The organism is Bacillus cereus group sp. BfR-BA-01383 (assembly GCF_022663495.1).
Lineage (GTDB): Bacteria > Bacillota > Bacilli > Bacillales > Bacillaceae_G > Bacillus_A > Bacillus_A cereus_AU.
The window spans coordinates 57672-288357 of record NZ_JAKUFP010000003.1 but is presented as its reverse complement, the minus strand read 5'-3'; the positions used below and the strand labels follow the sequence as shown (position 1 = coordinate 288357).

Below are 230686 nucleotides of genomic sequence, written 5' to 3'. Positions count from 1 at the left end.
TTAAGAAAGAAACTTTACTTAAAATTTCGCTTGAAGGTATCGCCTACGATGATACAAAGTATAAAGTAAAAGCACTTGCTGCTAAACCTTTCGCTTATATTTATCGTAACATTTTAGATCGTAAAGATTTATTTACAGTAATGTTTGATATTAAACCGCATAAAGAAACGCTTGATCCATCATTGAAACAAATGACCTGGGAAGAAGCTCGTAAACATGCGGATCAAACAGGTGCAGTAGAATCAGGATCTAACGAATATGGTATCGAAGATGATTACTTCAATAGCAAAATTAAGAAGAAATTAAAGCAACGTGAAGGCTACTTAAAAAATGATTCGTATGACGAATCACCAGAGTATGAAGATTTACAAATTGTACTTGATTTATTAAAACAATCTGGTGCAAAACCACTCTTCATTTCTGTTCCTGTAAAAGGTCCTTGGTATGATTACGCAGGATTCCCAAAAGAAAAACGCGAATTATACTACAATAAAGTTCATGAGCAAATTACGAAAGCTGGCTATCCAATTGCTGACTTCTCAAATCATGAATATGATAAGTACTTCTTAAAAGATCATATGCATTTAGGTTGGAAGGGCTGGGTTTACATCGACGAAGCTATCCAACAATTTTATAAAGCAAACTAACGAAAAGACCGCTTGAATTATTCAAGTGGTCTTTTTCTATATACATTTTGTAATTGTTCGATTACATTCTCTGCTTCATTCATGACACGTTTCACTACGTGCTGAGCGGATTCTACTCGCGCTAGTGATGATGCTTGCCCGGCCCAAAGCGACATGTATTCTCCTTTATTTTGCTTCGCTGCTTCTTGGCGTATTTTAGAAGTTAATACGTTTTGCACAGGATACATTGGCAGTTTTTCTTCTTTTCCTTCATGTTTCTCTATAAATTCATTGCGAATCCCCCGTGCATATTTCCCGGAAAACGCACGGGTTACAGTTGTACTCGTGTCTGTACTTTGTAAAATCGCTTCTTTATATACACCATGCGTAATACTTTCTTCACTCGTTAAAAAGGCTGATCCCATTTGCACAGCTTCTGCTCCAAGTGCAAATGCTGCAACAAGCCCTTGTCCGTTCATTACACCACCTGCTGCGATAATTGGAATATGAGGTACTGATACGACTAATTGCGGAATTAGCGCGAACGTACCAATCATAGCATCTTGTTCTTTCCCGATAAACGTTCCTCTATGCCCTCCTGCCTCGCTACCTTGTCCGGCGATAATATCTACCCCTAATTCGGCAAGTACTTTCGCTTCTGCCACATGAGTAGCTGTTCCGATGACTTTTATTCCTCTTCTTTTTAAATCATCTATCTCTTCTTGTTCTAACGTTTGGAATGCAGAGCTAACGACTGGTACCTTCTCTTCTAATAGCACTTGTAATTGTTCTTTATAGCTTGTTGGAAGCTTTAATACCTCTTCTTCCTCTATACCTAATTCTCTATTCACTCCACTAAGTAATTCTTTCGCCCCGTTTACCTTCTCTTCTTCTATCTGTACCTCTTTTGTTAAAAGTAAATTAACACCAAAAGGTTTATCTGTTAGTTTCCTTATTTTATAAACCGCTTCACGAATTTGTTCTGGGCTCATATAACCTGCTCCAAGCGTTCCTAATCCTCCGCTATTACTTACAGCTGCAACAAGTTCTGGTGTTGTAATAGCACCTGCCATACCTGCTTGAATGATGGGATACTTAATTTGCAATATATCTGTTACTCGATTTGTAAACATCATTTCCCTCCTGTCCCCTTTATATCTTCTTTATTTGCCAAGCTTTCCCCTCCTTTTACAAGGGTTGAACTTCATATGAAGCGAATATATTGAATTAGAAGGAGGCTGAGAACAATGATTTATCCAAATGCATTAAAGCAAGGTGATACAGTAATGATTATTGCACCGTCTGGCCCACCAACACTTGAGAATGTATTAAAAGGTGTGAACGTATTACAAGAAATGGGGTTATCCGTAATAATTGGGAAGAGTGTTTATGAAAAGTATGGATATTTAGCTGGAAGTGATCAAGTTCGTCTTGATGACATACATGAAGCCTTTACAAATCATGAAGTAAAGGCCATTTTCTGTGCACGAGGTGGTTACGGAAGTGCTCGCCTTCTCCCTTACATTCAATATGAAATCATTCAACAAAATCCCAAAATTTTTTGGGGATATAGCGATATTACAGCTTTACATACTGCTTTTTCACGTTATGCAAAGCTTGTTACGTTTCATGGTCCAATGATTGAAGAATTAGGAAAAGGTATAGACTCTCTCTCTTTATCTTCTTTCAACCAACTATTCCATCCGTATTCATCGATCTTATCCGCCTCAGAATGTATCGTACCTACCTCTCCATGTACAGTTACAGGCACATTAGTTGGAGGGAATTTAACTGTGTTAACAAGTATAATAGGCTCGCCCTACGAGATAAATACGGCTAATACACTTTTATTGCTTGAGGACATTGGGGAAGAGCCGTATCGCATTGATCGTATGTTAAATCAGCTACTTTTATCTGGAAAGTTTCATGAATGCAGCGGTGTTATTTTCACAAGTTGTCATGACTGTATTCCTTCTAAACCATCCCAATCATTGCAAACAATATTATATGAATATTTCACACCATATCATATACCAGTACTATTCGGTTTACCGATTGGACATATAAGTCCAAACATCGGTATTCCCCTTGGAGCTACAGCAACAATAAATACAAATAATAAAACACTCTCGATTTCTTCTGGTATAGCCACTCCATGGTCAAATTAAAAAGGAAAAGCAATTACGCTTTTCCTTTTACTTATAATAATTAAAAATTCGTCCAGATGCGATATCCGCAATTTCTTCTGGAATAAATGTTTTACTTATATCCGTACCAACATTTAATACAGCAGTCGCATCTTTCTCAATGCTACTAAATAATTCTTTTCCACGTATCGTAATAAGGGGTGTACCTTCTGGCAACACATCTTTTACAAATTCTAATTGTGTAAAGAACGGCACGATCCATCTACCCTCTCCTTGGAAATGACGCAAACGAAGTGTTCCTTCTGTTGCCCCGTCCTCTGCTTCTAGTGAACCGGCAACATAAAACTCCGTTGATAGGAGCAATTCATAAAATTCTTTTTGCTTTTGTTTATTATCTCCTGCTAAAACAAGTACTTCTTCTATTTTCTTTACTGGAATTTGCTTCATATGATGCCACCCCTATTTTCAAAATGATTATACTTAGATTATACGAAATATTCTTATTTTTTTCTACATAATTCCGTAATTATTTTCTCAAAATAATTTTAATACTTCTTTTGTCGTCACAATCGTAGCAAATTCTTTATGTAAATTTACAAGTGTCATATTATGAATAGCCTCTGCACTATATTCTACCCCGTCTGGACCTGTACGATTAAAAGTAGCCGTTGCATCGCTCACTAAATACGTTGTAAACCCTAAATTACCTGCCATCCGTGTTGTAGTTTCCACACAATGATTTGTCGTTAATCCTACAATTACTACCGCATTACATTTTTTCTCTCTTACTTGTTCTTCTAAATTTGTCCCAATGAACGCGCTATTAACAGATTTTTGAATAATCACTTCATCTGGTAGTGGTTTCACTTCTTCTTTAAAGTTTACTGTTTCTGCTTGTTGGTAAAACATCGACTGAACATCTTCTTTATTTACATGTTGAATATGAAAAACTGGTCGCTTACTTCTTCTCCATTCTTCTAATAAACTTTTCATATTTTCTTCGGCAAAAAGATTATTTCTCTCGCCCCAGTACGGTAATTGAAACGCCTTTTGTACATCAATTATGATAAGTGCTGTTTGATTGGTCATCATTCTCTCCTTAATTAGGCTGTAATTGAAACAGAAAACCAAGTTGCTGCGACGCAGTAATAAAACAAATATAAGCACAAAGCTCTACAATTTCTTTTTCCGTCCAATATTGTTTTAATACACGAAACATATTATCATCTATCGCCTTTTTGTCATGGACAAATGTATGCGCCAAAGTAACAGCTACACTAATTTCTTCTACCTTTTGCATATCATCTGGTCTTCCCTTTGCCATGCAGTACGGACATTCATTCCCATGCGCCAATGTTCTTCTTACTTGCTCCTTTAATTCTGCCGAAAGAGTTCCTTTGTTATACAGTGTATTTTCTAACGTACTCCATGAATGTAATATATCTCGATTATGCCCTAATAACTTTTGAAACTTTGTATCTCCTACATTTGATAATGAAATTCTCTCCATCATTTTCCCTCCTATTTTCTTCTATTTTATTGTAAAATAAATAAAGTTCTCTTTACATTTCATATGAATCTTAATTTACATTTTTTCTTTACAAAAAACATCATTTTACTGGAGGTATATTTACAAATGCAATTAGATCGTGTTGATCGTAAAATTTTAAATGAATTATATAATGATAGTCGCCTTTCGATGCGCGAATTGGCCAAACGAGTAAATTTATCCGCTCCATCTACTGCAGAACGTGTTCGTAAACTCGAAAGTGAAGGAGTTATTCAAAAATACACAATCGATATTGATTATAAAAAAGCAGGACTTGTTTTAGATTGTATTTTAGAAATCACTTTAAAAAATGGTGATACAACACGTATGCAACAGTTTATTCAATCTTATCCATCTGCAAGTTTTTGTTACCGAGTAACAGGAAGCTTATGCTACATCGTAAAAATTTCTGTCCCTTCACTCGTTGAACTTGAAGAATTTATCAATGATGTTTCTTCATATGCAACGACAGTTTCTCATATCGTATTATCAGAAGTATCTCTTACTCCAGACATTGAACATATTTTCCCAGAAGATTAATTAATTTTTATTCATAAAAATATAAAAAACCCCTTACAATAAGAATAAAAATAATATATTATGTATTAAAATACATAAAGTTCGAGAAAGGGGCTTTACATTGAAAATCTGGTTTTATGAAAAAACGACACAATTAGATGACTTGCTTGGTATTTGGGACAATGTTCCGACCATCCCTCGAATTGGTGAAAAAGTGGAGCTTTTAAAAACAGTTCGGATCGTTACAGATATTAAATATGTAAAGAACGGTAATAATTTTCGTGTAGAAATTATTACAAATTAAAAAGTAGCTCCTAAAGAGCTACTTTTTAATTATCTATTATGCGCTTTCTTTATAACAATTGTATCTTCTTCTACCGATACTGTTACATAATCATTTTCTTCTAACCGAAGCTTATTTACAGCTTCATCTGGTAGTTCTACAGCCATCAATCTATCTGTTACAATCACTTGACTATACACTTCATTTTCTTGTGATACATTCACTACTTTTTCTTCATTTATGAAGCGCATCGGCGGCACACCCACTTCTTTTACTATACGCCACTGTTTCCATATGTAAGGAATTAACCAAAGTAATCCGACAATCGTAAAACCAATGCCGATCCATAAATTACTTTGTGCCTGCAATTCAGTAATTGAAATTGCATCACTTCCCTCTCCACCTACAAATTGCATACTCGTTGCAATCAAATTATTTAATGCGTGCACAGCAATATTCGTCCATATATTTTTCGTCTTTATGTATAGAAGGCACATAATAACACCGAACATGAAAGCACCGATAACATCAAAATGTCCTAGACCAAAGATGAGTGAAGATATAATTACAGCTCGTTTAATCCCCCATTTATAAGCCATTCGCTGCAAGAAAAAACCTCTAAAAATAACTTCTTCCATAATAGGCGCTAATACACATGCTGAAATGAAAGTAAATATTGTCATATATATGTTACTCGTATTAATTACATTTCCGTCTTCTAACATACTCACTAGAAAATTAGGTAACGTGTGTGCTAATATGTAAAATTGAATATGAGATATACCGACTGAAAAAACCATTCCCATTATCGTCGCTAATAAAATGAGCCCCCACGATAAACGACTTGGCTTATCAAAAAAACTTTGAAACACAACATTGTTTTTATTTGTTTTTACGTATAACCAAAATAACGGAAATACAAAAAATATAGTTATTTGTGAAATAACCTCTAACGTATTATCTGAAACATTTGATAGACCTAATGGGATCATCGTAAGGAACAATCCTATAATCATCCATCCAAAAAAACTACGCAGCCTTATACGTGAAAATGCATATTGCATATCAAACACCTCCAAAGATAGTAAAAAGTAAAGCATTAATCAATGTTTTACGGGCAATCCATCTCCTACAAATGGCGGGATAACTAAATTATAATATGAATATAGTTGAAATTATTCCTATTTTTCTCATATACTTTCAAACAGCATATCTCTTAAAATATATAATAATCATTTTATTTAACATACCGTATCGCTTTTCTTCAAGTTGAAAGATAGGAGAAAGTTATGTAATAAAAATCCCCGTTTTTACAAGCGGGGATTTCTTTTATTATAATACGTCACGTTTTTGGAATAATACACTTGATGCTACAAGTAGTACAGCAAAATATGCAACTACAAGTAATAATGAAGTAATAAACGTAAATTCTGTAAATGGTGGTTCCATTCCACCGCTTACTAATTTATTGCCGTCGTAAACACTTAAATTCAAATGGAAAAATACCACAAATTTTGCTACACCTTTTGCAAACATTATTAGTACCATATTAATTGCTCCTTGTAAGAAGAATAGGAACATCGTAATAATTAATGGTAATACAGATTTTCTGAATACGTTTGCTAAGAAAAATGCAAGTGTTGCAAAGAAGAACGGTGAAAGTAATTGATACAAAATGGACTTCATTACAATCCCTAACGTTAATTCTGTTTTACTACCATCCATTACAATTCCGCCAATAATCATTGCAATTAACGAGCTTGCAAGTATGATAAATAATATCGTAAGTAACACTGTAATATATTTAGAAAACAAAACTGTACTTCGTTTTCTTGGACGTATTAATAACTGCTTAATTGTACCTTTTTGGAATTCATCAGTAATCATACGAGAAGCAATCGTAATTCCAAAAATTGTTGCAAATAAAGTAATTAAACCAATCTCTGAACTTGCAAAATCTAAATATGATCCTTTAAACTCATGTCCTCCTCCCCATTTTAGCATCGCTAAAACTCCCAAAATCTCCAATACTGCAATGACACCAATTAAAATATACATACCTTTTTTCGCATGTAACTTTAAAAATTCATTTTGAATTAATTTAAACATTACGCTTTCACTCCCCCAGTAATCGCTAAGAACTCATCCTCTAATGTTTTATTTTGAACAGTAGCTCCGTATACAAGCACATCGGCATTTACAAGTTTTTTTACAAGTTGTGGAATGTTCTCTTTTGTTACAGATACCATGATTACATTTCCTTCTGTTTTACCTTTAATGATTTCATTCGCTTTCTGAACTTCATCTACTTCAAAGGCTACAACTACTGCCTCATCGTGTTTCGCTTGTTCATGTAAATTGTACTCCTGTACAAACTCACCTTGTTTAATAATAACAACGCGGTCACACATTAATTCAATTTCACTTAATAAGTGACTCGATACAATTACTGCAATATTCTCCTCTTTCGCTAAGCGTTGTAAATAATCACGAATTTGACGAATACCAGCTGGATCTAATCCATTTGTTGGTTCATCTAAAATTAAAATTTTTGGCTGATGAAGTAATGCCTGTGCAATTCCTAAACGCTGCTTCATACCAAGAGAATATGTTTTGACCTTTTTATGAATCGCATGCTCTAATTCCACCAATTTCACAATCTCATTAATGCGCTCTTTACTAATTGGTGTAACAGCCATGTTCGCAAAATGCTTTAAGTTTTGCATTCCTGTCATATAATCATACAGCTCAGGATTTTCTACAATCGCTCCAATTTGTTCTAGCGCCTTTTCACGCTCCGTGCGAATACTGTGTCCCCAAATTGTAATATTGCCTTCTGTCATTGAAATAAGACCTGTCATCATACGGATCGTCGTTGTCTTACCACTACCGTTCGGTCCAAGGAACCCGTATACTTCTCCCTCGCGAACCTCAAATGATAGACCACGAATAATTTCTGTTCCACCGATTTTTTTTCGTACATTTTCTAATTTTACTACTACGTTTCCCAATGATGATTCCTCCTTTAGACTTCTAGTTTTTTATCGATGATATAAGCAATTACATATACTATTAGGGCACTAACAATTACCATAAAACTTATATTAAAAATATTTAATCCATTTTCTTGAAACATATCAATAAACAGACTTTTACTTTCACTACGATATTCTACTCTTCGCAATCCTTGGAAAGCTGGAGCTAATTTTCCTAGCAATGTTGTTACTAAAGTAATCGCTATACTTACTATTAGAGAAATAATGACAATCAGTATATTTTGTATCTTCTTCTTCTTAGTAAACAATTTAACGAGAGTAACTACTAATAAAATTTGTAACATCGCAAATAAAAACTCAAACAAATCACTCATTGTATATATTAAATTATTTATTATACCTGCTTGCATAATCTCTTGTGCATCTATATATACATACGTCGTAGGAAATGCTAATACATAACCTACATAAAAAAGAATTCCACATATTCCATACCATATAGCCATTGCAATACAAAAGAAAATCAGGATAGAAAAAACATATTGTTTCCCAGATATCGCTGTAACCCGTAACAATGGATTTGTTAGTAAACGTGAACACGACTTCATCGTTTGTAAAAACATATACAACACATAAAACATGAAAATAATAATAACAAATCCGAATATCGCCTCTTGTTTCACAACAGCTGTCTCACTCTTTTTTACAATCATTTGTGAAAATAAAATCGCTTCAATTAACACAAAAATTAAAAAAGTAACAATATATTTTTTCTTATTTACATTCCATAAATAAGAAAGTAACGGCTTCACTTACTGAACACCTCCTTAAACAATTCATGAACTGCTTTTCCTCTCTGAAAACGGAGGTCTTCTACATTCTCATATAGTACAATTTCTCCATCTTTTAAAAAGATCACTTCATCAAAAATATTTTCAACCTCATTTATTAAATGAGTCGAGATTAGTATTGTACAATCTTCTCTATAAAATTGTAGAATGAGATCCAGTACATGTTCTCTAGAAACAAGATCAATCCCGCCAAGCGGTTCATCCAATACGTATAATTTCGCTTTCCGCGAAAATGTTAAAATAATTTGAAGTTTTTCAACCATCCCTTTTGATAATGCAGTAATTTTTTCTTCTAACGGTATTTTAAATTCAGCGATCGTATCCACCGCTTTTTGAATATCAAATTCTTTATAAAAATCTCGATAGAAAAATAAAGCATCTTTTACAGTCATCCAATCATCAAAGACTGGCTTATCCGACATAAATGAAACGATTTCTTTCGTTTCTAATCCTGCGTTTTTACCGAATATTGTAATTCTACCTTCAGAAGGATACTGCAAACCTGCAATCATTTTCAATAACGTCGTTTTCCCGCTCCCATTATCTCCAACAATCCCTATAATTTTCCCTTCTGTAATCTCTATATTTAATTCACGAATCACTGCTTTTAGTCCATATCTCTTCCATAAGTTTTCTATTTTTAATAGCTCTGTCATTCGCTCTCCTCCCTCTTCTCATGTAATGAAGAACGAAGTATTGAGAGGATTTCGTCTTCTGAAAAACCTAAATTGTCCATTCCATCTATAAAAGAATGAAGTAATTCTTTCGCCATATCCTTGCGCAGCTCCATAATTTTCTCCCCTTCATTCGTTACATATCGTCCCATTCCTCTACGTGTTACAACAACGCCATCACGTTCTAGTTCTTGGAATGTGCGCTGAATCGTATTTGGATTTACTTGCAATTCACTCGCTAATTCACGTACGGAGAGAATTTTATCACCAGGCAATAAATGTCCTGTTACAATTTCTTTTTTTATGTATTCCATTACTTGAATATAAATGGGTGTATTTGGAGAAAACTCGATTTTCATTTCTCCCCTCCTTTTGTATCAGTGTACTAGTTAAATAATACACTGATACAAAAAGTTTGTAAATACCCATTTAATTACAAAAAGAGTTCTATCCGTTACCCGAATAGAACTCTTTAAATAGAAATCGCTATATAAAAATAATAGTGTTATGTAAACAAAACCATAAAAAAAAGCTGTCTTATCAATGTGAATAAGACAGCTTTTCTTTATGATCATATATTAAAAATTAAACACAAAGTCATCGTCAGATAACTTTTCAACGTTCGTTGCTTTTACGTAACCATTTCCTTTTACAGAGAAGAAATCATGGTTTTTCGTGTCCGTACGTAAACCATTTAAAACGATTGGGTTAATTTCTTCTTCTTCAAACTTCGGCTCAAGTCCTAAGTTCATAAGTCCTTTATTCGCATTGTAACGAACGAAACGATTTACATCTTCTACAAGACCGATAGAAGTGTAAATTTCTTCTGTATATGCCATTTCGATTTCATATAGTTCCATTAATAACTCTTGCGTTTCCTTTTGCACTTCTTGTTGATCCTCTGCAGAAAGTTCTGCGAAGATTTGTTGTGCTAAAATACCAACGAATACGCCGTGAATTGACTCATCACGAATTATTAAGTTAATAATCTCACCACTTGCCGTAAGCTTACCTTGACCAGCTAAGTAAAGTGGATAGAAGAATCCACTATAGAATAAGTAACTTTCTAAGAACACACTTGCTACCATTGCCATGTATAACTCTTTTTTCGCTACTTCAGGCTTTAATAAACGACGGTAGTAACTCGTAACAATACCAGCCTTTTTCTCAAGTAATGGATGGTTATCTACCCATTCAAAAATATCATCAATTTCTTCTTCAGTAGCTAACGTTGTGAAAATATGACTGTAACTCTTCGCATGTACTTCTTCCATAGCACCCATGAAAGCTAATACACTTTTCGCTTGTAAATTTTCAAGATGAACAAGTACAAGAGGCATCCCTTCGCCACCTTGTTTCGTATCTAAAAGTGTTAAACCACCTAATACACGCTTATAAGCAATTTGCTCTTCTTTTGATAATTGCACCCAAGTATTTTTGTCAGAAGACACTGCGATTTCTTCTTCTGTCCAAAACTGAGCGATGTTTTGCTTCCAAAACATTAAACTAAAATCATCTTCTTTTTTGTTCCAGTTTACCGCACGCATTAAATCGCCCCTTCTCTAAATAAACATGAAAAATTGATAACTAAGCATGAGCAGGGTTCAGAAAAGCCCTGCTCATAATGTCTTACTTTTTATATTAAACGGTACAAGCCACGCACTCTTCCACGCTTAACTTACGTGTTCTCGTATAATACAGACTCTTTAAACCTTTTTTATGTGCATAAATGTAGTAACGTGCTAATTCACGTGTTGAAATATCACTATTAACGTAAAGAATTGTACTAATTCCTTGGTCAATATGTTCTTGAATTTCTGCGATTAAATCAATTAATTTAAACTGATTCATATCGTAAGAAGATTTATAGTACCAGAACGTATCTTTTGATAAATACGGCATTGGATAGTATGTTGTCGCATTCGCATACGTTCTTGATTCGATTTGACTTACGATCGGCATTACGCTTGAAGTTGCATTTTGTACGTAACTAATAGATTGTGTAGGAGCAATAGCAAGACGATATGAGTTATATAAACCATTCTTCTGCACTTGCTCTTTTAAACTTGTCCAATCTTCTTTTGTCGGAATATGAATTCCTTCAAATAGTTGCTGAACTTTTTCAGTTACTGGGCTGTAATCTGTCGTCTCATACTTTTCAAAGTATGTGCCGTTCGCATAATCAGATTTATCAAAGTCTTTAAATGTCTCGCCTTTTTCTTTAGCGATTTCCATACTTTTCTCAATAGAGTAGTAATTTAGCATCATAAAGAATGTACGAGCGAACTCTTTCGCTTCTGCACTTTCATAAGCGATTTTATTTTTTGCTAAATATCCGTGTAAGTTCATTGCACCAAGTCCAACTGAATGAAGCTCATCATTTGCTTTTTTTACAGTTGGTGCATTCGGAATAATCGTCATATCAGAAACAGCTGTTAAAGCTTCCATTCCCGCATGAACTGCTTCACGAATTTCTTTATTTTCCATTACATTTACGATATTTAACGACCCTAAGTTACAGTTAATATCACGACGGATAATGTCATCTGTACCGTAATCGTTAATTTCAGAAGTTTCTTGAAGCTGGAAGATTTCTGTACATAAGTTCGACATCTTCACAGTTCCAATATCCTTCAGTGGATGTTGGTTATTTGCATTTGATTTAAACATTAAGTATGGATAACCAGACTCAAGCTGAATCATAGCGATTTTAATAAGCATATCACGCGCACTAATATCTAGCGGCTTCTTCTTCACTTTCGGATTGCTCATTAATTCATCGTACATTTCATCAATGTCAATATCATCTAAATGCTTTCCGTATTCTTTATACACCGTATAAGGCGCGAAAACATGGAAAGGTTCGTTTTTCTCAGCAAGTTCAAAGAACTTACTTGGAACGATAATTCCGATTGATAGAGACTGAATACGGCTCTTCTCATCGGCATTTATTTTTTTTGTATCAAGGAATTCAATAATATCCCAATGGAAAATGTTTAAATATACTGCGCCCGCACCTTTTCGTTGGCCAAGTTGATTCGCATATGAAAACGAATCTTCAAGCAATTTCATAACAGGTACTACACCACTTGCAGCGTTATCAATACCTTTAATTTGCTCACCACGTGCGCGTAGCTTAGATAAGTTTAAAGCTACTCCACCGCCAATTTTCGATAATTGCATCGCCGTATTAATGTTAAAGCCGATTGAATTTAAGCTATCATCCATCTCTAACAAGAAACAAGACACCATTTCTCCTCTTCTGCTTCTTCCCGCATTTAAAAAGGTTGGTGTCGCTGGTTGATAGTTTTGTTTTACAATCATGCTTGCGAATTGTGTTGCCTTCGCAACATCACCGCGTCCTAAGTATAATGACACAATTGCTACACGATCTTCATAGCTTTCTAAGTATTGTTTTTGATCATTTGTTTTTAAAGCATAATCTTTGTAGAACTTAGATGCTGCCATATAAGATTGGAACTCGAAGTTTTCACCATAAGCGATGTTATATACCTCTTCTACTTCCTCCAAGCTATACTCGTCCAGAACGTTGTAATAGTAATCATGTTCTTTCATATACTCCATTCGCTCTGCCACGCTATTAAAATGAACGGTATTCTCTCTAGCTTCTTCCATAAAGACTTCTAATGCCTCTTTATCTTTATGAAGCTGATAAAAACCGTCCTGCATTTGCGTGATTTCGTTATTCAGTTCAATGTGTCGCAATCTCCCGCACCCTTTCCTTGAAATATTCTACGTCTTTATTTGTTCCAGATAACTCGAATTTTGATACAATAGGTACTTCATATCTGGATGAAATTTTGTCTGCACTTGCACCGAACATGTCTCCCCAGTTACGATTGCCACTTGCAGATACGCCTTTTAATTTGTCATTATTGCGTTCTAAAAAGTCTAAAACACGTTCTGGTACATTGCCAAAACCTGTTGTATACGTAATTAAAATAAAGTCTTCATCTATTACTAGATCTTCATCAATTTGAACGGCCGGCATATTTAATTTGTGAATGAAACGCTTCACGTTTCCTGTCATAGAATCATATGCAACTAACATTTCCGACCCTCCCTCTCCAATCTATATTCTCTGTATGTCGTTTCTTGATTTCTCTATATATTGTATTACGTTTCAAAATAAGACACAAGATGTATGTATAAATTCTTTCTTTTTTTAACTTTTACTTTTCGACATGACAGTCGATTTTTTTCAATACAATGACTATGAAACAACATTCTAAAACTCATGTCAATAAAGTGCTTTTTAAAAAAGTTGTCAACGAATTTAACCTTATTTTTAAAAAAGCCACCAATATTTTTTGTCATAAAACGGCAAATGCTGGAGGAATATATTTCTCCAGCATCACGCAAAAAAGAACAGATATTAAACGATAATCTGTTCTAAAAAACGATTACATTTATCAATTTTAATTTATTAAATATTATACATATATTTTCGGTTCTCGTTACATACTGAAAGATAACTATTATAGAAAAAGATTATTATTATTATGGAACTTCAATTTATTTATGAAAAGATTATTCAGAGTGCTCAATACGCAAAATATCTTTTACAAATATATGGTGTGGATTCTCATCTTTATCAAGCATTGTACATACAGGAGCTTCTTCATCAAAATATACAATCATTCCTTCTACGTACTGATATGTATGTTGAACTTGTACAGTTACTTTAATTTCTATCGCTTCTTCATATGCTCTTTTTATTTTCTGAAGCATTTTTGCTGAACATTTCCGTTTCTCTGGATACATAACCATTCCCATAAATCTATTGCCGGCTCTATCTTTCCACATATAATCCCAATGTGGTAAAATGCCTTGTTTAAAATCGCCCATAATTCTCCTCTCCTTTATCTTCTATTTATGAACGTGGTGTTTCTGAATATGTATAAATTACCTGTCCACCGCGCTGTGCGTTTCCAATAATATGTTTAAAATCTTCTCGATTTACAACAACTTCTCTGAACGTATAAAATACATCTTTCGTTGCAATATACTCCTTTATTTCACCATTCTTCAGCTGATCCAAAATTGTATTTGCTAATTGTTTATCCATGTATTTCACCTCTATGCAATATTCTATTCTATCGTATCTTTGATAGGTCAACAACTGTAAAATTATCCCGCTATTTGCGAGCAGTAAGACTCCCACTCAAAATTCGGCTGAAGCAAAGAAGTTAAGTGGGAGTCGGGCCGCCCGTAAACGCCCGATTGGTGAGGTCTAATAATCAGTGGGGGATGAACAAAACCCCCACTGATTAAAGTTTCACTTTATCCCGTTGCTATGCCGTAATTTTATTTTCATTATTTCACAAACGATATCTCTTTACTATATGTCCACTAAATATCATATACTAACATAGCTACTTGTCTATATCAAACATTTCGACATTCAATCATACAAAACTCCATACCACTATGCTACAATATATAAATAGAACTAGGAGGGATACTATGATTCGGAAAGCAAAAAAGACAGATGCAAAGGCGATAGCTCCTTTATTGTATAACGCTCTGCACGAAATTGCTGAAAAAATCACTGGTAGCACAGTTGAGGCAGAAGTATTACTAGGACTAGAAACATGGTTCTCAAAAGAGACCAATCGACTGAGCTACGAAAACTGTTTTGTATATGAACAAGACGGGACTGCAGTCGGAATTATCGTCGCTTATCACGGTAGTGAAGCAACAATACTTGACACACCAATTGTACATCACTTAAGAGAATTACATAAAGATGAATCCATTACGTTAGAAAAAGAAGCTGAGCTTGATGAGTATTACATTGATACATTATCAGTTTCAAGTGCATACGGCGGAAAAGGCATCGGTTCTCAATTAATTGAAGCTGCTGAAATTCATGCAACTGAAAAAGCGCATGAAAAAATCGCCTTACTTGTTAATTTAGAAAATACACGTGCTTTTTCATTATACGAAAAGCTAGGTTACAAAAAAGATCAAATTGTTATGCTTGTGGGTGAACCTTACGCCCATCTTGTAAAATCATTAAACATCAAAATTTCTATATCTTAAAAAGAAAGCACACGACTTTTTATATAAATCGTGTGCTTTTATGTTAAATTCGTATTTAATACATTTCCATTCATCGCCTCATGAAATGTATATGTTGTACATCCCCATGGCTTCCTATGTAAAATAGGAGAGCCAGACCAACCCATTGCCATCAACTCAGTCCCAATCATCGCATTAAAATAATTATGACCTACAAGAGCAATTCGGCCATGCACGAGGGCATAACGGTGTAATATATGAGCCGCTTGCCTTGCTCTCTCTCTTACTTCCTTGTAAGACTCAACATCTTTACGATAACCAAGTATCCATAATGTGCGCCCAATCAACATCCATACATTAGGTTTACATTTCAACCATTTCGGAGCATGAAAACTCGTTGGAACCTCGGCTTCCCTAAAAAGAGAATTTTGCACAAAAGATAAGGAATCTGTTAATTCGGCTGCTGATTGCACAGCACACCTTTGATCACTCGTTACGACCAATTTTGCTGCTTCCATCGCTTCAATTGTTTCCATTGGTATAGGAGCTTTTGTTGTTATAGTATGTAAGTCATATCGTTTCATCCATTCATGAAATGAAGTAACCGTCATTGGTTCCATAGTACCATCTAAGCGACCATGACGAATAAAAGAAATCCTCATTCTTTCCACTCTCCATTCATCACTTACGAACTCTATTATGTACTATTTCTTATTGCCATCATACCATGCGTAAAAAGAAAGTTATACATTATTACATATCCCCACCACTATCATGTGTTATCGATACGTGCACACCATCCAATCCGTCAAAATATGTAGTTGTTTCATGATGCCGAATTTTCTTCAACTGTATAGAAGAAAATAAAAATAATATAATCGCTATAAAGCTCCCCACAATTTCAAACATCATTTTACCGCCCCTAATTTAGTAAGTCATTGTATATTTTCATTATACTCCTATATAAAGATATAATTATTTTCAACATACATCTCCTAACAACGTGTGTTTTCGTATATTTCTTTATAAAAAGTGAATATTTTTTGACTTTTTACTTTGAAAACATTTACAAAACAGGAAACATAGTTCAAAATAAAGGAAACTAAAAAATCCCAAATTATTCTTTTTTGGAAAAACTGTAACAAGGAGAGTTGCTTATGCAGATCGCAGAAACTGGAGATATCATCGAATTTAAAGGTGGCATGCAAGGCCGTGTTCAAAAAGTAAATCAAAACTCTGTTATTGTTGATATAACAATTATGGAGAATTTTAGAGAACTAGATATGGAACCTCTTACAGTTGTAAGTCATAAAAACTATACTGTCATTAACCAAAATGCATAATATAATAGAAAGAAAGGGCCTGTATACTATACAGGCCCTTTCTTTCTATTAACGATTATCAATTGTTTCCGGATATAGATCGTGGTTCATCATACGATAGTCTGCCATTTGTTCATACTTCGTTCCTGGGCGACCATAGTTGCAGTACGGATCAATTGAAATACCACCACGTGGTGTAAATTTCCCCCATACTTCAATATAACGTGGATCCATTAATTTAATTAAATCATTCATAATTACGTTCATGCAATCTTCGTGGAAATCACCATGATTACGGAAACTAAATAAATATAACTTTAAAGATTTACTCTCTACCATTCTTTGCTCTGGAATGTAGCTAATATAAATTGTTGCAAAGTCTGGTTGTCCTGTTTTCGGACATAAGCTTGTAAATTCAGGACAGTTGAATTTTACAAAATAATCACGGTTTGGATGATTATTATCAAATACCTCTAAAATTTCTGGGCTATATTCAAATAAATATTTTGTATTTTGATTTCCTAGTAATGTTACATCTTTTAAATCTGCATCTAATCTTCCTGCCATTTTAAACATCCCTTCTCGTTATACGCCGCGTTTATTTCCCCATACTAACGCATGAAGCTGAGGCAATACTTTCGCATCATTCATTTCTTTACAATTTACAGCTTTATCAATCAGCCACTCATACTTATCTAATAATTTTTTAATAAGCATTGCATCATCCACTGTTTTCGTATCATCGTTCCCTACTTGTAAGAAGAATGGTACATCCGGATAACGTTCGTGCATCTTAACTGCATATTCAAAGTCATAATCATCAAATACTACTACTTTTAAGCTAATATCTTTTCCTGCTAGTTTCTGAATAACAGAATCTAACTTCTGAAAATCTGTTTTCATTGCCGAACTTGGTGGTTTTGGAGAAATCGTTACCTCATCGATTTGAAGTAACCAATCTTGCCATTTACTCCCTTGCGTTTCGATTGCCGTTCGCATTCCATTCTCTTTTAATATAGAAAGAAGAAACTCAATATTTTTCAGCAATGCCGGATTTCCGCCTGAAATCGTAACATGAGAAAAATTTTCTCCTCCAATTGCAACAAGCTCATGCCAAATATCTTCCGCTGCCATCTGTCTAATTTGATCTTTAGCCGATCCATCCCACGTAAAAGCAGAATCACACCAAGCGCAGCTATAATCACAGCCAGCTGTACGGATAAACATTGTCTTTTGTCCTACAACCATTCCTTCACCTTGAATAGTCGGACCGAATATTTCCAAAACAGGGATTTTACTCATCGAGCATCCACTCCCGTCTTACTTCCGCATAACTAGTCGGCGTCTCAAATAGACGAACAAATTCAACACGAGCTCCTTTATATTCGTTCGCACGATTATCTTTTGTTAATGCTTCTGCCATCTTTTCATAAATCCAAACGACCATATTTTCAGCAGTCGTATTCATTGCAGGTAACGTTTCATTTAAATAACGATGATCTAAATAAATTTCTATTTCATTTTTCCAAATTTCTTTTATATCTCCAAAGTCAATTGCAAGGCCTATTTCATTTACATATCCACTAATCCCAAATACAACTTTATATGTGTGACCATGTAAGTTTTTACATTTCCCTTCATAGCAGTGTAAATGGTGTGCTGCATCAAATGTAAATTCCTTGCTGACCATTACTCTTTTATTATGATATTTAAGTTGTTTACGCTGAATATCCTTGTCCATTTTTTGCAAATTTTCTACGATGCGAAATCCAAAGAAATTATCCATTAGTTGCTCGCTCCTTCGCGTTCTTGTAAGTACGTATCTAATCCTGATTTACGAAGTTGACATGCTGGACATTCACCGCAACCGTCACCAATGATTCCGTTATAACATGTTAATGTTTTTTCTCTAACAAACTCAAATGCACCAAGTTCATCAGATAATTTCCATGTCTCTGCTTTATCAATCCACATAAGTGGTGTATGAATGACAAACGGATAATCCATAGATAAATTTAATGTAACGTTTAACGATTTCACAAACACGTCACGGCAATCTGGATAACCACTAAAATCAGTTTCACATACACCTGTTACAATATGACGTGCTCCAACTTGTTTTGCTAATACAGCAGCGAATGATAAGAATAGTAAATTGCGTCCATCTACAAATGTTGATGGTAATTCACCTTCTTCATGTGTAATCTCCATATCCGTTCTCGTTAACGCATTTGGAGCAAGTTGATTTAATAGACTCATATCTAGTACCGTATGTTTAATTCCTAGCTCTTTCGCAATTTCCGTTGCACAATCAATTTCTAATTTATGACGTTGATTGTAATTAAACGTTACAGCTTCCACTTCTGCAAACTGCTGCATTGCCCAAAATAAACATGTTGTACTATCTTGTCCACCACTAAAAACAACAACTGCTTTTTCTTTTTTCATTTCACTCATTCTCCTTCTCTACTACGAATAAGAAGAAAGAACGTTCTTGAACTGTCACAATAAAAAAACAAAACAATACCTCAGGATATTGTTGTTTCCATAGTTTTTTATAGAGGGAGTTCGCGAACCTCTCCCATGCAGTGCACGGAATTTCTTCTTTCATTGACAAAGTTTATTGTAACATATTGTATACTACCAGAAAAAATTTCTGATTTTTCCGCTATTTATTATTTCATTTCTTTCATTTTATAGTATGATTAATTTAATGCGAGACGAGAGGAGGCATCCCACTGAAACTCTTTATTATTTATCTCTTTTTAAATATATTATCTATCCTTGTTACAATGCTTGTATATCATTTATTTTGGAATCAAAGAGGGAAACGTTCTCCTAAATTAAATTCAGCTATATTTATTGTGTTATGTTGCATTGCTACCATACTATGCATCACTTTCGCTGCAGAAACAAATTATGGATTTCAATTTGATATGCGTCATATCGTATTAATTGTCGGTACATTAACTGGAGGTCCGATTGCTGGTGCTTCTATCTTAACCGTATTAAACATATACCGCTTCTTATTAGGAGGAGTAGGTGTTTTCCCATCCCTTATCGCTTCGGTTCTCCTATTTATTGTTCTACTATTAACATACAAACTGTTTAACCGAAGTTCTAATCGTATAAAAATAACACTCGCTATCTTTTACAGTCTCATATTCGGATTTGGCTGGATACCATTTTTCCTTGCAGAGGTTACAAATAAAGCTGATTATATACCGCATATTATCGTATACGAAATATGTACAATAATTGGAACAATCCTTATTTTATATTTGCTACACATATTGCAAACGCAAGTTCGTCTCCAAAATGAACTTATGAATGCTGAAAAATTTCATTTAATCGGTGAAATGGCAGCTTCTATCTCTCATGAAATTCGCAATCCCTTAACTTCAACGAAAGGATTTTTGCAACTTTTACAGTCAGATACATGTTCGGAGAAAGAACGAAAATTATATATCGACATAGCCATTAATGGTATCGAACAAGCAAATCATGTTCTTACAGACTACTTAACTTTTGCAAAACCGAGTATTGAAAAAGAACAACAATTACAAGTAGAAGAAGAATTACTTCATGCGTTATCTTTAATTACACCTCTCGCCAATTTAACAAATGTTCGTATACATTACATAAAACAAAGTACATCTTTCTTTATAGCTGGTGAAAAGCAAAAGCTGAACCAATGCTTATTAAATATTTTTAAAAACTGTATTGAGGCAATGCCTAACGGCGGTGACCTTATTCTTACATTAGTTCCAGACCATAAACATATCCAATTATATATAAAAGATACAGGCGTTGGTATGGATCAAGAACAAGTAAAACGACTCGGGTCACCTTTCTACTCGACGAAAGAAAAAGGGACCGGACTCGGAATGATGGTCGTCTTCAGTGTCATTCAAGCAATGAATGGAAAGGTTGATATTATTAGTGAAAAAGGAACAGGTACAACATTTTTATTAACTTTCCCAATCATACAAAAAACGTGATGAAGTTCATCACGTTTTTTCTGTTCCTTCAACTAATTCTGCAAAAGTTTTCACTTTTCCATGTGGTTTTTGATTTTCTTTCCGAGCTTTCCAAGCGCGCTCTTCTTCTCGCTTCTTCTTCGCCATATTCTGTTCAACTCCTTCTAACTCTTTCACCAAGTATTATTCCAAAGTAAGACAGGAAACTATGCATAGTTTTTTCTACCCTTTTTGATTATTTACCATACATTCACCGGCTTTTGAAGTGAGCTACGCACAAAAAAAGAAGCAGGAAGATCCCCCGCCCCTCTCATCTTACCGTTGTAGTATTGCATGTTTCGCCTCTTTTAACTGCGTAAGATGTCTTTGTTCATGCAAATCAAGAAATTGAACCCACTGATACAAATTCAAATCATTAAAAATAGGATGCTTTAATCCATTTTCAAATAATTCGTTTTCATCTATGACACTATGAAGCGCATTTAATAGTTCTTGTCGTGAATGTTCTAGTAATTGAATTCCTTGTTGTTTTTTCATTAAAGTTTCTGTTGGTTTCATTTGCTGAGGAGCTTCTCGTTTATGTGTGCGATCAAGCATAAGTTGGAGGTCTTTAAATGGAGCCAGTTTTCTTTCTTTCTTTTGTAAAGCATATACAAGGGCAGATGTGACAGATTGTTCAACTAAATGCAAGTGATGCAAAATTTGAATAATACTCCATTTATCACGTCGTGGCTTTACATTCACTTCTGTATCATTTAACATTTCAATTTCTGATAATAGCGTGCTTCGAGTAGACTGTAATGAGTTTACCAAACTTTCTAAACTCACATCCATATTAGATTGAAGCATACTTCTTTCCCCCCTTTTTGTTGGTTAAAAGAGGTGTTCCTTATTCGAAACACCTCTTTGACAATTCTGAATTTTCTTTTATTATCTCATCATTTTCCCATTATGTCGATGTTAAACATGTGAAAAAAGCGCATGTTTTTTTACAATTTTGTGTCGTCAATCGCATGTAACCATGCTTCAATTTCTGTAATAACATTTTTTACACAGCCTTCAGCAAATGGTGATGTTAAATTTGCAACTTCTACTAATTCCAAGAACGATTTACTTCCTCCTTGTTGACAAAGGTTCACATAATCTTCCCACGCCTCTTGTCTATTATCTCTTGCACGTTTCCAAAATTGTAGTGCACAAATTTGAGCAAGCGTGTAATCAATATAATAGAAAGGCGAACTATAAATATGACCTTGACGTTGCCAGAAACCACCACGCTCTAAATAATCGTTATCCTCATAATCACGATGTGGTAAATACTTCTTCTCTATATTACGCCATGCTGTCTTACGCTCTTCTGGTGATGCTTCAGGGTTTTCATATACATAATGTTGATATTCATCAACAGATACACCATAAGGTAAAAACAGAAGTGCTGAACTTAAGTGAGAGAAGTAATATTTATCTGCATCTTCTTCAAAGAACAACTTCATCCATGGCCATGTAAAGAATTCCATACTCATAGAGTGAATTTCACATGCTTCATATGTTGGCCAATTATATTCTGGAATTTCAAATTTACGACTTTCATATACTTGAAAAGCATGACCCGCTTCATGTGTTAATACGTCAATGTCACCGGATGTGCCATTAAAGTTTGAAAAAATAAATGGTGCTTTATAATTCTCGATATATGTACAATATCCACCACCAGCTTTTCCTTTTTTTGCAACTAAATCTAATAAATCATTATCTAGCATAAAATTGAAAAACTCATCTGTTTCAGCCGATAACTCTTTATACATCGTTTTCCCATGATTAACAATCCAATCTGCATCTCCTTTTGGAGTTGGATTACCTGTAGCAAACTCAAAGTTTTCATCGTAATATGCTAACTTCTCTACACCGATACGTGCTTGTTGTCTCTTTCTTAATTCCGTCGTAACTGGAACGATATAATCAAGTACTTGCTGACGATAATTCGCCACCATTTCCGCATTATAATCTGTACGGTACATTCTTGCATATCCGAGTTCAACAAAGTTTTTGAAACCTAAAGATTTTGCAATTTGCGTTCTCACTTTAACAAGCTCATCATAAATACGATCTAGTTCTTCCTCATTCTCAGCTAAAAATCCGTAGTATGCTTCACTTGCTGCTTTACGTTCGCTTCTTTCTTTCCCTTGCATAAATGGAATAAGCTGTGATAACGTTCTTTCTTCTCCTGCAAAGTCAATTTTTGCAGATGCTAATAACTGTGTATATTGTGAAGACAATTTATTCTCTAATTGTAAATCTTTCACAACTTCATCTGAATATGTTTTTAAATCGCATTCTGCTAGAGCAAATAATTGCCTTCCATAATATCCCTCTAACTCTTCACGGAATGGAGAATTAATTAACGCTTTATAATACTTTGTACCATATCCTTGTACAACTGGAGAAAATTCATCAAAGAAATCCTGCTCTTCCTTATAAAAAACATCTGTCGTATCAACAGAATGACGAATGTAACAAAGGTTCCCCATTGTACCAAAGTCATTACGAATTTCGTTAATTAAATTGATGACTTGTTTTTGTTCTTCTACCGTTTTTGCGTTATCAAACTTCTCTAAAGCAACAGTAAATTTCTCTTTTAACTCTTCAATATTTGGCCGTTTATATTCATAATCTTTAAATGACATGAATGAGCCTCCTCTCCATTATATGCATCATTACTATAATTCAATGCTTCCTTATAAATCTCCTCTTATTTTCCAGCGAAATGAGGCAGATGCTACCATGGTTATATGTAAACAAAAAAGCCTTGGATTTCTTTATCCAAAGCTCCTTTGGAACATATTATTATTTTTCATACTGTCCAATTTTTTTCAATAGATCGAGTAATTCATCTTTTTCTTCTTTCGTTAACATTTCAAAAGACTGATGTATAACTTGCTCATGCCCTGGAAAAATAGAAGCAATAAACTTCTCCCCAGACTCAGTTAATTGCGCATAAATAACACGTCTGTCATTCGGGCACGGGATTCTCTTGACTAATCCTTTTTTTTCTAGCTTATCTACAACATATGTAATACTGCCACTAGCTATTAAAATACGCTCACCGATTTGTTGAAGTGGTTGGCCCCCTTTATGATATAGTAGTTCTAATACAGCAAACTCTGTTGGATTTAATCCGTTACTTTGTATGGATTTATTTGTAATATCCATAACAGAACGATGTACACGGGATAATGCAATAAATACTTTTAAAGATTGAGAAATATCTTCTCGTTCATTATTTGATGTCATACAGCTTTCAACCCTTCACTTAAATTCTCCGCAACAAAAAGAAAAGCAACGTAGCACCTCATTACAACTACCGAATGAATAGTCACCCATCCCTTTCCCTAATGTAATGCAAATGATTCTTGAATAAAAACATGACAATTTTAACATAGTTTATATATAATGATAATAAAAAAAGAAGGAGTACCAAATTTGAAAGTCAAATTACAAAGCATAGTTTTTTACATACTGCTTGTTATACTGCCAACAATAGGAATCGGTGCCACATTTTTTTCGTATCACACCTATCAAATGAACGAGAAAAACAAACAATCTGCTCACACTGTTCTCTTTTTATATAGAGACTATTTAGACCATCACCTCGGTGAAGCTATATCAGCCTTAGAAATGCTCGCAAAAGTCGTAGGGACCGAAACCGGAAACATCAATGGGATTAAACAGATTGTATATGATACGGATGGGAATGATGAACGTTTTTCCGGTTTATATTACGCTACAACAGATGGGATAATTACAATCGCATCGCAACAAGGCGAATCGCCGCCTATTGACGTTTCTGACCGCCAATATATCCAAGATGCATTGCAATCTAAGAAAACAACTGTATCATCAGTTATTACGGATCGCGTTCTTGGACATCAAGCTATTATAATTGCCTCACCAATATTTAATAGACAAAAGGAACTCTCCGGGTTATTATTAGCAAGTTTACGCTTTGACTACATTTCATCCTCTTTAAATGCTATTAAACCACAATATCATTTCGAAGTGACTGATAAACATGATGTAGTTTTTCTAACTGATGATAATAATGAAACAAGAAATGAGCATCCTAGCATGCTTACTACCCCACTCCAAAGATTAAATTGGAAGGTCTCTGTTGCTCCGTTACCTATTGATCAACAAACTTTATACCAGTTAGTTTCAATTGAATGTATAGCTACTTTATTTTTATTGTCTATTATATTTTTACTTGCTCAATATATGTTGTTAAAACGTCAAACAAAACTAGAAAGACAACAAAATGAACTACAAAAAATTGAATTGGTTGGAACTTTCGCAGCTAGTACAGCCCATGAAATCCGTAATCCCCTTACCGGAATTAAAGGACTCGTCGCACTATTAAAAGAGAAATATAAAGAAGAGCAAGATCAGTTCTACTTTTCCATCATTGAACAAGAAATAGAACGAATTAATGAAATTGTAAGCGAATTTCTTATTCTTGGAAAACCAACTGCCATCATTGAACAAACATATGATGTAAGAACAATTCTAAATGAGGTAGCATTGATTATTCAATCAGAGGCGAATCTACATAACATTGTATTCCATTTACATTTGCCAGATCATCCTGTTCATATTCGGTGCTCAAAAGACCATATGAAACAAGTGGTTTTAAACATTACAAAAAATGCAATTGAAGCCATGACTTCTAGTGATACACTAACCATTGTCGTAACAAACAATGAAACACACGCACAATTGCAAATTACAGATACTGGAAAAGGGATTCCGAAACATATTCAAAAACACCTCTTTCATCCGTTCTTTACTAATAAAGATACTGGAACAGGTCTTGGACTTGTCATATGTAAACGAATTGTAGAGATGTACAATGGGCATATTTTTATTGACAGTATAGAAAACGAAGGAACGACAGTTCATATCGAGATTCCGTTACACATAGTATAATTATCCTTATCCCGAAAGGATAATTATACTTATTTCATAAAACCAGCCACAAGCATTCGCCAAAAATTACTTGATTTCCCTTCATACCCGATTTGAAAAATAGGTACCTTTATAATTGAAAACCATTTCGGTGTTTGTTTTTCTTTATAACGCAGGTACTGTAAAATAAGCTTGTCCAACTCTTGACTAACTTGAATTGTCTCCATACTATTTAACCCACTTGTTAATCCTAATTGAATCATTTCTTCACGTTTCATATGAATATCACGTGAAAGCTTTTCTAATGTGTACTTCCTTTTTACAGTAAACATCCATATCCCCCTTAGTATACTTCCATGCTCTTCACTTCTCCATTAACCTTTTAACCGCTTAATCATATGTAAATTTGAAGAATCAGAAAATTTAACATTTTCTCCCTGTAATTTACAAATCTTTACCCTCACTTTGAGAATTATTACAAATTATTCTATCTTTGTAAATACATTCGCAATAATAGACATTTTTTTCATCTTCTTTTTTTACAAATACCAATTAAATAGCGGATTCTCTATTTTTGACACACTTTTCTTCGACATTTTTTGTTTAATTTATATAAAAACGTAAAACATAATGATGATTGATAAAATAGAAAGGAAATATTTATATGCGCAAATATACGATTGCAGTGCTCATTTTCACTATGTTCTTACCATCCTTCTTGTTTCCGATTCAAGCAAATGCTCATACGAATAAAGTAGCCATTGTCATTGATGACTTCGGCAATAATATGAAGGGAACTGATAAAATGTTATCACTTCCCATTCCACTGACTGTTGCTGTTATGCCTTTTCTTCCTTCCACAAAAGAAGACGCAATAGCAGCCCATAAAAAAGGACACGAAGTTATTATACATATGCCAATGGAACCTATTAAAGGTAAAAAAGAATGGCTTGGACCAAAAGCAATTACAACTGATCTAAGTGATGAAGAAATAAACAATCGACTCGAACAAGCGATTCAAGAAGTACCGCATGCAATTGGAATGAACAATCATATGGGGTCAAAAGTAACAGCGGACGAAAGAATTGTACGACTTATACTTGCAGCTTGTAAAAAGCACGGTTTATTTTATTTAGATAGCAAAACAAACCCTAATAGTGTCGTCCCAAAAATCGGAAAAGAATTAGGAGTGCCTATTATTGAAAACCAACTATTTTTTGATGATGTGTATACAGCAGGACATATTTCAAAACAAGCCCAATTACTCATCAAAAAAATTCAAGAAAAACCCATTATGGTAGCTATCGGACATGTTGGGCCTCCAGGTGAAATTACATCGCGTGTTATAGAAACTTCTATTCCTAAAATTCGCGAGCATGCAGACTTTATTTTTTTATCTGATTTAGCATTATCTCCACCTCCTGTTTCAAAATAAGATTCATTACTCACATTAAAAAAGGTACCAATCTACATATAGCAGATAGGTACCTTCTTTTTAACTTAAATATAATCTACATGACTCACCCTAAAACCTTTTTTCTCTATTTTTTCGATTAATTGCTTTAATTTGTTTTCCTTTAACTCATCTGTTATATTTACAATAACACGGCGAATATATTGATCGCCGTTATCTAGCGTAAACATTCCACCGATATTATATGCTTTTAACAATGTCCCAAGTTCTTTAATCGTTCCTTTACAATCTTGTGTTGCAATTGTTAATATATACCCACCCGTCTGCATACCAAATGAATCTTCAATAACATCAAATACATTAGAATGTGTTAAGATACCGACAAATTCATTATAATCATTTAAAACCGATAAAAACGGTAGACGACGAATAACATAAAATGCTCTGAAGAAAGAATCCTTTTCAAAAATAAATGCAGAGGAGTCTTCCAGCATATCTCCTGCACTTAATTTCTCTAAGCCGCTATTGCACTTCTTTTCTAATAAATCTACTTTATAAATAATCCCCATGAATTTCTTCTCATCTTCTGCTAATACAGGGATTGCTCGAAATCCCGTTTCATTCATAATTTGCAAAGCCTCTTCACCGGAATCGTTCATTTTGCAAAAGGTTACTTGCTGTTTTGGCAGAAAATGATATTTAACTCGCAAAATATGTTCCTCCTTACATGTCAACATGTAATCTATATATAATAAGGAGACCTATATTTTATGAGTGAAATTATTTTTAAAACGCTTTCATTTATTTATTGACTTGTAACAGCATCACAAACTTTTTTATATAACAGAACTTTTCGCACCTTTAATCATTAACAACTTTACGTGATAGTTCATTAAATATTCTATACCCTCTAGCCATTTTTTCGCTTCTTCTGGCGTTTTTCCCCACACGATCATACCATAATTATGAACTAGAACTACTCCTCCACCTTCAATAAAATTCGGAACATTACTTTCTAATAAATCAGCGAATTTTTTTTCATCTTCTACAATTGGAATTGTCATTTCTATTATACCTTCTTTTCCAAAAACACGTTCCACACTGCGTTTATCGAATGTTACTTCTCCTTCTTTTCCATATAACTCTGATATTAAATGACTATCTACAGTCTGCACTTGTAAAATACATTCTGCACTACTTTTTTTATAAATATCCGCATGCATAAATGACTCAGCAGCTGGTTTTTCTTCATTTTCAAAGACTGGCTCACACATGCAATTTACGACAATAAAATCTTCCTCTGAAAATAACCCTTTATCTCTTCCCTCGACATTCACTAAAAAAGTTAATGGCTCTTTTGACGTACATAACGATAAACTAATCTTTGTACCATAAAACCAATCACGAAGTGCCAATTCAGACTTCACATCTTTTAATTCATTCCATTTCTTCAGAAAAAATAACATTTCGTCACCCCCGGCGTAATATTCATATAAGGTTCGAATCCTTTTTATGTAAAAGGAATATTTTTTGATTATTCTAAAAATTTAATTGAATTATCACATGAGAATGCTTTTTTGTCAATATGGTTTCACAGCTCTTCTATAAAATGGGCCATTCATATACTTATTGTCCTCTTCATTTCGTACATAAAAAATACGTTATTCTTCTTATTTAAAGAATAACGTATTTTTCTTATTTTTTATTTCATTATTGCGTTATACAAAAACTGCGCATACTGTTCACGTGTTACGAAGTCATCACCTAAAAAGTTTCCTTTCCCATCGCCTTTTGATATATCATTGTCCGCTAAAGCTTTCACATATCCTTCTGCCCAATGACCCTTTGGTACATCTTTAAAGCCCTCTACACTATTTTTATTTTCCTTTAACTGGAATACTTTTTGTAGTACTACTGACATTTCATATCGAGTTAATACTCCATCTGGACGGAACGTACCATTACCATCGCCCGTCATAATTCCGGCTTGTGTAACTGCCTCAATAGCCCCTTCATACATATTTCCTCTCGTATCTGTGAACTTCGTTTTCTGTTCTACATTTTGCTCCAACTTCAAGTACTTTTGTATTAAAACTGCTACTTGACCACGAGTAATGTTGTCACCAAATCCAAATTGTCCATTTCCATAACCTACAAATAACTTTTCTTTCGCTAAATGATTAATTGCTTTCTCTGACCAATGGCCCTTTGGTACATCTTTAAATTCTATTACTTCTTCGGCTACTTTTTCATTTACAACATTTTGAATCACAGAACCAGTAAAGAAAATTCCTGTATCCGCAAATGGGTCTTTCACACCAAATTCATATACTTTCTCACCTGGTGTACTCCACTTCACTGCATCGTTACTATACGTACCACCTTCACTCCTCAAACGAATTTTTGTAGAGATTTTACCATCTTTTTCGTATACTGGTACTTTCACTTCTTTATTTATTTCTGTTTCCTCTAAAAATACTTTTTGATTTTGAACATTGATGTAAGCTGTTTTACTTAGCTCTATAACTGGTCGAACATCACGGATTTCATTTGCAACAAAACTTAGAAATACTAACTTTTTCAAATTGCTAGCTGGTGTTAAGTCTGAAATATAATTTGCTTCTAAATCAAGTTTTTGTAAGTTTACTAGACTTGATAAAGGAGTAATATCCTTTATCTCATTGTTAGGTAAGTTTAAAACTTTCAACTGTGTCATCTTACTTAGAGGAGTAACATCTTTTATTTCATTTTTCCCAATCCATAACTCTTGTAATTGATTCAATTGATCAATGCCTGATAAATCTTTCACTTTATTACGTGTTAATACTAAATCTTTTAACGGTAACGTATAAAGCGGTGTAATATCTTCAATTTGATTTCCTGCTAAAGATAAGTACGTTACATTTTTCAACTTACTTAACGGAGCAACATTTGAAATTTTATTGTTTGCCACATTCAAGTAATCTAATTGTTCCATTTTCGCTAATGGTGCTACATCCTCAATTTGATTTCCTGCTAAATATAAACTTGTTACATTTTTCATTTCCGTTAGTGGTGCCACGTTCGTAATTTTATTATTACTTAAATCAAGAGATTCTAAATTATCCATCTTAACAAGTGGTGTTACATCTACAATTTCATTAGCGCGTAAAGCCAAATGTTTCAATTGCTTTAAGTTCGTAAAGAATGACGAATCTTTTATCTTCGCATTTGCAACTGTTAAAGACTTTAAATTTGGCATATATTTTAATGCACTATAATCAAGAATCTCATTCGTATTTAAAAACAAGTCTTTTACTTGTAATAATTCCTCTTTCGTAATTGGTGTATCTACATCTTTTCTATTAAATACCTTTTTATTAACAAGTTCTCTTAACTTTTTATCTGTTATCATATTTTGACTGTCGACTTGATCATCTGTTTCCGTATTACCTGAATTAGAATTATCATCTGGGTTTTCAGTTTCTTTGTTGTCTAAAGCCGGATCTACAATTTCAAACTGAACTTGATATTTATGGTCATATCCAATAGCCGGAATAAGTATATGCATTTGCATATTATGCTTCTTCTCAAACTCGCCAATTTCAAATTGAACTACTTTCGTTCCATTTTTCCTCTTATCTTCTGACAAAACTTTCACATCATGAAATACACCAGGTTGGTTTTTATCCTCTATTCTAAGATATTGAAAATAATCGCTATCTTGTACGGTTACAGTAACAATTTTTTTCCCGTCTTCAATCGCTACTTTAGGATTTTTTATGTATTGAGAAACCATAGATGGCTCGTCTTTTTGATCCTTATAAATTTTAATCTCAGTATCATACGTGCGATCACTCGCTGCTGCTACCGACTGGTTTGCTTCAATTTTTATTGCTGCTAATGCTGGAGTAGAATACGCAGCAAATGGAATTGCTAATGTTGTTGCTACTACTAGCGCCTTAATATAATTTTTTTTCAAAATAATATCTCCTATCGTATATAATTATTTAATTGATAAAAATTATCAATTACTCACAAATAAATGATAATGAAACTCATTATCATTGTCAATGAGAATATTACATTAAATTTATATTTTCAAAGAAAAAAAATAAAAAACCCTTTATTCAAAGGGCTTTTTTACTTAATGTATGAAGAATTTCACTTTTTTCCTTCTCATTAATTACACCGATTTTTTGTAAGATATTTGTATACAATACCAGTTTGTTATAAATCCTTTCTGACATATTACCCCTTCTTTCCTCCGACCAACTTTTTTTATATTGGTAAATTATATGAAGGAAGTAAGAAAATGTGTCCATTTCTTGCGTAAATGCAAATCTTTTATCCCTTTATTTGTGGACAATAAGACACCCTCCTAAAAATTAAGCGGATGTCTCGATACTTTCACTTTATTTAGCACACTGTCCATTGAATATTATGCCTTTTGACTTCTTCTTCAAAACTATAAGGCATTTTCTTATCACAAATGACGTGTTGAATACGAGAAAATGCTGCTATTCGATAATTTCCCTTTACACCTACCTTTGTATGATCACATAGAATATATGTTTTTTCCGCTAATTTCATCATCGCTTCTGACAGTTTCGCTTTTTCTAATTCAAAGCTGGAAACTCCAAAACTAGGCAATAACCCATCAATCGAAACGAATGCTTTATGAAAATGAAATTGATGGATTACTTGCTGCGAAATAGATCCCGACACACGTGAATGTTTTGGAGATACTTTCCCGCCTATAAATAAAACTTCACCGTGAAACATCTTTTTATTAATAGAAGAAATTAATTGTGTCGCTACTGGAAAAGAGCTCGTAACAATCGTTAAATTTTTACGATGAACAAGATATGGTACCATTTGAAGCGGTGTACTTCCATCATCAATCGCAATAACATCACCATCTTCCACAAACGTTGCTGCTTTATACCCAATTCTTTTCTTCTCTTCTATATGCAACATCTCTCGTTCTAACATTGGTGCCTCTATCCCAGCTCCCGGAAGTTGAACGGCTCCACCATATACTTTCTTCAATTTTTTTTCACGATCTAATTCTTCTAAATACCGACGAATTGTTTCTGTTGATACAGCAAATTCTCTCGCTAATTCTGAAACCTTCACTTTCCCTTTAAACTCTACCTTTTCAAGAATAGTTCGCTTTCTTTCTTCTCCTACTACAGACATAGCTTCACCCCATTTATATCTATCTCATAAACTTCCTTGCTTATACAAAGTTATAATTTTCTTTGTAAGTAGAAATCTCTTCATGAATATGAATACCACGCTTTTCTAGTTCATCAAAAATCATTTGTGGATTTTCAAAAGCGAATTCAGGAGTAATAACACCAACTTTATTAACTACTCCTTTTGCAATTAACTCTGTAGCGATTCCAAATGGGATTCCAACATTTCTTGTATAAGCTCTTAACTTCTCCCAGCCTACTACAGAACCATCAGATAGCGGATGCGTATGGTATAACACATGTCGCTGTTTTTGATTATTTTTCATACCTACTACCTCTACATGAAGTGCATAACCATAAAGCTCTGTTTCTTGTCCTTCCTTCGATTTTAGTAGATACTTCGAAATGCAATCCATAATACCAATCTCTTTACCATTTATTTCAATCTGATCATTACGCAATATGCCGTAATCATATAAAGCACGTACGAGCTGCATGTTTTGCTGCGGCCAAGTTCCTCTCGTCTCTATCAGTTTGATGCCTTTATCTTCTAGCGCCTTTGCTAACGTAATCGTTTCAGAATGCGGAATGATATACTGCGTTGTTTTACCATAAGGCGCTGGCAATTCAATTTCTCTCGGGCGCGCAAACGGAGGTACTTGCTTAAACTCACCATCTTCATACACTGTACGCGATGGTAAATGTGGATCATATTCATATGTCGTTGTTTCTGTAATTGATGCAGAAAAAGCAATTGGACGATACGAACCGTGGCTTACACGAACAGACTCCACCGTATCTAACTGATTTGCTGCATGCATGGCCATCATTTGCGTTACACCTGGCGTCATACCAAATCCAGGTAGACATGTTTTTTCGTTTTGAACAAATATAGAATGGGATTCATTTTCTTCACCAAATCCATTTAAGTTCACACCGTGACAGCCAGCATCTGCAATACAGCGAGTAGACAAGCCATTTAACTTTATCGTCGTACCGTCCATAACAATGTCATAGCCTTTCATTTTTGCAACTGTATCCTCATGATTTGTTACATCTACTTTCACAAAATCAACACGAGGATCATTGAGCCATTTTACTACTTTAAGGCCCTCTTCCTCATTAAAATCGGCTACTGTAATCGTCTCAAATGATGAATATTGAACTAAATCCAAAATTGCTTCCCGACAAATTTTACCTGCTCCACCTAAGCAAAATACTTTCATCCTATAACGACTCCTTTAGCAATACTATCAACTAAGCGATTAATATCTTCTTCATGTACATCACCGATATTTCCAATGCGGAACGTATCTACTTTCGAAATTTTCCCAGGATAAATAACAAATCCATAACGCTTTAACTCGTTATACAACTGTTGAAACTCGAATCTCTCTTCTGGATAAATGAAAGATGTAATAATAGGAGATTGATATTTCTCATCTACTAGCGCTCGAAAACCAATTTCTTTCATTCTATTAACTAATAGCCTTTGATTGTTGTAATATCGATTGTAACGCGCTCTTACTCCGCCTTCTTCTTCTAATTCAAGCAATGCCTGATAAAAAGCGTGTACAACATGTGTTGGTGAAGTAAAACGCCATTTCCCATTTTGCTCTTCCATCGTTTCCCATTGATCATATAAATCAAGAGATAAAGAACGGGCTTGCCCTTTACACTTCAGCAATTCATCACGCTTTGCGATTACAAATCCAAATCCTGGAACACCTTGAATACACTTATTCGCACTGCTAATTAAAAAATCAATTTGTAAATCAGCAATGTCTATTTCAATCCCGCCAAAACTACTCATTGCATCAACAATTGTAACCTTTCCGTACTGCTTTCCTAATTTACATACATCTACAATTGGGTTTATAATGCCTGTTGTTGTTTCACAATGAACAACTGCAATATGAGTAATCTCTTTATCTTCTTGCAATAACTTTTCAGCCTCTACAATATTAGTAGGTTCCCACTCTTCTGTTTGACTGACCACCACATCTATATGTAACATCTCTGCCATTTGCACAATGCGCTTTCCGTATGCACCATTTGTACAAACGAGAAGTTTTCCGCTTTTAGGAATAACAGAGCCAATTACCGCTTCAACTGAAAATGACCCGCTTCCTTGCATTAATACTGTTGTATATTTCTCTTCTTCCTTCGTTGCTAACGATACAAGTTTAACCCTTACTTCCTGTACCATCGTGTTATATTCAACATCCCACGTACACCAATCGTATAACATAACTTCTTTTACCGTTTTTGTTGTCGTCAATGGTCCTGGCGTTAATAATAAGTAGTGATTTTCATTCATGATCCTACGCCCCTTTTATGAAATAATAAATTCTTGTTTCTCGATCTGTTCAATTACGTTCCCCAGTTCCTGCATCGTCTCAATCGTAAAATGCGCCCCGTTTTCAACGAAACGCTTTCGAACTACTTCCATTTTTTCACGAAGTTCTACCGGATCCATAGTTTCAGCTGCCCACTCGCTTAAACCAAGTTCACTACTACCAAGAATTACGCCAACAGTCCACATCCCAGCATTTCTGCCCTCTTTCATATCTGACACAGTGTCCCCGACTTTTATCATATGATTCATTGGATACACACCAAGTTCCATCGCATTTTTATAACACATCCATGGGTATGGACGGCCTGCTGGAACATCATCTGGCGTCACAAGAAAATCAGGTTTATACCCTTGTATTTCTGCTTCTTTTGCCACAATATCCATCATTTCTCTCGTATAGCCAGTTGTTGATCCAATTTTAAGGCCTCTTTTACGTAATGAAGCAACCACTTCTTTCACTCCATCAATTGGATCAGCATAACTTGGCAAAATAGTAAAGAGTATTTCTTCAAACTCTTCATACATCTCATGAATGTCTGCTTCTGTCGGTAATTGTCCAAAAACACGCTCCCACTCATTTGCAATACGAGGCATTTCTGTTAGTGCCCTTACATGATCGATCTTTAATAATCCCATCGGTTTACGGGCTTCTTCATCTGTAATTTTAACACCACGTTTACGAAAAATTTTTATGAATACTTCCAGTGGTGCAAAACATCCGTAATCAACTGTCGTACCTGCCCAATCAAAAATAACTGCTTCAATTTTCATTCTATCCATCACCCTTCTTATTTAGCTTTTTTGCCATTGTGAGGTTCGGTTACGAAGTGCTTTCGTTCCCCATTCATATAAGACTCTCACTACAATATTCGTAACAACAATAAGTACACTCATCGCGGCAGCTGGTGCCACATTTCCTGCATCATCCATATTTACGATTGATACGGCAGCTAGCTTAAAATCAGCTGCATATAAGAATACGACCGCTGAGACAGTTACCATTGAATTTACGAAGTAGTACATAACCATTTCTAAAATGGCTGGTAAACACATCGGTACTGTTACTCGGAAGAATGTTTTATAAAACGGAATACCCATCGACTGCGAAACAAGCTCAAACTCTCGGTCAAGTTTCTTTAAAGCTGTTGTTGCCGTAACGAATGTTACAGAATAAAAATGAATGATATTTACTAGTACTAACACAGCGATTGTTCCATATAAAGAATGAAACGGATTCGTTACTGATAGTCCAAGAATTTGAATCGTTGGCTGACTAAAGAAAAAGACGTATCCTAATCCAAGTACTAAACCTGGAATTGCTAAAGGCACGATAGAGAAAAAGTAACCTGTTTTTCGGAAAAATTGTAGCTGGTCTATTTTCTCAATTGCATATGCGAATATAAATGTTAAAATCGCCCCAATAACCGCTGTAACTGCTGAGACAATTACGCTATTTTTAAACGCTTCAAGTCCATCTCCTGTTAAACTTGAAAAATTAAAATGCTCAAATGTAAAACTCATATTATACGGCCATACTTTCACACTTGTAGCGATACCAACCGCAACAAACAAAAGAATAATCATAAGTGTAATTACACTACAATATATAAATGAAATTACATCTCTTTTCTTATTAGCTATTATTCTGTATGGTACTGCTTTTGAAGATAAGAAGTTCGCCTGCTTTCTTTGTGTAATACGATCAACTGCAAATGCAAATATAGCTGGGATTAATAAAATCATTCCGACAGTAGCACCCATCGGCATATTTTGTTGCCCAATTACTTGTTTGTATACATCAGTTGCAAGCACATTATATTGTCCACCAACAATTTTTGGTGCTCCAAAATCAGTGAAACTAAGTGTAAACACAACGAACATTGCACTAATTAATCCGTACTTTACACTAGGTAAAGTAACAGTGAAAAATTGCTTTGTTTTACTCGCTCCTAACATATTCGAAGCTTCATATAAACGGTAATCAGAACCTTGGAAAGCAATTAATAAAATAAGAAATGCTTGCGGAAATGTATACATAACTTCAGCCATTACAATTCCTACTGGTCCGTATAAAGGAATTTGTATACCTTCAAATAAACCGAACATCCCTTTCGTTATTAACCCTTGATTACCAAATAAATATGTAAGCGCAATACCATGCATCATCGTCGGTGCAAATAATGGTAATAACGCTACGTATTGAAATACGCGCTTTCCAAAAACATTTGTACGAGCGATCGCATATGCGTAAGCGAATGCGAGTGTAACTGAAATAATTGTTGTAGCGCCCGAAATCCATATCGTATTTTGTAATGATTGTACTAGCGTTGGTGTTGTGAAATATTTACTAAAATTCGCAGCACCAACGAAAGCTCCATCTTTATCGTAAAAGGCTTGTGTAAACAGTTGTAATAGCGGTAATACAAGTATGATAAGAAAGGAAAGTATCATACCGATAATTACTAGCCTTTGGATCCATTCCTCTTTTCCGATACGTCTCTTAATCTTTTTTTTCGTACTTGCTGCCTGATAGTTTTCTAGCATCTCCATCTATACAATGACCTTCTTTCCATATGACAGCATATGATTTTCTGAGAAAGAGATTTGAATTGGCTTCCCTTTTCTAATAGCATTTTTTTCTACTTCTGATGCCAATATATCCACTACAATTTTCTCATTATAAAGATGCGTTTTCTCTTCTATGACCCGCACTTCCGCCCGGTATACAGATCCGCGAAATTCCATGCTTTCTACAACTGTTTTCATACCATTATTTTGTACAACTGTTACATGTTCAGGACGAATTGCATGTTCTTCGTTATTTTTCGAAAAGAAATTAATAGAACCAATAAAATCTGCCACAAACGGATTTGCTGGTCTTTGATAAATCTCCTCTGGTGTTCCAATCTGCATAATTTCCGCATGATTCATTACAACAATTTTATCAGCCATCGTTAATGCCTCTTCTTGATCATGCGTTACCATAATAGTTGTTACTCCTACTTTTTCTTGCAAATCACGCAGTTCTCTACGCAACTTTTCACGCACTTTTGCATCTAAAGCAGATAACGGCTCATCAAGTAACAAAATGTCAGGAGACAGAGCGAGCGCACGTGCAAGTGCTACTCGCTGCTGTTGTCCACCAGACATTTGAGCAGGATATTTATCTTTTACATTCAGCAAATCTACAAGTTCTAATGCGGAAAGTGCTTTCTCTTTTACTTCTGCTTTTCCATATTTTTTTGTCTTTAAGCCGTATTCAATGTTTTCAAGTGCTGTTAAATTTGGAAATAGTGCATACGATTGAAAAACCATTCCAAAATTCCTTTTTCCAGGCGGCAATGCTGTAATATCTTTTCCATTCACAGCTATACTGCCTGTCGTTGGTTCTTCTAGCCCAGCTAAAATACGAAGCAACGTCGTTTTCCCACAACCACTTGGGCCTAATAAACAAACAAACTCATTTTTTTTCACAGTAAAAGAAATATCTTTTAACGCTGTAAATGCATCAAACTTTTTTTGAATGTGTTGAATTGATAAATATTCGCTCATTTTTCTCTCTCCCACTCACTTACTTTTTCGGTTCTGCTTTTTGGCCAAACTCTTTTTCCCAACGCTCTAAAATTTTGTCACGATTTTCTGCTGCCCATTTGAAATCATTCTTTTTGTATAATTTTTCAGTAACATCTTTAGGGAATCCATCTGGAAGTTTATAATCATTTTTAATTGTCGCAAATCCATTTTTCTCGAAGTATAACTTCATTACATCATCTGTAATTGCCCAGTCTAAAAATGCTTGTGCTAATTTATCATTTTTAGCATTATCTTTCTTAATAAGTGCGTTCGCTTCTACTTCCCAGCCTAATCCTTCTTTCGGCAGTACAACTTCAACTGGTGCACCTTTTTGTTTCTCTTTTAACGCACTATAAACCATTGATACACCAACTGGATATTCACCTGCTCCTGCTAATTTCGCTGGTTTTGAACCTGAATGCGTATAAGATGCCATATTATCATGAAGTTTCTTCATGTAATCCCAGCCTTTTTCTTCACCCATGATTTGTAGCCATGCAGAAACTGTTAAAAATCCTGTTCCAGAAGAAGCCGGATGTGGCATAACAAGCGTTCCTTTATATTCCGGTTTCGTTAAATCTTCATATGATTCTGGCATCGGTAAATTTTTCTTCTTTAACTCTTCTTTATTCACTGCAATTCCCGTCATAAATGCTGTATTACCTACCCATTTTTCAGGTTTCTTATCATCTTTAAATTGCGGAAGGACACGATCTGCTCCTTTTGGAGAGTATTCTTTTAACATATCTTTTTTCTCTAAAGCTAATAGACTAGACGCCGCAGTTCCCCATACAACATCTGCTTGTGTATTTTTTCCTTCAGCAAGTAATTTCGCTGTAATAACTCCTGTTGAATCACGAACAATGTTCAACTTCACATCTGGGTACTTCTTTTTGAAAGAATCAAGATAAATTGGTACAAGCTCTTCTTCAATCGCTGTGTAAACAGTTAATGATCCAGATAATTTATCATCTTTCACTTTTGCTCCAGCACTTTCTTCTTTCTTTGCACCACACCCCATTAATAACGAAAATACCATTCCAGTTGCTACAGCTTTAAAGATTGTTTTTTTCACTGTTTCTCTCTCCTTTTACAAATCTTATGTACAACTCAAATATAAACAACTAGTGTAAAAGCAGTATTAAACCAACATTAATCTTTTGTTTGTTGGTTGTTTTTGTGTAATACGTTGCTACTTCTGTGTTTTTTCACATTTTTCTGCCAATACTAAACACCAAATTTACAAATAATTAAAAAAACCTTTATAATCCCACAAAAAAATGAGGCGTTTGTAAAAAACGCCTCATTTTTGTTTACCTTTTTTTGAATTACGATTTGCATACTTCGCACTATTTTCTCCTTCATACTCTAATGCAAATTCTGCATCTGGTAAGCTTTCTTTCGGAGTTTTATTATTGTTGATTGCCGCATTTTGTTTCACTTTTCTTTTCGCCAATACATTCACCTGCTCTCAAGAAATAACTTTCTATTCTAGTTTGAAACAACCCGCAATAATTATTACTGGCAAGTGTTAACAAGTACATAAGAGCTTATATATGGAAATACTACATACGAACAAGCCATTACAAAAAGGAGCGATAACTTTGAAGGAGAAAGAAACGATCCAATCGCCAATTTTAGACGAGACGCTCCCGCATCAAATGAACTTTCCATCTTTTAAAGGCACAGGAAAAAAGATGCAACAACCTTTTATAAATCAATATGATGTTGTAATTGGAGACAGTAAATACGATTCCACTAACAGTCCTCTTAATAATTGGAGCGATGAAGTAGATCCTGCCATTATGGCTGGGAAAGAATGGGTACACCCCACAAATGATATTGGATGGATTTCAGAAGAAAATCAAGAGTTGCTAAAAAATGAAGTTGATAATAAAAATGAAGCTTTTATGCATCCGCAATTTGGCATTAACGACTAAAAAACCATTCTACCTAACGTAGGTAGAATGGTTTCATACTATCCAATAATGATTCGCTCTTTCGGATATTTATAGCGAGGTGGCTGCTCTCTTCCGCCACTAGCCAATATAAATGTTAAAATACCGACGCGTCCGATAAACATAAGTACAATGAGTACAAGTTTACCAACAGTTGTTAAATCTGGAGTAATACCTGTTGATAGTCCCGTCGTCCCAAAAGCAGAACAAACTTCCACTATTAAGCTCATAAGTGGTACATTTTCTGTAATAGATAAAATAAATAGCGCTGAGGCACATAATAAAATCCCCATCGTCATAACAACAGATGCTTTCAGTACATCTTCTTCATGTATCTGACGTTTGAAGACTCGGACTGTTCTCCCGCCCCTAGCAAATGTATATAAAGATAATATATTAACAGCAAATGTTGTTGTACGAATCCCGCCCCCAACCGAACTTGGAGATGCTCCTATAAACATCAATATACTCATAAATAAAAGCGTCGGTTGTGACAATTCACGTATATCCATCGTAGCGAGTCCACCGCTTCGCGTCGTCACAGATTGGAATAATGTATAAAATATCGTTTCATGCCATGACTTTCCTGCTAAAAAATGATTTCGTTCTAATAGAAAAATCATAATTGTTCCAACGACAACGAGTGCAAAAAATGTCGTTGTCGTTAATTTCGTAAATAATGAAAAACGAAATAGTTGCTGTCGCCTTTTACTAAGGAATTGCTTTACTTCCATTAACACCGGGAAGCCGATAGCTCCTAAAATAATAAGTAACATATGAATCATTTGAACAATATAATCCTTTTTGTACGGAATCAGTGATTGTCCAGTTAAATCAAATCCTCCGTTCGTAGTTGCACTAACAGCAGCAAAGAAACCGTGAAAATAAGCTTCTTGCCAAGTCGGGAAGTAAAGTAAAAATCTTGTACCCAACAGTATTGCTCCAATGAGCTCTATCGAAATAATTACAATTAAAATAGAACGCATCAATTCTACAAGACCCGATAAATTCCCTTGATTATGGTCTGCCATAATTAATCTTCTTCGCTGCAAACCAATCTTTTTCCCCGTTATGATCCAAACGAATGTACCAAGCGCCATAATTCCTAAGCCGCCTAATTGTAAAATTAGGGCTAGAACAATAATTCCTGCCGTAGTAAATGTATCTGGAATCGTAACAACAGACAATCCCGTAACACTTACCGCACTAACAGATGTAAATAAGGCGTCGATAAACGTCCATTTCACACCATCCTTCGTAACAAACGGTAAACTAAGCAATATCACCGATACGACTACTGCTAATAAATAAAACAAAACAATGAGTTGTACGGGACGTAATTTTTGTAAAAATTTTTTTATATCTCTCATTCCATCACTTCGCTACCTTTTTTCTATCGATTAAATAAAGAAAAATCTTCGCTTTCTTTATTTGTAAATAACTGCTCAAATGATTTGGCAAATACCATTCCATACACAGTTCCATTTCCCCCATATGGCAGTGCGTAATATAAATTATGTATTTTTTTATCTTCTTTTAAAATAGGAAGACCATCATGACTGCCACCAAATGCTGCTGCCCAATAGTACTCTGCCTGTATATTTTTATACTGCGGGAACATTTCTTTTACAATGTTAATAAGGATATCACGCTTGTGCAATAATTTCGTATCACCGATTGTTTGAATTTGCATCGCTTCATCTAATCCACCTACAATAATACGGTTTTGATACGTTCGAAAATATAAGTAAGGCCGTGCTGTTTCCCAAATTAATGATTGCTCATGCCAGCCTTCAAAATGATCTATCTCATTTGTCACAACTGCATAAGACGTTTCTACTGTTGTATTTTTCTCTTTCTTTCCAAATATTGCTTCATAACCTGTCGCCATAATAATATTCTTTGCTACGATTTTATTTCCTGCTGTCGTGTAACAAATTAAATCATTTTGGATTCGTTTAATATGTAGTGCCTCTGTATGTTCATAAATAGTAGCACCCATTTGTTTCGCTTTATGCAATAGACTATGCGCTAATAAATATGGATTCACTTCTGCATCACCGCTTGTATATAACGCTGCTTGTTTTGCAAATGAATAACGTTTCTTAATATCAGACTCTGTAAAATATTCAACTGGAAATCCATAATGGCGTAACGTATTATATTCTTCTTGTAAAAATGAAATATCCTCATCTCTACTTGCATAATACAAACTATTTCGCGGAATAAAATGAGGATCAATATCGAGAGTTGGCACAACTTTCTCCATTGTTCTGAGCGCTTCATAACAAAGTCTATATGCTCGTGCCCCTTTCTCTTCGCCAAATGTATGGATAAGAGAGGTCAACGATTTATCATGAAGAAATTGTAATAAACCTGTATTGGCAGCTGTACTACCACATGCAATTGCTCTTTTTTCAATGAGCGTAACACGCATTCCAATTTTCGCTAACGCATACGCTATATGAGCGCCTGCTTCTCCACTTCCAACTACGAGCACATCACATATCATATCATTTTCTAGCGTTGGATAACAAGGTACAGAAACTCCTGTATTCCAAAACAACTTACCAGTTATAAGCTTCATAATTATACTCCTACAATGTAAATTTCTCCTTCCTATGTTTCGTCATTTTTCATAAAAAAATCCAACTAACATAGGCTAGTTGGATTTTTTCTTTTTAATTCGAACGCTCTTCAAGCCAATTTCCAATCGTTGGATATGTTTGTTTTACAGCTGTTCCACCGTAAACGATAGACATATGCCCTGTTGGTAAACATACGTATTGTTTATCTGTGCTAGAAATATGATCAAGTAAAGCTTCTACTTGACACGGAAGAGCGATATGATCACGTTTCGCGGAAATATTTAAGACATTCGCTTTAATATTTGCTAGGTCTACCTTTTGTCCACGAATAACGAGTTCACCCTTAACCAATTTATTATTTTGATAAAAATCACGAATCCATTGTCTATAAGATTCACCTGGGAACGGAATACCGTCACCAACCCATTTTTGAACTAACTTCCAACTTTCGACGAAGCGCTCATTTTCTGAACGATCGACTAAAGCAACATATGGACCGACAAAGTTTGTAATTGGTTTTAGCATCTTGTTTCCGAAATCAATCATTTCTGGCGGAATATTTCCGAATGTATCAACCGCTTTATCTAAATTAAAATATTTTTCATCTAGTAAAGGACCATATAATCCTGTTTCAGAAAAATCAAAAGGACTTGTCATGAAGATTAAATTACGAATTGGCATGTGCGGATGAAGTGCTGCATAAATAGATGTTAATGTTCCACCCATGCAATAACCAAGTAAAGAAATCTCGTCCGATTTTGCAGTTCTCATTACTTTTTTCACTGCTTTCGCAATATAATCGAACACGAAATCATCAAATTTCAAATGACTATCTTCTAAACCAAATGTTCCCCAATCAAGCATATACACATCAAAACCACGATCCACTAAATACTCCACTAAACTATTTCCTGGAGTTAAATCCATAATATATGGCTTATTAATAAGAGCATATATTAATAAGATTGGCACTCTTTGAGTTTTTTCTTGTTTTGGAATGTAACGATACAGCTTCGTTTTATTCTTCGTCCAAATAACCTCTTTCGGTGTTAAACCAACTTGTGGTTCTGGTTCACGTAATAAAATTTCACTCGCTCTTTTCACACGACGATATGCTTTTCGGTACTCTTCTGGGTACAACTCTAATTGCTTTTCCCATTCTGTTACGAATGTAGTCATTTTTCTATCTCCTTTTCGATCGATTTCTTTCTAAAAAAAGAAGTGCATTCCTGCTATGGATATGCACTTTTTTCTTACTTCATTACATGTATAATCCGCCATTAATATTTAATTGCTGACCTGTGATATAAGCACCGTCACGGCATAGGTATACTACACCTTTTGCAATTTCATCAGCTTGGCCAAAACGTTTTTTCGGGATTTTCGCAACGATTTTTTGACGCACTTCTTCTGGTACTTCTGCTACCATTTCAGTATCAATAAATCCTGGGCAAATTGCGTTTACAGTTACATTTGTTTTTGCAAGTTCTAATGCTAATGATTTTGTAAATCCTAGCATACCTGCTTTCGCTGCTGAATAGTTTGTTTGTCCAAATCCACCAGCTTGGCCAATAATAGAAGAAATACTAATGATTCTTCCTTCTTCTGCTTCCGATATGTATGGAAGTACTGCACTTGTCGTATTAAATACACTGCTTAAGTTCACGTCAATTACGCGCTCCCAATCTTCACGATTTAACTTTTTGAATGTACGATCTCTTGTAATACCAGCATTATTAACAAGAATATCAACTTTACCAAAATGATTCACAGCTTCTTCTACAAGTCGGTTTGCATCTTCTACTTTAGAAACATCCGCTTGAACTGCATAAACGTCATGTCCTTCTTTTCCTAATTCGTTTACTAAGTTTTCAGCTGCTTCTTTGCTACTGTTATAGTTAATAACAACTTTTGCGCCCTCTTGTGCTAATGCTACTGTAATTGCTTTTCCAATTCCTTTTGCCCCACCTGTTACGATTGCTACTTTGCCATTTAATTGAACCATTTCTTTTCCCCCTTAAATGAATTTGTGAACGATTGTTATGAATCATTTTGGTACTCATACTAATAGAGTCCATATATTAATTATGTTTCGTTGTTTATACACGAAAAAAGATTCTCCCTCTCTCTTACACGTTATAAACAAACGCTTTTATCATTTTTTATTTTCTGGCTTATTCGCAGGCTTTACTTCTTCTTTTACAGGTACTTGCAGTTTAGCTAGTACCGCATTTTGCTTTTCTAGTAATTCTAAAATTTGATCAACTTTCGTTTCTAACGTGCGAAGATCTTGTTTTACTTTCGTAACATCACGCTTTAATGTAGGAGCTTGTTCTAATGAATCTACTTTCTCTTCTAGAACTTCCTCGATGTTATCTACTTTATTTTCCAAGTTAATAACAAGCGTAGCCACTCTTGCGATATCCTCTTTTGTCGGTACATTTACTTGTTCTAAATAATTTTTTGTCGTATCATTTAATGCTTTTTGATAAAACAAATTCAAATCTAGAACGCTACCCATCCAAGCAGAATATTCTTCTGTTTTAATTGTTTCATTGAGCGCTTTTCCCCAAAATGTTTCGGTTTGTTCATAAGCATTTTTCCATGCTTGTAATGGATCGAATTTTTGATCAATCACTTTACCTACACTCCCTTTTTCGTTTTTGAAACAATTCAACCTATTCACTATTTTCTAATATTCTGAATAAAACTTCAAGTACATATTTTATTTTTCTTTATTTTCCAACAAATGTATTGACATTAAAAACAGATAGGTGTAAATTGCACTTATAAGCAAAAAATTCCATCTAACTGATTCATGAGGTGATGCACAATCATGCTACAAAATGAACCAGAACAACGCGAAAGTTTGGAGAACAACCAAGCAAAACAACCAAACTCCATGCCAAAAAACTTCTTAGTTCCCTTCTTACTTCTCTGTCTAAAAGACTGGAGTCTTCATGGTTACAAACTTATTCAAATGCTAATGGATATCGGCTTTTCTTCTGTTGACCAAGGCAATGTGTATAGAACACTACGCAAATTAGAAAAAGAAAATCTTATTTCTTCTACTTGGGATACAAGCGATGGAGGGCCAGCAAAAAGAATTTATTCTTTAACTGAATATGGAGAGCAATATTTAACAACATGTGCGACTTCTTTTGAGCATTACCAAAATATGCTGCGGACGTTTTTCACGTTATACACCAACGCATTCTTTCCATTTTCTACTTCTCCAGAAAAGGATGAAAAGGATTCTTCATCTTCACCTGGTGGTACAGCAGAGTAATCTGCGTTCACAATATGCAAAAAAACATTTGGAGGTTCAAACAATGGAAACTAAGCCATACGAATTAGTCGATGCATTTTGGAAAAACTGGTCTCAATCTCTTTCCCTTTTCTCTTCAGCAGGGAAACAATTAGAGCAACTTACTTTAGAAACGTTAAAACAACAACAAGACGCTTTGCATAAATTAACATCAGGAGTAGATGAACTAGAAAAAGAACTACACCAATTCACTGCTCAGTTCAATAACCAATATACAGATTACGTGAAGCAATTAACTGGAAACTCCTTAAATGACCAAATTAACGAGTGGCAAGAAAAATGGAATGAGCTTTCTACTCAAATGCACCAACTTACTGTTTCTCCTACGAAAACATCTTTGTCTATTCTTACTCAAACAAGTGGGCAATTTGAAGAAACAACAAAGCACTTTATCGAGCAACAACAGTCTCAACGTGAAGAGGTTCAAAAACAGTTAGAAGTTTTTTTGGGAGAGTTCAAGTCCAAACAACTCGAACTCGCAAAGCAGTTCGAGGAAAACTCAAAAAATCTATTTACTTCCATCAAGTAAGAAAAATGTGGCAACTAACTGCAGCACAAACAAAACTCTTTCTTCCTCCTACTACATCAAGATGGCTGGCATTTTTCGATATGGAAAAGAAGGAGGACAAAATGAATCCATTTCAAGAAGCACAAACTGTTCCGGAGCTTCGTTATGATGAGATTCAAGTCGGTGACCAAGCATCATTAACAAAACAAATTACGGATGAGGACGTTATCAATTTTGCAAAATTGACTGGAGATGTAAATCCCATTCATATTTTAGATTCGTTTGCAAAAACGACAATGTTTAAAGAACGTATTGCTCATGGCATGCTCGTTTCCAGTTTTATTTCTACCATTCTCGGAACGAAACTCCCTGGCAAAAACACGATTTATTTATCTCAAAACGTTTCATTCCGTGCTCCTGTCAAAATCGGCGATACACTTCGTGTAGTGGCAGAAGTCATCAAAAAACGGGATGATAAAAAAATCATTACATTACAAACAAACATCTATAATCAATCGGGTGATATTGTCGTGGAAGGTACAGCGACAATACTGAAAAAAGAGTAGCAAATTTGCTACTCTTTTTTTCTATCCAAGAACTTCTAATCACACCGATTACTTCCGGGTATGAGTACGTTATTTCCACATAAAATAACGTTACCAGCTTAGATAGTACTTAGCTAAACTGGACTACTCATAAGGATGTGTATCAACATGGTAAAAACAAACAAATTACTAGTTCCAGGTGCAGAACAAGCGCTTGAACAATTTAAATATGAAATTGCACAAGAATTTGGTGTTAGCTTAGGATCTAATACAGCTTCTCGATCTAACGGTTCAGTTGGCGGCGAAGTAACAAAACGTCTTGTTGCTTTAGCTCAACAACAATTACGTGGATAATTATATATCATATGGCTTAGAGGCAGATATTCTCTGCCTCTTTCTATTTTCAACATACATATTAGCGCTTTTTCACATACTAACAAGAGCAAACCGAAAGGAACGATATGTGACATGAAACGGATTAACATTAGTATGAGTCCTCCCCGCGTTCTTACTTTATCTTTTATTGTATTATCTATTATCGGCACATGTTTATTAAAGCTACCAATAGCTACCACAACGTCTATTTCATGGCTCGATGCCTTATTTACAACAGTTTCTGCTTGTACTGTTACTGGTCTTGGTGTTGTAGATACTGGAAAAGTATTTACTTTGTTCGGACAGTGTGTCATTTTAACGCTTATACAAGTGGGTGGGCTTGGCATTATGAGCTTCGCTATTTTAATTGCGATTATGCTCGGTAGAAAAATCGGCCTTCAAAACCGAATTTTGTTACAACAAGCATTAAATCAAACGAATATCGGCGGTGTCATTCGTCTTGCCAAAGCATTATTTTTATTCTCTTTTACAGTCGAATGTATCGCTACTTTATTTCTCTCTTTTGAATGGGTACCAAAATACGGGATTGCTAAAGGAATATATTATAGTTTTTTTCATTCAATCTCAGCCTTTAATAACGCTGGTTTTTCTGTGTGGAGTGATAATTTAATGTCCCATTCCCATAGTATTCTTGTCAATCTTGTTATTTCTTCTCTCATCATTTTAGGTGGGATCGGTTTTACAGTAATCGTAGATATCAAAAGAAAGAGAAACTTTAAAAACCTTACTTTACACTCAAAGCTTATGCTCTCTTCTACTCTAATCGTAAATATTATTGCTACCGTTTTTATTTTTATTTTCGAGTTCCATAACTCTCTTTCTATGAGAGATTTCACCCCCTTTGAAGAAGGAATGGCAGCTTATTTCCAAGCGGTTTCAACGCGAACTGCTGGATTTAATACGGTTGATATTTCTGCATTATCCAAACCTTCCCTACTATTAATGATGCTCCTTATGTTTATTGGTGCTGGTAGTGCTTCAACCGGTGGTGGAATTAAGTTAACAACATTTTTAATCATGTTTTTTGGGGTATTTAAATTTTTACAAGAACAAGATGATATTGTCGTGTTTAAAAAATCCATTAAAGATACTCTCATTGTCAAATCATTAACTATTACTATTATTTCCATTTCATTTATCTTTTTTGCTATTTTAATTTTGAGTATTACTGAACGTGTTCCTCTATTGATGAGTGCTTTCGAAGTATTTTCAGCATTTGGTACTGTCGGCCTCAGTATGAATTTAACACCACACTTAACAATTATCGGAAAAGCTATTATTATCTTTATGATGTTCTTTGGAAAAATGGGACCTTTAACATTGGCTTTTTCATTTGCACGTAAAAAGAACCGAAAAATAAAATATCCGAATGAAGATATTTTAACAGGTTGACAACCGTATAAATTATCCATATAATGAGAGTACAACAGCATATCTCCAAAGGGGAGTAGCGTCCAAGAACGATTTCTTGGAAACAAAGTCGTCATTACGTAGAACTTAGTTCTTCCGGCTTTGTTGGCATTTTCATTACATATGTCTAGCAAGACCTTTGCCTATCAACGGCAGAGGTCTTTTTTGTTTTTTACCAAAGCCTTCCACCGTTGATGCGCAGGAGTATGGGGAAGCTAAACAATGGGGAATTTCTTCACTTGTTTAGTACTTAGAGAAATGAGAGGAGAATGTACATGGATGTATCATTATTATTGGAGTATGGTTGGGTATTACTCATCCTAATTGCACTAGAGGGGATTTTAGCGGCTGATAACGCTCTCGTTCTTGCAATTATGGTAAAACATTTACCAGAAGAAAAACGAAAGAAAGCACTATTTTATGGATTAGCAGGGGCATTTGTTTTCCGCTTCGGATCACTATTTATGATTTCGTTCCTAGTCGATGTATGGCAAGTGCAAGCAATTGGTGCGATTTATCTTATGTTTATCGCGGGGAATCATTTATTTAAAACGTATGTTAAAAAGAATGCACCTGAAGAAACAGAAGAAAAAGAAACAGAGAAAAAACAAGAAAACTTTTGGTGGACTGTATTTAAAGTCGAAGTTGCTGATATCGCCTTCGCAGTTGATTCAATTTTAGCTGCTGTTGCATTAGCAATGACTTTACCGAAAACAGGGTTAGGTACGATTGGTAGTCTTGATACAGGTCAATTTATCGTTATCTTTACAGGTGGACTTATCGGATTAGTTATTATGCGATTTGCAGCATCTGCTTTCGTACAAATATTAAAACGTAAACCAGGACTTGAAACTGCAGCATTCTTAATTGTAGGTTGGGTTGGTGTGAAATTAGCAGTGTATACGCTAGCACACCCTGCTTTAGGTGTCCTTCCGCACTCATTCCCAGAATCTACTCCATGGAAGCTTACATTCTGGGGCGTATTAGTTGGAATTGCAGTTTGCGGTTGGTTCTTCTCAAAAGAAGTAGAAGTAAAAGTAGAAAAGAATTTAGACGAAAAAGCGCTGTAATCACAGCGCTTTTTCTTTTTCACTCATTTCAATCCCTCTCTATTTTTAGAAAAATTTCCATTATACTACCTATTGTAAGCGCTCCCCTTGCGGATGTATGTCCTTTTTGTGAAATATTGAACAAACTTATTGAAAACGAGAACAAATCCATGTACTTTATTCATATAAGGAGTATTTATAGATGATGTACTAAAGGAGCGTATTACTCATGCTAGAACAAGGATTAGATTATGTTGTCAAACTGGCTAAGAGCAAAAAGCAAATGATAGATACAAACCCAATGCAATATTTCATTCGTGCTGCACTTGCTGGTATTTATATCGGTTTTATTATTGTACTATGTTTTAAATTAGGTAACTTTTTTCACATTGTAGATTCACCAGCAACCTATTTAGCTGAGTCCATGTTTTTCGGAATTGCCCTCGTACTTATTATATATGGCGGTGCTGAATTATTTACTGGAAATACAATGTATTTCACAGTGGCAACTTTACGAAAAGAAACAACGATTTCTGATACACTTCGTAACTGGGTTGCTTGTTATGCAGGTAACTTAGCTGGCGCTTTATTCTTTGCCTTACTATTTTACGCAACTAGCATTTTCGGAGCAATCGATCACGGTCATTTAATGAATACAGTCGTTGAAGGAAAAATGAACACACCTACAATGCAATTATTCTTTAAAGCGATTTTATGTAACTGGCTCGTATGTCTTGCCTGCTTCTTACCTTCTCAAGTAAAAGGTGATACAGCAAAAATATTGATGATAATGATGCTTGTTTTCACATTCTTCTTATCTGGCTATGAGCATAGCATTGCAAACTTGTCATTGTTTGCCTTATCTTTAGTTTCACCACATCCTGATACAATTACTTTCGCTGGGGCTATTCATAACTTAATTCCAGTTACAATCGGTAACATTATTGGCGGATCCGTATTTGTCGGTATGGTTTATCATTACTTAACAAAGAAAGCACCTACTGTTAAACAGGAAGAAACTGAATTAGCAGCAGTTCCAACAGAGGAAATCATTCCTTTACAAGCACATATGAAACATTAAAAACTCCAAAGTATCACTTTGGAGTTTTTAGCTCCCTACATATTTAACGACAATATGAGGATCAATTTCTCCTTGCTCTTTTCCCTTCTCAATTCTCTGCTTCATCTGATACATACCGATGACATCATTTGTATGCAGATGAATTTCATTAAGATCTAAACCTTCTGTACAAAAGGCTTCTACAAAATCTAATCCGCTCTTTTGCCTCCATCCCATGTTATAGTCAAGAGAAAGGATGTTTACCTTATTACTCCGAACAAATTGTAACGCAGATTCTACCGTAGTCGCCAATACATATCCGAACGGACAACTTCTTTGATCATCCATATACACATTCATTTTCTAATTCCCTTCTATTTTGAATATGTAACTAACACATAACATATTGCTCCCAGACTAATAAAAGGTCCAAATGGAATGGGCTTTCTTGCTTCTATACGTTTTAATACGATACCAATCCCGAAAAAACAAAGACTAAAGCAAGATGATAAAAATAAAATCATAAAACTCCCTTTCACTCCTACTACAAACCCAAGTAACGAAAGTAATTTCACATCACCTCCGCCAAGACCCTCTGGATAAATCCTTTGCACACAATATAACAAAATAAAAATGGTTCCACAGCCAGCTATACTATCTATCCAGGTAACTAACGGTACAAAAATACATTCTAAAATAAGCAAAAAAGCAAACCCAATTAAAATACGGTTAGGTATTAACATATATACTAAATCTGTAACTGAAATAATAAGCAGTAAAGAAAAGAGCGATAAAATGATAATGAGCTCCTGTTCTATTCCAATTACATATACAGTAAGAAAAAATAAACTTCCTGTAACAAATTCAAATACTGTGTACAAACTTGAGATTTTTCTTTTACAATTCGTACAACGCCCTTTCTGCATATAAAATGAAATGATTGGAATCAGTTCTTTCGGCTGTAACGTATACTTGCAGTAGTGACAATGCGAACGCGGTGTAATAATAGATTCACCTACAGGAACCCTCATTGCGATTACCATAAAAAAAGAACCAAACACCATACCCACTAACAATGCATATACATAAGTGAACATCCCTTCCTCTCCTTTCCAAAAGAACATAGCAAAAAAAGGAGAGAACTTCTACTTCATATTATCTTTATTCTATAAAAAAAGCAGGCCGTTTTCCGGCCTGCTTTCCCCTATTTTATACGATGAAATATACTGCTTTTAATGGTCCGTGAACTCCGACAACAAGATTCATTTCAATATCTGCAGAGTTACTTGGTCCTGTTATAAAGTTAATACAAGATGCAACTGCTTCGCCATTTTCTATACGTGAGTTCATATCCTGAACTGCTTGCGTAATACGAGGTACAAGTGTTTCACGTGGAATAATAGCAAAGTATACAGTCGGTAAAAAGTGTAAAGAACGCCCTTGTCCTTTATGACTTTGTACAACAATCGTACCAGATTCAGCTAAAGTATAATCACTAAATGCGATTCCAATATTCGCTTTTTCCGCTATACGCATATTCTCTTCTGTTTTCTCAGGATCCCATACATTTACTTCAACATTTTGCTTTGGAAGCTCTTCTTTAAATAAAGAAGTCAATCCATAGGAATCAAAACGTTCATCTGCTGATAATATAATAGGTCCCCCACCGTTTTCAACGATTACTTTTTGAATATCTTCACGTAAACGGTCGTTTGTTGTTTCCACAACAGTTGTATGAATGTTTGTACATTGATTTTTAAATACTTCTAACAATTCTTCTTGTGAATAATCTTTTAATGTTTCTTCATTCACATTACTTTTCCATACTGGACGTTCTACGCCTTCTGTCTTCCGCTCACGTCCAAGTTCTTTTGCGATATTATCTAGAAAGGACTCACGGTTTTGAATTAATCCTGTCATTAGTTGTCCCCGCCTTTCTTATGATCTTTATACCAATCACGGAATCGTTCTTTACTTGGAGCCGGGAATTCACGAATGTCCGTCCAATTTTTAAGTGGTCCAACACCTTTTGATACACGGTTACCAGATGTAAATGGACTCATTGCTGCCGGTGCCATTTTCGATCCCATTTTATATAAAGCTGCTGAAGATGCGCCCATACTAAACATTTTCATTGCTAATTTTTCTGCAAGTGGGGCACGGCCTTCTTGCTCAACAATCACTTGGCGATGTTTTAATAATAAATCATGCAATGGAATTTTTACTGGACAAGCTTCTGTACATGCTCCGCATAAACTAGATGCATATGGAAGCTCTTTGTAATCATCATACCCACCTAGAAGTGGTGTTAATACCGCACCAATTGGTCCTGAATATATAGAACCGTATGAATGTCCGCCAACGTGACGATATACAGGGCATACGTTAACACAAGCTGCGCAACGAATACATTGCAATACTGAGCGGAATTCAGATCCAAGAATTTGAGAACGGCCATTGTCCACAACAACTAGGTGGAACTCTTCCGGTCCATCTACTTCCTCTTCTTGAATTGGTCCCGCTACAGTTACATAACTTGTTAACTTTTGACCTACTGCGCTACGACATAGTAAACCAACTAAAACATCTAATTCTTCCATTGTCGGAACCATACGTTCCATACCCATTACTGCAATTTGTGTTTTTGGAATCGACATGACAAGATCGGCATTACCTTCGTTCGTTACTAAACAAAGAGATCCCGTATTTGCAACAGCGAAGTTACAGCCTGTTACACCAATTTCCGCATCCATAAATTTTTCACGAAGTTGTTTACGAACAAACTTTGTCATTTCGTATGGATCATCAGAATTTTCATAGCCCAGTTTTTCTTTAAATACATCGCGAATTTGCGTTCTATTTTTATGAAGTGCAGGCGCAATAATATGTGAAGGTGGATCGTTATCTACTTGCAAGATATACTCTCCTAAGTCACTTTCTAACACTTCACAGCCAATTTCTTCAAGTGCATGGTTCATACTAATTTCTTCTGTTACCATCGACTTTGATTTTACAACTTTTTTCGCTTGTTTCTTTTTCGCAACGTCTTGAATGTACTTTGCTGCTTCCTCTTTCGTTTTCGCAAAGTAAACATGTCCGCCTCTTTTTGATACATTTTCACTTAACTGCATTAAGTAATAATCAAGATTTTCTAGCGTATGTTGACGAATTTGTTCACCTAGTTCACGCCACTCTTCCCAGTTTCCTAATTCGTCCGCTGCTTTTAAGCGATTCGTATATAAACGCGTTTGTGCAGAAGATACTGCTCCGCGCATAAACGAATCTTGAATTCCATCGCCAACGCGATCATTAAATTTTTTCTCACTGATTTTCATAGACATAGCTTCTGTTCCCCCTTCATGAGCGACTATTCAGTACCTCAGCAATATGCATCACTTTTACTTCTTTTCCTAAACGCTCAATACGTCCGCCAATGTTTAACAAACACCCACAATCTGCACCGATTAAATAATCAGCACCTGTTTCCATTACACTATCTACTTTTTCATCCACCATTTGTTCAGAAATAGGTGTCATCTTAACTGAAAACGTTCCCCCAAACCCACAACAATTTTGCTCGTTTGGTAATTCTCTCACAGTTAATCCTTTTACATTTGATAGTAAAATTCCTGGTGCTTCTTTTACTCCAAGCAGACGTGTCATATGACAAGATTTATGAATAGTAGCTATCCCAGGTAAGCTTGCACCAACGTCTGTAACTTTTAAAACATCTACAATGAATTGTGTAAATTCATATGTTTTATCAGCCACTTTTTGCGCACGTTTAGCCCATTTTGGATCATCTTTAAAAACATGCGGATACTCATGAAACATTGTCGCACAAGAGCCAGATGGTGTAACGATATATTCTGCATCTTCGAAAGTTTCAATCATATGTTTCATCGCTTCTTTTGCTGCTTCTACATGGCCGCTATTATAAGCAGGCTGCCCACAACAAACTTGTGCTTCTGGAAATTCAATTTCACAACCTAAACGCTCCAATACTTCAACTGTTGCCTTACCGACGTTTGTTTCAAACATATCGACTAAACAAGTAACAAATAAAGTAACTTTCATAACTATAATTCCCCCTCATTACAACTTCGCCAACAATCATATGGTCATCAGATGACTCAGATTAGAAGAAGTAGGCTCAACCATGGCCTATCCTCTCCCTCTTCTAAGGAAAACGCTTACTTAATCTCTCTCTATTTTATCAGAAAATTAAATTTTTAAAAGATTAAATTACGAATTTATATCTGTTTTACCTGTGACAATATGTTCTACATTTGTTAAATGATCTAGCATTGCTTGCTGCGCTAATTCTACATCTTGCTTTAACACCGCATCATATATGACTTGATGCTCTTCTATAAGTCGTTCTGATGTTGTTTGTTCACCATATAAAATAATGCGTCTTGATTCACCAATCGTTTCAGCAATCATCTCTGAAACGTGATTCATGAGTTCAAGTAAAATGTTATTATGCGAAGACTCTGCAATTCCCATATGGAACTGAAAATCAGCTTTTTCGCCAGCCTTTTCATTTCCTATGCTCTTTGCCATTTCATCTAACCAATGTTTCATATTTTGCAAGTTATCTTCCGTACGTTTTGCCGCCGCTGCTCGAACTGCCCCCACTTCAAGCACCTTTCGTACTTCTAATAAATTCAAAATATCCTCTTTCTTCATTAATAATTTATTATTTAATGATTTTGTTAATGAAGAAGAATCGAAATTCTTCACATATGTACCTTCTCCTTGTTTCATCTCAATTAAGCCCATCGCTCTTAGCGCACTTAGCGCTTCACGAACAGCAGATCTGCCAACTTGAAACTGCTCAGCTAATTGATGCACAGGAAGTAGTTTGTCACCAGGTTTTAACGTACCATTTTTAATCATTGTTAAAATAGCTTCAGATACTTCTTCGTAAATTTTTTTCGGTTTAATAGATTTGTACTCCAGTTAAATCACCTCAGTATCTTCCAAACAACAATTGAAACGATTTATAAGAACTTAGCATCCATAACTATTTTAGAACGAATTGGAAAGAAGTACAAATGTTTTGTTCATAAAACCGTCAAATTTTTAATATTTATTTGATATTAATTTATATTTAATAAAAAGCATGTCCTTTTACATTAGAACATGCTTTCCTCATCTTGTACTTTTAATTTAATAATCACTGTCGTTCCCTTACCTTTTTCACTTTCTATTCTCCACTCACCATCATGTATATGAACAATTTGCCTTACAATTGCAAGGCCTAAACCTGTTCCACCGTGTTGACGACTTCTCGCTTTATCTACTCGGTAAAAGCGTTCCCCAAGATTTTCTAAATGCTCTATATCAATACCTATTCCTGTATCTTTTATGTGCAATTCACAGTAATCATCGATTTGCTTTAATGTTATTATGATATCCCCGTTTTGATTTGTATAACGTATCGCATTATCTAACACATTATGAAGTACTTGTTGCATACGATCCTCATCAATCATTACAATGATCTCTGGATTTAAATTTGTTGAAATACGAATTTCCTTTTCTATAAACTTAATCTCATACGTATCTAATACATCCTCAATAAGTTGTGAAAAAACGATAGGTTGCTTCTTTAACGGAAAATGTTCACCTTCTAGCTGCGCTAAATCTAATAAATCATGAACGAGGCGCTGCATGCGATCTGCTTCTTTATGGATGAGTTGCGTTACTTTTTCCTGCTGCGGCCCCTTTGCTACACCGTCTAAAATAGCTTCACTATATCCTTTAATATAACTAAGTGGCGTTCTAAGTTCATGCGAAACATTCGCTAAAAATTCCTTACGCTTTACATCTTCTGTTTCTAAAGAATTCGCCATTTTATTAAACGCTTTTCCCAATCGTCCAATTTCATCTTCTGAAGAAATTGTAATTCGCTCTGAGAAATCTCCTGTAGCCAGATGATTTGCAACTCGTTCCATTTGCGAAAGCGGTCTTGTAATAGCAATAATAATTTTTCTACCAATCCATATTGTAATTAAAATCATAGCAAGTGCTAATGGCGCTAAAATAAGACCCATATCAAATATTAAATCTTTTATACTTTTTAAAGGAATATAAGAGTATACAATACCAACTAATTTTTTATTATCTAAAACAGGAATGACAACACCCATAATATTGCGATCAAAATGTTCTTCATACCCTATCTTTGTCACAGTTTTCCCATCTAATAGCGACTGTCTATCCCCTTCACTTATAAGAGAATGATGGTGAACATCAAAAGGCAAACATGCACTTAAATCACGCGGATTGTACACGAAAAGAACATCCGAACTAGATATTTGATCGTATGCCCTTACTTTCTCTTCAAAAGTAGCTACTCCTTCATGTTTATCATATTGCGTGGCAAGACGCTTCCCTTCCATTACTAATGAATCTTTTAAATTGTCCACGTATAGCTTTTCATATGAGTATAAAGATACAAAATAAAGAAAGGAAACTGTTACACATACTGCACATACTACTGTAAGCCAAAGCTTTTGTACCATCGTAAACATACGTTACACCTCAAATTTATAACCTACACCCCAAACGGTTTGAATGTAATTTCCACTTTCTCCGAGCTTTAGACGCATCGTTTTCACATGCGTATCTACCGTTCTTGTACTTCCTGCATAATCATATCCCCATACCTTTTCAAGCAATTGTTCCCGGCTAAATACTTGTCCATTATGTTGGCAAAGGAAATATAGTAAATCAAACTCTTTAACCGTAAGTGATACTACTTGTCCATCCGTCTCAATTCGTCTACTTTTTTCATTAATAAAGATTGGTCCAAACTGAATCTCCTCTTGCTGTTCTTGCTTTGTATATCGTCTTAAAACAGCTTCCATACGAGCGATTAATTCCCCGGGACTAAACGGCTTTACAATATAATCATCTGCTCCCATACGTAAGCCGTTCACCCTATTCCACTCTTCACCTTTTGCTGTTAAAAATATAATCGGTACATCTGACGTTTTTCTAATTTCTTTGCAAACTGAAAGTCCATCCATCTCTGGCATCATAATATCTAGTACAACGAAATCATAATGATCCGTCTCTAATTTTCGAAGTGCCTCTTTTCCATTTTCAGCTTCTCCCCACTCGTACCCAAAGTTATCTAAGTACATTCCGACAAGCTGCCTCATATCACTTTCGTCATCTACAACTAGCACTTTATATTTACTCATTACCCTTCCCCTTCTCTCTCTATGAGTTGAAACGGTCCTTTTCCGACTTTAATTGTTTGTTTTATTTTCAAATTCTTCATATCCATTACGCATACTTCATCGCTATCATAACTAGCTACGTATCCTTCTGCCACGCTTTTTAAAAATGCAAATGGGTTCGATCCTACTTCTACAGAAGCTACCTCTTTATACGTGCTAACATCAAACTTTCGAAGTGTATTCGAACCGTGACTTAATGCATAGACGTACTTATTATCCTTCGTTATGTTCACAGGCATAAACGGAGCGTGTAAAGAACGTACCATTTCTCCGCTCTGTAATGAATACACTAATACTTTCTCATTCACTTGATTTCCATCACCATGTCCGCCAATCCATATTTCTTTCCCATCAGGACTAATCGTCGCTCCTGTTGATGCTGGAGGAATCATAAAGGATTGGATAACCTCTTTTTTCTTTGTATCAATTGTCGTTAGTTTCGTATCATAAAAGTTTAGTACAGATAACTGATTATGATGCTCTACCATCGTTATCGGCCCTTTTCCCGTTGAAACACTCCCTGTCTCTTTCCCTTCTATCGTAAAGAACCTTACCTTTTGAGCATTTTGATCGGCAGCAAATAATTGCTTTTTATCTTCTGATACGACTACATTCACAATTCCTTTTCCAGTTTTATATTTTTCCACTTGTCTTCCTTCTGCTAATGAATATACATACATATATTCTAACTGCTTGCCGTATACAAGTATTTCCTCGTTATTTGGAAGTAGTGCAATTCCTGCCATCGGTTCATTTAATTCCCATGTCGCGATTAACTTTTTAGCTTTTTTATCAATAAAACTAATACTACCTTCTTTTATATTCGTTGTTATAATAACACTTTTCTCTTTAGTAATTGGTGTATATGAACTTCCTTGACACCCTACTAATAGAAATAAAAAACAGAGAAGAAAAACATACTTTCTCAAAAGATTCCCTCCATCTTCAGATGATTTCGTTATAATTGTAAAATAACAAATAAATGTGTGGAAAGTGTGAAATTTTCCTTTCTTACTCAATTTACATATATAATGTACAACAAATAGAATTTGAGGTGTGCCAATTATGCTTTTTCCTGATTTAGCAAATAAAATTGTACGGGAAGTACGCAGACTAATTACAGAAAATATTATTATCATTAATATACAAGGCGTTATTATCGCAAGTACAGATGCGATAAGAATCGGTCAATTTCATGAAGGTGCACTCCGCTGTGCGAAACAAAAGAAAACTGTCATTATTACAAAAGAAGATGAAAGGCGACTAGAAGGTGTAAAAGCTGGGATGAATCTTCCTTTACTATTCCATGACGAAGTAATCGGCGTGATTGGAATCACAGGAGAACCTGAAAATATCTCACAATACGGAGAAATATTACGTAAGATGACCGAACTATTAATTCATGAAAACTACTTTTTAGAACAACTAGAACTTGAGCACCGTTCTTATGAAGCATTTGTCTTTGATTGGCTTCAAAATACAGACTGGTCTCCTAGTTTTCTCGATCGTGCAAAAACACTTGGCATTGATTTATATAAGAAGAAACAACTTATTTTGTTCTCTATCGGCCAAAATGACACGATGCTTCAGCGTAAAATTTGGCAACACGTACGCAATATATTAACAAAAGATCATCTATTTGTTCGCTGGGGAAATGATCGATTCATTTTATTTACGGCGATAAGCTCCAAAGAGCAAACTTATCAATTTCTAAAACGGTTAAAGCAAGACTGCGAAACTTTATTTTCTATTACTTTATATATCGGGATTGGACAGACAGTTACGCCAAGCAATATGAACATATCATACGAACAAGCATTACGCGCTCTTTCTGTATCACTTGAAACGAAAAAAATTGTATTTAATGAAGATTTACGTTTAGAAATGTGCTTACAAGATATTTCTACTGAAACGAGGGAACAGTTTCTAGAGCGTACCATTGAAAACTTAGTATCATCTCTTGAGCTTATGCAAACTTTACGTTTATTTATCGATTATAACCAGTCTTATAAACAGACAGCTAAGCAATTACATATACACATTAACACATTGCATTACAGGCTAAAAAAGATTGAGGAACATACAGGACTTGATCCAAAGCAATTCAAAGATTTAAATGTTTTATACTTCGCACTCCTCTTATTAGATAATCATACAAAAAAGAACGACAAAACAGATTAATCTTTAGATGATTACACATAGAAAGAATCCCCCGATTTTTTTATCATTATAATGAAAGCACTGTTACAACGTTTTTTATTATAACTAAACACGTTAACAGTTTGAGGGGGATTTCCAATGTTAGAAAAGCAAATTATTGATTCATTCGTATCCATTGTTGGCGAAGATAATGTAGATACATCCAATATGGGGCGTTTAACTTATAGTTATGATGCCACTCCAAACTTCCAAGCAATGCCTGATGCAGTCATTGCTCCTCGTAATACAAATGAAGTAGCTGAAGTGTTAAAAGTGTGTAACACTCACAAAATTCCTGTATATGTTCGCGGGTCTGGAACAAACCTTTGCGCAGGAACATGTCCACTTGAAGGTGGTATCGTCCTTATTTTCCGCCATATGAACAACATTTTAGAAATTGACGAAGAGAATTTAACAATTACTGTACAAGCAGGTGTTATAACACTTGATATTATTAAAGCAGTTGAAGAAAAAGGTTTATTTTATCCGCCAGATCCAAGCTCTATGAAAATTTCTACAATCGGCGGTAACATTAATGAAAACTCCGGCGGATTACGTGGTTTAAAATATGGCGTAACACGTGATTATGTAATGGGGCTTGAACTCGTCTTACCGAACGGTGATATCATTCGCACTGGCGGTAAATTAGCAAAAGATGTAGCAGGTTATGATTTAACTCGTTTATTTATCGGTTCTGAAGGAACACTTGGTGTGGTAACAGAAGCGATATTAAAACTTGTTCCTATGCCTGAAACGAAGAAAACGATGCTTGCACTATATGAAGATATTAATGAAGCTGCCCGTGCTGTTTCTTCTATTATTGCAAATAAAATTATTCCAGCAACACTTGAGTTTTTAGACCAACCGACAATTGAAGTTGTAGAAGAGTTTGCACAAACCGGTTTACCAACTGACGTAAAAGCAATTTTATTAATTGAACAAGACGGTCCACCTGAAGTTGTTAATCGAGATATCGAAAACATGGCTAACGTTTGCCGCTCTATGAACGCAGTTGATGTTCGCGTTGCAAAAGATGAAGCGGAAGCAGATGCCCTTCGTACAGCACGCCGTAGTGCATTATCTGCACTTGCAAGATTAAAACCTACTACAATATTAGAAGACGCAACTGTACCACGCTCACAAATCGCTCCGATGGTTGAAGCAATTAATGCGATTGCAAAAAAATATAATATTCCTATTTGTACATTTGGGCATGCTGGTGATGGCAACCTACATCCAACTTGTATGACAGATGCTCGTAACGAAGAAGAAATGCACCGGGCTGAACAAGCTTTTGCTGAAATATTTGCGAAAGCAATTGAACTTGGTGGCACGATTACTGGTGAACATGGTGTTGGTGCGATGAAAGCTCCATATTTAGAAATGAAATTAGGTAAAGAAGGTATTGCTGCTATGCAAGGAATTAAACAAGCCTTCGATCCAAATAACATTATGAATCCAGGTAAAATGTTCGCGAAAGACTCTCGTAAAAGAGTGGTGGTTGAACGATGACCACATTAAATAAAGAAAACATTCAAAAGGAATTTAAAGAACGATTAAGCGAAGATGAACTACTAAACTGTATGCGATGCGGTTTTTGTTTACCTACTTGCCCCACTTACATTCAATCTGGATATAAAGAGTCACACTCACCACGCGGACGTATCGCATTAATGAAAGCTGTCGTTGATGGATTAATCGAGCCAGATGAAGATGTTGAAAATACATTAAACGTTTGCCTTGGCTGCCGTGCTTGTGAACCTGTTTGTCCATCTGGCGTGAATTATGGACATTTATTAGAAGAAGCTCGTGATATTATAAATCAAAATAAAAAGTTCTCAATGCCAGTGAGAGCCGTTCGTAAAGTCGTGTTTGAAGGACTATTTCCGCATCAAAATCGAATGAGAACATTAACAGGATTAATTGGATTTTACCAGCGTTCTGGTTTACAAACGCTAACACATAAAACAGGGATTATGAAGTTATTCCCCGAAACACTTGCAACAATGGATCTCGTTTTACCAAAAGTCCCTAAAATGAAAGCAATGAAAAATCGTCCTGCATTTTTACCTGCTGAAAGTACAAAGAAGAAACAAGTTGCATTCTTCACAGGTTGTTTAATGGATACGATGTTTTTAGAAACAAATAACACAACGATGAAACTTCTTCAATTAGCTGGTTGCGATATCGTTATTCCAAAAACACAAAGTTGCTGCGGTGCATTACATGGACATGCTGGTGAAAAGAGTGGAGCAAAAGAATTAGCAAAACGAAATATAAAAGCATTTGAAGATTTAAACATCGACTACATTATTACCAATGCAGGTGGTTGTGGAGCTTACCTCGTAGACTATGACTATCTTTTAAAAGATGATCCTAAGTGGGCTGAACGCGCAAAGCAGTTTGTTTCTAAAATTAAAGATATTACTGCTATACTAGTAGAATTAGATTTCCATAAACGAACTGATTTACGACTCACGCCGCAAATTATTACGTATCAAGACTCTTGTCATTTACGTAATGTTATGAGAACATCTTCTGAACCTCGTATGTTACTAGAGGCCATCCAAGGCGCAACATACCGTGAAATGAAAGATGCGGACCGCTGCTGTGGTTCTGCTGGTATTTACAATATTGTTCATTCAGAGTTATCAATGGAATTTCTAGATTACAAAATGGACCGTGTTCATGAAACAGATGCAGCAACCATTGTTACTGCAAACCCAGGTTGTCTATTACAAATGAAATTAGGTATTGAGCGAGAAGGTCTTTCGCATAAAATGGGAGGAATTCACATTGTAGATTTATTATTAGAAGCAATTGAAATCAACTCGTAATAACTCGTAACATACGTAATAATAGGTAAACGGCTATCTCCTTCGTCTATGTAAAGAGATAGCCGCTTTTTTGTCCGCTACAACATTAAAAATATGTTACTTTATTATAAAAAAGAACAACAGAAACATTACAGTTTTGTAAAAATCAATCCATTATATTCCTCAAAAAAATGCTCAAACCATTGATACAATAGGATTCTTTATTTTTAATTCGGGTAAATTTATCCAAAATCACTCTCTTAAAACCAAGTATAAAAATGCTGAAAATTCCTTTTATACTCTATGTTTCTCTTATTTCTCCCCCTTTCTCTCCTTAGGATAAATTAGGTAAATTTAAAGTCTATGAATTTTTTTCCATCTTTTTTCTCGTAAATTGTATGCTACGATGAATTTGTCAGTCAGACAGGCTGTCAAAAACAAATCGTGTGAAAACAAATTAAAACTTTATATAGGGGGACACACATCATGAAAAAGCGTGTTTTATTATCTGTAGCTGCTGCAACAGCTCTTACTTTAGGAGTAACTTCTTTAGACGCACAAGCTGCAACAGTACAACCATCTAACATAAAGGTTCAAAATATTCAGCATTCAAAAGTGATGATGAAGCAAATGAGCCAACAAGAACTACAAGCATTCTTACAATCTATGGGAGTTGAATCATTAGCACAATGGCAACAAGGAAACTTCCAATCAAATTGCAATATTCCTGGTCAACAACCTACTGAAAATATTGTAACTGAGCAACCAACAGCTAAGCCAGAAGATCAAAAGCCTGCTGAACAAAAACCTGCTGAGCAAAAGCCTGCTGAAGAAGTTCAAAAACCAGAAGCTCAAAAACCTGCTGAAAACAACAATACTCAAAAACCAACTGAACAAAAACCTGCTGAGCAAAAGCCTGCTGAAGAAGCAAAATCTTTAAGCGAGTTCGAACAACGTGTTGTTGAATTAACAAACGCTGAGCGTGCAAAACAAGGCTTACCAGCATTACAAATTGATACTGAATTAAGCAAAGTAGCACGTATTAAATCTGAAGATATGCAAAAAAACAACTACTTTGATCATAACAGCCCTACATACGGGTCTCCGTTTGACATGATGAAGAAATTTGGTATTTCTTATACATCTGCAGGTGAAAATATCGCTCAAGGCCAACGTACACCTGAAGAAGTAGTACAAGCTTGGATGAACAGTGCTGGACACCGTGCAAACATCTTAAATAACAGCTTCACTCACATCGGTGTTGGTTATGTAGAAAGCGGCAACTACTGGACACAACAATTTATTACGAAGTAAATAGATTAAAAGAGTCTTCTCATGATGAGAAGACTCTTTTTTAAGTTTCATAACTTTCTATTATGTATGAGTATAAAATGTAGAACATAAACAAAATAGAACCACAGCTTATTACACTAAGTAACACATAAAATCCCCACTTCAAGTTCAAAAACAATGAAAATAATATACCACATGCCATCACTTGAAAAATCCGCCTACTCACTAACCGAATCTTTTGTAATTTGATTGGATCTGTCTCCGTACTCTTAACCTTTTTAAACTCTTTACTAAGCATAAAAAGAAACATACTAATTCCAATCGTTAGTCCTGTCTGAAAAGATATAATGATTCCAAAATTAATAAAGAGAATGAGCATGTGGATAAACAAAATAAATAAAGTGATCGCCTTTATAAATCCACTTATAATGAAATGCTCGCCTTCATTAAACTTATATATATTATGTGAAATAATATACACGAACCCATGTAAGAAAATAATAAGAGAAGGAATAAGTAATACAGCAACTTGTTTATTCATAAAGTCATTCGGTCCACCATTTTCGTTCCAATGTACTGCCATACGATTTGGTAAGTATGGATAGAGGCATAGAGTAACTAAAAGACAAGCTAAAAATATTCCTAGTATATATTTATATTTGACCAAGTGATTCTCACCTCTCTTTTCTCTTAACGGCTTCGCTTCTTTTAGAGAAATCCCTGCAAAAATTTACCTTTTTTCAAATTAATACTTACCCATTACACATTTTCTCTTTAAAATTCTTTGAGTTTATTGTTTAATTTTGTAGGAAATGGTACATCAACTTCGATCTCTTCTTTCGTAATTGGATGCAAAAAGTTTATCTTCATCGCATGTAATGCTTGCCCGGACATATATTTTGTTTGTCCACCATATAATCCATCCCCAACTAACGGATTACCATTATAGCTCATATGAACGCGAATTTGATGCGTTCTACCTGTTTCTAATTGTAACGTGACAAATGTTGTATTTTGCTTCTTGAAGTATTTTTCTACTTTATAGTAAGTTATAGCTTCATCCCCATTTGGAGAAACACGACGCCTCATAGCATGATGGCGATCCCTTCCAATAGCTGCGTCAATTGTTCCCTGCTTCTTTTTTACTTTTCCTTCAACAAGCGCCGCATACGTTCTTTTAATTTTTCGTTCCATTAATAAACGATCCATAATCGCGCCAGCAATTCTATGCTTAGCAAACACAACACCACCTGTCGTATCTTTATCTAAGCGATGAATATGACGAACTTTCGTCTCTAAACCTTGCATTTGAAAATGAAAAGCAACAAGGTTTGCAAGTGTTCCCGTTCCACCTTTTTCAGAAGGATGTGTATCCATTTTCTCTGGTTTATTTACGATGAGTACGTGATCATCTTCAAATACTACATGTAACTCACCATACTCTGGTTCTACACCGTACTCTTCCTCAATAAACATATGAATTTGTAATTTATCGCCCTCTTTTAAAAATTCATTCCACCTTCTCTGTTCACCGTTAACAGTAACACCTTTTTCCATACGAAGCTGGTGTAATAACTTTTTCGGTATTTCCCATTCTACTTTTAATAACGATTCAATACTTATACCACTCCATTTAGTTGGAACAGTAATTTCGCACCATTCGCCCTTCTTCTTTGTTTCCATATTGTATCACCTTATTTCTATTGATTCTCTCATTGTAACGGAAAACACACTTTGATGCACCGCCAAAAATAGAGGACAGTCTTATAGTAGACTGTCCCCCTCACGCTCTAAGTCTTTTCATTTCCTGCAATAATTCTTCTGCTTTTTGTTCATAAGATAAATCTTTAAAGAAATCCGCCAATCGTTTATAGTCGTTATACGTATCTAATAAGTCATCCATCTTTTCTACTTTTATCACTTGTTGTTTTTGCTTCATTTTTACTGGATACCGATAGCCTGATACTTCTTGTATTTTGTAATACTCATCCTCTACTTGAATGACCTTTACAAGTTCCTCCTCTTCCGCATCCATCGTATACCCATCAAAGTCTCTAAGCAGTTCATAAATGATATGAGTCCATTCATCTTTTGGATAAAACCCTTTTTCTAACCGATAACCGACAATGCGATACATATGCCCATCGTTCTCAGCAAACTGTACTGTATCATTTAACTTAAACTTAAAATAACGAAACATTGCCTTCACCTACTTATTATGTAATGTTCTTATCACATACTATTTGCAAAATGTAGGCTTTGCTATTCATAAAAAAACACTCATCAATATGATGAGTGTTTTTCACGATGATTTTTCTCGTTTTTTTCGAAATGGCAGCCACCAGTTCCAGTCCCCAAACAACTTCATTAAGCTTGGTACGAGCATAAGACGAATAATTGTTGCATCAAGAAATATCGCTAATGCCACACCAAGACCCATTTGCCTTACTGGTAAAATATCAGTAAATGCGAACGCACCCGTTACAACAATCATAATTAAAGCAGCTGACGTTATGATTCTACTTGTCGAAACGAGCCCCTCTAACGTTGCTTGATCATTATCTCCTGTTTCTTCATAGAGCTCATGAATACGTGAAATAAGAAATACTTCATAATCCATGCTAAGCCCAAATACGAGGCCGAAAATGAAGATTGGTAATACAAATAGAACAGGACTCGCTTCTAAACCAAAATGACCACCTTCAAATACCCAAACAACAATTCCAATTGTTGCGCTTAAACTAAGTATATTCATAATAATAGCCTTAATTGGAATGAGTATAGAACGAAATGCAAATAATAATATAACAAAGGTCGATCCAAATATAACAGACATACCAATTGCAACTTTATCTTTAATTTCATCTTCTAACTCTTGTTGGAACGTCGTCATCCCGCCTAGATAATACGTAACATCCGTTTCTTTATAGTTCTTTTTAAAATCACGAACCCACTGTTTAGCAGTTTCTGTACGTGGTTTTGTTTTCAAAAAGATTTCTATTGTTGTCTTATTTTCTTTCGTGTACGCTTCAAATACAGGAGCTAGTTTCGCTGCTTCTGGCGACTCTAATATTCCAGCAACTTGATCTGCTTTCATTCCAGTTAACCCGTCGTATAAACTTCTTACTTCATATACTTTCTTATCATCTTTTAACTTTTGAACGACTTCTTCTATCTTTTGTAAACTTTCTTTTTCTTTCATATCTTTTTTCGTCTCTACCACTAACGTAACATCGGCATGTGTTTTGACAGTTTTATTAAATGCTTCTTCATACTTCTCATATGCAATCCTTGTATCACTCTGTTTAGGTAGAGCTTCCACATCAGGGAACTGCAAATTCGCAGTACGTAACGGCAATATACAAATAACAATAAATGTTGTAACAACAATAATCATTGCGATTGGATGTTTCATTACAAACTGTGCAAATTTACGCCACGCCTTTGCCGGCGTATGCGCTACTTGATTCTTTTTTAATATTCGTTTACCAATTAACGATAATAGCGCTGGAAGAAGTGTGAGTGAAAATAAAATACTCATAATCACAACAATCATTCCGCTAATTGCGACAGACTGAATATAATCTATCTTAAAGAAAAACAAACCAGACAAACCGACAAATACACATAATCCCGAAAATACGATGGCGCGCCCCGCTGTCTGATATGTAATTGCTATCGCTTCTTTTACCGTTCGTTTTGCAACTTCCTCTCGAAAACGGTTCACAAATAATAGTGCAAAATCAATGGACAGTGCAAGTCCAATCATCGGTGCAACATTTAATACGAAAATAGATAATTCTTTATCAATACCGATAAAGTATAATATGCCCATCGTGCTAATAACACTAAGCGCCCCATTTACAATCGGTAAAATAGATGCCAAAAGGCTACCAAATGAAAATAGTAATACGAGAAATGCAATTGGTAAACCAATCATCTCCGCTACTTTTAAATCATTTTGTGTTCTTTCATTGATCTCTTGATTAATTTTCGGAAAACCTGTAGGTGTTACTTTTAGTGCTTCATTACTTTCCTTTTCAATTTTATCAGCAAATTGTAATGTCTTTTCCATTCGCTCTTTATTTGTTTTCCCGGAAAATAAAATTGTTGCATAGCCTATATCATCCTGTAACATCTCTTTATTCTCTATTGGATGATGGAAAGATTCATATGTCTCTTTCTCTTGAACAGTCTTTACAATTTTCTCTATTTGCTTTTGGAATTCCTCATGTGAAGCATCCTTGTTCTTCTCAAAAACGAGTAGGAGCGTATCTTGAGACCGCTTAAAATCTTTATCTAAAATTTCTTTTGTTTTTTGATAATCTCCTTCTGTTTGGAACCCATCACCGCCTAATACTCCCGGCAGCTTTGGAGCAAAAATACCGAGTGCTATCGCAAGCAATAGTAACGCTACAATTACCGTATAACGAAACTGATACAAAAAAGCTCCTAACTTCCCCCACTTATCAACTTTATGTACATTTGTCTTCACACATTTTCACCTACTTTAAATAATTCAATTGTCACTTATACTGTATCACATCTTTATATAAACAAAAACGTCTGGAAAAACTATAATGATAGTTTTTCCAGACGTTTTTCTATCGCTCCTTATTAAGCCCCAATCTCTCGGTTAGTAAACGATGACAATAAATCGCGATAATTAACAAAATACCACCTGCGCAGTAACCAGCTAAAATATCAGTTGGATAATGTACATTTAAAATAACTCTACTTAATCCAATCAATACAATTAATATTCCCATCAAAATCGTAATACCATACTTCCCAGCTACACTCTTCCAATTGGCAGCAATAATATAGGCAAGAAAACCAAATGTCATAATAGATAGCATTGCATGTCCACTTGGGAAGCTATACCCAAGTGCGTCAAGCGCCTCATTTAATGACGGGCGGCTTCTTTTTACAACTTCCTTTATCCCTTTATTAACAAGATGTGTCGTTAATATAGCCATTGGATACACAATCATAGCAGCATAATAACGTTTTTTCCAAAAAACGAGCAAGCTTATAATTAGTGTCGTTATAACTCCAATTGCAGATCCTAACTTTGTAAAGTATGAGAAGAATGTAAGTGAACTTTCTGTTTGCAATCCTTTTATCATTCCGCGGACATATGTATCCACCGCTGTAACTCCGCTTGCTTGTACTCTCCAAACGATAATCCCGAATAAAGCAAGTAATAAAATCATGCAGATGAACTCATATCGATGTAACTTTTTCTTCAAACGATTTCCTCCTACTATGAAAAAATGCGATTTCTACTATAGAAACCGCATTTCCTTACTTATTTACCTTTTGTTTTTAACTCTGTCCAGTAGCGATCATAGTCTTTTAACTTATCGTCTACATCAACAAGCCATTCTGTACGATCTAATTCTTCTTTCGTTAAGAAGATCATGTGATTATCACGATATTCTTTACTATGAAGAGGATAAGCTTTTTCATTTGGATTACTGTAACCAATTGACTCGTAGTTTTTCACACTTACTTTTTCATCTAATAAGTAGTTCATAAACTTCTCTGCAAGTTCTTTATGTTTCGCACCTTTTGGAATTGCTAACGTGTCAGCCCAAATTGTGCCGCCTTCTTTTGGTACAACGTATCCTACATCTTTATTGTCTTTCGCAATAAATGCTGCGTCTCCAGACCATACCGTCCCAATCCAAGCATCTTCTGTAATAAATTTTTGTTTAATATTATCTGTATCGAATGCTAATAAGTTTGGAAGTAGCTTCTGTAAATCATTTGACGCTGTCTTTAACTCTGCATCAACTTTCGTGCTATTTGAGAATCCATTCTTTTTAAGCCCCATTCCCAGCACTTCACGAGAATCGTTTAATAAAGTAACGTGCCCTTTATATTTCTCGTTCCATAAATCTGCCCAGCTTGTAGGTACTTCTTTCACATACTTTTTATTGTATGCAATGCCTGTCACACCCCAAGTATATACTAGAGAATACTTATTCTCTGGATCGAACGCAGGTGTTTTAAAGTTAGAAACAAGGTTGTCAATGTTCGGGATGTTCTTCTTGTCTAAAGGCTCTAATAAGTCCATCTTCGCCATTGTTTTCACCATGTAATCAGATGGCTGAATTAAATCATATGTCGCGCCACCAGCTTGTAATTTCGCAAGCATTTCTTCATTACTTGCGTACTTATCATAGTTAATTTTCACGTTATATTTCTTTTCAAAATCTTTTAAAACTTGCTCATCAAAGTTGTCAGCCCAACTATAAATATTTAATTCTTCTTTCTTCTCACCACAGCCCGCAAGTACACATGCAACAAGGCCGAAGCTAATAGCTGCGCCAGCTAATGTCTTCACTAATTTCATCGGTTTATTACCTCCTCGTACTTTCTATATCATTCGTATTATAAAGGAAGGTGTCCTCCAGAGTTCTCTTCACCATCTGCACCTTTGTTACGGAAGATTTCAGATAGAACCATTAATCCTACGATAACGACAATTAAAATTGTAGAAAGAGCATTAATTTCAGGTGATACTCCGCGCTTAACCATACTGTAAATGTATAATGGCAATGTTGTTGATCCTGGTCCTGATACGAAGAAACTAATTACAAAATCATCAATTGATAATGTGAATGTTAATAATGCTGCCGAAACAACTCCCGGCGCAATTGCTGGAAATGTTACATAGCGAAACGTTTGCCAAGGCGTTGCTCCTAAATCATTTGCAGCCTCTTCTAAATCACGTCCCATACTAGACAGACGCGCCGCTAAAATAACAACAACAAATGAAATACTAAATGTAATATGCGAGATAATAATCGTAGTTTGTCCAAGTTCCATACCTAATTGACTAAATAAGATTAGTAAAGATAATCCCATTAAAATATCAGGAATTAAAATTGGTAAGTATACAAGACCATTAATCGCCCCTTCAAAACGATATTTATAGCGATGTAAGGCAATCGCAAAAAACACACCAAGAATTGTCGTTACAACCGTCGTTATAACTGCAATCGTCATACTATTTATAAACGCATCAATAACATCTTGTTTTTGAAATAAATCTGTATACCAATGGAATGTAAAGCCTTCCCATTCTGCATTAATGCGCGAATCGTTGAAGGAATATACCATTAAAACCATCATTGGAAAATACAAAAACAATAAAATTAACCAAGAATAAGAAACTAAAAACTTCTTCATCTTTGCCTATTCCCCTCCGTTTCCATCATATTTATATATTTTCGTTGCACGATAATATAAGTAAATTAACAGAACAGAGAATAGAACAACAATCAGAGATAACGCGGAACCAAACGGCCAGTCACGCGAGCCTAAGAATTGATTTTGAATTACGTTTCCGATTAACGCTACTTTCGATCCACCCATAACGTCTGATACAACAAACATTCCGATAGAAGAGACGAATACTAAAATAGAACCAGTCACAATCCCTGACATCGTCATCGGTACTGTTACATTCCAAAATGCCTTTGCTGGTGTTGCCCCTAAATCATAAGCTGCCTCTAGCTTACGCTTATCCAGCTGCTCAATTGCCGCATACACTGGTAAAATCATAAACGGTAATAAAGAATATACCATTCCGAGTATTACAGAAGGTGTATTATATAGTAAATTTAAAGGTTCACTAATAATACCTAGTTTCAATAACAATGTGTTTACAAGACCTTGTGAACGCAAAATAACAATCCATGCGTATGAACGAACAAGGAAGTTAATCCAGAACGGGATCGTTGCCAATAATAAAAGGATAGAACGATATTTACGATCAACAATTGTAATTGTATAGGCAAATGGATAACCAATTACTAAACAGAGTACTGTCGTAATAACCGCAATTTTCACTGTTTCCCATAACGTCCCCATATATAATGGATCAAACACGCGCACTATGTTATCTAATGTAAATTTCATTTCCACTGTCCCGTATGCTCCGCGCTGCATGAAGGCAAATGCGAGTACGAACAGAAGTGGAATTAGGAAAAAGAGTAACAGCCATACGACTGTAGGTAATGCGAGTAATTTCCCTTTTTTCAATTTAAGGTCACCTCGTCCTCTTGCTCCCAGCCTACATATACATTATCTCCAATGTTCCACTGTGCTGCTTCTTCAGCAGTTTGATATGCCATTAGTAATTCTGATGTTTTCTCATCACGTACATAAAGCTTTTCCATATTTCCAACAAACTCAACATCTTCAATATGTCCAAGATGGTATTCTTTTAAAATTGGCTCTTCAACCGAACGAACCTTTACATTTTCAGGGCGAACTGCTACGTAGTTTTCCCCATTTTTCACGATATTATTTTCACCGATGAACGTCGCAACGAACAATGTTTTCGGTTGATTATAAATTTCTTTCGGCGTGCCGACTTGTTCGATATGCCCTTTATTCATAACAACAATACGATCACTCATACTCATCGCTTCCTCTTGATCGTGTGTTACGTATATGAACGTAATTCCTAAATTACGTTGTAAGTTCTTCAATTCACGTTGCAAATCTTTTCTTAACTTAAAGTCAAGTGCTCCAAGTGGCTCATCTAATAGTAATACACGTGGGTTGTTTACAATTGCTCTTGCAATTGCTACACGCTGCTGCTGTCCACCAGAGAGCTTTGAAGGTTTACGGTTACGGAATTCAAGTAACTGCGTTAAACGCATTGCCTCTTCAGCACGTTCTTTCTGCTCTGCTGCTGGTACTTTTTGCATTTTCATACCGAAACAAATATTTTTCTCCACATTCATATGCGGGAATAGTGCATAATGTTGGAACACTAAGTTCATATGACGCTTGTATGGCGGCAAATCGTTAATCTTTTCATCATCTAATAGAAGATTCCCTTTAGTTGGCGTTTCAAAACCCGCAATCATACGAAGTAACGTCGTTTTCCCGCAACCACTTGGTCCTAAAATTGTTAAAAATTCTCCTTCTTTAATATCTAAAGAAAGAGGTGGGATAATCACTTGATTTCCAAAATGTTTTTCTACTGCTTCAACTTTAATAATCTTTTTCATTTTCCCGTCCTATCTACCTTAAATTTTAATTTTTATATTCATGAATAAATATTTATGTTCTATAGACTACTTTTTGTTTCGATCCAAACAAAAATGATTATTTAGCAAGCGTTCGCTTCTATTCTTTATGTAGTATGTTTGATTCATTTTCGCATGATACATAACGTCGAACAGAAAAACCCCTTCCATTGCGAAGGGGCTATTATCATACGGCTACGCCTACTGATAAACACCATCATCATTTTAACAACTTTCGTATGAATTTTAAAGCACTTTTTGTAGAAGAATAACGAATTTTCATATCGAATGCCGTAGATTGGGCTAAAATGCTTTTATAATGTGAAAAAGTCCGAAAACTTTCTTCCCCATGATAACTACCTAATCCACTACTTCCGACGCCCCCAAAAGGTAAATATGGCGTTGCAAGATGATAGACAACATCATTAATACAGCCTCCGCCATACGAAATATTATTCGTCACTTTCTTTTGCATTTCTTTATCTTCAGAAAATACATATAACGCTAACGGCTTCGGATGTTGCTGAATTGTGTCAATTACCTCTTCTACGTTGTCATACTCTACAATTGGTAAAATCGGACCAAAAATTTCATCTTCCATAACCGCATCTTGCCATGTAATGTCTGTTACTACTGTCGGTTCAATATACAACGTTTCTTTTTTATAATTCCCACCGATTACGGTTTTACCATCTTTCAAAAATGTACATAACCGTTCAAAATGACGCTCACTCACAATTCGTACATAACTTTCATTGTTCAGCGGGTTTTCCCCATACTGCTCCGTAATTTCATGTCGTAATGCCTCGATTAACTGTTCTTTTACAGAAGAATGGACATACATATAATCAGGCGCTACACACGTCTGGCCTGCATTTAAAAACTTACCCCAAACAATCCGTCTTGCTGTTACATCTATCTTTGCATCTTTATGTACAATACATGGGCTTTTACCACCAAGTTCTAACGTAAGAGGCGTTAATTGTTTCGCCGCTGCTTCCATCACAACTTTTCCAACACCCACACTACCAGTAAAGAAAATATAATCAAATGGTTCCCTCAGCAAAGCTGTACTCTCTTCAATACCGCCCTCTACTACCGCTACAAGCTCTTCTTGGAATAATTCATCTAACATTCTCATAAGAACTTTTGAAACGTTAGGCGTTAATTCTGACGGCTTTAAAACGACCGTATTGCCAGCTGCCAATGCTCCTACAAGTGGTGCAATTGCTAATTGAAACGGATAGTTCCACGGTGCAATAATAAGCGTCACACCATACGGTTCTGGTATTATTTTTCCCTTTGACCCAAAATGAGTGAGCGCTGTTCGAACACGCTTCGGTTTACTCCACGATGAGATATGTTTCAATTGAAAAGAAATTTCTTTTAATACATATCCAATTTCTGTTGTAAACGATTCGTGAACTGATTTATTTAAATCTAATTTCAAAGCTTGAAATATCTCTTCTTCAAAACGCTGAATCCCATCATAAAGCTTCTTCAAATTATTTTTTCTTGTTTCTATGCTTCTCGTATGCCCTTTTAAAAAATATTGCTTTTGCTTACTTACAATAGAAGAAACACTCATTCATTCACCTTCTCCCACTATTTTTATCCCGCTATAAACGGATAGTAAAACTCCCACCTCAAAATCTAGCGAACTCGTGGAAATTAGATGAGAGTCCAGCTGCCCGTAAAATCACAATTGGTGCAGGCTAATAATCAGTAGGGGATAGACAATCCCCACTGATTAAAGTTTCACTTTATCCAATTCTTTCATTATTTATATAGAACTTTTTTTATTCGTAAAGTTACATTATATATAATTTTTCCTTTTATATAAAATTCATTGCTCACAAAAAAACTACCGAAAGAAAATCTCCCGGTAGTTTTACGGTATTAACGGTATAAACGAACAGCACCTGCAGAGTTATCATCAGCTTGTCCTACTACTTCAAACTTCAGACCAAGCTTCGGTAAAATACGTCCTGCATCTGGAATTTGCTCATTGATATACTTTTTAGAATCATCAAACTTCGGTACACCTGCTAAGCCATTATATGTAAACGTTCCACGCGTTGGAGATACAACTTTCCAAGCTGGCGTTTTATCGAATGAGAACGCCGCATCAGCGATTTGGAATCGTGTACTACTCTTAACTGTCGGTTTACCATTTAAAGTTCCTACAATTGCTTCTGGATGAGAATCAACTACACCAAGGAAACCGTGTCCTGGATGTACGCCAACCCAGTTATCTGTGTACTCTGAATCCGCATACCATACAACCATACCAGTGTTATATTGTGGACCGCGAGCAAATTTCAATGCGTTATCTGAACCAGCATAGTTTCTCCACTCTACATAGTAGTTATGTTTTTTCTTCTCAGTTCCGTTAGAAACAGCGAAACCATCTAATTTGAATTGTGGTGCACCTTCTGCATCATCAGAGAATGCAACTTTACCATCTACTGTTAATGAAGCATTATCAAGAGTGAATCCATTTAATGCTAGACCACCATCAGTAATGTAATCAAATGTTAATTTTACTTTCTTACCTTTGAATTGGCTTAAATCATATGATTTATCAATCCATTTTCCATTTGTCGTAGCTGTATTTCCACTATTTGCTTTCTCACCAATTCTTTCGATTAACGTTTGTTGACCGTCTTCTGTTACAGCGTGTACTTCAAGGAAATCGTACTCTGCTTCGATTTCATACAATGATTTGAAATCAAATTTCGCAGTCGTTGCATTTGTTAAATCAAACAGCGGTGTTTCCATCTTTGTATGAAGATCGTCACCTTTTGTGCTGTAGTAATACTGTTTACCAAATGCTGGTGCGATCGTTTTTACATCTTTATCCGGTAAGTTAACACGAATCAAACCTGGTCGATCAGATTTCGTAACACTTTGGTCTAAGTACGTTGCAAGACCGATACCTTTATTTAATTTCTCGTAATCTACTTCTACGATATTTGCCCAGTTACCACCGATTGTTTTTTGGAAAAACTCTTTATTTTGTGGTGATAAGCTCGTCGGTGTTGTTCCTGCAATTTTACCAGCCCAGCTTCCGCCACTCATAATAGACCAAGCTTCAACCGGCTCACCATTACCGCTATATTGTGTATCATACTCATCTGGAAGACCTAAATCATGTCCATATTCATGTGCGAATACACCAACCGCGCCATCTTCTGGTTCAATTGTGTAGTCGAATGCTGCCATCTTTCCACCCCAATATGGAACTTTCGCTTGTGTACCTTCAATTTGGAATGGTTTTGGCCCAACTGTCCAGCGATGTGACCAAATTGCATCATCACCTAATTTACCGCCACCAGCTTCTTGTCCAACACCCGCATGAATAATCATTAAGTGATCGATTAAACCATCAGGTTGATTTTGATTTCCATCACCATTTACATCATATTGATCAAATTGATCAAACTGTGATAAATCAAGGCCACTATCTACAGCTGCCTTTAATGCATCTTTTACTAGATCACGTGGTCCTTTTGGTCCTTTATTATCATGACCTGTTGCTGCATCAGCACCGTAATCAGCTGCTTTACCAGGAACTGTTAACCATTTTGTAACTGTTCCATCTACAGTGTAACTACCACCAGATTGCTCTTCATAATATTGTTTAAACGTTTCGATTTTACTTCCGTCATCTAACGTAAACGGCTCGTTACCAAATAACATTTTTTCATAATGTTCTTGATTAAAATCGTTGGAATACATGTAACCAGGTTCTTTATCAATATTGTTATGCTTGAAATCAGCATACTCTACAAGTAAAACGAGTACTTTATCTTTACGAACTTCACCGTTATATCCTTTTTGTTTTGCCGGTGAAGTTGGTACTTTACCATTTAAGCCCCCTTTAACTGGACCTGTTCCTGCTGCAGTCCCGTTTGCTGGTTGCTCTGATTTTTCTTTCGTATCTGCCTTTGCATCTTTCACTTTCTTTAAAAAGTCAGATGCTTCTTTCGTAAGCTGGTCCCCATTTGCTGCTTCTTTCCCAGGATTTTCACCCTTTTTGTTCTCTACATATTTTTCGACAGCTTTCTTTGTTTCTGTCTCTGAAGCTGACGAATCAATTACCCCACGTTCTTTTAGCGCATTTGCTAATCTCTCTTCTGGAATCAAATGATCATCAACTGGGCTCGTAGCTGTTTTACTTACAGGCGTTTCAGCATAAGCAGATTGGCTGCCAGCGCTGAATGAAATACCTAAAACCGCTGTTAAAGCAATTGATGATAACACTTTAAATGGTTTCTTTTTCATCCCTTATTTCCTCCCCTAATAAATAATATGTATTACAAATTGAATTTTATTAAAAATTCAATATTTTTTCAATATTTAGTTTTATTATGTAATTTTTTTAATATATTTGTAAAAATTCCATAGTTAGTATACGAATATATCACAATTCAACAATATTTTCTGAAAATATTGAAAAATCACTCCGAACAATTTATAATTATGTCCATTGAGGGAGTTTAATGGGGATTTTATCTTTGTTTTATCTACACAATACTTGATAATTCGATACATAAAATACAAAATTCGATTCATTATCATTTATTCTGTAGCAGCAATTATGACCAATAATTAGGGAGGAATTACACTTGTACAAAGATAAGACAGACGCACTGGACCAAGAATGGATTGATTTAATGCTTGAAGCTCTAGATGCTGGTATCGCCCTGAAAGATATCGAACACTTTTTCCAACGTATGAAGCAAACGAGCCAGGCTCAATAGCCTTGTTCTTTTTAACGAAGTTTATGTTATAATAATGACATCATCAGACGACTACACATTGATAGAAAGGTGCGCAAATATGATTGGAGAACGTATAAAACGCCTTCGTTTACAAAAAGGCATTTCATTAACAGAACTCGCCGAAAAAGCTGGTGTCGCTAAATCTTACATTAGTTCCATAGAACGGAATTTACAAAAAAACCCTTCTATTCAGTTTCTTGAAAAAATCGCAACAGTGCTACAAATTCCAGTTGATACTTTACTTCACGATGAAACAACAACGGAAACTAACCTAGACTCCGAATGGACACAGCTCGTTAAAGATGCTATGAGCTCCGGTGTCTCCAAAGAACAGTTTCGTGAATTTCTTGAATTTACAAAGTGGAAGCAAAATCACAAATAATACATAGAAAGAAGTGCTTACAACCGGCACTTCTTTTTCTTTATAAAAAAAAGCGGGGGATACCCGCTTTTTTATTATTTTTCTTCGCCAGCTTCTTGGTTAGCATTGAATGTCCATTTTAAATTCAATGAATCACCTTGGAAAATATTTTGGTCTTGATTATTATCTACGAATTCAAACTGTACCCATAAATAGTCTTCTGAATCTGGAGCTAAACCACCATTCTCAGCCCACTCTGGAGCAAAGACGTCTTTAGCTAAAACATCCGGATCCACATCTTTTAACTCTGCTAAAGTTGTTTCATATACAGGCTCGCTTCCTTTATCCCAGTTCCAAAGGAATTTTACTTTAACATGCTTACCAAAGTCTTCACCAGCATTATCACCTTTTGCATCGTTCACAGTATACTCTGTTGCTAATTTAACATCTTTAATTGTTAACGAACCACTGTTCTTTAATAAGAACTCTCTCTTAACACTATCTCCTGGTTTTAAATCTTTAATATCTACAAGCGTTTTAGGGTTTAATGTAAGATCTAACGTCCCAGCTGCAAATGTATTGTTCGATACTTCTTTATCACTAAAGAATGCAAATGTTCCTCCACCAATTAAAGATAACCCCAATGCTGCTGATGCAACTCCCATACCTAATTTCTTTTTCAGACTCACAATCAATTCCCCCTAGCTGTTTTTTGTATTTTTACATTGCTATCTCTTATATACATAAGAGGTGTAACTAAAACTATATTAGCTAAGCTAATATTCGTTCTTTTTTAAAAACCTTAAGTTCATTATAACGAACGAACCTATGTAAATACAACAAGTATTTATTAGTATTTTCAGTTATTTTTATTTCTCAATACTGTTTTGATTTTTCAGAAAATTAAAGGTGAATACTTTAATGATTTTCACTTGTTCCACACTCAAATACATTTAATACTATAAGAAAACGAAAGCAAGACAAAGAGGTGAGGGATGATGCGTCCTCACACTCATATAAACATTAATTTTTTCATGGCCATTTACAGCTTGTTCATTCGTTTTTTCTGGTACTATACTAGTATTTTCTATTTTTTCTGCTCTTCTGTTTTCTTCTGTTCTTCTACTTTTTTCTGTTCTTCCACTTTCTTCTGCTCTTCTACTTTTTTCTGTTCTTCTGCTTGTTTCTGTTCTTCTGCTTGTTTCTGTTCTTCTGCTTGTTTCTGTTCTTCTGCCTGTTTCTGTTCTTCTGCTTGTTTCTGTTCTTCTGCCTGTTTCTCTGCTTCTATTGCATCGTTTAATTGTTGATGAAGGGCCTGAATCTGCTCATCAATAGCTGGCAAACTAACTTCTTTCTCAATATAATCGCGCTTATCTTTTATACTATGAAAGCCTGCATTCACATATAAGGCTACTTGCTGAATCGACTCACTTTTATTCACTTTTAATTCTTCCTGTATTTGATTGTAAGGAGTTTCTATTTCAGTATATACATTTTGCAGGGCTTCCTTCTCAGAAGCAATTTTCTCACGTCCTTGCTGCCATACTACAATTGCCTGTTCTATTTCTTCAATAGAAGTTGCTTTCAACTTCCCCTTCATTTCTCCATACTCATGTTCAATAAACTGTTTATGCTGTCCAGCTTGTTCTTTTAACGTATCAACTGTTTTTGGAAATATAATCGCTGTAGAAAGAGCAGCTTCTACTTTCGTTTCATGAATGAATGCTGCTTCTGTATACGTCATTATTTGAGATCCTAAATAAAACGTAATAGAGCACATACACGGCAATATAAGCATCTTTTTAAAATTACGCGGTCTTTTCAGCATCTTAATCTCTCCCATCGAACAATTCGTTCTTTATACAGAACATTACTTATATTATAGTAAAGAACTATTAAAATTGATAGACATATACTAGAAAAATAGAAAAAGAGCTATCCATGTGATAGCCCTTTTTTATTATTATCTTTCTTCACCTGCTGTTTGTTGTGCATCAAACGTCCAATTTAATTTTAATTTATCGCCTTGGAATTCATTTTGATCTTTACCATTATCAACAAACTCGAATTTCACTGTAAATTTATCAGAATTACCTGCAGAAATACCTTTTTCATCCCAGAACCAAGCAGCTAAATCATTATCAACCGCTGTAAGTGTGTCACCCTTTAATTTATCTAGTGTTGTTTCTTTTACAATTGTTTCATGCTTATCTACATTTTTTAAGAATGTTACTTTAATGTGTTTACCAAAATCTTCTTTATTGTTGCCTTTTGCATCTTCTACACTATAATCCGTTTTTAGTAAAACTTTTTTTATGTCTAAAGAGCCTTTATTCTCTAGTTTAAAATCTCTTTTGATTGTATCCCCAGGTTTTAAATTTGATACATCAACTACTGTTGTTGGATTTAATGCTAAATCAAGTGTCCCAGCTGCGAATGTATTGTTTGACACTTCTTTGTCGCTGAAAAATGCAAATGTTCCTCCACCAACTAATGCTGCTCCTAGTACTGCTGATGCGATACCCATTCCTAATTTTTTCTTTAAAGTCATGTCCATATCCCCTTAATATATATTTGTTAACTTCCTAAACGGAAAGTATAACCAAACTAATTAGACGGATTGTTCTACTTTTTTCTCTTTCTTTTCTCCATCGATGCTACGAATAGCGCCAAAAATAGAAATCGCGGAATAACCTAGTAAAAAGACTCCTGGAATGATAAGAAGCAATGCTGCTCCCGCCTTAGAGTTTGCATAATTCAGTAAATAACCAACGTAAGGAACCGTAATATCTGCGTACTTGCCAATTACATTCTCCGCAAGTACTGGTTCTAAATCAGGGCCGTTGTTGTTATCCCCTTTTGTTTCATACATTACTTTTCCATTTGTATCTTTCACACCGATAATACGGTGAGTGATAATTTTTTCATCTTTCTCTTTAAAGGTAATCACATCACCTTTTTGATATTTAGAACCATCTTTCGTTGGCTCTATCGCAATGATTGATCCTGTTAAAAATGTCGGTTCCATCGATCCTGATAACACTGATTTAAATTGATACCCCATCACTGTCGGATCTCCGCCACTCGCTTTTGACGAAACAACCACAAAAGCTAAAAAAACCATCAATGCAAATAAAACAAATGAGATAACGTTGCTAATAATCTTCCAAACGAATTTCATCGTCTCTCTCCTTCTCCGTTGTTTTATATTATTTGAAGTATGTGATATTCACTTTCGTTCTTTAATAAGAACTTAATTAAATAATATAACGAACAAAATGGAAATGCAATAAGAAAATTTACAATTATTAGTTAATTTTCCGAAAAAATATATGCAAACAAAAAAGACCGTGACAAAATCTCTTCACAGTCTTTTTACTAGTAATTTATTTTTCTTCTGATTTCATTCCTTTTGTATTCCGACGCAACACTACATATAAAATGGCTCCAAATAATACAATGGCTCCTATCCCAATGCTTATCATTTTCACATTTGAGTCTTTTACTTCAGGCGCAACTGTATCTTTTTTAGGCATCGCAAAAGTAACATCTTCTTTTGAAAGAACATTTATCGTCGCAATTGTTTGATTATTTTTCGTAATATCAACTGCACCAACTACTTCACCACGATGGATTCCCTTATGATACAAAGAGTCTTTATCTAATGAAACTGCCCGGAAAGTAGTTCTCACATTTTTCCCTTCATCTTTCTTAAGCATAAGCTCTGCACTTTTTTCAAGTTCGCTATCAATATCTTTATTTAAATACGTTGTCTTTTGATGCCAACTCTGTTTATCTAGCACCGTTTGCTTCACAAATTGCCCAAAAGAATATTCCGCCATCTGTTTCAAATCTTCATAAATTTCAGGTCTTTGAGAAGCCATTACTACATTTATAATACGATTTCCGTCTTTCTCATTTAATAAAACGAGTGTATTGCGCGCTTCATTCGTAAAACCCGTCTTACCGCCAATACTATATGGGTTTTCAAAATAAGTAGATTTATTAAAAATAGAAACCGTCTGCCTAGATGTCGTAACGGTTGTTCTTTTCGTATTCATCGCTTGCAAAATTTCAGGATACTTTTGCACACCTCTCGTAATCATAGCCATATCATATGGCGTCGTATAATGATTCGGATCATGCAATCCATTTGGTGTTACAAAGTGACTATCTGTAGCCCCTAGTTGCTTCGCTTTTTCATTCATCATATTAGCGAAATTCTCAACACTCCCGCCAATCCGCTCCGCAATCGCATACGACACATCATTCGCACTTAACACCATTAAAATCATAAGCGCAGTATTTCTATTTATTGTCTCACCAGGTTGAAACTCAATTTGATAATTACTCTTCTCTTGATCTAGTGCTAATTGTGAAAACCTAAATTGATCTTCTGGCTTCGTATGCTCCATAAGTAAAATTGCTGTTAGCACTTTCGTCATACTAGCAGGAAATGCACGATGATGTGCATTTTTGTCATACAACACATCCCCTGTTTTCGCATCAATCGTAGCTGCAAACTGACTAAAAACATTCGGTCCTTCCGCGGGTGGCGGCGCCACTTGTCCTGGATCCACCCCAACATTTGTCTCAGCATGTAACGTCATAGGTGTCAAAAAAAATAAACAAATAACTGTAATAAAAGCCAAAATCTTCTTAAAATTAACCATATGACTCTCCCTTTTCAATTTACTTCCTTAACAAAAAAAAATCTACCAATCTATATGTAATTTGTATTAAATTGGAAGAATATTAGCTATTTTTTACTATATCATACTTTTACGATGAAGAACATAAATATACAATAAAAATAAGAAGGAATTACTCTTTCTTATCCTTCTCATCAATCAACGAATCTATTAACTTTTGACTAGCTTCCTCGGGCGTAATCTCATCCGTCATACCCATAAACGACCAACCTTTAGAATCAACCCACTCAACGAACTCTTGCAAAAACTCATCATGCGTCACATCCACATCAAGAATCGACCCATTAATCGAAATCGTTCTATTTCTAGACACACGCATCTTGAACGTTTTTCTCACCATTACAACTTTTCTCCCTCTACTCCTGAATATTTATGAAATAATCTTGTATCTCTGTTATACATGATTTTAAGTAAATTGTAAAAAGGATATATTGGCCAATTTGGATATTGAAAATGAAAACCTCTTATCCTACATAACCCTCATACGACATACAATCGATCATAAATTACTGAAAAAATCCATATAAAAACAAACCAACTTACATTTTATCACACCAAATACACTTGACTTTAGTACGACGATATAGAATATATTAGAAAATAACTTAAAATGAGGAGGAACTCCATGGCGCGTTGTACGTATTGTAAAACTAAGTGGAAAGTAAAGGAGGTCTGGTCGCTTCTCATAACATTTGAAAAAGATTGTCCGTATTGTTTTGGAAGGCAATATGTATCAAGGAAAACATTGAACGCTATGCCAGAACTTATAAGCTTACCTCTACACTTCTTATTTCCTTTTCTTGTTGATTTAAGTAATGAAGGCCCTTTAGATTGGTATCGGAAATCATAACACTTCAGCACCTTCTACTTATTAAATATAAAAACATACATAATAATATAACCTCTGAAATAAACCTATTTTCTATTACACTACCTCTTTAAAAACTTACTACACAAAAACATTGTAAATTTTCAGTTAATTATATATAATTGCTTTAACATAATGATTAAAAATTCGAATACATAATCATTTTTGAAGATCCCGTAGCTCAGCAGGGAGAGCGCCACCTTGACAGGGTGGAGGTCGTGAGTTCGAGCCTCTCCGGGGTCATATGCCAAAAATAGCGATTTACCAACTGGTAGATCGCTATTTTTGGCATATGATTTAACTCGCAGAACTGGAAGTAAATTGTAATATATAATAATTTCAGTATTACTATACCCTACTCACTTAAAAATCACCTGTACACCTTTAATCAATAAAAAAGCTATCTGTGTATGATGTAAATCATGAAAGCGAATCTTGGATACAACTATTTTTTAATCAAAGCATCTATTTTCCAGATTATACATATGTGCCAGTGTGAACTTCTATAGTAGTTTTGTTAAATCATTTCCTTCACACTTTCCGTATAAATCAACTTATAGGAAAGTGAACAATATACACCCGCAAAGTCGGTGATCCATATCATTGAATATTACCCTTTACCATGTCGTTACGCTCCTCTCCATTTATATAAATTTAATTCTTCTAAGTATGTATTAAATCTCGGCCTTTTATTAGACATAAAAAATCCCCTCCAAGTACTAGTGTAACAGCCATGTGTATACATGTTCTTTTTACACTTCCTACTGAAAGGGGAAACTATTAAATTTATATACTGTTATTAGCAGTTACTTGTTTTTCCTTAATGGCCTTAATAATCGATCCGGTAGCGATTAAAAGAGTTCCTGCGATAAAGAATGCTGCACTAAGTACAAAGAATGCTGTAAGTAAATTAGAGTTAATAATGTAATTGTACGCGTCTCCGCCCACATAAACATGCTTATTTAACTCACTATATTCACTAGCCATATAATACCCTTCAATTTTGTCAATTCCCTTATATAGCAGTACCGCCGAATGTATATAAAAAATTACCGCCCAAATTATCCATTTTTTCATGATTGTATTTACTCCTGTTGTCTATTTTATTATTTATTACATGATTAAAATTTTTCAATTTTATATTTCTTAATCTTGTAAAGCCTAGTCTGCTCACAAAGATGACTGCACCTGTAATCGCTTCTCTTAGCTTTTTAGAAGGTTTTCTAACCCCTTCTTTCCAGCATTTCTTTAAACTTATTCAACTGGAATAAGTTTAACTTGCTCTGCTGTCTTGATAATATCGCCAGTACCAGTAAAGAAAGTATAATCTCCACGACCTACTGAACTATTGCCCAGAATAGTATTTACTGTTGCTGAACCACTCTTGCTATCAAAGACAACGAAGTTACTACCACGTCCTACTGCTGTAGCTTTATAACGACCAGCAGGAATATCTTTTCCCACTATATATTCACCTGCACCTAGCACTCTAGGTTCTTCTTGCTTAGCCTTAACGCCTTCGGTAAGCTTCTGCAGTTCACTTGTCTTTGATTGGATATCCCCATCTAATTTCCCTACTTCTCCCTTTTTAGCCTCTACATCTTTACCTAGTTTATCAACTTCTGACGTTAGTTGATTCTTATTTGCTACTAGGGCCAAAGTCTCTTCTACTTCAACTTTCTTGTCAGCAAGCTTCTTTTGTTCTGCATCAATACCTTCTTTGACCTTGCTCTTCGTGTAACTTAATTCTTTTTCCTTTTCTTCTGCTTTCGCTTTTGCCTCTTCGTATGTAACCTTTTCTTTCTCGATAGTAACCTTGGCACCACTAGCGCCAATTGAATACGAAATTACTAATCCAACGATTACTGCTATAGTAATCCATAATTTTTTTGACTTTACAATTTTCATATTTCTTCCCCCAGTTGAATATTCTATATTAATATATCATACTTTTATAACATTTATAACGAGAAAAATGTAAGATTCATAGCATATCCAACCCCATCTCTCTATACTAATTTTTTCTTTAGCCAATCACTAACATTCTATAGTCAATATTAATAAATGAGGTACGCTCTCAAAACTTTCCATTATAATAACAGCATAGAACTACATATAAGTTATTTTTACTAGCTTGCATAAAAAAAGATGCCAGCAAATGCTGACATTTTTTTTACTACTTTCAAATTCTCACTCTAACATTGTGTAACTATCGTTCTTTTACAAGAACTTAATCACTTCCCACCAAACATCTTCTTCAAAGACTTCGCATTAGCAAATAACAATTCTTGTAGGTTGTCATCAGCAACAATTTTATAGTCACCATCTTTATCTTTCTTTAAGTTCAATGTAACTTCGCGAGTTGCCATTGTTGCATCTTTATCTGATAAGTGTTTGATGACAGCTGATGTCATTGTCTTTTCGATTGCTTTTTCAGATTGCTCTTTGTCTTCGCTAAAAGCACTAGCGAAGGCCATTGGCATAACTTCTCCCATTGCTTTTGTTACAGCAACAGATAGATCGGCAGATGTAATTTTCACTTTCACTTCTGCTTTATCATCGTTTTTGGATACTTCTTCTAGCTTTTCAAATTTAAAGTTTTTCATAATTGCGCTTAGCATTGCTTTTGCTTCCGCATCGTCTGTTTTTTCATTTAGTTTACTAAACTCTTTGTCACTTACAACAAATGTACGAGCTTTTTCTATATCATCTTTTTGCATTGATGTTAAAAATTCTTCAACAGTATCTTTCGGATTAGCGCATCCTGCTAAAACACCAACTGTTAATCCTACTACCATCCATATGCTCCGATCAAAAATCATAGGCGATAACCAAAGCGATATATTAATAGCCGCAAATAATAGCTATAATATGAAATTACTGCCTGCATATGAATCTCCTTTTCATTATAATACTTGCTTTAACATCGGCCTTGCTACTCTATATTCTTCACTATTAGGCTCTTTTATGATTATGGATAGCCTTTCATCCTCTTCTTCTACAATCATTTCAAATACTTCTGTTTTTTCTTGTAATATGTTGGACTCACTATCTTTAGTAGGCTGTTTGCTCGTTTCAATTTTCTTTGTCACTTCACCAAGTTTTTGCCCAACTTCTTCTACTTTTGCAGGTTCATCCGTAACATAGTATTCCTGTTCGTCCCATACTAATATAGGTGGTACTTGTTCTCGTTTGTTACATATTATATAAGTAATGCTAGCTATAAGTAGTAGACATATTGCTATAAAGAAGATAGCTTTTTTATTCATATACTATTCTCCTTATCTATCATTTTATTGGATTATATAATACAAAATATAGATATTAAATGGATTTTATGGTAATTTTTAGTTTTGTTTTCAAAAAGAAAAACCTTACATAAGTAAGGTTCCGTTTTTAAACTCTACAGTGACTGATTTATTAAAACAATCATTACGATAATCGCTATAAACATAACGACTAAACAGCCGATTAATTTATAAAACCCTCTTTTCGTTAACGTCCCGCCTTGAACGTCTTTACGAATGAATAAGAATACAGCTAAAAATAAAACAAGCCCCATACCAAAAGCATACATCATTTGCATATGTTAATCTTCCTTTCTCTATTACATCTTAATATCTTTTTGCCAAAACAACAAATGAGATAAAGTGAAACTTTAATCAGTGGATTTTTTCCATCCCCTACTGATTATTAGTCTTCACCAATCGGGCTTTTATGGGCAGTTGATCTCTCACCTAACTTCCTCGCATTTTCCAAATTTCAAGGTGAGAGTCTTACTGCCCGCAAATAGCGGGATAAAGACGGTACTCATCGTGAGTGCCATAAGTATGTTCAGTAGTTCAACCGCAGATAGTGTAATGACATTTAAGTTTAAGCCAATAGAGAAAAGAAGATAATATGCTGTTAACGTAAAAACTGAAGAACATCCTTTTATATAGAAGAAACTTTTCAATTTCAGCACGTCTATTTTGAAATGAATCATGGAACAATGTATATATCCGTTACTATATCTCCTCCCCGCTTTTATAAAAATTTAATATCTCCATATTTGTTTTATCCTTTTAACACATTTCATTTATCTCTTTATTCCATGAAATGTGTTATTGGTTTTACGGTGTTTTTCGGCATATTTATAGAAACTAACGGATTATGAAGCATTTTTTATGTTTAGCCACTTTTTTTGTAGAAATCCTTCATTTTCCTTTCGATATTTAACACTATCTAAATAAAGTTTACGATAAATTCATAATTTTTTATTTTTTATACTATATTCCGTTATATTGTTGTATAATATCAATGAAAGCGCTTATTATTTCAATATACATAATTCGAACCATATTTTACCGAAACATTCTAACTATTATACCTATATTTAAATGCAACAATTATAGTTGTTAGTATAGGTATACCAAATATATCCACCCCATTTTTCTGTAAAATTACTTTATAACATGAAAGATTAACTTGGGTGATAAGTTATTGTGAATGTTTTTTTACAAAACAGATAAGTAATAGTGTTTGGTATTATGTAAATTATTGTAATAACATAAGAGTAAAGAAAACAATTACATTATTTATTAGTTAATCAATTATTGAAAAAGAGCAAAATGCACCTTTTGTATGGAAAAGGATTATATGCATTGGGAGGTTTAAACAAATGACGAGGAAGAATTCAACGACAAACCCTTGGGCCAAGTTCCACGGTCCGAACCTTGGTTATGTTATTGAGCAGTATGATCTTTACGTAACTGGAGCAGGTTCTGTTGATCCGGAATTACAAGAGCTTTTTGAAATTTTTGGAGCTCCTTCGTTTCAAGATGATGTCGTAACAGGGGACAACACAGCAACACATTTTTCTCCTCAAAACACAGGGAACATTGAAAAAATTCTTAAAGTCGTTCAACTTGTTGAGCAAATTCGCTCTTTCGGGCATACGTTGGCTCACATCAACCCGATGGAAGATGCTGCAAATGGACAATCTCTTCTTGAGAAAGCAATGAACGAACTGAGCGATGCTGATTTGAAAGCGATTCCAGCGAAAACAGTATGGCAAGATGCACCAGAAGGTATTCACACTGCACTTGATGTAATTCATAGATTAAAAGACGTTTATACAAAATCTTTAGCTTATGAATTTTCTCATATACAAGATAGTGAAGAACGCGCGTGGTTGCATCAAATGGTGGAATCAAATTCATTGCGTCAACCACTATCAAATAAAAAACGAACTGCTCTTTTAAAACGTTTAACAGCTGTTGAAGGTTTCGAGCAATTCTTGCATAAAACATTCGTTGGGCAAAAGCGTTTCTCTATCGAGGGCGTTGATATGCTTGTACCTGTTCTAGATGAAATTGTTCTAGAAGGTGCCAAGGGCGGCGTAGAAGATGTCATGATTGGTATGGCTCACCGCGGTCGTCTAAGCGTACTTGCACACGTACTAGAAAAACCGTATAGTCACATGTTTGCTGAGTTCAAACATGCAAAAATAGAAGGCGCAGTGGCAAATGCTGGATGGACTGGCGACGTAAAATACCACTTAGGTAGAGAACAAGTCGTTAGTAATGAAGAAGTTAGCACTCGCGTTACATTAGCAAATAACCCAAGTCATCTTGAGTTCGTTAATCCTGTAGTAGAAGGTTTCGCACGTGCGGCTCAAGAAAACCGTAAAAAATCTGGTCTTCCAGAACAAGATACTTCAAAGTCATTCGTAATTTTAGTTCATGGTGATGCTGCATTCCCTGGTCAAGGTATTGTGTCTGAGACACTCAACTTAAGCAGATTGAACGCGTACCAAACGGGCGGAACAATTCATGTTATCGCAAACAATGCAGTTGGTTTTACGACTGATAGCTATGATTCTCGTTCTACGAAATATTCAAGTGACCTTGCAAAAGGTTTTGATATTCCGATTGTTCACGTGAACGCTGATGATCCGGAAGCCTGTCTTGCTGCAGCTAACCTTGCGATTCAATATCGCATGTTGTTCAAAAAAGACTTCTTGATCGATTTAATTGGTTACCGCCGCTATGGTCATAACGAAATGGATGACCCAGCAGTTACGCAACCACAAGTGTACAAAAAAATTAAAAACCACCCTACTGTAAGAGCAATTTATGCAGATCAATTACAAGCTGATGGTGTTCTAAATGCAGATGAAGTTGAAACAATTACACAGTTTATACAAGAGCAATTAAAATCTGACTATGCACAAGTACCACCAGCTGATACGGGCGATGCAACAATTCACGTTAAAGTGCCAGATGTTGTTGCAAAAGGCATTCAGCCCATCGATACTGGTGTTGAGATTGACTCACTTCGTGCAATTAATGCAGGCTTATTATCTTGGCCTGAAGGATTTAACGTATATCCGAAAGTGAAGAAAATTCTTGAGCGCCGTAAAGATGCTCTTGAAGAGAACGGTAAAATTGAATGGGCACTTGCTGAGTCATTAGCATTCGCTTCTATTTTACAAGAAGGTACGCCAATTCGTTTAACTGGTCAAGATTCACAGCGTGGTACATTCGCGCATCGTCATATCGTATTACACGATACTGATACAAATGAAACATATTCACCATTACATCGCTTACCAAACATTAACGCTTCATTCTCTGTTCATAACAGTCCGTTATCTGAAGCTGCAGTTGTTGGTTATGAATATGGTTATAACGTATTCGCTCCAGAAACTCTTGTTATGTGGGAAGCACAGTATGGCGACTTCTCAAATACTGCGCAAGCATTATTTGATCAATATGTATCAGCAGGAAGAGCAAAATGGGGTCAAAAATCAGGTTTAGTCCTTCTATTACCACACGGTTATGAAGGTCAAGGACCAGAGCACTCTAGTGCACGTCCAGAGCGTTTCTTACAGTTAGCTGCTGAGAACAACTGGACAGTTGCAAACTTAACGAGTGCGGCACAGTACTTCCATCTCTTACGTCGTCAAGCATCTATCTTAGGAACAGAAGCTGTTCGACCATTAGTGCTTATGACGCCGAAGAGTTTATTACGTCACCCACTTACGCTTTCAACTGCTAGTCAGTTAAGTGAAGGACGTTTCCAACCTGCTTTAGAACAAGAAAACCTTGGTACGAAACCAAGCAAAGTAAAACGTCTTGTTTTAAGCACAGGTAAAATGGCGATTGACTTAGCAGCAGAAATTGAGTCTGGTAAACATGAATACAACTTAGATGAGGTTCATGTCGTTCGTATTGAACAGCTGTACCCATTCCCTGCTGAGAAAGTTCAATCTATTATTAAACGCTTTAAAAACTTAGAAGAAATCATTTGGGTTCAAGAAGAACCTCGTAATATGGGTGCATGGCATTACATGGCTCCAATTCTGTTCGAACTAGCTGGAGATAAAGTGAAAACAGGTTACATTGGACGCCCTGATCGTTCTAGCCCATCTGGTGGCGATCCATTCGCTCACAAAGCTGAGCAAGAACTAATCGTTGCACACGCTTTAGATGTGAAGTATAACTTCCGTCAAGATAAACAAGAAATTGAAGTTTACAGCAACTAAAAGTAACAATGAAGATTTCTAGCTTGATCTTGGGCAGATATTCTGCCCAAGGCGAGCTAACAAATGGAGATTACCGAAGATAAAAGAAGAAAAACACACCGTTAGGCAAATAAGGGGAGGACATTTAAAATGATCGAAATTAAAGTACCTGAGCTTGCAGAATCTATTACCGAAGGAACTATTTCACAATGGCTTATCAACGTAGGCGACAAAGTCGAGAAAGGTGGCAGCGTTGTTGAGCTTGAAACTGATAAAGTCAATGTAGAAATCATTGCAGAAGATTCAGGTATTGTATCGAAATTACTAGGCGAACCTGGGGATACAGTTGAAGTTGGCGCAACTATCGCAATTTTAGATGCGAATGGCGCACCAGTTGCAGTAAGTACACCTGCTCCAGCTGCTGAACAACCAAAACAAGAAACAGTTGAAGCACCGAAAGCAGCAGCTCCAAATGCTGAACAAACTACGACTCTACAAGGTCTACCAAATACAAACCGTCCTATCGCATCACCAGCTGCTAGAAAAATGGCTCGTGAATTAGGAATCGACTTAAACGACGTACGTAGCACAGATCCACTTGGACGCGTGAGACCTCACGATGTACAAGCTCATGCTGCAGCACCAAAAGAAGCACCAGCTGCTCCAAAAAGTCCAGCTCCTGCTCCAGTTGCAAAAACTGAATTCGAAAAACCAGTTGAGCGTGTGAAAATGTCCCGCCGCCGTCAAACAATTGCAAAACGTCTTGTAGAAGTTCAACAAACATCTGCAATGTTAACAACATTTAACGAAGTTGATATGAGTGCAATCATGGAATTACGTAAAGAACGTAAAGACGCTTTCGAGAAAAAACATGATGTACGTCTTGGCTTCATGTCATTCTTCACAAAAGCAGTTGTTGCAGCATTAAAACAATTCCCATTGTTAAATGCTGAAATTCAAGGCGACGAGCTTATCATTAAAAAATTCTATGATATCGGTATTGCAGTAGCTGCTCCAGATGGATTAGTTGTTCCAGTTGTACGCGATGCTAACCAATTAAACTTCGCTGAAATCGAAAGCGAAATTCGTAATTTAGGTATGAAAGCACGCGATAACAAACTTTCATTAAAAGAACTACAAGGTGGTACATTTACAATTACAAACGGTGGTGTCTTCGGTTCTCTAATGTCGACACCAATCCTAAATAGCCCACAAGTAGGTATTCTAGGAATGCATAAAATCCAAGTACGTCCAGTTGCGATTGATAACGAGCGTATGGAAAACCGTCCGATGATGTACCTTGCACTATCTTACGATCACCGTATTGTTGATGGTAAAGAAGCAGTTAGCTTCCTTGTTGCTGTTAAAGATATGCTTGAAGATCCAAAATCATTATTATTAGAAGGTTGATAGACTAAAAGTCTATTCAAGGCTGTAGAATGAATCATTCTACAGCCTTTTTTTATTGCGTTCATACGGGACAAATCACATGACATAAGCTAATAACGTATGCCTAAAACGTAAGGAGGATTAAAATGAATAACCTTCCATCTCATGCAAAACTTAAAGCAAATAAGGATACTTTCTTCCTTCCCGATTCAAACGGGGGTGTCTATTTTCGAAATAACGCCAGTTCATTTCGTATGGACGGTGATGGAATTTATAACTGGATTGAAAAATTAATGCCGATGTTTAACGGTAATCATTCTTTAGCAGAAATAACCGATGGTCTCCCTCTCCCTTATCAAAATCGTGTATTTGAAATTGGAGAGATTTTATATGAAAATGGTTTCGTTCGTGATGTAAGCCAAGATGCTCCTCATGAATTAAACAGTGTATTGCTTGACAGATATGCTTCGCAAATCGAATTTTTGGAAGCTGATTCTCATTCAGGTGCTTTAAAATTCGAAACGTACCGCGCGGCAAATGTCCTTATAATTGGTTCCGGAGATATGCTTACTTCCTTAGTTTCTTCTTTACTAGAATCCGGTTTACCTACATTTCATTACCTCGTTACAGATCGTGCTGAAACAAACTATGACCGAATCCATGAGCTAATAGAACGTGCACATGAAATTGATGGCAATGTACTGATTCAAGAAATAGATACGACAATTGACCGTTCCCTGCATGAAGTGTTCGAACCTTTCGACTCGATTTTGTACGTTTCTCAAAATGGAGATATTGAAGGTTTAAGAGCAGTTCACACTATTTGTAGAGAAATAGAAAAAAACTTCATACCGGCCATTTGTTTATCAAATTTCGGTTTAGCAGGACCTGTCGTAACAGCTGATCGTGAAGAATGCTGGGAATCCGCATGGCATCGGCTACATGAAGCTACTTTACAAAATGAAAATCCACCAGCGCCGTTCTCACCGATTACAGGCGCAATGTTAGCAAATATAATTGTTTTCGAATTATTTAAACATGTTGCTGATGATTCTTACCGAGAAAAAGAGCCTCAATTCTTTTTAGTAAACTGTGAAACACTCGAAGGGACATGGCATCCTTTTATAAAACATCCTCTCGCAACTGATGAAAGTTTTACAATTGATACAATAGAAAATCTTTCTGAAAAACTTGAGCATCGGTCCAATCAACATACTTCAACTGAATTGTTCCGTTTTTTCGATTCATTAACTTCTAAAGAAGCTGGTATATTCCATGTGTGGGATGAACAAAATTCATATCAGTTACCGTTATCACAATGTCATATTCAAGTAGCTACTCCGCTATCAGATGGCCCAGCTTCCCTGCTTCCGCTTATGACTTGCGGCGGATTGACTCATAATGAAGCGCGCCGTGAAGCTGGTCTAACAGGAATTGAAACGTATGTAGCAGAAATCATTCATCGCCTTATTCCTGAACATAACGATATCGGTATTGGCGCTGGGGAAACGATGACAGAAGGTGTTTACCGAGCACTACAACAACATTTAAACAATAAACTGTATGAGCGGCAGTCACATACGCTAGAAGAAATTACAACAATTGACTTAACCGAAATTCATGATAAACATTGTAGGTTTTATTATGATGCCCTCTCTACAATTCATGAGATACCTAAAATAGCAATGAGTGAAGAGATTCTCAGTTTTCCTGTCGTTTGGGTCGGTGTAAATGATAGATGGTATGGTGCAGCTAATATTAATATGACGTTAGCGTTAAGAAGCGCACTACAGCTATCACTCCTTCACATTCAAAATGAAGAGACTCCTTATAGAGCTAATATTTCGAATGAATCATCTATTATTTTATATGACACTGATTCTTTTAGAGTAGAAATACAAGAGGAAGAAGAAATTCCCGGTGTGCAATCCGTACAGCTTGCCTTGCAACATTTAGCAGAACATAATTTTTATCCATTCGTGTTTGATTTAGCGATTGAATCATTTTTGAAAGAAAATTTAGATGGTGTGTATGGGTTATTAATTGCAAAGGAGGACAGTCTATGATTCAAAATATACTTCTTATAGGAGACGGCATACTTGCAGATTATGTACATGATCAATTGTGCAAACAATATTCCATCATTCGCCAACATACAGTTACAGAAGGCATCCCTGAAAATATCGATCTCGCTCTCGTATTACATGACGGCTCCCCTTCTACTATTCATCATGATGCCGAGCTGATTTTTCGTTCCAATCATATTCCGTGGTTACGTGCATTTACTTCATTTGGTGAAGGTGTTATCGGTCCTTATATTCATCCTCTTGCAACTGGATGCACCCATTGTGCCGATGGAAGACGCTTTATCGCTGGTTTTGATCAAAAAGAAATGTGGGAACTACAGCGAAAATATGCGGTAAAAGCAGATGACGTGACGAGACGGGATGTACGCGCCACCAAAAATGGAATGTTACAAATGTTTCAGCTCATTCATGCTGAAACGGAGAAAATATTAGCTAACGGACATTCTTCTTTAGAAAATGAACTCATTTTACTAAACTTACAAACATTACAATGTACGAGGCATTCTTTTCTTCCAGATCCTCTCTGTCCTGTATGTAGTAATTTACCTGATGATACTGCAGATGCAGCAGCGATATCCTTACAACCAAGCTTAAAAATAAGTACTGAAACGTATCGCTGCCGTTCTATTCATGAACTAAACACATTTTTAACGAGAGATTATTTAGATTACCGGGTTGGTATGTTGAACGGCAAAATGCAGCATTCTTTATTACCATTTGCTGACGTTATTATAAACATGCCGTTAATGTTCGGAAATGAAGGCGTTGCAGGCCGAACTCATTCATTTGCAATAAGTGAAGCAACTGCTATTTTAGAAGGTTTAGAGAGATATTGCGGTATGTCACCCCGCGGAAAAAAAACGAATGTGCATGGCGGTTTTCATGAACTAGAGGATCATGCACTGAATCCCCTCACACTCGGTGTACATACAAATGAACATTATAATCGTGATAGTTTTCCATTTAAGCCATTTGATCCTGATTATGAGCAAAACTGGGTATGGGGATATTCTTTATCACAAAACCGGCCACTTTTAGTTCCAGAATCAATCGCTTATTATAGCCTCGGTCATCGAGATGCTTTCGTGTATGAAACATCAAATGGCTGTGCGATTGGTGGTAGTTTAGAAGAAGCAATTTTTCACGGCATTTTAGAAATTGTAGAGCGTGACGCCTTTTTGCTCACTTGGTATGCAGAATTACCTCTTCCACGTCTTGACCTTAGTTCAGCAAATGATACGGAATTACAATTAATGATCCAGCGGTTACACACGATTACCGGATATGAATTACATGTTTTTAATGCAACGATGGAACACGGCATCCCAAGCCTATGGGTAATTGCGAAAAATACACGGAAAAATGGAATGAATGTTGCTTGTGCGGGTGGCGCTCATTTGGATCCAATCCGAGCGCTAAAAAGTGCGATTCACGAAATAGCAGGCATGTTACTAATAACAGACGATGAGCTCGAGCAAAAAAGAGAGTACTACGAAAATTGCTTACAAGATCCTTATCTCGTTAATAAAATGGAAGACCATAGTATGCTGTACGGATTGAAAAAAGCGGAAGAACGACTTCACTTCCTTTTGCATAACGATGCTCCAGTTCAAACGTTCCAAGAAATGAACGGACTACAATCATTTCATATGGATTTGACATCCGATCTTCATCAACTTTTAAACCGAATACATCAATCTGGACTTGAGGTGATCGTTGTAAATCAAACGGTACCGCTTATAGAGAAAAATGGATTACATTGTGTAAAAGTAATAATTCCAGGCATGTTACCGATGACGTTCGGCCATCACCTTACTCGTGTTACAGGATTAGATCGAGTGTATACCGTACCGGTGACACTTGGATATAGAGCCGAGCCGTTAACAAATGAACAATTAAATCCACATCCGCATCCGTTTCCATAATAAAGGAGGGGATTTCATGCAGCTGGATACTTTTTTACATCATCTCCATTTCTCTATTGATGAAATTATGCCGAATCATGAAGTCGATTGGCAAGACGCGCCGCTTCCTTATAAATTATATCGAAATTTACCTGTCATTCCTCTCTCTGTAGAAATCCCATTATCTTTGCTGAACTCTTCTACTACACCTACTTTGGATAAGATTGGTCATTACCTTTGGTACTCATTTGGTTTAACCCAATTATGTCAGCTAAATAGCGAGAGAAATTTATTACGAAGATCTATTCCTTCAGGTGGCGCTTTATATCCGAATGAATTGTATATATATTTAAAGATTGATCATTATCCAGACGGTATTTACCATTACGACGCTGCGCACCACCGACTTATCTTACTTCGCGAAGGAAATTTCGATGCTTACCTTACAGAAGCACTCGGCAATCGTTGCAACATACATTCTTGTTTTGGCGCTGCATTTGTATCTACTATGTTTTGGAAAAACTTCTTTAAATACAATAATTTTTCATATCGTCTTCAAGGATTAGATAGTGGTGTTCTCATCGGTCAATTGCTTGAATGCGCAAAACAGTTCGGTTACACGAATGGCGTATATTTTCAATTTCTAGACCGGGCAATGAATCATTTACTTGGACTGTCAGAAGGTGAAGAAAGTGTGTATGCGGTTATTCCTTTAAGTACAGAACCAAATATAGATTGGTTTCATGACGATCATCGTGAAAATAAATCTGTTACTTCTCATGACTTACTACAGCAAATTCCGCCATTAGCACATGAACATTTCGTTCGCTCAAAGCATGTGAATGAATATCCGATGATAACAAAAATAAACGAGGCTTCTATGATCGAATCGACAGAACACTTCCAAACATTCGCTCATGAAGAATACTATCAACATAGCGCTCACGCTATACAGCTACCGAAAGTAGAACGTTTATCGTATGATTTCTTACAACTTTGTAAAAAACGATATTCACCTGATGCTGACTTTATTTTAACGAAATGGGATACAATCGAGCTCGCTACTTTACTACAAGAAGCGAGCCTCTCCTTTCCTTATTACAACGACCTTGATGGAAATCATTTAAACCAAGACGCAAGGGTTTCATTATATGGATGTTTTTATAACGTAAAAGACGTAGCAAACGGCGCTTACGCTTATAACAGTAAAACACATTCTATACAACCAATACGGCATGGAGACCTTCGTTATCCCCTTCAATCTAGTATGACGATGGATAACGTAAACCTTTTTCAAGTACCGCTTTGCTTACATGTAGTCGGAAAGAAAGATTACTATACACGTACATTAGGCTATAGAGGTTACCGAATTCATCAAATGGAAGCTGGTATACTCGTTCATAAACTCGTTTTCGCTGCGACCGCTATGGGAATGGGCGGACATCCGTTACTAAGTTTTGATACAAATTCATGTGATCAATTATATGGAATTGATTGCGGAGATAAAACGTCACTCATTCAGGTTCCTGTTGGGGCGTATCGAGCGCGGAATTGGCTAAAAGGGTCTTTGCATAATTAGAAGCACGCCGGTAGACGGCGTGCTTTTTTTAAAGGACTTAATTTATAAAAAGCGAAATGAGTATATATTCTTACATAAAAGGAGAGTTTGAATTGAGCATTTTACAACGATTAATCGATCAAGCGAAAAATCCTCGCGGGACAATTGGTTCTTCCATGCTTTGTATTATGAACGCTGCACATAAGAAATTAACAAAGTGGGCTTTGCAAAAAGTACATATAAAGACAGATGCAGTCATTTTAGATATCGGCTGTGGCGGGGGGAAAACAATACAGACCCTTTCAAAACAAACTCCTTTCGGGAAAATACACGGGATTGATTACTCTGATCAAGCTGTTGAAAACTCAAAGAAAGCAAATATGAAAGATGTAAAAACAGAGAAAGTAATCATTCATCAAGCTAGCGTCTCCTCTATTCCATATCATACGGACTTCTTTGACCTCATTACTGCCTTTCAAACCCATTACTTTTGGCCTGATGTTGAACACGATATAAAAGAAGTATTTCGCGTCTTAAAACCGAACGGATCCTTTTTATTAGTGGCTGAAACTTTCAAAATTCAATATCATATGGATAAATTTAAGACGACAGAAGAATTAATAACCCTCTTTTATACGACAGGCTTTCAAAGTGTGAAATATTACGAAGAAAGAGGTTGCCTTTGTGTAATAGGAAACAAGTAAAAACAGCAGGCCCTGAAGGGACTGCTGTTTTTACTAGATTACTTTAAAGATACTCTTAATTTGTCTTGCAAATAACCAGTTTTTCGTACCGTAGTTATCATTTAGACTATCTAAATTGATAGATTTTCCGTTAGCAAACTTTAATTCTAACGTTGTATTTTTGTCATTTGTTTTTAAGTTGCTATTTGTAATGTCATCATACTTTAATTTTTCAATTTCAATATATTCTTCTTTTTCTTGTCCAATAACGACATGGTCTTGGAAGAAGAACAATACTTCTACTTTCTTACCGAAACAAAATACATTTTTCGTATAAATTAATGTCGCATTATCAAGTCCAACACATACTTCTTTCATCTCTTCTACAACGTGTCCAAAGTCTTCTTCTTGTCTTGCGTTTGATTCAGCAATCCATTCTTCAATTGTTTTCATGTTAATTGCCATACTGCGCCCCCTGGTTCGTTCATTGCTTTGTTTAAAAATAAATACTATATGAAAATATAAGTGATAAGTACTATGTTTTCAAGGGTGAATGGTATATTCAAAATAAAGTGAAATTTTAAAGTAATATATTAGGAGCACCTATTTCATTATATTTTAAACGTTTGAACGAGGCATTCTTCATCATCAATTAGCTGCTTTTGTTCGTCAAATTCAATTTTTAGCTCGCTATATACTTTCTTCCAAAAAGAAATAGCTGGTATATTGTTTATAAGTTCAATAACGAAATATTGTCCTCATTTCTCTTCTAGTAAATTTTCAATAACCTTTTTCCCGATTCCTTTTCCCTTATATTGATTCAATATGAAAATATCATTAATACCAAAGTCGTTTTCCTTCTTCAAAAATGGACGTTCCAATAGTAATAAAAATCCTACAATGCTATTATCGGCTTTTATGAAATATGGAGTAATTCCATCAACTTCCCAAAACATGTGCAAATCCTCGTATTCAAAAAATCCGTTCGCTCCAATCGTTATGTTAGTAGTGAATTTAGAAAGGTCATGAAGATATAATGCGTACAAATTACGGAGTATTTCTTTTTCTGATTCTTGAACTTTTTGAAGTGCTACAACCATTTTTAAAAATCCCCTTCCCTATATGTAACTATTTCTCCCACTTTATTATTCGATAAACAAGATTACTTCCCTTTACACAAAAAATAGCACTTAAAAAAGTGCTATTCTGCTCTCCTTGCCGCTTGCTGAATTGGATCCCAAACGCTGTTATATGGTGGTGCGTAACTTAAATCAACATCTTCTAAATCGTGAATGCTCATTTTATTGAAAAGTGCCATCGCAATCACATCAATTCGCTTATCTACACCTTCTTCTCCCATTACTTGTCCGCCCAATAATTGTTTCGTATCGGAATGATATAGTAATTTCAAGTGAAGTGGTTTGGCACTTGGGTAATAACCTGCTATATTTGTTGAATCTACTTTGACCATCTTATACGGGATGTTAATTTCTTTCGCTTCTTTTTCATTTAAGCCTGTTCTCGCTAATGTAAGATCCATAAATTTAATGATACCTGTACCTAACGTACCTTTAAATGATCTTCGTTTATCAACCATATTGAGTCCAGCAAGTCGCCCTTGTTTATTTGCGGTCGTTCCGAGCGGGATATGATCATGAATTTCCTTTATAACATGATAATGTGCTGCACAATCACCAGCAGCATATACATCTTGCACATTCGTTTGCATATATGCATTTACTTCGATTGCCCCTTTATAATTTGTACGTACACTGCTTCCTTCAAGAAAATCAGTATTTGGTTTTACTCCGACAGATACTAAAACAAGATCCGCTTTATATGTACCTTTATCCGTTTCAATTTGTTCTACTCGCTCTTTTCCGATAAAAGCTTTTACATTTTCATTTGTTACAATTTCAATATGATGTTTATCTGCTTCTTTATGTATATATTCCGCCATATCTGCATCATAAATCGTACCGATATGATCATTTCTCTCAATCATTCTTACTTTCTTACCAAGTTCTACGAATGTTTCTGCCATTTCCAGTCCGATTGCACCGCCGCCAATAATGATTACGTCCTCAACTTTATTCGTTTCTAACGTCTTTAATATGCGCTCAGCATCTGGAATTGTTTTTAAAAGATGAACGCCTTGTAACTCTCGTCCTTCCCATTCTGGCCTAACAGGACGCACTCCAGTCGCAATTAATAAACGGTCATATGGAAATTCAAAAACATCTTTCGTCTTCGTATGCTCTGCGTACACAATTTTCTTTTCCGTATCCACTTTTGTTACTTCATGACGTACTTTCGCATCAATTCCGTATTTATCACGAAATGTCTTCACATTCCGCGCAATTAATTTTTCAGTTGAAGCAATCGCACCGCTAATTACATAAGGTAATCCGCACTGAGCGTATGAATAGATTTCACCTTTTTCTAACGTCACAACATTCGCCGATTTATCGTTTCTAACAATTTGCATTGCTGCGCTCATACCAGCTGCATCTCCGCCAATAATGACATAGTTCACTTTACCACTCCTTCTTTTTTTACATACTCTTTACGATTTCCATATTTTACAGAAATAACACCTACCTCCATTGTAAAGAAAGAGAATTTCATCTACAAATTTGATGCACAAACCTATACCTTACTAGGTAACCGTCGTGTCATATAAACAACATGTTTAATATGCTATAACAGTAACAATTGAAAGTAGGTGAATATACATGTGCGCCGGCCTTCTCGCTCAGTTTCCAGAGCAACCGAAAGAACCGAAAGCCGCCCTCCCGCTTGAACAAGAATTTACCGTTAATGCAACTTTATACAGTGCTCGCGCCTGGTTATCTGACAATGACGCTTTCTCTCAAACTATTTGGAAAGCCACTCGCTTCGCTTCTGCATCACACGCTGGTAAGTCCATCTTCCCAGTCGGTACTGTTAAAATTGTGAACTTTTCTGATGATACAATAACGGTTACTGTATCATCAGAATCAGATGATGCTCTTAAAATAATCGTCCCCCCTCATTCTGAAGCTGCTTTAACGTCTAGTTCTTTATCTGATGTGCAAGCTAGTACATCAGGAGGAGCAAGCAAAGTCACATTCCTCTTTCACATCTTTTTCTCAAGGGATCCTGGTCCAGCTAAATAATCATAAAAAGGGTACAGTTATGCACTGTACCTTTTTCACGCACTCTATTCTCTTGATTTGATCAGTTCAACATTATAAGACTCAATATTAGTTAACGCCCCTGTAAAATATGGATTTTCTCTGTACCAAGACTGTTTTGAAAAATACGCTTGCATATCTTTCGTTTGAAAAATATGTCCATGCCTTGCGTATATTTCATTTCTAGCAATTTTTAACTGTTCTTTCGATAAATATCTTAAATCTGAACTCGTTAATTTTCGAATATCACTATCTGGAAAGATGAAACCATTATATACATATGAAGTCGTCACTGGCGGAGTGACATTATAAACAACGGTTTTTTCTGCACTTTTCTTTTGAAACGGAAGATTATAAGCCGAAAGTGCTGTTACCGTTTCTACTTTCGTCGTTTCCCGTCCACTTTCTCCATTTCGTTCTAAATAAATCGCCGCACTTCCATCAGTCGCTATCGGTCCCCACGTAATCTCTTCTCCGGTCAGCGCTGTAACTGGTTTTTGATTCACATACAATGTCGCACCAGGTGCATTCGTTTGAACTGTAATATATTGCCCTTGCAGTGTTAAATCTATCGTTACATTATTTTGGCTTTGTTTCATAAGTACAACCTTTTCCTCGCGTGATAGTTTTACATATTCATTTTTAAATTCTGATTGAAATACTTGAGTTCCTGGAAGAAACGGTCCATATTGCTTCTCAAACTTTTTGTCATCCGTCTTATCAATTTCTTTTCCGTTCATTTTTAAATATGTGCCTTTTTCATTTGTAAGCAAAGTTGTATAGTACGTCTTCGCTTTCAATTTATACCGATCAAATATAAAGAAATACTTCCCGTCTTTCGTTAAAGAGAAGTCTGCTCTTTCTATTCCATCCCCTTGTTTTTCACCTTGCCTCAAATATTCTTTCAATTCATTCACGTAAGATGGATTTTCTTTTATATACGAAAATAGAGGCAGTAAACTCTCTCTCGTTACAATAACCGATGGATCATCTGCCGTGATGATCTCAGCTAATTTCTCCCCGTCCCGCTCTTGTAAAACCGTAATCATTCGGTCTACTTGTGCCACCTGTGCATAATACGATGATCCGTACAGATACAATCCAACAATCGCTATAATAAGTATTACTAAAAGTGTAATACCAACTTTTGTACCGCCGCTCATGTTCTTCTTTACTACAGGACTTCCCCTCTTCGTCCCGCAGTTTTGACAAAATTGAACACCATCTTCAAACTGAATTCCGCACTTTGTACATACATTCATCCATTCAACCACCTTTTCATTAGAAGCCAGTTAATCCCTGTGTAAAGGCTTGAATTATCGTGCTAATGTAAGACCAAAGTACAATGAATGTTGCAATTCCAATTAAAACATTTGCAATAATAAGTGTGTAAACTGGATCTAGTCCACCGTTGTCTAGTTTTAATATAGCTACGATGATACTAATTGACATATACGTTGTAGCCACCCCTAATAATATTGGTAGAAAAAAGATCAATAGGAAACTAAACAGAAAAGAAAGAACTAATATGGCAATAGCCGGAGTCACTATCGTTCCCCATATGCCCAATGCTTCAAGAAAAGAAAAAGATGATTTCATCATCTTACCACTTACAAAAATAATAAATCCGACAAATAAAGTTAAAATTAATAAAAAGAAAAAGACCGTTGCAGATTCTCCAAAGAAAGTAGAAGTAGGTATATCTGGTGCAAATGTTCTCGTAACAGTTGCTGCAGCACTCATCATTCTATAAAAAATACATGCTCCTAAAAAACAAATAAGAACAAGACTTACAATTCCATTTCGCACTTCAATATTGCCACTTTTCATAATCGCTGTCGGTGCTTTTAAAGCATGTGTAAAAAACTGAAAATAGCCACTCGCAAATCGTTTCGCTTGCTCTACCGTTTCATTCGGACGAGTTTCCTTTACTTGTGCTACGCGCGCTTGTTGCTCTCCTCCTTCCTCTGCACCACTTGCCACCACTTCTGCCGTTAACGACTGTCCACAATTCCCGCAAAACTTCGCCTCTGCTGCATTCTCCGTATGACACGCCGGACATTTCATGCTCTCATCCCTCCTTAAGCATATACCTTATAGGGTGTTACAAATTCAATATATGACTTTGTACATAAAACATGACTACAAGAAAAAGATTATGAAATCCTCCTTTTGAAGGAAAATATATAGACTAGCAATCTAGAAAAATAATGTTATTATGAAACAGAGAAAATAACATTTTTAATAGATTGGATGAAGACAGTGGAATTTGTAAACTCGATTTTTCAAACACTCCTTACAAGTGTGATCCAATTACTCTCTTTAATTGGAATCATCATTGTAATTGGATTTATATTAGGTTATTTAGAATCTCTCACACGAATGTATTGGTCGAGAGCTTTTGGTAGGAAAGGCTTCCTTTTAACTGCATGGATCGGTGTTCCTATTCATGAACTTGGGCATGCGCTTATGTGTTTATTATTCCGTCATAAAATTGTAGCGACGCAATTCTTCCCAACAGATACAAGTCAAGGAGCTTTAGGTTACGTACAACATCAATACAATCAAAAAAGCATATATCAACGAATTGGGAATTTCTTCATTGGAATTGGCCCTATTATTTCTGGTATTACTGCATTAATCCTTTTAATGCGCTATTTCGTACCAGAGTCATATTCTTTATTTAATACAACTCTCGAAACAACTGTTGCCTCTACTTCTATTAACTTAGACATGATCCAAAACATGTTTTTATCAACATTCTTTTTATTAAAAAGCTTGTTTACAATGAGTAATTTATTGAATCCTTCTTTTTGGTTATTTTTATTTATCGCTGTTTGCATTTCCGCACATATTGCTTTAAGTAAACCAGACATTAAAGGATCCATAGACGGTGTTATCGTCATGTTTATCGTCTTATTTTTATTCAATATAATAGCAGGACTTTTCCAGTACGACAGTAACCAACTAGTTGGAAAAGTGATGAAATATAATATGTATCTCATTGCATTTTCTAGTGTGGCGTTGCTTTTCTCTTGTATTTCTACACTTGTGAGTTTTGGGTTTTATAAAATGAGAAGAGGGCGTTGGTTTTTTACGCCCTCTTCTCACTAATTATTTTTCTTATAACCACAATTCTCAACCGGAACACGAGCATGCCCCTCTTCATCGGTACACCATGACTGTGACTGGAATGCAAGGAAGATACCAATCCATTCTTCTTCCTTCTCAAAGTGAATGAGTATTCCCCCGTCTTGCCATATACCATTATCACCTTGCCATTTCTCTACATTCCCTTGATTCATATGAATATCATGTATACCGTTTCCTGGCTCGAAATGAAAGTATGGATCTGGTGTATTTTCTTCTGGTCCCCATCTTTCACCAAGCGCGTAAATAATCGCTTTTTCTTCTCTCGCTCGTTTTATATACCGCTCTATTTTTTCGTTTAGATCATTATCTACTCCCACTTTTTCAGCAGGTAAAGGAATCATTTGATTTGAGTCAAATAGATTTCCTCTTACATAATCTAAAGCGACTTTCGGTTCATTGTTTTTCACTTCCGTAAAACCAAACGGTAATGTCGGTAATATATGAATCGCCTCTGACTGAATATTATTACTCGCAAAATATAAAACTTCTGACGGATAACTTTGTGACTTTACGTTAATTGCAATGCGATAGTCTACTCCTGCTTCGCCTTGTAAATGAACTTGATAATGAGGTGTTTTCCCTTTTCCAATCTTTGATTGTACAACTGTACCTTTTAATACACCATAGTTTTTTAGGGGCATACCTTTCATCTCCTATTCATTTAGTAGAAGTTTTTCATATTTAAAACATTATCCAATCATAAAAAAAATCCTCCTATGTTAGGAGGATTTTTCACTTTATCAACACATACCAAATAATAACCTCCACCACTACAAGCAACACCGCACCAAAGATCATTAATGTCGTTTTCTTTAATAGTTCATTTTCACGATAAGGTATATTACATAAATAAGCACCGAGTGTAATACGTGATGGGCAAGCGATTGTCGCTACTGATGATGCGGTGTTTTGAAGCGTTGTTACGTATTGCCACGGGAGTGCCACGTTTTGTGCTGTTTGCATTTGTAGTTTTATAAACATCGCATTTGATCCTGCGTTACTACCTGTTAAAAAGCCACCGATTCCGCCGATAAACGGAGCTACGAAAACAAAAAACGTACCAAATGTTTCACCAGCTGTTTTTGCAAGTAATGAATGCATGCCAGATGCACCCATTAGTTCTGAAATGGCGATAAACATTGTCGTTGTAATAGCGAAAGGAATCCATTGTTTTATCGTTTGCGAGAGTGATTGTTTAATAATTTTTGATGGAATACGGAAGAAAATAATTGTAAATAAACAAGTCATACCGAGCCAAAATCCTGGTGAATACAGCATTTCTAATCTATAAGAATATGATTTTAAATCGAGAACTGCATATGATCTGAGCAAATCATGTAATGCTGGAACGAGGCGAGAAAGTAAAATACAAACTGTTAAGAATATATAAGGGCTAATAATTTTTATAATGGATACTTCTCTCTCCGTTGCCGCAGCATGTTCTGTTAAAAGATTGTGTTCATTTTTTCCTTTTAATTTAATGATAAGAAAGCCAAATGTAATGGTAACGATAGAACTTAATATCCCTGCTAGTTCAACACTTACGTATGCGTTAGAAAGATAGATTCCAAGCGAAAATAATAGAAAGAATCCTACTCCTTCCTTCCACTTTTCAATTACGGCCTGCCAGCCGCCAACAACGTGTAAAGAAAGAATAACGAAGTAAGCAAACATCGGGATGCTTAATAACGCTGTATTTGTGCCAAGTGTCGTGAGCGGCATATTAATAAGTTGCGAACCGATAATTGTACCTGTTGCCATCGCGCCCCATGAACTAGCAAGCAAACCGATAAACGAGAGCAGTACAGCTTGAAATGGTTTATAGCCTAACGAAAGAAAGATCGGTGCTGCAACCATAAAACCAATACCGAATCCACTTATTGATTCAATTAGTGGGCAAATACCAAAACACATAAGAAGCATTTGTAATAAGCGATCGTGCGTGACTTCTTCTAGAAAACGTGCTACTTGATCGATGTAACCCATTTTGTTCATGAGATGAAATAAAAAAATACCGGAAAATAAAACGTACCCGACAATAAAACAAATTAACCCACCTTTAATCGTTGCGTGCACAGTTTCACTTATCCCTAACCGAAATGTTGGCGAGAGTAAAACAATTCCAACAGAAACGGCATAAGAAATTAATGAGGATCTTAATGATGTTTGTTTAAACAAAAATAAACAAATGAAAATCATCATAATTGGGATAAGTGCCAACAATATGGACATGTGATCATCTCATTTCGTTAAAAATACAATTTTTAACTATTATATAACAGATAACGCGATTTTCAATTGTTTTTGCAACAGAATCAAAAAAGAACCAAAGCGGCTCTTTTTTGATTCAATCCCATTTTCTTTTATCTTGAAAAACCGTCTGCTGTCCGATTATTTTGTCTAACACAACAAACACAATATAAGCACATATTACTTGCAATACAATATTCCCAAGTTTCATTAATTCAAATGAATGGATCCATCGGAATAATTCATTTAATAATACAATCGAAACGATACTAAATAGTTCTATACTAATCGAAAATATACATACTTCGAAAATAGATTGCTCTTGAATCCTGTTTAAGTTGGAAAAGATGAATAAATACCCTAGAAATAGGGCCATTAACTCCATTTTCGTCATGCTAATGAGCCAGGCATATAGTGGTACTGTTAATAGAAGATATAATAGTTTCCGTCTTAGCATGCCTTATCACCTCTGAATTACAAGTGTTTTCTGTATATTTTAACACTTTTCACATAAAAGAAACAGAAGAGACTTACGCCTCTTCTGTTTCTTTTACTGCATGTATTAACTCACATATTTCCTCTAGCTTTTCATTTTCTAACAGCTCAATAACTTTACTTCCAACGACAACACCGTCGCATATTGTAATCATTTCTTCTATTTGCTCTCGTGTTGAAATACCAAATCCTGCGACTACTGGTAAGTGTACATGCGATTTTACTTTTTCTAAGTAACTATGAATCTCACCTTTAAAGTTTTGGCGTACTCCCGTTACGCCCGCTACTGTAACCGCGTAGACGAATCCTTCTGATTCACTCGTAATTTTTTCAATTCGCTCAATTGAGCTCGTTACAGTTACAAGTGGAATTAAAGCTATATTCGCCTCTCGGAGAAGCGGCGCAATAATGTCTTGTTCTTCATACGGTAAGTCTGGAACGATGATGCCGTCTACCCCTGCTTCCAAACAGTTCTCGATGAATCGCTCTTTTCCGAATGCGAGTACTGGATTTAAATATGTCATAAGCACAAATGGAATTTGTACTTCTTTCCTTACTTCTGCTAACGCTTGAAAAATGCCTTTTAATGTTACGCCGCTATCTAACGCTCGTTTCCCTGCTCTTTGAATCGTTGGGCCGTCCGCGACTGGATCTGAAAACGGGATACCAATTTCAACGATGCTTGCTCCTACTCCATCCAGGAAACGAATTCTTTCTTTTAATTTCTCGAGGCCACCATCTCCGCCCATTACGTACGGAATAAATGCTTTTTTCCCATTTTCAAACGCTGCTTTAATTCTTTCTACACCCATTTTTTACACCTCTTCCATATAACGTTTTATACTCTCTACATCTTTATCACCACGGCCGGATAAACAAATGACAAGTCCTTCGTCTTTCTTCATTTGCGGCGCTAGTTTTAAAGCGTATGCAACAGCATGCGAGCTTTCTAATGCCGGGATAATACCTTCTTTTTTCGTTAATAATTGAAATGCTTCTAACGCTTCGTCATCTGTAATGGAATGATAAGAAACGCGCCCAATATCTTTTAACAAACTATGTTCTGGTCCAACACCAGGGTAATCAAGTCCTGCTGAAATAGAGTGCGCTTCTTGAATTTGTCCTTCTTCATTTTGCAGAAGATACATCATCGATCCGTGTAAAACACCAACGCTTCCTTTCGTTAAAGTCGCTGCATGTTTTTCTGTATGAACGCCTTTTCCAGCTGCTTCTACGCCGTAAAGAGCTACTTCTTCATCGTGTACGAACGGGTAAAACATTCCCATCGCGTTACTGCCACCGCCAATACAAGCAACGACTGCTTCTGGTAATCTTCCTTCTAACGCTTCATATTGTTTCTTCGTTTCTTTCCCAATTACACTTTGGAAATCACGAACAATTTGCGGGAATGGGTGTGGTCCGAGAACAGATCCCATAATGTAGTGCGTATCATGCACGTGTGAAACCCAGTAACGAAGCGCCTCGTTCACCGCATCTTTTAATGTACCGCTACCTGCCGCTACGCTTTCTACTTTCGCTCCGAGTAATTCCATTCGGAACACATTTAATTTTTGACGTCTCACATCTTCTTCTCCCATAAAAATGACGCATTCTAATCCAAGAAGGGCACACACTGTTGCTGTTGCAACTCCGTGTTGTCCTGCTCCTGTTTCAGCGACAACCTTTTTCTTGCCCATTCGTACGGCAAGTAGTGCCTGACCGATCGTATTGTTAATTTTATGAGCTCCTGTATGGTTCAAATCTTCACGTTTTAAATAAATATTTGCCCCGCCGCAATACTTCGTCATATTTTCAGCAAAATAAAGCGGCGTTTCTCTTCCAACGTACGTTTTTAAATAATGATTTAATTCCTTTTGAAACGCTTCGTCTCGCATCGCTTCTTTGTACGCTTCTTCTAGTTCTAATACAGATTGCATTAACGTTTCTGAAACATATCGTCCTCCGTATACACCGTAATGTCCTTTTTCATCTGGATATGCGTAGTTCATTTGGAACACTCCTTCACTTTTTTAATAAATTGTTTTATTTTCTCTACATCTTTCTTTCCTTCTGTCTCTACTCCGCTGCTCACATCAACCATATAAGGCTGAATGGTTCGAATTGCTTCTTCTATATTAAGGGTGTTTAATCCACCAGCTAATATCGTTTTCTCTCTCAACTCGTTTGGCATATGTGCGAGTAATTCCCATGAGAATGTCTTTCCATTTCCTCCGTGGAACTTTTCTTTTGGACTATCAAATAATAGATAATCTGTTTCGTATTTTTTCGCATGTTCAATATTTTTCTCTACAGCTACTCCTACCGCTTTTATAGACGGAATATTCAATCTTCTGATTTGATGATTGTCTTCATCCCCATGTAATTGAACATGTGTTAACCCGCACTCATCTGCAATTTTCTGGATCATTTCTACTGATTCATTTACGAAAACGCCGACCTTTAAAACGCGTGTTGGAAGCTCTCCAATAATTTCTTTCGCTTGCTCTGGAGTAATTTTCCGTTTACTTTCTGCAAAAACGAATCCGATTGCATCTGCTCCGTATTCACAAGCTAATTTTGCTGTTTCCATATCAGTAATGCCGCAAATTTTCACTTTCATACGTTCACCTTACAGTCTTCAAAAAAGGTACTAATAGAAGATGATGTCATAAGCGCTTCTCCGACTAATACGCCTTTTGCACCGGCTCGTTTGACGCAGATAATATCTTCTTTTGAATGAATACCACTTTCACTAATCCAAAGCATTTTCTCCTCATTTAATCGTTTTCCGAGCTTTTCCGTTTGGCTTAAATCCACTTCGAACGTTTTTAAATTACGGTTGTTAATACCGATAACGTGCGGATTTAATTGGGTTGCAATTTCTAACTCCTGCTCATCATGAACTTCAACAATCGCTTCTAGTCCCATTTCTAGTACGTAGTTATAGAGCTCTTTTAGCTTCTCTTTTGACAATGCTGCAACGATTAGTAAAATAATATCTGCTCCTGCTTCATATGCTCTATCAATTTGAATCTTATCGATTATAAAATCTTTGCATAAAAGCGGAATGTTACTTTCTTCTCTTGCCGTTTGTAAATCGTGAAACGATCCTTTAAAAAATTGACCATCTGTTAAAACCGAAACTGCTCCAGCGCCGCATTCTTCATATGTTTTTACTTGCTTTCGTACATCAACGTGTAAATTAATATCTCCTTTTGATGGTGATGCTCGCTTTACTTCTGCAATGACCGTGAACTGCTGCAACGCTTCTACAAGTGAATGTGTCTTTCTACTTTCTTTTAATGGTGTATACGTTTCATATAACTCCGCAACTTCTACTTTCTTCTGCTCTACAATTTTGTCTAAAATCGTCCCCACTTTAATTCACCCTTTCTAATTTTTCGTTGCTTGCTGTAATTAATAAGTTTAATTTTTCTAATGCTTTTCCAGAGTCAATACTCTGCGCCGCAAGTTTAATTCCTTCTTCAATCGTTTCTGCTTTTCCGTTTGCGAAAAGAGCAAGCCCAGCATTTAACAAAACGGTATCGCGGTATACTCCCTTTTCTCCGCTCAATACGCCGATTGTAATCTTTGCGTTTTCCTTTGAATTCCCGCCTCTAATTTCTTCATTTTTCACTCTTGAAAAACCATACTTTTCCGGATCAATACTCATTTCTACTAGTTCATCATCCTTTAAAAGGACGACATGATTTTCTCCTTGCAGTGATGCTTCATCTAAAAAGCCACTTCCGTTTACGACAAGCGCTTGTTTCCGCCCTAGCTTTTGTAATACTTGCGCAACTGGTAATAACATATCTCGTTTATAAATACCGACAAATTGTGTTTCTAAATGAACCGGATTTGTTAAAGGGCCAATTAAGTTAAAGATTGTTGGCACGTTTAATTCTTTTCTTATTTTCATAATGCGCCTTAATGCTGGATGCATCGCTGGTGCGAATAAAAATGCGATCCCTACATGCTCTAGCAAATAATCAATTTCACTTGGCGTACTGCTAATGTTTACACCGAGTTCTTCTAATAAATCAGCACTGCCTGTTTTACTAGAAACGGCACGGTTACCATGTTTCGCAACCTTTACACCTGCTCCTGCCAGTACAAATGCCGATGTTGTACTAATATTGAATGTTTGCGCACCGTCACCACCCGTTCCGCAATTGTCCATCGCGCCTTTTATATGGTTTGAAAACGGTAATGCCTTTTCGCGAAGAGCACGAACAAGGCCGTATATTTCCTCTGCTGTTTCGCCTTTCGCTTTCAGCAATACTAGGAAAGCTGCAATTTCACTTTCTAATAGGTTTTCACTTAATAAAAGTAGTCCAGCTTTATGCATTTCCTCTTCTGTTAAATGTTGTCCCTCCACTAATTTACGAAGATAGTTATTCATACTCTTTCCTCCTCTTTCATTTCTGCTAAAAAGGCACGTATTAACTTTCCGCCTTCTTCTGTTGCGATTGATTCCGGATGAAACTGTAATCCAAAGAGCGGATAATAGTTGTGACGAACTGCCATAATTTCTCCGTCGTCCATCGCTGTTGCAAGTATGTCAAAACACTCTGGTAAACTCGTTTGCGCTGCAACAAGGGAATGATAACGCATTGCTGTTAATGGTTGCGTCACGTATGAAAAGATTGACGTTCCATTATGTTTCACACGCGATGTTTTTCCGTGTTTAATGCGCTCTGCTCTTACAATGTCTCCTCCAAATGCGGATATAATTGCTTGATGTCCAAGGCAAATACCTAATATGGGAACGTTCTTATAAAAATGACGAATGACTTCGATACAAATGCCAGCATCCTCTGGTTTTCCTGGTCCTGGTGAAAGCACAATTCCTTTTGGATTCATCGCTTCTAATTGTTCCATTGTTATTTGATCATTTCTTACGACGACAATTCCCTCTTCATACTCGCCTAATAGTTGATACAAGTTATATGTGAATGAATCGTAATTATCGATAAGTACAATCATTTCATTACCTCCAAAAGCGCTCTCGCTTTATTTAATGTTTCTTCATATTCAGCTACTGGATCTGAATCGTAAACAATACCCGCTCCTGCCTGAACGTACGCTTTCTCATCTTTTACAACCATCGTTCGAATTGCGAGCGCCATATCAAGGTTCCCTGAAAAACTAACGTATCCAACTGCACCGGCGTATACATTTCTTTTTTCATTCTCTAGCTCATTTATAATTTCCATCGCTCTAATTTTCGGAGCTCCTGAAACTGTCCCTGCTGGTAAACAATACGCTAATGCATCAAAACCGCTCATTAGTTTTCGCAATGTTCCGTAAACTTCAGATACAATGTGCATAACGTGAGAATATTTTTCTACTTTCATATATTTGTCTATCGTAACTGAGCCGATTTCACTTACTCTGCCAATATCGTTTCGTCCAAGGTCTACAAGCATCATATGCTCTGCTCGCTCTTTCTCATTTCCTAACAGTTCTTTTTCGATTTCCTCATCTTCCCTCTTCGTTTTCCCCCTCGGTCTCGTACCAGCAATTGGGTTCGTCATCACCTTATCATCTCTTACTGACAGTAAACTTTCTGGCGAAGATCCGAGAACAACATAATCTTGAAAATCGATATAGAACATATATGGTGATGGATTCGCAATTCGAAGTTTCCGGTAAAGGGCGAATGGGTCTCCTTTACATTCACTTTGCAAACGTTGAGATAATACAACTTGGAATATGTCCCCGGCTCGAATGTATTCTTTCGCCGTTTCTACCATCTCACAAAACTCTTTTTCTGTTATGGAAGACGTGAATGATAACATTGATCGTATTTCATTTACTTCCGCTTCTTCTCCCTTTAGTACTTCCTCTTTGTATACTTGTAATCTTTCGTATACTTCTTCATAAGAAGCTGCATCCTCTTCCCTGCATACATATACAAACGACAACTTTTGGCGTAAATGATCGTAAACGATAAACTCACGATATAGTAAAAGGTGTACTTCTGGAATATTTAATGGATCATGTAAATCTGCTCCAATGTTTTCATATTGCCGAATGACATCATAGCCAATATAACCAACTGCTCCTCCGCAAAATGGGAATGGACTGTCTACTTGCGTTGGTGCGATTACACCTTCTAATACTTGCAGTACGTTACCTTGCAACTTTTCTATTTGCCCATATATCGTTCGTTCTACTTCCATACCAACGCTTTTCACTTCTCCATACGGATTACAACCTAAGTAAGAATAACGCCCTTTATCTTGATGAAGCTGTGAGCTTTCTAATAAAAATTTCTGCTTCCCTTTCATACGTCTATATAAAGAAATTGGCGTAATGCTATCTCCTTCTTCTTCAGCGATTACTAAAAATGTTTTCCCTTGTTTTTTTCGCTTCATAAATTCTTCTTTCGTCATCATGTCCTTCACCTCGCCCTGAAAAATAAAAAAGTCCCCTACATATCGAAAATATGTAGAGGACGATAAATTTACCGTGGTACCACCTCATGTTGGACGCAAAAGCATCCCGCTTTATTCAGGTACAAAATATATACCTTATCCTTGTAACGGCGGAGCCCGGGTTGCCTACTGAAATAATTGTTCAGCATACCTCTCGTAAGCCCATTCCGTATATGGAACCGCACCGGGCTCCCACCTGTCCCCGGCTCTCTGTAACGTCTCCAAATATACGTACTCTTCTTACTTAAACGATTTCATTTATTTAATTTTTTGTATACAAAAAGGGAGTACTCATCCTATAAAAAGGACGGGTACTCCCGTGGTGCCACCTTAATTCGTTACAAACGTAACGCACTTTATCGTATCAAAAACAATACGTGTCTCTTGTATCGATGAGATCATGTCGCCAAAGCCTACTTCTTTCGTTTCGGTTTGGAAGCTCCGAAGCCCATTCCACATCAATCCCATACTGATTCGCACCAACCATCAGCTCTCTGACATGTTCATCATGTGTACTCTTCTTCATCAACGCTTGCATTTTTTTAAGTTGCACTCATTATATTCCTCGCGTTTCTAAAAAGTCAATGATTTTTTAGAAAAAAATATTTTTTCTTCATTAGATATTATATTGACAAAACAACCTGTTTTTATGTAAATATAATAAATACTCTATTAAAATTAAGGTTTTTTGTCTTATATTTATATATCGAAAAAATAAACTATTATCAAAAAACGCTTACATTTCAGAAAATTCATATTTCAGCATGGATTTTTCTGAATAATCATGATAGATTATAAATATGCATAACGCATCAAAAGACATGACAAACGGAAGGGGAACTACATGAGTACGCAGATTTTAACTTTAACTTCTATCTCTATTTACATGCTGGGGATGTTAGTAATCGGCTATTTCGCCTACAAACGAACGTCCAACTTAACAGATTATATGCTTGGCGGGCGTACACTAGGCCCCGCAGTAACAGCATTAAGTGCTGGAGCATCAGATATGAGTGGTTGGCTTTTAATGGGATTACCCGGTGCAATGTTTAGCGTTGGATTAAGTAGTAGTTGGATTGCGATCGGCCTAACACTAGGCGCATACGCAAACTGGCTTTATGTTGCTCCTCGCTTACGTACCTACTCTGAAATTGCAAACAACTCTATTACTATTCCAGAATTTTTGGAACACCGTTTCCACGACAAATCTCATATGCTACGCTTAGTATCTGGACTTGTTATTATGATTTTCTTTACTTTCTATGTAGCTTCAGGATTAGTTTCAGGCGCTGTATTATTTGAAAATTCATTTGGCATGAATTATCATGTCGGATTATTCATTGTCGCAGCAGTTGTCGTAGCTTACACACTATTTGGTGGTTTCTTAGCAGTAAGTTGGACAGACTTCGTGCAAGGAATCATTATGGTAATTGCTCTTATTCTTGTTCCTATCGTAACAATTATGAATTCGAACGGACTTGGACCTGCGTTTGATACAATTCGATCTGTAGATCCAACACGTTTAGATATTTTTAAAGGTGCCTCTACTTTAGGAATGATTTCTTTATTCGCATGGGGCCTTGGTTATGTTGGACAACCTCATATTATTGTACGCTTTATGGCGATTTCGTCTGTAAAAGAAATTAAAAGCGCACGAAGAATTGGTATGAGCTGGATGATTTTCTCTGTTGTCGGAGCTATGTTTACTGGTCTTATCGGTATTGCTTACTATTCACAACAAGGGTTGACATTATCTAACCCAGAGACAATTTTCCTTGAACTTGGAAAAATTTTATTCCATCCACTTATTACTGGATTTTTATTAGCAGCTATTTTAGCGGCTATTATGAGTACAATCTCATCTCAGTTGCTCGTTACTTCAAGTGCGGTAACTGAAGATTTATATCGCACATTCTTTAAGCGATCTGCTTCTGATAAAGAGCTTGTATTTGTCGGTCGTATGGCCGTTCTTGTTGTTGCATTAATCGGGTGCGCATTAGCGTTTAAACAAAATGATACGATTTTAGCTCTTGTTGGATACGCTTGGGCTGGATTTGGTTCCTCATTCGGACCTGCTATTTTATTAAGTCTATATTGGAAACGCATGACAAAATGGGGCGCGCTTGCTGGTATGATTTCTGGTGCTGCGACTGTTATTATATGGACACAATTTAAATTCTTAAAAGACTTCTTATATGAAATGATTCCTGGTTTCGCTATTAGTTTACTAGTGATCATAATTGTTAGTTTACTAACGCAACCTTCAAAAGAAGTTGAAGAACAATTTGAAGATTTCGAAAAACAACATCGTCATAATCTATAAAAAGAAAGCTCTGCTGTTACGATAACAGCAGAGCTTTCTTTTTACCACATTTCGACAATATTCTTCTCGAATTTAACAATTTCTTTATGTTTCGTTAAATTTACTATAACATTCTTCCTTTATATTATTAGTATCGACACCTATACAGAAAGGGGACTCCACAATGTTAGCAGCTTTGCAGCAACAACAAATAAGAAAATTTTCACCTATCACAAATACTTCTGCTTCTTGTTTAAACATACAACCTAATCCACCCAAAATTTCAATTGCTCCTTCTGTTATATCTGTAATTGGTATTCATATACAAAAAAATAAGCTTAAAATAAAAACCGGACAAAGCGCCGATTTATCAGCTTCCGTTTTGCCAATACAGGCAACGAATCAAGAGCTTATATGGACAAATATGAATTCCAATATCATTACCATCTATCCGAAAGGTGAGTCGGTAACGATTACAGGAAAAAGCGCTGGAAGAGCCGTAGTAATTGTGACTACAGCTGAAGGAAAATTCCGTGATTTATGTATCGTTCATGTACAACCTTATATGACAAATCCAAAGTAAGAGAGTGGTTTTTGACCACTCTCTTACTTTATTTCAATTTGAGGATTTTTACTTTTCACGCAGGAAATGAATTGTAGTTTATCTTTTGGAGAAATAATCTCTGTTTCATATGACCCGTAAACAATTTCAAGTCGATCAAATGATAGTGCATGAGCTGCTATTGGATTTTTCGTGTTCGAAATTCGTTTTATATCTCGTATAAATATGCGTTTTTTAACGAGACCTGATCTAATAGTAATTGTTTCTTCCCCGACAGTATATTTCGTTGTAAACCAACTCCAAATAAATAATATTGCGAACGGAATTGTGAAAAATAAAAGAAAATATTCTCTCCCTGCAAATATTGGTGCAAAACAAGCACCTAAAACAATAAAAAAGATTGGATATAACCATACATCTTTTTTTGACGAAAATTCCATTACACTCCCCCTTCTAATTCAATGAATCCTTCCCTTTCTCTTTTATTTTGGTATAAAACAAAAAAGAGAAGTCACTAACTACTTCTCTTTTCAACTCTTATATCATTTTATTTCCTAGCAACTCATCATAATTCCTGCGTATACACCGGCTTGTTTACCACATGTTTCGCTGTTCGCTTTTGTTGCTGTAGTAAGAATACAGATACACCCAACAATACGAGCATACTGCCGATAATTTGCATTGCATTTAATTTTTCTCCAAGTAAGAAGAACGCTAGTATAGATGCCCCAACTGGTTCCCCTAAAATACTCATTGAAATCGTTGTTGCATTCACATAATTCAACAGCCAGTTATTAATTACATGTGACACTGTAGGTACAACCGCAAGTAAAAGAAAAACGGTCCAATCCCACTTCGTATAGCCTGTAAAAGGCACTTGCAATATAACATTATAAATTCCCATGAAAATACCTGCGAATGCAAAGACTGTAAAGCTATAAATCCAGTGTGATACTTTCTTTACTGTTGTTTGCCCGATAAATAAATAACCGACAACTGCTATCACACTTAAAAAGGATAATATGTCACCATAAATTGCTTGTTCACTTAGCCCTAAATCTCCCCACCCAATACACATTACGCCCAGTATCGCAATTCCCATTGTCGCAATGGCTGAGTATGTTGTTCTTTCTTTAAATAAGAAAAAACCTCCAACTAAAGATACGATCGGTTGAAGTGCTAAAATAATCGTCGAACTCGCAACTGTCGTATGCTTTAAAGATTCAAACCATAAAAGAAAATGTAGCGCTAAAAAGAAACCAGATCCAATTAAAAATCCCCAATCTTTTATTTGAATCTTACTAAACTCTTCCCGTTTTTTCCAAACGATAGGCAGCATAATAAGTACGATAATCCATAATCGATACATACTTAATATTGAAGATGGTGCTGAGGACATCTTTACAAAAACTGCTGCGAATGAAATGGCTATAATGGAAATAGCTAATGGTAGTGCGATTGATTTTTCTTGTTTCAAATCCTGTCTCCCCTCTCACCTGTAAAAAATCCCACTTCATTATATCCGTTTTCTTTCATAACTTAAATACTAATTTTTTAGATTCTTCGTACCATTATGGTAAAATAGAACTTAAGGCACCCATTAGTGAATATTTCTTTCCTTTTCACTACAAGCGTCGCTCTTACAATCATTACAGTAAATTTTATTTAGGGGGATCTACATGAACAAAACAATAGGGAGAATTGAAGAAATTGCATTTTTTAGTACATCACTTCAAGAAGAAGTTACGCTTCTCGTTTATTTACCAGTAAATTACACGCCATTGCACAAACATACAGTTGTAATTGCACAAGATGGTAGAGACTATTTTCAGCTTGGTAAAGCACACCGTGTAATCGAAAGCCTTCGTGAAACTGAAGAAATTGACCGTACAATTATTGTCGGTATTCCATATAAAAACGTACACGACCGTAAAGAAAAATATTTCCCAAATGAAGTGAAAAATGCTGCGTATATTCGTTTCCTTGCTCATGAACTTGCACCATATATCGATGAAAATTATCCAACGTATCAAATGGGGAAAGGCCGTGTTTTAATTGGTGATTCTCTTGGCGGAACAGTTTCCTTTATGACTGCGCTTATGTATCCGCATACATTCGGTAAAGTTGTGATGCAATCACCATTTGTGGATGAAACAGTGATGAACTTAGCAAAAGAATTCAAAGATCCACAGGCGTTAGAACTTTATCACGTCATTGGAACAGAAGAAACAGCTGTAAAGCGTACAGACGGACAAGTATCTGATTTCGTAGAACCGAATCGTAATTTGAACGCTCTTCTTACAGGTAGAAATTTCATCACGCATTACGAGGAGTTTGAAGGGAATCATACTTGGAAATATTGGCAAGCAGATTTACCGAAAGCATTTTCTCATATTATATCAATGAAATAATAGAGAGCAGTATTCAGAATAATTTGATATAATAGATAAAGAGATTTATTCTCAAAATCTAACTAGACTTACAAAGGGAGGAATTGGAACATGAAATTAGGCATTGTAATTTTTCCATCTAAAATGATTCAAGATAAAGCGAACGGCTTACGTAAGCGTTATGATCCGCATTACGCGTTAGTTCCGCCACATATTACATTGAAAACACCCTTTGAGACGCAAGATGAGCAATTAGAATCGATTGTAAAAGAGTTACATACAATCGCAAACAGAACGAACCCTTTCACCCTTCATGTTGGAAAAGTTGGTTCATTTGCACCTGTTAATAATGTTCTTTATTTTAAAGTAGAAAAAACACCTGAACTCACTTTCTTAAATGAAGAAATGCATAACGAATTCTTCACACAAGAACGCGAGTACTCTTTCGTACCTCATTTAACAATCGCCCAAAACTTATCAGATGCAGAGCACGCTGATGTATTAGGTCGATTACGTATGAAAGATTTCTATTATGAGCAACCAATCGATCGTTTCCACCTTCTATATCAATTAGAAAACGGAACTTGGACTGTATACGAAACATTCCACCTTGGAAAGGGGAACAACTAATTTGCACGCACAAATCGTACAAACGGAAGAACAACTAAGAGATGCATTCTCTGTACGTAAGCAAGTATTTGTGAACGAGCAACGTGTTTCTGCTGAAGAAGAGTATGATGAGTTTGAAGAAACTTCTACACATGTTGTTATATATGATCATGATGCTCCAGTTGGTGCTGGCCGCTTTCGCATCGTTGATGGAATAGGAAAAATGGAACGCATTTGCGTACTAAGTTCCCATCGCAAAAAAGGCATTGGAAAAATTGTTATGGATGCACTTGAGGCGTATGCGAAGGAAAACTCGCTACCAAAATTGAAACTTCATGCCCAAACACATGCTGAAGATTTCTATACAAAACTTGGATACGTAACGAATTCTGATGTATTTATGGAGGCAAATATTCCTCACGTCGTTATGATAAAAGAATTATAATTTGAAAACAGGAGGTAACCCCTCCTGTTTTTTACATTGCTATTTTCTTTTTCTTCCGCTAAAGTTAAATGTTGATGCTATAGTTTTGAAGGTGAATATATGACACAAGAAAAATTTTCACAAAAATCGTTAACACACGCTGACATTCCGCGTGCGACATATCATATTCCGAAAACATCTACCCATTTAATTATGGAAGAAGATGCAGATGCGGCGTATTTCCGTGCTCTTGAACAGCAAAATGTTTATTTAAACGAAAAACAGTTAGAAGCAGTGCGAACGACAGAAGGTCCTGTCCTTACATTAGCTGGTGCCGGAAGCGGGAAAACATCTGTTTTAACAACTCGCGTAGGTTATTTAGTGAATGTAAAACAAGTTCATCCACGAAATATTTTACTACTAACGTTTACACAAAAAGCAGCTGAAGAAATTCGAACTCGCGTAGCGAACTTACCTGGTATGAACCATGCTGCAAGTAGCTATGTTGTCGCTGGTACATTCCACTCTGTCTTTTTAAAATTGCTTCGTAGCCAAGGATATAATCAGCAAATTTTAGCAAATGAAAAACATAAACAAATTATGATAAAGAAAATTTTAAAAGAATTACGTTTAAAAGATGGTTATGATGCGGAAACGATGCTCGCTATGATTTCGCTTGAGAAAAACAAATTGAATCGCCCGAAAGATGTAAAAGCGAAAACACCAGTTGAACAAGAATTCAAAGAAGTATACGAACGTTTTGAAGAGGTAAAACAGCGATATAATTACATCGATTTCGATGATATCTTATTAGAAACGTATTATATGTTAGAAAATAATGCTCCTTTGCTTACTCAATTGCAACAACGTTTCCACTATATTGAAGTAGATGAGTTCCAAGATACATCGTATGCACAATATGAAATTGTAAAATTGTTAGCCTCTCCAAGAAATAATTTATTTATCGCAGGTGATGATGATCAAGCGATATATGGCTGGCGAGGAGCAAGTCACCAAATTATTTTATCTTTTCCAAAAGAATTTGATAACACTACGATTATTGCGCTTAATACGAATTATCGATCCAATCCATTTATCGTCGGACTTGGAAATGAAGTTATCAAACTAAATCAAGAACGTTTTGATAAAGAGCTATATTCTGTTCGTGAGGAAGGTGTACAGCCATTTTACGCACGACCAGCTACGACTCTTGATGAAGCGAATCAAATTTTGCAGCTCATTCAAGAAAAGGTAGATAGTGGTGAGCGAAACTATAAAGATTTTTGTTTACTATATCGCACACATTCCGTAAGCCGCTCGTTACTTGACCAGCTTACAATTCATAAAATCCCATTTATCAAACATGGTGCGAGTCAATCATTTTACGAGCATTCTTTAATTAAACCTGTATTAGATCATTTACGACTCGTGCTTGAACCGTTTCGCCTAGAATCACTTTCTAATATATTGCCAACGATGTATATTGGCCGTGATGATTGTATTTCATTTATTGAACGTGAGCAATGGAAGTATGGTGAAGGACGCTTCCCTTCTCTTCTTCATTTCTTATTACTAAATCCAAGCTTGAAACCTTTTCAAGTGAAAAAAGTAAATGAACGTATCGATTTTATTAAATTTATAAAAGAGCTAGAACCGAAAAAAGCATTAAAAGAAATTATTCATGGTAAAGGAAAATATTTAGAGTACTTACAAAGTAACGATCGTTCTTCCTTTACGATGCATAAGGACATACAAGAAGAAATGCTAGAAGAATTAATGGAATCTGCGACTCGATTTACGGATATTTCCGCTTACTTAGAATTTATTAATGAAACAATTCAAGGGCAAAAAGAAATGGAAGCATTAAAAACAATGCCTCAAAAAGATGCTGTATCGCTTATGTCGATCCATAACGCAAAAGGCCTTGAATTTCCATGCGTCTTTTTACTTGGTGCAAGCGATGGCATACTGCCGCATACATCTTCTTTAAAAGACGCGAATGACCGTGTAACTGAGACTTCTGAAGCATTAGAAGAAGAACGACGCTTACTCTACGTCGCAATTACACGTGCAAAAGAAGAACTTTACATTTCCTCTCCGCAATTTTTCAGAGGAAAGAAACTAGATATTTCACGTTTTTTATATACTACGCGAAAAGATTTGCCTGAAAAGACATCCACTAAATAAGGATGTCTTTTTTCCATATCACGTTATGTACATCCCTTCTATATAAATTCCCTATTTTTATCATGAGAATTAACGTAATATCGACCATATCCCACTCATATTGTAATAGTGTATGTCAGAACTCACGATAAGGAGTGAACATAATGAGCTGCAATTGTAATGAAGACAATCAACATGATTTTGATTTTAATTGTGTATCTAATGTCGTTCGTTTCATACATGAATTACAAGAATGCGCAACCACAACATGTGGATCTGGTTGCGAAGTTCCATTTTTAGGCGCACATAATAGTGCATCAGTAGCGAATACACGTCCTTTTATTTTATACACAAAAGCTGGAGAACCATTTGAAGCATTTGCACCAATAGGAGATCTTAAGCACTGTACTTCCCCGATTTTCCGCGTTGAGAGCATAGATGATGATGATTGTGCTGTGCTACGAGTATTAGCTGTAGTATTAGGTAATGGTACCTCTGTTCCACCAGGTGACGATCCGATTTGTACGTTTTTAAATGTACCAAATGCCAAATTAAAATCGACCCCTGCTTGTCTAACTGTTGATTTAAGTTGCTTCTGCGCTATTCAATGCTTACGCGATGTTTCTATATAAAACTAAATACTAATTTAAGCATGGATTGGGTGGCAGAATTCTCTGCCACCCAATCCATGCTTAAAAGCTATTATTATGTATTTTCCATAAAATTAGGAACTTGTCTAGAAGATTGAACCTGCCCTTTTCATTAACTGAAAGTAGAAACAGATAAAGGAGTGAAAAACATGTTCTCTTCTGATTGCGAATTTACTAACATCGATTGCGAAGCGAAACCAGCTAGCACATTACCGGCCTTCTGTTTTGCTTTCAATGCATCTGCACCTCAATTTGCTTCACTATTCACACCACTACTATTACCTAGCGTAAGTCCAAATCCAAATATTACTGTTCCAGTAATAAACGATACAGTAAGTGTCGGAGATGGTATTAAAATTCAACGAGCTGGTATTTATCAAATCAGTTATACATTAACAATTAGTCTTAATAATGTTCCTAATGCACCAGAAGCTGGTCGTTTCTTCTTATCATTAGACACACCACACAACATTATTCCTGGATCAGGTACAGCGGTCCGCTCTAATGTTATTGGTACTGGTGAAGCAGACCTATCCAGCGGTATTATTCTTATTAACTTAAACCCTGGTAACTTAATTCAAATTGTACCCGTTGAATTGCTTGGAACTGTAGACATCCGTGCTGCAGCATTAACAGTTACACAAATCGGCTAGTAAAAAGGAGTTGTCTCATAAGTCAAATTTCTGACTATGTGACACTCCTTTTTATTCTGACATTTTGGAGTAGCGTACCCTTTTGAGAAAATCTATTTTATATTTATAATAAAAAACACTCATAGTAACATGAGTGCTTCATTCTTCATATTGTTTAATAATATTCTTCTTTTTCCCGCAATTACATCCCTTTTTCTTTACAAACCCTTGTTGCTCTAATTGTTCTTGATATGCCTGTTGTTGCGCTTGTTGCTGTTGCTGTATGTTATACCACTGCTGCAGGTCATATGAATTTCGCCTTGGATTATTGCTCACAGCAAACATCTCCTCTACTGTCAATTCTGTCTATTCACTATATGAACAACTTCTTATTTCCGTTCCCTCATTCGTTTAAACTCCGCTTTTTCTCGTATTATGAAAATACATTATTCTCCCATAAAATATCCTGTAATCGTTTCAATGATCGCCGCTGCACCTGCAATAGCTAATAATGCCAGTAACGGCTCTGCAACGATAGGAATCCAATTATATAAAACTAATAAAAAAGCACTAACCCATACACCTGTACACCAATAACAGCTTAATAATTCACCAATCCACTTTCTTAATCCTTTACCTTTTACTTTTGTAAAAGTTGATACACTTCCATCCGGCTCCGTAACCTCTAACTCATCAATAAACGGTCTTCGTACAAAGGCTGTAATTTTGTCATAAACAATTAAACGAGTTAACCTAAAAGCTGCTAGTGCGAAAATAAAAAATAAAAGCCAACTTGTAAACAGCATGATCCCACCTTCCCTTATCTTCTTTCGCCTATTTAAAAAAAAAGGTCTTGAGATTGTGACCAAATCTCCCCGACTCCAATATCTTATTAATGTAAATACAAACAAGAAGATAAGGAGTGACATTAATGAGTTGTAACGATAATAAACACCATGGCTCTTCTCATTGTGTAGTTGACGTTGTAAAATTCATCAATGAATTACAAGATTGCTCTACAACAACGTGTGGATCTGGTTGTGAAATCCCATTTTTAGGAGCACATAATAGTGCTGCAGTAGCGAATACACGTCCTTTTATTTTATACACAAAAGAGGGAGAACCTTTTAAAGCATTTGCACCAGTAGCATTAGGAGAAACTAAGCACTGTAAGTCTGCAATTTTCCGTGTTGAGAGCGTAGATGACGATAGCTGCGCTGTGCTACGCGTATTAGTTGTAGTATTAGGTGATGGCTCCCCTGTTCCACCTGGTGACGATCCAATTTGTACGTTTTTAAATGTACCAAATGCAAAGTTAAAATCAACACCTACTTGTATTACTGTTGATTTAAGCTGTTTCTGTGCTATTCAGTGCTTACGCGACGTTTCTATCTAATAAGTTAAGTAAACTAAAAAACTATTAGGGTGGTAGAATTTTTCTACCACCTTTACATATTTATAAACCGGCCATATCAATCGATTTGATATCATCTATAGATAACTTAATATCTCTCATACTATTTGGCGGCATAATGGCTACGATTCCATTACGATACGATATTATTGACCCGACATATGAAACTGTAGCCGTTTTTATTCTGCACCTTACTTTTGGAATATAATGAGGGCGGTTTAATAAAAAGTGAATTTTCTCCTCATTATTCATATCCTTAAATGATTTATTGTACGGGACCGTCCTCACCTGCTCGTGCTCTGCTTGCTCCGCTTCTTCTGTTTGTTCTTCTACTTGTTGCTCTTCTTGTATTTCTTGTTCTATCACTTCTTCCACAGCACTACTTACAATATTTTCGTTTCTACTACTTTGCACTTTTCGATCCTCATTTTCAAAGTTTGTAAGAATAATTCTTTTTATTTTCGGTTCAGTAAGTTCTAAACTTACTTGTGCAATATATAACAACGGTTTTCCAACTGTTGAGCTTTTATTTTTCACACTCGTCCCTCCCACTTCCATATGTAGCTGGATAAATCGTGTACTATTATAGTTATATTCATAAGGTGGCAAGAACTTTCGTTAAAAATCGTTCTTTCTGAGAGCAATAAAGTGAAACCTTAATCAGTGGTGGGTTTCTTCATCCCCCACTGATTATTAGCCCTCACCAATCGGGCTTTTACGGGCGGCCCGACCCCCACTTAACTTCTTTGCTTCCGCTGAATTTTGAGGTAGGGGTCTTACTGCCCGCAAATAGCGGGATAAAAAAGACAGCCTCAATGTTTAGAGACTGTCCTTTAAAAACTATAATCAATATTTATCCTAAAATATGATATCCTGAATCAACGTGAATATTTTCTCCTGTTACGCCGCGTGCTAAATCACTGAATAAGAATACTGCTGTATCGCCAACTTCTTCTGGAGTTGTTGTACGACGAAGTGGAGCACGCTCCTCGATTTCTCTTAAGATTGAGTTGAAATCGCCTACACCTTTCGCAGATAATGTACGAATTGGTCCTGCAGAAATAGCGTTCACACGAATGCCGTGTTGACCTAAATCGTTTGCTAAATATTTCACGCTTGCTTCTAATGAAGCTTTCGCAACACCCATAACGTTATAGTTTTTCACAACGCGCTCGCCGCCAAGGTATGTTAAAGTTAAAATATTTCCGCCTTCTGTCATTACTTTCTTCGCTTCTCTTGCTACTGCTGTTAAAGAGAATGCACTAATGTTTTGTGCAAGTAAAAATCCATCACGAGAAGTATCTACAAATTCACCTTTTAAATCATCACGATTTGCAAAAGCAATACAGTGTGCAACACCGTGAATTGTACCAACTTCTTGCTTAATCGTTTCAAAGCAAGCTGTAAGTTCTGCATCATTCGTTACATCACAAGGTAATACAAGTGATTCTTGCCCTTCTAATGTATCCGCTAATTCACGAACGTTTCTTTCTAAACGTTCTCCTGCATATGTGAATATTAATTTTGCACCTGCATTATGCAAAGAGCGAGCAATTCCCCACGCAATACTTCTTTGGTTCGCAACGCCCATAACAACAAATGTTTTCCCTTGTAATAGTTCCATGATATATCCTCCCAGAAATACTTATACTTGTTATTAGTACCTGATACTTATAATTATAGTACCATAAAACCGCTTAAAGGCAAACAAAAAAGTCATTAACGTAAATTTGTTAATGACTTTTTGTTTCTATAAAAAACAGCTCTAATCCTTCTTCCCAAGAAGGCATTTGTAAAAAACATTTAATCGTAGCATGTTATGTTGAAAGATAGAATATTTCGGTCTCGCAGCCGCAGCCCCGAATTCTTCAGTTGAAACAGGTAATACATCTACTTTCATATTTGCATCCGAAAATATTTTTTTGGCAAATTCAAACCAAGAGCATGATCCCCTGTTGGATACGTGATACGTACCATATAAAGAAGTACGAATGAGCTTATTAATCATCATATTTAAATCGGCCACGTACGTAGGAGAGCCAACTTGATCCGCTACAACGGATATTTCATCTTTTTCTTTCCCTAACCGCATCATCATTTTCACAAAATTACTTCCATATTTACCATCCAGCCACGATGTACGAACGATAAAATATTTATTATGTAACTCTTTGACGAACTGCTCTCCAGCAAATTTTGAAGCCCCATATATATTTATCGGCGATGGATTATGAAACTCATGATAGCCATCTGGTCTGTCACCTTGAAATACATAATCGGTGCTAATATAAACTAACTTCGCCCCTACTAATTGCGAAACAACTGCTATATTTCGAGCTCCTATCGCATTTATTCCATACGCTAGATCCTGTTGATCTACTTTCGTATAGGCTGCACAATGAATGATTATATGTGGTCTTATCTCTTTTACGACTTGCTGAATTCGAGACATATTTGTGACATCTAGTAATTTTTTATCAAATGGATATATGTCATATCCTCCAGAATTCAACCCCTCTACCAGTTATTTTCCTAATTGACCATTCGCTCCCGTTATGATAACCCGCTCTTTCATTGACATACCCCTTACTTTCCTTTTAGTGGTTTCCACCATTCCTCATTCTTCTCATACCATTGCACCGTTTCTTGTAATCCTTGTTCGAATGTATACTTTGGTTCCCAATCAAATTCGTTCTTCATTTTCTCTGCATCAATCGCATAACGGCGGTCATGTCCTAAACGGTCTGTAACGTATTCAATATCTTTTTTTGTTTTTCCTAAGAGAGTAATAATCTGTTCCACAACTTCTACATTTGTTTTTTCATTATTTCCACCTATGTTATATACTTCTCCTACACGTCCCTTATGCAAAACAATGTCAATCGCACTACAATGATCTGTTACATGTAACCAGTCTCTTACATTTAATCCATCACCATATACCGGCAGAGTTTTTCCTTCCAGTGCATTCGTAACCATTAATGGAATTAACTTTTCAGGATATTGATACGGTCCATAGTTATTGGAACACCGAGTCACTATAACTGGTAATTGATATGTTTTATAATAAGACAAAGCTATCACATCCGAGCTCGCCTTACTTGAAGAATATGGACTATTTGGAGCTAACCGGGTTTCCTCGGTAAACTTTCCTGTTTGTCCTAAAGAGCCGTATACTTCATCTGTTGATACTTGTACGAGCTTAATATGCGGATACTTTTTCACTAGTTCTAATAAGGTGACTGTCCCGATTACATTCGTATCATAAAACGGGATCGGGTTTTCAATACTACGGTCCACATGTGATTCAGCTGCGAAATTTACAATCACTTGCACGTCTCGCTCCTTTATGACATACTCTAACAGCTCTCCATTTTGAATTTTCCCTTTTACAAAAAAGTAATTAGGATGATCTTGAAGAGACTTTACGTTATTTAAATTACCGCTATATGTTAACGCGTCGTAATTAATGATTTTATATGTTTCATAGCTTTGTAACATGTAATGAACAAAATTACTTCCAATAAATCCAGCCCCACCTGTTACTAATATATTCATAAACAACTCTCCTACTTAAATACTATCTTCATATTCCTTAAGCGATGGTAACATTCGGTCCTTACCGGAAAAGATAGGATTTGTTACCGACCATGGAATTGATAATTCTTTATCTTCCCAAAGCAAACCTGCATCGTGCTACTTTATACATAACAATAGTATGTGGGACAAACGTACAAAACCCGTGAGCAAATCCTTTTGGCACCAATAATTGCCTATGATTATCCGCACTTAAAATGTATCCTTTCCACTGTTTAAACGTAGGTGAATCTTTTCGCAAGTCTACGATAACATCATAAACTGCTCCTTGCATAACTTGAATGAGTTTCGTTTGCGCTTTCGGATTTTTTGAAAGTGTAATCCCCGAATCGTTCCCGCCTGCGCTGAATAAGATACATTATCCTGTACAAATGAATACGTAATCCCTAATGTTTCTAGCACCTTCTTATTATAACTTTCTGTAAAAAAGCTACGCTCATCTCCAAATAACCTCGGTTCTAACAATTTTGCATCGGTAAAGTTCGTTTCTACAACTTTCATATTCTCACCTATTCTCCGTTAAACTGTTTCCAAAAGTTTATATCCCGCGCTAACGTATTCGCCTTTTGAAGAGAAGCATGAGTTCCCCCATCCGTCCACCAGCCGCTCATTTTATTATAAGTAAGTACCCCTCGTTTCTAATACCAATTATTTACATCTGTAATTTCAAGTTCTCCCCGTGCGGAAGGCTTTAATTCTTTTATATAAGAAAAGAATTTCGAATCCTACAAATAAATTCCCGTTACAGCATAGGAACTTTTCGGCTTTTTCGGTTTTTCTTCAATTTCAATTATTTTTCGGTTTTGAATATGTGCTACGCCAAATCTTTCGGGATCTTCTACAGATTGAAGCAGCACTCATAATTGTGATTTTTCTGCTTCAATACTATATTGAAATACAACCGTCTCAGCCATGAAGCCACTTCCAAGACAATATTTTTTACAAATTTCATATAACTTCTCAATTAGTGATTCATATATTTTATGATCAATATATACACGATCTACTTTACTAATAACGTATCCCGCTTTTAAAAACATTCTTAGCATTTCATTAAATGTAAAGAAACGTATATGTGTTTTATCTAACAAACCATATTCTGTATACGTCAAATTTCTAGTAAGTAAGGGAGCTAATACTGAAATATGAACTACGTTCGGTATACTAGCTAAAATCACACCATTTTGCTATATATAGCTTAACTTTTTCAATCACAGCCCATGGATCAAATAAATGCTCTAATACATCCCCGAATATAACGCAATCAAATTGCCCCTCCTCATAAGGAAGATTTATTTTTTCTATATCACCTAAAATCACATGGTCCAGTTTCTCTCTTGCCTTTTCTGCTGCCTCTGGAAATGCCTCAATTCCTGATACACGTGTGCCATTTTCTTTAATAGCCGCTCCCAGTTCACCGTTAGAGCATCCAATATCAAAAACTTCTTTCCAGTCCTTTTTGATATGCTTCAATAAAATCGGATTCGCTGCATTATAATAATGTTCGGATTTTTCTTCATATTCTTCCGTTCGATCAATGGAGCCTGTATCAACTACAATAATTTCATCAACTATTTTTTTCTACTGCATCCAAACATCGACCTATTGTATTTTCTTCATCGCGAACAATCATGCATAAACTAATTGTAGTCCCTTGCTTGTTCAACATAATCACCCTCTTCCAAATCAATCCTATGTTATACATACAATGAATTTTCCATTTTTTAACTTGTCCAAGTAGTTTAAGATTTCTTTTCAATATTTCAAATGTCCTTGTCATTTTCTTCTAGTTTTTCATCTACTATATAATGAACGCTTTATGGAGGTGCATTTATGTCAAATAATAATTATTCAGACGGATTAAATCCCGAAGAATCACTATCTGCTAGTGCATTTGATCCTAACCTTGTAGGACCGACCGGTGACACTGGACCAACTGGAGACACTGGACCTACCGGTGACACTGGACCGACTGGAGACACTGGACCGACCGGACCTTCTGGATTAGGCCTTCCAGCAGGATTATATGCATTTAACTCTGCTACAGCTAGTATAGCTCTTGGTATTAACGATCCCGTACCATTTAACATGGTTGGATCTCAGTTTGGTACAGCAATCTCTCAATTAGATGCTGATACTTTCATCATAAGTGAAACTGGATTCTATAAAATTACCGTTATCGCATATACCGCAGCAGCTAGTGTATTAGGTAGCCTTGCAATTCAAGTGAACAGCATTAATATACCTGGTGCTGGAACAAGTTTAATCTCACTTGGAGCGCCTCTCGTTATCCAAGCAATTACACAAATTACAACGACTCCATCAATGGTTGAAGCTGTTGTTACAGGACTTGGATTATCTCTAGCTCTTGGTACTAGCGCATCTATTATTATTGAGAAAATCGCTTAATATGTTACTTAGCAGTAAAACTGATATCTGTTTTACTGTTTTTTCAATTTCAAATTCAATCATGAAAGCTTCGTTATCTACATAATCATATTGTTGTATGACATTTCGCAGGAGGCACATATATGGAAAATAAATCAACTGTCCAGCTTTATCTAGAGTTGTTGAAGAAAACCATTTTATTTGAAATATAGCTAGAATATGAATCATATTTACCTGCTTCGTTACATATTTCTAAGGAACTTCCATATGAACCTGTTGCAGAACCACCCCCTTTATTCATTAAACAATATGCTGAAAACCATAACTTAAAAATTGTGAAGCCCAGTGTTTTAAAAAGTGAACGTCAAGATGGGCTAGATTGGCCAAGAGCAGCACATAGCATAATCGTTTGCATATTATTGTGAACCTGCAATTACTAGAGCAGCCGCAAATAGCGGGATAAAGTGAACCTTTAATATTTGAACAGTATTTACCAAATTATAAAAACATAACATACATTCGAAACAATCCTACCCTAGGACAATTTCACAATGACCTTATCCTCTTAGAAAAATCGAATGGCGAGTATATAAATTTTTTAATGGACGATGATGTATTTTACAAGCAAAAAATAGAAAAAATGATGTCCTATTTTTTGCAGAATTCCAATGAAAACCTTGCCCTTGTCACTTCTTACCGAGTACGTATTGATGATGATGGCAATCTAATAGATGACTCCCATTCAACGCAAAGATTATATAGCGAAGACACGCCGTTAAACGGAATATTATTAGGGGACTGGATGTTAAAGTCTGGCCACAATATTATCGGGGAGCCGACAACTACTTTGTTCAAAAAAAAGGTACTCACTGACCCTTTTGGCACACTAAAAGGTAGACAATATGCTTGTAGTGTCGATATGGCATCATGGATTTCCTTACTTTCTAAAGGTGATGCTGTGTATATCTCCGAGCCATTAAGTCAATTCCGCCACCATGCTGGACAACAAGTACACAACAAGCTTCTTCAAGGCTCTGAAGATTTCACGCATCTCGTTATAACATCAAAAGAATATGGCTTTTTACAAAATACCACGGACTATAGAGCAGCTCTACTTAACGCCTATCAGTGGTGTAAAAATTCTTTACAATATTATCACAGTCTACCAGACCTCATTCCAGATGCACATGTACGTCTTTCCCATTGTTTGGATATAATTATTAAAGAGTTAAATTATTAAGCTATTCGACAAAACAAAAAATGTATGAGCTATATATACATTGTTCGTATAGTTCATACATTTTTTCTAAACTATAAAATCCATTAATATAAAGAGCAGTAGAAAGGATTACATACAGTGAAAGATACGAATTCTCAATATCAAATAGACTACGTATTACTATTCATTTTATTTGCCATTGGCACTGTTAGTTGCTTTGCTATTGCAAGTGCACAAACCTCTTTACCACCATTTTTACAAAACGTGAATTTTGCACTAAAGCAACTCCAATGGTACTTCATTGGAGTTCTCGCTATTGGTGTTATTATGATTATCGATTTTGACCGGTATCAAAAAATTGCTTGGTATTTATATAGCTTTGCAATGATACTACTTATTGGGCTAGAAATTCAAGTTCCAGGTGCCGTTACAATTAAAGGGGCTACCGCTTGGTACAGGCTTCCAGGTATCGGGAATTTTCAGCCTTCAGAAATTATGAAATTATTTTTAATTATCGTCATTGGACGAATTATAGCGGATCATAATGAAAAATACTTTCTTCGAACACCACGTGAAGATGTTATCTTACTCGGAAAAATATTCGCAACGAGTTTGCCACCACTACTACTTATTGCAAAGGAACCTGATTTAGGAAATACAATGGTAATTTCAGCGATGCTCGCAGCAATGATTTTAGTTTCTGGTATACGTTGGCGCTTCATTTTCGGATTAACGTCTGGCATGTTTGCATTAGGCTCTACCTTAACATATATTTATTTTTCTCATACGCAATTCTTTAAAGAGCATATCTTAAAAGAATATCAATTAAACCGCTTCTATGGTTGGTTGGCACCTTACGAATATGACACGCAAGGCTATCAATTAAGACAAGCCTTCTTAGCTACTGGATCAGGAGAAATGCAAGGTAAAGGATGGGAAAATGGACAAGTATACTTTCCAGAACCACATACAGATTTTATTTTCACTAACGTCGCTGAACAATTTGGTTTTTTAGGTGCAAGTATCATTATTTCACTTTTTTTCTTACTCATTTTCCGCATGATTCATATCGCTTTAGAAAGCAATGATCCTTTCGGTAGTTACATTTGCGCTGGCACAATCGGTATGTTTACTTTCCAAGTATTCCAAAACATCGGTATGACAATCGGATTACTCCCTATTACAGGGATTACATTACCCCTTATGAGCTATGGAGGAAGTTCGTTGCTTACATACATGATTGCAATTGGATTTATTTTAAACGTTCGCTCACGGACGAAAATCTTTATGTTTAAATAAACCGTACAAAAACGATATTTTTATCTCTATCCTTTTTTAGATATACTAATGAAAAATAGGCTGGAGGTTTAAATATGAAATATGACATTATAGGAGATATTCACGGCTGCTTCCAAGAGTTTCAAAACTTAACGACGAAACTAGGATATAAATGGAATAGTGGCTTGCCAGTTCATCCCGACACACGGCAGCTCGCATTCGTTGGTGATATTACAGACCGCGGTCCTCATTCATTACGGATGATTGAAATTGTATGGGAACTTGTCATACATAAAAAAGAGGCTTATTACGCTCCTGGAAATCACTGTAATAAACTGTACCGATTTTTCCTCGGACGTAATGTGACAATCGCTCACGGACTTGAAACAACTGTTGCCGAATACGAAGCACTTCCTTCTCACGAACAAAAAGTCATAAAAGAAAAGTTCATCACCCTTTATGAACATTCCCCTTTATATCACGTACTCGCTGAGAAAAGGTTAATTGTATGTCACGCTGGTATTCGGCAAGATTACATAGGAAGACAAGATAAAAAAGTAGAAACATTTGTATTATATGGCGATATTACAGGGGAAAAACATGATGATGGCTCACCTGTCCGTCGTGACTGGGCGAAAGAGTATAAAGGGGACGCTTGGATTATATATGGACATACACCAGTAAAAGAACCTCGTTTTGTGAATCATACAATCAATATCGATACTGGTGCTGTATTTGGCGGTAAACTAACCGGACTACGTTACCCTGAAATGGAGACTATTTCCGTCCCTTCTTCCCTGCCTTTTGTTCCTGAGAAATTCCGCCCAATTTCATAACCCTTCCTAGCTTAGTACAATCCACGGGTAGCAAGGGATTATCATATTTTCTAGACGTATCCCACATAAAAACTGGGTGAAGCAATTAAAAAAGATGCGATAAAGTGCATCTTTTTTTCATTGTGCGGCATATACTGTCGCAGGAGGTGACAGTATGAAGAAAAAATCTTCTAAACAAAAAAGAAAATTCTCCCCTTTATATCTGCCCATATACGGAATTAACAACTGGTGCGGCATTCGAGCTGCAGCGATAGAAGAACTTGAAGAACAAGAGTCATCAAAAAAAATAAAAGATAAAACAAAATATGTCTCTTTAGAAAATGCTGTAATGAGCCGCATAATCAATCGTAGAAAAATAAAGATGCAGCAAAAAAATAAACATCTCTCTAATCACAATGAACAAGTACTGCATTCTGAAGAAGAAAAGGAAAATACGGAACAAAACATTCCTGCAGCAATAAATAAAAAAATAGAACCAGAAATTCCAGCCGCTATTATAAAGCAAGTAAAAAAAATAAAAGAAGCATTAGCTCCATCAAATGATATATCTGCGGAAAAACCGATTATAATTCAGGCCCCTACACCTGAAAATACGAAAGTTAAAAAAGGAGGCCGATATGCATATGCAGAAGGGCTTCAATCTCATGCAGAGGGCATGGGGTCACATGCAGAAGGACTCTTAACACACGCAAAAGGTCCTTTCTCTCATGCAGAAGGATCAAAAACAAAAGCAACCGGACATAGTTCGCATAGTGAAGGTAATGAAACGACAGCAGGCGGCTCTTATGCCCATGCGGAAGGTAAACATACGATTGCTTTCGGTGAAGCAGCACATGCAGAAGGAACCGCAACGATTGCTAACGGATTCTCATCTCATGCGGAAGGTAATCATACATCAACGGCTCATTTTGCAGGTAGCCATATTATGGGCAAATTTGGTACAGCAGAAGAAGCTTATTCCTGGTTTATTGCAAATGGGACAAATGAAACTGATCATAATATAGGTGCAAAATGGCTTGCTCATAACGGAGAAATGTATATTGATGGTTTTTCTTACAATGCGGGCGGAACGGATTTTGCACAAATGTTTGAGACGGCAGATCCCAGCCCTATTGATGTCGGTTATTTCGTTACATTTAGTAGCGACGAAAAAATTCGAATAGCTACTTCAAACGATTCATTCATTTTAGGAATATCTAGTGCAACCCCAGCTCTTATAGGAAATAGCGGTGCTTTAAGTTGGCAAAAACGCTATAAAACCGATAACTTTGGAAAGCGTCAATATGTACGTACAGAAACACATGAAATACAACCACTTTTAAATACAGAATGGGATCCAGCTTGTAAGTATATAGCAAGAAAAGACCGTACTGAGTGGCTTCCTGTCGGATTAATTGGACAAATGTTAGTACGTGATGATGGGACTTGCGAAACACATGGATATTGTCGTCCAAATGATGACGGCATTGCTACAAAAGCTGAAAGTGGATTTTTCGTTATTAAGCGTACGGGTGATAATCAAATTTTAATATTATTCCGCTAAGAAAAAAGGGAACAAAATTCTTCAGTGCGTAAGAATTTTGTTCCCTTTTTAAGTATGCCTTAGTAACTCTTGCATATCGCTTGGAATCGTTGTAGTAAAAGACATTTCCTTTTCTAAAATAGGATGATAAAACGTCAAAGTTGTACTGTGAAGTGCTTGTCGTTTCATTTCATCCCTTCTTCCTCCATATAAGTCATCGCCAAGTAACGGATGACCTATATGCGCCATATGCACACGGATTTGATGCGTTCTTCCTGTCTCAAGTTCAAGCGATACACGCGTCTTATGAGATGAGCTCTTAATTACTCTAAAGTGAGTAACTGCCCTCTGTCCATCCTCACAAACTGTTCGCTCAATAATGCTATCCGATTTTCGTCCAATCGGTGCGTCAATCGTTCCTTCTCGTTCTATCATCTCTCCATGAACGACTGCTTCATACGTTCGTTTCACAGCTTTTTGTTGATGCTGTTTCGATAATAGATGATGCACAAAACGATTTTTTGCAATAAGCATAAGCCCTGAAGTATCACGATCTAACCTTGTTACAATGTGCACCGTACTTGCAAGATGCTGCTTATCATAATGGGATAAAAGCGCGTTGGCAATACTCCCTACCGGATGTTCTCTAGACGGAATCGTTGACATGTTCGCTTCTTTATCGATGACAAGAACTGCATCGTCTTCATATACAATGCTTAAAGGGATATTTTCCGCAATCATCCCTTCGCTTCTTTCCTCGACTGGAAAAAAGACACGTAACTCTTCACCAGCTTGTAACTGATGACGAACGCTCGCATGTTGATCGTTTACTTCAATTGCTCCGCCATGAAACTTTATATCCGTTAAAGCGGCTTTAGAAATTCCTTTCGTTTTCAAAAATTCCCTAACTAAAGTTCCTTCTTCAGCCGGTCCTATATCCCATTTTAATGTAAACCTGTTCAAATATATAAACCCCTTCTATTTATCTGCAACAAACGAGTCACGGACACGTTTCCAGAACGGGAACGGACGGAAACGAACAAATCGTACTTTCTCGTTTGCAACGCGATACTGAATTGATTTCACATCTTGATGAACCATCGTCAAATGATCCACCGTAATTTGCAAGTTCATTCCTGCAGCCGGCTTCAACACACATGTATGATGTTTCGGCAATACGAGCGGTGAGCCTACGGTACGAAACACACGGTTGTTAATTGATGCCATTTCTGCAATCTGAATCGCTTCAATCGAAGGGTGAATAATTGCCCCGCCAAGTGCCTTATTATACGCAGTACTTCCTGAAGGCGTAGAAATACAAAGACCATCACCGCGGAACGTTTCAAAATACTCTCCGCGTATTTCCACTTCCGTTACTAATGTACCTTCTGCACTTTTTACAGTCGCTTCATTCATCGCTAAATACTGTGACTCTTTACTACCATTCACATAGCGAATAATCACTTCTAAAAGTGGATATTCCACCACTTGGAATGGTGTTTTAGCAATTGCAATTACTAATTTCTCTACTTCTGTCGGTAACCAATCTGCATAGAAACCTAAATGCCCTGTATGTACACCCACAAATGCTGTTTCATCCAATCGATTATAATAGCGATGAAACGCATATAAAAGAGTTCCATCTCCCCCAACAGAAATTACAATATCGGGTTCCTTTTCATCCATTGTAAATCCAAAATCTAGCAAGTATTCTTTCATCGTGCTTGCCAGTGTATCTGATGACTGATCTCCCTTTGACATAATTGTAAATTTCATCGCCCAACACCCTTTAGTTTATGATTCGGAATCTTTCGTTTCTTGCTTTCTTGAGAAAGCCTTCTGCGCTTCTTGAATTTCAAGACGAATAGAAGACATTTCTTCATCTAATAAAAATGCCGCTTCTGCTGCACGTTGTAAGCGTATTTTAATATCTTCAGGAAAACGCCCACTATATTTATAATTTAAAGAATGCTCAATTGTTGCCCAAAAGTTCATTGCTAGCGTACGTATTTGTATTTCTACTAATACCTTTTTTTCTCCCTGTATCGTTTGAACAGGGTAGCTAATGACAACGTGATAAGAGCGATAACCGCTATCTTTCTTTTGCGTGACATAATCACGCTCTTCCACGATTTCAAAGTCATTTCGTTTTCGAAGATATTCTACAACAGGCTTAATCTCATCCACGAATTGACACATCATTCTAAGACCAGCAATATCCTGCATATCTTCTCTCAATCGATCTAACGGTACATTTCTTTTTTCCGCTTTATCGATAATACTCGCAACTGATTTCACTCGTCCAGTTACAAACTCAATTGGGGAATGCTCCGTCAACATTGCAAACTGTGTACGCATTCCTTTTAGTTTCACTTTCAGCTCTGCCACCGCTTGGTGGTAAGGTGCTAAAAATTCTTCCCAATTTCGATTCATTTCAACCACCACCAAAATCAATCCATTTGCTTATAGAAATACTTTTTCTACAGCAGTTACTAATTCTTCTCCGTAATTTGCATTACCTTCAATATTTTCAACTAAATATTCTACTTCTTCTTTTAATCCTTCTAATTCCATTTCAACATCATTCACGTGAATAAACATTGCTGCATCTTTATTCATCGCTTCATGCATTGCTTCCCAGCATGTATGCGGAATGCTTACATAAATGAAAGATGACTCGTTTTCTAAGATATATAAAAATGATAAATTGTCTGAGTCTACAAGTACGTGATTACGCGCACTTAACTCCTTTACCTCTATTTCAGTATTTTCTGCACAAAAAATAAGAGCATTCTCTCTCTTTTCTACGCTCTTAACTTGAATTTTATTTTGCATGCTCTAACTCCTCCATCTCAACTTCCTGTCTTACTTAACAGTATTATTGTATCATAACATGGACGCAAACAAATAAAACATTGAACCAAATTTGCGAAAAAGCGATAATGTGAAAAGAATTATTTTTCAAAAGGAGCGCATACAATGACACAAGAAATTGAAATTGAATTTAAAAATATAGTTACAGAAGAAGAATTCGACATATTATGTAAATCGTTTTCGATTGAGGCATTTACAAAACAAGTGAATCACTACTTTGAAACACCAGGCTTCGCGTTAAAAGAAACTGGCTCTGCACTTCGTATTCGTCATAAAGGTGAAACTTATACATTAACATTGAAACAGCCTGCGGAAATCGGCTTATTAGAAACGCACCAAGTCGTAACAGCAGATGAAGCAAGATTGATGATGGAAACAAACACAATCATTCAAGGGGATGTAGTAGACCAACTACACAAATTACAAATTCCAGTTTCCTCTTTAACGTATATGGGCAATTTAACAACAGAAAGAGCAGAAACGTTATTTGAAGGCGGAACACTTGTCTTTGACCATAGTTTCTATTACAATCACGATGATTATGAAATCGAATATGAAGTACAAGATGAGGAAACTGGTAAAGCCGCATTTATGAATTTATTAAAGCAACATAACATACCAGTTCGCCATACAAATAACAAAGTAAAACGCTTTTTCCTTGCCAAACAAAACAAAGCACGCTAAAGTGAAAATTCCACTAGTGAATACGTTTTACTGGTGGATACGTCTCACTTAAAAAAGTAAAAGATTCATTTATAACATATAGAATAAGCAAAGAATGTTATGAAGGCTGTTTAGTTGCTCTTCATAACATTCCATTGCTACAATAGATATACATTTCATGGAAAAAGGAGTTTATAAAGGATGAGCAAGCAACCGATGACACCATTTGAAGCAATTGGCGGTGAACAATGCATTGCAATATTAGTGGATACATTTTATTCCTATGTGAGTAAACACCCTGACTTATCTCCCATCTTCCCGGATGATTTAACAGAAACCGCTAGGAAGCAGAAACAATTTTTAACACAATATTTAGGTGGTCCTAATTTGTACACTGAAGAACACGGTCATCCTATGTTAAGAGCACGCCATCTTCCGTTTGAGATTACTCCAAAACGAGCAGAGGCTTGGCTATCATGTATGGAGCAAGCAATGGATGATACAGGAGTGCATGGTCATATAAGAGAGTTTGTTTTTGAGCGTTTAGCATTAACTGCTCAGCATATGGTTAATACTCCAAACGAAACAGGTGAAGTGTAATGGATAAGCAGGAAGCAAAGCATATCAATATGCCCTCTCCTTCCGCATGTGAGCATAAGTCTGTAGAAGCATATTTATTTATTGATCCACTTTGTAAAGATTGCTGGGAAATCGAGCCATTTATTATTAAACTATGGCTCGAATACGGGAAATACTTCTCTATTCGTCATATCGTAACAGGAAAAGTGGACGGAACGAACGCTTCCTCACACAAATGGAATAAACCTGCTAATATTCGATTTGTGTGGGAAAAGACAACAAGTTTACAAGGTTTTTCATGTGATGGAAAGGTACATATGCAAGAAGCATCATCAACACCATATTTAGTTTCGATGGCAATTAAGGCAGCGGAGTTGCAAGGCCGAAAAGCAGGTTCGAAGTTTTTGCGCAAACTCCAAGAATACATTTTCCTTGAAAATGTATCGAACCCTGACTGCGAATTATTACTTGCATGTGCGAAAGATAGCAATATTGATGTAGAAGAATTCAAAAAAGATTTACATTCCGCCAGTGCAAAAAAAGCTTTCCAATGTGATTTAAAATTCACAAATGAGATGCATATTACAGAGATACCTTCCCTCGTATTTTTTCATGCGAATTCAGATGAAGAAGGTATTAAAATCGCTGGAACTTATTCCTATGACGTATACGTACAATTATTGAAAGAACTTGTAAAATGTGAAATTGAGCCAGAACCGTTACCACCTTTAGAGGTGTTACTAGAAGCAACACAATTTATCTCTTCAAAAGAAATAGCATTTATATACGACTGCTCGCAGCAAGAAATTGAGCGCGAACTAAAAAAATTACAACTGAAACGAAAAGTACAAATGGTTGAAGTAAAGTGCGAACGGTATTGGAAATGGATAGCAAAAGAAAAAGACCTGGTGTAAACACCAGGTCTTTTTCTTTACGGCTTATAAAAATATTAAAGGGGATGGGAGAAATTTTCACGTTCAAACAAAGGGGTATATGTTTGTATGTGAATTCGTTCACGCTTATTATATTACAAGATTCGACGTCAGATGACAACCCCTTTTGTCGAATTTCACACTTTTGTCACATTCTAAACGTTTTCATTTTTGAATAAGCTATATAAAAGCTCTTTAGGAGGTGTTTTTCATAAAAAAATCCTATATGTTACTAATTTTTTTATGTATCCTTGTTTCTTTTTTCTTGTATATTCTCTCTCTACTACAAGCTTTTCCTAAAATTATTGCCTTGCCTCTTTTATTTGGAGTCATCGTCATCGCTCTTTCCTATTTCAATCATAGAAAACGATTTAAAGGGTTTTAACTTCAAAAACCAACTGTAAAACTGTCTTCTAATTTAGAAAAAGTAAAGAAATATCCTCTTTATTTTCGACAAATATCGACATAGTTAACTTTTTAAAACATGTGCTAAACAAAAAAAGACGAGGATAAAATCCCTCGTCTTTTCTCATTAGTTCTCTTCAAATAATAACGCTTCTAATTCATTTAATTTCTCTTCAAATACTTGTAGTGCCTCTTTTACAGGTTCAGGAGATGCCATATCTACTCCTGCTCTTTTCAGCACTTCAATTGGATAATCAGAGCTTCCTGCTTTTAAGAATTCGTTAATGTAACGTTCTACTGCTGGTTGCCCTTCTTCTAAAATTTGTTTAGATAGTGCTGTTGCCGCACTAAATCCTGTTGCGTATTGATATACGTAGTAGTTGTAGTAGAAATGCGGAATACGAGACCACTCTAAGCCAATTTCTTCGTCGATTACTAAAGCGTCACCGAAATATTTCTTATTTAAATCGTAGTAGATCTCCGTTAACATGTCTGGCGTAACAGCATGTCCTTCTTGTACTTTCTTATGAATAATATGCTCAAACTCTGCGAACATCGTTTGACGGAATACAGTACCACGGAATCCTTCTAAATAGTGATTTAATAAATATAGACGCTCTTTCTTATCTTCTGTCGTTTTTAATAAATAGTCATTTAGAAGTGCTTCATTACAAGTTGATGCTACTTCTGCAACGAAGATTGAATAATCTCCATATACGTGCGGTTGTGTCTTCCTTGTATAGTAACTATGCACCGAATGACCAAACTCATGAGCAAGTGTAAATAAGTTATTTACATTATCATGCCAGTTCATTAAAATATACGGATTTGTTCCGTATGCCCCAGATGAATATGCTCCGCTTCTTTTTCCTTTATTCTCATACACATCTACCCAGCGATTTTCATATGCTTCTTTCAAAATATCAACATACTCATCACCAAGTACATTTAAAGACTTTAATAACATTTCTTGCGCTTCTTCATACTTCACATTCATTTTCACTTCTGGTACAAGTGGTGTATATAAATCATACATATGAAGCTCATCAAGACCTAGGGCACGCTTACGAATATCAATGTAGCGATGTAGTAAGTGTAAATTATCATTTACCGATTCAACAAGTTGATCATACACCGCTTCAGGAATATTATTATTACTTAATGCAGCTTGACGTGCAGAATCGTATTTACGAACGCGTGCATTGAAATTATTACGTTTCACAGCTCCGCTTAACGTACTTGCAAAAGTGTTCTTATATTTTCCGTACGTTTCATATACAGCTTTGAATGCATCTTCGCGCACACGACGATCATCACTTTCTAAAAATTGAATATAACGACCATGTGTTATTTCTACTTCTTCTCCATCTTCCCCTTTAATAGATGGGAATTTTAAATCCGCATTATTCAACATACCAAATGTATTACTTGATGCACTCATCACTTCAGATGCTTCTGCTAATAGCGCTTCTTCAGCTTCAGATAATACGTGCGGACGTTGACGTGTAATTTCTTCTAATGCATGCTCATATACACTTAGCTCTCGATTTTCTCGTAAGAAAGTTTGTAGCGTCTCTTCTGAAATAGATAAAATTTCAGGAACGATATAAGCTGTGCTACTAGATACTTGTGAATATAAATTTGTTGCGCGATCATTTAATGCTTGATACACAGAGTTTGTTGTATCTTGATCGTAACGCATATGTGCATATGTATATAGCTTACCTAATCGCATTGAAATTTCATCTTCATATTGCAATGCCTCAAGCAAATTGTCTGCAGAGTCGCCAAGCTTCCCTTTAAATTCAGTTAACTTTGGCAATAGCTCTTTAATAGCTTGGAATTCTTTTTCCCATTCTGCATCTGTTTGGAAAACATCTTCTAATCGCCATGTGTTTGCTTCTTCAATCTCATTGCGATCTGGTAATGATTTTACTCTATTTTGTTCAGCCATTCTTTAAGCCCTCCTTTAAATATCTCTACTTAAGTACAATTCGTTTTTTTCTTATGTAATTCCTTCACGATCAGTCTTTATTATATCCCCTTTTCCTCCTCTCATGTTATACTTTGCCTCAAATAGAGATAGTGCATGCGTTAAGCAAATTTCATCATGTTTCCTAACTTCTTCCTCTGTTTGTAACATAACTACATCCCTTATTTTCTGGTACGTATAAGTACCTACTTTATGCAACACACCTACATAACATAAAAAGGTCATATATTCAGTCATAACATAAAAAGGTCATATATTCAGTAACTGCCTCTTTCCATATGTGTTGCGAAAAATATGGTAGTAGGCGTCTCTTCGTATACTTTTTCACGTTATGACATACATATTGAAGGGAAATACAGTCCCCTACCGCAAGCTTACCTATACACTTCATATATATAAAAGCTTGCCATATAAATGGATTTGTTTGAAAAGCAAATAAAGACGGGAGCGGAACACCTATTTCAGAAGGAAAACTCGCTGGGGTACACTTATATTGATATAAGAGGCGTAATAGTGACTTATAATTATAATTCCAAATCGGCAAGGCATTTTGCCGAAAATAGTTCTTCCTTTTCTTCCATTCTTGCTCTAATTTTTCTTTTCGGAAAGAAACGGGGGAAAAGAGCATTTCAACAGTAGTCGTATCGATTGATAAATAAATAGTATGTGAGAAAGAGACATTTGTAGAAAATGGAGTGATAAAAGCGCATTTCATAAATGATTTTTGTTTTGGACAGAAAAAAATAAGAAATGGCTGAGGATAAGATTGTAAGGAGAAAGCCAGAAGTGAGGAGAATTGCATCCAATATGCAGATTGTTTTTTTAATTGATTTCCACCAATAATCCAGATAACTTGTATACTAGCTTGCCAATACGAATACGTTCGTTTATACAGCTGTTCTACGGAGATATTGGCGCATTGGTATTCGATCGCAATATTTCTGCCATCTCTCTCTACGAAAATATCTGGTCGTTGCTGAATTTCTGAAAGATAATGCTCTATATCCACATGAAACTTTTGACGTTTTAACCATCTATATACCAATTCTTTTCCGTGCCTATGATACATAGATTCCGCTTCATAAAAGGCAAGGCATGAATCCACTTTCTTATGAGCAAAATGCCAGCTTTTTTGTTTCCCTAATTTCATTAACACTTCCTTTCCGCAAGCTACGCAAAAGAATCGTTCTTTTTGGCGCATACGGTGTAAAAGCTCTTCATCACGATTGTAGAGTAAATGAAGTTTTTCTCCGTTCTCTCTTTTAGCGATAAACATCGTCATCACACCCTTTCGATTTCTTATATTCTACAATTTATTACAAATTCCTTTTCAAAAAAGAGATGTCCCAATTTCGGACATCTCTTTTTATAATAAAGGCGATAATAACCGGTACGCCGATTCCACAATGCGTCTATGAAGACGTCTTTTATGAAAACGATCGACATGAATTTCACTTGATTCTTCTAAATCATCTTTAAAATCTTGCACAAGTTTTCGAATACTATCTGTATCATATAAAAAGGCATTTACTTCAAAGTTCAAATGAAAGCTTCTCATATCCATATTTGCTGTCCCAATTGAAGCTAAATCAGAATCAACGATGACAACTTTACTATGAAGAAAACCTTTTTCGTATTCATATATCTTTACTCCCGCATCTAATAGCTCTGGGAAGTACGATCTCGATGCGTAAAAGACAGTGCGCTTATCAGGCTTACTCGGCATTAACAAACGAACATCAATACCAGCAAGTGCCGCTACCTTTAACGCGGATAAAATATCATCATCAGGAATGAAATACGGCGTTGCAATCCAAATTGATTTCCGAGCCGAAGCAATCATTGCAAAATACAAATGTTTAATCGTTTCCCATTTATTATCCGGTCCACCTCCAACGAGTTGCACGCCACCCCAATGATCGCCCTCGACTGCCTCTGCTTGTAAATATTCAGGGGCTAACACAGCCTCACCAGTCATATAAAACCAATCTTGGAGAAAAATAAGTTGCAAACTTTGAACAGCTTCACCACGTAAATATAAATGCGTATCTCGCCAAAAACCGAAATATTTATCCTTCCCTAAATATTCATCCCCAATATTTAATCCACCTACAAACCCTTCATTTCCATCAATAATAACGATTTTCCTATGATTTCGATAATTAATCTTATCGTTTAAAATTGGAAAGCGCACAGGGAAAAATGGAATCATTTCTACTCCTGCATCATTCAATTCTTCAATATACGAGTTTGATAATTTAAAACTTCCAACTGCGTCATATAAGAAACGAACGACAACGCCTTCTTTTGATTTTTCCATTAAAATATCTTTAATTTCTGTACCGAGCTTGTCATCACGCACAATATAATACTCCATATGAATGTGGTGTTTCGCTCGATTTAACCCATCTAAAATTGCCTGAAACGTTTCGTCTCCATTTGTTAATGTTCTCGTTTCAGTTTGGAATGAAATATTTAAAGCGCCTAATCGATCTGCTAAACGAAATAACAATTCCTGATGCTTATGATTGCGCAAAATTCGCTCTTCATAATCTTCATGCCCCTTATATTGTAAAAATGCCTGTTCATCTAGTAATGCCTTCTTTTGGAACATTCTTTTCCTTCGAAAGTTCTGTCCAAATAAAAGATACGCAAAGAAACCGAACACCGGAAAAATACCTAGTACAATTAACCACGTAAGCGTTTTAGATGGATGACGGTTTTCTAAGAAAATAACACAACCAATTAAAAACGCAGATACGGTAAATACAATACTAATAATACCTAAAATCGAAATATCTTTTATCCCAATTACATCCGAATAAAATGCTACATCAATAAACATACGTAGCGAAACAAATAATGCGAACAATAGTAGGATAAAGAAAAGTAGCTTTAACGTATTTTTCATCTCTTACCTCCTAACTAAGAAAGCTTTCCTATTCTTCATATAAAAAGCCGATTTCATACTACAGAAATCGGCTTACGTTTTAGCCGGAAAATTATTGCGAATTGTTTCAAGCGCATGCTCTTTCACAATTTGTTTCCCGTACTCACTTACACGATGAATTGTTAAAGTAGATTCTTCTCCATATTCTAAAATAATACTTAAAATACGATCAATTTCTTCTTCATCATGTAGCACTTCATCGAATTCCACATATACATAATAGCGGTCCTCAAATGAATGCAGTTCATCTTTTATATCCTCAAAGATTAGACGATGACTTAACGAAATGACATCTTCAAAATCATTAAACTTAATTAAAAAGCCTAACGTACCATCTTCATTAAAGGTTGTTCCTGCTTGTTCTTCTACTTCTTCCACTAATTCTTGCTGGAATAAGGATTCAATCCCTTCATCTAAAGGAATGTCTATAATTTTGTCTACACCTATCGGCAGTTCTAACTTTTGTCCATCCTTTGAAAGTTCTGCTTTCGTTACAAGTATTTCAATCCCTTTATCGACTGCTTGCACTTGAATCCATAACGGCCCATCAATAAAGAAATCATCGTGATCACGCGCTTCATCCATCATCTCCCAAAAGAGCTCTTCACTTCGTTCGCGGTCGTACCATATTTCTTCTCGATTAAACCCTCTGTCCTCTATATCAATGTACGTAATAAAAAATTTCATCGTATGATCATTAATTCTTTCAATATCCAAAATATAACTCTCCCTTCCTGCTTAGTATTGTTATGAAGGGATTCCCCACTCATATGACAAATCAATAGATTCTTGTACTTTCATTTTATGATAAGATTCTCCAGAATGGAAATAAAATCGATTTATTTTACAAAAATAGTTATATGCCTATCTTCACTCGATCATCTACATAAATATATCATTATATTGATTTCTTACTCACAAAAAATTCGGACATACATTTCCACATTCCCCCGTACACTGTAATAAAGTGAAACTTCTATTAGAGAAGGTTTTTAGTCCCCAAAGATGCAGGAATCTTTCTTCATCACATACATATAATTCGCTTATTAAAACATCATAAATGGAGGCAGACGAATGGACTTAGAGTTTTTAACATCTGTACTAATGATTGTCGGTATCGATGTTGTACTAGGTGGTGATAATGCCATTGTCATCGCACTAGCTAGCCGAAATTTACCTGAATCAAAACGAAATAAAGCCATTCTGATCGGTACTATTTTAGCAATTGTGCTACGCATTCTCCTTACAATACTAGCTGTCTATTTACTCGACATTCCATTTCTACAGCTTACTGGCGGGGTTTTGCTTACATTAATTGCAGTAAATTTACTAACTGATAATAGCAACGATCTTTCTGCTATTCAAGGAAAAACAACTTTATTCCAAGCAGTGCGTACAATCGTATTCGCGGATCTTGTTATGGGATTTGATAATGTTATTGCCATTGCAGGTGCCGCTCACGGGAGGTTTATACTCGTCATAATCGGTTTACTCATTTCTATCCCGATTATTATTTGGGGCAGTAAACTTATTTTAATACTTATGGAACGCTTTCCACTCCTCATTTATTGCGGAGCAGCAATTCTTTCCTATACAGCAGGAAAAATGGTTACACACGAAGACAGACTTGCAACATTTTTTCACAACAACCCAAGTTTCACCAAAGGCATTCCTTTCTTGTTCATTTTCACCGTTCTATGCATCGGCTTTATCGTTCAACAAGTGCGATTACGGAATGTGAAACATTAAAAAAAACCTTCTACTCTATAATAAGTAGAAGGTTTTCATATTATTATAATTAATTTACAAGACGCTGTGCTTCACGCAATTGGAACGTTCTTACTGTACGTGGTAAGAAACGACGGATTTCGTCTTCGTTGTAACCTACTTGAAGGCGCTTCTCGTCAATCATAATTGGACGACGTAAAATCCCTGGATAGTCACGAATCATCTTATATAAATCTTGAAGTGGTAAAGACTCTAAGTTTACATTTAATTCTTGGAAAACTTTAGAACGAGTAGAAATAATCTCATCCGTTCCGCTTTCTGTCATACGTAAAATCTCTTTAATTTCCTCAATCGTTAATGGATCTGAGAAAATATTACGTTCTGTATAAGGAATATGATTTTCCTCTAGCCATAATTTCGCCTTTCTACAAGACGTACAGCTTGGAGAACTATATAATGTTACCATACAAAGCTCACTCTCCTTAAAGAGTACAAATTCTGTACTAATTACAGTTTAAATTTCTAACTTCAGCAATTTTTCGCGATAACTTGTCTTATAGCAAAGTGCAAAAATCGCATTTCATGTAAGCAACAACTTATAACAAACAACAATTACTTTTAATAAGTAACTTCTATAATCATTATACAATAGATTTTGCAAGAAATATACAGTAAATTTCCTGCTAGTTGAGAAAACTCTTCCGCGTATTCCACTGCTATGTAACATGATTACACTGTCTTTAACTGTCCTTTAACAACGATATCTAGCCCTTTGAACACGCGCTTTTCATAGATTTCTCATATGATATATAGTTATTTTCTCATAATTTTCCCTATGAAAGAGAGAACGTTTTCTTACCTTTCCCTGATAATTCAATTAAGAAATGTAAGACTATACAGAAGAAAGATAAAAGGAACATTTGTTCTCATTTTAACAAACATCCTTTCCCATGTCTACATGATTTCTAAAGTAAATGAAAAATTTTTCTGACATTTCTTTCTTTTTTTCCTTTTATCTCATACAATAAACATAGAGACAGGCAAAGGGGGAATTTGCATATGATCGCTTTTTTTACTGATTTTATCATTGTTGCTACCCTCATCATCGGAATAACAGCATTGATTGGTGTCATTACAAATAGCATCGGTGAAAAACTCTTTGGCGGAAAAGAAAAGATGAAGTTTGTTAATAAAAGTTTGGATGTGCAGTCCGGCTGGAACCAAGTTGGCGGGAAAGGTATTTATAAGAAACGTACGTATTAAAAAAAAGCAGGTAATCACCTGCTTTTTTTTATTTCTCTACTGATGCCCATTTGAAGCTTACTTCGCCACCATATTTATGATTGTACATATCTTTAATTGTTTCTCTTTGTAAGTATGCTCTACCACGTTGATATACTGGAACAATCGCAGCGTCATCAAGTAACATTTTTTCCGCTTCTAATAAGTTCTTCCAGCGAGCATTTACGTCGCTTCCATCTTTCTTCGCTTTCATAATAATCTCATCGTACTTCGGATTAGAATAATTCATTTTATTTTGTGGCCCGTCAGTTACGAACATATCAAGATATGTAACTGGATCTGGGAAGTCTGCACTCCATCCAGAGAATGACATTACATAGTCACCCGCATCTTCTAATTTTAGTTTTTGCGCGAATGGCTGTTGTTTAATTTTCACTGTTAAACCTGGTAAATTCTTTTCTAACTCACCTTTTAAATATTCACCAGTTTTCTTCGATAATTCAACGTCTTCATTTAATAACTCTAATTCAATTTCATTTTTACCAAGCTCTTTTTTACCAGCTTCCCAATACTTTTTCGCTTCTTTCACATTTGGTGTTACAATATCTCCATTTTCAGCACGGAAATCTTTGTTATCCGGCCCTTTAATGAAGTTATCTGGAATTAATCCCGTCGCTGGCTTAGAACCATTATTTAATAATGTATCAACGAATGGTTTACGGTCAAAACCAAGCGAAATTGCTTTACGAATATTTTTATTTGCTAAAGCTGGGTCTTTTTGATTTAAGCGAAGGAAGAATACAGAAGTATCTTCTACCGTTTTAAAATCTGGTTTTCCTTTATATTTATCGATGAACTCTGCTAATAACGTCGCTCGATCGACTGCGTTTGTTTCATATAAATTAATTGGCGTAGACGTATCTTTTACAATATTAAAGTTTACTTCGTCAAGCTTCACTTCTTTATTGTCCCAATATGATGAGCTCTTTGTCATCTTGAAGCTACGTTCATGCTGCCAATCACTTAATGTAAATGGACCATTATAAAGTGTTGTGTTTGCTTCTAAACCAAACTTCGTACCTTGCTCTTTCACATACTTTTCATTAACAGGATAGAAGATCGGATAGACCATTAAATCAACAAGATATGGAATAGAATTATCCAATTCTACTTCTAATGTATGATCATCAATTGCTTTTACGCCTAATTGATCTGGACTCATCTCTCTTTTATTAATTTTTTCTGCATTTTTTATATCATACATAATGTACGCTGATTTTGCAGCTGTATCTGGATTAATCGCTCTTTGCCATCCATATACGAAATCTTTCGCTGTTACAGGTTCACCATTTGACCATTTTGCATCTTCACGTAATTTAAATGTATACTTTTTACCGTCCTCTGACTTTTGGAATTCTTTCGCTACACCTGGAACTAACTTATCATCTTTTCCAAGACGGTATAGTCCTTCCATCGTGTTGTTCATTACTTTCGAAGAAACTGCATCAGCTGATAAAGCTGGGTCCATCGTTGGAATCTCTTGTGTTTCAATTAAGTTAATAACTTGCTTCGTACCGCTTTTCCCGCTATCCCCTTTTGCGTTCGCTTGCGGCTCATCTTTTTGATAACTACATGCCCCTAAAATCATGCTCATTGCTACTGTTGATGCTACAAAAACTGGTATCTTTTTTTTCATACTTCCACCCCTCCAAAAAATGTTAGCCCTTTCATTTTCAAACAGAAAGAAATATATATATGTTCTAATAATTCATATTATACACACAAATATATTTTTTGTATATTTATATTTCTATTTTATTAAAATTTTCTGTTAACACTCAATGAATTTGTAAACGTTTCATACTGCGTATTTATTGAACTAAAGTGTTAGAAATACCAAATTTTATACTTTTCTAAATTATCAGAGAAAAATAAATTTTATATTCTATAATATTCTACGTATAATTATTCCTCCCTTTTTATCATAAAATAAAGGTTTATTCATATTAAAAATATGTAGGCTAAAATGAGTGCAAAGGATCTGAAAGTGTGTTACGATACACTTTGCTAAAAATAGATATCGGTAAAGAGGGGACGGACATGACAGCAATTCACTCCAAAAACGGGCCGACAGAGAAATTAAGTTTATTCTTATTAACATGGCCTATTTTTCTAGAAGTTTTTCTTTTTATGTTGATGGGGATCGCTGATACTTTCATGTTAAGTGCATTATCAGACGATGCTGTATCTGGGGTTGGTGCAGCGAATCAATATCTTCATATCGCTATTTTGGTACTAGAAGTTATCGGGAACGGCGCAGCTATCGTCGTATCTCAATACCTCGGTTCCAAACGATTTATGGAGGCATCTAAAATATCAGCATTAGCCGTCACATTAAATTTAGTAGTCGGGCTCGTTATAAGCGCTGGTTTTCTTTTATTTTCAAAACATATGATGATGGCAATGAACTTACAAGGTGACGTACTAACGTATGCGCAAAACTACTTATCCATCGTCGGAGGAGCTATCTTCCTTCAAGCTATCATTAACTCATTAGCCGCAATTATCCGCGTACACGGTTTTACAAAGCAAGCGATGTTTGTTTCACTTGGAATGAATATTATTCATATCGCCGGAAACTACGTACTCATTTTCGGGAAATTTGGTTTCCCTGAACTTGGTGTGCAAGGTGCTGCGATTTCTTCCGCTGTCAGTCGACTACTGGCACTTATTGTGTTCTTCTGGTTACTATACCGCGTTATGGAATACCGCGTGAAATTACAATATTACTTCACCTTATCAAGAGAATACGTCGGGAAAATTTTAAAGATTGGCATTCCATCTGCATTTGAACAAGTCATGTATCAAGCTTGTCAAATTGTCTTCCTATATTACGTAACATATTTAGGAACGGATTCATTAGCTGCTAGACAATACGCTACTAACATTTCCATGTTCACTTATTTATTCGCAATTGCGATTGGTATGGGAACTGCAATTATTATCGGGCGCCTTGTTGGCGGCGGTGAAAAAGATGAAGCATATGAACGCGTATGGAAAAGTGTAAAATGGGCAATTGGCGTAACTTTATGTATGGTCGCTCTCGTTATTACATTCCGTACACAATTAATGGGACTGTTTACAGATAATCCGCACATTATTACATTAGGCGCGTCAGTTCTTTTACTAAGTGTACTACTTGAGACGGGACGTACAATGAACATTGTCATCATCAATTCACTTCGTGCAGCTGGTGATGCAAAATATCCTGTTTTAATCGGTGCATTCTCTATGGTGTTAATGAGTTTACCGCTCGGTTACTTTTTCGCCTTTCATTTAGATATGGGGCTAGTCGGTATTTGGCTAGCGATTGCGATTGACGAATGGACGCGGGCAATTATTATGTTCTTCCGCTGGAAAAGTAGAGCGTGGGAACGTTATGTGCTTGTTAAACCACCTGAACAAGAAGAGAGTGTTTCTGTTCAAGCGCAGTAAAAATCGTTTGATTAAGGTATCAATAATGATAAATGAAATTTCCACCAGCAATTCTTTGAATATATCAATTTATTGACGAATGTTTATAATATACATGTTTTATATAATAGAAAAAGAGCCATCCTTCCATAACAGAAGAATGGCTCTTTTTCTTATTGATAGATTTCTTTATATTTCTTATACTCTGCTTCAGAACATAGTACGAAATGTCCTGGGCGAATCTCGCGCATTGTTGGTACTTCGTTGCCGTAATCATGTTGAGATGGATCGTATACGATACGTTTACGATTGCGCTCATAATCCGGATCTGGAAGCGGAATCGCTGATAATAGTGATTTTGTATATGGATGAATTGGATTCGCATATAACTCATCACTTGTTGTTAGCTCAACGATTTGACCACGGTACATTACGCCGATGCGGTCACTAATGTATTTTACCATTGATAAATCATGGGCAATGAATAAGTATGTTAAACCTTTTTCTTTTTGTAACTGTTTCAGTAAGTTTACAACTTGCGCCTGGATCGATACGTCAAGTGCTGAGATTGGCTCATCGGCAATGATAAATTCAGGTTCTACAGCAAGTGCTCGAGCAATACCGATACGTTGACGTTGTCCACCTGAGAATTCATGCGGGAAACGGTTTGCGTGTTCTTTATTTAAGCCAACTGTGTTTAACAGTTCATGAACACGGTCCATACGCTCTTTTTTGCTTTTTGCTAGTCCGTGAATATCAATACCTTCTGCAATAATGTCCCCTACTGTCATACGAGGATTTAATGATGCATATGGATCTTGGAAAATCATTTGCATTTTACGGTTGAATTTCTTCAGTTCTGCGCGTGATTTTTTACCATGTACATTTTCACCATCGAACAACACTTCACCAGCAGTCGCATCGTATAAACGAATGATCGTTCTTCCAGTTGTTGATTTACCACAGCCTGATTCTCCTACAAGACCAAATGTTTCTCCGCGGTAAATATCAAATGAAATATCATTAACCGCTTTGACAACACCACCACTCACGTCGAAGTGTTGCTTTACATTTTTTACTTCAATTAATTTCTCACGTTGTTTAGTCATGTTGTTCACCTGCTTTCATTTGAAGAATGCGTTTTTCAACAACTGCCGGCGGTTTTACTTCTGGCGCTTGCTCATGAAGTAACCAAGTTGCCGCATAGTGTGTATCACTTACTTTAAATAAAGGTGGTTCCATTTCAAAATCAATTTTCAGCGCCTGCGGGTTACGTGGTGCAAAAGCATCACCCTTTGGCGGCTTTAATAAGTCTGGAGGCGTTCCAGGAATTGCATATAGCTCTTCTTCTGAACCATCTAAGCTTGGCATAGATGCAATTAAGCCCCATGTGTATGGATGTTGTGGATTATAGAAAATTTCATCAACAGTTCCAATTTCAACAACTTTACCAGCGTACATAACCGCAACTCGGTCTGCAACGTTTGCCACTACACCTAAGTCATGCGTAATGAAAATGATTGCCGCTTCTGTTTTTTGCTGAATGTCCTTCATAAGCTCTAGAATTTGTGCTTGAATTGTAACGTCTAGCGCTGTTGTCGGCTCATCGGCAATTAATAATTTTGGGTTACAAGCTAACGCCATCGCAATAACTACACGCTGTCTCATACCGCCTGAGAATTGGTGAGGATATTGTTTTAAACGAGCTGCTGGATTTGGAATACCTACAAGGTCGATTAATTCTACAGCAACTTTACGTGCATCTGCTTTACTCATCCCTTGGTGTTTAATAAGACCTTCCATAATCTGATTACCAATTGTCATTGTTGGATTTAACGATGTCATTGGATCTTGGAAAATCATCGCAATATCTTTACCGCGTACTTGCTGCATTTCTTTTTCTGTTAGTTTCGTTAAGTCACGACCTTCAAATACGATTTCACCGTTTTTAATACGTCCTGGAGGATTCGGAATTAATCCCATTAACGCTTTAGAAGTAACTGATTTACCAGAACCAGATTCTCCTACAATCGCTAATGTTTCTCCCTTTTTCAAATCAAAAGTAACACCGCGTACAGCTTGTACTTCACCTGCATGTGTATCAAAGGAGACTTGCAAATCTTTTACCTCTAGCAATGTTTTCATTTTTACTTCTCCCCTCTTTTACTTACGCATTTTTGGATCTAACGCGTCGCGTAATCCGTCTGCCATTAAGTTGAATGCTAAGATTAACATACTGATGACAACCGCTGGGATGAACATCATATGTGGATACGTTTGAATTGATTTATAACCGTCATTTACAAGAGATCCAAGTGATGCGAATGGTGGCTGAATACCTAAACCAATGAAGCTTAAGAATGCTTCACCAAACACCGCTGTTGGAATTGTAAACATTGTCATTACGATAATTGGTCCCATTACGTTCGGGATTAAGTGTTTCACAATTAATTGTGTATTCGTTGCGCCTAATGTACGAGATGCTAATACGTATTCTTGGTTTTTTAATTTTAGGATCTGTCCACGAACGATACGCGACATCCCTATCCAACCTGTAATTGCCATTGCAAGTGTAATCGACCATATACCTGATCCCATAATGATTACCATTAAAATAACGATGATTAAGTATGGAATACCGTTAATAATCTCCATAATACGTTGCATAATGTTATCTACTCTACCGCCGTAGAATGCGGAAATACCTCCGTATGCAACCCCAATTACTAAGTCAATTGCTGCTGCTAAAAGAGCGATATATAATGATACTCGCGTACCTTCCCATGTTCTTGTCCATAAATCACGGCCAAGATCATCTGTACCAAACCAGAAGTACTCTTTAATATCACGTTTTTCATATTGGTCAACACCATATTGATCTGTACCGTCAAATGGTAACCAATGAATATTTTCAATCACTGGAATTTTCGGTGGCATTTTCGCACGACCTAAATCCTGCTCTTTATAAGAATGTTTACTTACCATCGGTCCAAAAATTGCTAGTAGTACAATAATGCTTAATAATACGAAACCAAACATCGCACCTTTATGTTGGAACAAACGTCTTCTTACATCTTGCCAAAACGTTAAGCTTGGACGGGCAATGACTTCATTATCAACATTATTTTGATTGGCTGGTTGAAATAAATCTGGAGATAATTTTTGTACATCTTTCATCATTTTTTCCCTCCCGCTAAACGAATACGAGGATCAATAATTCCGTATAAAATATCGACAATGAAAATAACTACGATGAAGATCGCACTATAGAAAATTGTAGTTCCCATAATAACTGTATAGTCATTCACTGTAATAGATTTAACGAACTGTTCCCCAAGTCCAGGTACAGCATAAATTTGTTCAATAACTAGTGTCCCTGTAATTAACCCTGCAACCATTGGTCCTAAAATTGTTACAACTGGAATTAACGCGTTACGAAGTGCGTGTTTTACAATGATAACGCCTTGGCTAATCCCTTTTGCTTTCGCTGTTAAAATGTAGTCAGCTTGCATAACTTCAATTAACTCTGCACGAGCGAAACGTGCGATTGTTGCGATAACTCCCATCGATAAAGCAATTGTAGGCATTACTGTAAACTCTGGTCCTTTCCAGAACGCTACTGGGAACCAACCAAGTTTTACCCCTACGAAATATTGTAGTAATGCGGCGAATACGAACGATGGTACCGACATCCCGAGTACGGAAATGACTGTCGCTCCATAATCGACCCATGTATTGTTACGAAGTGCCGCAACAATTCCTAAAATTAAACCGATAAATGTTCCTAATATAATCGCTTGTAAACCAAGTTGTGCTGATGGTCCAATGCGATCCACAATCATATCTGTTACTGGACGGTTATCATATTGGAATGATACCCCTAAATCACCTTGTGCCAAGTTACCTAAGTAACGTGCATATTGAACTGGTACTGGATCATTTAAACCATATTTTTCAAGAATGATTTCTTTTTGTGCCGGTGATAACTTCTCCTGGTTTTTCAGCGGAGAACCCGGAAGTAATTTCATCAAGAAGAAAGTCAGTGTAGTAATTAAAAATAATGTCAAAGCCATGTACACGAAACGTTTTAATACATAACGTCCCATAGTCAAGCACCTCCCCGTTTTTCTCAAAAGCAATAAGATAGTTTGAAATATTCTTACTTTTATTTTTTAAAATAAGAGCATATGCCCATCATAGGCATATACCCTTGTAAACGATGGAAAAAAAGATTATTTTTGTTCAACAGATGCCCATTTGTAAGTTAATTTACCACCATAGTTAATTGGGATAATATCTTTCACGGCACCTTTTACCACATATGCTGAACCTTTTTGGAAGATCGGAGCAATAACTGCATCCTCTTTAATTAATATTTTCTCTACTTCTAAAAGGTTGTTCCAGCGAGCTTGTAAATCTTTTGTATCTGTTTTTGCTTTTAGAATTAGCTCATCATATTTCGGATTAGAATATCCTGTTTTATTTTGTGAACCATTCGTAACAAACATATCTAAATATGAGATTGGATCTGGGAAGTCTGGAGCCCAAATACCAAACGCCATATCGTATTCCTGAGAGTCTTCTAACTTATTTTTTTGCGCAAATGGCTGCTGTTTAATTTTAATCGTTAAACCAGGTAAGTTCTTTTCCATCTCACCTTTTAAGAATTCGCCAATTTTTTTAGCATCTTCGTTATCGAAGCTTAAGAATTCTAGTTCGATTTTATCAGTGCCAAGCTCTTTCTTCGCTGTTTCCCAAAGTTTTTTCGCTTCTTTTGCATCCGTTTCAACTAGATTTCCATTTTCAGCACGGAAGTCTTTTTTATTCGGACCTTCAGCGAAATCTTTTCCAACAAATCCGTAAGCACCGATTGCGCCGTTGTTTAAAATAACTTTTGCAATGTTATCACGGTCAAAGGACATCGAAATTGCTTTTCTCAAGTTTTTATTACTCAAATATTTATTATTTTGATTAAATCTTAAGTAGGCAACTCCAGCTTCTTTTCGTGTTTCAAACTCTGGATTTTGTCTAAACTTATCAACAAATTCCGATGTTAGAACCGCACGATCAATCGCATTTGTTTCATATAAATTTACATCAGTTGATGTATTTTTCGAAATATTGAAATTTATTTCTTCAAGTTTAACTGTTTTGTTATCCCAATATGACGGGTTTTTCTTAAATTGGAAGCTTTGTTCATGTTTCCAATCACTCATAACGAATGGCCCGTTATATAATGTTGTATTTGCCTCTAAACCAAACTTATCACCTTGTGATTTCACAAAATTTTCATTTAATGGGTAAAATACTGGATATACTGTTAAATCAATAAAGTAAGGAACGGGATTGTCTAATTCCACTTCTAATGTGTAATCATCAATCGCTTTTACACCTAATTGGTCAGCAGGTAATTCTCTTTTATGAATTTTTTCTGCATTTTTAATATCGAACATAATGTACGAATACGTAGCTTTTGTATCTGGATTTACTGCTCTTTTCCATGAATACACAAAGTCTTTCGCTGTTACAGGTTCCCCGTTCGACCATTTCGCATCTTTTCTTAATTTAAATATGTATTTCTTCCCATCATCTAGCTTTTGGACGTCTTCAGCAACCCCAGGCATTCTCTTTTGATCTTTGCCAGTACGATATAAACCTTCCATCGTATTATTTAATGCTGTTGAAGATGCAGAATCTGATGCTAATGATGCATCCATTGACGGAATTTCAGATAACTCTGTTAGATTAAGAATCTGTTTCCCGTTACTACTACTAGTAGCGTTTTCTTTCCCTTTTGCTTTCGCGTCATCCTTCTCGTAGCTACACGCGCCAAGCAACATACTTGCAGTTAAAGTTGATGCAAGTAATAACGGTATCTTTTTCTTCATGTTGTGTTGCCTCCCCTAATTGCCATTCCTGTGCCCCCACTTGTAAAAAAGTAGAATTGAAAGAATAATCTCCAAGTTTCTACAATTTTCATTATACATATAATACGACGATTGTGAATATAGTTTTTTGTTTTTTTGTTAAAATTTTTAATAAAATGTTTATATTTTAAATTTTTTGTAAAGGAATACGTTAACATTGCTACCATCATCTTGAAATTAGAACTCAATTGCATGCAATTTTCAAAAAATTATTTATATTACTTATTATAACTTTTATAGTATAATAATTCTAGTAATATTTTGACGGAGGGGAATATTTTGAATAAAGTTTTTTTTCATACTTGTATACTATTTTTTGTAGCGATAATCGCTTCTAGTGTGGGCGCATTCCTCGTTTCATCACAGTTTTTGTTGAATTTTGTCAACATCTCATTCTATATCGCATTGTTTTTTATTCTTATAGGTGGTTTTTTATTCATATTTCAAAAGGGATTTTTTAACGTAACAATTTACGCATTCCAAAAAGTGTTTGGTACAAATAAAAAAATTGACTCTTTAATTGAAGAAGCAGAGGAACCTATCGATAAGAAAGAACGTATTTATAAAACATATTCATACAAATGGACGTATCCGATTTGTATTACTGGTATCGTACTTGGGTTGTTCTCGACTGTCATTAGCTTTACTATTTTGATGTAGTTTGCAAACGCTATTCCATATGATATAATAATCAGCAAAACATTTTGTTATAAAACTTTAGTTCTTTCATATTAAAAGGGCTCAGTTAACAATAAATAAATTTATATGTATGCGATGATAAAGAAGAGTACATATTGGGGCAATTTCAGAGAGCTTGTGGCTGGTGTGAACAAGTAATTGTACAATATGGAATGGGCTTTTGAGCACCAAACCGAACCGAAAGTAGTAGGCTTTGGCGTTATATCCAAACGTTATTATGGATCTGAGAGATTTCACAGCTGTGAAATAATTAGGGTGGTACCGCGGTCCATTCGTCCCTATGTAATTTGGGATGAATGGGCTTTTTTGTATGCCTTCTCTTCCCTATCGCACACTCAATTTTAGGAGGAATTACTTATGTCAGTTATCTTTTCTGGTATTCAGCCAAGCGGAACGATTACACTTGGAAACTATTTAGGGGCTATGAAGCAATTTACAGAACTTCAAAACGAACACGACTGTTATTTCTGCATTGTAAACCAACATGCCATTACAGTACCTCAAGATCCTATACAACTTCGTAAAAATATCCGTAGTCTTGCAGCTTTATATGTTGCATGCGGCATTGACCCTGAAAAAGCTACTTTATTTGTACAATCAGAAGTACCAGCGCACGCTCAACTAGGCTGGATTATGCAATCAGTTGCGTATGTTGGAGAATTAGAGCGTATGACACAATATAAAGATAAAGCATCTGGTAGAGATTCAGTTCCAGCTGGATTACTTACGTATCCACCATTAATGGCTGCTGATATTTTACTTTACAACACAGAAATCGTGCCTGTTGGCGATGACCAAAAACAACATATGGAATTAACACGTGATTTAGCAGAGCGTTTCAACAAACGTTTCCGTGAAGTGTTCACGATTCCTGAAATTCGCATTCCAAAAGTAGGAGCTCGCGTTATGTCATTAACAGAACCTACGAAGAAAATGAGTAAATCTGATCCGAATCCAAAATCAATGATCAGCATGCTTGATGAGCCAAAAACAATCGAAAAGAAAATTAAAAGTGCCGTAACTGATTCTGAAGGTATCGTTAAATTTGACAAAGAAAACAAACCTGGAATCTCTAACTTATTAACAATCTACTCTTCATTCTCAGGAAAAACAGTAGAAGAAATAGAAGCAATGTACGAAGGAAAAGGATACGGCGACTTCAAAGGTGACTTAGCACAAGTAGTCGTAGAAGCAATCCGCCCAATCCAAGACAAATATAACGAACTAATCAACTCACCAGAACTAGACGAAATTCTAGACAAAGGTGCCGAAAAAGCAAACCGCGTTGCATTCAAACAACTACGCAAAGTAGAAAACGCAATGGGACTAAGTAGAAAACGTAGGTAACTTAAAAGGCGGAGGCGACTGCTTAGCCCTGACGGATAAGGTTCTTTCCCACAGAGGGTGCTTTTTACCTTCTCGTGGGGAAGGTTCTTAGACGCGAAGGGCTAGGAACCGGAGCTGGGTTTTATTATAAAGCGGAAGCGGCTCGTTCAGCTCTGACTGGCTAAGGTTCTTTCGTATAGAAGACGCTTTTTGTCTTCTTATGCGGAAGGTTCTTAGACACGAAGAGCTTGCCGCTGGAGCTAGATTTCTACAAATTAAAAAACCGCCAATTGGCGGTTTTTTAATTTACCTTCTGCTCATTTTCCATTTCCCATAACTTTTCGAAAAACGGTTGTCCTTTTACAAGGCGCTCGCATAATTGTTCGTGCTTTTTAGACCATCCAGTTTTCGCTTCATCATAAAGCTTAGTCCAAACATCTTCAAACTCCATATGTTGGACCATCCCGTACGCTGATGGATCCCACTCTGTGAACCAATAGCGAATTTCAGCTGGGTTTTTCGTTGTATGTAATTGATCTAACGCCATAAATAATAATTGTTTAAGCTGTCTTTCTTTACGAGTCAAGCCATTCATAATGAAAGGTGATGGTGATAAAATATGATGTTCTTTTTCAATTTCTTCCACTTGGAACTCATACTTTTCTGCTTGCACATTTTCTACCATCTCATATACCATCTGTTCTTGACGAGGTATAAGTCTGCTTTTTCGAATCGGCACATTGTAGCCAATTGAATCAATCGCAATAATTCCTTTTCCATCTGTAACTACAAAACAATATTCTTGCTGCAAACGTTCGTGATTTTTACGAATATAAGCCTTATGATGTACGTCTTCCAATAACTTTTGCGGAAGCTCTAACAATTCGTTCTCGATGTAATGATATAATGTGGAATCTACTTTTAATAATGGCACTTGATCTAATAGCTCAATCGTATCATCTTTCCGCCATTCGTAAAAATGACAAACGTTATACCCATTCTCTTCACCTTCAAACCAATTTACCCATACATCATGTAGATATAACATTCTCTACCCCTCACTTCACTACTGTTTGTACCAATCATTATGTTCAACTTTGCTTAACTTTATTCCACCTTAGGAAATATATTCTAATTATTATTTTTTCTTCTATAATATAAAAAACAGGAGATAGCCCTCCTGTTTTTCATGACACATGAAATGTATTTGCTTTATTCAATATTTCTTTCGCATCTATAGATAATAAAGAAAGCGTATCTTCTCCTTCAAAAGCTACACAATCTTTTACAATATGGAATCCAAGCGCGTAACCAAGCATTTTCGGATAGGAATGAAGTCCATTTAATAAAATATCATGCTCCCTCGTTCCCCGTTTTATCGTTATTCTCTCCTGTACAACGTTTTCCCAATAATAAAGTGCTTCTTCTTTTGAAAGATACGTCGTCCACGGCGCATTGTTTTTTTCTGTATACCTTTCCGTTACCGCCTGCTCAGCTAACCCTTCCATAATCATCGTATCAAGTAATGTATATTCTGTTTCTTTCGTCTCAATTTGATGTAACCTGCATATATGATGATATTCATGTGCCAATAACGCTTTTAACTCTTCCACCGAATTCCGTCCACATATGAATAAAAAAATAACGTGGCGCATAGATAGTCCAGCCTTCCCGTTATACTCTTCTTGTATCGTTCGATTATAAGAATCTGATAGTAAAATAAAGACAGGGACATCCGGACCTTTTAACCAATTTTTCAATTTATCATACTCCATACGTAACTCTTTCCAAATTTCTTTTTTCTCTAGCTCTTTAATTTCACGTTCTCCTCGCATGACCGGACGATACATACCTTTAGAAATTAAAAAGCGATACAATCTTTCTTTTGGCAACGGAATATACTTCGTAAATTTCTCACAAAGCTTTTCTGGCCGTCCATAATATAGATGTAACCACTCGGCTGTTTCAACAACCCCCATCTTTATCCCTCCTTTTTCTTATGTATATGCAAAAGGAGAAAAAGACGTAAAAATAAATAAGGTGTTTTTTCGCAATATATTACGAAAAAACACCTTATTTCATCTATTATTTATATGATTTAAATACTAATACTGCGTTATGCCCACCGAATCCTAGTGAGTTACTTAATACCGCGTTTACTTCTTGTTGTCTCGCTTTATTCGGTACGTAATCTAAGTCACATTCTGGATCTGGTGTTTCATAGTTAATTGTTGGAGGAATTACTCCGTCTGTAATTGATTTAATAGAGAAAATCGCCTCAACAGCACCTGCCGCTCCTAATAAGTGACCTGTCATTGATTTCGTTGAGCTAATTGCTACTTTATAAGCATGCTCACCGAAAGTTTCTTTAATTGCCATCGTTTCATACTTTTCATTTGCATCCGTACTTGTACCGTGTGCATTAATATAATCAATATCTTCTGGCTGTAAACCTGCATCAGCTAAAGCTTGACGCATCGCGCGAACTCCACCTTCACCGCCAGGAGCTGGCATTGTAATATGGAACGCATCACCAGTTGCACCATAACCAGCGATTTCCGCGTAAATGTGGGCACCACGTGCTAATGCATACTCTAATTCCTCAAGAATTATAATACCTGAACCTTCCCCCATTACAAAACCACTACGGTTTTTATCAAACGGGCGGCAAGCAGTTGCTGGATCTTCATTAAACGTTAATGCTTTCGCTGAACTAAAGCCAGCGAATGCCATACTTGTTAACGGTGCTTCTGCTCCGCCTGTAATCATTGCGTCAGCATCACCGCGCTGAATTGCTTTAAATGCATCACCGATTGAGTTGGCACCTGATGCACAAGCCGTTACAGAACAAGTATTAATTCCTTTCGCTCCTGTCGCGATTGATACTTGACCTGCCGCCATATCCGGAATCATCATCGGTACGAAGAATGGGCTCACGCGGCGTGGACCTTTTTCAGCAAAAATCTTAAATTGTTCTTCGTATGTTTCCATACCACCAATACCAGAACCAATCCATACACCAATTCGAGGTGCATTTTCTTCTGTAATTTCAAGCTTCGCATCTGCAACTGCCATTTTCGCTGCTGCTACTGCATATTGTGTAAAGCGATCCATACGGCGCGATTCTTTTTTATCAATATATTTCTCGACTTCAAAGTCGTTAATTTCTGCTGCTACTTTTGCTGGAAACAATTCTGGATCAATTCTTGTAAGTCGTCCGATTCCAGATACACCCTTTTTAATGTTTTCCCAAGCTGTTTCAACATCTGTTCCGATCGGTGTAACAGCCCCTAGTCCTGTAATTACGACCCTCTTTTTTTCCATACAAAATACACTCCTTTTTTTCTCTCAGTCCTTATTTACCCCAACGAAGAGCTACTGCTCCCCATGTTAAGCCGCCGCCGAAACCAACAAGTATAATTAAATCACCGTCTTGAATACGTCCATTTTGCAATTCCTCTACCATTGCAATCGGAATTGAAGAAGCTGATGTATTGCCAAACTTTTCAATTGTCATACTCATTTTTTCTTGCGGTAAATTTAATCTCTCTCTTGCAGATTCCATAATACGAATGTTTGCTTGATGCGGTACTAAGAAATCCACATCCTCTTTCGTAAGACCAGCTTTCTCCAACACACGAAGACAAGAATCACCAAGTTGACGAACAGCAAATTTAAAGACTTCTCTGCCATTCATCATAACATACTCGTCTTGATAAAGATGCTTGCCACCACTTCCGTCTGCTCCTAATTCGAAAGATAGAACGCCTCTTCCTTCTGAAACAGCTCCCATTACGACAGCACCTGCTCCGTCCCCAAATAGTACTGCTGTATTTCGATCATTCCAGTCTACAATTTTAGATAGTTTATCACTGCCAACTACTAATACATTTTTATAAGTCCCCGTTTGAATAAATTGCTGCGCTGTAATCATTCCGTACATAAAGCCAGCACATGCTGCACTTAAATCCATTGCAGCTGCATGTTTTGCGCCAATCGCTTCTTGGATTACACAAGCTACTGCTGGGAATGCGCGATCTGGCGTTACTGTTGCCACTAAAATAAGATCGATATCCTCTCCGCTAATCCCTGCATCTTCAAGTGCTTTTTTAGAAGCCTCTACCGCCATATTTGAAGTATCTATTGTATCATCGGCAATGCGTCTTTCTGCAATTCCCGTTCTCGTACGAATCCATTCATCAGATGTATCTACGATTTTCTCTAAATCATGATTTGTGACTACTTTTTCTGGCACATATCTTCCGATCCCTAAAATGCCCACGTTCACATCGCAGCCCTCCGTTTTATATCAATTATTATGACTTGGTACTAATTTTAAAACATAAATGTATTTTTGTCTAGAATATATTTCAGCTAACACATAAAGCTAGCGCATTATTTACTTTATTTTTCATTAAAAGAAATAGAAACATACCTTCCCTTTTACCACTTGATTCCTCTGGTCTTAACTCCGCTCGAGACGAAAAAAGGCCCGAACCGCTTCTACTCACGGTTCGGGCCCCTCTCCCCTCAAAAAAGGGTTTTATTCTTTACTTTCCTTCCAAACTAAGCCACCCTCCTCATCATCCTCCCCTTTAACCTCATGATTTCTCTCGTCTTACTCCGCTCGAGACGAAAAAAGGCCCTAACCGCTTCTAACTACGGTTCGAGCCTCTCTCCCCCCAAAAAAGAAGGGTTTTATTCTTTATTCTTTATTCTTTGTCTGCTTTCCCAAGCTCATACGCTTCGCCCATTACTTTCATCAATAGCTCTAATACTGGCTGTGCTTTCTCCATATCAAGCGCAATTCCATTAGAATCTAAAATTGCCTTTGCCTCTGGTAAATGCTTCATTGCGATTTGTAAAAATTGCATGCTTTTTTCGTTCATATTATGCTCTTCCTCTCCATTAAAACTTTCAATTCATAATCCATACAATAGTGTAACACGCTGGCTACCCTTCGTATAACTCTTTATATTTTTTCACATGTGCCAGTTGCTTATTTAAACCGTATTCTAACGGGGTATTTCTTTTTATTGAAATATCCTCGGCCGCTTCATCTCTTTCTTCCTTACTATTTTTATTTACTTTATCATCTGCACGCAAAAGATTCATACCTTTTTCCCACAATGACTGTTTACCACTAAGTAAATTATATATACCAAGATGATCCCCGTTTGTTCCATTCTCCCATAAGTATTCACATACATCTTCAACGTAAAGTAAATCGCTTCCTTTTTCCTTACTCGTACAATGACACTCTTTCTCATCCAGTTCTGATAAAATGAGCTGATGATACATCATAAAGGATGGTTGCCACGGTCCATATAATGTAGGAACTCGAAATACACTATATTGTAATTTCCCTTTTTTTAACCCTTCTTCCACTTTCGAAAATAAACGTTTATTTTCAGATTCATCTGCGCTCCCTACTTCAATAGAAGAAATTAAATTTAACTTCATTTTATGTTCTTCACACATTCTTATAATCCGTTTTAAATATTGTAATATGACTCTTTCATTCCGAAAACCGCTTTGCTGATTCGGCTCATACAAGCAAACGTAAACGGCATCGAATTTCTCTTCCTCTATTGACTTCCATCCATCTTCATCCCTTATCGAATAATACGTAAATAACGCATTTCGCCCAATTAACAATAACTTCTCTTCATTGATTTTTGTCATACTATCGAATTCATCAAAATCAAGACCATACACTTCTACTTCTTCTGCAATCATTTTATTCACAAGGTGATAACCTACAAACGTAAGTGCACCTATAATCAGCACGCGTTCCATACCACCAACCCTTTCCCCTTGAAACAAATAGCTCCTCATTTATGTATATGGGAGCTTCACAATTCTTCTTCATATTTTTTAAAGAAATCACTCGTTTGCCTAACCATTTTATATTTCACATCTTGCAGATGGAATAAAACAGAAGTATCACATTGATTAAATTGCCTCATTTTCTCGTATTTACGTAACAATTGTTTTCTTTCTCTTTTTTCTTGTGTTGATACGAAAATTTTAACAGGTACACAAGACGGAAGCAGCGCAAATGATTTCTTATTTATTTTTGATTCTAATTCTTCTTCTTTGGAATCATACGCCAAACTTAATTCCTTCACTAATCTTTTGTAAAAAAACTTATGCTCTTTCTCAAACTCCACATATTCTGGTAAATCTAAACATGGATTTAACATAACGACAGAGCGTATACATTCAGGATATTTATTCATCATCTCAAGCGCTACAAGCGCACCCATACCATCTGCCATAATGTGCATTTTCGCATTTAATGTCTCTTTTCTCAAAACAACATCATATAAACGTTTTGCGAGACGAACAGATTGATCATTTCCCCAATGTCTTCCGTATAAATTAGAGGAAAAAACCGTGTAGCCCTCTTCAATAAGGCCATGTAAAAAATAAGATCTTCCCGCATGCTGTGTCCATAAACTTGTACCATTCTCAATAAAGTAGTTGTAATCACCGAGAAGCATAACAGAAAATCCATTTGGCTTCTCCGGTAAATAAATGACACATGGCTCTTTTTCTAAGTAAAAAAAACGTTCCGTAATACTCATTTTTCCCCCGCCTTATTTTCTAAACGTATAAAAGTACTCTTTTATAATGTATGAACAGAATGCAAATTTGCGTTGAAAAATCTACAAATATTTTTCTATATTCTTTTTTCAATTGTGTTACAATAAGGACAGATTGAACGAATAGAGGTGTAAAATATGCGTTTCATTTGGGCATTAATTTGGTCGTTCGCGCTTGTACATATGATGAGCTATGTAATCGGTTCTATGACTGGCGGTACATACGATTTTAACCAAGCGTCTATTTTCTCAGTTGTTCTTGCGGTATTAGTATTAGCGATTGCAGCTGCGATTCCAAACGAGCCAGTAGAACAACACTAAAAAGAGTCCGGATTTTATCCGAACTCTTTTTTTCATTTTACATGAACAATCAATTGGTTATTTTCTACATCTACCACTACGTGACTATTGTCAGTAATCGTTCCTGCAATTAATTCGCGTGCTAATTTCGTTTCGACTTGACGCTGTACATATCGTTTTAACGGACGAGCTCCGTACATTGGATCAAAGCCTGCTTCTACAACGAATTCTTTTGCTGCATTTGTTAATTCCACTGTAATGTGACGGTCAGCTAAACGGTCTTGTAATTCTTTTACAATTTTATCAACAATACCTTTAATTTCATTCGTTGTAAGAGGTTTGAATAAAATAATTTCATCAACACGGTTTAAGAATTCTGGTCGGAAATGCCCTCTTAATTGCCCCATTACAAGTTCTCTTGACCCTTCTTTAATAGAGCCATCTTCTTCTAGCCCTTCTAATAAGTGAGCAGATCCAATATTTGAAGTCATAATAATGACCGTGTTTTTAAAGTCTACTGTACGACCTTGTGAATCTGTAATGCGTCCATCATCTAACATTTGTAATAAAATGTTGAACACTTCTGGATGTGCTTTTTCAATTTCATCTAACAAAATAACCGAATACGGTTTACGTCTTACTGCTTCTGTTAATTGACCACCCTCTTCGTACCCAACATATCCAGGAGGTGCGCCAATCAAACGTGACACGGCGTGTTTCTCCATATACTCAGACATATCGATACGAATCATTTGCTCTTCACTGTCAAATAATGTTTGTGCTAACGTTTTTGCAAGCTCTGTTTTACCGACACCTGTAGGACCTAGGAAAATGAATGAACCGATTGGACGATTCGGATCTTTAATGCCAGCGCGAGCACGAAGTACCGCGTCTGATACTAAGCTTACCGCTTCTTCTTGACCAATCACACGCTCTGATAAAATTTGCTCTAAGCGTAGTAATTTCTCACGTTCACCTTCAACGAGTTTTGCAACAGGAATACCAGTCCATCGTGAAACAATATCTGCAATTTCTTCTTCACTTACTTCCTCACGTAATAAACGATTCTCCTGTTTATTGTGCGCGCCCATTTCTTCTGCTTCTTTTAACTCTTTTTCAATCGCAGGAATTTTCCCGTGACGAAGTTCAGCTGCTTTATTTAAATCATAATTTCCTTCTGCTTCTTCTAATTCACGGCGCAAGCGCTCTAAATGTTCACGTAAGTCACGAACTTTGTGAATATCTTCTTTTTCTTTCTCCCATTTCGCTCTCATGCCACTTGCAACTTCTTTTAAATCCGATAATTCACGTTGCAATGTTTTGAGACGTTCTTGGCTACCAAAGTCCTTCTCTTTCCCAAGAGCGGCTTCTTCAATTTCTAACTGCATAATGCGGCGCGTTACTTCATCTAATTCTGTTGGCATAGAATCAATTTCTGTACGAATTGTTGCGCACGCTTCATCAACAAGATCAATCGCTTTATCTGGTAAGAAGCGATCTGAAATATATCGATCTGATAAAACGGATGCTGCTACAATTGCGCGGTCATGAATATTTACACCGTGATAAATTTCAAAACGCTCTTTTAATCCACGCAAAATGGAAATTGTATCTTCAACAGTTGGTTCTTCTGCTAATACTTGTTGGAAACGTCTTTCTAGCGCTGGATCTTTCTCAATATATTTACGATATTCATCTAATGTCGTTGCCCCAATACAATGCAGTTCACCACGCGCAAGCATCGGTTTTAACATATTCCCTGCGTCCATCGCTCCTTCTGTTTTACCAGCACCAACGATTGTATGAAGTTCATCAATGAATAATAAAATACGCCCTTCACTCTTTTTAATTTCATTTAATACAGCTTGCAGACGCTCTTCAAATTCACCGCGGAATTTTGCTCCGGCCACAAGTGCACTCATATCTAATGCAAAGATTGTTCTATCTTTTAATCCTTCTGGTACATCTTTTTTCACAATACGCTGCGCTAATCCTTCAACGATTGCTGTTTTACCAACACCAGGTTCACCAATTAAAACTGGATTATTTTTCGTTTTACGTGAAAGAATACGAATAACGCGGCGAATTTCACTATCTCGGCCGATAACAGGATCAATTTTCCCCGCTCTCACTTCAGCCACTAAATCACGGCCATATTTTTCTAATGCTTCATAAGTTACTTCTGGATTTTGACTAGTCACTCTTTGATTCCCCCGAACTGTCATTAAAGACTGTAATAAGTTATCTTTCGTAATATGAAATTTTGTAAATAATTGATTGATATCGCCTTTTTCTTCAGAAAAAGCAAGCAATACATGTTCTATTGAAATGTAATCATCCTGCAGTTTTTCTGCTTCTTTCCCTGCTCTTACAAGCAATTGTTGCAGCGTGCTTGTTATATATAATTTCCCAGCTTCTGCTCCGCTTCCCGTTACAGAAGGTTTCTTTTTAATTAAATTTTCTACACCTTGCTTTAATGCTTCTATATCAATATTCATTTTTTGAAATATACGTACTGCTAATCCATCTTGCTCCTCTAATAATGCAAGCAATAGATGAACAGTATCCACTTCTTGGTGATGATGAGATACCGCTAAAGTTTGGGCACTCATAATCGCCTCTTGTGTTTTCGTTGTCATTTGATTTAAGTCCATCTTTACAGCCCTCCAAAAGTTTGACTTTCTTTGACCTTTGATTTGATTATACGCCAACTGACTTTTTTATACAATAAATTTGCTTATGTATTTTCAAACTTATTATTGGAAAAAGAAAAAGGGAGCATTCATTATGTAACGACAAAAAAGCCGCAATAACGATTGCGGCTTCTGTTACGGTTTTCTTTTATATGTCCACTGACGGTTATGATTTGTGTTCTCTGGAAACCTATCCCCGGCAGTTAATTTCACCATTTGCGGATCTTTCACCATGCTTCCCGTTTCACCAATTTCTACGTAAATGCCATCATTTGGCGCTTTTTGTCCAGAACGAAACCTGCGATTTTGTCCCATTTTCATTCTCCTTCCATGACGTCTTTGCCTCATTAGTATATCCATTTTAGAAGAAAGCTTTTCTGTCATGTTTAGGAAACAAGTACTACCGTTTACTCATGCACATATATATAATTACACAAGCTTAAGCAGGGATTTCTTTCCTATTTGTAGAAAAAAAGAAACCAACCCAACTGTAGGCTAGTTTCAAAGGAGAGTCAAACATATACGAGAAGATTACATGTTCATTATAAGCCTCCTCATACGAGCAATGTAACCCTTTTCACAATTTGTACATAATGAAAGAAACATTATTTGAACTTTCCGAAAAGATATTGACTTTTCTTCATTTCCAGCGAGAAATAGTAGACACCACAGCACTTTGCGACGTAAGATGGATATATAGTGAAATTTCCATCTATGGTGGTCTCACCCAGTCTAACCTCTTATTTCTGCATATTAAAAACGGAAATACAGATAGATACAAAAAATTATTATAAGAGGTGAAATTATGAGTAAACAACATTTAATCGCATTAGATTTAGACGGCACTTTATTAACAGACAACAAAATAATTTCCACTCGAACGAAACAGACAATTGCAAAAGCAACGGAACAAGGGCATATCGTCGTCATTTCAACGGGACGTCCATTCCGTGCTAGTTTTGATTATTATAAAGAACTTAATCTTAATACACCGATCGTAAACTTTAATGGCGCTTATGTGCATCACCCTCTCGATTCAAATTGGGGCACACATCACTCTCCTCTTGAGCTTTCAACAGCCCAAGAAATTGTCCGAGCTTGTTTTGATTTCGGTGTGAAAAATGTCTATGCTGAAGTGATGGATGATGTGTACGTTCGTGAAATTGATGAAGATAAAAAACATATTTTTGAATTTGGTTCTCCAAATATTTTTACAGGAGACTTATTAAATATTTTAAATGATCATCCGACTTGTTTATTAATTGACGCACACGATGATCATTCCGTTGCAATTCGTCAACATTTAACAGATATGCATGCTGAAGTTATTGACCATAGAAAATGGGGCGCACCTTGGCCAATTATTGAAATTGTAAAAAGTGGATTAAATAAAGCTGTCGGATTACAAAAAATTTCAAACCATTACAACATTCCAAAAGATCGAATCATTGCTTTCGGTGATGAAGATAACGATTTTGAAATGATTGAATTTGCTGGTCATGGCATCGCAATGGGAAATGCCATCCCTGAATTAAAATCACTCGCAAATCATACAACGTTAACGAATGAAGAAGATGGTATCGCTCTATATTTGGAAGAGGTTCTTGGGTTGTAATCTAAAAATTCCCTGCTTATAGTTTCTCGCCAAACGCTCATACTATAATTAGACGCCGGATTACCGCGTCGATTGTGTTCAGCTAAATAAAGGGGGTTTTTCGAATGGGTAAAAAGAACAAATCAAAACGTTTTATCCAACAAGGAGCCGATTCTATTATGAAGCATGATGCAAGATTCCCGTACAGAGGTACATTAGCTGAGGCAGAAAAAGCGAGAAGTAACTCTTCTTTTGGAGGGGTTTAAATGGGGAACTTACTATTCCAACAAGCTAGAGATGCTGTTGCAAATGCTGTATCTTGTTCAAGTGGCGCTGAGCAACAAGATCTCGTATATACAGCAAAAAACGCTTTGCGATCCGCTTATGCAAACTCTTCAACTGCTGAAAAAGTTCAGCTACGCGAAATGCAGGAGCAGTTGCAAAATATTACGAATTTGCATTAAAAAAAGAGGACCAATTTTGGTCCTCTTTAATCTTTTCGAAACAATCCAAACACCCCGACCGTTTGCAATATATTTGTAAACGCACCTGGATCCACTTGTTTAATAATCCGCTCTAATTCATACAACTCATAACGAGTAATAACCATCATTAACATTTCTTTATTTTCATTCGTATAAGCACCCGTTGCTGGTATAGTTGTAATCCCCCTTACTAATCGTGAGTGAATTGCCTTTCGTACATCTGCCCCATTCTTCGTAACAATTAATGCTGTTATTTTCACATGACGGGTATGAATTGCATCAATAATTCTCGTTGACACATATAAAGTCACTAATGTATATAACGCTTTTTCCCATCCATACACATAACCTGCAGCGATAATGATAATTGCATTAAAAAAGAAAAAGTATGTGCCGACAGGTTTATCTTTTATCTTAGATAAAATCATCGCGATGATATCTAAACCACCTGTAGAAGCCCCCCACTTTAACGCGATCCCTACTCCAATTGCTGAAATAATCCCACCAAAAATCGCATTCAAGATGATATCGTCCGAAACCGCCCGAACTGGGATAATTTCTAAAAACAACGTCATAAATATAACGCAAAGAAAACTAAAAAACGTAAAAGCCTTCCCAACCTTTTTCCACGCTAAAATAACGACAGGAATATTAAATAAACTAAACAATACTCCTGTAGATATATGAATAGATAAAAAGTCACCTAATATTTGTGATAATAATTGAGACAATCCAGCAAAACCACTCGCGTACACTTTCGCTGGTGTTAAAAATAAATTCATCCCAATAGCATTTAATAAACCTGCAATGATTACAACAATTAACTTCTTTATAAGTTCGGAATAATTTAACTTCAAATCCATTTCTAATCCACCTTTATTATTCATGAATGTACCGCTATACATAGTCTTTACGAAAAAGGAAATGATAAACGTACAACGTTTAGAAATGGAGTTGATACATATGCCACATACGAGTGATAACGACAAAAAAGCACGCGATAATAATGCAAAGCGCACTCAAAAAAATGAACAAGAGCAAAAAAATATTCAGCAAGGAAAACGTGCATATTCTAAGAAAACCGATCACCTTTGATTACATCGTACATCAACATAATTGTTGATGTACTTTTTTTACATTTCACAGGAAAAAACATTGAAAATTCACTTCATGTTCACTTCTATATTCTACAATAGCGATAACATATTCGGATGAGGTGTTGGCATGAGAGGGAAACATATTTTCATTATTACTGCACTAATAAGTATAGTAATGCTATCTGCTTGCGGACAAAAAAATGGCTCAGCTACAGTCGCTACAGCAACAGACTCCACCATTACGAAGAGCGACTTCGAAAAACAGTTGAAGGATCGTTACGGAAAAGACATGCTATACGAAATGATGGCACAAGACGTTATCACAAAAAAATATAAAGTATCTGACGATGATGTAGATAAAGAAGTACAAAAAGCGAAAAAGCAATACGGTGACCAATTCAAAACAGTATTAGAAAACAATCGCTTAAAAGATGAAGATGATTTCAAAAATCAAATTAAGTTCAAACTTGCTATGAATGAAGCAATTAAGAAAAGCGTTACAGAAAAAGACGTGAAAGACCACTATAAACCAGAAATTAAAGTGAGTCACATTTTAGTAAGTGATGAAAATGAAGCGAAAGAAATAAAGAACAAATTAGACGCTGGTGCTTCATTTGAAGAATTAGCAAAACAAGAATCTCAAGACCTACTATCAAAAGATAAGGGCGGAGACCTCGGATACTTAAATTCAGGTAAAATGACGCCTGAATTTGAAACAGCTGCCTACAAACTAAAGGTCGGACAAATTAGCAATCCCGTTAAATCAACGAACGGCTATCATATTATTAAATTAACTGATATAAAAGATTTAAAACCTTACGATGAAGTGAAAGACTCTATCCGCAAAAACTTAGAAGAAGAACGTATTGCAGATCCTACATTCGGTCACAAATTGTTACAAGATGAATTAAAAAAGGCAAATATTAAAATAAATGATAGCGACTTAAAAGATACGTTTACACTTGTGTCTGAGCCAGAGAACTAAAAAAGCACCGCCTTATTTTTTATAAAAAGTAAGGCGGTGCTTTTTATTCACTTTATTTCTTAAAGTACGTCCAACCTTCTTCTTGGTAAACCTTTTCTTCTTTCATCAACTTACCAAGCGCACGCTTAAATGAAGCTTTACTCATATTGAAACGTTCTTTAATGTCTTCTGGGTAACTCTTATCCCAAAACGGCATTGCTCCGCCTCGCTCTTCCATATATTCATAAATTACTGCAGCGTCATCTTCCATTCCTTCTTCTTTACGAGGAAGGAGCGAAATGTTAATTGTACCGTCATCTTTCACGTCAATAATACGGCCCGTTACACGCTCACCGATGCGGACTTGTTCTTTTCTTTCTGTATGGTGTAAGAAAGCACGGAAATGCTCATCAGTTAGTATGAATGAACCCACTTGAAGCGAACGATACACACGTCCATTTACGTTTTTATTACGCATAGATGGCGTCGCATCTACGATAATTTCTTGCATATCACTGTCTCTTGCCGGAAGAGCGATTAAACGATCACGATTCGTTAATTTTAATGTGCAATATAATTCGTCGCCTACTTCTGGCCATACCGGCATATAAATCGGAAACTCATCGGCTGGAATTAGTATATCTTTTGATACGCCAATATCAACAAACACACCTAAACTTGGAATAACTTCTACAACCTTTACCCAATTCCAATCATGCGTTGTAATAATCGGATCTTTCATTGTTGCTGAAATACGATTTTGGTGATCAAGGTATAAGAACGTATCAATCGTATCGCCTTCTTCAATTTCTCCAGCTACTTCATTTTTATGTAGGAAGATTTCTTCCTCTTCGTTTCCAACCATATATCCGATTTCTGTTTCGCGTAAAACAGTTACCTGTTCAATCGATCCTAATTGCAAATACATATTTTTTAATTCCCTTCTATATATATAAAATTATCTTTTTTATCATTCCAAACAAAAGTTAATTATAACACGATTTTTCCTTTATTTGTCCAACTGCCCAAAATTCACTATAATAAAAGGAGGTTACATGAATATAAGTATGAAAACACTTAAGTCTAAGCTCGTTTTCAGCTATACTTTAGTATGTACAGTACATAAAAAGATTAGAATTTTATTTGGAGGTGCTAACTATGGCAAAAGATAGTTCTTTTGACATCGTTTCGAAAGTAGAATTACCTGAAGTAACAAACGCAATTAACATCGCATTAAAAGAAATCCAAAACCGATATGACTTTAAAGGAAGTAAAAGTGATATTAAATTAGAGAAAGAAGTACTTGTTTTAACTTCTGATGACGAATTCAAATTAGACCAAGTAAAAGACGTTCTTATTTCTAAACTTGTAAAACGTAACGTTCCAATTAAAAACTTGGACTACGGAAAAGTTGAAGCAGCATCTGGTAACACTGTTCGCCAACGCGCAACACTTCAACAAGGTATCGATAAAGATAACGCGAAAAAAATTAACAACATCATTAAAGAAATGAAATTAAAAGTAAAAACACAAGTACAAGATGACCAAGTACGTGTTACAGCGAAAAGCCGCGATGACTTACAAGCAGTAATCGCAGCTGTTCGTAGTGCTGACTTACCAATCGACGTACAATTTATTAACTACCGCTAAAAAAGAAAACTCCTCTTAATTAGAGGAGTTTTTATATTTATTAAGAGCAACACCATATTGCTTTATCAAATGATTTTTCCGGAATATAAACTTTACCATTTTCGATTTTGTATTGAATATTATTCCTCTTAAGAACTGCTGTATCAACAGAATGAACACTATCGCCCCACCGAACAAATTTCCCATCGTCACCGTCGTCCCCAAAATGCAAACTTACGAATACAATCAGAATACATAAACATAGAGCGAACCACTTCTTTTTCCGCAAATATCTCACCTCTTTTGAAACTGCAGACGAATTACTGAAGAAAAGAGTTACTCATTTCCGTTTCCTTTTAACCGCAATTAAAAATGCAATAAATAATACATTCACACCGACTATTAAGGAAATAAATAACCAATTCATACCCGTTTCTTCTCCAACTTTATACACATTTGATTCTTCGCGCTTTAAAACGAGATAAAACTTTCCGTTTTCTTCTCTTATAATCTCGTCTTCTAACAACCCTCGTAACTCTTGTTTTTCCCCAACAGCACTTACAGGTAAGGAAACTTTTTGTGTTTCTTTCGTATTATTAATCGCTACTAATGTCACTTCATCTTTATACTTTCGTTTTAGTATACTCATTCCGTTTTTATCATATAAAAGCTCAAACGTACCACGTCGTAAAGATGGTCTCGTTTGTCTAAGTTCACCTAGCTTTGTTATGTGCTGCATAAACTTTTCATCTGATTTAAAATCCATTAATCGTCTATTATCCGGAACATCCCCTCCATCTAATGCGATTTCAGTTCCGTAATAAAAATTCGGTATCCCCGGGGATGTATATAAGTAAGTGAGCGCTAGTTTTAAACGAGACGGCGGGTAATACATATTTTCTTTTGCAATACGCGCAAATCGCTTTGTTTCTTGATTATCTAAATACGTAGCGAACTCTCCTTCTTTTCCGCTCACATCATATAAAGGTTTCACAGACATATCTGCTTTTGAAAATGACTCTACTATTTTTTCATAGTACTCATTCTCTTCTTTTATCATAATACGAAAATTTTTCTTTACCTTCTGCAAATCTTTTTGCACTTCATCCCAAAAAGTGCGTGGTTTTTCTTCACTATGTATCACATAACTTCCGTCTAAATCGACTTCGTTTATCCACCATTTCATCGAGTCTATTAATTGTTGCTCGTTTTCTTCATACGGAAATTGAAATACAACTTTCATTCCTTTTTGGTGAGCTTCATTTACAAGCTCTTTCACATCATTTTCTGTTCCGAAATGTTCATTTACTTTTTGAAAGTTTCGAACGCCTAATCCATCATACTTTTCACTTTCAAAAAGTGGAGACAGCATAATAGTAGTAAATCCCATTTCTTTTATGTAATCCAATCTTTTTATAATTCCTCGTATATCCCCGCCCTGATATCCATCTAAATTACCAACGTCTAACTGTTTATCATTTTTCGGTTCTCCGTTATTGAAGCGATCAATCATAATGGAATATATGACTTCATCTCGCCATTCCCTTTTTTCTTCCGCAAAAGTATGTACTGGTACAAACAAAATAACAGCTAAACAAAAACAAATGAATAGTTCCCTAGTCCGTATTTTTCCCACATGCATCCCCCATGTTTTTTAATTGTAAGAATATTATACCAATTATCCAAAAGAAGCGCATATGTTGATTTCATTCCTCACAAAATACTTCATGTTAGGTTTTCTAACATGAAGTATAAATTTTTCTGAATTTTTAGTTGATTTTTTCTTTCATTTCGAATATGATATGAAACATAACAAAACGATGTTATTTTTTCTAACATAATAGGAGGGAAAAGAATGAATACGGGAGATACAGTCTTTATGTTTATAACGACAGTAATGGTCATGCTGATGACACCAGGATTGGCACTTTTTTATGGGGGCATGGTTCGCAGTAAAAATGTACTCAGTACGACAATGCATAGTTATAGCGCAATGGCTATCGTTTCGATTCAATGGGTTATGATCGGTTATTCCTTATCATTCGGACCAGATTGGCACGGACTTATCGGTACACTTGATTGGTTCGGCTTAAACGGAGTTACCTACGCACCAAATCCAGACTACTCATCTACTATTCCTCACAATTTATTCATGATGTTTCAACTCATGTTCGCCATTTTAACTCCAGCTTTAATTTCAGGTGCATTCGCTGAAAGAATGCGATTTTCTGCTTTTCTCATTTTTATCCTTCTATGGACAACAATCGTTTACAATCCTGTCGCTCATTGGGTATGGGGCGTTGGCGGATGGCTAAGAGAACTTGGCGCGTTAGACTTCGCTGGCGGTAATGTCGTTCATATCACTTCTGGCGTTGCTGGTCTTGTATTAGCCATTTTCCTTGGAAAACGGAAAAACATAAGCGGTCCCTCTCCTCACCATTTACCATTTACAATGTTAGGTGCTGGCTTACTCTGGTTCGGCTGGTTCGGTTTTAACGTCGGTAGTGCACTATCTTTAAACGACGTAGCTTTAACTGCATTTATTAATACAAATATAGCCGCTGCTGCCTCCGCTCTAACTTGGATGCTTTCCGAATGGTTCTTCCAATCAAAACCGACTGCGATGGGAGCTGCTTGCGGGGTTGTTTCTGGTTTAGTCGCTATTACACCAGCTTGCGGATTCGTTACATCTTTCTCCGCTCTTCTTATCGGAGCAATCGGCGGTATATTATGTTTCGGCGCTGTTTTCTTCTTAAAAACAAAATTCGGATACGACGATACACTTGATGCCTTTGGGTGCCACGGCATCGGAGGAACTTGGGGCGGGATTGCAACAGGTCTATTCGCAACTACTACTGTAAACGGTGATGGTGCTAACGGATTGTTTTATGGGAATGCCGCTTTACTGTTTAAACAACTTGTAGCAATCGGCGCAACATATGCATTCACGATCATCATGACGTACGCCATTATTAAAGCCATTAACTTCTTCCTCCCTGTTCGGGTCGATGAGCACGAAGAACATATGGGGCTTGATATTTCGATGCACGGCGAGAAAGCCTATGAATATACGGAACGAGTGTGATATACCCAACCCAGTATTTTTGTAAATATATCAACGGTTTTTTTGATATATCGATCGTTTCTTTCAATATATCAACGCTTCGACACAACATATCGATTTACCAACAAATTCCGACATGACAGAAGTAAAGAATACCCCCTAACGCTACAAGTAAAATAAAAAAGACGACCGAAATTCAGTCGTCTTTCCCTATTTATTTCGGAGCATTTCCTACATATTGCGTAATATCAACATTTAATGCCTGCGCTAAACGCATACCGTACTCTTGATCTGCACGGAAGAAGTTACAAACAGCTAATAATTTCGTACGTTCATTTACGTCTTTTAGATCATTTGTTAAGTTTGCAATTAAGTTATCTTGCTCTTCTTTAGAGAATGAACGGTAACGCTCACCCGCTTGTTTGAAGTCATTTGGTTTCTCAATTTTTTCACGAGATACGTAGCCTTCTACTTTCATAGCTGAATCACGGTAAGTTGGATCTTCAACTGGATTTTCTGTATGACGGCTCGGTTCGTAGTTTATTGTAGATGGATTTTGATTCATTTGCATCGCACCATCACGTTGTTGGTTACGAACAGCTGCGTATGGGCAATTTACAGGAATTTGTAAATAATTTGCACCAAGGCGGTAACGCTGTGTATCTGGGTAAGAGAATAAACGACCTTGTAATAATTTATCTTCAGATGGTTCAATACCATTTACAGTTGCACTTGGCGTAAACGCCGCTTGCTCTACTTCTGCGAAGAAGTTTTTCGGGTTACGATTTAACGTCATTGTCCCTACTTCAATTAATGGGAAGCGATCTTCTGGCCATACTTTCGTTGGATCTAGTGGATCGAAATCTAAAGAGTCCGTTTCATCTAGTTGCATGACTTGTACGTGTAAATCCCATTTCGGATAGTTTCCTTTTTCGATTGCATCAAATAAGTCACGAGTTGCATGGTTGAAGTCTTTTCCTTGTACTTGCTCCACTTCTTTTGCACTTAAATTACGTACACCTTGCTGTGGCTTCCAGTGATATTTAATGTAAACAATTTTACCTTCTGCATTAATCCATTTAAATGAATGGACACCGAAACCTTCCATTTCACGATAGTTTGCTGGTGTACCATAATCAGAAAATACCCATGTCATCATATGTGTAGATTCTGGAGTTAACGTCATGAAATCCCAGTAACGATCTGGTGTTTGAACATTTGTATCAGGTGCTGGTTTTAAAGAATGCACCATGTCTGGGAATTTAATTGCATCACGAATGAAGAAAACTGGTAAATGGTTACCTACGATATCATAGTTTCCTTCTTCTGTATAAAATTTAACAGCAAAACCACGTGGGTCACGTGCTGTTTCAGGAGAACCTTGACCATGAATAACCGTTGAGAAACGAACAAATACAGGCGTTTCAGTTCCTTCATTTTGTAAAAATGCTGCTTTCGTATATTGCTTCATGCTGTTTTTCGTTACGAATACCCCGTGAGCACCTGCACCACGTGCATGCACAACACGCTCTGGAATACGTTCACGATCAAAGTGTGCAAGTTTTTCTACTAAATGATAGTCTTCTAACAATACCGGCCCACGGCGACCAGCTGTACGAGAATTTTGGTTGTCTCCAACTGGAGCACCTTGGTTTGTTGTTAAGCGATTATTTGGATTCATCTAGGGGGATCCTCCTCTTTCTCTCATAGTAATTATTATTTATTTAAAATTATTATAAACTAATTATTATTCAAAACTAAATCTTTGTCAACTATCTCCATCATTTTTTTAGAAATAATTTCAGCTAAGCAATCAATAAACACAGATTGTGCATTCGGCATATTTGATCTAAAATATGCGACATTTAATTCATCAGTTACAACTTTACATTCATGATCTCCGTCATATAAAACTTCCAAATGGAGCAATATGTTTTAATCCTAAGTAACAAGTAAATTCATACTCTGTAAATATGTTATTCATTACATCTGTTAATTTATGCGCTTGCTCTTTCGTAATTTTCGCAAGCGGTGAAATTCCGCCAATCGCTTTATACCGTCCGATTAAATCTTGGAGCGCTTCTTCAGACTACTTACGCCCGTGACGAATGTGAGTATAATACACCTCTACATCATCTAATGACTCTCACGTTCCATACGCCATCACAAGCAAACCTATTTTCTTCTTACATCTCAATTTTGGAAATGAGAATCTTTTTCAAGAACATTCGTTTCCAAGTATACCAATTAATAATAAATACGTCAAAATAATAATTCTAAATAAATATTATTTATAATATGATTTTGATTTTTATATGGAAATTTATTTAATAAAAAAAAGCGGCTCACATACATGTAAGCCACTTTTCCCTTATTCTTTAATATTTACACCATCTAACTACAACAAAAATAAAACGTACAGCGTATATATACACTGTACTCTTGCACAACCCTTAAATTGAAAACAGTTGAGGTTATGACATGAAATCCCTTATTAAGTCATTCTTTTATAGCTTTTCGCCAATATGCACCATAATGATCAATTCTGACAAGGGGTTCATTTATATTATTTTCTTTCCGGAAATCTGTTACAGCGGCTTCACAAGTATGCAAGCCATAATCATCAATAATAATAAACCCACCTGGAGATAATTTGTGATATAGATTTGTTAAGCTATCCATCGTGGATTCATATAAATCACCATCGAGTCTAGCGATAGCAATCTCTTTTATCGGCGCAGTAGGTAACGTATCTTTAAACCAGCCCTTTAAAAATGTCACTTGATTATCGAGTAAATCATATTTTTGAAAATTTCTTTGTACTTCTTCTAAAGATACTCGTAAATAATCAATTGTATATAATGTATCTCCTTGATCTTGAGGGTATTTTTCAACGTTCGGTTCAGGTAATCCTTGAAATGAATCTGCAACCCACACTTGACGATTTTGTATATCATTTGCTTTTAAAAACCCTCTCATAAATATACAACTTCCGCCCCGCCATACACCCGTTTCAATAAAATCACCTGGGATCTCTTCTTTTATAACAGTTTCCATCGCAGCATGTAATTGATTTAATCTAGCACGCCCAATCATACTATGTGCAATAGCCGGCCAATCCATTCCATATTTCCTTGCTTCTGGATTAGGCTGTACTTGATGCATTAGTTTTAAATTATGCACCTCTATAAAGCTCATTAAATCTATAGGTATCTCTACATGAGCGGGTGAATACTGTTCATGTTCTTGCCAGATTTCAAATAAAATCGCTTTTTTTAATAATTCAAGATATAAATCACTTCTTTCTTTTAGGGTCATAATATTACCCCCTCCAATTTTTCACATTTTCAATGTAAGTTATGAAAAATCCAAATGATTTATTCATGAAATGAGAACCCTTAAAAATCATATTATAAAATTTTTAAAATATATTTTATAACGTACTCCCCATTTGATATTGATTGTTAGGAGTTCAATAATAGACAATTAGGTATATCATTTACCTGTTTTTGAATTTGATAACTATAATTCTCAAGTAAGAACTTCTGCATGGAGTGGTCATACTAATTTTGCATATGATTGAGTAAGATATATGAAACCAGAAAAAATGAGGAAATACATTTGAAATGTATTATTTATAATATAATTTCGAATTTTATTTAACAAAAAAGCGGCTCACACAAATGTAAGCCGCCCTTTCCTATTCTTTTATATTTACCCCATACTCTTTAAACCACACATGAATTTGCGCTAAATGTGCTAAAAGCTGAGGCCCAGTCATTAATTGACCAAACCATGGCGTTTGAAATGCACTGCCGCCAGACTCAATCAATCCGCCCAGCTGCTCTTTATCAAATAGTTCGTGTAAAATTGATCCTTTATCCGTTAATAAATTTTGAAGCCATACCGTTACTGCTTTTGTATAGTGCGGATTGTGCGTTTTCGGATATGGGCTCTTCTTTCTATATAAGATGTCATGTGGAAGTATGTCTTCTAACGCTTTACGCAATAGACCTTTTTCGCGGTTTTTATACATTTTCATTTCCCAAGGAATATTCCACGCATATTCGACAAGGCGATGATCTGCAAACGGAACGCGTACTTCTAAGCTTGCGCCCATACTCATACGGTCTTTTCTGTCTAATAATGTTGTCATAAACCATACCATGTTTAAATAAAACAATTGTCGTCTTTTCGCTTCTAGTGGGCTTTCTCCTTCTAAAATAGGAACTTCTTGAATGGATTCTTCATAACGCCTTTGTACATATTGTTGCAAATTCAATTTATTTCGCCATTCTTTTTTCAAAAGTTGTTCCCGCGCTTCTGTAGAACGCATCCACGGGAATGCACTTGATTGTAAATCATCTTCTCTATAAAACCAAGGATACCCACCAAATATTTCATCTGCACATTCCCCAGATAAACCAACGACAAAATCTTGTTTAATTTCACGGCAAAACCATAATAATGAGGAATCGATATCTGCCATACCAGGCAAATCCCGAACGAGTACTGCTTCTGTTAAATACTCTGCTAGCTGTTCATTCGAAATGACGCAGCGATGATGGATCGTTTGAAATGTCTCAGTCATTAAATTAATAAATGGAGCATCTGAATTTGGCTGGAACGCATTCGCTTTAAAGTATTTGTCATTATCTTCGTAATCAATAGAATACGTGTGTAGTTGACCTTTTCCTGCTCTTTCATATTCTTTCGCGGCAATTGCTGTAATCGCACTGGAATCTACTCCGCCTGATAAAAATGTGCATAACGGTACATCAGAAACTAATTGCCTCGTAATGGCATCTTGTAATAAAAAGCGCGTTTTCTCTACTGTTTCTTCAAAAGACTCTTCATGTTTTTTACTTTCCACATTCCAATATCTCCATATACATAAACCATTCTTTGAAAATGTTAATGCATGCCCTGGACGTAGTTCTTTTATACCAGCATAAATACCATGGCCAGGTGTTCTAGATGGTCCAAGGCCGAATATTTCTGATAATCCTTCTAACGTTACTTCCGCCTTCACATCCGGATGCGCTAGTATCGCTTTTAACTCGGATCCAAATAATAATCGCCCGCTATCATATTTATAAAATAGCGGTTTTACACCTAATCGATCTCTCGCAATAAACACTTGTTCTTTCTGTTCGTCCCATACTGCAAACGCATATATACCGTTTAAATGATCGACACATTCTTCTTTCCATTCAATATAAGAAGCTAATAGTACTTCCGTATCAGAATGACCTTTGAATGTATATCCTCTTCTTAACAATTCCTTTCGAATATCTTCTGTATTATATAATTCTCCGTTGTAGCAAATGGCATAATTCGTTTCATCCTTTAAACAAGTCATCGGCTGTTTACCACCCTCAGGGTCCACAACGATTAACCGTTTATGCCCAAATGCAACATTGCCTTTAATCCAAACTTTATTATCATCCGGACCACGCTTTGCTAACGTCTCAGCCATCTTCGTAACGACGTCTCTTTCTCCTTCTAATGAGCGTTTATAATCCACCCATCCTGTAATCCCGCACATATAAATCATCATCCTTCCGTCTTATTTCTTTTCCTAAACGAGCAGTAATCCCCACCCTATGAGTGCGGATCAAAAAAATGACAAAATTGACGATAAACTACTATCCACATATGGAATAGCATTTTCACTCAGTAAAACGTGTTTTATTGTATGCCCACCTATGTCTAGATGTGTCTAGTTATAAAGAATGCACGAACTGTCTATAACAAGAATAACTACTTTCAATAAAGGAGAAATCATGTATGATACAACGTAAACATATTTTATATAACCAGCCCCGCGCTCATACCGTCGGCAATGTAGAATATATAAATAATGAATGGATATTTTTTGATGACGAAAATGAGGAAGCCTTTTTACTAGAAGATATTGCCGAAGATGGTTTTGAAGTTTTATATAACAACAACTGGCTACCCGCTCGTTTTTATGAACAAAATATATTGCAAATCGCAGATGAACAACACCCTCTTCAAAATGGAGAAATGATACGAATTCGTAAAAAATTACTTCTTAGTTATAACGAATGGCTTGAGGAATTACCTGATTCTGTCTTTACATTATTAACAGAGGCATTACAATCACTTCATTACTCTTTATATGATTGTATGTATTGTCATAATTATTTATCCTTCTTACCAAAAGAGGAAACGTGCGAGGGAGTAAATATTCTTTTATTCGATAATGAAGAAATGATCTGTACACTGCAGCATCATTTCGTACGCCACGCTACATCAAATAAAAACATGTTCCGTTTTACGAAAGTAAATGGAGAAGAGCTGCATATCGATGCGACATAAAAATAAAAACCACCTTATCTCCCAAATATTTGAGATTATAAGGTGGTTTTATTTGTAATTAAAATACTTTCCAACCAATCGGTAATTTCAGTCCAAGGTAAAATACTGCTACTAGCGCGACAATAAATAAGCCCCAAACCGCCCCTGTTGGTTTGTTTTTGCTCATTTTTACAAGAACCATTTCCATGCCACCGATCACTAAAATACCTGCTAGCATTTTCATGCCGTACCACATGTGCATGCTACCTGTTGCTGTTTTCACAATACTCATGTACAACATGAAGCCTGTCACAATAATGATGATATACATTAGGCGAAGCCCCATATGTACACCTTTACCTTTTCTTCCTGCCGAATAAAGTGAATACGCCACAAAGAATAAAATTAAACCTAACGCCCATGCTGTAATATGCATATGTACCATCGTATCCCTTACCTCCTCTTTTCACACTTTTTCACTTTATATGATAACATGTTCATTTATTTTCAGGAAATGTTTCGCTTTTTTATATTTAAATGCTATAATATTTAGAGTATTTACAAACTTCTTGTAATAACAAAAGGGGGAACAATCATGATTCAAACTAAGGATATTATCGAACTTACAGACACATACGGAGCAAATAACTACCATCCACTTCCGATCGTTATCTCTAAAGCAGAGGGTGTTTGGGTAGAAGACCCTGAAGGAAACCGCTATATGGACTTACTAAGTGCATATTCTGCAGTAAACCAAGGTCATCGCCATCCAAAAATTATTAACGCTTTAATCGACCAAGCAAATCGTGTTACGTTAACTTCTCGTGCTTTCCATAGTGATCAATTAGGTCCTTGGTACGAAAAAGTTGCGAAACTAACTAATAAAGAAATGGTACTTCCTATGAACACAGGTGCTGAAGCTGTTGAAACTGCAATTAAAACAGTTCGTCGCTGGGCTTATGATGTGAAGAAAGTAGAAGCAAACCGTGCTGAAATCATCGTTTGTGAAGATAACTTCCACGGACGCACGATGGGTTCTGTTTCTATGTCTTCAAATGAAGAGTACAAGCGTGGATTCGGTCCAATGCTTCCTGGCATCATTGTAATTCCTTACGGTGATTTAGAAGCATTAAAAGCTGCAATTACGCCAAACACAGCAGCATTCATTTTAGAGCCAATTCAAGGTGAAGCAGGAATTAACATCCCACCAGCTGGTTACTTAAAAGAAGCTCTTGAAGTATGTAAAAAAGAAAACGTTTTATTCGTAGCAGATGAAATCCAAACAGGCTTAGGCCGTACTGGTAAAGTATTTGCTTGTGACTGGGACGATGTAACTCCTGACATGTACATACTTGGTAAAGCACTTGGTGGCGGCGTATTCCCAATTTCTTGCGTAGCAGCAAACCGCGACATTTTAGGCGTATTTGAGCCAGGTTCTCACGGTTCTACATTCGGTGGTAACCCACTTGCATGTGCCGTGTCTATCGCAGCTCTTGAAGTATTAGAAGAAGAAAAATTAACAGAGCGTTCTCTTCAATTAGGAGAAAAATTAGTTGGGCAATTAAAAGAAATTGATAACCCAATGATCACTGAAGTTCGCGGTAAAGGTTTATTCATCGGTATCGAATTAAACGAGCCAGCTCGTCCTTACTGTGAACAATTAAAAGCAGCTGGGCTATTATGTAAAGAAACACATGAAAATGTAATTCGTATCGCACCACCTCTAGTAATCTCTGAAGAAGATTTAGAGTGGGCGTTCCAAAAAATTAAAGCTGTATTATCTTAATAATAGTGAGGCATTCCTACATTAGGACTGCCTCTTTCTTTTTTTAGTAATTTACCGTAAAATAAAAATGAATATTCTGTTTTTAAAAGGGGGTAATTGTATGCTTTTGAAATATGGCAAACATATTAACTATTTAGCTACTATTCTTATTTCCATTACATTCATCGGATTCCTATTATCTACAACGTTACTCAGTCACTATTCAACGCCTCATACATTCACACTACTTAAAGCCTCATTTTGGGCTGCCGTTTTCCTTACAGTTATCGGGTTTGGCCGTGAAAGAAGTTCTCTTGCCGTTATGCTAATCGGAATTTGTACGTTAGCACTCATCGGATTGTATATTTTCGCTATTTTAGATTTTTTCAATAACCCAAGGCCATAAAAAAGAGCTATCTTTTGATAAGATAGCTCCCTTCTTCATTTCACTATATTTCGCAGTGTACCGATTTCTTCTACTGTAATGACCACTTCATCACCTGCATGCAAAAATTTCGGTGGTGTGAAACCTTTTCCTACACCAGCCGGCGTTCCTGTTGCAATAATATCTCCTGGTTCTAATGTCATCCCTTTACTTATCGTTGAAATAATTTCTTCTATCGAAAAAATCATTTTATTTGTGTTTGAAGTTTGCCTTACTTCTCCATTTACTACTGTTTCAATGTGTAATGCATTCGGCGTCTTAACCATTGATTTATGAATTAAATACGGTCCCATCGGACAAAACGTATCGAAGCTTTTTCCAAGGAAAAACTGTTTATGCTTCCTTTGAATGTCTCGAGCAGTTACATCATTTATAACCGTATAACCAAAAACATGCTCAAGTGCTTTTTCTTTTTTTATTTGTTTCCCTCGCTTGCCAATAATGATAGCTAGTTCGCCTTCATAGTCTAGTTCATCCGTTGCGTGAGGGTGACCATTAATGTACTCATTCGTGCCAATAACTGTTGTGGGTGCTTTCGTAAAGATCATTATATTTTCTGGAATAGACTCTACTCCGCCCATTTCCACTGCATGCTCACGATAGTTTTTTCCAACGCACAGAATATTCTTTCTTGGCCTTGGAATCGGTGCTAATATTTTCACCTCTGTTAACGGATAATACGCCGCTTCCCCGTTCTCTTTTGCCCAATTTACAATTTCACATACTTTTTCAAAGCATTCAGTCCCTCTTTCAATACACTCTAGCATTGTAATAGGAATTGTAACCTTTTCCCCTTTTTGCCTTTGTGCTTCTCTTAAATGCAATACCTTTTCTTCTTCTTCATCCACGATACCTACAAATACCTTTTCTTCTTTCTTCGCCGTTACAAAACGCAATATTTCCACTCTCCATCCTAAAACTCATACCCTTTAATTGTATTCGCATCCGTAAGAAAAAAACCTTCTCATGCACGCTAATTTTTACAATATTCTTCTCGTATCCAATTCGTTACTCAGCAACTATTTGACATAAAATGTAGAAATTATACTTTTTTTAGCGAATACGTTTCTTTTTTATGGGATTTTTGTATAATATGTACTAAATATATACATAAAAATTTATTGAGAGATGGAGCCGATTTCAATGTTTGAGCAAGCTATCGAAAAAAAACGCGAAAAAATGATCTATTTTGCTGAACGCTACGGAATGACTTCTCAAAAAACAGTGGATTGTAGCCAAGAACTGGACAGGCTCTTAAATGTTATTTGGCATATACACACAGATTGCACGCACACTCAAATATTCGAAACACATACGCAATAGCGTGTGTGTTTCTTTTATTTCAAAAAAATACACATTTTATTGAAAACGCCCATACAATAGTAGAAAAGAAAATTTAAAAAACGAAGGGTGTTTTGTATGCCAGCTATGGTCGGACATATTCGTATCGTTAATATCGGATCAAGTGGTATTTTTCATATTGGAGATGTATTTGCTATTAGGCCTATTAGTTATTCACGCGCTTTTGCCGGAGCCGGTTCATTTAATGTTGGAGATAACGTCTCTGTCTACAATTATCAAAGCTCAACGACTGTCAATGATTCAGATGTAATCGATCAAGCAATAATTGGTTCAACTTAAAGGAGGCGATTACATTGAATTTTTATGTAAACCAAAGCATCATCATCAACAGTATTAAAATCGATAGCATTACAACCTCTTCTGTATTTCAAATTGGTACTGCCGGAAGTATTAAAGCTCTATCTAAATTCTCAAATAGCGGTGGATTTACAGCACCTCTTCGCCCTTTGAATGCGAAAGGACAAATTATTTCCATAAAGCCTTTCAACTAGTTCTTCTTAGGCCATCCTTATCATAAATATATAGCAGTAATGTACCCTCCCTATTGAAAAGGAGGTTTCACAAAATGAATCAAGATATATATACTTACTTACACCAACTTCAGCAAGCTCTCCAAACACAACAAGCAGCCATCCTTAACCTAGAAAATCAAGTTCGCCTATTACAAGAAGAGCTTACTGAATTAAAAAGTCGCCCCTCCTCTTCTATAGGAAAAGTGGAATATAAATTCGATCAATTAAAAGTAGAAAATTTAAACGGCACTTTAAATATTGGTTTAAATCCATTTGCGACAAAAGGGCAGCAAATTGAAGATTTTCAAGTGGATACAGAAACGTTGAAAGTCAATCCTGAAACAGACACCAATCCAGATTTTTATCAAGGTATCCTTCAAGAAATGCATCGCTATTTAGATGAAGAAGCATATAATCGAATTCTCCATTTTGAACAAGAAGAGAGAACCCCTCTTGATGAGATGTATCGACAAATGATGGTCGATGACATAAAAAAACAGATGGAGCATAGACTTCCGTATTATTTATCACAAGTTCAATCGTATGAGGGCATTTCAACAGATCCCGATTATTTACGAGACGTCATTATTCAAGCAATGAAACAAGATATTGACAAAGCCTTTCTTTCCTTTATCCAACACATACCGGGCAATTTTCGAAAGGAGTAAGTATGTATGAATTTAAATGTTGTAAACCGCGAGTTAAAAGTAGGGCAGATTAAAATGAACGGGGTTTCTTCTTCCGCATTATTTTTAATCGGAGATGCAAACCTTCTCATCCTTACTTCTATTCTTGATACGCCATTCGAATCCGTTACAGAGGGACCATTTGTACCATTAGTAACAGCTGTCCCTACGACTCCAGGTTGAGGAGACTCAAAATTATGTTACATCATGTTTCAGTTGTCCAAAATGTTTCTATTATTTCTTTGGGGATTGCTGCAGTATTTCAAGTTGGTGATGCAAATCAAATGGAATTAAAAAGCAGGGCGCTTTTGGTTCATCGGGAAATTCCTTTTTATTTAAAAGGAGAAGGTCGCTTAGATGCTTTTGAAATTTTCACAGATGAACATATTACTATTCCAAAGCGAACAACAGATGTAAAAGTAAATATTATAAATGAGTGTCCTTTTATCGAAGTAAACAATGTTGAATTGCGAACACTTTTAAATTCTGGTTGCTTTCAAATCGGAAATGTTGATTATGCTTTTAATAACTCTCGTATTATGCAAATCAGGCAATACATTACTGATGAACCTTCTTCTAAATAATTCATATAGTAATTAAAAAGCTTAGTGAAGTAGGTGAATGGTATGCCTTCGGTTGTGGGGAATCTCGTCGTTCAAAACAGTAATGGGTCTTTCAATTTAGGAGATTTTTATAACGTGTCTCCGAAAGAAAATACGAAAGCTTATAACGGATCTGGAGCTTCCAATGTTGGATTTGTCGTAAATACGTTTAACGGCGTTAGTGCAACAAATACGTTTGATTCTGATGTGGCAGATCAAGATCAGATTGGAACAGCGTAAAAAAAGTAGGAGATGCTCTCCTACTTTTTTCTTATTCCCACGCTAATTACAATTTCATTTTATTTAAATGATAATCCCTTTTCCTCTAGAGCCGCTCTCAATTTAGGCAAAGACGCAGGCCCTATGCCATGCAGTTTTAAAATTTCTTTCTCGCTATACTTTGAGAGTTCTTCTACAGTATGAACCCCATGATGTTCTAATGCCCTTCTTGCTGGCGCTGAAAGAAGAGAGAGAAAACCTTCTTTTGGCTTTCTCTCTTTCTCACAGGTTTGGCAAGTTGGACAGTCGCTACTTTTATAATACTCATGTCCATTGTCACAAGTTCTTAACGTTGCCATACTACATGGCCCCTTTCCAAACCTTATTCCTCAATATTCACAACATGATTCCCATCAAAGAAGTATAAACATTTCTCTTTCACAGAATGTTGTAAGCTTTTCTCGAGTGCTTTTGCATATAGTGATAGTTGTACTTTGTATCGATCTTCTAAAATTGGTTTCGCTTGATCGAATCCGCCTGGGAATTTCCCTTCAATCGTATCTGTTTTAAAGTCGATTAACGTAATTCCGTCTTCCTCTTCGATCATGCAGTCGATAACCCCTTGGACAAGTATTGATTCGCCTTTCTTCCCTTGCCAATCTTGATACGCTTCTTCTGCTGAAAGCATCATCGTAAATGGTACTTCACGCTCTACACTTTTCGCGGCTAATACTCTTTTACCAAGATTACTTTCAAAGAATGAAATTACTTTTTCAATCGCTATTTCTTCAGCTTGCTCAAATGTTAATAGTTCTTTATTTACCATTCTTGCAATTTGTTCTTGAAGAACTTCAATTGTAATTGGTTTCTTCAAATCTACATGTTGCATAACTGCATGGACTGCTGTTCCACGCTCTGCGTATGTTAATCCTTTTTTCTCCATAAAACGAGGACGTGTTTTAATTGGTGCACGCAGTTTTTTAATAAAGGCGTTATCGCTACCATCTTCTGATTGATAATTTCTCTTTATCTCTGTAACAGATTGCTTCGCACGGTGGGATGTTGCATCCTCATGTCCGTACTTCCACATTAATCTGTCGTACACTTCTCCTTTTCGTTCACTCTCTAACGGAACGGCCTTTTTCTCACGAAGTGCTTCTAACAACTCTTGTTTCTCTTCTTGAACTGGTTCTGGTGCAAGTAACGCGTTGCCATCAACAACTTCTACTTTCCAGCTAGTGTCATACCCATAAATTTCACCTGGAATATTTCCTTGTCCTAATTCAAGTAGCATTTCACTATCCCGATGTCTATATAGCGAAGGGGCAATCCAGTCTAAATAACAAGACGCTCCGGCACGAATATGATCTGGTAATAACCATTCACTATGCCCCCTCGCATCGAGCCATTTTTCCATTTCTTTATTTGCATCCTTAACTGTTCCGATTAAAATTAACTTCTCTTTTGCACGCGTTAACGCTACGTATAGTACGCGCATTTCTTCCGCAATTAATTCCATCTTCATTTTACGCTTAATCGCTAATTGCGATAATGTCGTATATTTAATTCGTTTACGAGGATCGATAAATTGTGAACCGAAACCGAAATCTTTATGAAGTAAGAAACGTTTCATTAAATCTTGTGTATTAAAACGGCGACCAAGTCCAGCTACAAATACGACTGGGAACTCTAGCCCTTTACTTTTATGAATCGTCATAATGCGAACGACGTCTTCTTGTTCTCCAAGAGCTCTCGCCGTACCCATGTCATCACCACGTTCTAAAATACGCTCAATAAAGCGTAAGAAGCGGAATAATCCTCTAAACGATGTTGCTTCATATTGTCTTGCGCGGTCATATAGTACGCGTAAGTTTGCCTGCCTTTGCTTTCCAGCTGGTAAACCGCCAACGAAATCGTAATAACCTGTCTCACCGTACACTTTCCAAATTAAATCAGAAAGTGATTGTTGACGCGCAAATTCACGCCATCCTTGCAGTAAGTTATAAAACCACTCTAATTTGTCATGTAGTTCTTGCTCTTCTTCAAGCGGTGCTCCTTTTAAGAACGAGCTCATTACTTCATAAAACGAACCTTTCTTTCCGTGAGCCCGAAGCGTCGCAAGTTCTTCATCATTTAATCCAACGATCGGTGAACGAAGCACTGCTGCAAGCGGAATATCTTGCATCGGATTATCAATCACGCGGAATACGTTCATCATAATATTTACTTCTATCGCTTCAAAGTAACCAGTCGCAAGGTCAGCATATACTGGAATTCCTTGCAATTTTAACTCTTCCATAATTTGCGGCGCCCACGGCATGGAGCGAAGTAAAATAACGAAATCACGGTATTGTACTTGTCGCATACTATCAGTTTTACGGTCATACACTTCATAACCTGAATCAACCATCGCTTTAATTCTTTGCGCCATAAGACGGGCCTCTAACTGTGCTTTTTCTACTTCTGCACCTTCTTCTCCGTCTTGCACTTCTTCTTCCGTTTGCTGAATACATAACAGTTCTGCCGCTACATCTTCACCTTCTGGATAGCTAGCACCTAGCTTTAATTCCGCGTCAGCATCGTAGTCAATCTCCCCAACTTCTTCGCCCATAATTTGTTTGAAGATAAAGTTCGTACCTGCTAGCACTTCATGACGACTACGGAAGTTTTTCGCTAAGTCAATCTTCATTCCGCCGTCTAATCCCTCTTGTGTGAAGCGTTTATACTTCCCTAGGAACAAGCCTGGTTCTGCTAGTCGGAAACGATAAATTGACTGTTTTACGTCCCCAACCATGAATAAGTTTCCTTCACTCTCAGAATCTTTCGTTACGAATTTAATAATCGATTCCTGTACGAAGTTCGTATCTTGATATTCATCGACTAGTACTTCAGCAAATTTATTACGATATTGCAACGCTACTGCTGACGGCTTCATTTCACCATTTTCACTTTGCTCACTTAAAATTTGTAAACAGAAATGCTCTAAATCTGTGAAATCGACCATTCCTTTATCGCGCTTCATCGCTTGGAAACGCTCTGTAAATACTTTTACGAGCTGAACGAGTTTTTCTAATACAGGATGCATATCTTGAAAATCTCGTAAGAAACTTTCTGGTCTGCGGCTAAATAGCTCTTCTTGTAATTTCTTCACTTCATCTTTCGCTTTATTGCGAAGAGAATCTACTTGCTTTACAACATCTTCATTGTAATCACTTTTCTTAATACGCTTTAACGTTTGCCACGATACATTTTGCATCGCTTCATACACGCTTGTCCACGACTCATGAGCTGCTGATGATAACGTTCCAAGTAAAGCTACATCCGCTTGTAACGTTTCAACGCGAGGCGCTGGACCGTCAGGAAGCATTGCGAGTTCTGTCGCTTTCCGAATATGCTTTTCCGCTGTTTCAAGCTGGAATTTCACATCTTCTAATAAATATGAAGCGTATACTAAATCTTCAATTGTTTTTCCTTCCACGTCGTATGCTTCTACTAATTTATCAAGCCATTTTTCCGGGTTCGGATGCGCTCTTGATTCCGTATGAAGCGCTAAAATCATACGTTGTAAGTCATCATCACTACGGTCGCTCGTATAACGATCAACGAGTTCAAAGAATATCGTATTATCCTCAATTCCGTACTCTTCTTCTAATATGTCATCTAGCACTTCTTCTTTTAGCAACTCATTTTCTGTTTGGTTCGCAATACGAAAACGAGGATCGACATCCAGCATGTAATAATATCCTCTAATAACTTGTAAACAAAATGAATGGATCGTCGAAATAGAAGCTTTATTTAATAAGCTAAGCTGCTTTCTTATATGCTGTGAACCTGACCCATCAATTAATACTTTTTCTAACGCTTCCCCAATTCTGTTTTTCATTTCTTGCGCCGCTGCATTCGTAAATGTTACAACGAGCAGGCGGTCGACATCGACTGGATTTTCTTCGTTAATAATTTTTTTAATAATACGTTCAACTAATACCGCTGTTTTACCTGATCCAGCTGCAGCCGCAACTAAAATATCTCGTCCGTTCGCTACAACGGCTTTCCACTGGTCATCTGTCCATTGACTACCTTCTGGTTTTTTAGGCCAACTTTCTATCATCCTCCGCCAACCTCCTCTCTTATTTTCTCCATCGCTTCGCTATCTTTCATGTCTTTTAACGATCGGAACTGATTATCTTCAAGTGACTCATCAAACTGACAAACAGATTTGAAGTTACAGAACGTACATGCCGCTTTATTCCCCATTTTATAAGGAGCAATATCAATAACACCTTCTGTAATGTCTTTCCCGATATTTTCAAAGGTATGGTGTACGTATTTTTGCAGTACGTTAAATTCTTGCTCACTTGCAATACTTGAACGCGCACTAAAGCTACCGTCTTTTTTCAGACCAGCAGAAATAATATCAGAGCTTCCTGTTGTGAGTTTGTTATCCATTAAACGAACAACATCAGCATCTCCTAGCACGAGTCCTTTCATTTTAAATTTCTTTAAAATTTCCTTTTCGATTTCAGCTTCAGATGCGTCACCTTTCATCTCCACGATTGGGTTATGGATATGGAAGTACAGTACACCAGCCGGTGATGCTGTCCCGCCTTTTTTCATCCACGTCTGTGCATTTGAAGTAACAACATCTAAATACGTTAACATTTGAAGTGCTAAGCCGTAATACACTTCCGTTAAGTCTAACGCTTTTGAACTTGATTTATAATCAATAATACGCAGGAACGTACCACTCTCATCTTCTGCCTTATCAACACGGTCAATACGGCCGACAACTTCCATCTTCACACCATTTGGCAACGTAAATTCCATTGGCGGAAGCGATCCTGTACCGCCCATACCGAACGGCACTTCTAAATCAACTGGTACGAATCCGCTTGACTTCGCATGTTCACGAAGAATGATCGACGTACGGAAAATGATTTGTTGTAGTTTTTGTTTTAAATAGAAATGACGGTTTGAACTTAATAAAATTTGCCTTTGTAATAACGGTGCGATTTCTTCTATTACTAAAACAGAAAGATGCTCACACTCTTTTATTGATAAATCCGCCCAAGTGCGGTTTTCACGTAATAACTTGTCCGCAATTTTCTTTAGTGCAGCATGGAATAACTCACCGATATCTGGCGCATCAAGTTTGAAAATATCACGCTCTCTAAGCGATAAACCGTGCTGCGCAAAATGAGCGTACGCACAACGGTTAAATAGTTCCATACGAGAGACGCTTCCCTTAATTGTATCTCCGTATAAATCTCTACTTACAGCTGTACTTAGTTTCTGCGCACGATTTCGGTAGAATAAACTTGATAGCACGCGGCTACTTTTTTGTTTCCATTCATCTGAAGTCACATAGAAATTATATACGTCCCACCAAAAGTCTAAATTCCCTTCAAATCCGTATCGCTTCCACGTTTGTAATTGCTGCATAACGTAAGATAACGTCACTTCTGGCGTTGCTACGTATGAGATTTGTTCTGAACGTGATAAGTCGTTTACGTCATTCGTAATGAACGAGTCTTTTACATCAGGGAACATTCTTTTTATTTTCTTAATAAAGCTAGACGCAAGTAACGTCTTTCCTTCTTCATCTGCAAGCGGGCATGAAATATATAATTTCTCAGTCGCTCTCGTTACCATTTGATACATAACGAACTGTTCTTCTAATAAAGTTTGTCTCGTCGTTGGCGCTAATTCAATTCCTGCCGCGCCAAGAACTTCTCTTTCCTCATCAGAAAGCATTCCTTCATCCATCGGTGCTGCTGGAATGACGCCTTCATTTACGCCGATAATAAATGTTGCTTTCACGTTTGATAAGCGAGAGTGATCAATATTCGCAACTAATACTTGGTCTAATGACGGCGGAATGTTAGCGAATTGAAGCGCCTCAAGCCCTGTCGACATAACGTCTGTAAACATAGAAAGTGACATTTTCTCTTCACCAAGCATCTCTACAAACGTATCAAGAAGGCTCATTACCTCTTCCCACACTTGCTCATGGTCTGTCGCAAATAAGAAATCTCCACTTTCTTCTGCACGAATACGTAATTCTTCTAGTTTTTTCGGAACGTCAAGCTCCTCTAAAAATAAATATACTGCTTCGCACATTTGCATAACAGTTCCCGCACGCTTCAGTCTTTTTTGCATGCGAATAACAGGCGTTCTTACAACGTCACGTAGTCGATTTATTTTCTCTTCCACTTCACGTTCACTGTCTGTTATCATTCCGTTTGTATCGTCAAGTGAACGATAGCGGCGATACATCCATGGATCCTCAGAAGTCCACCTCTTCCCTTGTACACCGTACGCTAAACAGTAATTCTCAAACTCATCCATCTCTTCGCGCATCGCTTCTTTTCTTACGTCTAGCGGATATAAAAGCTCTGTTTTCACGCAGCGGAACACCGTGTCGTAGCGCCAGTTCCCACTAATAATTTCTAAAGCAGAACGAATGCATTCTACTAATGGATGATGTGACATTGGGCGTTTTTCATCGATGAAATGCGGAATATTATAATCCGTAAATAACGTTCGCATCACATCGTAATAACTTTCTCCGTTACGAAGAAGGACTGCAATATCTCGGTAACGATACTGTTCATCCCCGACAAGTTTACGAATTTCACGAGCAACACCTTCTACTTCAGCTCGTAAATTCGCGGCTGTACTAATCGTTACACTTGCTTCACCGTGAAACTTTTCATTCGGACGCGCTTCATAATGAGCTTCTAAATGAGCTAATGCCGGAGAATGAAAACGCGGCTGTTCCATAAGTGGAATTGTTTTTTCAATTTCTATTTTCTCTTCACGCGCTACTTGTTTTATCTTTTCATACGTTAACGTCGTTTCATAAAATAGATCTAGTTCATTTACTGGCTGTGCTAACGTTTTTTCATCTATCGTTAACGCAATTGTGACTCTCGCTCCGCAAATCATAAGCTGCCTTAAAATTTCAAGCTCTTGCGGGGAGAATGAATGAAATCCATCTATATAAATTTCAGCACCTTTTACATATTCAGACTGCGGAAGCTTTTCCACTAGTAATTGTAAATAGTCTTCTGAATCTAAATATTTGCCGATTAAAGCACGTTCAAAATCATCATATAATAACTGTAAATCATACACTTTATTTGCTAGCAATTTTTGCTCTGCACTACTACTATGTGCATCTAATTGTTGCCACATTTCATATACGTTTGATGGCGTCACATTGTAACGTTTAAACTCTGCAATCATACTACCTAGATGTTCAAAGAAACCATTTTGCTCCGCTGCTTTTTGAAACACTGATAGTCCGTCTTTACGAGACTCTACAATTTTACGAAGTAACATATGTACGCCCGCTTCATCAATATGAAGACGACTCGCTCCGCCAACTTCTTGCAACACCTTCCACGCTAATCGTGAAAAACTAAAAACTTGTGCCCGAATAGAACCTCTTACATCCTCGCTCCCAATTAACGCCTGCTGCGTTTGGAATGTCATCTGTTCTGGCACAAGATATAATATTGTTTTCCCTTTCGGGCGCTGTTTCAACTCTTCTTGCACTTCGCGTAAACAAAGTGTACTTTTTCCACTTCCCGCTCTACCAATCACAAATCGAAGTGACATGTAACCCCACCTTTCACTTACATAACGAACGTTAGTTTGCTACTATAATTGTATTATAGGACACGAAAAAAGACAAACTGAGTTGTTTGTCTTTTCTATACTTCTACTTCATTATATCAACCTTTTGAAAAATTCGTTTGCACCTCTCGAATCGGCCAATATCGTAAATCAACTTTACCGACAACTGTATCAGCTTTTACAAAACCAAAGTGCCTACTATCCCAGCTGCCAAGGCGGTTATCACCTATTACAAAGATATATCCAGGTGGCACCGACTTTTCTTTCGTTAACTCTTCTAGTTTAAAGTCACCTGTTAATTGTCTTCCGTTTATCTCTTTCTTATACGCCTCTAAATAAGGTTCATCTACGAATTGTCCATTTATATAAAGCTTATCATGCTTATATTCAATATGATCCCCAGGTAAACCGATAATCCGTTTTACATAGTCCTCTTTTTTATTCGCATGAAACACAACAACATCGAACCTGTTCAAGTCCCCTACTTGATAACTCACCTTATTTACAACAAGCATATTGCCATCTTGTAATGTAGGCATCATTGATTTCCCCTCTACAACATACGTTGAAAAGAAAAACGTTCGAAAAAATACAGCTAATAGTACACCAATTAAGATTGTTCGTATCCACTCTATGCCTTCTTTTTTCAAAGTTTTCTTCATCCGCTTCTCCCCTTATCCTTTAATAATGAAGCCTGCACTTATAAAGAAGACTATTTTTAATGTAGTTCTAACTTTACTTCGATTTTTTTACCGACATACCATAAAACAAAAATACCAATCGCTACAATTACTGATTTCACCGGATTATGAATAAATGACATTAAATCATGGCCGATATACGTTAAAATAAAAATCATCACAAGCTTGCCAAATGCTAATGCTAATCCAAACTGTTTTACGCTAATACGAGATAAACCAGCTACAACGTTTATAAGCGCAGATGGTGTGAATGGAAAACAAAATATGACAAAAATTGGTGCGAATCCCTTTCTTTCAATCCATCCCATTGCCTTTCGCACTCTCTCATGTTTATTTACAAAAGAAAAGAAACGACTTCGTCCAAAGCTGCGAATGATGAAAAATACGAGTAACGCACCTATTACTGATCCAAGCCACGAATAAATAAATCCATACCAAAAGCCAAATGCAACAGCATTCGCCAACACAAACACAATAAGTGGCAACGCTGGAATGAGCGCCTCTATCATCGGTAAACCAATACCAAGAAGTGGTCCGAACGCCTTATAACTTTCAACAATATGATCCATATTTTCTGGTGAAAAATACTCTTTGATTGACTGAAAATCCATTCTACACTTTACCCCTTTACTCTAATTACTACCTCTACTTTATCATTGCTTAAATAAAAGAGGAAATGGTAGATACGACATATGGAGACGTAATTATTAAATTTCCATATCTTTCATTAGAATCCCTTCATTATTTAGCTATGATAATCTATCAATATTTGACAAGATGTTACATATTAATAACACTCTATCCAATAGATTTCCCTTTATACTCCCGAAAACTAGTGAATTACCAAAAATATTTAAATGAGATAAAAAAGCTGTCCTAAAATGTCGCTTAAAGCAACATTTTAGAGACAGCTTTTCTTATATTACACGTCTCCTTCCTTAACAAAATACACTTTCTCATAAGCTGGTCTTAAGGTTAATTCCTCTTTTTTATCAATCTCTTTAAAACAAGGATTTCCTTGTTTTTTCCTACGATCTTCATACTCTGTTCGTAATTTCGCTGTACGGTTTTGCTGATTTTCAAAACTAGTTTTTGATATTTCTAATTTCACAGCAAAGCCATTTATAAATCTAATAATAAGATTTCCATCTTTTAATTCTTTATTACTTTCAATATAAAAATGAGATAACCACGCGCACTCTTTTCTAGAGTACGAATAGGTAGGGAAAAAATAAAGTTGATCTGTCGGACTAATCGCAATCGGCGCTTTATGTGTAATATGGGTTAACTCTTTCGTTCCTTCTTTTCTACCTAAGAAGCTAGAACCATGTTTGCGGCAACTTCTTTCTATAATATCTAAAGGCTTTTGAAATACGAAGAAAGAATCATCCATTTCAACAACTCGCGTAACAGTTTTCTTTTCACTTAGAATAACAGGAAGTAAGGCCATCGTATTTTTATTTACAACATAATTTTCGACATAGCGTTCCACTTTACTTTCCATATTCCTCTATCTCCTTTATCTTTTTATTTATATTAGCAGCTGCATATATAATTTTAGCACTTACAAAAAGGAAATACTTTACCGATTCCGCTTTTTTACAATCTTTTATCATTTATCAAGTATCCTTAAAATTACAAAAGATTAATATACAAATAATCACATTAAAACCTATGCAAAAAACATTTATATTAGCTACAAATAATTATAATCACTTCCCCTTTTCACAGCATTACATCAATCAACTTTGCTATAATTAAAATACAAATCCAATATATGGAGGTTCCTTATGGAAGAAAAAGAGATTCAACCAACCATTCAAATGAAAGATAGCAGCATTGTGATCGTAAAAGTAAAAAACTCAGCTAGTATTATATTCGGTTTATTTTTCATTTTATTACTATTCGTCAAGCCTTTTCGTAATTCGAAATGTCCAGAATGTAAGAAACGTGAGAAGAAAAAAGCGGAAAAAGAACAATAAAAGGCCTTCCTTTGTGGAATGCCTTTCACTCTTCTTCATCCCCAAAAAAGCCGCATACTTTTTCTTCTTCATATTCATATTTTCTTCCGAGGTTTTCTGTATCTCTTTCGATTTGTAATAAGATTATATATCGTTCCTCATCCAAAACATGAGAATGCGATTTCTTCAAATCGATTAACGTCACTTTATCATATTCATACGTTTTCGCGTACGCTTTTATCTCTTCAATCGTATGTTTCAAGTTCTCTTCGTTACCTCGATACACGTCAAGTATAACTTCATTTGTATATTTTTCAATCATACACATTCTCTTCCTTTCTTTCCTAATCCCCCTGTCCTTATCACTAGTAGAATAACAATGCTCGTATATCTAGACAACAAAAAAAGGATGGCAGCAGCCATCCTTTTTTCCATCATCAACTATAAATTATAGTTTGATTACGTTTTTAGCTTGAGGTCCACGGTTACCGTCTTCGATTTCGAAGCTAACTTTTTGACCTTCTTCTAGAGATTTGAAACCTTCAGTTTCGATTGCAGAGAAATGTACGAATACATCGTTTTCGCCTGGAACTTCGATGAAACCGAAGCCTTTTTCGTTGTTAAACCATTTTACTTGTCCTGTTACTGCCATGATTATTTCCTCCTAAGAAAATACAATTTATTTTAGTCTTCCTGTATAAACAAAGAATCCACACATTATCAAATACGAAACATCAACTAGTTCTCACATACTTTTTCTCGTTCGTTTTCAGCACTTGATAACATATGGATTGCTTAATTTAACTATTCAACTGACATCATCATAGCATATTTAAAATGAAATGTACAATCTTTTTTGAAAATAACTGACAAATTAAGTCGAGTATACGATCGCAAATATATTATATTAACATATAAAAATTTCAACATTACATGAACAAACACATCACTTGAATACGATTACATTTATTTTTGATAAATGTTAAAATATAATCTCACATTGATTTCGATGTTGCTGCTCCTGGTCCAAGACTTTGGGATATAGCTTATACGCTTTATACTTGTGTGCCTTTAAGTAGAGTGTATTATACAGAATCAGGTGAGGCCGTTCATTATGACTCGTCGCAACATGCCGGCCGTATGAAAGAAAGAGTGAGATTGTTTGCTCAGTCCTACGGTAAAAGTATGGACGAGGATTACTTAGGAATGGTATTACTTCGCTTAGAAGGGTTATGTACATATATGAAGAGAAAAGCCAAAGAAGGCGATGGGAATTTCCAAAGAATGATAGATGAAGGCCATCTGGATCATTACGAAAAAGATATGAAGTTTATTCGTGAACATGGTAAAGAGTGGATTTAATATTATTGCTGTTTTTTTCGATAAATCGATATATCTTTTCGAATCGTTGATATAAATTCGTTTACTACCGGCACTATCCAAAAAAACAAAAAGGTGATCACGATTAAGTGATCACCTTCCTTTTACTTCGTAAACTGCTCTTCTTCCGTAGATCCTTTTAAAGCTGTCGTTGATGAAGTACCGCCTGTAATAACTTGTGCTACTTCATCAAAGTAACCTGTTCCTACTTCGCGTTGATGACGTGTTGCAGAGTAACCATGTTTTTCGGCTGCGAATTCAACTTGTTGTAGTTCAGAGTACGCTGCCATGCCGCGCTCTTTATAGTCGCGTGCTAGTTCAAACATACCGTAGTTTAATGAGTGGAATCCAGCAAGTGTTACGAACTGGAATTTGTAACCGTAAGATGCGATTTCTTTTTGGAACGTCGCAATCGTTTTTTCATCTAGTTTTTGTTTCCAGTTAAATGAAGGTGAACAGTTGTAAGCTAGTAATTTCCCTGGATATTTTTTATGAATTGCATCCGCAAATCGTTTTGCATCTTCTAAGCTTGGTTCAGATGTTTCACACCAAACTAGGTCTGCATACGGTGCATACGCTAAACCGCGCGCAATTGCTTGATCAAGACCTGCTTTCGTACGATAAAATCCTTCTGGTGTTCTTTCTCCTGTAATAAACGCTTTATCAACAGGATCAATATCGCTCGTAATTAAATCTGCTGCATCTGCATCTGTTCTTGCAACAATAATTGTCGGCACTCCCATTACGTCCGCAGCAAGGCGTGCAGAAATTAAATTACGTACCGCTGTTTGCGTTGGTAGTAATACTTTTCCGCCCAGATGACCACATTTTTTCTCTGAAGATAATTGATCTTCAAAGTGTACACCTGATGCCCCCGCTTCAATCATGCCTTTCATAAGTTCGAATACGTTTAATTGTCCGCCAAACCCCGCTTCTGCATCTGCTACAATCGGTACGAAATAATCTGTATCACCGCTTCCTTCCATATGCTGAATTTGGTCAGCACGTTGAAGTGTTTGGTTAATTCGTTTTACTACAGCTGGTACGCTGTTTGCTGGATATAAACTTTGATCTGGATACATATGTCCAGAAAGATTTGCATCAGCTGCTACTTGCCAACCACTTAAATAAATTGCTTTTAACCCAGCTTTTACTTGCTGCATCGCTTGGTTTCCTGTTAATGCGCCAAGTGCGTTTATATAATCTTCCGTATGAAGCGATTTCCAAAGCTTCTCTGCACCGCGGCGTGCTAATGTATGTTCAATATCAATCGATCCGCGCAAACGAATTACATCTTCTGCTGAATATGGACGTGTGATCCCTTTCCAGCGCTTATCTAATTCCCAGCTCTCTTGTAATTTCTCGATTCTTTCGTTTTTCATATGTTCCATCCCCTTTTCACTTTATAAAATTTCATAACCCGGTAATGTTAAAAACGGTACAAAATCATCATTCTGAACGAGATTTGTAAACAACACTGTCGCTTCTTGGAATCTCCCTTTCTGAAACGCTTCCTTACCAATCTCTCTTTCTATTTTTGTTAATTCTTCTTCTTTTAATTCTTCCATTAATTCAAATGTAATATTGCGGCCATCCTGTAATTTTCCGCCTTCATGACGAATCCATTGCCACACTTGTGCCCTTGAAATTTCCGCTGTTGCCGCATCTTCCATTAAGTTATAAATTGGTGCTGCTCCCCGTCCGCTTAACCAAGATGCAATATATTGAATACCTACGCTAATATTAGTGCGAAGACCCTCTTCTGTAATCGTTCCCACCGGTACTTTTAGTAAATCTTTTTCTGTTACACATATTTCTTCACGTTTTCTAAAAATTTGATTCGGTGTTTTCATAATGTGATTAAATACTTCCATCGCGACCGGTACAAGTCCCGGGTGGGCAACCCAAGTCCCATCATGACCGTCTAAAGCTTCGCGCTCCTTATCAGCACGCACTTTTTCAAAAGCAGCTTCATTTGCTTCCGGATTATTTTTAATCGGAATTTGCGCTGCCATCCCTCCAATTGCCGGTGCATTACGGCGGTGACACGTTTGAATTACTTTCAAAGAATACGCGCGCATAAACGGCGCCGTCATCGTGACTTGCGCTCTATCTGGTAGTAAAAATTCATTATGATTACGGAAGCTCTTTAAAAAACTAAATATATAATCCCATCTTCCGCAGTTTAAACCCGCAGAATGATCTCTTAGTTCATACAAAATTTCATCCATTTCAAATGAAGCGTGAATCGTTTCTATTAACACAGTCGCTTTAATCGTTCCGTTCGGAATACCGATATACTTTTGAGCGAATACGAAAACGTCATTCCATAATCTTGCTTCTAAGTAACTTTCCATTTTCGGTAAGTAAAAGTACGGGCCACTTCCTTTTGCTAAAAGAGCTTTCGCATTATGGAAAAAATACAAGCCGAAATCTACTAAACTGCCAGATATGTTCTTCCCATCAACTTGCATGTGTTTTTCTTCTAAATGCCATCCTCTTGGACGTACGATAAGTACTGCTGTTTTATCATTTAATCTATATTCTTTTCCTTTATCATTTTCATATGAGATCGTTCCCATTACTGCATCTCGTAAGTTCATTTGACCTTCCACCGCATTTTCCCAAGTTGGTGCATTCGAATCTTCAAAATCCGCCATAAAAAGATGCGCTCCTGAATTTAAAGCGTTAATGACCATTTTTCTATCTACCGGTCCAGTAATCTCTACGCGGCGATCCTCTAAATCTTTTGGCAACTTGGCGATTGTCCAATCGCCTTCACGAATGTGCTTTGTTTCTTCTAAAAACTTCGGAAACTTCCCTGCATCAATTCTCTTTTGTTTCTCCACACGTTTTTGTAAAAGTTCTATGCGGCGCTCATTAAAATTTTCATGCAGTTCCTTTAAAAAACTAAGCGCCTCAGGTGTCAATATTTCGTTATACGCTGGTAACATTTCTCCGGCCAATGTAACCCGTGAAGTTTGCGTCGACATATTAGCATCCCCTTCTTAAACTGTTTTATAACAGATTTGATTTTATGTTTTATATTATATAACAAATCTTCAGAAAAGGAAGTTTTTTTTGAAAATTCATTTCATTTTTTTCAAAACGCCATGATTTCACGCTTTATTCCATACAAAAAAGGCCACTGTTATACAACAATGACCTTTTTTATATTATGTTTAAATTCTACTTTAATTCGTTGAACTTTATTACTGCTCTTGTTCCATATCATGCAACATTGCTTTATATAAAAACTGTGCGTATTGTTCTCTTGTTACTTTCATGGACGGACCAAATTTATTTTCTCCGATTCCCGCTGTAATACCATTTGTTTGTATCGCACTAATTGCATTTGTTGCCCATGAATTTGCTGAAACATCATTAAACGTATGAGATCCCTTTGCCTGTAAGTCAAAAGCATTCGTAAGAACTTGCGCCATTTCTGCACGCGTTAACGTCGCCTTCGGCCTAAAGTTTCCATGCTCGTCTCCCATGAAAATTCCAATTTCCGTTAAAGCTAATATTTCCTCGATAAAACCTGTTGAGTTTTCATCGATATCCCCATATGGGTTTTCATACTCATCTTGTTCTTCCATATCAAACACACGGTAAATTAAAGCTGCAACTTGCTCACGTGTTACATCATCCCCAAAACCGAATATCCCATCTCCATATCCAAAAATAATTTCGTTTGCCGCTAAATCATGAATTGCCTCATATGACCAATGTCCTTCTGGTACATCTTTAAATACAATCGTATTTGTATTTTGCAACTGCGTACTTTCCGCTTTTACATTGTTACTCTCTGCTGAGAATAACACCCCACCCATAATTGTTAATGCTGTAGCTGTTTTTAATAATTTTTTGCTCATTAAATTATCTCCCCAATATGTACATGTTTTTTTAAAAATATACATAATAAACGGTATAGTAACAATATATTTTTCGACGAATTTCGTGACATTTTTGTGAATCATATTACACATCATTTCTTTTTTACGAGGTTGATTATCAAGCTTGTGTACAGCAATAAACATACAAATTAGTGGATAATAATTCTTTTTTGAACAAACAAAAAAAGCACAAATATTTCTATTTGCGCTTTCTATTTCACTCTATTTCCAATCCTCTTTCAAATGATAATTAATAATTGCATTATTTATAAACTGTGCATATTGTGCTCTCGGTACAAAGGCATTTAATTCATACATACCTTTTCCAGTTCCTGTAACAACCTGATTAGATTGCAGTGCACTAATTGCATTTTCTGCCCAATGTCCTTTTGGTACATCTTTAAATGTATGCTTTTGTTTTGCCTCGAAAGTATATGCCTTTTGAAGTACTACTGCCATTTCAGCTCGAGAAATTGGTGCTTTCGGTCTAAAGTTCCCGTTTGCATCACCTTTAAAAACACCACGTTTTGTTAATGCTAAAATTTCCTTTTGGAAATTAGTAGAACTTTCAGAAATATCTTTGTATGGATTCGCTACTGCTCCTTCTTCTTTCATTTCAAGTGTTTTATAAATAACCCCAGCTACTTGTTCACGTGTTGTAAGATCTCCAACACCATACTTTCCATTTCCATACCCAACTATAATTTTATTATAAGCTAAATCTAAAATAGCATCATATGCCCAAAATCCGTACGGAACATCATCAAATACAATCATTTCTGGGTACTCTTCCGCTTTTACAGGCGCCACATGCGTTCCTGCAAATATACCTCCTGCCATTGTCGCAATCATCATTACACCCAATATTTTTTTCTTCATTGTCCTCTCTCCCTATTTCTATTTTATATTAAATAGAAAAATAATTGATAATACGAAGCTGAACTTCATTGTTTCAGGAGTACTTATTTGTTGGTGAATGTAAGATAAAATGCCAATCTTCTAGAAGAAACATTTTGACTACCTTTCTGCTTTATACCTCCTTCTTTCTTTTTCAAAAGGAAGTTGTCACATCTTAGGTGTTATATAATAAAATATTCTACAATTTCTTTGTGAACTCCTTTGCATTTTTAAATTTCACTTTATTGCCACAAAAAGACGCAAATAATATATACTTTCGTTTTTTTCAATTCTATATGAATCAAAGATATCCTCTACACTCATTCTCTAAATTTAAGAAGTAGCACTTTCCTTCACCGATAATTCCTTCTCTGTTCCCTTACGAAAAGTAAGTGCCATTCCTGCAAAGATAAGCACAATCCCTACCATTTGCATGCTAGTCGGTCTAAATCCAGTAAAGACTGTATCTAAAAGTATCGCAACAGCAGGATCCAAAAATACGAGTACAGAAATCAGTCTCGTCGGTAAGTCTCTTAAACTGTCAAAAAATAAATAATATACAAACCCAGTATGTATAAGTCCTGTCGCTGTGATCATCATCCAGTTCATCTCTGTTAACCCTTGAAACTTGCCAAAATCTACGAATGGCAATAATAAAAATATCCCTAAAAACGTTTGTAAAAATGTCATCGCATATGCGCTCGTATGCTGGATTCCTTTCCCTAGTAAAGTCGTAAAAGCATAGAATAACGCCGCAAGTAGTGCCCATACCATTCCAGATGACATGAGTTTCTCAAGCGACACACTTCCATCTACCCCTGCTACTAAAACTGTACCAATGAAACAAATGACAATCGACATAACCGCAAATGCCGTTAACTTCTCTTTAAATACAATACTCCCAATCATTAATACGATAATTGGAGCGAGGTGGTAGACAGAAATCGCAATTGTAATTGACATAACTTCAAACGCTTTAAATAAAAATACCCAGTTAAAAACGAGAAATACACCGCACGCTAATATTTGCACGATTTCTTTTTCATTCCATTTTTCGTTTTTATATTGTCCTGTTACGAACCAACATAATGTTAAAAATAAAGTCGCACAAATACAACGAACGAATACTAATTCAAACGATGGTAAACCCGTTTGGACAGAAAAAAATCCAATCGATCCGAAAATAGACATCGAAAGAATCATTTTAATAGCCGGCATTGATTTTGAATGAAACAAAATATTAACCTCCTAAATATTTCACTGAATATTCTACAAATTATACACTATAATTTCCCAAAACTCGAATACTCCACAATAAAAAGAAGCAGTACACTACTGCTTCTTCTCTTTTTCGTATTGTTCAAACGTATGAATTCTTTCAAAGATTGGTGGGTGCGTGTATAAGAAAAATTTCACTAACGCAGGTGGATTCACTTGACTTAAACTCGTTTTTGATAAATATTGAAAAGTTTTCACACCGGATTTCCCATCTTTCGTCATATTTAAAGCGTATTGATCTGCCGCTCGTTCTTCTATACGCGAAACATAGTTTGTTGCTGGTTGTGATGCAAAGGATAATACAGAGGAAATTAAGAAAAATAAAGGTAATATCGAGAAACATGCCACTTTTGAAATTTGCAGCGTATCCCCCCATTTTCGAATACACATATTCAAAATACGACTAATTAAATACATACCTATAAACGATATTAAAATATAACTCGCAACGCCCCAATATATATGTTTCATAACATAATGTCCCATTTCATGAGCCATTATAAACAAAATCTCTTTATCTTTTAATTGCTTAAGTGTTGTATCCCACATTACAATACGCGAGTTAAGGCCTATCCCTGTTACATATGCATTTAACGCATTCGTTTTTTCCGACATATTTACTTCATATACATGTTTAGCAGGAATATCAGCTTTATCTGCCATCGCTAAAATTTTCGTTTCTAACTCTTTATTTTTCAGTGTCGAGAAGTCATTATAAAGCGGATCAATAATAACAGGCTGTATGAATGTTAAAAAGATTGTAAACGGAACGGAGAGTGCCCATCCCGCCAACCACCATCTCTTTGGAAATTTACGAATAAGCCATAAAAGAACAGTAACTACGATTAACATAGTCGCATAACTCTCCCAAAAACCGATAACATGATCTTTTATCCAGCTTTGTGTACTTTGCGTTGAAATGCCGTAATCAACGGACACTTTACGGCTGATCCATTGCATCGGCAGGACAAGAGCTGTTGTAAGTAGTGATAAATAAAAGAAATAAATCGCAACTTGTAAGACACTTATTTTAGTCGTTTCCTTCGACCATTTCTCAAACTTTCTTGAAATACCGAGCACGAGTACAAATAATAAAATAATCCATTCAAGAGGCGTCGCTAAAAAGTACAGTAAGTTTTTCACACGCGAATAATCTTGGCTTAGCGCAAGCTCCCTCGCATTCATAAAAGTTTCTGGATCTGAACTTGTTCCTTTATACATGTCCGGAATGAGTTCATGATTCCATCCAAATAAATACCAATATATAAGTAACGCAAATCCAACGTACAAAAAAAGTGACCACCCAATAACTTTCCTCACGCTATTCCCTCCTCTATGCTGCCTGTCTATTATTATTGTAAGTTCGTACATGCTAAATTAGAACAAGCCATTCATGAGAATTGTTCGATACCCTTCTATGTACATGAAAAAACTCTTCTACATAAAGAAGAGTTTTACCTATTTTTAGACACTTTCTTCGGTTCATAGTTCGGGATAAGAAAAGCACTTACAAACCAACACATTAAACCGGCGCCTTTTACATAGCGTATATATTCATAGTCTTGAAAAAATAACGTCGTTACAATAATCGTAATAAATCCGGCTAAAACTAGTACGTACCCTATGTGCTTTTTAGATAACATAAAGAGCCTCCTTAAGGTAGTACATCCATTAACAAACTAAAATCTTGTAAAGAAAAAGAACTATATTTCATAATACCTTGTACAGCTAAAAGTAAAATAAGACCGATCACACACATATAGTTAATACTTTCTTCACTCTTTTTCTCAGTAACCATTCCGCCACTTATACATAAAATCCCTAATAAATGGAGCGCTAAATACATGAAAAAGTAAGCTTCCTCCCAGCGAAGAATAACATTTACTGTCGTTATTAGCACTATACTAAGTAAAATCAAATAAAAAAACTTATTTGATGATATTGTTTCATTCATATAATTTTATACATTCCTTTCAAATGTCTTCTTCATTTCATTTATCCCCCACTACATCTGAAAAGCTCTTTGCCTGCTCTGCATATATAACTGGCACTTCTTTACTCCAATATTTGCGGTTAACAAATAAAAAGATGAGTACTAGGTTTAATCCTATTATAAAAATCATAAGTCCTGGGAAGAATGTCGTATAGTTTGAGAAATCTGCAAAACTCATGATTTTTTCTCTACTAACTAGAAAAGACACACCGATTACAAATGCATTGTTTAGCATATGGATCGCAATTGGCATGAGCAAGCTTTTCGCACGAATATATACGATTGATAATACGATGCTAAATAAGGCAGCACCGAGGAAATCAACGTGTAACATTGCAAATAAAAGTGCTACTACAATCATCGCTATACTCGTTCCCCATTTTGCAGCAAAGCGCTGCAGTAAAAATCCGCGAAAAACAAATTCCCCAATAATTGGTGCGATAAATACAACCATAATAAATTGATATACATATCCCCCTGTACTATCTACAATCGGTTCATGCAAAGCATTCATAATAAAATCTGGTGTAATCCATGCAAAGCTGTACATGTACAAAATAAGATAACCGTAACTGAACATGCATAATATAATCGTAATGTAAAAAACTTGTACCAGGTTAAATGTTTCATTTTTATTAATAAAAAACGAAAATGAAACACGGTGTTTTCTATATTCATAAAAAATCCATATAATCGGAAGGATATAGAATATAAGAATATTTATAAAAGAAGAATTTTGTATATGAAATGTACTTTCTATCAATTCATTACTGCCTCTTGCTACTAAAGTTAATAGTGCAAATACAATTAAAAAATATCTAGCTCGCATCATTTGAAACGGATTCACACTCATCTCCTCCCCTATGTTACTTTTATCATATCATTTGATTCTTAATTTTTTGTGAAAGAAAACCTTAAAATTTCCTTAAAAATTCCATAAGTTACAAAATGATGGTATGATATTCGAGGAAATTTAGGAGGGATTCTTATGTACAAAGCAAATATTTTACTTGTTGATGATGAAACAGCAATTTTACAACTACTAACTACCATTCTTGAAAAAGAAGGCTTTTCTCATATTACAACTGCAACATCAGCTGAACTAGCTTTATCTCTCACCGAACAAAACAATTACGATTTAATTATTTTAGATGTAATGCTTCCTGGGCAATCTGGTTTTGATATTTGTCCAATCATTCGCCAAAAAACAGATTGTCCGATCTTCTTCCTATCAGCAAAAGCATCTGATTTAGATAAAATATCTGGGTTTTCATACGGTGCCGATGATTATATTACGAAGCCATTTAATCCATTAGAAGTAGTAGCTCGTATGAAAGCGCAGCTTCGAAGACATATAAAGCAAGTAGTATCACACGAATCTAAAGCACACTCCATTTCATTTGGAAGATTTGAAATTGACCAACATTCTGCGGAACTAACAGTAGATGGGAATGTTGTCGAATGTTCCGCCCAGCTCTTTCAACTACTACTCTTCTTTTGCGAGAATTCGAATTACGTATTTTCAAAAGAAGAAATATATGAAAAGGTTTGGGGAGCACCAGCCTATAATGGGGATGACAATACCGTTATGGTCCATATTCGAAAGCTACGCGAAAAAATTGAACAAGATCCAAGTAAACCAGAATACATAAAAACTGTTCGCGGACTTGGCTATAAGTTCGTTACAAAGTAGGTTAAAGATATGAATTTTAATAAGCGACTTATAATCCAGTTTATCTTACAACACGTTTTTGTCTTAGTTACGTTACTTATCGCAGTAGTTGCTTCTTTTTCTTATTTAATTTTTCTTCTTAATAGTACTTTATATGAACCTAATATTTCTGATTATGATACCTTTACAATCTCCCAATATATTTCTTCTGAAGACGATAACATTACTTTAAAATCTGAGGTAAAAGATTTAATAACAGAAAAGAGTGATTGGCTTCAAATTGTAGATGAAGATGGAAAGGTTCTTTACAGCTTTAATACACCTAACGATGTTCCGACCTCTTACACAAAGACATCCTTGCTTACATATTTACAGAATGGTAGCAACAATCTTTATAAATTTAACTATTGGGAAATTAAATTAGAAAAGAAAACAGCGCTCGTTATTTACGGTGCCAAACTAAAAAGTAATACATTACTAAAAACGATACAACAAGGACATCCTTCTTTATCATTAAAGGAATTTGCTTTAACTGAACAAGAAAAACAATTACTTTCTAAAGAAAAAGCAACACTGCAAATATTTAATAACAGTGGCGAAGAAGTTTTTTCCTATCCAACTGGGAAGAAAAAAACATTTTCGGCTATACAAACGGCTCTTAATGAAAAAGAACCGTGGAATTATAAAGAAAATATATCTAGTTTTTACGATTCAAATAGCGGTCACCTCGTCGTTGTATCCGCTCCTAACGCTCATTATTATCCAGATGATGAATTAGATGATATATTTACTAAGAAACTTCTAATCGGATGCAGTTTAATCCTCCTTATTGTGTTTGTTTATTTAGTCATTCTTTCAATTTGGTATGGAAATAAGTTTGGAAAGCCTTTATTACACACGATGCGCTGGCTTAAAAACATAGCCGGAGGAAAATATGAAGAACCTGTTAGTAAAAAAGGCAAACCTGTTCGTTTCCGGCACTCCGGTAAAGAAAAATGGTCGTTCCGCATATTTAAAGATGTTACAAACTCACTAGAGCACCTTTCTATTACTTTGGAAAAGAACGATGCAATGAGAAAAGTACTGCAACAAACACGTGAAGAGTGGATTACCGGCCTGACCCATGATTTAAAAACACCGCTTAGCTCTATATACGGCTATGCATTATTACTGGAATCGAAGCAATATAATTGGACTGATCAAGACATTCAGCAATTTGGCCATGTAATGAAAGAGAAATCTATATATATGACTACATTAATTGACGACTTAAGCTTAACATATCAATTAAAAAATAATACTCTTCCTGCGCAAAACGTAAACGTTGAAATTAATCAGTTCGTCCAAAAAGTATTATTACAATTTATTAATAACCCGACACTTCAAAATCAAAATATTGAATTTGTACCAAGTTCAAACAAAATTCAATATTTCATTGAAGAAAAATGGTTCCAGCGTATTATCGAAAACTTACTCGCAAACGCTGTAAAACATAATAATGAAACGACAAATGTAATCGTAAAACTTTCACAAAACGCTACTTCATTTACACTCTCTATTTCAGATGATGGCAAAGGAATGGATGAAAAAACGAAGGGCCTTTTATTTGAACGATATTACCGAGGAACAAATACAGAAGAAAGTAACATCGGAACTGGGCTTGGTCTCGCCATTACAAAGCAGCTCGTTCATGCTCATAACGGAACAATTTCTATTGATAGCGAACTTGGGAAAGGAACGACGATTATTCTTGTGTTTCCTTTGTAAACGTCAAATTTAATAAGCAAGGTTGTATTAGTAAATGAAATTATATTAACAAAAACTCGCGTTATATCGACGTTAATTAAATTAAATTATATCGATCACAACTTGCATTATATCGACTTAACTACAAAATACGACAATACTGGCAAGCTATTAATAAGCAAGACCGTCCCAACATACCTTTTGGGACGGTCTCTTTTTCTATTTCTTCTTCACCGGTATCCAAAGCTCAACTTGAGCGAACTCACTCTTATCTTCGTGGCAACGCTCATCATATAGTTCGAACTCTGTAACGCCGCAATGTTCATATCCTGAATGCGGGAACCATTCGGAGAATACTGCATTCCACGTTTGGTGAATGGACGATACCATTTCTTCATGAGGAACTTTCGGAGTTGTAAATACAGCATATGTCGCTGCAGGGAAAGTACGCTTTGCAACTTCATTTGGTACATTTTCAAAGTCTGTAACTTCCATTCCTATTATATAAGTGAAGTCCCCTGTTTCTAAATTAAAATCTGTACATAATCCTAGCTCTACCCATTGGCTCGTATCTTTACGATTCGGAATCGTTGTTCCAAGATCTTTTTGTAAATATTCTTGCCAAAATACTGGAATGTCTTGATGGTTTTTCCCTTCTTTACTTGTCGTCTTCAGTTCATAACCCGCCACTAAAAATTCTGGTTTATTTACAATACGGTATTCCATTTGTATGCCTCCTAAATACGGATTTAATTTTCTTTGTTTTACATTCACACTGTAATACATCGGTGTTTCGATTTCTTGTTTTCGATATTCACTCGGTGTCATTTGAAATAATTTTTTAAAGGCTCTCGTGAACGTTTCGTGAGATTGAAAGCCATGCTCAAATGCGATATCAATAACTTTTTCATCCGTATGAGAAAGTTGATAAGCTGCCCGGGCTAACCTCCTCTTTCGAACATACTCCATTACTGTATCGCCTACTAATGCCTGAAATACACGATGAAAATGCGACTCAGAAAAACCTGCAATACGCGCTAAATTACGCAATGTTTGTTTTTCCATTACATCTTCTTCAATATAATCAATGGACCTCTGAATTTGTGTTTCATAGCTTTCCATCTCTGTTCACCCGCCTTATATGTATTATGATAAAAGAGAACGCAATCAGATTCTTGACGTTTTTTACTTTAATTCCATAAAACATTGTAACTTTTTTATATGTATTTCGTTGTTATGTATGAAGGGAGGGAAACGTAGTGAAACGTAAACAATCATTAGAAGACATTTATTCAGAGCATATGCATGATTTATTTCGCTATCTTCTCTCCCTAACCGGAGATTCTCACTGTGCTGAAGATCTCATGCAGGAAACATTTTATCGCATGCTCGTCCATATTGACTATTACAAAGGCGAAGAAATTAGGCCGTGGTTATTTACAATCGCCTACAACGCCTTTATTGATTGGTATCGAAAAGAGAAAAAATATAAAACAACAAAAGTGGAAGAATTCCATTTACCAAATGTGCCAAGTACAGAGCATACTTATTTCGTGAAACATGAGATTACTAGTTGGTTACAAAGCTTATCCTCTCTTCCGCTCGAAAGACGAAATGTCCTGCTACTACGAGATTACTACGGATTCTCCTATAAGGAAATAGCAGAAATGACCAGTCTCTCATTAACGAAAGTAAAAATTGAATTACACCGCGGACGGAAAGAAGCGAAAATGATAAAGGAGTGATACAGATGGTTTGTGCAGCGTTTAAAAAACTATGGAAAAAATATGAAAAAGGAGCACTCACACGTGATGAACAAGAAGAGTTAGAAAATCATATAGAAACTTGTGAAGAATGTGAAGCACATTTGGATGAATTGCTTGCGAAGAATGAGCCAGTTAAGAAAAAATTACCACCAAAAGACCTGAAAATCCCTTTTTGGAAGATTAAGTGGAAACATCGTTTACAGATGTTTGGTTTTATGCTAGCAATTTGTATCGTTATATATATAATCGGCGGGGGATTATCTGCCTTTTATTTTCAAGCTAATAATGATAAAAGACTCAAAGAAATAAGAGATGTTCCCTCTCTTGCACTTGAGGCGACAATCCCAAATAGCCGCGTTATGGGCGGCGGAACAAGTGTAGAAGCTTTTTTCCGTACGAACAGCCAATTTGATTTAGTGAAAACTGTCGGTAAAAAAGAAATGCCACTCGGTACAATAGGAACAAAAAGCTTCTTATCATCTGTCGATATCACGAAACAAGCTTGGATGAATCCATTCTATCAACCAAACCTCTTCTTTGTTCACCCAAAAATCACGCAAGGTGATTATTTAAAAGAAGCATCTAAAAAAGTGTGGGATACACTTGCAAAAGTACATGAAGGAACCGTTGCAGAAGTAGCAATTTCTTTTGACAAAGCTTACACTTTAAAAGAATTAGAACCACTTTTATATAGCATATTTGAAGCACAAGAAATCCCTCCAACTCCTGTATGGTACGCTTTAGATACAGGACAAGAAAGAATAAATGAAGAAGATTTCATCCTATCTGGGAGCGACTTTATAGGATTCCCAGAACATATAAGATTCCTTGATGATGAAACAAAAAATCTGAAAACACAAGAGGATAAAGTAATCGAAATGATGCGTATCCTTTCTACACATAAAAAAACGGTAAGCAAAATAGCTGCGCTTCCTGAAAAAGAACTAAAATTAGATAAATGTTATCAGTATGTAAAAGATAACGGCGTAAAAGTATACGGCATTGTCATTACTGGACCGTCAAAAGAGTTATTAAAATTACAAAACTCACCGCACGTACGTTATGCGACTCTTGGAGATATTGAGGTTTGGAATTGGTTTGATTGATAATGAGAAAAAGGTAGAGCATCCAATAGGGATGCTCTACCTTTTTAATCCGAAATCACTTTCACATACATCCCTCTCACCGCTTTTTCATATGCGGTATCACTCAACTGTCTTATTTGTTCTGACACGACAGACGATGAAACAACTTCACCTTCACGAAGTAACGGCGGGTCAATGAGACGTACTTTATTTTTCTGGTGTAAATCATACTCGTTTCTATCTTCTTTTACTTTTACATTTGGATGAACTTTGCTTAATAAAGTATGTACTTCCTGATTGTTACATTGCTGCAATTTCACTATAAGCTTATCATCTTCAAGAAGGAAATCATCTGCATGAATAACCTTTTTATGAAGAGCCAACTTTAACGTTTTCGCTAACATATCATTTCCGTATATATTCATTGGCTTCATCAAGAAATCGATTACTTCTTTGTAATACGTTTCTGTGAACCATTCTGCTACTTCAATATTTTGAAGAACCATTTTCCCATCTACTTCGATGACATCCGCTAAAAAACTTTGCACTTCTTCGAAAGAAATATATCCGTATGTATACATATCTCGTAACGTATAATCCACTCTGTCTGCACATAATTCTGGTGCGGACCTTTCCAGTAAAGTCCACTTCGAATCATCTAGTAAAATATCTTCGTAGTTATAGCCGTACTTCGCAAGAATCGCTGGAATTTCTGAGTTTTTCACAACAGAGCTAAATATCTCTTCATGATAACTTTCATTTTCGTTATCAAAAACGTAATCAATTACATGAGAAAAAGCAGTATGCGATACGTCATGCAGTAAACCTGCAATTTGTTCTTCCACTGAACCACCTAGTTTTTTAATTAACAACATAACACCAACTGAATGATCAAAGCGCGTTACATTCCAGTTCTCGTTCATTAAGTAACTTGCGCCGGCTTGATGAATCCCCTTCAGTCTTTGCACAGGCTTACTTAAAATTAATTCTTCTACTACTTGATCCACTTCAAATTCTGCGTATAGTACGTCTGATATAACCACTTATAATCCCCCTTTATTTCAAGCAGAGTCTTCTAATCGTACCTCTTTTATATAGTTAACACCAACAGAAATATTTATTTTTATCAAAAAAATAGAGAGCCATCAGCTCTCTATTCATAACCCTATTCAAATGTAACCTCCACCTGCACAATCTCTGACCTACTTCCAAGTCTAAGTGGTGGTCCCCAAAATCCGAATCCAGAAGAAACGATAGCATGAAATGCACCTTTTTGTACGTATCCCCAGTCCAGTTCATACATTCTTCTCGTCACAATATGATTTGGTGCCATTTGTCCACGGTGCGTGTGACCGGATAATAATAAGTCTACACCAACCGCCGCTGCTTGCTTCAATTCAAACGGCTGGTGATCCATTGCGATAACTGGCATCGATTTATCCACTGTACTCATAAGTTTCTCAAAGCTTTGGCGATCTCGCTCTGTTTTATCTCTTCTTCCAACGAGATAAAACTGATCTTCAATTGTGATCACTTCATCTAAAAGAATACGAATATCAATCTTATCCATCTCTTGTAAAAATTCAGGAATCGCTCTGCCGTAATATTCATGGTTTCCTAACACGCCGTATACGCCTAATGGAGCTTTCATTTGTTTCATAATAGGCCCCATGTTTTTTTGAATGAATACTCCTGGATGATCATCTATAATATCACCTGGTAGTAAAATAATATCAGGCTCCATTTCATTCACATGGCGGACAAGTCTTTTCAAATGCGAAACACCAGACAGTTTACCGAAATGCATATCTGAAGCCATCGCGATGCGTAAACTTTTACGCCCTTCTACCTGTTTCGGTATGTGCACCTCATATTTCCTTACTACCGGGCTATACGCATTAAATACGCCATACGTAAAAATAAAGATAAACGCAAGTAACACGGCCGTTCCCGTCCAAATAATTGCCGCTTCTTTCTCCACTGAAAACTGTAAAAAGAAGACCGTAATATCAGCTAATGGCAACAGCATAAGCGCGTATTGTATAACTGCGAACCAAACGGAACCAATCGTTCGTAGAAATGGCAGAAACTTAAACACTTGCACGAGAATGTACGCATATGAAATAAATCCGACTACGAAAGCGTAATAGCCCCAAGACTCCCAGCCAAATACTGTACTAAGCCAAACCCAGCCGTTCCAGCCAATGTAAAACATGAGTAGTGTGTATATAATTAATATGGTAAATATATTGAGATAACGAAGATTCTTCACAGCTAGCCTCCTTATTGATTTCTTCTATTATAACTTGTTATGCACTTATAACGTAAATATTAAGCACATTGTTCATCATAGTAAAAACCTCTAATTGTTAGATTTGCATCTAACAATTAGAGGTGCAATTTATATCAACGTTTTTACAGATTTTCTTTATAGAAACTTGTTAATTTTTCAACTGCCATTTTTACTGGTTCTGGTCGGTCATAAGCCACAGTCCATCGCACCTTACTCGTGAGCCAACTTTTTTATAACATATAATCTCTCTTATGTATTATTAAAATCCTTATTTTTATGAGAGTAATGTTCCTTATCTGTAAAGCTAACAAATTCTATCCCCTCACAGAAACTAATATCACCATCTACAACATTACTTCCTACAAAAGAAAAATGTTTTAAATGATCTAATGTTTGTATACAACTTATTGTCGGTATATCCCCACAATTGAAAAGGTACAAAACCTCTAAAGACTCTAAATATTAAATAGCAGAAAAGTCTTCGATATTTTTATATGCTTCCCTCTGTTTCATACAACGGATTAATGCCGTCCCCATCATAGAAATAACGTGTTACTTAACCATTTACATTTTTTAATACGACGCTGATTACTTCTTTGTTTTTGACAGATAACTATCTGCTATTCCCTCAACTTCCTGACCTCACAAATACTGTTAATGTTAAGTGACAACCTAGTTATTTCATTGTTATTGGACTAACAGGCTAGTTCGTTACCTTATTTTCAACAATTGAGCTAACTCTTTAAGACGCCTCTTCAAAGAAAGTTATCTATTTATGTTAAAATATTGCGAGTAATATTCTGTTCTTAACGATTTGATCAAGTATTAAACAAAATCATTTACAAACGAAGAAAGGATAATACTAATATAGAAAACATATCCAATGTACATAAAGACGAATCAATAAAATCCTTACAGTCAACAATCCGTAAACTCGAGAGTGCCTTGTCACAAATGACTCTGAAAGGCTCAAATACTACGTTAGTAAAGAAACGCCTCAAGGCAGTTTGCATCGGTTTAGCAATGCTAGAAAGTGCTTGGAATCAAAGCCCCCATCATTACATCCAGGAAGATTTAGCAGAAGCTCGCACTGTTCTAACTGGTTTGCTTCCATCAATTGAAAAAGTTTACGTTAAGTCAAAGGCTGGTAGTCCTCAAAGAACTCTTTTAGAAAGAAGGATTAAATCGTTGGAACTTGCTATTCAAGCGATTGATAACACTTCTAATGAATAACTTTTCCAACTAAAATAGTAACCGAATAAACAACTATAAAAAGCCTTACTACAAACATGTAGTAAGGCTTTTATTTCGAGCTTAATTATTAGCAAATCAATTGATCGACTTAAACACGTTCCACTCACCTCTTTAATGATAACCATTATCAGTGAGTATTAAAAATAATAAACACCCCATCAAACGATGAATGTTTATTTATTACACAAATATGCTTTACGATCATTTTTAAATAATAAATAGTGCGCTGTATGAACTTTCCTCTCTAAATAATCGATTGAATACGTACCAGATGGGTCTACTAAATCCCCAATTGCACCTGAGAGCTGGTCAATTACTTTCTGCAATGTTTCTAAGTTCTTCTTCTCATTTTCAGCATTCATTTCATCCATAATGTCACAAATAAGATATTGCACTCGCCGCAAACGTAATTCCTTTTGCTCCACGTATATCTCCTCCCTACTAGTCATATTACGGTTTAAATATATGGCATCATAGCTTAACCAATGCTAAAAAATACGAAGGCAACCACCTTCATAAAGGTGATTGCCCCCATTTTTATACTTGTATCGCTTTCTCTCTTAATGCTCTTCGCAGTAATTTACCCGTTGTATTCTTCGGCAGTTCTGCTAAAAACTCGATACTCATCGGCACTTTATATTTCGCTAAATGTAACGTGCAGTAATGCATGAGTTCTTCTTCTGTTACGTTCATTTGCTTCAGAACGACGTAAGCTCGTACTGCTTCCCCTAAGTTTTCATCAGGAACGCCGATTACGACAACTTCAGCTACTGAATCATGAGTATATAATACTTCTTCTACTTCACGAGGGTATACGTTGTAACCGCCAACTAGGACGATATCTTTTTTACGATCGACGATATAGAAGTAACCTTCTTCATCCATTTTCGCTAAGTCACCTGTATATAGCCATCCATCTTTAAGTGTCGCTGCGGTATCTTCTGGCGCATTATAGTAACCCTTCATAACGTTAGGTCCGCGAACAATTAATTCCCCAACTGCACCAACAGGTACTTCTTCCCCAAGCTCATTCACAATTTTATTTTCTACATGCCAAATATTTGTGCCAATTGATCCTGGTTTACGGGGACGGTCTAACGGATTGAAACAAGTAACTGGTGATGCTTCTGATAAACCGTATCCTTCTGAAACAATTACGTCAAAACGTTTTTCAAAGTTTTTCAGAAGCGCAACAGGCATTGACGCACCACCTGAAATACAAAGGCGAAGTGTCTTCACGTCTTCTGCACTCGCTTCTTCAAATAAATATAAATAATTGTACATCGTCGGTACACCAGCAAAAATCGTTGGCTCATACGTGCGACAAATACGGAATACTTCTTTTGGACTAAATTTCGGTAACATTAAAATTGTCGCCCCGTTCACAATTGGCGCATTTACCGCAACTGTTAAACAGAACACGTGGAACATCGGCAGTGCTGCAACGACGCGATCATCAGCCGTATATCGTAAATACGACGCCACATCGCTCGCGTTACTATATAAATTTTTATGTGTTAGCATAGCGCCTTTCGGTTTTCCAGTTGTACCTGAAGTGTATAGGATAACAGCTACATCTTCTTCATCTAGTTCAGGACCTTCGTAAGTTGTATCTCCAGTTCCTATAAAACTAGTAAACGTTTTCATTTTTTCGGTTTCTGTATGGTTAAAATCTGATGAGGTTTCGCATATGATGATATTTTCTAATGAAGGAAGTCTTGTTGTAAGAGATTGTATAACAGGTAGAAGGACGTCGAGTACGATGATTGTTTTTACATCTCCATTTTGTAAAATGTAATGTATTTCGTCTGCTGTATAAATTGGATTAACTGGAATGACAGTTGCTCCCGCTTTCATTGTTCCGTATAAACCGACCAAAAAATGTGGTGAATTTCCAACAACTAATGCGACATTGTCCCCTTTTCCAATGCCCATTTTTGCTAAATTGCTAGAAAACCTCGTGACCATTTTGTTTAATTGGTCATACGAGACCGACTGATCCATAAAAACATAAGCCGGTTTATCCCCCTTCTTTTTTGCCGTTTCAGCCAAAGATTGAACGAGATTCACACAAACCCCACCTTTATAAAATTTAGAATATTTAAAAATTCTAAATTAATTATATTAAAAGAAAATTAAAGTGGCAAGTGATATTCTATTAACTGCATATACACAGATCACCTCCTCTCGATTCACTTTGGAAGGATAAGGGAATTTTGTTTACCCGTAAATTATGAAACTAGGCCCAAAATCATTTTAGATAATATGCACTCATCTTTTCTCTAAGTTTATCAAGGTCTTCTTTATTTAAGCTCGTATACTCTCCATACAAATTGAGAGCGTCCGCCCCATCTTCACGAAAATAAAGTGAAATTATATCGAACATAACTCTACATATATCGACGCAAATTGAATTTTATCGAACATAACTCTACATATATCGACGTTTCGACATGGAATATCGACTTAACTACAAAATACAACAACCGTGGCAACCTATTCATAAAAGAAGGCCGTTCCAAAATATCTTTTGGGGCGGCCTCTTCTGTTTAGAAGAATAAATGCAAGAAATCTTCTGTTGTAATATTACCGAAGTAACGTGCGATATCTACGCCTTCTAAAGCTACAGTGAATGCATCTTTATCAAATTGTACGCCAGTTAAACGTTCTTCAATGTCATGAACATCTAGTGAGCCGAAGAAATCGCCGTAAATTTTACATTCTGTTACTGTTCCTTTTTTCACTTCAAGACGAACGTCAACTTGTCCAACTGGGAAACGGTGTGAATGTTGTAAGTTGAACTTCGGAGATTTTCCGTAGTTCCAGTCCCAATTGCGGTAGCGTTCTTCAGAAAGTTTATGGATTTCTTTCCAATCATCTTCTGTTAATTCGTATGTTGGAATTTCTGTTTCACCTTCGAAGATCGTTTCTAGAAGAAGTTGTCTAAACTCTTCTGTCGTCATTTTTTCGTTTAGAAATTCTGTAATGTTCGCAACGCGGCTACGGATTGATTTAATTCCTTTTGATTGAATCTTATCCATTTTTACTTTTAGTGCTGATACGACGTGATCGATTTCAGAGTCAAATAGTAACGTACCGTGACTAAACATACGACCTTTCGTTGAGAACTGTGCGTTACCTGAAATTTTTCTACCTTCAGCTAAAATATCGTTACGACCACTTAGCTCTGCATTTACGCCTAATTTACCAAGCGCTTTCGTTACAGGCTCTGTGAATTTTTTGAAGTTACTGAAACTGTCTCCATCATCTTTCGTAATAAAGCTGAAGTTTAAGTTTCCTAAATCGTGATATACTGCGCCTCCGCCTGATAGACGACGAACAACATGAATACCTTTTTCTTTTACGTAATCTGCATTAATTTCTTCTACTGTGTTTTGGTTTTTACCAATGATAATGGAAGGCTCGTTAATGTAGAACAGTAAATATGTTTCGTTAATATCTAAATTCTTCACACAGTATTCTTCAATTGCTAAGTTTATTCTAGGATCTGTAATCCCTTTATTATCAATAAATAACATCGTATCACCTCATGAGTTCCATACGTAGCCACTATGCGCTAGCGTAATATGGCCACTGAAAATTTGTTTTGCTTCTGTTACTAAATCAGATGGGTTGCCTGTATGCGGTAAGTGCGTTAATAACAGTTCTTTTACATTCGCAGTTTTCGCAATACTTGCTACTTCTGTACTATTCATATGCCCTGCTTTTGCAGCCTCTTGATGTGCATACATATTACACTCACAAATGAAAAGATCAGCATCTTTCGTGAATGGAATAAATTCAGGAATATAACTTGAATCAGCGCTGTATACTATGGCATCATCGCCAGCTGTAATACGCATCGCAAAGCATGTAACAGGATGAACAGTTTTTAAAAATGAAATGGAAAACGGTCCAACTTGAAGTGTTTCTTCTGGATTGTACGCGATTCCTTTCGTGTGTGGTTCATGCGTTAAAGAATGGAATCCATTCTCATCAAACGTATGACCGTATATCGGTAACTCCGGTAGTTGTCCTTTTGTTACACTCGTAATTAATCTCGCATATTGCAATACCCCAATGTCTGCAACATGATCATGATGATAGTGCGACAATACAACTGCATCTATATCAGATGGTGTTATATATTTTTGAAGCTGTGCTAGTACACCACTACCACAGTCTACAAGTAAACGAAAACCATCGTGTTCAAACAAATACCCCGACGTTGCTTCTCCCGCTTCTGGAAAGCCACCCCAAAAGCCGACAACAGTCATTTTCATATGTATCCTTCCTTTCTAAAACCGAGTAGCAATGCAGTTTTTACTTACATCCTACATTGTTAACTATAATCCATTTCCTAAACTTTTTCATTAATTTTCAATTTTGTTATAAAACAGTTGTTGACTTTTGTTTTTTGTACTAATACAATGATAGTAAGAAATGGAAATGGAGGGATTGACATGGTCGATCAACCAATGGAGTTTTTCAGAAATTTACCGACGAAAACTTGTGCGAATTGCGGGAAAGAAATTGATGAGCAGCACGAAGCATACCATAACAAATGTGATGATTGCGTTCACGAAGAATAGTAGTTTGTGAACATAAAAAAACCTAGCAGACATAGTCTACTAGGCTAATAACATCGTATCCTTCATCGTTGAACCTTTCACCAAGAGCTCCAGTTCAAACTCATACAATTCTTTTTTTCGATAATTTTTCGTATGGATTTTATCCATCATTAAGTCGACAACTTTTCGAGCCATCTCATCGATTGGCTGTTCAATTGTCGTAATACCTGGTTCTGTAATTTGTGATAAAATTTGATTATCAAAACCGATAACAGCGAGATCATCTGGGATACTCCAGTCATGGCGTTTCGCCTCTGAAATAATTCCAGCTGCTACCTCGTCGCCTCCTGCCAAAATCGCGGTAGGATTTTTTTTGTCCTTTAATACCTCATGGAATATTCTCTTGCCATCATCCCAAGAGAAAGCGTTTTCAAGAAAATCGATCGCTTCCACTTCTCTACTCTTTTCAGTAATAGCACGCAAAAAGCCCATTTTTCGCTGTTGGCTAACAACTTTGGTTTCGTTACCACGGCAAAAAATAAGATTACGATATCCTTGTTCTAACACATGCTTGGCAGCTATGTATGCCCCTTGCGCATGATCAAACTTCACTGTTGGAACATTTGCTTCCTCAATATATTCATTACATAACACGATTGGACCGTGTTGTAAGTATGGCTCTACATCTTCCCACGGATTTTCTAATGAACATAGAATAATGCCATCTACTTGTTTCGTAGATAATAGTTGTAAATACTCCATCTCTTTTTCCGGTAAATATCTTGTTTGACAAATAATCAGTTTATATTTATGTTCAGAAGCAGCAATCTCGATTGCTTCAATAAATCGACTGAAGAAAGGATTTGTAATCCTTGGAACTAGCACCGCAATTGTTTCCGTTTTTTGTTTACGAAGCCTTCTCGCCGCAGAATTAGGAACGAATCCTAAATGCTTCATTGCTAATTGAACCCTTTTTTTCTTCTCATCTGAAACATATGGATGATTATTAATCACCCTAGAAACCGTTGTCCTTGATAACCCCGCTAATTTCGCCACGTCCTCGATAGTCGACACGAAATTCTCCCCCTTTGCATGAAAACGTTTTCTTATCCTGATTATATAGTATATTATTGGAAACTGCAATATAGGTTGTTATGATTTTACTATATTAATATTATACATAGGGGAAAGTCTGTTAATTGGAGGGGAATTTATACTACATTTAGAAGTTTACAGTAGGCATATTTATAAAAATAGAGGGTGACATTTCATGAATCGGACAGATCGTTTATTAGCTATATTAATTGAATTACAAAGGAAGCAAACTGTTACAGCACAAAGCTTAGCCGAAAAATTCGAGACAAGTATAAGAACTATTTATCGAGATATGGATGCACTCAGTGAATCTGGCGTCCCGCTTTTCGCAATGCCTGGCCACGGTTATTCATTAATGGATGGTTATTTCTTACCGCCCATTCAACTTACGCCTGAAGAAGCTGTTACTCTTTTACTAGGCGGTGATTATATCGAGAAAACTTTCACTTCTTCTTTTTCTGTACATGCGCAATCGGCAAAAGAAAAACTGGAGGTTGTCCTTCCTACTGATCAGCAAAAGAAAGTTGAGGGTTTACGAGGAACTTTCCGTTTCCTTTCTCCCCTATTTTCACACAACCAATCTGAACAAGAAAAACTTGAAAACCAACTTATCCTGTTGCAAGAATCTATTCAAAAAGAACAAGCTATCTCTTTTTCTTATCGTAAACCAAGAGAAGCTACAAAAATAAAGCGGACCGTCCATCCTTACGGTTTAGTCAATATTTCTGGAATTTGGTATATCGTTGCTCATTGTTTGCTTCGAAAACAAATACGCAATTTCCGCTTAGATCGAATGGATACATTACAGCAAGAGCAAGAATTCTTTACAAAACCGAAAGACTTTTCCTTACAAAACTATAAACCTGAAAGCAATCGTACTGTTACAATTCATTTATTATTCCCAGTCCATATGGCACATAAAATTATTGAATCCCGCTACTTTTTTATAAATTCATACGAACAAAAAGACAATGGTTTTCATGTCTTTTTGAAATCAAGAAACATAGACGAAGTATTTCAATGGGTATTGAGCTGGGGGAGCCAAGTGCAAGTACTTGAGCCAAACGTTCTTTCTGAAAAAATCCGCGATGAAGCAAAAAAAATGTTAAAAGTTTAATTTTTTCATTTCACTACTGACATAATGCTGTCAGTAGCCCTCCTTTATTGTAGGTATTAACAAATACATTTTCATAAAAAGGAGTTAGCAATATGAAGAGATTTGAGGAGTTAGCAACGTATTACATAGAGGAATTAGAAAAGTACTCTATAGAACAATTTAGGATGAAGCCTTCTAGTGAAGAATGGTCCCTCGGTCAAATGTATAATCATTTAATTGCCTCTACATATATGCAGTTAGATGCAATCGCGAAATGTAGAACTGAAGCGCCCTCTGTAACTAACAAAAAAACGGATATGGGTGAAAAAGTATATAAACTTGGTGCTTTCCCAGATATACAAATCAAAGTACCAAATCATCCTGGATATACCCCCGAAAACCCAGCTAACAAAGAAGACGTGCAGAAACAGTTTCTAGCATTAATTACAATTGTAAAAAATACCGAAGCAACAATCACTTCTATTTCAAGTGATTGTAAAGTCGAACACCCTGGGCTTGGGTACTTAAATGCGGCAGAATGGTTCCAGCTTATTTCTATGCATTTTGCACATCATCTTCGTCAGAAGGATCGACTGGAACTTAAGATTTGCTGAATATAAACATTTCCACTAAAAAAAGACTGCCAATATTGGCAGTCTTTTCACTAAAATGTTCACTGGCTATATGATTACGCATAAAGTCCCGTATCCAGGCTCGTTACTTGCTACTAATGGCAGACTCCTCTATTTTAATCAATATAAAATCCCATCAATACATCGTCTCCATATGATCCATCTTCATATTTAATTTGCTTTCGTTGTCTTCCTTCTTCTACAAAGCCAATACGTTTATACACTTTAATTGCTCTATCATTAATAGAGACTACGCCTAAACAAATTTTCTCTAAACCTTTCTGCCCTTTAGCCCAACTAATAAGAAATTCAATTAGCTTCGTACCAATGCCTTGATTACAGTACGCCTCTCTAATCCCCATTCCCATTGTACCTGCATGTTGTAAACGTTCTAGTTCATATCGATTGAAAAGTAAAAAGCCAACTACCTCACCACCTACTTCATAAACTATGTAAAGATTACCTTTTTCATTGCTTTTCCGTATCTTTTCTCTTTCTGCATCAACATCATTTGGTAATTTATTTGGAGATACTATAAAAAACTTTGTAGTAGTCTCCGATAATATAATTTCTTTTCTAATATCCATAATGGATTCCGCATCAACCTCGTTTGCTAATCGTATCACTGAATCACCTCGTACCTTTTCTTAAAAAATAATACTGGAGCCATTAAACCCAAACTCTCAATATGCAACATTACATATTGAGAATCTTTTCACTTTTGATACAATATTTATACATCTAAATAAAAGGAATGTATACAATGAATCCAATTTTAACAGCTGCAAAACAACTATTACATAATGAAGAAAAAATTTTATCTACTTTAAAATGTTCACTTACTGACTATATGAATACGCATAAAGTCCCATACCCAGGCATGCTACTTGCTACTAATAAAAGACTTCTCTTTTTTAGCCAATATAAAAATACATTCATTGCCGAATTTGAGTATAAAAAAATTTTATCTATAGAAACAAAGCGAAGAATCTTTGACAAAAAAATAATATTTTATTATGAAGATGAATATATAACGGTGGGATATATTACAAGCTCAAATATTGAAGAGTTCATAGACTTACTACAAAGAAACTGCACAACTAGCACAGACTCATAATCAGTGGGGATCCCCCGCTGATTCATTATTTTAACTCCTCCCACTTCGTCCAAACTTCTCGCCCATTTATATGGTACATATTATCCTCTCTATCCATAAACCCATGTACAATAAATTCGCGTCTAATTGTACAAAAATCCTCATGATATTGTTTAATGAATGTATTAATTTCTTTT

Annotated in this window: 236 protein-coding genes, 1 tRNA gene, 14 pseudogenes, 1 riboswitch and 3 other annotated features (2 of these 255 only partly in view); of the genes and pseudogenes, 86 read left to right on the top strand and 165 right to left on the bottom strand. The window is 36.0% G+C overall.

What is annotated here, in order from left to right:
- Positions 1–647: the 3' portion of a D-alanyl-lipoteichoic acid biosynthesis protein DltD gene (gene dltD / locus MR065_RS05395; RefSeq protein ID WP_242212760.1), read on the top strand. Its footprint begins 529 nt before the window's first position; only the last 647 of its 1176 coding nucleotides appear in the window; its start codon lies beyond the left edge, outside the window; it ends in the stop codon at positions 645–647.
- A 17-nt stretch (positions 648–664) separates the two neighbouring features.
- Here the strand turns inward: dltD and MR065_RS05390 are convergent, their stop codons facing one another.
- The gene (locus tag MR065_RS05390) at positions 665–1759 is read right to left on the bottom strand and encodes an NAD(P)H-dependent flavin oxidoreductase (RefSeq protein WP_242212759.1); all 1095 of its coding nucleotides are present in this window, start codon (positions 1757–1759) and stop codon (positions 665–667) included.
- Between the two features lie 114 nt (positions 1760–1873).
- Between MR065_RS05390 and MR065_RS05385 the strand changes: the two genes are divergently transcribed.
- Positions 1874–2794 (top strand): S66 peptidase family protein, encoded by a 921-nt coding sequence (locus MR065_RS05385; RefSeq protein ID WP_242212758.1) that lies wholly within the window; start codon positions 1874–1876, stop codon positions 2792–2794.
- Between the two features lie 27 nt (positions 2795–2821).
- Here MR065_RS05385 and MR065_RS05380 read toward each other — a convergent pair whose 3' ends face one another.
- The 3 genes from MR065_RS05380 to MR065_RS05370 form a co-directional block, all read right to left on the bottom strand.
- Entirely contained in the window at positions 2822–3220 is a 399-nt protein-coding gene (locus MR065_RS05380) for an SseB family protein (RefSeq protein ID WP_242212757.1), read from the bottom strand.
- An 87-nt stretch (positions 3221–3307) separates the two neighbouring features.
- A complete protein-coding gene (locus MR065_RS05375) occupies positions 3308–3862 on the bottom strand; it encodes a cysteine hydrolase family protein (RefSeq protein ID WP_242212756.1) in 555 nt (184 codons plus the stop codon).
- A gap of 10 nt (positions 3863–3872) precedes the next feature.
- Complete coding sequence (locus tag MR065_RS05370) at positions 3873–4286, bottom strand: carboxymuconolactone decarboxylase family protein (protein ID WP_313895150.1); 414 nt, start codon at positions 4284–4286, stop codon at positions 3873–3875.
- Between the two features lie 123 nt (positions 4287–4409).
- Here MR065_RS05370 and MR065_RS05365 point away from each other — a divergent pair, with 123 nt between their 5' ends.
- Together MR065_RS05365 and MR065_RS05360 are read left to right on the top strand one after the other, a co-directional pair.
- Complete coding sequence (locus MR065_RS05365; RefSeq protein WP_001175498.1) at positions 4410–4862, top strand: Lrp/AsnC family transcriptional regulator; 453 nt, start codon at positions 4410–4412, stop codon at positions 4860–4862.
- Between the two features lie 100 nt (positions 4863–4962).
- A complete protein-coding gene (locus tag MR065_RS05360; RefSeq protein ID WP_025150950.1) occupies positions 4963–5145 on the top strand; it encodes a DUF3913 family protein in 183 nt (60 codons plus the stop codon).
- A 29-nt stretch (positions 5146–5174) separates the two neighbouring features.
- Here MR065_RS05360 and MR065_RS05355 read toward each other — a convergent pair whose 3' ends face one another.
- The 11 genes from MR065_RS05355 to MR065_RS05305 form a co-directional block, all read right to left on the bottom strand.
- On the bottom strand, positions 5175–6188 hold the full coding sequence (locus tag MR065_RS05355; protein WP_242212754.1) for a CPBP family intramembrane glutamic endopeptidase: 1014 nt from the start codon (positions 6186–6188) through the stop codon (positions 5175–5177).
- 268 nt (positions 6189–6456) lie between these two features.
- Positions 6457–7233, bottom strand: coding sequence for an ABC transporter permease (locus MR065_RS05350; protein ID WP_242212753.1), 777 nt, complete (start codon positions 7231–7233; stop codon positions 6457–6459).
- Positions 7233–8135 (bottom strand): ABC transporter ATP-binding protein, encoded by a 903-nt coding sequence (locus MR065_RS05345; protein ID WP_242212752.1) that lies wholly within the window; start codon positions 8133–8135, stop codon positions 7233–7235. The genes MR065_RS05350 and MR065_RS05345 overlap by 1 nt, the downstream gene beginning before the upstream one ends.
- Positions 8136–8149: 14 nt before the next feature.
- Positions 8150–8932, bottom strand: a complete 783-nt coding sequence (locus MR065_RS05340; RefSeq protein ID WP_242212751.1) for an ABC transporter permease — start codon at positions 8930–8932, stop codon at positions 8150–8152.
- Positions 8929–9627, bottom strand: coding sequence for an ABC transporter ATP-binding protein (locus MR065_RS05335; protein WP_242212750.1), 699 nt, complete (start codon positions 9625–9627; stop codon positions 8929–8931). The genes MR065_RS05340 and MR065_RS05335 overlap by 4 nt, the downstream gene beginning before the upstream one ends.
- Positions 9624–10004, bottom strand: coding sequence for a GntR family transcriptional regulator (locus MR065_RS05330; protein ID WP_242212749.1), 381 nt, complete (start codon positions 10002–10004; stop codon positions 9624–9626). Before MR065_RS05330 ends, MR065_RS05335 begins: the two co-directional genes overlap by 4 nt.
- A 219-nt stretch (positions 10005–10223) precedes the next feature.
- The gene (gene nrdF / locus MR065_RS05325; RefSeq protein WP_242212748.1) at positions 10224–11192 is read right to left on the bottom strand and encodes a class 1b ribonucleoside-diphosphate reductase subunit beta; all 969 of its coding nucleotides are present in this window, start codon (positions 11190–11192) and stop codon (positions 10224–10226) included.
- Positions 11193–11286: 94 nt separating this feature from the next.
- Positions 11287–13371: a class 1b ribonucleoside-diphosphate reductase subunit alpha gene (gene nrdE / locus MR065_RS05320; RefSeq protein WP_097903504.1), complete on the bottom strand. Its 2085-nt coding sequence runs from the start codon at positions 13369–13371 to the stop codon at positions 11287–11289.
- Entirely contained in the window at positions 13358–13717 is a 360-nt protein-coding gene (gene nrdI / locus MR065_RS05315) for a class Ib ribonucleoside-diphosphate reductase assembly flavoprotein NrdI (protein WP_000959446.1), read from the bottom strand. Before nrdI ends, nrdE begins: the two co-directional genes overlap by 14 nt.
- Positions 13718–14196: 479 nt before the next feature.
- Positions 14197–14514, bottom strand: coding sequence for a hypothetical protein (locus MR065_RS05310; protein ID WP_000502199.1), 318 nt, complete (start codon positions 14512–14514; stop codon positions 14197–14199).
- Between the two features lie 25 nt (positions 14515–14539).
- Positions 14540–14734 carry an abortive phage infection protein gene (locus MR065_RS05305; protein WP_097903502.1) on the bottom strand — a complete coding sequence of 65 codons (195 nt, stop codon included), beginning with the start codon at positions 14732–14734 and terminating at the stop codon, positions 14540–14542.
- A 398-nt stretch (positions 14735–15132) separates the two neighbouring features.
- Between MR065_RS05305 and MR065_RS05300 the strand changes: the two genes are divergently transcribed.
- Positions 15133–15711, top strand: a complete 579-nt coding sequence (locus MR065_RS05300; RefSeq protein WP_242212747.1) for a GNAT family N-acetyltransferase — start codon at positions 15133–15135, stop codon at positions 15709–15711.
- A gap of 38 nt (positions 15712–15749) precedes the next feature.
- On the opposite strand, the gene MR065_RS05295 is transcribed toward MR065_RS05300, so the two are convergent.
- Together MR065_RS05295 and MR065_RS05290 are read right to left on the bottom strand one after the other, a co-directional pair.
- A complete protein-coding gene (locus tag MR065_RS05295) occupies positions 15750–16352 on the bottom strand; it encodes a histidine phosphatase family protein (protein WP_242212746.1) in 603 nt (200 codons plus the stop codon).
- Between the two features lie 91 nt (positions 16353–16443).
- Positions 16444–16599 carry a hypothetical protein gene (locus tag MR065_RS05290; RefSeq protein WP_176538773.1) on the bottom strand — a complete coding sequence of 52 codons (156 nt, stop codon included), beginning with the start codon at positions 16597–16599 and terminating at the stop codon, positions 16444–16446.
- Between the two features lie 248 nt (positions 16600–16847).
- On the opposite strand from MR065_RS05290, the gene MR065_RS05285 reads away from it, so the two are divergent.
- Positions 16848–17033: a YkvS family protein gene (locus MR065_RS05285; protein ID WP_001165081.1), complete on the top strand. Its 186-nt coding sequence runs from the start codon at positions 16848–16850 to the stop codon at positions 17031–17033.
- 48 nt (positions 17034–17081) lie between these two features.
- On the opposite strand, the gene queF is transcribed toward MR065_RS05285, so the two are convergent.
- Genes queF through queC form a run of 4 tightly spaced genes read right to left on the bottom strand, consistent with a single transcriptional unit; the run spans position 17082 to position 19460 of the window.
- The gene (gene queF, locus MR065_RS05280) at positions 17082–17579 is read right to left on the bottom strand and encodes a preQ(1) synthase (protein WP_242212745.1); all 498 of its coding nucleotides are present in this window, start codon (positions 17577–17579) and stop codon (positions 17082–17084) included.
- 18 nt (positions 17580–17597) lie between these two features.
- Positions 17598–18314 (bottom strand): 7-carboxy-7-deazaguanine synthase QueE, encoded by a 717-nt coding sequence (gene queE / locus MR065_RS05275; RefSeq protein WP_242212744.1) that lies wholly within the window; start codon positions 18312–18314, stop codon positions 17598–17600.
- Positions 18307–18798: a 6-carboxytetrahydropterin synthase QueD gene (queD, locus tag MR065_RS05270; protein ID WP_000368412.1), complete on the bottom strand. Its 492-nt coding sequence runs from the start codon at positions 18796–18798 to the stop codon at positions 18307–18309. The genes queE and queD overlap by 8 nt, the downstream gene beginning before the upstream one ends.
- Complete coding sequence (queC, locus tag MR065_RS05265; protein ID WP_242212743.1) at positions 18798–19460, bottom strand: 7-cyano-7-deazaguanine synthase QueC; 663 nt, start codon at positions 19458–19460, stop codon at positions 18798–18800. Before queC ends, queD begins: the two co-directional genes overlap by 1 nt.
- Before the next feature lie 93 nt (positions 19461–19553).
- A riboswitch (PreQ1 riboswitch) is annotated at positions 19554–19597 on the bottom strand.
- Between the two features lie 207 nt (positions 19598–19804).
- Here queC and MR065_RS05260 point away from each other — a divergent pair.
- Positions 19805–21013 (top strand): ATP-binding protein, encoded by a 1209-nt coding sequence (locus tag MR065_RS05260; RefSeq protein ID WP_097903496.1) that lies wholly within the window; start codon positions 19805–19807, stop codon positions 21011–21013.
- Between the two features lie 9 nt (positions 21014–21022).
- Here the strand turns inward: MR065_RS05260 and MR065_RS05255 are convergent, their stop codons facing one another.
- The 4 genes from MR065_RS05255 to MR065_RS05240 form a co-directional block, all read right to left on the bottom strand.
- The gene (locus MR065_RS05255) at positions 21023–21139 is read right to left on the bottom strand and encodes a DUF6254 family protein (RefSeq protein WP_242212742.1); all 117 of its coding nucleotides are present in this window, start codon (positions 21137–21139) and stop codon (positions 21023–21025) included.
- A gap of 168 nt (positions 21140–21307) precedes the next feature.
- Positions 21308–21841: a DinB family protein gene (locus tag MR065_RS05250; RefSeq protein WP_242212741.1), complete on the bottom strand. Its 534-nt coding sequence runs from the start codon at positions 21839–21841 to the stop codon at positions 21308–21310.
- A gap of 140 nt (positions 21842–21981) precedes the next feature.
- A complete protein-coding gene (locus MR065_RS05245) occupies positions 21982–23676 on the bottom strand; it encodes a M3 family oligoendopeptidase (RefSeq protein ID WP_242212740.1) in 1695 nt (564 codons plus the stop codon).
- A gap of 160 nt (positions 23677–23836) precedes the next feature.
- Positions 23837–24283 carry a MarR family winged helix-turn-helix transcriptional regulator gene (locus tag MR065_RS05240; RefSeq protein WP_242212739.1) on the bottom strand — a complete coding sequence of 149 codons (447 nt, stop codon included), beginning with the start codon at positions 24281–24283 and terminating at the stop codon, positions 23837–23839.
- Positions 24284–24472: 189 nt separating this feature from the next.
- Between MR065_RS05240 and MR065_RS05235 the strand changes: the two genes are divergently transcribed.
- Positions 24473–25972 carry an ATP-binding protein gene (locus MR065_RS05235; RefSeq protein ID WP_242212738.1) on the top strand — a complete coding sequence of 500 codons (1500 nt, stop codon included), beginning with the start codon at positions 24473–24475 and terminating at the stop codon, positions 25970–25972.
- 29 nt (positions 25973–26001) lie between these two features.
- Here the strand turns inward: MR065_RS05235 and MR065_RS05230 are convergent, their stop codons facing one another.
- Positions 26002–26283, bottom strand: coding sequence for an aspartyl-phosphate phosphatase Spo0E family protein (locus tag MR065_RS05230; RefSeq protein ID WP_242212737.1), 282 nt, complete (start codon positions 26281–26283; stop codon positions 26002–26004).
- A gap of 332 nt (positions 26284–26615) precedes the next feature.
- On the opposite strand from MR065_RS05230, the gene MR065_RS05225 reads away from it, so the two are divergent.
- Complete coding sequence (locus MR065_RS05225) at positions 26616–27386, top strand: divergent polysaccharide deacetylase family protein (RefSeq protein ID WP_088231334.1); 771 nt, start codon at positions 26616–26618, stop codon at positions 27384–27386.
- 65 nt (positions 27387–27451) lie between these two features.
- Here the strand turns inward: MR065_RS05225 and cbpA are convergent, their stop codons facing one another.
- From cbpA to MR065_RS05170, 11 genes are all read right to left on the bottom strand, one after another.
- Positions 27452–28075 carry a cyclic di-AMP binding protein CbpA gene (cbpA, locus tag MR065_RS05220; RefSeq protein ID WP_242212736.1) on the bottom strand — a complete coding sequence of 208 codons (624 nt, stop codon included), beginning with the start codon at positions 28073–28075 and terminating at the stop codon, positions 27452–27454.
- Positions 28076–28201: 126 nt separating this feature from the next.
- Complete coding sequence (locus MR065_RS05215; RefSeq protein WP_242212735.1) at positions 28202–28831, bottom strand: class II aldolase/adducin family protein; 630 nt, start codon at positions 28829–28831, stop codon at positions 28202–28204.
- A 236-nt stretch (positions 28832–29067) separates the two neighbouring features.
- A complete protein-coding gene (locus MR065_RS05210) occupies positions 29068–31326 on the bottom strand; it encodes an NEAT domain-containing leucine-rich repeat protein (RefSeq protein ID WP_242212734.1) in 2259 nt (752 codons plus the stop codon).
- A 437-nt stretch (positions 31327–31763) separates the two neighbouring features.
- A complete protein-coding gene (locus tag MR065_RS05205) occupies positions 31764–32546 on the bottom strand; it encodes a DeoR/GlpR family DNA-binding transcription regulator (RefSeq protein ID WP_242212733.1) in 783 nt (260 codons plus the stop codon).
- 40 nt (positions 32547–32586) lie between these two features.
- The gene (locus MR065_RS05200) at positions 32587–33771 is read right to left on the bottom strand and encodes a saccharopine dehydrogenase family protein (RefSeq protein ID WP_242212732.1); all 1185 of its coding nucleotides are present in this window, start codon (positions 33769–33771) and stop codon (positions 32587–32589) included.
- A complete protein-coding gene (gene phnW, locus MR065_RS05195) occupies positions 33768–34865 on the bottom strand; it encodes a 2-aminoethylphosphonate--pyruvate transaminase (RefSeq protein ID WP_242212731.1) in 1098 nt (365 codons plus the stop codon). The genes MR065_RS05200 and phnW overlap by 4 nt, the downstream gene beginning before the upstream one ends.
- 15 nt (positions 34866–34880) lie before the next feature.
- Positions 34881–35675 (bottom strand): phosphonoacetaldehyde hydrolase, encoded by a 795-nt coding sequence (gene phnX, locus MR065_RS05190; protein WP_242212730.1) that lies wholly within the window; start codon positions 35673–35675, stop codon positions 34881–34883.
- 21 nt (positions 35676–35696) lie between these two features.
- The gene (locus tag MR065_RS05185; protein WP_242212729.1) at positions 35697–37454 is read right to left on the bottom strand and encodes a putative 2-aminoethylphosphonate ABC transporter permease subunit; all 1758 of its coding nucleotides are present in this window, start codon (positions 37452–37454) and stop codon (positions 35697–35699) included.
- A complete protein-coding gene (locus tag MR065_RS05180; protein WP_242212728.1) occupies positions 37455–38456 on the bottom strand; it encodes a putative 2-aminoethylphosphonate ABC transporter ATP-binding protein in 1002 nt (333 codons plus the stop codon).
- 19 nt (positions 38457–38475) lie between these two features.
- The gene (locus tag MR065_RS05175) at positions 38476–39552 is read right to left on the bottom strand and encodes a putative 2-aminoethylphosphonate ABC transporter substrate-binding protein (RefSeq protein WP_097903480.1); all 1077 of its coding nucleotides are present in this window, start codon (positions 39550–39552) and stop codon (positions 38476–38478) included.
- A gap of 228 nt (positions 39553–39780) precedes the next feature.
- Positions 39781–39933 (bottom strand): hypothetical protein, encoded by a 153-nt coding sequence (locus MR065_RS05170; RefSeq protein WP_061654694.1) that lies wholly within the window; start codon positions 39931–39933, stop codon positions 39781–39783.
- Between the two features lie 100 nt (positions 39934–40033).
- Between MR065_RS05170 and MR065_RS05165 the strand changes: the two genes are divergently transcribed.
- A complete protein-coding gene (locus MR065_RS05165; protein ID WP_242212727.1) occupies positions 40034–40417 on the top strand; it encodes a DUF3905 domain-containing protein in 384 nt (127 codons plus the stop codon).
- Between the two features lie 38 nt (positions 40418–40455).
- Here MR065_RS05165 and MR065_RS05160 read toward each other — a convergent pair whose 3' ends face one another.
- The 5 genes from MR065_RS05160 to phaR all read right to left on the bottom strand — a co-directional run bounded on the left by MR065_RS05160 (position 40456) and on the right by phaR (position 45661).
- Entirely contained in the window at positions 40456–41805 is a 1350-nt protein-coding gene (locus tag MR065_RS05160; RefSeq protein WP_001204700.1) for a TrkH family potassium uptake protein, read from the bottom strand.
- Between the two features lie 23 nt (positions 41806–41828).
- On the bottom strand, positions 41829–43022 hold the full coding sequence (locus tag MR065_RS05155) for an NAD(P)/FAD-dependent oxidoreductase (RefSeq protein WP_242212726.1): 1194 nt from the start codon (positions 43020–43022) through the stop codon (positions 41829–41831).
- A gap of 94 nt (positions 43023–43116) precedes the next feature.
- Positions 43117–44202 carry a class III poly(R)-hydroxyalkanoic acid synthase subunit PhaC gene (gene phaC / locus MR065_RS05150; RefSeq protein ID WP_000206837.1) on the bottom strand — a complete coding sequence of 362 codons (1086 nt, stop codon included), beginning with the start codon at positions 44200–44202 and terminating at the stop codon, positions 43117–43119.
- Between the two features lie 82 nt (positions 44203–44284).
- On the bottom strand, positions 44285–45028 hold the full coding sequence (locus MR065_RS05145) for an acetoacetyl-CoA reductase (protein ID WP_000250411.1): 744 nt from the start codon (positions 45026–45028) through the stop codon (positions 44285–44287).
- 150 nt (positions 45029–45178) lie between these two features.
- Positions 45179–45661, bottom strand: a complete 483-nt coding sequence (gene phaR, locus MR065_RS05140) for a polyhydroxyalkanoic acid synthase subunit PhaR (RefSeq protein ID WP_097903477.1) — start codon at positions 45659–45661, stop codon at positions 45179–45181.
- 198 nt (positions 45662–45859) lie between these two features.
- Here phaR and phaQ point away from each other — a divergent pair, with 198 nt between their 5' ends.
- The 7 genes from phaQ to MR065_RS05105 all read left to right on the top strand — a co-directional run bounded on the left by phaQ (position 45860) and on the right by MR065_RS05105 (position 51340).
- Positions 45860–46312 (top strand): poly-beta-hydroxybutyrate-responsive repressor, encoded by a 453-nt coding sequence (gene phaQ / locus MR065_RS05135; protein WP_000939954.1) that lies wholly within the window; start codon positions 45860–45862, stop codon positions 46310–46312.
- Positions 46313–46355: 43 nt separating this feature from the next.
- Positions 46356–46880, top strand: coding sequence for a polyhydroxyalkanoic acid inclusion protein PhaP (gene phaP / locus MR065_RS05130; RefSeq protein ID WP_000448577.1), 525 nt, complete (start codon positions 46356–46358; stop codon positions 46878–46880).
- Positions 46881–46981: 101 nt separating this feature from the next.
- On the top strand, positions 46982–47425 hold the full coding sequence (locus tag MR065_RS05125; RefSeq protein WP_071709900.1) for a MaoC family dehydratase: 444 nt from the start codon (positions 46982–46984) through the stop codon (positions 47423–47425).
- A gap of 147 nt (positions 47426–47572) precedes the next feature.
- Positions 47573–47758, top strand: a complete 186-nt coding sequence (locus tag MR065_RS05120) for an alpha/beta-type small acid-soluble spore protein (RefSeq protein WP_000241212.1) — start codon at positions 47573–47575, stop codon at positions 47756–47758.
- 114 nt (positions 47759–47872) lie between these two features.
- Complete coding sequence (locus MR065_RS05115; protein ID WP_242212725.1) at positions 47873–49192, top strand: TrkH family potassium uptake protein; 1320 nt, start codon at positions 47873–47875, stop codon at positions 49190–49192.
- A gap of 293 nt (positions 49193–49485) precedes the next feature.
- The gene (locus MR065_RS05110; protein ID WP_088231348.1) at positions 49486–50280 is read left to right on the top strand and encodes a TerC family protein; all 795 of its coding nucleotides are present in this window, start codon (positions 49486–49488) and stop codon (positions 50278–50280) included.
- Positions 50281–50488: 208 nt separating this feature from the next.
- Positions 50489–51340: a formate/nitrite transporter family protein gene (locus MR065_RS05105; RefSeq protein ID WP_242212724.1), complete on the top strand. Its 852-nt coding sequence runs from the start codon at positions 50489–50491 to the stop codon at positions 51338–51340.
- Between the two features lie 27 nt (positions 51341–51367).
- Here the strand turns inward: MR065_RS05105 and MR065_RS05100 are convergent, their stop codons facing one another.
- The 9 genes from MR065_RS05100 to MR065_RS05060 form a co-directional block, all read right to left on the bottom strand.
- Positions 51368–51679, bottom strand: a complete 312-nt coding sequence (locus MR065_RS05100) for a cyclic-phosphate processing receiver domain-containing protein (RefSeq protein WP_098990344.1) — start codon at positions 51677–51679, stop codon at positions 51368–51370.
- Positions 51680–51693: 14 nt separating this feature from the next.
- On the bottom strand, positions 51694–52416 hold the full coding sequence (locus tag MR065_RS05095) for a prepilin peptidase (protein ID WP_242212723.1): 723 nt from the start codon (positions 52414–52416) through the stop codon (positions 51694–51696).
- A 112-nt stretch (positions 52417–52528) separates the two neighbouring features.
- Positions 52529–53239 carry a LutC/YkgG family protein gene (locus MR065_RS05090; RefSeq protein WP_242212722.1) on the bottom strand — a complete coding sequence of 237 codons (711 nt, stop codon included), beginning with the start codon at positions 53237–53239 and terminating at the stop codon, positions 52529–52531.
- Positions 53239–54660, bottom strand: coding sequence for a LutB/LldF family L-lactate oxidation iron-sulfur protein (locus MR065_RS05085; RefSeq protein WP_097903465.1), 1422 nt, complete (start codon positions 54658–54660; stop codon positions 53239–53241). Before MR065_RS05085 ends, MR065_RS05090 begins: the two co-directional genes overlap by 1 nt.
- 16 nt (positions 54661–54676) lie before the next feature.
- A complete protein-coding gene (locus MR065_RS05080; protein WP_071770241.1) occupies positions 54677–55396 on the bottom strand; it encodes a (Fe-S)-binding protein in 720 nt (239 codons plus the stop codon).
- 168 nt (positions 55397–55564) lie between these two features.
- Complete coding sequence (locus MR065_RS05075) at positions 55565–56254, bottom strand: FadR/GntR family transcriptional regulator (protein ID WP_255291269.1); 690 nt, start codon at positions 56252–56254, stop codon at positions 55565–55567.
- 206 nt (positions 56255–56460) lie between these two features.
- Complete coding sequence (locus MR065_RS05070; protein ID WP_098990349.1) at positions 56461–57861, bottom strand: sensor histidine kinase; 1401 nt, start codon at positions 57859–57861, stop codon at positions 56461–56463.
- 3 nt (positions 57862–57864) lie between these two features.
- Positions 57865–58536 carry a response regulator transcription factor gene (locus tag MR065_RS05065; RefSeq protein ID WP_242212721.1) on the bottom strand — a complete coding sequence of 224 codons (672 nt, stop codon included), beginning with the start codon at positions 58534–58536 and terminating at the stop codon, positions 57865–57867.
- Positions 58536–59504 carry a YncE family protein gene (locus MR065_RS05060; RefSeq protein ID WP_242212720.1) on the bottom strand — a complete coding sequence of 323 codons (969 nt, stop codon included), beginning with the start codon at positions 59502–59504 and terminating at the stop codon, positions 58536–58538. Before MR065_RS05060 ends, MR065_RS05065 begins: the two co-directional genes overlap by 1 nt.
- A 136-nt stretch (positions 59505–59640) precedes the next feature.
- Here MR065_RS05060 and MR065_RS05055 point away from each other — a divergent pair, with 136 nt between their 5' ends.
- From MR065_RS05055 to MR065_RS05040, 4 genes are all read left to right on the top strand, one after another.
- Positions 59641–60756: a CdaR family transcriptional regulator gene (locus MR065_RS05055; RefSeq protein ID WP_242212719.1), complete on the top strand. Its 1116-nt coding sequence runs from the start codon at positions 59641–59643 to the stop codon at positions 60754–60756.
- Positions 60757–60873: 117 nt separating this feature from the next.
- The gene (glcD, locus tag MR065_RS05050; RefSeq protein ID WP_242212718.1) at positions 60874–62286 is read left to right on the top strand and encodes a glycolate oxidase subunit GlcD; all 1413 of its coding nucleotides are present in this window, start codon (positions 60874–60876) and stop codon (positions 62284–62286) included.
- The gene (locus tag MR065_RS05045; protein WP_242212717.1) at positions 62283–63611 is read left to right on the top strand and encodes a (Fe-S)-binding protein; all 1329 of its coding nucleotides are present in this window, start codon (positions 62283–62285) and stop codon (positions 63609–63611) included. Before glcD ends, MR065_RS05045 begins: the two co-directional genes overlap by 4 nt.
- 465 nt (positions 63612–64076) lie before the next feature.
- Positions 64077–64904: a CAP domain-containing protein gene (locus MR065_RS05040; protein WP_242212716.1), complete on the top strand. Its 828-nt coding sequence runs from the start codon at positions 64077–64079 to the stop codon at positions 64902–64904.
- Positions 64905–64944: 40 nt separating this feature from the next.
- Here the strand turns inward: MR065_RS05040 and MR065_RS05035 are convergent, their stop codons facing one another.
- The 11 genes from MR065_RS05035 to inhA1 form a co-directional block, all read right to left on the bottom strand.
- Positions 64945–65550, bottom strand: coding sequence for a DUF1648 domain-containing protein (locus MR065_RS05035; protein WP_242212715.1), 606 nt, complete (start codon positions 65548–65550; stop codon positions 64945–64947).
- 107 nt (positions 65551–65657) lie between these two features.
- Complete coding sequence (locus MR065_RS05030) at positions 65658–66566, bottom strand: RluA family pseudouridine synthase (RefSeq protein ID WP_242212714.1); 909 nt, start codon at positions 66564–66566, stop codon at positions 65658–65660.
- Positions 66567–66666: 100 nt separating this feature from the next.
- Positions 66667–67083 carry a histidinol dehydrogenase gene (locus MR065_RS05025; protein ID WP_242212713.1) on the bottom strand — a complete coding sequence of 139 codons (417 nt, stop codon included), beginning with the start codon at positions 67081–67083 and terminating at the stop codon, positions 66667–66669.
- Positions 67084–67185: 102 nt separating this feature from the next.
- A complete protein-coding gene (locus MR065_RS05020; RefSeq protein WP_242212712.1) occupies positions 67186–69378 on the bottom strand; it encodes an MMPL family transporter in 2193 nt (730 codons plus the stop codon).
- 109 nt (positions 69379–69487) lie between these two features.
- Positions 69488–70135 carry a phosphatase PAP2 family protein gene (locus tag MR065_RS05015; protein WP_242212711.1) on the bottom strand — a complete coding sequence of 216 codons (648 nt, stop codon included), beginning with the start codon at positions 70133–70135 and terminating at the stop codon, positions 69488–69490.
- A 59-nt stretch (positions 70136–70194) separates the two neighbouring features.
- Positions 70195–71244 carry a polyamine ABC transporter substrate-binding protein gene (locus tag MR065_RS05010; RefSeq protein WP_242212710.1) on the bottom strand — a complete coding sequence of 350 codons (1050 nt, stop codon included), beginning with the start codon at positions 71242–71244 and terminating at the stop codon, positions 70195–70197.
- Positions 71245–71282: 38 nt separating this feature from the next.
- On the bottom strand, positions 71283–72083 hold the full coding sequence (gene potC, locus MR065_RS05005) for a spermidine/putrescine ABC transporter permease PotC (protein ID WP_097903450.1): 801 nt from the start codon (positions 72081–72083) through the stop codon (positions 71283–71285).
- A gap of 6 nt (positions 72084–72089) precedes the next feature.
- Positions 72090–72938: a spermidine/putrescine ABC transporter permease PotB gene (gene potB / locus MR065_RS05000; RefSeq protein WP_088231369.1), complete on the bottom strand. Its 849-nt coding sequence runs from the start codon at positions 72936–72938 to the stop codon at positions 72090–72092.
- Positions 72935–73918, bottom strand: coding sequence for a spermidine/putrescine ABC transporter ATP-binding protein PotA (gene potA, locus MR065_RS04995; protein WP_098269101.1), 984 nt, complete (start codon positions 73916–73918; stop codon positions 72935–72937). Before potA ends, potB begins: the two co-directional genes overlap by 4 nt.
- A 238-nt stretch (positions 73919–74156) precedes the next feature.
- On the bottom strand, positions 74157–75524 hold the full coding sequence (locus tag MR065_RS04990) for an aldehyde dehydrogenase (RefSeq protein ID WP_242212709.1): 1368 nt from the start codon (positions 75522–75524) through the stop codon (positions 74157–74159).
- 311 nt (positions 75525–75835) lie between these two features.
- Positions 75836–78223 (bottom strand): M6 family metalloprotease immune inhibitor InhA1, encoded by a 2388-nt coding sequence (gene inhA1 / locus MR065_RS04985; protein WP_242212708.1) that lies wholly within the window; start codon positions 78221–78223, stop codon positions 75836–75838.
- Between the two features lie 344 nt (positions 78224–78567).
- Between inhA1 and MR065_RS04980 the strand changes: the two genes are divergently transcribed.
- Together MR065_RS04980 and MR065_RS04975 are read left to right on the top strand one after the other, a co-directional pair.
- Positions 78568–78702, top strand: a complete 135-nt coding sequence (locus MR065_RS04980) for an anti-repressor SinI family protein (protein ID WP_098269098.1) — start codon at positions 78568–78570, stop codon at positions 78700–78702.
- Between the two features lie 79 nt (positions 78703–78781).
- On the top strand, positions 78782–79105 hold the full coding sequence (locus MR065_RS04975; RefSeq protein ID WP_242212707.1) for a helix-turn-helix domain-containing protein: 324 nt from the start codon (positions 78782–78784) through the stop codon (positions 79103–79105).
- Positions 79106–79179: 74 nt separating this feature from the next.
- Here MR065_RS04975 and calY read toward each other — a convergent pair whose 3' ends face one another.
- The 6 genes from calY to MR065_RS04945 form a co-directional block, all read right to left on the bottom strand.
- The gene (gene calY / locus MR065_RS04970; protein WP_242212706.1) at positions 79180–79773 is read right to left on the bottom strand and encodes a biofilm matrix protein CalY; all 594 of its coding nucleotides are present in this window, start codon (positions 79771–79773) and stop codon (positions 79180–79182) included.
- Between the two features lie 398 nt (positions 79774–80171).
- Entirely contained in the window at positions 80172–80927 is a 756-nt protein-coding gene (locus tag MR065_RS04965; RefSeq protein WP_242212705.1) for a DUF4047 domain-containing protein, read from the bottom strand.
- A gap of 120 nt (positions 80928–81047) precedes the next feature.
- On the bottom strand, positions 81048–81635 hold the full coding sequence (locus MR065_RS04960; protein WP_098387998.1) for a CalY family protein: 588 nt from the start codon (positions 81633–81635) through the stop codon (positions 81048–81050).
- A 60-nt stretch (positions 81636–81695) separates the two neighbouring features.
- Entirely contained in the window at positions 81696–82265 is a 570-nt protein-coding gene (sipW, locus tag MR065_RS04955) for a signal peptidase I SipW (protein WP_242212704.1), read from the bottom strand.
- Between the two features lie 205 nt (positions 82266–82470).
- Positions 82471–83757, bottom strand: coding sequence for a D-alanyl-D-alanine carboxypeptidase family protein (locus MR065_RS04950; RefSeq protein WP_242212703.1), 1287 nt, complete (start codon positions 83755–83757; stop codon positions 82471–82473).
- Between the two features lie 151 nt (positions 83758–83908).
- Complete coding sequence (locus MR065_RS04945; RefSeq protein ID WP_000251864.1) at positions 83909–84136, bottom strand: hypothetical protein; 228 nt, start codon at positions 84134–84136, stop codon at positions 83909–83911.
- 285 nt (positions 84137–84421) lie between these two features.
- Between MR065_RS04945 and MR065_RS04940 the strand changes: the two genes are divergently transcribed.
- Both MR065_RS04940 and MR065_RS04935 read left to right on the top strand, forming a co-directional pair.
- Positions 84422–84646, top strand: a complete 225-nt coding sequence (locus MR065_RS04940; RefSeq protein WP_242212702.1) for a hypothetical protein — start codon at positions 84422–84424, stop codon at positions 84644–84646.
- Positions 84647–84834: 188 nt separating this feature from the next.
- A tRNA-Val gene (locus tag MR065_RS04935) sits at positions 84835–84907 on the top strand.
- Between the two features lie 543 nt (positions 84908–85450).
- Here the strand turns inward: MR065_RS04935 and MR065_RS04930 are convergent.
- The 6 genes and pseudogenes from MR065_RS04930 to MR065_RS04905 form a co-directional block, all read right to left on the bottom strand.
- Positions 85451–85741: a hypothetical protein gene (locus MR065_RS04930; protein ID WP_000758799.1), complete on the bottom strand. Its 291-nt coding sequence runs from the start codon at positions 85739–85741 to the stop codon at positions 85451–85453.
- A gap of 177 nt (positions 85742–85918) precedes the next feature.
- Positions 85919–86572 (bottom strand): hypothetical protein, encoded by a 654-nt coding sequence (locus MR065_RS04925; RefSeq protein ID WP_242212701.1) that lies wholly within the window; start codon positions 86570–86572, stop codon positions 85919–85921.
- 326 nt (positions 86573–86898) lie between these two features.
- Positions 86899–87462 (bottom strand): DUF5105 domain-containing protein, encoded by a 564-nt coding sequence (locus tag MR065_RS04920; protein WP_242212700.1) that lies wholly within the window; start codon positions 87460–87462, stop codon positions 86899–86901.
- 108 nt (positions 87463–87570) lie between these two features.
- A complete protein-coding gene (locus tag MR065_RS04915) occupies positions 87571–87933 on the bottom strand; it encodes a hypothetical protein (RefSeq protein ID WP_242212699.1) in 363 nt (120 codons plus the stop codon).
- A gap of 134 nt (positions 87934–88067) precedes the next feature.
- Complete coding sequence (locus tag MR065_RS04910; RefSeq protein WP_242212698.1) at positions 88068–88250, bottom strand: DUF3976 domain-containing protein; 183 nt, start codon at positions 88248–88250, stop codon at positions 88068–88070.
- Between the two features lie 147 nt (positions 88251–88397).
- Positions 88398–88650: pseudogene (locus tag MR065_RS04905) on the bottom strand (hypothetical protein); the annotation flags it as partial.
- Between the two features lie 674 nt (positions 88651–89324).
- On the opposite strand from MR065_RS04905, the gene odhA reads away from it, so the two are divergent.
- From odhA to MR065_RS04875, 6 genes are all read left to right on the top strand, one after another.
- On the top strand, positions 89325–92192 hold the full coding sequence (odhA, locus tag MR065_RS04900) for a 2-oxoglutarate dehydrogenase E1 component (RefSeq protein WP_242212697.1): 2868 nt from the start codon (positions 89325–89327) through the stop codon (positions 92190–92192).
- Between the two features lie 129 nt (positions 92193–92321).
- Complete coding sequence (gene odhB, locus MR065_RS04895; RefSeq protein ID WP_242212696.1) at positions 92322–93581, top strand: 2-oxoglutarate dehydrogenase complex dihydrolipoyllysine-residue succinyltransferase; 1260 nt, start codon at positions 92322–92324, stop codon at positions 93579–93581.
- 125 nt (positions 93582–93706) lie between these two features.
- Positions 93707–95626 carry a putative thiazole-containing bacteriocin maturation protein gene (locus MR065_RS04890; protein ID WP_242212695.1) on the top strand — a complete coding sequence of 640 codons (1920 nt, stop codon included), beginning with the start codon at positions 93707–93709 and terminating at the stop codon, positions 95624–95626.
- Positions 95623–97572 carry a TOMM precursor leader peptide-binding protein gene (locus MR065_RS04885; RefSeq protein ID WP_242212694.1) on the top strand — a complete coding sequence of 650 codons (1950 nt, stop codon included), beginning with the start codon at positions 95623–95625 and terminating at the stop codon, positions 97570–97572. Before MR065_RS04890 ends, MR065_RS04885 begins: the two co-directional genes overlap by 4 nt.
- 16 nt (positions 97573–97588) lie before the next feature.
- On the top strand, positions 97589–99130 hold the full coding sequence (locus MR065_RS04880) for a SagB family peptide dehydrogenase (RefSeq protein WP_242212693.1): 1542 nt from the start codon (positions 97589–97591) through the stop codon (positions 99128–99130).
- 92 nt (positions 99131–99222) lie between these two features.
- Complete coding sequence (locus MR065_RS04875; protein WP_242212692.1) at positions 99223–99813, top strand: class I SAM-dependent methyltransferase; 591 nt, start codon at positions 99223–99225, stop codon at positions 99811–99813.
- Positions 99814–99846: 33 nt separating this feature from the next.
- Here the strand turns inward: MR065_RS04875 and MR065_RS04870 are convergent, their stop codons facing one another.
- From MR065_RS04870 to MR065_RS04860, 3 genes and pseudogenes are all read right to left on the bottom strand, one after another.
- Positions 99847–100257, bottom strand: a complete 411-nt coding sequence (locus MR065_RS04870; RefSeq protein ID WP_097903889.1) for a DUF3908 family protein — start codon at positions 100255–100257, stop codon at positions 99847–99849.
- Positions 100258–100403: 146 nt separating this feature from the next.
- A pseudogene (locus MR065_RS04865) lies at positions 100404–100892 on the bottom strand (GNAT family N-acetyltransferase).
- Positions 100893–100993: 101 nt separating this feature from the next.
- Positions 100994–102328 (bottom strand): FAD-dependent oxidoreductase, encoded by a 1335-nt coding sequence (locus MR065_RS04860; RefSeq protein WP_242212691.1) that lies wholly within the window; start codon positions 102326–102328, stop codon positions 100994–100996.
- Positions 102329–102527: 199 nt separating this feature from the next.
- Between MR065_RS04860 and MR065_RS04855 the strand changes: the two genes are divergently transcribed.
- Positions 102528–102950: a hypothetical protein gene (locus tag MR065_RS04855; protein WP_097903886.1), complete on the top strand. Its 423-nt coding sequence runs from the start codon at positions 102528–102530 to the stop codon at positions 102948–102950.
- A gap of 44 nt (positions 102951–102994) precedes the next feature.
- Here MR065_RS04855 and MR065_RS04850 read toward each other — a convergent pair whose 3' ends face one another.
- Both MR065_RS04850 and MR065_RS04845 read right to left on the bottom strand, forming a co-directional pair.
- The gene (locus MR065_RS04850) at positions 102995–104230 is read right to left on the bottom strand and encodes a TcaA 3rd/4th domain-containing protein (protein ID WP_242212690.1); all 1236 of its coding nucleotides are present in this window, start codon (positions 104228–104230) and stop codon (positions 102995–102997) included.
- A 19-nt stretch (positions 104231–104249) separates the two neighbouring features.
- A complete protein-coding gene (locus tag MR065_RS04845; protein ID WP_242212689.1) occupies positions 104250–105035 on the bottom strand; it encodes a zinc ribbon domain-containing protein in 786 nt (261 codons plus the stop codon).
- 195 nt (positions 105036–105230) lie between these two features.
- Here MR065_RS04845 and MR065_RS04840 point away from each other — a divergent pair, with 195 nt between their 5' ends.
- The gene (locus MR065_RS04840) at positions 105231–106082 is read left to right on the top strand and encodes a hypothetical protein (protein ID WP_242212688.1); all 852 of its coding nucleotides are present in this window, start codon (positions 105231–105233) and stop codon (positions 106080–106082) included.
- Here MR065_RS04840 and MR065_RS04835 read toward each other — a convergent pair.
- The 10 genes from MR065_RS04835 to trpE form a co-directional block, all read right to left on the bottom strand.
- The gene (locus tag MR065_RS04835; protein ID WP_242212687.1) at positions 106079–106762 is read right to left on the bottom strand and encodes a DUF2278 family protein; all 684 of its coding nucleotides are present in this window, start codon (positions 106760–106762) and stop codon (positions 106079–106081) included. The genes MR065_RS04840 and MR065_RS04835 overlap by 4 nt on opposite strands.
- 91 nt (positions 106763–106853) lie before the next feature.
- Positions 106854–108353: an L-lactate permease gene (locus MR065_RS04830; RefSeq protein ID WP_242212686.1), complete on the bottom strand. Its 1500-nt coding sequence runs from the start codon at positions 108351–108353 to the stop codon at positions 106854–106856.
- 115 nt (positions 108354–108468) lie between these two features.
- On the bottom strand, positions 108469–108828 hold the full coding sequence (locus MR065_RS04825) for a DUF4029 domain-containing protein (RefSeq protein WP_098269073.1): 360 nt from the start codon (positions 108826–108828) through the stop codon (positions 108469–108471).
- Between the two features lie 73 nt (positions 108829–108901).
- A complete protein-coding gene (trpA, locus tag MR065_RS04820; protein WP_242212685.1) occupies positions 108902–109678 on the bottom strand; it encodes a tryptophan synthase subunit alpha in 777 nt (258 codons plus the stop codon).
- Positions 109679–109681: 3 nt separating this feature from the next.
- The gene (trpB, locus tag MR065_RS04815; RefSeq protein WP_242212684.1) at positions 109682–110875 is read right to left on the bottom strand and encodes a tryptophan synthase subunit beta; all 1194 of its coding nucleotides are present in this window, start codon (positions 110873–110875) and stop codon (positions 109682–109684) included.
- Entirely contained in the window at positions 110872–111486 is a 615-nt protein-coding gene (locus MR065_RS04810; protein ID WP_242212683.1) for a phosphoribosylanthranilate isomerase, read from the bottom strand. The genes trpB and MR065_RS04810 overlap by 4 nt, the downstream gene beginning before the upstream one ends.
- A complete protein-coding gene (gene trpC / locus MR065_RS04805) occupies positions 111483–112244 on the bottom strand; it encodes an indole-3-glycerol phosphate synthase TrpC (protein WP_242212682.1) in 762 nt (253 codons plus the stop codon). The genes MR065_RS04810 and trpC overlap by 4 nt, the downstream gene beginning before the upstream one ends.
- Position 112245: 1 nt before the next feature.
- Positions 112246–113271, bottom strand: coding sequence for an anthranilate phosphoribosyltransferase (trpD, locus tag MR065_RS04800; RefSeq protein WP_242212681.1), 1026 nt, complete (start codon positions 113269–113271; stop codon positions 112246–112248).
- Positions 113268–113855, bottom strand: a complete 588-nt coding sequence (locus tag MR065_RS04795; protein WP_242212680.1) for an aminodeoxychorismate/anthranilate synthase component II — start codon at positions 113853–113855, stop codon at positions 113268–113270. Before MR065_RS04795 ends, trpD begins: the two co-directional genes overlap by 4 nt.
- Positions 113852–115270, bottom strand: coding sequence for an anthranilate synthase component I (trpE, locus tag MR065_RS04790; protein ID WP_242212679.1), 1419 nt, complete (start codon positions 115268–115270; stop codon positions 113852–113854). The genes MR065_RS04795 and trpE overlap by 4 nt, the downstream gene beginning before the upstream one ends.
- A 52-nt stretch (positions 115271–115322) precedes the next feature.
- Positions 115323–115567 (bottom strand) — a binding site (T-box leader).
- Positions 115568–115609: 42 nt separating this feature from the next.
- Positions 115610–115847 (bottom strand) — a binding site (T-box leader).
- Positions 115848–116153: 306 nt separating this feature from the next.
- On the opposite strand from trpE, the gene putP reads away from it, so the two are divergent.
- Together putP and MR065_RS04780 are read left to right on the top strand one after the other, a co-directional pair.
- A complete protein-coding gene (gene putP, locus MR065_RS04785) occupies positions 116154–117632 on the top strand; it encodes a sodium/proline symporter PutP (protein ID WP_242212678.1) in 1479 nt (492 codons plus the stop codon).
- 163 nt (positions 117633–117795) lie between these two features.
- Positions 117796–118194, top strand: a complete 399-nt coding sequence (locus MR065_RS04780) for an Ig-like domain-containing protein (protein ID WP_097903871.1) — start codon at positions 117796–117798, stop codon at positions 118192–118194.
- 23 nt (positions 118195–118217) lie between these two features.
- Here the strand turns inward: MR065_RS04780 and MR065_RS04775 are convergent, their stop codons facing one another.
- Positions 118218–118613, bottom strand: a complete 396-nt coding sequence (locus MR065_RS04775; protein ID WP_242212677.1) for a PH domain-containing protein — start codon at positions 118611–118613, stop codon at positions 118218–118220.
- A 125-nt stretch (positions 118614–118738) separates the two neighbouring features.
- Positions 118739–119650: a DMT family transporter gene (locus tag MR065_RS04770; protein WP_242212676.1), complete on the bottom strand. Its 912-nt coding sequence runs from the start codon at positions 119648–119650 to the stop codon at positions 118739–118741.
- Positions 119651–119852: 202 nt separating this feature from the next.
- On the opposite strand from MR065_RS04770, the gene MR065_RS04765 reads away from it, so the two are divergent.
- The 6 genes from MR065_RS04765 (at position 119853) to exsF (ending at position 125065) form a co-directional block, all read left to right on the top strand.
- The gene (locus MR065_RS04765) at positions 119853–120584 is read left to right on the top strand and encodes an alpha/beta hydrolase (protein ID WP_242212675.1); all 732 of its coding nucleotides are present in this window, start codon (positions 119853–119855) and stop codon (positions 120582–120584) included.
- A gap of 90 nt (positions 120585–120674) precedes the next feature.
- Positions 120675–121193 (top strand): YjcG family protein, encoded by a 519-nt coding sequence (locus MR065_RS04760; protein WP_242212674.1) that lies wholly within the window; start codon positions 120675–120677, stop codon positions 121191–121193.
- Between the two features lies 1 nt (position 121194).
- On the top strand, positions 121195–121617 hold the full coding sequence (locus MR065_RS04755; protein WP_097903866.1) for a GNAT family N-acetyltransferase: 423 nt from the start codon (positions 121195–121197) through the stop codon (positions 121615–121617).
- Between the two features lie 99 nt (positions 121618–121716).
- The gene (locus MR065_RS04750; RefSeq protein ID WP_242212673.1) at positions 121717–123783 is read left to right on the top strand and encodes an ATP-dependent helicase; all 2067 of its coding nucleotides are present in this window, start codon (positions 121717–121719) and stop codon (positions 123781–123783) included.
- A 143-nt stretch (positions 123784–123926) separates the two neighbouring features.
- Positions 123927–124394 carry a CotY/CotZ family spore coat protein gene (locus MR065_RS04745; RefSeq protein ID WP_097903864.1) on the top strand — a complete coding sequence of 156 codons (468 nt, stop codon included), beginning with the start codon at positions 123927–123929 and terminating at the stop codon, positions 124392–124394.
- A 167-nt stretch (positions 124395–124561) separates the two neighbouring features.
- Positions 124562–125065 carry an exosporium protein ExsF gene (gene exsF, locus MR065_RS04740; RefSeq protein ID WP_097903863.1) on the top strand — a complete coding sequence of 168 codons (504 nt, stop codon included), beginning with the start codon at positions 124562–124564 and terminating at the stop codon, positions 125063–125065.
- A 138-nt stretch (positions 125066–125203) separates the two neighbouring features.
- Here exsF and MR065_RS04735 read toward each other — a convergent pair whose 3' ends face one another.
- Complete coding sequence (locus MR065_RS04735; protein WP_097903862.1) at positions 125204–125389, bottom strand: cytochrome C oxidase subunit III; 186 nt, start codon at positions 125387–125389, stop codon at positions 125204–125206.
- 101 nt (positions 125390–125490) lie between these two features.
- A complete protein-coding gene (locus MR065_RS04730; RefSeq protein WP_097903861.1) occupies positions 125491–125850 on the bottom strand; it encodes a DUF1360 domain-containing protein in 360 nt (119 codons plus the stop codon).
- A 125-nt stretch (positions 125851–125975) separates the two neighbouring features.
- Between MR065_RS04730 and MR065_RS04725 the strand changes: the two genes are divergently transcribed.
- Positions 125976–126440 carry a CotY/CotZ family spore coat protein gene (locus MR065_RS04725; RefSeq protein WP_242212672.1) on the top strand — a complete coding sequence of 155 codons (465 nt, stop codon included), beginning with the start codon at positions 125976–125978 and terminating at the stop codon, positions 126438–126440.
- A 60-nt stretch (positions 126441–126500) separates the two neighbouring features.
- On the opposite strand, the gene MR065_RS04720 is transcribed toward MR065_RS04725, so the two are convergent.
- The 8 genes and pseudogenes from MR065_RS04720 to MR065_RS04685 form a co-directional block, all read right to left on the bottom strand.
- Positions 126501–127016 (bottom strand): spore coat CotO family protein, encoded by a 516-nt coding sequence (locus tag MR065_RS04720; RefSeq protein ID WP_242212770.1) that lies wholly within the window; start codon positions 127014–127016, stop codon positions 126501–126503.
- A gap of 295 nt (positions 127017–127311) precedes the next feature.
- On the bottom strand, positions 127312–128082 hold the full coding sequence (fabI, locus tag MR065_RS04715; protein ID WP_097903859.1) for an enoyl-ACP reductase FabI: 771 nt from the start codon (positions 128080–128082) through the stop codon (positions 127312–127314).
- 109 nt (positions 128083–128191) lie between these two features.
- A pseudogene (gene rfbD / locus MR065_RS04710) lies at positions 128192–128982 on the bottom strand (dTDP-4-dehydrorhamnose reductase).
- 62 nt (positions 128983–129044) lie between these two features.
- Positions 129045–130016, bottom strand: a complete 972-nt coding sequence (gene rfbB / locus MR065_RS04705) for a dTDP-glucose 4,6-dehydratase (RefSeq protein ID WP_242212671.1) — start codon at positions 130014–130016, stop codon at positions 129045–129047.
- A gap of 109 nt (positions 130017–130125) precedes the next feature.
- Positions 130126–130556, bottom strand: a pseudogene (locus tag MR065_RS04700) (dTDP-4-dehydrorhamnose 3,5-epimerase family protein).
- An 8-nt stretch (positions 130557–130564) separates the two neighbouring features.
- Positions 130565–130912 (bottom strand): annotated as a pseudogene (locus MR065_RS04695) (sugar phosphate nucleotidyltransferase); the annotation flags it as partial.
- Positions 130913–131534 (bottom strand): annotated as a pseudogene (locus tag MR065_RS04690) (class I SAM-dependent methyltransferase).
- A gap of 30 nt (positions 131535–131564) precedes the next feature.
- Positions 131565–131724 (bottom strand): annotated as a pseudogene (locus tag MR065_RS04685) (glycosyltransferase); the annotation flags it as partial.
- 164 nt (positions 131725–131888) lie between these two features.
- Between MR065_RS04685 and MR065_RS04680 the strand changes: the two are divergent.
- From MR065_RS04680 to MR065_RS04655, 6 genes and pseudogenes are all read left to right on the top strand, one after another.
- Positions 131889–132464: a BclA C-terminal domain-containing protein gene (locus tag MR065_RS04680; protein WP_242212670.1), complete on the top strand. Its 576-nt coding sequence runs from the start codon at positions 131889–131891 to the stop codon at positions 132462–132464.
- Positions 132465–132586: 122 nt separating this feature from the next.
- Positions 132587–132850, top strand: a pseudogene (locus tag MR065_RS04675) (TylF/MycF/NovP-related O-methyltransferase); the annotation flags it as partial.
- Positions 132851–132915: 65 nt separating this feature from the next.
- Positions 132916–133683: pseudogene (locus tag MR065_RS04670) on the top strand (glycosyltransferase); the annotation flags it as partial.
- Positions 133684–133800: 117 nt separating this feature from the next.
- On the top strand, positions 133801–134961 hold the full coding sequence (locus tag MR065_RS04665; RefSeq protein ID WP_242212669.1) for an FtsW/RodA/SpoVE family cell cycle protein: 1161 nt from the start codon (positions 133801–133803) through the stop codon (positions 134959–134961).
- A gap of 74 nt (positions 134962–135035) precedes the next feature.
- Entirely contained in the window at positions 135036–135776 is a 741-nt protein-coding gene (gene prpE, locus MR065_RS04660; protein WP_242212668.1) for a bis(5'-nucleosyl)-tetraphosphatase PrpE, read from the top strand.
- A 154-nt stretch (positions 135777–135930) separates the two neighbouring features.
- A complete protein-coding gene (locus MR065_RS04655) occupies positions 135931–137319 on the top strand; it encodes a peptidase G2 autoproteolytic cleavage domain-containing protein (protein ID WP_242212667.1) in 1389 nt (462 codons plus the stop codon).
- Between the two features lie 48 nt (positions 137320–137367).
- Here MR065_RS04655 and MR065_RS04650 read toward each other — a convergent pair whose 3' ends face one another.
- From MR065_RS04650 to MR065_RS04635, 4 genes are read right to left on the bottom strand one after another with little or no spacing between them, the layout of a single operon-like run.
- Complete coding sequence (locus tag MR065_RS04650; protein WP_242212666.1) at positions 137368–138261, bottom strand: RluA family pseudouridine synthase; 894 nt, start codon at positions 138259–138261, stop codon at positions 137368–137370.
- A 15-nt stretch (positions 138262–138276) separates the two neighbouring features.
- The gene (locus tag MR065_RS04645) at positions 138277–139074 is read right to left on the bottom strand and encodes an NAD kinase (RefSeq protein WP_000673196.1); all 798 of its coding nucleotides are present in this window, start codon (positions 139072–139074) and stop codon (positions 138277–138279) included.
- A gap of 18 nt (positions 139075–139092) precedes the next feature.
- Complete coding sequence (gene yjbM / locus MR065_RS04640) at positions 139093–139731, bottom strand: GTP diphosphokinase (protein WP_001081480.1); 639 nt, start codon at positions 139729–139731, stop codon at positions 139093–139095.
- A 30-nt stretch (positions 139732–139761) separates the two neighbouring features.
- Positions 139762–140133, bottom strand: a complete 372-nt coding sequence (locus tag MR065_RS04635) for a UPF0738 family protein (protein ID WP_097903981.1) — start codon at positions 140131–140133, stop codon at positions 139762–139764.
- 144 nt (positions 140134–140277) lie between these two features.
- Here MR065_RS04635 and MR065_RS04630 point away from each other — a divergent pair, with 144 nt between their 5' ends.
- The 3 genes from MR065_RS04630 (at position 140278) to MR065_RS04620 (ending at position 142328) form a co-directional block, all read left to right on the top strand.
- Entirely contained in the window at positions 140278–140856 is a 579-nt protein-coding gene (locus MR065_RS04630; RefSeq protein WP_242212665.1) for a CYTH domain-containing protein, read from the top strand.
- Positions 140857–141036: 180 nt separating this feature from the next.
- Positions 141037–141435 carry a globin domain-containing protein gene (locus MR065_RS04625; protein WP_000043382.1) on the top strand — a complete coding sequence of 133 codons (399 nt, stop codon included), beginning with the start codon at positions 141037–141039 and terminating at the stop codon, positions 141433–141435.
- Positions 141435–142328, top strand: coding sequence for a ClpXP adapter SpxH family protein (locus MR065_RS04620; protein WP_242212664.1), 894 nt, complete (start codon positions 141435–141437; stop codon positions 142326–142328). The genes MR065_RS04625 and MR065_RS04620 overlap by 1 nt, the downstream gene beginning before the upstream one ends.
- A 550-nt stretch (positions 142329–142878) precedes the next feature.
- Here MR065_RS04620 and pepF read toward each other — a convergent pair.
- The 4 genes and pseudogenes from pepF to mecA all read right to left on the bottom strand — a co-directional run bounded on the left by pepF (position 142879) and on the right by mecA (position 148411).
- On the bottom strand, positions 142879–144705 hold the full coding sequence (pepF, locus tag MR065_RS04615) for an oligoendopeptidase F (protein WP_242212663.1): 1827 nt from the start codon (positions 144703–144705) through the stop codon (positions 142879–142881).
- A 51-nt stretch (positions 144706–144756) separates the two neighbouring features.
- Positions 144757–146029 (bottom strand): annotated as a pseudogene (locus MR065_RS04610) (competence protein CoiA).
- An 81-nt stretch (positions 146030–146110) separates the two neighbouring features.
- Positions 146111–147655, bottom strand: coding sequence for a cardiolipin synthase (locus tag MR065_RS04605; protein WP_242212662.1), 1545 nt, complete (start codon positions 147653–147655; stop codon positions 146111–146113).
- 72 nt (positions 147656–147727) lie between these two features.
- On the bottom strand, positions 147728–148411 hold the full coding sequence (gene mecA, locus MR065_RS04600; RefSeq protein ID WP_098990997.1) for an adaptor protein MecA: 684 nt from the start codon (positions 148409–148411) through the stop codon (positions 147728–147730).
- 357 nt (positions 148412–148768) lie between these two features.
- Between mecA and MR065_RS04595 the strand changes: the two genes are divergently transcribed.
- Positions 148769–149443 (top strand): TerC family protein, encoded by a 675-nt coding sequence (locus MR065_RS04595; protein ID WP_097903974.1) that lies wholly within the window; start codon positions 148769–148771, stop codon positions 149441–149443.
- Between the two features lie 49 nt (positions 149444–149492).
- On the opposite strand, the gene spx is transcribed toward MR065_RS04595, so the two are convergent.
- Complete coding sequence (spx, locus tag MR065_RS04590) at positions 149493–149888, bottom strand: transcriptional regulator Spx (RefSeq protein ID WP_000258267.1); 396 nt, start codon at positions 149886–149888, stop codon at positions 149493–149495.
- Positions 149889–150481: 593 nt separating this feature from the next.
- On the opposite strand from spx, the gene MR065_RS04585 reads away from it, so the two are divergent.
- Positions 150482–150685 carry a hypothetical protein gene (locus tag MR065_RS04585; protein ID WP_000559981.1) on the top strand — a complete coding sequence of 68 codons (204 nt, stop codon included), beginning with the start codon at positions 150482–150484 and terminating at the stop codon, positions 150683–150685.
- 28 nt (positions 150686–150713) lie between these two features.
- Here the strand turns inward: MR065_RS04585 and MR065_RS04580 are convergent, their stop codons facing one another.
- The gene (locus MR065_RS04580; RefSeq protein ID WP_242212661.1) at positions 150714–152360 is read right to left on the bottom strand and encodes a peptide ABC transporter substrate-binding protein; all 1647 of its coding nucleotides are present in this window, start codon (positions 152358–152360) and stop codon (positions 150714–150716) included.
- A gap of 353 nt (positions 152361–152713) precedes the next feature.
- Between MR065_RS04580 and MR065_RS04575 the strand changes: the two genes are divergently transcribed.
- Positions 152714–154159, top strand: coding sequence for an MATE family efflux transporter (locus MR065_RS04575; protein ID WP_242212660.1), 1446 nt, complete (start codon positions 152714–152716; stop codon positions 154157–154159).
- A gap of 152 nt (positions 154160–154311) precedes the next feature.
- On the opposite strand, the gene MR065_RS04570 is transcribed toward MR065_RS04575, so the two are convergent.
- The 6 genes from MR065_RS04570 to MR065_RS27570 form a co-directional block, all read right to left on the bottom strand.
- Positions 154312–155247: an ABC transporter ATP-binding protein gene (locus MR065_RS04570; protein WP_097903970.1), complete on the bottom strand. Its 936-nt coding sequence runs from the start codon at positions 155245–155247 to the stop codon at positions 154312–154314.
- Positions 155240–156283 carry an ABC transporter ATP-binding protein gene (locus tag MR065_RS04565; protein WP_097903969.1) on the bottom strand — a complete coding sequence of 348 codons (1044 nt, stop codon included), beginning with the start codon at positions 156281–156283 and terminating at the stop codon, positions 155240–155242. Before MR065_RS04565 ends, MR065_RS04570 begins: the two co-directional genes overlap by 8 nt.
- A gap of 18 nt (positions 156284–156301) precedes the next feature.
- A complete protein-coding gene (opp3C, locus tag MR065_RS04560; protein WP_097903968.1) occupies positions 156302–157318 on the bottom strand; it encodes an oligopeptide ABC transporter permease in 1017 nt (338 codons plus the stop codon).
- On the bottom strand, positions 157315–158244 hold the full coding sequence (gene opp3b / locus MR065_RS04555; RefSeq protein ID WP_097903967.1) for an oligopeptide ABC transporter permease: 930 nt from the start codon (positions 158242–158244) through the stop codon (positions 157315–157317). The genes opp3C and opp3b overlap by 4 nt, the downstream gene beginning before the upstream one ends.
- Positions 158245–158370: 126 nt before the next feature.
- Complete coding sequence (locus tag MR065_RS04550) at positions 158371–160026, bottom strand: peptide ABC transporter substrate-binding protein (protein ID WP_098269029.1); 1656 nt, start codon at positions 160024–160026, stop codon at positions 158371–158373.
- Positions 160023–160235, bottom strand: coding sequence for a hypothetical protein (locus MR065_RS27570; RefSeq protein WP_098269028.1), 213 nt, complete (start codon positions 160233–160235; stop codon positions 160023–160025). The genes MR065_RS04550 and MR065_RS27570 overlap by 4 nt, the downstream gene beginning before the upstream one ends.
- Positions 160236–160344: 109 nt before the next feature.
- Here MR065_RS27570 and MR065_RS04545 point away from each other — a divergent pair, with 109 nt between their 5' ends.
- Both MR065_RS04545 and trpS read left to right on the top strand, forming a co-directional pair.
- Entirely contained in the window at positions 160345–160725 is a 381-nt protein-coding gene (locus tag MR065_RS04545) for a DUF3899 domain-containing protein (RefSeq protein ID WP_097903964.1), read from the top strand.
- Between the two features lie 105 nt (positions 160726–160830).
- Positions 160831–161047: a binding site (T-box leader), on the top strand.
- A 74-nt stretch (positions 161048–161121) separates the two neighbouring features.
- A complete protein-coding gene (gene trpS / locus MR065_RS04540) occupies positions 161122–162111 on the top strand; it encodes a tryptophan--tRNA ligase (RefSeq protein WP_097903963.1) in 990 nt (329 codons plus the stop codon).
- A 280-nt stretch (positions 162112–162391) separates the two neighbouring features.
- On the opposite strand, the gene MR065_RS04535 is transcribed toward trpS, so the two are convergent.
- From MR065_RS04535 to MR065_RS04505, 7 genes are all read right to left on the bottom strand, one after another.
- Positions 162392–163138, bottom strand: coding sequence for a YjbA family protein (locus tag MR065_RS04535; protein ID WP_097903962.1), 747 nt, complete (start codon positions 163136–163138; stop codon positions 162392–162394).
- A 139-nt stretch (positions 163139–163277) separates the two neighbouring features.
- The gene (locus tag MR065_RS04530) at positions 163278–164069 is read right to left on the bottom strand and encodes a DUF2268 domain-containing putative Zn-dependent protease (protein WP_242212659.1); all 792 of its coding nucleotides are present in this window, start codon (positions 164067–164069) and stop codon (positions 163278–163280) included.
- Positions 164070–164175: 106 nt separating this feature from the next.
- Complete coding sequence (gene fabF, locus MR065_RS04525; protein WP_242212658.1) at positions 164176–165414, bottom strand: beta-ketoacyl-ACP synthase II; 1239 nt, start codon at positions 165412–165414, stop codon at positions 164176–164178.
- Positions 165415–165445: 31 nt separating this feature from the next.
- Positions 165446–166378, bottom strand: coding sequence for a beta-ketoacyl-ACP synthase III (gene fabH / locus MR065_RS04520; RefSeq protein WP_242212657.1), 933 nt, complete (start codon positions 166376–166378; stop codon positions 165446–165448).
- A gap of 424 nt (positions 166379–166802) precedes the next feature.
- On the bottom strand, positions 166803–166979 hold the full coding sequence (locus MR065_RS04515) for a ComZ family protein (protein WP_002011319.1): 177 nt from the start codon (positions 166977–166979) through the stop codon (positions 166803–166805).
- A gap of 64 nt (positions 166980–167043) precedes the next feature.
- Positions 167044–167916: an NAD-dependent epimerase/dehydratase family protein gene (locus MR065_RS04510; protein WP_242212656.1), complete on the bottom strand. Its 873-nt coding sequence runs from the start codon at positions 167914–167916 to the stop codon at positions 167044–167046.
- A 29-nt stretch (positions 167917–167945) separates the two neighbouring features.
- The gene (locus MR065_RS04505) at positions 167946–168680 is read right to left on the bottom strand and encodes a lipase family protein (RefSeq protein ID WP_097903958.1); all 735 of its coding nucleotides are present in this window, start codon (positions 168678–168680) and stop codon (positions 167946–167948) included.
- 156 nt (positions 168681–168836) lie between these two features.
- On the opposite strand from MR065_RS04505, the gene MR065_RS04500 reads away from it, so the two are divergent.
- The gene (locus tag MR065_RS04500; protein WP_001211111.1) at positions 168837–169019 is read left to right on the top strand and encodes a YjzD family protein; all 183 of its coding nucleotides are present in this window, start codon (positions 168837–168839) and stop codon (positions 169017–169019) included.
- A 32-nt stretch (positions 169020–169051) separates the two neighbouring features.
- On the opposite strand, the gene clpB is transcribed toward MR065_RS04500, so the two are convergent.
- Together clpB and MR065_RS04490 are read right to left on the bottom strand one after the other, a co-directional pair.
- Positions 169052–171652: an ATP-dependent chaperone ClpB gene (gene clpB / locus MR065_RS04495; RefSeq protein WP_242212655.1), complete on the bottom strand. Its 2601-nt coding sequence runs from the start codon at positions 171650–171652 to the stop codon at positions 169052–169054.
- A 174-nt stretch (positions 171653–171826) separates the two neighbouring features.
- Entirely contained in the window at positions 171827–172006 is a 180-nt protein-coding gene (locus MR065_RS04490; RefSeq protein ID WP_071744626.1) for a YjzC family protein, read from the bottom strand.
- 490 nt (positions 172007–172496) lie between these two features.
- On the opposite strand from MR065_RS04490, the gene MR065_RS04485 reads away from it, so the two are divergent.
- From MR065_RS04485 to MR065_RS04475, 3 genes are all read left to right on the top strand, one after another.
- Positions 172497–173306: a Cof-type HAD-IIB family hydrolase gene (locus MR065_RS04485; RefSeq protein ID WP_242212654.1), complete on the top strand. Its 810-nt coding sequence runs from the start codon at positions 172497–172499 to the stop codon at positions 173304–173306.
- Between the two features lie 104 nt (positions 173307–173410).
- On the top strand, positions 173411–173551 hold the full coding sequence (locus MR065_RS04480; protein WP_000516818.1) for a hypothetical protein: 141 nt from the start codon (positions 173411–173413) through the stop codon (positions 173549–173551).
- A complete protein-coding gene (locus MR065_RS04475; protein WP_242212653.1) occupies positions 173552–173749 on the top strand; it encodes a DUF3813 domain-containing protein in 198 nt (65 codons plus the stop codon).
- A 26-nt stretch (positions 173750–173775) separates the two neighbouring features.
- Here MR065_RS04475 and MR065_RS04470 read toward each other — a convergent pair whose 3' ends face one another.
- Positions 173776–174633 carry a YitT family protein gene (locus MR065_RS04470; RefSeq protein WP_242212652.1) on the bottom strand — a complete coding sequence of 286 codons (858 nt, stop codon included), beginning with the start codon at positions 174631–174633 and terminating at the stop codon, positions 173776–173778.
- Between the two features lie 100 nt (positions 174634–174733).
- On the opposite strand from MR065_RS04470, the gene MR065_RS04465 reads away from it, so the two are divergent.
- Together MR065_RS04465 and prsA are read left to right on the top strand one after the other, a co-directional pair.
- Positions 174734–174865, top strand: a complete 132-nt coding sequence (locus MR065_RS04465; RefSeq protein WP_001120851.1) for a DUF3941 domain-containing protein — start codon at positions 174734–174736, stop codon at positions 174863–174865.
- 129 nt (positions 174866–174994) lie between these two features.
- Entirely contained in the window at positions 174995–175852 is an 858-nt protein-coding gene (gene prsA / locus MR065_RS04460; protein WP_242212651.1) for a peptidylprolyl isomerase PrsA, read from the top strand.
- A gap of 52 nt (positions 175853–175904) precedes the next feature.
- Here the strand turns inward: prsA and MR065_RS04455 are convergent, their stop codons facing one another.
- On the bottom strand, positions 175905–176759 hold the full coding sequence (locus MR065_RS04455) for a CvfB family protein (protein WP_242212650.1): 855 nt from the start codon (positions 176757–176759) through the stop codon (positions 175905–175907).
- Positions 176760–176989: 230 nt separating this feature from the next.
- Here MR065_RS04455 and MR065_RS04450 point away from each other — a divergent pair, with 230 nt between their 5' ends.
- Positions 176990–177481 carry a YajQ family cyclic di-GMP-binding protein gene (locus MR065_RS04450; protein ID WP_002170814.1) on the top strand — a complete coding sequence of 164 codons (492 nt, stop codon included), beginning with the start codon at positions 176990–176992 and terminating at the stop codon, positions 177479–177481.
- A gap of 40 nt (positions 177482–177521) precedes the next feature.
- Here the strand turns inward: MR065_RS04450 and MR065_RS04445 are convergent, their stop codons facing one another.
- Positions 177522–177749, bottom strand: coding sequence for a hypothetical protein (locus tag MR065_RS04445; protein WP_242212649.1), 228 nt, complete (start codon positions 177747–177749; stop codon positions 177522–177524).
- A 51-nt stretch (positions 177750–177800) separates the two neighbouring features.
- Positions 177801–179102, bottom strand: coding sequence for an alpha-amylase family glycosyl hydrolase (locus MR065_RS04440; protein ID WP_242212648.1), 1302 nt, complete (start codon positions 179100–179102; stop codon positions 177801–177803).
- A 213-nt stretch (positions 179103–179315) separates the two neighbouring features.
- On the opposite strand from MR065_RS04440, the gene MR065_RS04435 reads away from it, so the two are divergent.
- Positions 179316–180545 carry an ammonium transporter gene (locus MR065_RS04435; protein WP_242212647.1) on the top strand — a complete coding sequence of 410 codons (1230 nt, stop codon included), beginning with the start codon at positions 179316–179318 and terminating at the stop codon, positions 180543–180545.
- 193 nt (positions 180546–180738) lie between these two features.
- On the opposite strand, the gene katB is transcribed toward MR065_RS04435, so the two are convergent.
- The 5 genes and pseudogenes from katB to asnB all read right to left on the bottom strand — a co-directional run bounded on the left by katB (position 180739) and on the right by asnB (position 186072).
- Positions 180739–182205: a catalase KatB gene (katB, locus tag MR065_RS04430; RefSeq protein ID WP_242212646.1), complete on the bottom strand. Its 1467-nt coding sequence runs from the start codon at positions 182203–182205 to the stop codon at positions 180739–180741.
- Between the two features lie 59 nt (positions 182206–182264).
- Positions 182265–182453 carry a ferrochelatase gene (locus MR065_RS27885; protein ID WP_472927158.1) on the bottom strand — a complete coding sequence of 63 codons (189 nt, stop codon included), beginning with the start codon at positions 182451–182453 and terminating at the stop codon, positions 182265–182267.
- Positions 182443–182688 (bottom strand): annotated as a pseudogene (locus tag MR065_RS27880) (ferrochelatase); the annotation flags it as partial. The gene MR065_RS27885 and the pseudogene MR065_RS27880, both read right to left, overlap by 11 nt.
- A gap of 335 nt (positions 182689–183023) precedes the next feature.
- Positions 183024–183842 (bottom strand): TylF/MycF family methyltransferase, encoded by an 819-nt coding sequence (locus MR065_RS04420; protein ID WP_242212645.1) that lies wholly within the window; start codon positions 183840–183842, stop codon positions 183024–183026.
- Positions 183843–184224: 382 nt separating this feature from the next.
- On the bottom strand, positions 184225–186072 hold the full coding sequence (gene asnB / locus MR065_RS04415) for an asparagine synthase (glutamine-hydrolyzing) (RefSeq protein ID WP_242212644.1): 1848 nt from the start codon (positions 186070–186072) through the stop codon (positions 184225–184227).
- 242 nt (positions 186073–186314) lie between these two features.
- Between asnB and MR065_RS04410 the strand changes: the two genes are divergently transcribed.
- Positions 186315–186869: a DUF2777 domain-containing protein gene (locus tag MR065_RS04410; protein WP_242212643.1), complete on the top strand. Its 555-nt coding sequence runs from the start codon at positions 186315–186317 to the stop codon at positions 186867–186869.
- Between the two features lie 58 nt (positions 186870–186927).
- On the opposite strand, the gene MR065_RS04405 is transcribed toward MR065_RS04410, so the two are convergent.
- Entirely contained in the window at positions 186928–187293 is a 366-nt protein-coding gene (locus tag MR065_RS04405; protein WP_000233498.1) for a YisL family protein, read from the bottom strand.
- 150 nt (positions 187294–187443) lie between these two features.
- On the opposite strand from MR065_RS04405, the gene rocD reads away from it, so the two are divergent.
- Positions 187444–188634: an ornithine aminotransferase gene (gene rocD / locus MR065_RS04400; RefSeq protein WP_097903944.1), complete on the top strand. Its 1191-nt coding sequence runs from the start codon at positions 187444–187446 to the stop codon at positions 188632–188634.
- Between the two features lie 100 nt (positions 188635–188734).
- Positions 188735–189019 (top strand): hypothetical protein, encoded by a 285-nt coding sequence (locus tag MR065_RS04395; protein ID WP_097903943.1) that lies wholly within the window; start codon positions 188735–188737, stop codon positions 189017–189019.
- A 35-nt stretch (positions 189020–189054) separates the two neighbouring features.
- Here MR065_RS04395 and MR065_RS04390 read toward each other — a convergent pair whose 3' ends face one another.
- Positions 189055–189954: a fumarylacetoacetate hydrolase family protein gene (locus MR065_RS04390; protein ID WP_242212642.1), complete on the bottom strand. Its 900-nt coding sequence runs from the start codon at positions 189952–189954 to the stop codon at positions 189055–189057.
- A 247-nt stretch (positions 189955–190201) separates the two neighbouring features.
- Here MR065_RS04390 and MR065_RS04385 point away from each other — a divergent pair, with 247 nt between their 5' ends.
- From MR065_RS04385 to gerPF, 7 genes are all read left to right on the top strand, one after another.
- On the top strand, positions 190202–190381 hold the full coding sequence (locus tag MR065_RS04385; protein WP_242212641.1) for an aspartyl-phosphate phosphatase Spo0E family protein: 180 nt from the start codon (positions 190202–190204) through the stop codon (positions 190379–190381).
- A 96-nt stretch (positions 190382–190477) separates the two neighbouring features.
- Positions 190478–190699, top strand: a complete 222-nt coding sequence (gene gerPA, locus MR065_RS04380) for a spore germination protein GerPA (RefSeq protein ID WP_001111191.1) — start codon at positions 190478–190480, stop codon at positions 190697–190699.
- A gap of 14 nt (positions 190700–190713) precedes the next feature.
- On the top strand, positions 190714–190911 hold the full coding sequence (gerPB, locus tag MR065_RS04375; protein WP_128282130.1) for a spore germination protein GerPB: 198 nt from the start codon (positions 190714–190716) through the stop codon (positions 190909–190911).
- A 74-nt stretch (positions 190912–190985) separates the two neighbouring features.
- Entirely contained in the window at positions 190986–191600 is a 615-nt protein-coding gene (gerPC, locus tag MR065_RS04370) for a spore germination protein GerPC (RefSeq protein ID WP_128855498.1), read from the top strand.
- A 6-nt stretch (positions 191601–191606) separates the two neighbouring features.
- Positions 191607–191801 carry a spore gernimation protein GerPD gene (locus tag MR065_RS04365; protein ID WP_128855499.1) on the top strand — a complete coding sequence of 65 codons (195 nt, stop codon included), beginning with the start codon at positions 191607–191609 and terminating at the stop codon, positions 191799–191801.
- 14 nt (positions 191802–191815) lie between these two features.
- Positions 191816–192202 carry a spore germination protein GerPE gene (locus MR065_RS04360; protein ID WP_242212640.1) on the top strand — a complete coding sequence of 129 codons (387 nt, stop codon included), beginning with the start codon at positions 191816–191818 and terminating at the stop codon, positions 192200–192202.
- Between the two features lie 42 nt (positions 192203–192244).
- Complete coding sequence (gene gerPF / locus MR065_RS04355; protein ID WP_001141566.1) at positions 192245–192460, top strand: spore germination protein GerPF; 216 nt, start codon at positions 192245–192247, stop codon at positions 192458–192460.
- A 59-nt stretch (positions 192461–192519) separates the two neighbouring features.
- On the opposite strand, the gene MR065_RS04350 is transcribed toward gerPF, so the two are convergent.
- From MR065_RS04350 to MR065_RS04325, 6 genes are all read right to left on the bottom strand, one after another.
- Positions 192520–192798, bottom strand: a complete 279-nt coding sequence (locus MR065_RS04350; RefSeq protein ID WP_242212639.1) for an RNA polymerase alpha subunit C-terminal domain-containing protein — start codon at positions 192796–192798, stop codon at positions 192520–192522.
- 23 nt (positions 192799–192821) lie between these two features.
- Positions 192822–196547, bottom strand: a complete 3726-nt coding sequence (addA, locus tag MR065_RS04345; protein WP_242212638.1) for a helicase-exonuclease AddAB subunit AddA — start codon at positions 196545–196547, stop codon at positions 192822–192824.
- Positions 196544–200059 (bottom strand): helicase-exonuclease AddAB subunit AddB, encoded by a 3516-nt coding sequence (addB, locus tag MR065_RS04340; protein WP_242212637.1) that lies wholly within the window; start codon positions 200057–200059, stop codon positions 196544–196546. Before addB ends, addA begins: the two co-directional genes overlap by 4 nt.
- Before the next feature lie 116 nt (positions 200060–200175).
- On the bottom strand, positions 200176–200739 hold the full coding sequence (lepB, locus tag MR065_RS04335; RefSeq protein WP_097903933.1) for a signal peptidase I: 564 nt from the start codon (positions 200737–200739) through the stop codon (positions 200176–200178).
- 56 nt (positions 200740–200795) lie between these two features.
- A complete protein-coding gene (locus MR065_RS04330) occupies positions 200796–201389 on the bottom strand; it encodes a TVP38/TMEM64 family protein (protein ID WP_097903932.1) in 594 nt (197 codons plus the stop codon).
- 311 nt (positions 201390–201700) lie between these two features.
- Positions 201701–202282 (bottom strand): competence protein ComK, encoded by a 582-nt coding sequence (locus tag MR065_RS04325; protein ID WP_098990164.1) that lies wholly within the window; start codon positions 202280–202282, stop codon positions 201701–201703.
- A gap of 286 nt (positions 202283–202568) precedes the next feature.
- On the opposite strand from MR065_RS04325, the gene MR065_RS04320 reads away from it, so the two are divergent.
- Positions 202569–202760, top strand: coding sequence for a hypothetical protein (locus tag MR065_RS04320; RefSeq protein ID WP_242212636.1), 192 nt, complete (start codon positions 202569–202571; stop codon positions 202758–202760).
- A gap of 25 nt (positions 202761–202785) precedes the next feature.
- Here the strand turns inward: MR065_RS04320 and MR065_RS04315 are convergent, their stop codons facing one another.
- Positions 202786–203061, bottom strand: a complete 276-nt coding sequence (locus tag MR065_RS04315) for a hypothetical protein (protein ID WP_242212635.1) — start codon at positions 203059–203061, stop codon at positions 202786–202788.
- A gap of 126 nt (positions 203062–203187) precedes the next feature.
- Positions 203188–203391 carry an RNA chaperone/antiterminator CspA gene (gene cspA / locus MR065_RS04310; RefSeq protein ID WP_000301521.1) on the bottom strand — a complete coding sequence of 68 codons (204 nt, stop codon included), beginning with the start codon at positions 203389–203391 and terminating at the stop codon, positions 203188–203190.
- 347 nt (positions 203392–203738) lie between these two features.
- Between cspA and MR065_RS04305 the strand changes: the two are divergent.
- A pseudogene (locus MR065_RS04305) lies at positions 203739–204101 on the top strand (aminoglycoside phosphotransferase); the annotation flags it as partial.
- Between the two features lie 122 nt (positions 204102–204223).
- On the opposite strand, the gene aceA reads toward MR065_RS04305, so the two are convergent.
- The 9 genes from aceA to MR065_RS04260 all read right to left on the bottom strand — a co-directional run bounded on the left by aceA (position 204224) and on the right by MR065_RS04260 (position 213030).
- A complete protein-coding gene (aceA, locus tag MR065_RS04300; RefSeq protein ID WP_242212634.1) occupies positions 204224–205501 on the bottom strand; it encodes an isocitrate lyase in 1278 nt (425 codons plus the stop codon).
- A gap of 21 nt (positions 205502–205522) precedes the next feature.
- Positions 205523–207112 (bottom strand): malate synthase A, encoded by a 1590-nt coding sequence (gene aceB / locus MR065_RS04295; RefSeq protein ID WP_242212633.1) that lies wholly within the window; start codon positions 207110–207112, stop codon positions 205523–205525.
- A 219-nt stretch (positions 207113–207331) separates the two neighbouring features.
- On the bottom strand, positions 207332–208099 hold the full coding sequence (locus MR065_RS04290) for an S-layer homology domain-containing protein (protein ID WP_242212632.1): 768 nt from the start codon (positions 208097–208099) through the stop codon (positions 207332–207334).
- 138 nt (positions 208100–208237) lie between these two features.
- Positions 208238–208894, bottom strand: a complete 657-nt coding sequence (locus MR065_RS04285; protein WP_242212631.1) for an S-layer homology domain-containing protein — start codon at positions 208892–208894, stop codon at positions 208238–208240.
- Positions 208895–209245: 351 nt separating this feature from the next.
- A complete protein-coding gene (locus tag MR065_RS04280; RefSeq protein WP_242212630.1) occupies positions 209246–210148 on the bottom strand; it encodes a DMT family transporter in 903 nt (300 codons plus the stop codon).
- A gap of 96 nt (positions 210149–210244) precedes the next feature.
- Positions 210245–211510, bottom strand: a complete 1266-nt coding sequence (locus tag MR065_RS04275; protein WP_242212629.1) for a M48 family metallopeptidase — start codon at positions 211508–211510, stop codon at positions 210245–210247.
- A 134-nt stretch (positions 211511–211644) separates the two neighbouring features.
- Complete coding sequence (locus MR065_RS04270; RefSeq protein ID WP_242212628.1) at positions 211645–211833, bottom strand: hypothetical protein; 189 nt, start codon at positions 211831–211833, stop codon at positions 211645–211647.
- An 11-nt stretch (positions 211834–211844) separates the two neighbouring features.
- Complete coding sequence (locus MR065_RS04265; RefSeq protein ID WP_097903920.1) at positions 211845–212144, bottom strand: DUF2101 family protein; 300 nt, start codon at positions 212142–212144, stop codon at positions 211845–211847.
- Positions 212145–212181: 37 nt separating this feature from the next.
- Positions 212182–213030, bottom strand: coding sequence for a CPBP family intramembrane glutamic endopeptidase (locus MR065_RS04260; protein ID WP_242212627.1), 849 nt, complete (start codon positions 213028–213030; stop codon positions 212182–212184).
- A gap of 141 nt (positions 213031–213171) precedes the next feature.
- On the opposite strand from MR065_RS04260, the gene MR065_RS04255 reads away from it, so the two are divergent.
- Entirely contained in the window at positions 213172–213876 is a 705-nt protein-coding gene (locus tag MR065_RS04255; protein ID WP_242212626.1) for a response regulator transcription factor, read from the top strand.
- A 9-nt stretch (positions 213877–213885) separates the two neighbouring features.
- A complete protein-coding gene (locus tag MR065_RS04250; protein ID WP_242212625.1) occupies positions 213886–215622 on the top strand; it encodes an ATP-binding response regulator in 1737 nt (578 codons plus the stop codon).
- Positions 215623–215820: 198 nt separating this feature from the next.
- Here the strand turns inward: MR065_RS04250 and MR065_RS04245 are convergent, their stop codons facing one another.
- The gene (locus MR065_RS04245) at positions 215821–216723 is read right to left on the bottom strand and encodes an AraC family transcriptional regulator (protein ID WP_000446848.1); all 903 of its coding nucleotides are present in this window, start codon (positions 216721–216723) and stop codon (positions 215821–215823) included.
- A 137-nt stretch (positions 216724–216860) separates the two neighbouring features.
- Between MR065_RS04245 and MR065_RS04240 the strand changes: the two genes are divergently transcribed.
- Entirely contained in the window at positions 216861–217346 is a 486-nt protein-coding gene (locus MR065_RS04240; RefSeq protein ID WP_242212624.1) for an RNA polymerase sigma factor, read from the top strand.
- Positions 217347–217351: 5 nt separating this feature from the next.
- A complete protein-coding gene (locus MR065_RS04235) occupies positions 217352–218473 on the top strand; it encodes an anti-sigma factor (protein WP_242212623.1) in 1122 nt (373 codons plus the stop codon).
- A gap of 44 nt (positions 218474–218517) precedes the next feature.
- Here MR065_RS04235 and MR065_RS04230 read toward each other — a convergent pair whose 3' ends face one another.
- From MR065_RS04230 to MR065_RS27680, 3 genes and pseudogenes are all read right to left on the bottom strand, one after another.
- A complete protein-coding gene (locus tag MR065_RS04230; protein ID WP_242212622.1) occupies positions 218518–219495 on the bottom strand; it encodes an HD domain-containing protein in 978 nt (325 codons plus the stop codon).
- A gap of 122 nt (positions 219496–219617) precedes the next feature.
- The gene (locus MR065_RS04225) at positions 219618–220724 is read right to left on the bottom strand and encodes a metallophosphoesterase (RefSeq protein WP_242212621.1); all 1107 of its coding nucleotides are present in this window, start codon (positions 220722–220724) and stop codon (positions 219618–219620) included.
- A gap of 517 nt (positions 220725–221241) precedes the next feature.
- A pseudogene (locus MR065_RS27680) lies at positions 221242–221319 on the bottom strand (RHS repeat domain-containing protein); the annotation flags it as partial.
- A gap of 293 nt (positions 221320–221612) precedes the next feature.
- On the opposite strand from MR065_RS27680, the gene MR065_RS04220 reads away from it, so the two are divergent.
- The gene (locus tag MR065_RS04220; protein ID WP_242212769.1) at positions 221613–221978 is read left to right on the top strand and encodes a hypothetical protein; all 366 of its coding nucleotides are present in this window, start codon (positions 221613–221615) and stop codon (positions 221976–221978) included.
- Between the two features lie 194 nt (positions 221979–222172).
- Here MR065_RS04220 and MR065_RS04215 read toward each other — a convergent pair whose 3' ends face one another.
- The 4 genes from MR065_RS04215 to MR065_RS04200 form a co-directional block, all read right to left on the bottom strand.
- Positions 222173–222424 (bottom strand): hypothetical protein, encoded by a 252-nt coding sequence (locus tag MR065_RS04215; protein WP_000435466.1) that lies wholly within the window; start codon positions 222422–222424, stop codon positions 222173–222175.
- A gap of 112 nt (positions 222425–222536) precedes the next feature.
- Positions 222537–224069 carry a fatty acid--CoA ligase family protein gene (locus tag MR065_RS04210; RefSeq protein WP_242212620.1) on the bottom strand — a complete coding sequence of 511 codons (1533 nt, stop codon included), beginning with the start codon at positions 224067–224069 and terminating at the stop codon, positions 222537–222539.
- Positions 224070–224548: 479 nt separating this feature from the next.
- Positions 224549–225538 (bottom strand): lipoate--protein ligase, encoded by a 990-nt coding sequence (locus MR065_RS04205; RefSeq protein WP_097903908.1) that lies wholly within the window; start codon positions 225536–225538, stop codon positions 224549–224551.
- Positions 225539–225547: 9 nt separating this feature from the next.
- Positions 225548–226282, bottom strand: coding sequence for an MBL fold metallo-hydrolase (locus MR065_RS04200; RefSeq protein ID WP_097903907.1), 735 nt, complete (start codon positions 226280–226282; stop codon positions 225548–225550).
- A 180-nt stretch (positions 226283–226462) separates the two neighbouring features.
- Between MR065_RS04200 and yhfH the strand changes: the two genes are divergently transcribed.
- Complete coding sequence (yhfH, locus tag MR065_RS04195) at positions 226463–226591, top strand: protein YhfH (RefSeq protein WP_097903906.1); 129 nt, start codon at positions 226463–226465, stop codon at positions 226589–226591.
- 39 nt (positions 226592–226630) lie between these two features.
- Here yhfH and MR065_RS04190 read toward each other — a convergent pair whose 3' ends face one another.
- Positions 226631–227644: a LacI family DNA-binding transcriptional regulator gene (locus tag MR065_RS04190; RefSeq protein ID WP_097903905.1), complete on the bottom strand. Its 1014-nt coding sequence runs from the start codon at positions 227642–227644 to the stop codon at positions 226631–226633.
- 196 nt (positions 227645–227840) lie between these two features.
- Between MR065_RS04190 and MR065_RS04185 the strand changes: the two genes are divergently transcribed.
- From MR065_RS04185 to MR065_RS04175, 3 genes and pseudogenes are all read left to right on the top strand, one after another.
- Complete coding sequence (locus MR065_RS04185; RefSeq protein ID WP_242212619.1) at positions 227841–228782, top strand: helix-turn-helix transcriptional regulator; 942 nt, start codon at positions 227841–227843, stop codon at positions 228780–228782.
- A gap of 92 nt (positions 228783–228874) precedes the next feature.
- Positions 228875–229375: a DinB family protein gene (locus tag MR065_RS04180; protein ID WP_242212618.1), complete on the top strand. Its 501-nt coding sequence runs from the start codon at positions 228875–228877 to the stop codon at positions 229373–229375.
- 58 nt (positions 229376–229433) lie between these two features.
- Positions 229434–229523: pseudogene (locus MR065_RS04175) on the top strand (PH domain-containing protein); the annotation flags it as partial.
- On the opposite strand, the gene MR065_RS04170 reads toward MR065_RS04175, so the two are convergent.
- On the bottom strand, positions 229510–230019 hold the full coding sequence (locus tag MR065_RS04170) for a GNAT family N-acetyltransferase (protein ID WP_242212617.1): 510 nt from the start codon (positions 230017–230019) through the stop codon (positions 229510–229512). The pseudogene MR065_RS04175 and the gene MR065_RS04170 sit on opposite strands and share 14 nt — an antisense overlap.
- 137 nt (positions 230020–230156) lie before the next feature.
- Between MR065_RS04170 and MR065_RS04165 the strand changes: the two genes are divergently transcribed.
- Positions 230157–230510 carry a PH domain-containing protein gene (locus MR065_RS04165; RefSeq protein WP_242212616.1) on the top strand — a complete coding sequence of 118 codons (354 nt, stop codon included), beginning with the start codon at positions 230157–230159 and terminating at the stop codon, positions 230508–230510.
- 25 nt (positions 230511–230535) lie between these two features.
- Here MR065_RS04165 and MR065_RS04160 read toward each other — a convergent pair whose 3' ends face one another.
- On the bottom strand, positions 230536–230686 hold the 3' end of the coding sequence (locus MR065_RS04160; protein WP_242212615.1) for a DUF2087 domain-containing protein. It continues 155 nt past the right edge of the window; the window shows 151 of its 306 coding nt (coding positions 156–306); its start codon lies off the right edge, out of view — the gene reads right to left on this strand; the stop codon is at positions 230536–230538.

Bases quoted from the DNA above. Each gene is read 5' to 3' on its own strand.
- MR065_RS05390 (WP_242212759.1), bottom strand. From the start codon at position 1,759: ATGTTTACAAATCGAGTAACAGATATATTGCAAATTAAGTATCCCATC.
- MR065_RS05385 (WP_242212758.1), top strand. From the start codon at position 1,874: ATGATTTATCCAAATGCATTAAAGCAAGGTGATACAGTAATGATTATT.
- MR065_RS05380 (WP_242212757.1), bottom strand. From the start codon at position 3,220: ATGAAGCAAATTCCAGTAAAGAAAATAGAAGAAGTACTTGTTTTAGCA.
- MR065_RS05375 (WP_242212756.1), bottom strand. From the start codon at position 3,862: ATGACCAATCAAACAGCACTTATCATAATTGATGTACAAAAGGCGTTT.
- MR065_RS05370 (WP_313895150.1), bottom strand. From the start codon at position 4,286: ATGATGGAGAGAATTTCATTATCAAATGTAGGAGATACAAAGTTTCAA.
- MR065_RS05365 (WP_001175498.1), top strand. From the start codon at position 4,410: ATGCAATTAGATCGTGTTGATCGTAAAATTTTAAATGAATTATATAAT.
- MR065_RS05355 (WP_242212754.1), bottom strand. From the start codon at position 6,188: ATGCAATATGCATTTTCACGTATAAGGCTGCGTAGTTTTTTTGGATGG.
- MR065_RS05350 (WP_242212753.1), bottom strand. From the start codon at position 7,233: ATGTTTAAATTAATTCAAAATGAATTTTTAAAGTTACATGCGAAAAAA.
- MR065_RS05335 (WP_242212750.1), bottom strand. From the start codon at position 9,627: ATGACAGAGCTATTAAAAATAGAAAACTTATGGAAGAGATATGGACTA.
- MR065_RS05330 (WP_242212749.1), bottom strand. From the start codon at position 10,004: ATGAAAATCGAGTTTTCTCCAAATACACCCATTTATATTCAAGTAATG.
- nrdF (WP_242212748.1), bottom strand. From the start codon at position 11,192: ATGCGTGCGGTAAACTGGAACAAAAAAGAAGATGATTTTAGTTTAATG.
- nrdI (WP_000959446.1), bottom strand. From the start codon at position 13,717: ATGTTAGTTGCATATGATTCTATGACAGGAAACGTGAAGCGTTTCATT.
- MR065_RS05310 (WP_000502199.1), bottom strand. From the start codon at position 14,514: ATGGGCGATTTTAAACAAGGCATTTTACCACATTGGGATTATATGTGG.
- MR065_RS05305 (WP_097903502.1), bottom strand. From the start codon at position 14,734: ATGGATAAACAATTAGCAAATACAATTTTGGATCAGCTGAAGAATGGT.
- MR065_RS05300 (WP_242212747.1), top strand. From the start codon at position 15,133: ATGATTCGGAAAGCAAAAAAGACAGATGCAAAGGCGATAGCTCCTTTA.
- MR065_RS05295 (WP_242212746.1), bottom strand. From the start codon at position 16,352: ATGAGGATTTCTTTTATTCGTCATGGTCGCTTAGATGGTACTATGGAA.
- MR065_RS05290 (WP_176538773.1), bottom strand. From the start codon at position 16,599: ATGTTTGAAATTGTGGGGAGCTTTATAGCGATTATATTATTTTTATTT.
- MR065_RS05285 (WP_001165081.1), top strand. From the start codon at position 16,848: ATGCAGATCGCAGAAACTGGAGATATCATCGAATTTAAAGGTGGCATG.
- queF (WP_242212745.1), bottom strand. From the start codon at position 17,579: ATGGCAGGAAGATTAGATGCAGATTTAAAAGATGTAACATTACTAGGA.
- queE (WP_242212744.1), bottom strand. From the start codon at position 18,314: ATGAGTAAAATCCCTGTTTTGGAAATATTCGGTCCGACTATTCAAGGT.
- queD (WP_000368412.1), bottom strand. From the start codon at position 18,798: ATGGATAATTTCTTTGGATTTCGCATCGTAGAAAATTTGCAAAAAATG.
- queC (WP_242212743.1), bottom strand. From the start codon at position 19,460: ATGAAAAAAGAAAAAGCAGTTGTTGTTTTTAGTGGTGGACAAGATAGT.
- MR065_RS05260 (WP_097903496.1), top strand. From the start codon at position 19,805: ATGCTTGTATATCATTTATTTTGGAATCAAAGAGGGAAACGTTCTCCT.
- MR065_RS05255 (WP_242212742.1), bottom strand. From the start codon at position 21,139: ATGGCGAAGAAGAAGCGAGAAGAAGAGCGCGCTTGGAAAGCTCGGAAA.
- MR065_RS05250 (WP_242212741.1), bottom strand. From the start codon at position 21,841: ATGCTTCAATCTAATATGGATGTGAGTTTAGAAAGTTTGGTAAACTCA.
- MR065_RS05245 (WP_242212740.1), bottom strand. From the start codon at position 23,676: ATGTCATTTAAAGATTATGAATATAAACGGCCAAATATTGAAGAGTTA.
- MR065_RS05240 (WP_242212739.1), bottom strand. From the start codon at position 24,283: ATGACATCAAATAATGAACGAGAAGATATTTCTCAATCTTTAAAAGTA.
- MR065_RS05230 (WP_242212737.1), bottom strand. From the start codon at position 26,283: ATGTTTACTGTAAAAAGGAAGTACACATTAGAAAAGCTTTCACGTGAT.
- MR065_RS05225 (WP_088231334.1), top strand. From the start codon at position 26,616: ATGCGCAAATATACGATTGCAGTGCTCATTTTCACTATGTTCTTACCA.
- MR065_RS05215 (WP_242212735.1), bottom strand. From the start codon at position 28,831: ATGTTATTTTTTCTGAAGAAATGGAATGAATTAAAAGATGTGAAGTCT.
- MR065_RS05205 (WP_242212733.1), bottom strand. From the start codon at position 32,546: ATGTCTGTAGTAGGAGAAGAAAGAAAGCGAACTATTCTTGAAAAGGTA.
- MR065_RS05200 (WP_242212732.1), bottom strand. From the start codon at position 33,771: ATGAAAGTATTTTGCTTAGGTGGAGCAGGTAAAATTTGTCGGGAAGCA.
- phnW (WP_242212731.1), bottom strand. From the start codon at position 34,865: ATGAATGAAAATCACTACTTATTATTAACGCCAGGACCATTGACGACA.
- phnX (WP_242212730.1), bottom strand. From the start codon at position 35,675: ATGAAAATTGAAGCAGTTATTTTTGATTGGGCAGGTACGACAGTTGAT.
- MR065_RS05185 (WP_242212729.1), bottom strand. From the start codon at position 37,454: ATGGAGATGCTAGAAAACTATCAGGCAGCAAGTACGAAAAAAAAGATT.
- MR065_RS05180 (WP_242212728.1), bottom strand. From the start codon at position 38,456: ATGAGCGAATATTTATCAATTCAACACATTCAAAAAAAGTTTGATGCA.
- MR065_RS05165 (WP_242212727.1), top strand. From the start codon at position 40,034: ATGGAAATACTACATACGAACAAGCCATTACAAAAAGGAGCGATAACT.
- MR065_RS05160 (WP_001204700.1), bottom strand. From the start codon at position 41,805: ATGAGAGATATAAAAAAATTTTTACAAAAATTACGTCCCGTACAACTC.
- MR065_RS05155 (WP_242212726.1), bottom strand. From the start codon at position 43,022: ATGAAGCTTATAACTGGTAAGTTGTTTTGGAATACAGGAGTTTCTGTA.
- phaC (WP_000206837.1), bottom strand. From the start codon at position 44,202: ATGACTACATTCGTAACAGAATGGGAAAAGCAATTAGAGTTGTACCCA.
- MR065_RS05145 (WP_000250411.1), bottom strand. From the start codon at position 45,028: ATGGTTCAATTAAATGGCAAAGTAGCAATCGTAACAGGTGGGGCAAAA.
- phaQ (WP_000939954.1), top strand. From the start codon at position 45,860: ATGCTACAAAATGAACCAGAACAACGCGAAAGTTTGGAGAACAACCAA.
- phaP (WP_000448577.1), top strand. From the start codon at position 46,356: ATGGAAACTAAGCCATACGAATTAGTCGATGCATTTTGGAAAAACTGG.
- MR065_RS05125 (WP_071709900.1), top strand. From the start codon at position 46,982: ATGAATCCATTTCAAGAAGCACAAACTGTTCCGGAGCTTCGTTATGAT.
- MR065_RS05120 (WP_000241212.1), top strand. From the start codon at position 47,573: ATGGTAAAAACAAACAAATTACTAGTTCCAGGTGCAGAACAAGCGCTT.
- MR065_RS05115 (WP_242212725.1), top strand. From the start codon at position 47,873: ATGAAACGGATTAACATTAGTATGAGTCCTCCCCGCGTTCTTACTTTA.
- MR065_RS05110 (WP_088231348.1), top strand. From the start codon at position 49,486: ATGGATGTATCATTATTATTGGAGTATGGTTGGGTATTACTCATCCTA.
- MR065_RS05105 (WP_242212724.1), top strand. From the start codon at position 50,489: ATGCTAGAACAAGGATTAGATTATGTTGTCAAACTGGCTAAGAGCAAA.
- MR065_RS05100 (WP_098990344.1), bottom strand. From the start codon at position 51,679: ATGAATGTGTATATGGATGATCAAAGAAGTTGTCCGTTCGGATATGTA.
- MR065_RS05095 (WP_242212723.1), bottom strand. From the start codon at position 52,416: ATGTTCACTTATGTATATGCATTGTTAGTGGGTATGGTGTTTGGTTCT.
- MR065_RS05090 (WP_242212722.1), bottom strand. From the start codon at position 53,239: ATGACAGGATTAATTCAAAACCGTGAGTCCTTTCTAGATAATATCGCA.
- MR065_RS05085 (WP_097903465.1), bottom strand. From the start codon at position 54,660: ATGTCTATGAAAATCAGTGAGAAAAAATTTAATGATCGCGTTGGCGAT.
- MR065_RS05080 (WP_071770241.1), bottom strand. From the start codon at position 55,396: ATGAAAGTTACTTTATTTGTTACTTGTTTAGTCGATATGTTTGAAACA.
- MR065_RS05070 (WP_098990349.1), bottom strand. From the start codon at position 57,861: ATGTTTACGATGGTACAAAAGCTTTGGCTTACAGTAGTATGTGCAGTA.
- MR065_RS05065 (WP_242212721.1), bottom strand. From the start codon at position 58,536: ATGAGTAAATATAAAGTGCTAGTTGTAGATGACGAAAGTGATATGAGG.
- MR065_RS05055 (WP_242212719.1), top strand. From the start codon at position 59,641: ATGCTTTTTCCTGATTTAGCAAATAAAATTGTACGGGAAGTACGCAGA.
- glcD (WP_242212718.1), top strand. From the start codon at position 60,874: ATGTTAGAAAAGCAAATTATTGATTCATTCGTATCCATTGTTGGCGAA.
- MR065_RS05045 (WP_242212717.1), top strand. From the start codon at position 62,283: ATGACCACATTAAATAAAGAAAACATTCAAAAGGAATTTAAAGAACGA.
- MR065_RS05040 (WP_242212716.1), top strand. From the start codon at position 64,077: ATGAAAAAGCGTGTTTTATTATCTGTAGCTGCTGCAACAGCTCTTACT.
- MR065_RS05030 (WP_242212714.1), bottom strand. From the start codon at position 66,566: ATGGAAACAAAGAAGAAGGGCGAATGGTGCGAAATTACTGTTCCAACT.
- MR065_RS05025 (WP_242212713.1), bottom strand. From the start codon at position 67,083: ATGTTTCGTTATTTTAAGTTTAAGTTAAATGATACAGTACAGTTTGCT.
- MR065_RS05010 (WP_242212710.1), bottom strand. From the start codon at position 71,244: ATGAAATTAGTGAAGACATTAGCTGGCGCAGCTATTAGCTTCGGCCTT.
- potC (WP_097903450.1), bottom strand. From the start codon at position 72,083: ATGAAGAAGTTTTTAGTTTCTTATTCTTGGTTAATTTTATTGTTTTTG.
- potA (WP_098269101.1), bottom strand. From the start codon at position 73,918: ATGAAAAAGATTATTAAAGTTGAAGCAGTAGAAAAACATTTTGGAAAT.
- MR065_RS04990 (WP_242212709.1), bottom strand. From the start codon at position 75,524: ATGAGTGTTTCTTCTATTGTAAGTAAGCAAAAGCAATATTTTTTAAAA.
- inhA1 (WP_242212708.1), bottom strand. From the start codon at position 78,223: ATGAAAAAGAAACCATTTAAAGTGTTATCATCAATTGCTTTAACAGCG.
- MR065_RS04975 (WP_242212707.1), top strand. From the start codon at position 78,782: ATGATTGGAGAACGTATAAAACGCCTTCGTTTACAAAAAGGCATTTCA.
- MR065_RS04965 (WP_242212705.1), bottom strand. From the start codon at position 80,927: ATGGGAGAGATTAAGATGCTGAAAAGACCGCGTAATTTTAAAAAGATG.
- MR065_RS04960 (WP_098387998.1), bottom strand. From the start codon at position 81,635: ATGACTTTAAAGAAAAAATTAGGAATGGGTATCGCATCAGCAGTACTA.
- sipW (WP_242212704.1), bottom strand. From the start codon at position 82,265: ATGAAATTCGTTTGGAAGATTATTAGCAACGTTATCTCATTTGTTTTA.
- MR065_RS04950 (WP_242212703.1), bottom strand. From the start codon at position 83,757: ATGGTTAATTTTAAGAAGATTTTGGCTTTTATTACAGTTATTTGTTTA.
- MR065_RS04945 (WP_000251864.1), bottom strand. From the start codon at position 84,136: ATGGTGAGAAAAACGTTCAAGATGCGTGTGTCTAGAAATAGAACGATT.
- MR065_RS04940 (WP_242212702.1), top strand. From the start codon at position 84,422: ATGGCGCGTTGTACGTATTGTAAAACTAAGTGGAAAGTAAAGGAGGTC.
- MR065_RS04930 (WP_000758799.1), bottom strand. From the start codon at position 85,741: ATGAAAAAATGGATAATTTGGGCGGTAATTTTTTATATACATTCGGCG.
- MR065_RS04925 (WP_242212701.1), bottom strand. From the start codon at position 86,572: ATGAAAATTGTAAAGTCAAAAAAATTATGGATTACTATAGCAGTAATC.
- MR065_RS04920 (WP_242212700.1), bottom strand. From the start codon at position 87,462: ATGGTAGTAGGATTAACAGTTGGTGTTTTAGCAGGATGCGCTAATCCG.
- MR065_RS04915 (WP_242212699.1), bottom strand. From the start codon at position 87,933: ATGAATAAAAAAGCTATCTTCTTTATAGCAATATGTCTACTACTTATA.
- MR065_RS04910 (WP_242212698.1), bottom strand. From the start codon at position 88,250: ATGCAAATGATGTATGCTTTTGGTATGGGGCTTGTTTTATTTTTAGCT.
- odhA (WP_242212697.1), top strand. From the start codon at position 89,325: ATGACGAGGAAGAATTCAACGACAAACCCTTGGGCCAAGTTCCACGGT.
- odhB (WP_242212696.1), top strand. From the start codon at position 92,322: ATGATCGAAATTAAAGTACCTGAGCTTGCAGAATCTATTACCGAAGGA.
- MR065_RS04890 (WP_242212695.1), top strand. From the start codon at position 93,707: ATGAATAACCTTCCATCTCATGCAAAACTTAAAGCAAATAAGGATACT.
- MR065_RS04885 (WP_242212694.1), top strand. From the start codon at position 95,623: ATGATTCAAAATATACTTCTTATAGGAGACGGCATACTTGCAGATTAT.
- MR065_RS04880 (WP_242212693.1), top strand. From the start codon at position 97,589: ATGCAGCTGGATACTTTTTTACATCATCTCCATTTCTCTATTGATGAA.
- MR065_RS04870 (WP_097903889.1), bottom strand. From the start codon at position 100,257: ATGGCAATTAACATGAAAACAATTGAAGAATGGATTGCTGAATCAAAC.
- MR065_RS04855 (WP_097903886.1), top strand. From the start codon at position 102,528: ATGTGCGCCGGCCTTCTCGCTCAGTTTCCAGAGCAACCGAAAGAACCG.
- MR065_RS04850 (WP_242212690.1), bottom strand. From the start codon at position 104,230: ATGAATGTATGTACAAAGTGCGGAATTCAGTTTGAAGATGGTGTTCAA.
- MR065_RS04845 (WP_242212689.1), bottom strand. From the start codon at position 105,035: ATGAAATGTCCGGCGTGTCATACGGAGAATGCAGCAGAGGCGAAGTTT.
- MR065_RS04835 (WP_242212687.1), bottom strand. From the start codon at position 106,762: ATGCCCCTAAAAAACTATGGTGTATTAAAAGGTACAGTTGTACAATCA.
- MR065_RS04830 (WP_242212686.1), bottom strand. From the start codon at position 108,353: ATGTCCATATTGTTGGCACTTATCCCAATTATGATGATTTTCATTTGT.
- MR065_RS04825 (WP_098269073.1), bottom strand. From the start codon at position 108,828: ATGCTAAGACGGAAACTATTATATCTTCTATTAACAGTACCACTATAT.
- trpA (WP_242212685.1), bottom strand. From the start codon at position 109,678: ATGGGTGTAGAAAGAATTAAAGCAGCGTTTGAAAATGGGAAAAAAGCA.
- trpB (WP_242212684.1), bottom strand. From the start codon at position 110,875: ATGAACTACGCATATCCAGATGAAAAAGGACATTACGGTGTATACGGA.
- MR065_RS04810 (WP_242212683.1), bottom strand. From the start codon at position 111,486: ATGAAAGTGAAAATTTGCGGCATTACTGATATGGAAACAGCAAAATTA.
- trpD (WP_242212681.1), bottom strand. From the start codon at position 113,271: ATGAATAACTATCTTCGTAAATTAGTGGAGGGACAACATTTAACAGAA.
- MR065_RS04795 (WP_242212680.1), bottom strand. From the start codon at position 113,855: ATGATTGTACTTATCGATAATTACGATTCATTCACATATAACTTGTAT.
- trpE (WP_242212679.1), bottom strand. From the start codon at position 115,270: ATGATGACGAAAGAAGAATTTATGAAGCGAAAAAAACAAGGGAAAACA.
- putP (WP_242212678.1), top strand. From the start codon at position 116,154: ATGAGTACGCAGATTTTAACTTTAACTTCTATCTCTATTTACATGCTG.
- MR065_RS04780 (WP_097903871.1), top strand. From the start codon at position 117,796: ATGTTAGCAGCTTTGCAGCAACAACAAATAAGAAAATTTTCACCTATC.
- MR065_RS04775 (WP_242212677.1), bottom strand. From the start codon at position 118,613: ATGGAATTTTCGTCAAAAAAAGATGTATGGTTATATCCAATCTTTTTT.
- MR065_RS04765 (WP_242212675.1), top strand. From the start codon at position 119,853: ATGAACAAAACAATAGGGAGAATTGAAGAAATTGCATTTTTTAGTACA.
- MR065_RS04760 (WP_242212674.1), top strand. From the start codon at position 120,675: ATGAAATTAGGCATTGTAATTTTTCCATCTAAAATGATTCAAGATAAA.
- MR065_RS04750 (WP_242212673.1), top strand. From the start codon at position 121,717: ATGACACAAGAAAAATTTTCACAAAAATCGTTAACACACGCTGACATT.
- MR065_RS04745 (WP_097903864.1), top strand. From the start codon at position 123,927: ATGAGCTGCAATTGTAATGAAGACAATCAACATGATTTTGATTTTAAT.
- exsF (WP_097903863.1), top strand. From the start codon at position 124,562: ATGTTCTCTTCTGATTGCGAATTTACTAACATCGATTGCGAAGCGAAA.
- MR065_RS04735 (WP_097903862.1), bottom strand. From the start codon at position 125,389: ATGTTTGCTGTGAGCAATAATCCAAGGCGAAATTCATATGACCTGCAG.
- MR065_RS04730 (WP_097903861.1), bottom strand. From the start codon at position 125,850: ATGCTGTTTACAAGTTGGCTTTTATTTTTTATTTTCGCACTAGCAGCT.
- MR065_RS04725 (WP_242212672.1), top strand. From the start codon at position 125,976: ATGAGTTGTAACGATAATAAACACCATGGCTCTTCTCATTGTGTAGTT.
- MR065_RS04720 (WP_242212770.1), bottom strand. From the start codon at position 127,016: ATGGAAGTGGGAGGGACGAGTGTGAAAAATAAAAGCTCAACAGTTGGA.
- fabI (WP_097903859.1), bottom strand. From the start codon at position 128,082: ATGGAACTATTACAAGGGAAAACATTTGTTGTTATGGGCGTTGCGAAC.
- rfbB (WP_242212671.1), bottom strand. From the start codon at position 130,016: ATGAATATATTAGTAACAGGTGGGGCTGGATTTATTGGAAGTAATTTT.
- MR065_RS04680 (WP_242212670.1), top strand. From the start codon at position 131,889: ATGTCAAATAATAATTATTCAGACGGATTAAATCCCGAAGAATCACTA.
- prpE (WP_242212668.1), top strand. From the start codon at position 135,036: ATGAAATATGACATTATAGGAGATATTCACGGCTGCTTCCAAGAGTTT.
- MR065_RS04655 (WP_242212667.1), top strand. From the start codon at position 135,931: ATGAAGAAAAAATCTTCTAAACAAAAAAGAAAATTCTCCCCTTTATAT.
- MR065_RS04645 (WP_000673196.1), bottom strand. From the start codon at position 139,074: ATGAAATTTACAATTATGTCAAAGGGAGATCAGTCATCAGATACACTG.
- yjbM (WP_001081480.1), bottom strand. From the start codon at position 139,731: ATGAATCGAAATTGGGAAGAATTTTTAGCACCTTACCACCAAGCGGTG.
- MR065_RS04635 (WP_097903981.1), bottom strand. From the start codon at position 140,133: ATGCAAAATAAAATTCAAGTTAAGAGCGTAGAAAAGAGAGAGAATGCT.
- MR065_RS04630 (WP_242212665.1), top strand. From the start codon at position 140,278: ATGACACAAGAAATTGAAATTGAATTTAAAAATATAGTTACAGAAGAA.
- MR065_RS04625 (WP_000043382.1), top strand. From the start codon at position 141,037: ATGAGCAAGCAACCGATGACACCATTTGAAGCAATTGGCGGTGAACAA.
- MR065_RS04620 (WP_242212664.1), top strand. From the start codon at position 141,435: ATGGATAAGCAGGAAGCAAAGCATATCAATATGCCCTCTCCTTCCGCA.
- pepF (WP_242212663.1), bottom strand. From the start codon at position 144,705: ATGGCTGAACAAAATAGAGTAAAATCATTACCAGATCGCAATGAGATT.
- MR065_RS04605 (WP_242212662.1), bottom strand. From the start codon at position 147,655: ATGAAAAATACGTTAAAGCTACTTTTCTTTATCCTACTATTGTTCGCA.
- MR065_RS04595 (WP_097903974.1), top strand. From the start codon at position 148,769: ATGGACTTAGAGTTTTTAACATCTGTACTAATGATTGTCGGTATCGAT.
- spx (WP_000258267.1), bottom strand. From the start codon at position 149,888: ATGGTAACATTATATAGTTCTCCAAGCTGTACGTCTTGTAGAAAGGCG.
- MR065_RS04585 (WP_000559981.1), top strand. From the start codon at position 150,482: ATGATCGCTTTTTTTACTGATTTTATCATTGTTGCTACCCTCATCATC.
- MR065_RS04580 (WP_242212661.1), bottom strand. From the start codon at position 152,360: ATGAAAAAAAAGATACCAGTTTTTGTAGCATCAACAGTAGCAATGAGC.
- MR065_RS04570 (WP_097903970.1), bottom strand. From the start codon at position 155,247: ATGACTAAACAACGTGAGAAATTAATTGAAGTAAAAAATGTAAAGCAA.
- MR065_RS04565 (WP_097903969.1), bottom strand. From the start codon at position 156,283: ATGAAAACATTGCTAGAGGTAAAAGATTTGCAAGTCTCCTTTGATACA.
- opp3C (WP_097903968.1), bottom strand. From the start codon at position 157,318: ATGATGAAAGATGTACAAAAATTATCTCCAGATTTATTTCAACCAGCC.
- opp3b (WP_097903967.1), bottom strand. From the start codon at position 158,244: ATGGGACGTTATGTATTAAAACGTTTCGTGTACATGGCTTTGACATTA.
- MR065_RS04550 (WP_098269029.1), bottom strand. From the start codon at position 160,026: ATGAAGAAAAAGATACCGTTATTACTTGCATCAACTTTAACTGCAAGT.
- MR065_RS27570 (WP_098269028.1), bottom strand. From the start codon at position 160,235: ATGATGGTAGCAATGTTAACGTATTCCTTTACAAAAAATTTAAAATAT.
- trpS (WP_097903963.1), top strand. From the start codon at position 161,122: ATGTCAGTTATCTTTTCTGGTATTCAGCCAAGCGGAACGATTACACTT.
- MR065_RS04535 (WP_097903962.1), bottom strand. From the start codon at position 163,138: ATGTTATATCTACATGATGTATGGGTAAATTGGTTTGAAGGTGAAGAG.
- MR065_RS04530 (WP_242212659.1), bottom strand. From the start codon at position 164,069: ATGGGGGTTGTTGAAACAGCCGAGTGGTTACATCTATATTATGGACGG.
- fabF (WP_242212658.1), bottom strand. From the start codon at position 165,414: ATGGAAAAAAAGAGGGTCGTAATTACAGGACTAGGGGCTGTTACACCG.
- MR065_RS04515 (WP_002011319.1), bottom strand. From the start codon at position 166,979: ATGAACGAAAAAAGCATGCAATTTTTACAAATCGCAATGAAGCATTTA.
- MR065_RS04505 (WP_097903958.1), bottom strand. From the start codon at position 168,680: ATGAGTATTACGGAACGTTTTTTTTACTTAGAAAAAGAGCCATGTGTC.
- MR065_RS04500 (WP_001211111.1), top strand. From the start codon at position 168,837: ATGCGTTTCATTTGGGCATTAATTTGGTCGTTCGCGCTTGTACATATG.
- clpB (WP_242212655.1), bottom strand. From the start codon at position 171,652: ATGGACTTAAATCAAATGACAACGAAAACACAAGAGGCGATTATGAGT.
- MR065_RS04490 (WP_071744626.1), bottom strand. From the start codon at position 172,006: ATGGGACAAAATCGCAGGTTTCGTTCTGGACAAAAAGCGCCAAATGAT.
- MR065_RS04485 (WP_242212654.1), top strand. From the start codon at position 172,497: ATGAGTAAACAACATTTAATCGCATTAGATTTAGACGGCACTTTATTA.
- MR065_RS04480 (WP_000516818.1), top strand. From the start codon at position 173,411: ATGGGTAAAAAGAACAAATCAAAACGTTTTATCCAACAAGGAGCCGAT.
- MR065_RS04475 (WP_242212653.1), top strand. From the start codon at position 173,552: ATGGGGAACTTACTATTCCAACAAGCTAGAGATGCTGTTGCAAATGCT.
- MR065_RS04470 (WP_242212652.1), bottom strand. From the start codon at position 174,633: ATGGATTTGAAGTTAAATTATTCCGAACTTATAAAGAAGTTAATTGTT.
- MR065_RS04465 (WP_001120851.1), top strand. From the start codon at position 174,734: ATGCCACATACGAGTGATAACGACAAAAAAGCACGCGATAATAATGCA.
- prsA (WP_242212651.1), top strand. From the start codon at position 174,995: ATGAGAGGGAAACATATTTTCATTATTACTGCACTAATAAGTATAGTA.
- MR065_RS04455 (WP_242212650.1), bottom strand. From the start codon at position 176,759: ATGTATTTGCAATTAGGATCGATTGAACAGGTAACTGTTTTACGCGAA.
- MR065_RS04450 (WP_002170814.1), top strand. From the start codon at position 176,990: ATGGCAAAAGATAGTTCTTTTGACATCGTTTCGAAAGTAGAATTACCT.
- MR065_RS04440 (WP_242212648.1), bottom strand. From the start codon at position 179,102: ATGCATGTGGGAAAAATACGGACTAGGGAACTATTCATTTGTTTTTGT.
- MR065_RS04435 (WP_242212647.1), top strand. From the start codon at position 179,316: ATGAATACGGGAGATACAGTCTTTATGTTTATAACGACAGTAATGGTC.
- katB (WP_242212646.1), bottom strand. From the start codon at position 182,205: ATGAATCCAAATAATCGCTTAACAACAAACCAAGGTGCTCCAGTTGGA.
- MR065_RS04420 (WP_242212645.1), bottom strand. From the start codon at position 183,842: ATGACCCTAAAAGAAAGAAGTGATTTATATCTTGAATTATTAAAAAAA.
- asnB (WP_242212644.1), bottom strand. From the start codon at position 186,072: ATGTGCGGGATTACAGGATGGGTGGATTATAAACGCTCATTAGAAGGA.
- MR065_RS04410 (WP_242212643.1), top strand. From the start codon at position 186,315: ATGATACAACGTAAACATATTTTATATAACCAGCCCCGCGCTCATACC.
- MR065_RS04405 (WP_000233498.1), bottom strand. From the start codon at position 187,293: ATGGTACATATGCATATTACAGCATGGGCGTTAGGTTTAATTTTATTC.
- rocD (WP_097903944.1), top strand. From the start codon at position 187,444: ATGATTCAAACTAAGGATATTATCGAACTTACAGACACATACGGAGCA.
- MR065_RS04395 (WP_097903943.1), top strand. From the start codon at position 188,735: ATGCTTTTGAAATATGGCAAACATATTAACTATTTAGCTACTATTCTT.
- MR065_RS04385 (WP_242212641.1), top strand. From the start codon at position 190,202: ATGTTTGAGCAAGCTATCGAAAAAAAACGCGAAAAAATGATCTATTTT.
- gerPA (WP_001111191.1), top strand. From the start codon at position 190,478: ATGCCAGCTATGGTCGGACATATTCGTATCGTTAATATCGGATCAAGT.
- gerPC (WP_128855498.1), top strand. From the start codon at position 190,986: ATGAATCAAGATATATATACTTACTTACACCAACTTCAGCAAGCTCTC.
- MR065_RS04365 (WP_128855499.1), top strand. From the start codon at position 191,607: ATGAATTTAAATGTTGTAAACCGCGAGTTAAAAGTAGGGCAGATTAAA.
- MR065_RS04360 (WP_242212640.1), top strand. From the start codon at position 191,816: ATGTTACATCATGTTTCAGTTGTCCAAAATGTTTCTATTATTTCTTTG.
- gerPF (WP_001141566.1), top strand. From the start codon at position 192,245: ATGCCTTCGGTTGTGGGGAATCTCGTCGTTCAAAACAGTAATGGGTCT.
- MR065_RS04350 (WP_242212639.1), bottom strand. From the start codon at position 192,798: ATGGCAACGTTAAGAACTTGTGACAATGGACATGAGTATTATAAAAGT.
- addA (WP_242212638.1), bottom strand. From the start codon at position 196,547: ATGATAGAAAGTTGGCCTAAAAAACCAGAAGGTAGTCAATGGACAGAT.
- addB (WP_242212637.1), bottom strand. From the start codon at position 200,059: ATGTCACTTCGATTTGTGATTGGTAGAGCGGGAAGTGGAAAAAGTACA.
- lepB (WP_097903933.1), bottom strand. From the start codon at position 200,739: ATGAAGAAAACTTTGAAAAAAGAAGGCATAGAGTGGATACGAACAATC.
- MR065_RS04330 (WP_097903932.1), bottom strand. From the start codon at position 201,389: ATGGATTTTCAGTCAATCAAAGAGTATTTTTCACCAGAAAATATGGAT.
- MR065_RS04325 (WP_098990164.1), bottom strand. From the start codon at position 202,282: ATGGAAAGTAAAGTGGAACGCTATGTCGAAAATTATGTTGTAAATAAA.
- MR065_RS04320 (WP_242212636.1), top strand. From the start codon at position 202,569: ATGGAAGAAAAAGAGATTCAACCAACCATTCAAATGAAAGATAGCAGC.
- MR065_RS04315 (WP_242212635.1), bottom strand. From the start codon at position 203,061: ATGATTGAAAAATATACAAATGAAGTTATACTTGACGTGTATCGAGGT.
- cspA (WP_000301521.1), bottom strand. From the start codon at position 203,391: ATGGCAGTAACAGGACAAGTAAAATGGTTTAACAACGAAAAAGGCTTC.
- aceA (WP_242212634.1), bottom strand. From the start codon at position 205,501: ATGAAAAACGAAAGAATCGAGAAATTACAAGAGAGCTGGGAATTAGAT.
- aceB (WP_242212633.1), bottom strand. From the start codon at position 207,112: ATGTCGACGCAAACTTCACGGGTTACATTGGCCGGAGAAATGTTACCA.
- MR065_RS04290 (WP_242212632.1), bottom strand. From the start codon at position 208,099: ATGATTCACAAAAATGTCACGAAATTCGTCGAAAAATATATTGTTACT.
- MR065_RS04285 (WP_242212631.1), bottom strand. From the start codon at position 208,894: ATGAAGAAAAAAATATTGGGTGTAATGATGATTGCGACAATGGCAGGA.
- MR065_RS04270 (WP_242212628.1), bottom strand. From the start codon at position 211,833: ATGTTATCTAAAAAGCACATAGGGTACGTACTAGTTTTAGCCGGATTT.
- MR065_RS04265 (WP_097903920.1), bottom strand. From the start codon at position 212,144: ATGAATGAAACAATATCATCAAATAAGTTTTTTTATTTGATTTTACTT.
- MR065_RS04255 (WP_242212626.1), top strand. From the start codon at position 213,172: ATGTACAAAGCAAATATTTTACTTGTTGATGATGAAACAGCAATTTTA.
- MR065_RS04250 (WP_242212625.1), top strand. From the start codon at position 213,886: ATGAATTTTAATAAGCGACTTATAATCCAGTTTATCTTACAACACGTT.
- MR065_RS04245 (WP_000446848.1), bottom strand. From the start codon at position 216,723: ATGGAAAGCTATGAAACACAAATTCAGAGGTCCATTGATTATATTGAA.
- MR065_RS04235 (WP_242212623.1), top strand. From the start codon at position 217,352: ATGGTTTGTGCAGCGTTTAAAAAACTATGGAAAAAATATGAAAAAGGA.
- MR065_RS04205 (WP_097903908.1), bottom strand. From the start codon at position 225,538: ATGTTATTTATTGATAATAAAGGGATTACAGATCCTAGAATAAACTTA.
- MR065_RS04200 (WP_097903907.1), bottom strand. From the start codon at position 226,282: ATGAAAATGACTGTTGTCGGCTTTTGGGGTGGCTTTCCAGAAGCGGGA.
- yhfH (WP_097903906.1), top strand. From the start codon at position 226,463: ATGGTCGATCAACCAATGGAGTTTTTCAGAAATTTACCGACGAAAACT.
- MR065_RS04185 (WP_242212619.1), top strand. From the start codon at position 227,841: ATGAATCGGACAGATCGTTTATTAGCTATATTAATTGAATTACAAAGG.
- MR065_RS04180 (WP_242212618.1), top strand. From the start codon at position 228,875: ATGAAGAGATTTGAGGAGTTAGCAACGTATTACATAGAGGAATTAGAA.
- MR065_RS04165 (WP_242212616.1), top strand. From the start codon at position 230,157: ATGAATCCAATTTTAACAGCTGCAAAACAACTATTACATAATGAAGAA.